This window comes from Geodermatophilus pulveris (assembly GCF_900188375.1).
In the GTDB taxonomy this organism is placed as follows: domain Bacteria; phylum Actinomycetota; class Actinomycetes; order Mycobacteriales; family Geodermatophilaceae; genus Geodermatophilus; species Geodermatophilus pulveris.
In genome coordinates this window covers 277945-506553 of record NZ_FZOO01000001.1, presented here as the reverse complement: position 1 = coordinate 506553, position 228609 = coordinate 277945, and the positions used below count along the sequence as shown (strand labels likewise).

Sequence of the window (228609 nt, the reverse complement as noted above, 5' to 3'; positions counted from 1 at the left end):
AAGGAGTCCAGGACGACGTGGCCGATGCCGGCGTCGACGGCCAGCCGCAGCTCCACCAGGGACTTGTTGTTGCCGTGCAGCGCGATCCGCCCGGCCGGGAAGCCAGCGGCCAGCGCCAGGGCCAGCTCGTTGCCCGAGCAGGCGTCCAGGTGCAGGCCGTCGTCGGCAATCCAGCGGGCGACCTGCCCGCAGAGGAACGCCTTGGACGCGTAGTGCACGTCCGCGTCGCCGAAGGCGGTCGCGAAGTCCGCGGCCCGGCCGCGGAAGTCGGCCTCGTCCAGGACGAACAGCGGGGTGCCGTGCGCCCGGGCCAGCTCGGTGACCGGCCGGCCGCCCAAGTGCAGCTCGCCGTCGACCCGCACCGCCGAGCGCGGCCAGACGGCCGGGTCGAGCGCGCCGAGGTCGTCCGGGGGCAGGCCGACCGACGGGGGCGGGGAGATCGCGCCGTGCAGCGGGCCCGCGGGGTGCGCCCTCACATCCGCTCCGGGGCGCTCACGCCGAGGACGCCCAGGCCGTTGCGCAGCACGACCGCGGTCGCCGAGCACAGCCACAGCCGGGCGACGGTCAGCGGCGTCGTCTCCTCGTCGCCGCGCGGCAGCACCCGGCAGGAGTCGTAGAACCGGTGGTAGGTGCCGGCCAGCTCCTCCAGGTGGCGGGCCACCCGGTGCGGGGCGCGCAGCTCCGCGGCCGAGGTCAGCACCCGCGGGAACTCCCCGAGCGCCCGCAGCAGGTCGTTCTCCCGCTCGTGGGTCAGGACCGCGGTGTCGACGTCGCCCGGCTCGCCGAGGGCGATGCCCAGGTCGGCGGCGTTGCGCAGCACCGAGGAGATCCGGGCGTGCGCGTACTGGACGTAGAAGACCGGGTTGTCGTTGGTCTGCCGGCTCCACAGGTCGAGGTCGAGGTCGATCTGCTGGTCGACCGAGGCCCGCGCCAGCGCGTAGCGCGCCGCGTCGGCCCCGACGGCCTCCACGAGGTCCTCGAGCAGCACCACGGTGCCGGCCCGCTTGCTCATCCGGACCGGCCGCCCGTCGCGCACCAGGTTGACCAGCTGGCCGAGCAGGATCTCCAGGTTGGCGTCGGGATCGTCGCCGACCGCCGCCACCAGCGCCCGGTAGCGGCCGACGTAGCCGGCGTGGTCGGCGCCGAGCATGATCACGACCTTGTCGAAGCCGCGGGAGCGCTTGTCGAGGTAGTAGGCGCAGTCGGCGGCGAAGTAGGTGGGGTCGCCGTCGCTCTTGACCAGCGGCCGGTCCTTGTCGTCGCCGAAGTCGGTGGTGCGCAGCCACGTGGCGCCGTCGGCCTCGTAGACGTGGCCGTTCTCCCGCAGCCGGGCGATGGCCTTCTCCAGGGCCCCTGTCTCGTGCAGCGTGCGCTCGCTGAAGTAGACGTCGAACCGCACGCCGAACGCCGCGAGGGTCCGCTTGATCTCGGCGAACATCAGCTCGACGCCGCGCACCCGGAACCGCTCCTGCTGGTCGGCCTCGGGCAGCTCCAGCACGCCGGGCTCGGCCGCGACGACCTGCGCGGCGATCTCGCCGACGTAGTCGCCGGCGTAGCCGTCCTCCGGCACCGGCCCGCCGTGCGCCGCCGCCACGAGGCTGCGCGCGAACCGGTCGATCTGCGCCCCGGCGTCGTTGAAGTAGTACTCCCGGGTCACGGTCGCGCCGGCGGCCTCCAGCAGGCGGCCGAGCGCGTCGCCGACCGCCGCCCACCGGGTGCCGCCGATGTGCACGGGGCCGGTCGGGTTGGCGGAGACGAACTCCAGGTTCAGCCGCTGCCCGGCGAGGGCGTCGGTGTGCCCGTAGGCGGGCCCGGCGGTGACCGCGTCGACCGCGATCCGGCCCAGCGCGCCGCGGGCGAGGGTGACGTTGAGGAACCCGGGGCCGGCCACGTCGACCGCGGCGATCCCGGGCTGCTCGCGCAGCCGCCCGGCGACCGCCTCGGCGACCGCGCGCGGCGGCTGCCCGGCGGGCTTGGCCAGGCGCAGCGCGACGTTGGTGGCGTAGTCGCCGTGCTCGGGGTTCCTCGGGCGCTCGACGACGACGTCGTCGGGGACCGGCACGGCCAGCCCGCCGCGCTCGACGGCGGCGGCCACGGCGGTGCGGACCACGTCGCGGAGCTGCTCGGGTGTCACCGCACGAGCGTACTGAGGCCGCCTGCGCCCCCGGTGCGGCCTTGCTCACCCCGCCGTCGCCACGCCCGGCGCACCCAGGGTCCACCCAGGCTGCCGACCTAGACTCGGGACCCGGCACCGCCGCGCGCCGTCGCCGCGCGCCCCTGCCGGCCGGGCGGGCCGGCGCGACCGGCGGGCGCGCCGCACACCGTGCACACCGAGCACCGAGGAGAGGCCTTGGCCAAGGACCGCAAGCCCGAGCCCGCCCGCACGCGCGGCGGGGCCGGCCGGCAGGGCGCGGCCGGGCCCCGGGGCGGTCGCACCCGCCCGCCGGTCACGAACGTCGTCGCGCCGCAGCGGCCGTGGGGGCTGATCGCCGCCGCGGTGGCCGTCGCGGTCTTCGCCGTCGCCGTGCTCGCCTACGCCGTCACGCAGGTCAACCAGGCCGAGGCCGCCCGGGTGGACAGCGTCGACGAGATCCCCGGCGTGCAGACCTTCGACTACGCCGCCGGCCAGGAGCACGTCACCACCCCGGTCACCTACGAGCAGTCGCCGCCCGTCGGCGGGCCGCACGACGGCGAGTGGGCCGACTGCACGGGCACCGTCTACGACGTGCCCATCCGGCAGGAGAACGCCGTGCACAGCCTGGAGCACGGCGCGGTGTGGGTCACCTACGACCCCGCGGTCGTCCAGGGGGACGCGCTGGCCACGCTGACCGACCTGGCCGGCGAGTCCGGCCGGATGGTCTCGCCCAACCCCGGCCAGGACTCCCCGATCAGCCTGCAGTCGTGGAACCACCAGCTGGAGGTCGACTCCGCCGATGACCCGCGGATCACGCAGTTCGCCGACTTCCTGACCTACAACCAGGAGTTCTACCCCGAGCCGGGCGCCAGCTGTGAGAACCCGCAGTTCGCCGGCGACCCGCTCACCGTCGACGACCAGAGCCGCGGCGCCGCGGCGCCCGTGAGCGACGCCCCGACCACGCCGACGGCCGGGGCCGAGACCGGCGCGCCGTGACCCCGGCGCGCGGCCCCCTGCGGGTGGTCCTGCTGGCCGTCATCGCCGTCGGGCTGCTGCTCATCGGCGGTGGCGCCGCCGTGGCGCTGGGCATCGGCCGCGGCGAGCCGGCCCCGGCCGCGGACTCGGTGGCCGCCGGCTTCTCCCGCGACATGGCCCGGCACCACCTGCAGGGCGTGGAGATGGCCAACGCGGCGCTGGAGCGCAGCACCGACCCGGAGGTCCGCCGGCTGGCGTTCGACATCGCCGAGACCCAGCAGAACCAGGTCGGGCGCATGCAGGGCTGGCTCGCGCTGTGGGGCCTGCCGCCGACGGCCGGGGAGACCATGGCCTGGATGGGGGCGCACGGCGGGCACACCGCGGACGGCGGCCTGATGCCCGGGATGGCCACCGAGGAGGAGCTGGCCCGGCTGCGCTCGCTGTCCGGGGTGGGGTTCGACCGCGAGTTCCTGCGGCTGATGATCCGCCACCACCAGGGCGGCTACGACATGGCGCGGTACGCCGCCGAGCACGCCGCCGTCCCGGCGGTCGCCGGGCTGGCCGGCACGGTCGCCGAGACGCAGGCGGCCGAGGTGACCACGATGGAGCGGATGCTCGCCGCCCGGGGCGGCACCCCGCTCCCCGCGCCCTGACGCACCGCCGTCGGGACGCCACGTCGGGGCTGGTAGGTTCGTCCGCGCCCCACCGCAGAGCCCCCGTAGCTCAGGGGATAGAGCACCGCCCTCCGGAGGCGGGTGCGCAGGTTCGAATCCTGCCGGGGGCACCGCCGCGCCACGATGCGCGGGGTGCAGGTCCAGCGGCGGGACCTCCACACCCGCGCATCCTGTCGACCCGGGTGTCGGGCGACCGCCGGTCAGCTGGTGAGCATGCCGCCCTCGACCGGCAGCGTGGTCCCGGTGACGTAGCCGCCCGCGTCGCTCACCAGGAACACCAGCGCCGCGGCGAGCTCCATCGGGTCACCCTTGCGGCCGGCCAGCACCCGGGACAGCTGCCCCTCGAGGTAGCCCTCCGGGTACTGGTCGGTCATCTCCGACTCGAAGAAGCCCGGGGCCAGCGCGTTGACCCGGATGCCCTTGCGGGCGGTCCACTGCTGGGCCAGGTCGCGGGTCAGCCCGATCAGCCCGGCCTTGCTCGCCGCGTAGGCGGCCTGGGGCAGCCCGGCGGTGGTCAGCCCCAGGATGCTGGAGATGTTCACGATCGAGCTGCCCGGCTGCATGACCCGCGCGCAGGCCTGCGCCATCCAGTAGCAGCCGTTGAGGTTGACGTCGATGACCGAGCGGAACTGCTCGGGCGTCTCGCGGGTCGCCGGCACGGCAGTGCCGACGCCGGCGTTGTTCACCAGGACGTCGACCTTCCCGAACTCCGCCATCGCGGCGTCCACCAGGTCCTGGCAGTCCTCGGGCCGGGACACGTCGGTGCGCACCGTGACCGCCCGCCGCCCGGCCTCCTCCACCGCCGCCCGCGTGCCGGCCAGCCGGTCCTCGCGGCGGGCGCCGAGCGCGACGTCGGCGCCGGCCTCGGCCAGCGCGCGGGCGAAGACCGCACCGAGGCCCGAGGACGCCCCGGTCACGATCGCCACCCTGCCGTCGAGCCGGAACATGTCGAGGACCGTGCTGTTCGCCACCTGCGCTCCTGTCGTCGTCGGGAGGCCGAGCCTGTCGCCCCGGACGCCGGCCCGCCACCCCACGCCCGGCCCGACCGTGGGGTAGACCACCCGGCACCCGGGTAGGGGCCGGACCCGTACCGGACCGGCGGGAGGACCCGTGGCAGACCCCGGCGCGCCGCTGTGGCGGCAGGCCTTCGATGCCGTCGAGCGGCGGGTGACCCCGCAGGCCGAGGAGTTCGTCCGCTCCGAGACCTTCGCCGTGGGCGCTGCCCTGGCCCGCCGCGCGGTCACCGCGGCCCGCGGCGGGGTCCGCGGGGTGACGACCGGCTTCTGGCACCTGGTCGACCTGCCGGCCGCCAGCGACGTCAGCCGGCTGCGGGCCCAGGTCGGCGCGCTGGACCGCGAGGTCCGCCGGCTGGCCCTGCAGCTGGAGGCGGGGCGCCTCGACCCCGGGCCCGCCCGCCGCGACACCCCCGAGGAGACCGATGCCGACCGTGCCCCGGCCGACCGTCCCGAGCGCGCAGACGGTCCTCGACCGCGTCCGGCGCGACGTCGAGCGCAACGCCCTGCGCGCCCGTAACGGCCTCAAACTGGTCAGCGGCGTCGACCGGCCGCACGTCGGCCAGACGCCCAAGGACGTCGTGTGGCAGCGGGGCCGCACCCAGCTGTGGCACTACCGCAGCGACAGGGTGCGGTACTCCCCGCCGCTGCTCGTCGTGTTCAGCCTGGTCAGCCGCAGCTACGTCCTGGACCTCACCCCGGGCAACAGCTTCGTCGAGCAGCTGCTGGAGGCCGGCTTCGACGTGTACCTGCTGGACTGGGGCGAACCCGACGAGCGGGACGCCGCCAACACCCTCGAGGACTACGTCGACGACTACGTCCCGGCCGGGGTGCAGCGGGTGCTGGAGGTCTCCGGCGCCGACGAGGTGACCCTCTTCGGCTACTGCTTCGGCGGGGACCTGTCGCTGCTCTACGCCGCGCACCACCCGGACGCGCCGCTGCGCAGCCTCACCGTGCTGGCCACCCCGGTGGACTTCCGGCACATGGGCCCGCTGGCCGACCTGTTCCGGGTGGGCGGGCTGGAGGTCGCCGACGTCCTCGACGCCGACGGCAACGTCCCGCCGCGGGTCGTCGTCCAGGGCTTCCGCGCCCTGACCCCGACCGCGGAGGTCACCCGCTACGTGACGCTGTGGGAGCGGCTCTGGAACGACGAGTACGTCGCCGGCTACCAGGCCATGACCGGCTGGGCCGACGACCACGTGCCCTTCCCCGGGGCGGCCGCGGAGCAGACGGTGCGGATGCTCGTCCGCGACAACGGGATGGTCACCGACCGGCTGACGGTGGGCGGCGACCGGGTGCACCTGTCCGACGTCCGGGTGCCGTTCCTGACCGTGCGCGCCGACCGGGACCACATCGTCCCGCCCCGGGCGACCGCGCCGCTGGTCGACCTGGTCGGCTCCCCCGACCGGCACGAGCTGCGGCTGCCGGCCGGGCACATGGGCCTGGTGGTCGGCCGGACGGCCGCCCGGACGACGGTGCCGACGATCATCGACTTCACCCGCCGGCGCAGCGACCCGCTGACCGGCGCCGCCGCCCGGGAGGCCGCCGGTGGCTGACGTCGTCCCCCTCACCGAGGCGCACGGCGACGCGCTCGTCCGCTTCACCGCGGAACTGCCCGAGGGCGACCGCACCTCCATCCGGGAGGACGTCGCCGACGCCGCCGTCGTCCGCGGCTGGGCGGCCGGCTCTCCCGGGGTGCACCGCTGGGCAGCGGTGGACGGCGGGCGGGTCCTCGGCTACGTCGCGGTCCTGCGGCTGCCGGGCTGGTCGGACCACGTGGGCGAGGTGCGGCTCGTGGTCGCCCCCGCCGGCCGCGGGGCCGGGCTGGGCCGGCAGTTGGCGCGGCACGCCATGGTGCAGGCGCTCGAGGCCGGGCTGACCAAGCTGGTCGTCGAGGTCGTCCCCGACCAGGCCGCGGCGCTGGCCCTGTTCACCGGGCTGGGGTTCACCGGCGAGGCACTGCTGGTCGACCACATCCGCGACCGGGACGGGCGGCTGCGCGACCTCATGGTGCTGGCCCACCACGTCGGCGACACCTGGGCCGGCATGCGCGCGGTCGGGCTCGCCGACACGCTCGGCACCCCGTCCTGAGCGGAGCGCCGACGGCGGGTCGTCCACGGACCGCCCCGTCGCCGACCACTCAGCGTCACCCTGCGGACACCTGTGCCCGTCACGCTCGGCGGCGAGCGGACCCACCCGGGTCCGCCGAGCGTCCGGGGAGGCACCGTGACCGCACCCACCGCCGCATCCGGTCCCGCGTGGATCCGGGTCGGGGCCACCGTCGCCGCCGGGCGGCTGCGCCCGCCGGTCGGCGGCCGTCGCCGCCGCAGCGTGTGCGGCGCCGCCCGACTGCTCACCGGCCTCGGCGTGCGCGTCGAGGTCCGCGCCCCCGCGTCGGCCTGGCCGCGCACCGGCACCGGTCCGCTCCTGGTGTCCAACGCCGTCACCGCGCTGGACCCGCTGGCCCTGCTCACCGCCGTCCCCGCCGCCGCGGTGGCCGGCGGCCCGGAGCGGCTGGCCGGCGTGCCCGTGCCCGTCGTGCCGGCGGTCTCCGCCCGGGTCGCCATCGCGCTGCGCGCCGGGACGCCGGTCAGCGCCCGCCCCGAGGCCGGCCGGCCGGACGGCAGGGGCCTGGGCCGCTTCTCCCCCGCGCTGTTCGCCGCCGCCGTGGAGACCGGCGCCGCGGTGTGCCCGGTCGCCGTGCGCTGGCGCGGCCCGGCGACCCCGCCGCCGGCGGGCCGCTCCGCGGTCGCTGCGGTCCGCTGGCTGGCCACCGCCTCCCCCGGCACGGTGGTCGAGGTGCACCTGCTGCCGGCGCTGTCCTCCGCGGGCGCGACGGCCGAGGAGCTGGCGACGACCGCCGAGTACGCGGTCGCCGCCGTCCTCGAGGAGGACGGCGCCGGCCCGGCCCCGTCCCGAGGCCCGCGCCGAGCGTGCGAGGCGTGAGGAGGACGGGGTCCTTCACCAAGCGGCGGCGACCCGCCCGTCCTCGACGGCCAGCCGCCGGGTGGTCTGCACCGCGGCCAGCATCCGCCGGTCGTGGGTCACCAGCAGCAGGGTGCCCCGGTAGTCCGCCAGCGCCTGCTCCAGCTGCTCGATGGCGGGCAGGTCGAGGTGGTTGGTCGGCTCGTCGAGCACCAGCACGTTGACCCCGCGCGCCTGCAGCAGCGCCAGCCCCGCGCGGGTCCGCTCCCCGGGCGAGAGGCTGTCGGCCGGGCGGAGCACGTGCTCGGCGGTCAGCCCGAACTTGGCCAGCAGGGTGCGCACCTCGGCGGTGGGCCAGTCGGGCACCTCCGCGGCGAAGGCGTGCAGCAGCGGCTCCGCGCCGAGGAAGGCCCCGCGGGCCTGGTCGATCTCCCCGATCCGCACCGCGGGGCCCAGGCCGCCGCGGCCCTCGTCGAGCGGCACCCGGCCCAGCAGCGCCGCCAGCAGCGTGGACTTGCCGCTGCCGTTGGGCCCGGTAATGACCACCCGGTCGCCCCAGTCCACCTGCAGGTCGACCGGGCCGAGGGTGAACCCGCCCCGGCGCACGACCGCCCCGGCGAGGGTGGCCACCACCGCACCGGCCCGCGGTGCGGCGGCGATCTCCATCCGCAGCTCCCACTCCTTGCGTGGCTCCTCCACCACCTCCAGCCGCTCGATCCGCCGCTCGGTCTGCCGGGCCTTGGCCGCCTGCTTCTCCGAGGTCTCGGTGCGGAAGGCGCGGCCGATCTTGTCGTTGTCGGGTCGCTTCATGCGGGCGTTGCGCACGCCCTTGGCCATCCAGGCCCGCTGCGTGCGCGCACGGGCCTCCAGCCCGGCGCGCGTCCCGGCGAACTCCTCGTACTCCTCGCGGGCGTGCCGCCGGGCCACCTCCCGCTCCACCAGGTAGGCCTCGTAGCCGCCGTCGTGCACCCGCACCAGCTGCTGGGCGAGGTCCAGCTCCACCACGCGGGTGACCGTGCGGGCGAGGAACTCCCGGTCGTGGCTGACCACGACGATGCCGCCGCGCGCCCCGGCCACGAAGCGCTCCAGCTGGTCCAGGCCGGCCAGGTCCAGGTCGTTGGTGGGCTCGTCGAGCAGCAGCACGTCGTAGCGCGACAGCAGCAGCCCGGCCAGCCCGACCCGCGCCGCCTGGCCGCCGGACAGCGCGGTGGTCGGGACGTCGAGCGCCACGCCGGGAGCCACCTCGGCCACGACCTGCCCCGCGCGCTCGTCGAGGTCGGCCCCGCCGAGGGCCAGCCAGCGCTCGAGGGCGTCGGCGTAGGCGTCGTCGGCGCCGTCGGTGCCGGCGGCCAGCGCCTCGGTCGCGGCGTCCAGCGCGGCCTGCGCGGCGGCGACCCCGGTGCGGCGGGCCAGCGCCTGGCGCACCGTCTCCCCCGGCCGGCGCTCGTGCTCCTGCGGCAGGTACCCGAGGGTCGCCCTCGGCGGGCTGACGGTCACGCTGCCCGACTCGGCCGGAAGCTCGCCGGCCAGCGTGCGCAGGAGGGTGGACTTGCCCGCGCCGTTGGCCCCGACCAGCCCGACGACGTCCCCGGGGGCGACGACCAGGTCCAGGCCGGAGAACAGGACGCGCGGACCGTGGCCGGCGGCCAGGCCGCGGGCGACGAGCGTGGCACTCACGAGGCACCAGGGTGCCTCCCCGGCCCGGGCCGGCGCGACCGGGTTCCCTCATCCGTCGTCGAGGTCGTCCTCCAGGACGTCGTCGGCCATCTCGTCGAGCATGCCCTCCAGCGCCAGGTCGGCCTCCCCCGCCGGCCGGCGGCGCACCAGCCAGGGCTGCAGCTCGTCGTAGCCGCGCACCGACACCCGGCGCAGCGGCCGCACCCGGTAGCGGGGCAGCCCGCGCAGCCGCCGGGCCAGCTCGCGGTCGACGAGCAGCGCCCCCGGCCGGCCGAGCGAGGTCAGCCGGCTGGCCAGGTTCACCACCGGCGAGTAGACGTCGCCGAGGTGGGTGAGCACGGTGCCGTAGGCCGCGCCGACCCGCAGCGGCGGCCGGTCGCCGGTCTGCCAGGTCTCCGGCAGCTCCAGCCCGATCTCGACGGCGTCGATCGCCGAGACGGCGGTGTAGAGGACGCCGTCCCCCACCGTCTTGACGACCCGCCCGCGGTGCCGGGCGATGACCTCGGCGGCCGTGCCCTCGAAGTCCTCCACCATCGCGCCGAGCTCGCGGCCGGCCATGCCGCGGCTGCGGCTGGTGTAGCCGACCAGGTCGGCGAAGCCCACGGCCAGCTCGCGGCGGTCGCCGCCGGCGCTGGCCAGCAGCCGCTCGGCGTTGGCGGCCAGGTGGCGCCGCCACACGTAGTCCTGCAGCGCCCGCAGCAGCGGCAGCAGCCGGCGGGTGCCCTCCACCGCCCGCTGCGGGTCGATCGGGGTCTCCCCTCTCGCGTCGTCGCGGGCGAGCACGTCGGCGAGCAGGTCGGTCTGCCAGTCGGCGAGACGGGACAGCGACTGCGCCATCGCCCGGATGATCGACGCCTCGAAGTCCTCGTCGACGAAGCCGGTGTCGATCAGTGCCGAGAGCAGGGCGAGCGCCTGCACGTCCGCGTCGGTGAAGACCTGGTCGTCGTCGGCGGCGTCCGGGAAGCCCAGCGCCCGCCACAGCCGACGGGTGCGCTCGGGGGGCATGCCCGCCATCGCGCCGACCTGCAGGCGGGTGTACCGGCGCGGACCGCCCAGGAGCACGCGCAGCAGCGCCTCGCGGGGGTCGTCGGGGTCGGTCACGGCGTCGGGGTCCCGGGGTGCGGCCGGCAGCGGGGTCAGTCGGTGGTGTGCACGACCAGGACGTCGACCGACGAGCGGCGGGTCACGTCGCCGGGCACCGACCCCACCAGCCGGCCCTTGGTGCCGTCCATCCCGCGGTTGCCGACGACGAGCAGGTCCGCCTGCGTCCGGGTGACCACGTCGATGAGCGTCTCCACCGGTGAGCCGACGACGGCGAGCTCGTCGACGTCCCCCGCGCCGGCGCCGGCGGCGACGGCCGCCTCCGCCGCGGCGCGCACGGTCTGCTCCGCCGGCGCCGGCCCGACGACCGGCCGGACCTCCTCGCCGATCTCCGCCCGGGCCCGGCGGGCCTCGCGCTCGTCGCTCCGGGAGGGCAGATAGGCGCAGACGATGACCAGCCGGGCACCGCAGGCCCCGGCGAGCGCGCCGGCGCGCTCGACGGCGATCAGCGAGGACCGCGACCCGTCGGTCCCGACGACGACCGTGCGGTAGGCGCTCACGGCCCCCCCTCGCTCGTCGTCCCGCCGCCCCGGGGCGGCACCGGCCGGCCCAAGCTATCGAAGTACCGGTCAGCGGTGTGCCCGGGGTCACGCCGCGACACGCCCGCCGGCCGCTCCCGGGACGGCCGCGGGGGTGCCGTGGGGACCGCCCGGTGCGCTTGGATGGAGCCGTCGCACGGCCGACGACGAGGAGAGCGCCATCCACCCCGGCAGCAGCCCCGACCGAGGCCCGGTCCGGGTCGAGGTCCGCGGCCTCAGCAAGAGCTTCGGCGCCGTCCGCGCCGTCGACGACCTCAGCTTCAGCGTCGAGCCCGGCTCGATCACCGGCTTCCTCGGCCCCAACGGCGCCGGCAAGACCACGACCCTGCGCATGGCCCTGGGGCTGGAGCAGCCCGACGCGGGGACGGCGACCTTCGGCGGCGTCCCGTACGCCGCGCTGCCGGCGCCGGTGCGCACCGTCGGCGCGGTGCTGGAGACCGCCTTCCACCCGGCCCGGTCCGGGCGCAACCACCTGCGGGTCTACTGCCGGGCGGCGGGCCTGCCGCCCGGCCGCGCCGACGAGGTGCTCGCCCAGGTCGGGCTGGCCGACGCCGGCCGGCGCCGCGCGGGCGGGTACTCCCTGGGCATGCGCCAGCGGCTGGCGCTGGCCACCGCGCTGCTCGGCGACCCGGCGGTGCTGGTGCTCGACGAGCCGGCCAACGGGCTGGACCCCGAGGGCATCCAGTGGCTGCGCGGCTTCCTGCGCCACCTCGCGCACGACGAGGGGCGCACCGTGCTGGTCTCCAGCCACCTGCTGGCGGAGATGGAGCAGACCGCCGACCGCGTGGTGATCGTGGGCGCCGGGCGGCTGGTCCGCGAGGGGTCGATCGCCGAGCTGCGCTCCGGCGCCCAGGGCAGCGGGCCGGTGCTGGTGCGCAGCCCGCAGGCAGGCCGGCTGGCCGAGGTCCTCAGCGCGGCCGGGTTCTCCGTCGCGCCCGACGACGACGGCCGGATCGCCGTGGCCGGGACGACGCCGGCCGCCGTGGGCGCGCAGGCCTTCCGCGCGGGCCTGGAGCTGCACGAACTGCGCGCGGAGAGCAGCGGTCTGGAGGAGCTGTACTTCCGGCTCACCGCCGGCCAGGAGCAGTACGCCGCGCCCGAGGGGAGCCGACCGTGACCGCCCTGGTCCGTGCCGAGTGGACCAAGCTGTTCACCACCCGCGTCTGGATCGGGCTGCTGCTCGGCGCGTGCGTCCTGGTCGCCGGCTTCACCGCGCTGTTCACCGCCTTCGCCGGCAGTGCCGACGACGGCGGGGGCGGCCCCGGCGGGGGCGGCCCGCCGCTGCCCCCGGTGGGCACCCCGGAGTACGAGCAGCTGGCCCTGGCGACCGGCGCCAACGTCACGGTGCTCTTCCTCATCCTCGGCATCATCGGGACCACCCAGGAGTTCCGGCACCGCACCGCCACCCCGACCTTCCTCACCACGCCGCGGCGCGGGCGGGTCATCACCGCCAAGCTGCTCGCCTACGCGCTGGCCGCGGTGCCGCTGGCCGTGGTGGTCATCGCCGTCAACGTCGCCGTCGTGCTGGTCTACGCCGGCGCCCGCGGGGACGCCCCGGAGCTGTCCGGGGACAACCTGCGCGTGCTCGCCGGGGTCGGGGCGGCGCTGGTCGTCTACACGGTGATCGGCGTCGGGGTGGGCGCGCTGGTGCGCAACCAGGTGGGCGCCATCGTGGGCGCTCTGGTCTACCTGTTCGTCGTCGAGGCGATCGTGCAGCTGGTCCCGGCCCTGTCCGACGCCTACAAGTGGCTGCCCGGCGGCGCGCTGGAGGCGATGACGGCCACGATCGGGCTGACCGAGCTGCTCGAGCCCTGGCAGGGCGGGCTGGTGCTGCTCGGCTACGGGATCGTGGCGGCCGTGCTGGGGACGTTGCTCGCCGTCCGCCGCGACGTCGTCTAGCGCGCCCGCTCCTCCACCGCACTCCCACCGGCCCGCCACCGGCCGTCCCCCGACCTGAACGAGGATCCCGATGACCACGCGCATGACCGCCCCCCGGCTCGGCCGGCTGATCGCCGACGGCGACGCCACCGCCGTCGGCACCGCCGTCCGGGAGGCCCCGCGGCTGCTGGCGGCCACGGTCGAGCGCGACGGCCAGGGCGGCTGGACGCCGCTGCACCTGGCGGTCGCGGAGGGGCGGGCCGAGGTCGTGCGGCTGCTCGTCGAGGCCGGCGCGGACCTCGGCGCGCGCACCGAGCACGGCCGGGACCCGCTGCACACCGCGCTGGAGTCCGCCCCCGACCTCGTCCCGCTGCTGCGCGAGCTGGGCGCGCCGGTGGACGCCGCCAGCGCCGCCTACCTCGACGACGTCGAGCGGCTGGACGCCGAGCTGGACGGCGGCGCCCCGCTGGTCGACCCGGTGACCGGGGTGGACCTGCTGGTGCTCGCCGCGGCCGGGGGCGCGGCCGGCACCGCCCGGGTGCTGCTGGGCCGGGGGGCCGACGCCGGCGGCGGCGCCCTGCACGCCGCCGCCGCCGGCGCCCGGCTGGAGCTGGTCCACCTGCTGCTGGCTGCCGGCGCCGACGTCAACCGGCGCGACCCCGACACCGGCCGGTGCCCCCTGCACGCCGCCGTCGCCGCCGGCGGGGACGGGGACGTGCGGGAGCTGGTGTGCGCGCTGCTCGACGCGGGCGCCGACGTGGACGCGACGACCGCCGACGGGGCCAGCGCGCTGGACATCAGCCGGGTGGCCGCCGCCCGCAGCCGCCGCGACGACGCCGGCCGGGCGACCGCGCACGACGCCCTCGCCGAGCTGCTGGTGTCCCGGGGCGCCACGGAGTGAGGCCCTCCTGCCGACCCGTCCCGGACCCGCGGACCGGCGGGGACGCGGCCGCCGCGTGCACCCGGTCCGCACGGAGGTGCGGGCGTAGACTCCATCCCCGGTCCAGAGACGTCCACCGACGACGAAGAAGGCACCCGACCCCGTGTCAAGCGTGAGCTCATCCCGGCCGTCCGCCACCTCCTCCTCCTCGGTGGCGGGGTTCGGCACCAACGAGTGGCTGGTCGAGGAGATGTACCAGCAGTACCTCGCCGATCCCGCCAGCGTGGACCAGGCGTGGCACGAGTTCTTCGCCGACTACCGGCCGGGCAGCCCGGTGGCCGCCAGCGACGACCGGGACGCCCCGGCCGCCGCGGCGCCGGAGCCTGCCGCCGCTCCCGCCCCCCCGGCTGCCGCCGAGCCGGCGCCGTCGGCCCCGGCGCAGGCCGAGCGTCAGCCGGAGCCCGGCGAGGTCACCGCCCCGTCGCGGGCCACACCCGTCCCGGAGCGCACCGAGGACACCGTGGTGGGCCGGGCCGCCGACCGGGCCGAGGCCCAGCAGCCGGCCGCCAAGGCGGCCGCGGCGGCCGAGCCCACCGCCGAGCCCGCCGCCAGGCCCGCCGCCAGGCCCGCTGAGAAGGCCGCCGCCAAGGCCGGCAAGCCGGCCGGCGAGGGCCCCCGGCGGGTGCCGCTGCGCGGGGCGGCGGCCAGCGTCGTCAAGAACATGAACGCCTCGCTGACCGTGCCGACGGCCACCAGCGTGCGCGCCGTGCCGGCCAAGCTGTTGGCCGACAACCGCATCGTCGTCAACAACCACCTCGCCCGCTCCCGCGGCGGGAAGGTCTCCTTCACCCACCTGATCGGCTACGCGCTGGTCCGGGCGCTCGACGACTTCCCGAACATGAACAGCGCCTTCGCCGAGGTCGACGGCAAGCCGACCCTGGTGCAGCCCGAGCACGTCAACTTCGGCCTGGCCATCGACCTGCCCAAGCGCGACGGCTCCCGCTCGCTCGTGGTCGCCTCGATCAAGTCGGCCGAGCAGATGGACTTCGCCCAGTTCTGGGGCGCCTACGAGGACGTGATCCGCCGTGCCCGCGCGGGCAAGCTGACGCTGGAGGACTTCTCCGGCACCACGATCAGCCTCACCAACCCCGGCACCATCGGCACCGTCCACTCTGTGCCGCGGCTGACCGCCGGCCAGGGCGCGATCATCGGCGTCGGCGCCATGGAGTACCCGGCCGAGTTCCAGGGGATGAGCCCCGAGGCGCTCACCGACATGGCGGTCAGCAAGATCATCACGCTGACCTCGACCTACGACCACCGGATCATCCAGGGTGCGGAGTCCGGCGACTTCCTGCGCCGCCTGCACCAGCTGCTGCTCGGCGAGGACGGCTTCTACGACGGCGTCTTCCGGTCGCTGCGCATCCCCTACGAGCCGGTGCGCTGGATGCCCGACGTGCGGGTCAGCCGCGAGGGGCAGATCGACAAGGAAGCCCGGGTCATCGAGGTCATCGACTCCTACCGGCGCAACGGCCACCTCATGGCCGACACCGACCCGCTGGAGTTCAAGGTCCGCAGCCACCCGGACCTGGACATCCTGCAGCACGGCCTGACGCTGTGGGACCTCGACCGCAGGTTCCCCGTCGGCGGGTTCGCCGGCGAGAAGCTGATGGCGCTGCGCGACGTCCTCGGGGTGCTGCGCAACTCCTACTGCCGCACCGTCGGCGTGGAGTACATGCACATCACCGACCCCGAAGAGCGGGAGTGGATCCAGCAGCGGGTCGAGCTCAAGGCCGAGCAGCCCGACCGGGAGAAGCAGAAGCACGTGCTGGGCCGGCTCAACGCCGCTGAGGCGTTCGAGACCTTCCTGCAGACCAAGTACGTCGGCCAGAAGCGGTTCAGCCTGGAGGGCGGGGAGTCGTTGATCCCGGTGCTCGACGAGGTCCTCCTCGCCGGCACCGACCACGGCCTGGACGAGGTCGCGATCGGCATGCCGCACCGCGGCCGGCTCAACGTGCTGGCCAACGTCCTCGGCAAGAGCTACGCGAAGATCTTCGGCGAGTTCGAGGGCAACATCGACCCCGGCACCGTCCAGGGCTCCGGTGACGTCAAATACCACCTCGGCGCCGAGGGCACCTTCGAGAACCCGTTCAAGCCCGGTGCCGAGATCGCGGTCTCGCTGGCCAGCAACCCCTCGCACCTGGAGACGGTGAACCCCGTCCTGGAGGGGATCGCCCGCGCCAAGCAGGACATGATCGACAAGGGCGAGGGCGGCTTCACCGTCCTGCCGGTCCTGCTGCACGGCGACGCGGCTTTCGCCGGTCAGGGCGTGGTCGCCGAGACGCTCAACCTGTCGCAGCTGCGCGGCTACCGCACCGGCGGCACGGTGCACGTCGTCGTCAACAACCAGGTCGGCTTCACCACCAGCCCGGCGCAGTCCCGCTCGAGCCTCTACTCGACCGACGTCGCCCGGATGGTCAACGCACCGATCTTCCACGTCAACGGCGACGACCCCGAGGCGTGCGTGCGGGTGGCCCGGCTGGCTGTGGACTACCGGCAGGCGTTCAAGAAGGACGTCGTCGTCGACCTGGTCTGCTACCGCCGGCGCGGCCACAACGAGGGCGACGACCCCTCGATGACCCAGCCGCTGATGTACGACATCATCGACCGCAAGCGCTCGGTCCGGAAGCTGTACACCGAGTCGCTCATCGGCCGCGGCGACATCACGCTGCAGGAGGCCGAGGAGGCCCTCCGGGACTACCGCGACCAGCTCGAGCGGGCCTTCGCCGAGACCCACGACGCGCAGGACACCAGCAAGCCCGAGCCGGTCATGGACCCCCGCACGGCGCAGCAGTCCACGGTCGCGACCGCGATCACGCCCGAGGCCATGAAGGCCATCGGCGACGCGCACGTGTCCTTCCCCGAGCACTTCGCACCGCACCCCAAGCTGCAGCGGATGCTGGAGCGGCGCGCGGCGATGGTCAGCGAGGGTGGCATCGACTGGGCGATGGGCGAGCTGCTCGCCTTCGGGTCGCTGCTCGTGCAGGGCGTCCCGGTGCGGCTGGCCGGTCAGGACTCCCGCCGCGGCACGTTCGTGCAGCGGCACTCGGTGCTCATCGACCGTCAGAACGGGTCGGAGTTCACCCCGCTGGCGCACCTGGCCGAGGACCAGGCGAAGTTCTTCGTCTACGACTCGCTGCTCTCGGAGTACGCCGCGGTCGGCTTCGAGTACGGCTACTCGGTGGGCAACCCGAGGGCGCTGGTGCTGTGGGAGGCGCAGTTCGGCGACTTCGTCAACGGCGCCCAGATGGTCATCGACGAGTTCATCAGCTCCGGCGAGGCGAAGTGGGGGCAGCGCTCCGGCGTCGTCCTGCTGCTGCCGCACGGCCTCGAGGGGCAGGGCCCCGACCACTCCAGCGGCCGGATCGAGCGGTTCCTGCAGCTGTCGGCGGAGAACAACATGACCGTCGCCAACTGCTCGACGCCGGGCAACTACTTCCACCTGCTGCGCCGCCAGGCGCTGTCGGACGTGCACCGGCCGCTGGTCGTGTTCACCCCGAAGTCGCTGCTGCGGGCCAAGGCCGCGGTCAGTCCGGTCTCGGACTTCACCGACGAGTCCTTCCGCCCGGTGCTGCCCGACCCGGGCGTGGGCGGCGAGCCGCTGGACGACGGCGCGGTGCGCCGGGTCCTGCTGTGCAGCGGCAAGGTCGCCTACGACCTGCTGGCCCAGCGGGAGGCCACCGGCACGGCCGACACCGCGGTGGTCCGCGTCGAGCAGCTCTACCCGCTGCCCGCCGAGGAGGTCGTTCGGCAGCTGGAGCGCTACCCGTCGGCCGAGGACGTCGTCTGGGTGCAGGAGGAACCGGCCAACATGGGCGCCTGGCAGTTCATGGCCGTCAACCTGCCCGAGCACCTGCCGGCCGGCCGCCGGCTGCGGCCCGTCACCCGCCGCGCCTCGGCCAGCCCGGCCGTCGGCTCGGCGAAGGTGCACGAGGCCGAGCAGAAGCAGCTGGTCGCGCAGGCCTTCGCCGACTGACGCCCGTGTACTTCACCGACCGCGGCCTGGAGGAGCTGGCCGACCGGCGGGGCGGGGAGCAGGTGACCCTCGCCTGGCTGGCCGGCCAGCTGCAGGCCTTCGTCGACCAGCACCCGGACTTCGAGGTGCCGATCGAGCGGCTGGCCACCTGGCTGGCCCGCGGCGGCACCGACGAGGACGACCCGGAGGACTAGGGGCCCCGCGGGCGCGCCTGCGTGGGCAGCGGGCCGGGTGACGGCACGCTGTGTCGGTGCTCGGTCACTCGCACGCGCTGTCCGGGCTCGCCACCGGCGCCGCCACGCTGCCCTGGGCCCCGGTCGGGGGCACCCTCGGCCAGGTCGCCTGGATCGCCGCGGTCGGCGGGATGGCCATGCTGCCCGACCTGGACCACAGCGGCTCCACCGTCTCGGACATGTGGGGGCCGCTCACCGACGTCCCGTCCGGAGCGATCGGCCGACTGGCCCAGGGGCACCGCTGGGGCACCCACGACGCCGTCCTGGCGCCGCTGGCCTTCGGCGCGCTGGCGCTGGCCGCGGCCGACGCGTTCTGGTCCAGCCTGCTGCTGCTGAGCCTGGCGATCGGGCTGGCGCTGCGCGCCCTGCACTTCGTCATCCCGGGGCGGGCGGAGAACACCGTGGTGGGGAACCTGGTGCTCTCCTGGGGCGGCGCCTGGCTGCTGCTGGGGCACACCCCGCAGCCCGGGTGGCTGCCGTGGGCGGTCGCGCTCGGCGTGCTCACCCACATCGCCGGCGACGCGATCACCACGCAGGGCGTGCCGGTGCCGGTGCTGTGGGTGGTCAGGCGCGCGCGGCTGACGCTGACGCCGATGCGCACCGGCACCGCGCTGGAGAAGGGCGTGCTGGTGCCGGCCTTCGTGCTCGCCACGCTGTGGTGCGTCTACCTCAACACCGACGTCCGCGGGGCCGTCGACCCCCTGCTGCAGGCCCTCCCCGGCCTCAGCGGGTGACGCCCTGCTCCCGGGCGCGGTCGGCGACCGCGGCCGCGACGGCCTCGGCCACGCGGCGGTCCAGCGGGCTGGGCACCACGTAGTCCGCGCGCACCTCGTCACCCACGACGTCGGCGATCGCGGTGGCCGCGGCCAGCTTCATCTCCTCGGTGATGCCGGTGGCGCCGGCGTCGATCGCGCCGCGGAAGACGCCGGGGAACGCGAGCACGTTGTTGATCTGGTTGGGCTCGCCGCTGCGCCCGGTGGCCACGACGGCCGCGTGGCGGGCCGCCATCTCCGGGTCGACCTCGGGGATCGGGTTGGCCAGCGAGAACACGATGCAGTCGTCGGCCATCGCGGCGATCGCCGACTCGGGCACCGAGCCGCCGGACAGCCCGAGGTAGACGTCGGCACCCTCGAGCGCGCCGACCATCGTGCCGGCGTAGCCGCTGCGGTTGGTGTTCTCGGCGAGCCAGCGCTTCACCGGCGTGAGGTCCTCTCGGCCGGTGTGCAGCACGCCCCGGGAGTCGGCCACGGCCAGGCCCCCGACACCGGCCTCCAGCAGGATCTTGGTGCACGCGACGCCGGCCGCGCCGGCGCCGGAGACGACGACCCGCAGGTCGGCCAGCTCCCGCCCGACCACCCGCGCGGCGTTGCGCAGCGCGGCCAGGACGACGATCGCCGTCCCGTGCTGGTCGTCGTGCATGACCGGGATGTCCAGCCGCTCGCGCAGCCGGTCCTCGATCTCGAAGCACCGCGGGGCGCTGATGTCCTCGAGGTTGATGCCCCCGAAGGACGGCGCGATCGCCACGACCGTCTCCACGATGGCGTCCACGTCGGTCGTCGACAGCACCACCGGCACCGACGACAGCCCGGCGAACTCGCTGAACAGGCAGGCCTTGCCCTCCATGACCGGCAGCGCCGCGGCGGGCCCGATGTCGCCGAGCCCGAGCACGGCGGTGCCGTCGGAGACGACCGCGACCACGCGGGGCGCCCAGGTGAACCGGTCGGCGAGGGCGGGCTCGGCCGCGATCGCGCTGGACACCCGGGCGACCCCCGGGGTGTAGGTCAGGGCCAGGTCGGCCACCGTCTCGATCGCGCGGGTGGGCCGCACGACCAGCTTGCCGCCCTCGTGCACCGCGAACGCCGGGTCGTCGGCGAACCGGTCGGCCGTTCCGTGCAGCTGCTGCGCGCTCATGGGCCCGGGAGCGTAACCGAATCGTGACACGGGCACGTCCCCGGACCACCGGAGCCGCGGACACGGCCGGTCCGGTGGGCGGCGGCTGCGCTCGGGCCGGGCCGGCGCTGGCTACGGTCCATGCGTGCAGACCCGCCCGCTCGCCGTCGGCGACGCCCACGTCATCGACCTCGTGCCGCACGGTGACGCCCGCGGCCGCTTCACCGAGTGGTACCGCGCCGACGTGCTCGCCGACGCGGTCGGCCACGGCCTGCCGCTGGCCCAGGCCAACCACAGCGTGTCCGCGCGCGGGGTGCTCCGCGGCGTGCACTTCGCGCTGGTGCCCCCCGGCCAGGCCAAGTACGTCTACTGCCCGGCCGGGCGGGTGCTCGACGTGGTCGTCGACGTCCGGGTCGGCTCCCCCACCTTCGGCGCGCACGACGCCGTGGTCCTCGACAGCGAGCAGCCGCGGGCGGTGTACCTGGCCGAGGGCCTCGGCCACGCCTTCCTCTCGCTGGCCGACGGCAGCTCGGTCACCTACCTGGTGTCCAGCGGCTACGACCCGGCCCGGGAGTTCGGCATCTCCCCGGTGGACCCGGCGCTGGGCCTGCCGTGGCCGAGCGACGTCCCCTTCGAGCTGTCGGCCAAGGACCGGGCGGCCCCCACGCTGGCGGAGGCCCGCGAGCAGGGCCTGCTGCCGACGTTCGAGGAGTGCCGGGCCCGCTACGCGCAGCTGCGCGCGTCCGGTCAGCCCTGAGGGCGGGGCAGGCGGCCCGGCCGCGGCCACAGCCGGGCGACCACCCGCCCGACGACGACGGCGGGCCCGAACGCCCGGCTGTCGTCGGTGACGAACGGGTTGTCGCCCTCGACCCAGTACCCGCCCGGGACCGCCCGGCGCACCCGCTTGACGACCAGCAGCCCCGGCCGGGCCGGGAACCGGGCCAGCACCACGTCGCCGTCGGCGACCCGGCGTCCCGGACCGGCCCGGCGGACCAGCAGCCGGTCACCGGAGCGCACCGTGGGCGTCATCGAGGGGCCGCGCACCCGGGCCAGCACCCACGGTGTGACCAGCGGCGGGACCGCTGCCCGGCCCCCCGGCTCGGCCGTGTCCCCGCTGCTCACCGGGAGTAGGGTCGCAGACGACCGACCCCTCAGAACCGGAGGCTCAGCCCAATGCGTCTGCGCATTTTCTCCGCCGTGGAGGCCACCGCTCACTGCGACCTCCCCTGCGGCGTCTACGACCCGGCCCAGGCCCGCATCGAAGCGGAGTCCGTCAAGGCGATCCAGGAGAAGTACCAGGCCAACGAGGACCCGGCCTTCCGCACCCGCGCGATCTTGATCAAGGAGCAGCGGGCGGACCTGGTCAAGCACCACCTGTGGGTGCTGTGGACGGACTACTTCAAGCCGCCGCACTTCGAGAAGTACCCGCAGCTGCACGAGCTGTTCAACAAGGCGACCAAGCAGGCCGGCGCCGCCGGCGGCAAGGGCAGCATGGACCCCGCCGAGGGCCAGAAGCTGCTCGACCACATCGCCGAGATCGACAAGATCTTCTGGGAGACCAAGGCCGCGGCCTGATCACGGGTCTCCCCTGCACCCCGCCGACGGCCGGCGAGCACCCGCTCGCCGGCCGTCGGCGTCCCCGGGCCGGGCGGCGGACGGCGTCGGTGACGGCGACTGCTCCCCGGTACCGTCTGACCTCGATGCGTATCGACCCGGCCGGCTGGCCGTTCGTCACCGGACCCCTCGCGCCCGCCGCGCTGCTCGCTGCCGCGGGGCGGGCCGCCGGCCGGCGCGGCCTCCGGCTCGCGGCCTGGCCCTTCGCGCTCCTGTCGGCCTACATGCTGCTGTTCTTCCGCGACCCGGACCGCCGCTGCGACGTCGAGCCACCCGCCGCCGACGACGTCCTCTCCCCCGCCGACGGGATGGTGATGGTCGCCGGCCCGGCGCAGGACGGCGTCGCGCCCGAGCCCGCCCCCGAGGGCGGCTGGCAGCAGGTCAGCGTGTTCCTGTCCGTCGTCGACGTGCACGTCAACCGCTCGCCGTACCACGGTGAGGTCGTGCAGAGCTCCTACCGCCCGGGCAGCTTCCTGGCCGCCTACCGCAAGGAGTCCGCGCACCGCAACGAGCGCCGCGAGCTGTGGCTGCGCGACGGCGAGCGCACCGTGGTGTTCCGCCAGCTGGTCGGCGTGCTGGCCCGGCGCATCGTCACCCGCACCGGCGTGGGCCGGCGGCTGGCCACCGGCGAGCGCATGGGCCTGATGAAGTTCGGCTCCCGAATGGACGTGTTCCTCCCCCGGGACTGCGCGGTGCTCGTGCGCGTCGGCCAGCGGGTGCGCGGCGGTGAGACCGTCATCGCCCGCTGGTCCGACGCCGGGTGAGGGGGACGACGGTGCCCAGCTCGGCCTCCGGGGCCCGAGCGCCGCAGACCCGGCGCACGGCGACCGTCGAGTTCGTCCGCGGCTCGGTGCGCGGCACCCGCCGGCGGGCGCTGGCCACCCTGCCCAGCCTGTTCACGCTGGCCAACATGATGTGCGGCTTCGTGGCGATCCTGGTCTCCATCCGGGGCCAGTACACGCTGGCCGCGGTCCTGATCGGGTTGTCGGTGGTGTTCGACATCGCCGACGGCGCGGTCGCCCGGCTGGTCGGCGCGGTCACCCCGTTCGGCCTGCAGTTCGACTCGCTGGCCGACCTGGTGTCCTTCGGCCTGGCCCCGGCGCTGCTGGCGTTCACCCTGTTCTCCGAGGGCCGCGACGCCTGGGACCCGCTGGGCTGGGTGGCCTGCGGCCTGTGGGTGGCCTGCGCCGCCATCCGCCTGGCCCGCTTCAACACCACGATCGACCCGACCGCCGACAAGCGGTACTTCACCGGCCTGCCCAGCCCCGGGGCGGCCGGCGTCGTGCTGGCCTCGGTGTCCGCGTTCGGCGAGCAGATGCAGGGCCGCGACCGGCTGTGGGTGCTGCTCATCGTCGCCGTCCCGGCGCTGCTGATGGTCAGCACGGTCCGGTTCCGCTCGTTCCGCTCGCTGGTCAGCCCGCGGAGCGGCCGCCCCTACGGGCTGCTGGCTGCCGTCGCCGCCGTCGTCGCCGGGCTCGCGCTGGCCCCGGTGGTGACCGGCTGCGTGCTGGCCTACGGCTACCTGCTGGCACCGGTCCTCGTGCCGGTCGTCTCCCCGCTCAACCGCCTGGTGCCGGCCCGGCTCAAGGAGTTGCTCACGTGACCGAGCAGGCGAGGTCACGAGAAAGCAGGGCAGCGTCGCTCACGGTGGCGACGAGCGCCAGCGAGGAGCCGACGTGAGCGTGCGTCCCGCCCGGGCGGACGACGTGCCCGCCATCGTGGCCCTGGTGCGCGAGCTGGCCGAGTACGAGCAGGCGCCCGACGAGGCGCGGATGACCGAGGCGCAGCTGCACGGGGCCCTGTTCGGCGAGGCGCCGGCGCTGTTCGGCCACGTCGCCGTGGTCGGCGACGACGTCGTCGGCGTGGCGCTGTGGTTCCGCAACTTCTCCACCTGGCGGGGGACCCACGGCCTGTACCTCGAGGACCTCTACGTCCAGCCGGCCCACCGCGGCCGCGGGCTGGGCCGGGAGCTGCTGCGCGCCCTGGCCGAGGTGTGCGTGCAGCGCGGGTACTCCCGGCTGGAGTGGTCGGTGCTGGACTGGAACACCCCCTCCATCGACTTCTACCGGGCCGCCGGAGCGGTGCCGATGGACGGGTGGACGGTCTTCCGGCTCACCGACGACGCCCTGACCTCCTTCGCCGCCGACCGCCGCCGCTGACGGGTGGGGCACCGACGGGGAGCTGGCCGTCCACGCCATCGCCGTCACCGAGGGCACCGAGCCGCACGGCCGGTCCCGAGGCCCCCGGGCAGAATGCAGCAGACGCCCACCCCCCACCCGAGGACGACGACGCGATGACGACCGACCGCAAGCCGGCGGAGTGCTGGCTGACCGACATGGACGGCGTCCTGGTGCACGAGGGGCTGGCGCTGCCGGGCGCCGCGGACTTCCTGCAGCGGCTGACCGAGGCCGGCCGGCGGTTCCTCGTCCTCACCAACAACTCGATCTTCACGCCGCGCGACCTCTCCGCCCGGTTGGCCCGCTCCGGCCTGCAGGTGCCCGAGGAGTCGATCTGGACCTCCGCGCTGGCCACCGCGGACTTCCTGTCCGCCCAGCTGCCCGGCGGCTCGGCCTTCGTGGTGGGCGAGGCGGGCCTGACCACCGCGCTGCACGAGGCCGGGTACACGCTGACCGACACCGACCCGGACTACGTGGTCCTCGGCGAGACCCGGACCTACTCGTTCGAGGCGATCACCCGGGCGGTCCGCCTGATCGGCGCCGGGGCGCGGTTCATCGCCACCAACCCCGACGTCACCGGCCCCTCCCCCGAGGGCCCGCTGCCGGCCACCGGGTCGGTCGCGGCGATGATCACCCGGGCCACCGGCTCCGAGCCCTACTTCGTCGGCAAGCCCAACCCGATGATGTTCCGCAGCGCCATGAACCGCATCGAGGCGCACTCGGAGACCACGGTCATGATCGGTGACCGGATGGACACCGACGTCGTCGCCGGCATCGAGGCCGGCCTGGACACGATCCTGGTGCTCACCGGCTCGACGCGGGCCGCCGACGTGGCGCGCTTCCCCTTCCGGCCGGGCCGGGTGCTGCACTCCATCGCCGACGTCGTCGACCTGGTGTAGCCGGGTGGCACCGCAGCCGGGGGTGACCGTGCGGCGGGCGGCCCCCGGCGACGTCCCCCGCCTGGTCGAGCTGCTCACCCTCGGCGCGAGCCGGCCCGGCAAGGAGGACCGCACCGACGAGGCCGGCTACCGGCGGGCGCTCGCGGAGATCGACGCGGCCGCGCGCAACGAGGTGCTGGTGGCCGTCGACGGCGGGGAGGTCGTCGGCGTCTGCCAGGTCTTCGCCGTCCGGCACCTGCAGGAGCGCGGGGGGCTGTGCGCCGAGGTCGAGTCCGTGCACGTGCACCCCGACGCGCGCGGCCGCGGCGCGGGCTCGGTGCTGCTCCGGGCCGCCGTCGAGCAGGCCCGCGCGTGGGGCTGCTACCGGGTGCAGCTGACCAGCGACAAGTCCCGCCGCGCCGCACACCGCTTCTACGCCCGGCACGGGTTCACCGCCACCCACGAGGGGTTCAAGCTGCGCCTCTGAGGCCCCCGCTCAGCGCTCGAGGAACGCCAGCCGGGCCTCCGGGGTCGCCAGCAGGTACAGCTCGGTGGCCACCAGCACCAGGACGGGGACGCCGACCCAGGCCCCGCCCCACTCGGCGACCGAGTACCAGCCGAACAGGCCGAGCAGCAGCTGCAGGAAGACCACCGGGCCGCGGGACCACGGCGACAGCCGCCACAACCCGACGGCCGCCGAGCCCAGCAGCACGGCGAAGAAGCCGACGTAGACGACCTCGGCCAGCGCGCGCGACACGCTGTCGGGCGTGGAGGTCACCGTGAGCACGAGCAGCCAGAGCGCGACCGCGGCGATCGCGGCCGCCTCCACCCCGGCGACCAGCGCGGCCCGGCGGACGGCGGGGGGAGCCTCGGGGCGCTCCCGGCGCGGGCGCGGCGCGGCCGGCTCGGCGGCGCCCCCGAGCAGCCGCTCGGCCCGCCGGCGGTCCCGCGGCGGCCTGGCTCCGGACTGCTCGCTCACGGTCGGGAGGGTACGCGCGCGGCACCCCGGCGGGCCGCCGTCCCGCGGGCCCCGCAGCCCGCATCCGCCGACGCCGAGGCGGGCCGCCGCGCTGGCTAGCCTGGCGGGCATGCGTGCGCTCGTGGTGGCCAACCCGGTGGCGACCACGACCAGCCGCGGGGTGCGCGACCGCGTGCTGGCCACCCTGGCCGGCCGGCTCGACGTCCAGCTCGCCGAGACCACGCACCGCGGGCACGGCGCGGAGCTCGCCCGGAAGGCCTGCGTGGACGGCGTCGACGTCGTGGTCACCCTGGGCGGCGACGGCACGGTCAACGAGGTGGTCAACGGCCTGCTGCACGACGGGCCGGGCGCCGACGTCCCGCCGCTGGCCGTGGTGCCGGGCGGGTCGACCAACGTGTTCGCCCGCGCGCTCGGCCGCGCCCGGGACCCGCTGGCCGCGGCCACCGAGGTGCTGGACTCGCTGGGCGCCGGCCGGACCCGGCGGATCTCGCTGGCGACGGCCAGCGCCCGCGGCGTCAGCACGGCACCGGCCCGGCTGCCGGACCCGGCGCTGGCCCGGGCGGCCGCCGACGCGGGGGCCGCGGCGTCCCCGGGGTGGACCGAGCCACGCTGGTTCGTCTTCTCCGCCGGCCTCGGCTTCGACGCCGACGTCATCGGCCGGGTGGAGGCCCACCGCGCCCGCGGGCGCCGCTCGACCGGGCTGCTCTACGTCCAGGAGGCGACCGGCGCGTTCGTGCTCGGCCGCGAGCGCCGGGACCCCGCGATGACGGCCCAGCTGCCCGGCGAGCCGGCCGTCGACGGGCTGTTCCTGTGCCTGGTCTCCAACGTCTCGCCGTGGACCTACCTGGGGGCCCGCGCGGTCAACCCGACCCCGGACGCCTCCTTCGACTCCGGCCTGGACGTCTTCGCGCTCGGCCGCACCGGCGTCCTGCGGATGGTCCGCCACGTGCGGGCGGCGTTCGCCGCGCGGCCGGACGTCCGCGGCGACGGCGTCCACCGCTGGCACGACCTGCCCGAGCTGACGCTCACCGCCCGCCGCCCGCAGGGCTGGCAGCTGGACGGCGACCACCTGGGGACGGCGACCGGGCTGCGGGTGGTCAGCGTGCCCGACGCGCTCACCGTCGTCGTCTGACACCGGCCGGTTCCGCTACCGGCCCGTGACCTGCGACTTCTCACGGAGTGGACGCGCTGTCACCGCAGCGCGCGGGAGCGCCGACCGGTCGAGTGGCGGCCCTACCACGCCCGTGGTGAGCTTGCTCACGAGGGCTCGACCGATCACCCGGTTCTCCTTGACAGGTCCCCTCGCCGTGAAAACATCGCGGGAGCAAAGCAACCTGTCGGTAACACCTGCATGAAGTCGCTGTGCCATGGCGCTGGTCACCCCGGTGCCGGCCTGCGGATCGGTCCGAGGCCGGCGACGACTGCACACCACCGTAGACGACATCGAGGAGAACACGGCCATGGACTGGCGCCACCGCGCCCTGTGCCGCGACGAGGACCCGGAGCTGTTCTTCCCCATCGGGACGACCGGCCCCGCCCTCGGGCAGATCGAGCAGGCCAAGGCCGTGTGCCGGCGCTGCCCCGTCGTCGAGTCGTGCCTGGACTGGGCACTGCGCGCGGGGCAGGACTCCGGTGTCTGGGGTGGGCTGTCCGAGGACGAACGGCGCGCACTCAAGCGCCGTCAGGCGCGCACCCGCGTCCGCACCGCCTGAGCACACCGCACCGCCGGCACCGGGCTCGACCCCGGACGCCGCACAGCACCGCCCACGAGGCCGGTCCGGGATGCCCGGGCCGGCCTCGTGGCGTGCGGGTGCCGGTCAGCGCCGGACCCTCCCGGCACCGGGGAGGGTGAGCACCACCTCGGTGCCGCCGCCGTCCGCAGGAGCGGACGGCGGGCTGCTCATCGCCAGGCTGCCGCCCAGCTCGCTGGTCACGAGGGTGCGCACGATCTGCAGGCCCAGCCCCTCGCTGGCCGACGGGTCGAAGCCCGCGGGCAGGCCGCGCCCGTCGTCCACGACCCGGACGACGAGGTCGTCGCCGTCCCGCGCTGCCACCAGGTCGATGCAGCCCGGGCTGCCGTCGGGGAAGGCGTGCTCGGCGGCGTTGTGCAGCAGCTCGGTGACCGCCAGCACCAGCGGGGTCGCGACCTCGGCCGGCAGCTCGCCGAACCGGCCGGCCCGCCGGGTCCGGGCCGCCGGGCCCACCGAGGTGAGGTCGCCGAGCATCGGCAGGACCCGGTCGAGGACGTCGTCGACGTCGACCACGTCCTCGCGGCTGCCGGCCAGCGTCTCGTGCACCACGGCGATCGACGACACCCGCCGCACCGACTCCTCCAGCGCCTCGCGCGCGGCGGGCTCGGTCATCCGCCGCGCCTGCAGCCGCAGCAACGCCGCCACGGTCTGCAGGTTGTTCTTCACCCGGTGGTGGATCTCCCGGATCGTCGCGTCCTTGGTCAGCAGCGCGCGGTCCCGGCGGCGCAGGTCGGTCACGTCGCGGACCAGCACCAGCGCGCCCTCCTCGGCGCCGGGCGCCTGCAGGGGCAGCGCCCGCACCAGCAGGGTGGCCGCGACGCTCTCCACGTCCATCGGGTCGGGGAAGCGCCCGGTCACCGCGGCCCGGATGCCCGCCGCGACCGCCTCACCGGCCACCCGGTCCACCGCGGCGTCCCGGGTCAGGCGGGCCAGGTCGGCACCGACGACGTCGCCGGTCACGCCCAGCCGGCGGTAGGCCGACAGCGCGTTCGGGCTGGCGTAGACCGCGCGCCCGGCGGCGTCCAGCCGCACCAGGCCGTCGCCCACCCGCGGGCTCAGCTCGCCGTCCAGCGGCTTGCGCGGCGGGAAGGTGCCGGCCGAGACCATGAGGCACAGGTCGGCGGCGATGTCGAGGTAGGTGAGCTCCAGGGTGGACGGCGACCGGGTCACGGCCAGGTTGGTGTCCCGCGCCAGGACGGCGACGACCACGTCGTCGTGCCGCACCGGCACCACCTCCCTCCGCCGCGGGGTGCTGCCCGACCAGTCCGGCTCGCCCTCGGTCACCGGGCGGCCCTCCCGGTGTGCCACCACGAAGGGCGCCGCGTCCGCCCCCTCCACCTCCGAGCCCACCAGGTCGTCGGGCTGGCTGGTCGGGGCAGTCAGCGGGCGCACCTGGGCCACGCACCACCACGCGCCGGTGCGCAGCGGCACCCACAGCGTCAGGTCGGCGAACGACAGGTCGGCCAGCAGCTGCCAGTCGGCCACCAGCCGGCGGGCGTGGTCGACCTGGGCCGGCGCGGAGGCCGAGCCCTGGGTGAGGCGTTCGGAGAGGCTGTTCATGGTGGCCCGAGCCTAGAGAAAGGACCCCCCTGCCCCCTGCCCCTCGCAGGCTCGCGGCGGGCACCTGCACCGGCGCCGCCTAGGCTCCCCACCGTGTCCTCGTCGCCCGGAGCGCCGGCCGTGACGGTCGGGCCCGCCCGCTCCGCCGACTGGCCGCGGATCGCGCAGCTCACCTCCGACGTCTACCTGGGCGGCGGGCTGGCGGCGCCCGAGTACGGGGAGGAGTTGCGCGACGTGGCCGGCCGGGCCGACCGTGCCGAGCTGCTCGTCGCCCGGGACGACGCCGGCCGCGTCGTCGGCAGCGTGGCGCTGGTGCTGGCCGGGGACTTCGGCGAGGTGACCGAGTCCGACGCCGAGGCGGCGTTCCGGATGCTCGTCGTCGACCCCGCCGTACAGGGCCGGGGGCTCGGCGCGCTGCTGGTGGCCGCCTGCGTGGAGCGGGCCCGGTCGGCCGGCAAGCGGCGGGTGGTGCTGTCGACCGACCGGCGCATGCGGACCGCGCAGCGGCTCTACGCGCGGATGGGCTTCGCCCGGCTGCCGGAGCGGGACTGGTCCCCGCGCCCGGGCATCGACCTGCTCGTCTACGCCCTCGACCTCTGACGCGGCCCCGTCCCGGGTCCCGCCCTGAGCGTGCGGAGGGCGGGGAGGACGGGGTCCTTTCTCAGCCGTCGGCGACGGTGGCGATGAGGTCGCCCTCCTGCAGGACCTCGCCCTCCACGACGTGCAGCTCGCGGACGGTGCCGGCCCGCTCGGTGAGCACGGGGATCTCCATCTTCATCGACTCGAGGACGACGAGGGTGTCGCCGGCGTCCACCTCGCTGCCCGGCTGCACCAGCACCTTCCACACGCTCGACACCATCTCGGCGTGGATCTCCTCGACCGCCACCGGTCCCTCCCCTGCGTGTCCGGACGTCCATCCTGGCACGGCCCGGCCCACCGCTCAGGCGGGTGCGGGGCTGCCCGACGCGAGCCGCTCGAGCACGGCGCAGACCTCCGGGCCGTCGTGCGGGACGCCGACCTCCGACACCGCGTTCAGCACCTCGCTGGCGGCCCGGGCGGCGGTGGCGGTGTCCGGCGCACCCGCGCTGACCGTCGCCAGCAGCGCGTCGTACCAGCGGTCCAGCCGGTCGCCCGGGTCGTAGCCGCTGACCGCCACGACCTCCGCGCCGGGCGCGCCGGCGGTGTGCCGGCCCGACCGGGGCAGCCGGCCGGTGACCCGGCCGCCCTGGCCCGGCGGGAGGGTGGACCGGAGCTGCACGCTCACCGCCCGCCGCGGCGGGGCACCCGTGCCGGCGTCGGCGGCCGACCCGCCCGAGGCGCTGCGCAGCGCCAGCTCGACGGCGTCCACGCCGTGCGCCCGCTCCAGCACCGTGAGGTCGAGGGAGAAGCCGGCGGCCACCTCGGCGAGCTCGCCGTCCGGGGCGATGCCGACCGTGACCAGCCCGCGCCAGCCCACCTCGGGCAGCCGCTTGGCGGCCGGGGGCAGCTCGACCGGCTCGTCGGGGGTCCAGGAGACGCGGGCGATGCCGGCGGCGCGGTCGCGGGACACCGGGGTGGTGCAGCGCAGCCCCCCGTCGGTGACCAGGGCGAGGAAGCCGCGCTCGCTGGCCGGCTCCACGCCGTCGCCGCCCAGCCGTTCCAACACCGCCGCGGACGGGCCGACCCAGGTCAGGCCGGCGGCGACCACCGCGCCGGCGAGCCGGGCGTTGCCGGCCAGCGCCGGGGGGACCGGCAGGACCGCCTGCACGCCGGTGCGGCGGGCGGCCTCCACGATGCGGTCCACCGCGAGGTAGGACTCCGTGGCCGGCGCGGGGCCCAGCAGGATCGCCTCGTCGGCCAGGCGCACGTGCCGGGCGGCGCGGTCGGCCTCGGAGTGGACGGCGACCGTCTTCACGTCCAGGCGGGAGCAGGCCGCCACCACGGCACACGCGGCCGGCCCTCGGCCGGCCACCAGCACGCTCTCGATCCCGACGGGTGCCACGTCCCGAACCGCCTTCCCCCGACCTGCGCCGTCCCGGTCCAGCCTGACCCGTCGGCGGCCCGCACCGCCACAGGGGCACGGTGCCGATCCGGCCCGTGAGAGGCTGGGCGCCCAGCCTGACGGGTCCCACCGACATCCCGCGTCCACCACGCGGCCCGGGTCACCCGGAGGTGTCCAGGGGCCTGCACCGGGCCCACCGCAGTCGCGAGAGGAGGGCAGCGATGTCGAAGCGTGGACGCAAGCGGCGCTCCCGCAAGGGGAACAAGGCCAACCACGGCAAGCGCCCCAACGCCTGAGCGCCAGGCGCACCGGATGCGAGCGGCCCAGGACCGGGTGGTCCTGGGCCGCTCGCATCCGGCGGTGCAGGGGATGGGGTGCCCCTGCGTGCGCCGCCTAGTGCTCCTGCGTGCGCTGCACGGTGATCCGCTCCACGCTCACCTGGGTGCCGTCCTCCTCGAAGGAGACGGTGGTCAGCTGCAGCTTGATCCGGTCCCTCAGCCCGGGGGGCGGGCTGTCGCCCCCGCACCGGCGGCGCACCAAAGCCTTGAACTCCTGCTCGATGCCGAACTGGCGCAGGCAGGGCGAGCACTCCTCGAGGTGCTCGGCGATGACCTGGCGGCGGGCCGGCTCCGTCTCGTGGTCGAGGAACTCGAACACGTGGGACAGCACGTCGTCGCAGGAGTGCACCTCGATCGGCTCGCCGGCGTGCGGACGCGGGTCGCTGGTCACGGACGGCTCGCCTCCTCCCCGGCTCCGGCCCGGACGAAGCCACGCTCGCGGGCGTAGTCGGCCAGCAGCTTCTGCAGGCCGCGGCGGCCGCGGTGCAGGCGGGACATCACCGTGCCGATGGGCGTGCCCATGATCTCGGCGATCTCCTTGTAGGCGAACCCCTCCACGTCGGCGAGGTAGACCGCCAGCCGGAAGTCCTCCGGCAGCTGCTGGAGGGCCTCCTTGATGTCGGAGTCCGGCAGGTGGTCCAGCGCCTCGATCTCCGCCGACCGCAGGCCGCTGGAGCTGTGCTCCTCGGCGGCGTACAGCTGCCAGTCCTGCACCTGGTCGGTGGGGTACTGCTGCGGCTGCCGCTGCTTCTTGCGGTAGCTGTTGATGTAGGTGTTGGTCAGGATGCGGTACAGCCAGGCCTTGAGGTTGGTGCCCTCGGCGAACTGGTGGAAGGCCGAGTAGGCCTTCACGAACGTCTCCTGGACCAGGTCCTCGGCGTCGGCCGGGTTGCGGGTCATCCGCAGGGCGGCCGGGTACAGCTGGTCGAGGTAGGGCAGCGCGTCGCGCTCGAAGCGGGCGTCGCGCGCGGCTCGGGTCTCGTCGACCTCCGTGCGGCTGCCGCCCTCGCGGGCCTCCGGCACCTCGACCGGCGCGGTCGCCTCGACGGTCCCGGCGGTCGTCGTCTCGGGCGTGCGGTCCGCGGACTCCTCAGGCACCGACCGTCCTCTCTGCGGCGCCCGGGCGCGGGCCACCGCCTCCGACGATCCTAGCCGCGCGGCCCCGGGGTGGCCCGGGGGCCGCCGGAGCGCTGCGCGCTGGCGGGCGCTGGTGGAGAGGGTGCTGCTCACGGGGGGATCAACCGCACGGGCCGGGGTCGCCATTCCCCGCCCGCCCCGGCCACTAGGCTCCGGCGCCGTGGCGGCGACCCCCGCGGTGCGGGCCCTGGAGCGGGCCCGGGTCGCCCACGTCCTGCACTCCTACGACCCCGACCACGCCGCCGGGCAGGGGCACGGGGAGGCCGCGGTCGCCGCGCTCGGCACGGACCCGCGGCAGGTGCTCAAGACGCTGGTCACCCGGGTGGACGGCGCCCTCACCGTCGCCGTCGTCCCGGTGGCCGGCAGCCTGGACCTCAAGGCGCTGGCCGCGGCCACCGGCGGGCGGCGGGCGGCGATGGCCGAGCCGGCCGACGCGGAGCGGGCGACCGGTTACGTGGTCGGCGGCATCAGCCCGCTCGGCCAGCGGAGGGCGCTGCCCACCGTCCTCGACGCGTCGGCGCTGGGCTTCGCCACCGTGCTGGTCAGCGCCGGACGGCGGGGCGTGCAGGTGGAGCTGGCGCCCGCGGACCTGGTGCGGCTGACGAGGGCCCGGACCGCGCCCATCGCCCGCTGAGCCCCCGCGATCATGGCGCCACGACCACTCCGGGACGCCGATGGGTGGCCCCGGCGCCGTGATCGCCGGCGAGGAGGCGAACCTCAGCGCGCCGCCGTCGCGTAGGGGGTGAGCAGCTGGTCGACCGGCGCGTGGTCGTCGGTGAGCACCCCGGCGTCCCCGACGAACCCGGCCAGCCGCTCGCCGGAGGCCACCTGCCAGTCCAGGCCGCGGTCGCCCAGCGCGCCGGCGACCGCGTCGAGCGGCAGCGGCTGCCGGGAGGCCACGACGACGACGTTGCCGCCGTCCTCCCCGGCGAGGAGGGCGTCCCGGGCCAGCAGCGCGACGTGCGGGAAGACCGCGTGCAGCGTGGCGAGCTCGGCGCGGACGAAGTCCAGCGGCGGGTGGTCGATGAGGTTGGCCACGTAGACGCCGTCGTCGGCCAGCGCGCGGTCCACCAGCCCCATGGCCTCGACCGTGGTCAGCTGCCAGGGCACCGACAGCCCGCCGAAGGCGTCCCCGACGACGAGGTCGCGCTCCCCCGCCGGCTCCTGGCCCAGCGCCACGCGGGCGTCGGCCACCTCGACCCGCAGCCCGCCGGTCTCGGTGAGCCCGAGCTGCTCGCGGTCCAGCTCCACCACGCCGGGGTCGACCTCCACCACCAGGCTCTCGGTGCCCGGCCGGACCGCGGCCAGGTAGCGCGGGAGCGTGGCCCCGCCGCCGCCGAGGTGCAGCGCCGACACCGGGTCGCCCGCGGGCGCGGTCACGTCGGTCACGGCGGCGATCGCCCGGACGTAGTCGAACTCCAGGTACGTCGGGTCGGCCAGGTCGACGTAGGAGTGCCGCAGGGTGTCCAGCAGCAGCACCCGGCCGGTCTCCCGCTCCGGGTCGGCCACCACCCGCGCGCAGTGGTAGGCGGTCTCGGCCTGGCAGCGGCTCGGCGCGACCGCCGCGAGCAGCGTGCCGGCCAGCGCCAGCAGCAGCAGGGCCGCCGGCACCCGGCCGGCCGCACCACCGGTCCGCCGCCGCAGCAGCACGCCGACCGCCACGCCGGTGAGCACGGTGAGCAGCCCGGTGCCCACGAGGATGCCGCTGGTCGGGAAGAACGCGACGAGCAGGAAGCCGGTCAGGAAGGTGGCGGCGATCCCGCCCAGGGTGCCGATGCCGGACAGCCGGCCGACCACCGAGCCGGTCTCGGCCAGGCTGGCCAGCTGCAGCTTCACCACCATGGGCGGCACCGCCGACAGCAGCGCCGCGGGGACGACGACGGCGACCGCGGCCAGCAGCAGCACGCTGCCGGCGTCGGCGCCGGTGAACAGCGACCCGGCGAAGCGCACCAGCGGCAGGACGGCCACGACCAGCGCACCGCCGGCGACCAGCAGCGGCGCGATGAGCCGGCGCGGGTCGGTGCGGTCGGCCAGCGCACCGCCCATCCAGGCGCCCACGGCGATCGCGGCCAGCGCGAAGCCGATGACCGCGGTGTTGGTCTGCAGCGTGATGCCGACGTAGGGGGCGATCAGCCGCAGCCCGGCGATCTCCAGCACGAGCACCGCGCCGGAGGACAGGAAGGTGACGGCGGCGGCCACCCGGTCGGGCAGGGCGGCTCCGCCGGCCCGGGGCCCGGCGCCGGTCAGGGCCTCCTCGGTGCCGGTCACCTCAGAAGAGGGCGGGCTGGTCGGCCGGCGCGGCGACCGACTCGACGCGGGCGGTCAGCTCGGCGCCGTTGTTCTTCACGCTGTTGACCCGGGGGCTGACCGGCCGCAGCTCCAGGCCCTCGACCAGCTCCGGCGGGGTGGGCGGGGCCAGCTCGGCGACGTCGTCGCGGGCCGGGTCCAGCCAGGCCGCCCAGCGGTCGCGGGGCAGCACCAGCGGCATCCGGTCGTGGATCTCGGCGAGCGCGCCGACGGCCGGCGCCGTGACGACCGTGCAGGTGTAGAGCCGGTCCTCGCCCTCGCCCCACACCTCCCACAGGCCGGCGAAGGCGAGCACCGAGCCGTCCCGCGGGGTCATGTAGTACGGCTGCTTGCCGGGGCCGTCGAGCCGCTGGGCCCACTCGTACCAGCCGTCGGCCGGCACCAGGCAGCGCCGGGAGCGGGCGGCGCGCCGGAAGGCCGGCTTCTCGGTGAGCGACTCGACGCGGGCGTTGAGCATCCGGTTGCCGATGGACGCGTCCTTGGCCCACGACGGGACCAGCCCCCAGCGGACGGCGCGCAGCTCGCGGTGCCCCGCGCCGGTGGGCGCGCCCTCGGCGTCGCGCTCCCGCTTGTGCCGGACGACGTGGACGTCCTTGGTGGGCGCCACGTTGTAGTCGGCCGGCAGCGGGGCCTGCCCCTCGGCGGGGACCGCCTCGAACTCCAGGACGAGGTCCTCGGGACGGCGGCTGGCGGCGTAGCGGCCACACACGGTGGTACCTCCCGGTCAGGCCGGACGATGCGGTCGCCCTCGACTCTAGGCGGGGCCGGGGACGGTCCCCGGCGGCGGAGACCGGCGGATCGGCGTTCGACGTCCCGCCGCGGAGCGACGAGGATCACCCGCGTGACCGCGACCCAGCACCCCCCGACCGAGCACCCGAAGACCGCCAGCGAGTCCGGCGAGCGCCGCTACGCGACGGTCAACCCCTTCACCGGCGAGACCGAGCAGGAGTTCGACCACACCCCCACCGAGGAGATCGACGGCATCGTCGGGCGCGCACACGCCGCCTACCAGGAGTGGCGGCAGCGGCCCGTCGCGGACCGCGCCGCCGTCGTGGCCCGCGCCGCCAAGCTGATGGACGAGCGCCGGGACGACCTCGCCGCCCTCATCACCACGGAGATGGGCAAGCGGCGGGACGAGGCGATCGGTGAGCTGAAGCTCTGCTCGATGATCCTGAAGTACTACGCCGACAAGGGCCCCGGCTTCCTGGAGCCGACGTCCATCCAGCCGATGTTCGGCGGGGGCGAGGCCGTCGTCGAGACCCGGCCGGTCGGCGTCCTGCTGGCCATCGAGCCGTGGAACTACCCCTTCTACCAGGTGGTCCGGGTCGCCGGCCCCAACCTGGTGCTGGGCAACACCGTCATCCTCAAGCACGCCGAGAACGTGCCGCAGTGCGCGGTGGCCATCGAGCGGCTGTTCCTGGACGCCGGGGCGCCCGCGGGCGTCTTCACCAACACCTTCCTGCGCATCGCCGACGTCGAGCAGGTCATCGCCGACCCGCGCATCCAGGGCGTCACCCTGACCGGCAGCGAGCGCGCCGGCAGCGCCGTCGGCGCCCTGGCCGGCAAGCACCTGAAGAAGTCGGTGCTCGAGCTGGGCGGCAGCGACCCGTTCATCGTGCTCGACGCCGAGGACCTGGGCGCGACCGTGAAGGCCGCCACGATGGGCCGGATGCAGAACACCGGCCAGGCGTGCACCGCGTCCAAGCGGCTGATCGTCACCGAGGAGCTCTTCGAGCCGTTCGTCGAGGGCCTCAAGCAGGCGTTCGCCACCTTCGCCCCCGGCGACCCCGCCGACCCGTCGACCTCGCTGGCCCCGCTGTCCAGCGAGCGGGCGGCCCAGGACCTGCACGCGCAGATCCAGGACGCCATCGACAAGGGCGCGACCGTCGTCGCCGGCGGCACGCGCCCCGAGCACCCGGGCGCCTTCGTCGAGGCCACCATCCTCACCGACGTCACCCCCGAGATGCGGGCCTACCGCGAGGAGCTCTTCGGCCCGGCGGCCGTCGTCTACCGGGTCCGGGACGCCGACGAGGCGGTGCAGCTGGCCAACGACAGCGACTTCGGCCTGGGCGCCACCGTGATGAGCAGCGACCTGGACCGCGCCCGGTCGGTGGCCGAGCGGCTCGAGGCCGGCATGGTGTGGATCAACCAGCCGACCGGCTCCTCCCCCGAGCTGCCGTTCGGCGGCGTGAAGCGCTCCGGCTACGGCCGCGAGCTCTCCGAGCTGGCGATGTTCGAGTTCGCCAACCGGCGGCTGGTGCGGACCGTGCCCGTCAAGAAGGCGACCAAGCCGGCCGGGGGCTGAGCGGGTGTGGCCGTCGCCCCGGCCCGGCCACCTGGGCAGGATGGGCCCGTGAGCCAGGTCTGGGCGACGCCGCACCGCGCCACCCCGGTGGACGCCGTCGTGCCGCTGCCGGGGTCGAAGTCGCTGACCGCCCGGGGGCTGGTCCTGGCCGCGCTGGCCGACGGGCCCGGCCGGCTGGTCCGGCCGCTGCGGGCCCGCGACACCGACCTGATGGCCGCCGCGCTGCGCGCCCTCGGGGTGCGCATCGAGGACGACGGCCCCGACTGGGTGGTCACGCCCGGGCCGCTGCGCGGGCCGGCCGAGGTCGACGCCGGCCTGGCCGGCACCGTGCTGCGGTTCCTCCCGCCGGTGGCCGCCCTGGCCGACGGCCCGGTGCGGGTGGACGGTGACCCGCGGTTGCACGAGCGGCCCAACGCGGGCCTGCTCGCGGCGCTGCGCGACCTCGGCGTGCCGGTGGACGACGGCGGCCGCGGCCGGGCGCCGTTCACCGTGCACGGCACCGGGCGGGTGCGCGGCGGGGCGGTGACCGTCGACGCGCGCGAGTCCTCGCAGATCGTCTCCGGGCTGCTGCTGGCCGCCGCCCGCTTCGACGAGGGGCTCGACCTCGCCCTCGCCGGCGGGGTGCCCTCGATGCCGCACGTGGAGATGACCGTGGCGTCGCTGCGCGAGCGGGGCGTCGACGTCGCCGGCACCGAGCGGGGCTGGCGGGTGGCCCCCGGCCCGGTCGCGGCGCGCGACGAGGTGCTCGAGCCCGACCTGTCCAACGCCGCCCCCTTCCTCGCGGCCGCGCTGGTCACCGGCGGGCGGGTGACGGTGCCCGGCTGGCCGGCGTCCACCACCCAGCCCGGCGGCCGGCTGGACGACCTGCTGGGTGCCATGGGCGCGGCCGTGGCGCGCACCGACGAGGGCCTGCGGGTGACCGGCGGTCCGGTGGTCCGCCCGCTGGTCGCCGACCTCGGCGAGGTGGGCGAGCTGACGCCGGTGCTCGCGGCGCTGTGCGCGCTGGCCGACGGCACCTCCCGGCTGACCGGCATCGGCCACCTGCGCGGCCACGAGACCGACCGCCTGCAGGCCCTCGCCGAGGTGCTCGGCGCGGTCGGCGCGACCGTCGAGCAGCTGCCGGACGGGCTGGTGGTCACCCCGGGGGCGCGCCGGCCGGCGGTGCTGGACTCCTACGCCGACCACCGGATGGTGCACGCCGCCGCCGTCCTCGGGCTGGCCGTCGAGGGCGTCGAGGTGCGCGACCCGGGGGCGGTCGGCAAGACGCTGCCGGACTTCGTCGAGCGGTGGGACGCGATGCTGGGGGCCGGGCACTGAGTCCGCGCCGGCACGACAAGCGGTCGGACGAGGACGACGTCCGGGTCCGGCCCGGCCGGCGCGGCTCCCGGCCGCGCACCCGGACCCGGCCGAGTCACTCCGACGCCGTCCCGGGGCTGGTGGTCGCGGTCGACCGCGGCCGCATGACCGTGCGGGTGGGCGGCCCGGACGGCGCGCCGGTGGAGGTCACCGCGATGCGCGCCCGCGAGCTCGGCAAGCACGGCGTCGTCGTCGGCGACCGGGTGCGGCTGGTCGGCGACACGAGCGGGCGCACCGACTCGCTGGCCCGCATCGTCGCCATCGAGGACCGCACCACCTCGCTGCGGCGCACGGCCGACGACACCGACCCGGCCGAGCGGGTGGTGGTGGCCAACGCCGACCAGCTGGTCGTCGTCACCTCGGTCACCGACCCCGACCCGGCGCTGGGCTTCCTCGACCGCTGCGTGGTGGCCGCGTACGCCGGCGGGCTGGAGCCGCTGCTCTGCCTCACCAAGACCGACCTGGCCAGCCCGCAGCCGCTGCTCGACCGCTACGCCGGCCTGGACGTCGACGCCGTCCCGATGTCGCGGGAGGCGCCGCTGGACGCGCTGCTGGCACGGCTGGCCGGGCGGATGAGCGTGCTCGTCGGGCAGTCCGGCGTCGGCAAGTCCACGCTGGTCAACCGGCTGGTGCCGGATGCCTTCCGGGCGACCGGCGACGTGAGCAAGGTGGGCAAGGGCCGGCACACGTCGTCCTCGGCGGTGCTGCTGGACCTGCCCGGCGGGGGCACGGTCATCGACACCCCGGGCATCCGCTCGTTCGGCCTGGCCCACGTGACCGCCGAGGACGTCGTCGCCGCGTTCGACGACGTGGCCGAGGCCGCGGTCGACTGCCCGCCCGGCTGCGGGCACACCGCCGAGGACCCCGACTGCGCGCTCGACGCCTGGGCCGCCGCCGGCCCGCCCGCCCGGAGGGAGCGGCTGGAGAGCCTGCGCCGGCTGCTCGACGCGGTCGGCCAGCTGGGCCCGGGGTACTGAGCTCCCGCGACGACCCCGACCACGGGAGGTGGTCGGGTCGACCCCGGCGGCACGGTCCGGCTCGGGTAGAGAGGCCCCATGCCGAGCCCCGCCAGCCGCCTGCTGCCCCCGCTGTTCCGCCTCCTCGGTCTCCGGCGGGAGTTCGAGGACCCGGCGGCCATGCTGCGCGGCGTACAGGACCGCCAGGTGCGGCCGGTCCCGTACGGGCCGCCGCGGGGACTGCGCCCGGTCCGGGTCGAGGTGGACGTCCGCCACGACACCGGCTGGCCGGTCTACCGCGTCCTGCCGCGTTCCCGGACGCCGATCCGGGCCGCCGTGTACGTGCACGGGGGCGCCTGGGTCAACCAGGTCCACCCCCTGCACTGGCGGCTCGTCGCCGGTCTCGCCGCCCGCACCGGCACCGCGTTCACCGTCCCGATCTACCCGCTGGCGCCCGTGGGCACCGCGGCGACGGTCGTCCCTCCCGTCGCCGACCTGATCGCCGCGCTGGTCGACCGGCACGGCGCCGGGCAGGTCGCCGTCCTGGGTGACTCCGCCGGCGGGCAGATCGCGCTGTCCGCGGCGATGCTCCTGCGCGACCGGGGCGTGCCGCCGCTGCACCGGACGGTGCTCATCTCACCCGCGGTGGACCTGACCCTGGCCAACCCCGAGATCGACCTCGTCGAGCCACACGACCCGTGGCTCGCCCGGCCCGGCACGCGGGCGGCGATCGAGCTGTGGCGGGGCGACCTGCCGCTGGAGGACCCGCGGGTCAGCCCCCTGTTCGGCGACCTGGCCGGGCTCGGCCCGCTGACCGTGTTCAGCGGGACCCGGGACATCACCAGCCCGGACACCCGGCTGCTGGTCGGCCGCGCCCGTGCCGCCGGGGTGCAGGTCGACCACCACGAGGAGCCGGGCCTGGTCCACGTGCACCCCCTCCTGCCAGTGCCGGAGGGGCGACGGGCGCGGCGGCTGATGGCCCGCGTCCTCGACGGCTGACGCCGACGGCCCGGTCGTCCCCCGTGCCGCCGACGGTGGGGCGCCGTAGCCGCGGGACGCCGAGACGTCCCCGCGGTGACGCGTGGAGGCGAGGACGTGACGCGCCTTCCTCCGGGGACGTCCGTGGCGTGGACGGACACCCGGTGGCCGGCCGGAGCACATGCGGTATCGGTCGTCCACGGACGTCCCCGCGGGGACGTGTCGGGTCACCGGCCGTCGCAGGCGGCCACCCGGTGCGCCGCCGCACGATGGAGCACAGCGTCCGAGTGTGCGCTCCGCGATCATGGCGCGGCGACCGCTCCGAAGGCTCCCCCGGTGGTCACGGCGCCATGATCGCGGGGAGCCTCAGACGTCGACCCAGCCGCCGATCCGCCAGTAGAGGCCGGCCTCGCGGGTGAGCAGGCCCTCGTCGACCAGGTAGCGGCGCAGGGCGGCGGTGTCCGGGTGCCAGACGGCGAGCAGCGCGTTGACCTCCCGCTCCGGGTAGCGGACGCCGGCGTCGAAGACCCGCACCAGGTGCTCCAGGACGACACGCCGCTTGCTGTGCTGCGCGGGGATGGACACCAGCCGGCCGTCGCGGACGAAGGCGGACAGCACGGCGTCCTCCGCCGGGTCGGCCGACAGCGGCTCCGGCGGCGGCGCGGCCTCGGCGGCGGCCCGGGCCGCGGCGCCGAAGTGCTCGGTGAGGAGTTCCAGCTGGTGCCGGTCGCGGCGGACCAGGCCGGCCCGCCCCAGCCGGCGCGCGGCCACGACGACGTCCTTCAGCGGCAGGCCGGTGACCTCCGCGACCCGCTCCAGGGTGCCGGCGCCCAGGGCGAGCGCGGCGACGACGCGGAGGCGGGCCGGGTCGGCCAGCAGCCCGGCGATCGTCGCGGCGTCCACTCCCCGACCGTAATCCGCGCATCGGTCGCCGCGGTCGCGGGTAGCCCGGGCCCATGGTGAGCCCCATCGAGATCCAGAAGGCCCTCAAGGGCATGGACTACCCGGCCAGCAAGCAACAGATCCTGGAGCACGCGAAGGGCAGCGACTCCGACGTCGTGGACGCCCTGCAGAAGATCGAGGACCGGGAGTACGACGGGCCCAGCGGGGTGAGCGCCGCGGTCTTCGACTGAGCGCCCGCTAGGTTCGGTGCCCATGACACCGGGCCGGGACTACACGGGGGACATGCACCTGGCGCACGTGCTGGCCGACCAGGCGGACTCGATCAGCCTCGACCGGTTCCGCGCGCAGGACCTCCGGGTGGACACCAAGCCGGACCTCACGCCGGTCACCGACGCCGACCGGGCCGTGGAGGAGCAGCTGCGGATCACCCTGGCCCGGGCCCGCACCCGGGACGCGGTGCTCGGCGAGGAGCTGGGGGCGACCGGCCACGGCCCGCGGCGGTGGGTGCTCGACCCGATCGACGGCACCAAGAACTTCGTCCGCGGCGTGCCCGTGTGGGCCACACTCATCGCCCTGTTCGACGGTGACGAGCCGGTCGTCGGGCTGGTCTCGGCGCCGGCGCTCAACCGCCGCTGGTGGGCGGCCAAGGGCGTCGGCGCCTGGACCGGCCGGCGGCTGGAGTCCGCCGCCCGCTGCACGGTGTCGGCGGTCGGGGCGCTGGGCGACGCGAGCCTGTCCTACTCCAGCCTGTCCGGCTGGGAGGAGCGCGGCCTGCTCGACGGCTTCCTGGACCTCACCCGGTCGGCGTGGCGGACCCGCGCCTACGGCGACTTCTGGAGCTACGTGCTGCTCGCCGAGGGCGCGGTGGACCTCGCCTGCGAGCCCGAGGTCTCCGTCTGGGACCTCGCCGCCCTGGACGTCATCGTGCGCGAGGCCGGCGGGGCGTTCACCGACCTGTCCGGGACACCGGGCCCGACCGGCGGCAGCGCGCTGGCCAGCAACGGCCTGCTGCACGACGCCGCGCTGGCCGTGCTCAGGCCTCCACCCGAGGCGGCCTGAGGAGGGACCTCCCTGCCCCTAACGGCCGCGGCCGCCCTGGAAGCGGCGGCGGGCGTCGTCGATCCTCGCCCGGGTCTTCGGGTCCTTGGCCAGCTGCTGGGCCCGATCGGTCGCCTGGTCGATGACCTGGCGGCCCTTCGGGGTGTTGGCGAACTGGACCAGCTTGGTGAACAGCGACGCCACGTCGGTGCTCCTCACGTCGTCGGGGCGGCTGCTCCGCCCGCCTGCCCGGTCAACGCGGCCGGGACGCCGCCCGTTCCGCCCGCCAGCGCTCCCGGACCGCGGCGAGCTCCGGTACCGCCCGGGGCTCGGCCGGCTCGCCGGCCCCCGGCCGCACCGGCACCGGGACGCCCGCCCCGCGGGCGGCCAGCAGCGCCGCGCCGACCGCGGAGGCGCTGCGCAGCGGCAGGTACCGCACGGGGACGGCGAGCACGTCGGCCAGCAGCTGCCGGACGACGGCCGGCCGCCCGCCCCCGCCGGTGAGCACGACCGACCCGTCCCCGCCGAGCAGGTCGGCGGCCGCACCGACCGCCAGGACGACGCCCTCCACCGCGGCGCGGGCCAGCTCGGCGCGGGTCGTGCCCGCGGACAACCCCGTCCACGCGCCGCGGTCGGCGGGCCCGGCGACGCCGCCGCGCTCACCGGTGAGGAACGGCCGGAACACCACGCCCCCGGCACCGGGCGGGGCGGACACGGCGGCGCCGAAGAGCTCCTCGGGGGTCAGGCCGAGCACGCCGCACACCCAGGACCAGGCCAGCCCGCCGTTCTGCAGCGCGGCCATCGCGTACCAGCCGTCCCCGACGTCGGCGTAGCCGTGCACCGGCGGGTCGTCGGCCGGCACCGGCGTCCACCCGGGCCGCAGCACCTGCGCGCCGGTGCCCAGGTTGACCTGCCGGCCGGTGCGCGTCCCGGCGGCGAGCAGGGCCAGCGGGGTGTCCGCCCCGCCGACGACCACCGGCACCTCGCCCACGGGCAGCGCGGCGGTGCCCACGACCTCGGCCGACGGCCGCACCGTGGGCAGCAGCCCCGGGTCGACGCCCGCGGCCCCGACGGCGGGCGTCGACCAGCCGTCGGCGACGACGTCCCAGAGCAGGGTGGCCGAGGCGTCGCTGCGGTCGGTGACCCGCGGGTCGGCGCCGGGCACGAGCGCGGCGCGCAGCGCGTCCTTGGGCAGCAGGACCGCGGCCGCCCGGGCCACCAGCTCCGGCCGGTGCGCGGCCAGCCAGGCCAGCACCGGCCCGGTCATCCCGGGCACCAGCGGGTTGGCCAGCGCCGCGCGGGCGCCGTCCGGCAGGGCCCGCCAGCGGGCCACCTCGGCGGCGGCCCGGCCGTCCGGCCACAGCACCGCGGGGGCCAGCGGGGCGCCGGCGGCGTCGACCAGCACGGTGCCGTGCATCTGCCCGGACAGGCCGAGCCCGGCGACCCGGCGCCCGGCCACGGCGGGCGTGATCCGGACCAGCGCGTCGTCGAAGGCCACCCGCCACGCGGCCGGTTCGGTCTGCGCCCAGCCGGGGTGCGGGGAGTCGACGGCGTAGCCGGCCTCCGCCTCGGCGACGACGGCGCCGGCCCCGTCGAGCGCGACCAGCTTGAGCCCGCTCGTGCCGACGTCGGCGCCGAGCAGGAGGTCGCTCACCGGGGCCGGTGCGGGCCGCCGCCGCGGCCGTTGCGGTCGGCCAGCAGCCCGGCCAGGGTGCTCAGCGCGATCTCCGCCGGGGTGCGCGAGCCGATGTCCAGCCCGATCGGGCGGTGCACCCGGGCCACCTCCTCCGGCGGCACCCCCAGCGCGGCCAGCGCCGCCACGTGCGGGCCCTCGTGCCGCGGGTTGCCCAGCACGCCCACCCAGCGCACCGGCCGGGCCAGCGCCCCGCGCAGCACCTCGCCGAGCTCGGGCCGGTGGTGGTCGGTGACGACGACGTCGGCGTCGGCGAGGTCCTCGACCAGGTCGGCCAGGGAGAGCGCCCCCGTGCCGCGGGCGGGGTCCGGGTCGAGCAGCACCGTCCGGTAGCCGAGCTCGGGTGCCCAGCGCAGCAGCACCTCGGCCACCGGCGAGGCGAACACGGCGACCAGCACCCGGTCGGCGACCTCGGGGGCCGTGGCGCCGTGCGCGACGCCGCAGCCCGGATCGGTCACGTGTCCAGCGGTGCTGTGCTCACGGGTGACCTCGCTCGTGGGCGACCCCGCGAGCTCGGTCACGCCGCCTCCCCGAGGAAGCCGGCCAGCGCCGCGGCGAAGGCGGGCGTCCGCAGCGCGGTCGAGTGGTCGCCGGGGACGACGGCCACCCGGGCTCCGGGGATGGCCGCGGCGAGCGCCTCGGGGCGGACCGCCAGCGGATCGGCCTCGCCGGCGAGGACGAGCGTGGGTGCGGTGATCACGGCCAGGTCCACCTCACGGGTGGGCACCGCACGGGCGTGCGCGGCCAGGGCCTGCCGGTCGGCGGCGAGGGCGTCGGCCATCCGGCGGAAGTCGACGGTGGCGGGGTCGCGCACGTCGGCGGCGTCGGCCGCCTCCAGTGCGGCGGCCAGCCGGGCCATCAGGGCGGTGTGGCGCTCGGCACCACCGGGCTCGACGAACGGGGCGCCGGCACCGCCGACGACCAGCCGGCGCACCCTCCGGTCGGTGGCCGCGGTCAGCATCGCGACCGTCGCACCCATCGAGTAGCCCGCCAGGTCGAAGGAGTCGTGGCCGAGGGCGTCGGCCACCCGCCGCAGGTCGTCGGCCATCCGGCGCTCCCCGTAGGCGGCAGGGTCGTGCGGCTTGTCCGAGTGCCCGTGCCCGCGGGCGTCGACGCCGACGACCTCCCGCCCGGCCGACAGCAGGACGCCGACGGTCCCGGTGCCGACCCAGTTCAGCCGTGTGTCGGCGACGAAGCCGTGCTGGAGGTACACCGGCGGCAGGTCACCGGGGGCGCCCCAGCGGTGCACGGCGACCTCGACGCCGTCGGCCCCGGGCACCCGCAGCCTCGTCGCCGGCACGGTCACGCGGCGCGCTCCGGGCTGTCGCCGTAGGTGTAGGAGGAGTCGACGTAGCGCCCGCCCTGCGCCACCCCGGGCGGGGCGATCTGCGCCAGCCGTGCGAGGTCGTCGCCCGACAGCTCGACGGCGGCGGCCGTGACGTTCTCCTCGAGGTAGCGGCGCCGCTTGGTGCCGGGGATCGGCACGACGTCGCCCCCCTGCGCGAGGACCCACGCCAGCGCCAGCTGACCGGGCGTGCAGCCCTTCTCCCCGGCCATCGCCCGGACGGCGTCCACCAGCCGCAGGTTGGCCGTGAGGGCCTCGCCGGTGAAGCGCGGGTGGCCGCGGCGCCAGTCGTCCTCGGCGAAGTCCTCCGGGCCGCGGATGGCGCCGGTGAGGAAGCCGCGGCCCAGCGGGCTGAACGGCACGATGCCGATGCCGTGCTCGCGGGCCACGCCCAGGACCTCCCCTTCCAGGTCGCGGGTCCACAGCGACCACTCGCTCTGCAGCGCGGCGATCGGGTGGACGGTGGCGGCGCGGCGGATCGAGGCGGCCGAGGCCTCCGACAGCCCGAGGTGGCGGACCTTGCCCTGCTGCACGAGTTCGGCCATCGCGCCGACGGTGTCCTCGATCGGCACCCGCGGGTCGACCCGGTGCTGGTAGTAGAGGTCGATCACCTCGACGCGGAGCCGGCGCAGGCTGGCCTCGGCGCGGGCCCGCACGTTCTCCGGGCGGCCGTCGATGTCCATGCCCCCGCGGTCGTTGCGCGACAGGGAGAACTTGGTGGCCAGCTGCACCTCGGCGCGCCGTCCGGCGATCGCCTCGGCGACCAGCTCCTCGTTGTGGCCGTCGCCGTAGACGTCGGAGGTGTCGAGGAAGGTCACGCCGAGGTCGAGCGCCCGGTGGATGGTCGCGATCGACTCGTCGCGGTCGGCGGCGCCGTAGGACTGGCTCATGCCCATGCAGCCCAGGCCCAGGGTGGAGACGACCAGGCCGTCGCGGCCGAGCGTGCGGGTTCCGACGGGAGCGGGAGAGGTCACCCCGGCATCCTCGTCCCGCCCCGGCCGGGCCCGCCACCGGCCGGCTCCGCGGAGCCGTCCCCCGCAGCCGGGCGCACCGGTGACGAGCCCGGGCGGAGCGTGGCGCCGCCGTCCGACGCCGACGACGGCACCCACCGCCGCAGGTCAGACCTGCGCCAGGCCGTCGATCCGGGCGACCTCCTCGGCGGACAGCGAGAGGTCGCCGACCGCCAGGTTGGCCCGGATCCGCTCCGGGGTCGCGGACTTGGGGATGACGACGACCTCGTGCTCGACGTGCCAGCGCAGCACCACCTGGGCGGGGGTGACGCCGTGCGCGTCGGCGACCTCCCGCAGCACCGGGTCGGCCAGGTCAGTGTTCTTGAACGGGCTGTACCCCTCGAGGACGACGCCGCGCTCCCGGTGCCCGGCCTCCACGGCCGCGTCGTACCTCGCCGGCGCCCAGCTCACCTGGTTGACCTGCGGGGTGACGCCGGTGGCCTCGGTGAGCCGGTCGACCTGGCCGAGGACGTAGTTGCTGACGCCGATGGCGCGGGCGCGGCCGGCCTCGCGGGCGGCGACGAAGCGCTCCCACAGCTCCTCGCCGGCACCGCCGGGCGGCCAGTGCACCAGCCACAGGTCGACGGCGTCCACGCCCAGCGCGTCCAGCGAGGCGGCCAGCGTCTGCTCGGCCCGGCCGGCCTCGCGCGGCGGCAGCTTGGTGGTCACGAAGACCTCGTCGCGGTCCACGCGGGAGTCGCGCAGCGCCCGGCCGACCTCGGCCTCGTTGCGGTACATCGTCGCGGTGTCCAGGTGCCGGTACCCGGCGTCCAGTGCGGTGCGGACGGCGTCGTAGCAGTCGGTGCCGGCGATCTGCCAGGTGCCGAAGCCCAGCAGCGGCATGGCGCCTCCGTCACGGAGCGGCACGGTGGGGACGGTCGGGGTCATGCCGGTCGGGTGCCCGCGGCCCGGCCGCCCGACACCCGGCACGGCGTCCCGTCGGGGAGGATGGTTCCGTGCGGGCGGCGACCGGCCGGCCCACCGAGGAGGGCGCGGCCGTGCAGTACGTCGAGAACGTCATCGAGCTGGTGGGCGACACCCCGCTGGTCCGGCTGACGTCGGTGACCCGCGACCTGGGGCCGGACGCGCCCCTGGTCCTGGCCAAGGTCGAGTACCTCAACCCCGGCGGGTCGGTGAAGGACCGCATCGCCGTGCGGATGGTGGACGCGGCCGAGGCCAGCGGGGCGCTGCAGCCGGGCGGGACGATCGTGGAGCCCACGAGCGGCAACACCGGCATCGGGCTGGCCCTGGTCGCCCAGCAGCGCGGGTACCGCTGCGTGTTCGTCTGCCCCGACAAGGTGGGCAAGGAGAAGATCGACGTCCTCAAGGCCTACGGCGCCGAGGTGCACGTCTGCCCGACGGCCGTGGACCCGCTGGACCCGCGGTCCTACTACTCGGTGTCCGACCGGCTGGCCCGCGAGACGCCCGGCGGGTGGAAGCCCGACCAGTACGCCAACCCGGCCAACCCGCGCTCGCACTACGAGTCCACCGGCCCGGAGATCTGGGCGCAGACCGAGGGGCGGATCACCTGCTTCGTCACCGGCGTGGGCACCGGCGGCACGATCAGCGGCACCGGCCGCTACCTCAAGGAGGCCTCCGGCGGGCGGGTCCGCGTGGTCGGCGTCGACCCGGAGGGCTCGGTGTACTCCGGCGGCACCGGCCGCCCCTACCTGGTCGAGGGCGTCGGCGAGGACTTCTGGCCCGAGGCCTACGACCGCACCGTCGCCGACGAGATCGTCGCCGTCAGCGACGGCGACTCGTTCACGATGACCCGGCGGCTGGCCCGCGAGGAGGGCCTGCTGGTCGGCGGCTCGTGCGGCATGGCGGTCGCCGGGGCGCTGCGCGCGGCCCGCCGGCTGACGAAGGACGACGTCCTGGTGGTGCTGCTGCCCGACGGCGGCCGCGGCTACCTCGGCAAGATCTACAACGACGAGTGGATGGCCGACTACGGCTTCCTCGAGCAGGCCACCCAGGGCACCGTCGGGGAGCTGCTCGGGGAGAAGGGCGGGGCCACCCCGGAGCTGGTGCACACCCACCCCAACGAGACGGTGCGCGAGGCGATCGACATCCTGCGGGAGTACGGCGTCAGCCAGCTGCCGGTCGTGCGCGCCGAGCCCCCGGTGACCGCGGGCGAGGTGGTCGGGTCGGTGGAGGAGAAGGCGTTGCTGGACGCACTGTTCACCGGGCGGGCCAGCCTGTCCGACCGGGTGGAGCGGCACATGTCGCCGCCGCTGCCGATCATCGGCGCCGGCGAGCCGGTCAGCGCCGCGGTGTCGGCGCTCGGGACGGCCGACGCGCTGCTGGTGCACGAGGAGGGCAAGCCGGCCGGCGTGGTCACCCGCCAGGACGTGCTCGGCCACCTCGCGTCCGTGTCGACTGCCGGCTCGGCTCCTACGGTCGACGCATGACCGGTTTCAACACGCGCGCCATCCACGCCGGGCAGGACCCCACCCCGGCGACCGGCGACGTCGTCGTCCCGCTGCACCTGGCCACCACCTTCAAGCAGGACGGTGTCGGCGGGCTGCGCGGCGGCTACGAGTACGCCCGCAGCGCCAACCCCACCCGGACGGCGCTGCAGGAGGCGCTCGCGGCGCTCGAGCAGGGGCGCACCGCGCTGGCCTTCGCCTCTGGCCTGGCCGCCGAGGACACCCTGCTGCGGGCGGTGTGCGAGCCGGGCAGCCACGTCGTCCTGGGCGGGGACGCCTACGGCGGCACCTTCCGGCTCATCTCGCGGGTGGCCGCCCGCTGGGGGGTCGAGCACACGCCGGCCGACCTCAACGACGTCGACGCGCTGCGGGCCGCGATCCGGCCGAGCACCCGGGTGGTCTGGTGCGAGACGCCGACCAACCCGCTGCTCAACGTCGCAGACATCGCGCTGACCGCCTCGGTGGCACACGAGGCCGGGGCGCTGCTCGTCGTCGACAACACCTTCGCCTCCCCCTACCTGCAGCAGCCCCTGACGCTGGGCGCCGACGTCGTCGTCCACTCGACGACCAAGTACCTGGGTGGGCACTCCGACGTGGTCGGCGGCGCGCTCGTGGTGGACGACGACGAGCTCGCCGAGCGCCTGGCCTACCACCAGAACGCGATGGGCGCGGTGTCCGGGCCGCTGTCGGACTGGCTGGTGCTGCGCGGGCTCAAGACCCTCGGCGTCCGGATGGACCGGCACCAGGCCAACGCCGCCCGCGTGGCGGAGTACCTGCTCGGCCACCCGGCGGTCGCCTCGGTGCGGTACCCGGGCCTCCCCGACCACCCGGGGCACGAGATCGCCGCGAAGCAGATGTCCGGGTTCGGCGGGATGCTGTCGTTCCGGCTGGCCGCCGGGGAGGACGCCGCGCTGCGGGTGTGCGAGCGGGCCCGGCTGTTCACCCTCGCCGAGTCGCTGGGCGGGGTGGAGTCGCTGATCGAGCACCCGGCGCGGATGACCCACGCCAGCGCCGCGGGCTCGCCGCTGGAGGTGCCGGGCGACCTGGTGCGGCTGTCGGTGGGCATCGAGGACGCCGAGGACCTCATCCTCGATCTCGATCAGGCCCTCACCTAGCCGGCCAGCTGCTGCTCGAACCAGGCGCGGGCGCGGGCGTTGCCCTCCCGGCCGCGCCCGGCCGCCGCGCGCACCCGCCCGTCCAGCGCCCCGGACAGGGCCCGCTGCAGGGCGGCGTCCAGCGCCTCGGGGGTGAGCTCCTCGGCGGGCAGCACCAGGGGCCAGTTCAGCGCCGCCGCCTGGCTGGTCACCTTCGCGCCACCGGCGATCGGGTCGCAGGCCACCACCGGCCGGCCGTGCTTGAGCCCGAGGACGAGCGCGTGCAGCCGCATGCTCACCACGACGTCGGCCCGCCGGACGAGCGCCTCGACCTGGGCCGGGCGGCGGGCGTGCGGCTTCTCGTAGAGGTCCATGTCCAGCTCGAACCAGGGCAGCGCCCGGTCGGCCAGCCACTCCTCGATCGCCCCGCGGACCCGCTCGGCCCGGCTGCGCTCCCCGTACTCGCCCTGCGCCGGCGTGAACGCCACGGCGAGCACCGGGGCGTCCGGGTCCGGGCCCTCGACGGCGAGGTCGGGGCGGGCCAGGCCGGCCGCGTCGCGCTCCCACACCCGGTGGAACAGCCCCCGCGCGGACTCCTGCACCACCGAGACGTTGACCGCCCAGCGCTGCGCGCCGGCGAAGGCGCCGGTGAGCTCGCGCAGCAGCGGCCGGTCGGCCAGCGGACCGCTCACGAAGACCAGGTGCGTGTAGTCGCCCGGGTCCACGTCCCGCCAGTCCACGCCGCGATCCAGGTAGGGCGCCCAGGCGACGTCGTGGTCCACGCCCAGGCCGGTGAGCCAGCCGGCCACCACGTCGGCGCCGAGCTCGTCGCCCACGGTGGCGATCACCTCGTCGAAGCTGAACCACCCGGCGAGCAGGACGCGCATGCACGCCACACTCGCACCGGCAGGTGACGGGGACACGTCCGGGGAACGAGATCTGCGTCGCAGCGGTTGACGCAGGCACCACCGCCCCACGAGGAGGACGTCCCGTGAGCAGCACCGACAGCGCCCTCGACCCCGCCGCCATCGAGCAGGAGCGCGACCGCATCCGGGCGGCGCACCTGCGGCCCGCCGGCGAGCGCCCCGCCTCCACGGCCCGCGGGCTGCACCACACCGCGCTGATCAGCAGCGACGTCGAGCGGACCGTCCGCTTCTACCAGGACGTCCTGGGCTTCCCGCTGACCGAGCTGATCGAGAACCGCGACTACCCCGGCTCCTCGCACTTCTTCTTCGACATCGGCCACGGCAACCTGCTGGCCTTCTTCGACTTCCCCGGACTGGACGTGGGCCCGTACGCCGAGGTGCTCGGCGGCCTGCACCACATGGCGATCAGCGTCGACCCCGAGCGGTGGGAGGAGCTGGTGCGGCGGCTGACCGACGCGGGCGTCCCGCACGAGGTGCACAGCGGCGTCTCGGTCTACTTCCGCGACCCCGACGGCGCCCGCATCGAGCTCATCGCCGACCCGCTCGGCGAGATGTACGGCCACCGGGTGCTCTGAGCGGGCACCCCTGCCGGCTCGTCAGACCTGGTGCTCCACGAGGTCGGCGTAGTCGGGGTGGCGGTCCAGCCAGGCGCGGACGAACGGGCAGAGCGGGACCGCCCGCAGGCCGCGGGCCCGGACGTCGTCCAGCGCGCCGCGGACCAGCGTGCCGCCCACGCCCCGACCGCCCGCGGCGGGGTCGACCTCGGTGTGCGTGAACACGACCCGCTCGCCGTGGCGCCGGTAGGCGGCCAGGCCCAGCACCCGGTCGCCCTCGCGGGCCTCGTAGCGGCCGGCCTCAGGGACGTCGATGACCGTCAGGTCCATGCCGCCGCCAACCCCGCCGGCCCCGGGACTGTTCCACCCCGGAGACGACGAGGGCCCGGTCACCGTGGTGACCAGGCCCTCGTGCTGAGTAGCGGGGACAGGATTCGAACCTGTGACCTCTGGGTTATGAGCCCAGCGAGCTACCGAGCTGCTCCACCCCGCGGCGGTGACACCACCATACACGGCCCCGGGCCGGGTGCGGCCCGGGGGTCACAGCGTCCCGGTGTAGACGACCTGCTCGGCGAGGTCGGCGACCTTGACGTTGCGGCGCATGCTCTCCTGCCGCAGCAGGGCGAACGCCTGGTCCTCGGTGCAGCGCAGCCGGGTCATCAGGACGCCGATGGCCACGCCGATGCGCCGGTTGCTGGCCAGTGCCCGCTCGAGGTTGTCCGCGCGGTCCTCGGCGGCCGCCACCCGCGCGCACAGCTCGGCGGTCTCCTCGGCCGCCGGCCCGGTGGTGTGCTCGCCGCCGGCGGCCGGCTGCCGGTGCGGCCACCGTCGGGCGTCGAGCGGGCCGTGCACCGCGGCGCCGCGGGTGCGCCCCGAACGCCCGGTGGACCGTGCCGCCTCGACGTCCACGGTGGCCGGCGGCTGGTCGGCCGGCCGGTGCTTGCTGTCCGTGCTGTCGGTCATCGCTGGGTCGTGGGCCTCCTGCGACGAGGGGCCGGTGGCACGTGGGGTGAACCGTCCGGCTGTAGTGACTCCAGTATGCCGCGCGGTCGTGGTCCGGTGCCGACCCCGCCGACCGGCCGCGGAAGGGGCCGACGCCACGAGACCCCGGTCCCTGCAGGAGGGACCGGGGTCTCGTCGGCGTAGCGGGGGCAGGATTCGAACCTGCGACCTCTGGGTTATGAGCCCAGCGAGCTACCGAGCTGCTCCACCCCGCGTCGGTGTGTCCCTACTCTACCGGGCCGGCGCCGCCGCCCGCAGCGGGGTCCGGCGTGGGCCCTGCCACAGGGCCCACGCCGGACCGCGCTCAGCCGCCCGGGCTGACCGCCGCCGGGGCGGCCGGCGCCTCGGCGGCCTGGGCCTGCGCGGCCTGGTAGGCCTCCACGGCGGCCTGCAGGTCCTCCAGCGCCTGCCCCTGCGCGGCGAAGTCACCGGCGCGCTGGGCGGCCTCCAGCGCGGCCAGCGCCCCGTTGATCGCGTCCACCGCGCTCTGCAGGTCCGGCGTGCCGGTCGTGCCGTCGGGCGCGGGGGCCGGCGCGGGCGCCGGGGTCGTGGGCGCGGCAGGGTCGTCGGCCGGCCCGGCGGCGTCCTCGGCCGTGTCGGGGATGTCGCCGCTGTCGGTGGCCGCCTCGCCGGCGCCGGCACCGAAGACCTGGTCCAGGGCCTGCGCCAGGGTGTCGGCGTATCCCACCCGGTCGCCGTAGTTGACCAGCACCTTCCGCAGCAGCGGGAAGGAGTTCTCCCCGGTGCCCTCGACGTAGAGGGGCTGCACGTAGAGCAGCCCGTCGTCGCCGATCGGCAGGGTGAGCAGGTTGCCGAAGACGGCCTGCGAGTCCTGGCTGTTGAACAGCGTCAGGTCGCGGGCGACCTCGTCGTTGGTGTTGAACGACTGCTGCACCTGCTGCGGGCCGCGGAACGGCGTGTTCCCCGGCAGGGTCAGCACCTGGATCTGGCCGTAGGTCTCCGGCGCGCTGGACGCCGACACGAACGCCGACAGGTTCTCCCGGCGGAAGGCGTTCAGCGCGCTGGTGAGCTGGAACGTCGCGCCCTCCTCGCCCGGCCGGGCGGCCAGGATGTAGTACGGCGGCTGCGGCTCCTGCGTGTCCACCGTCGGGTCGGCCGGGACCGCCCAGCGGTCGTTGCCGCTGTAGAAGTCACCGGGGTCGCTGACGTGGTAGCGGGTCAGGATGTCCCGCTGCACCTTGAACAGGTCCTCGGGGTACCGCACGTGGCTGACCAGCTCCGCCGGCATCGAGTCACGCGACTCGACCAGGCCGGGGAAGGCCTTCATGTAGGTCTGCAGCACCGGGTCCTCGCGGTCCCACTCGTAGAGGGTGACCGAGCCGTCGTAGGCGTCGACGGTGGCCTTCACCGAGTTGCGGATGTAGTTGAACGTCTCGTCCGGCAGCGCCGTCGTCCCCTGGCCGGTGATGGCGTCGGTGGCGGCCTCGCCGAGCTCCATCTGCTCGGAGTACGGGAAGGACTCCGACGTGGTGTAGCCGTCGAGCATCCACACCACCCGGCCGTCGATCACCGCGGGATACGGGTCGCCGTCCACGGTGAGGAACGGCGCGGCCTTCTCCACCCGGTCCATCGGGTCGCGCACGTACAGCACCTTCGAGGCCTCGTTGACGGCGCTGGAGAGCAGGAAGTTCCGCTCCCGGTAGAAGATCGCGAAGACCAGCTGCCGGAAGAAGCTGCCCATCTCGACGCCGCCCCGGCCGTCGTAGGTGTTGTTGATCTGCCCCTCGCCGTCGCTGCCCTCCGGGAGGTCGAACTCGCGCGACTCGGCACCCTCCGGCGCACCCACGACGGAGTAGTCCTGCATGAGCTCGCCGTAGTAGATCCGCGCGCCGTCCTCGCTGACCTCGATGGTGCCCCGGGTGGGCAGGTCGCGGGTGGTGAAGTCCGGCTCGCCGCCCTCCTGGCCGGCGACCACCTCGTTGGCCGGGGCGGCCACGAACCCGTTGCCGTGCGTGTACACGGTGTGCCGGTTGATCCAGGTGTCCTGGTTCTCGCTGAGGCCCTGGCTGTTGAGCTCGCGGACGGCGACCACGTAGTCCTGGGTGTCCCCGCCGATGGTGTAGCGGTCGATGTCGAGCTTCTCCGGGAAGCCGTAGACGTTGCGGATCTGCTGGCGGGCGGTGAACGTGTCGGCCAGCACGTTGGGGTCCAGCAGCCGGGCGTTGGGGATGGTCTCGGTGTCGGCGCGCAGCTCGGCCAGCGCCGCGGTGGCGTCGACCTCCTCGCCGGTCTCCTGCTGGGCGTAGTTCACGTAGTCGACGCCGAGGAGGCCGTAGGCGTCCCGGGTCGAGGCGATGGCGCGCTCGATGAAGTCCGCCTCGCGCTCGTTGGCGCTGGGCCGCACGACGAACTGCTGCACGATCGCCGGCCAGGCCACCCCGATCACCAGGCTGGAGATGAGCAGCAGCACCAGCGCCGCGGCCGGCAGCTGGAAGTTGCGGACGACGACGTTGGCGAAGAACGCCACCGCGCAGACGATGGCCGCGAAGACCAGGATCGTCTTGGCCGGCAGCAGCGCGTTGACGTCGGTGTAGCTGGCGCCGGTGAACAGGTCGCCGCGGTCGGAGAAGGCCAGCGCGTAGCGGTCCAGCCAGTAGGCGACCGCCTTGAGCGCGACGAACAGGCCCAGGAGCACCGACAGCTGGATCATCGCCGCGGTGGTCAGCTTCTGCCCCGGGGTCTGCAGCCGCAGGCCGCCGAACACGTAGTGGGTCAGCAGCGAGCCGATCAGCGCCAGGATCACGATGGCGAACCCGAAGCTCAGCAGCAGCCGGTAGAAGGGGTAGTCGAAGACGAAGAACGAGATGTCCAGCCCGAACTCCGGGTCGGTCCGCCCGAACGGGGTGCTGTTGCGGAACTGCAGCCAGGTCTCCCAGCTGCCCTGCGCGGTGGCCCCGGCGAACAGGCCGAGCACGACGGCGACCGCGGCGGTCACCAGCGTGCGGCGCGGCTCGATCGACTGCCGGTAGCGCTCGAGGTTCTGCTGCTCCAGCGACATCGGCCGGAACGTGGGGCGGAAGCGGTAGGCCAGGTGGATGGCCAGGGCGGTCAGCCCGCCGGTGGCCACCCCGGCCACGGCGAACAGCAGGGCACGGGTCTGCAGCTCGGTCCAGAAGACCTCGGTGTACCCGGTCTCGTCGAACCACAGGTAGTCGACGTAGACGTTGGTGAGCGTCCCGATGGCCGTGAAGAGCACCAGCAGGACGGCGATGGCCCCGATGACCACCTTGGCGCGCCGCGACAGTGCCGGCACGGACACGGGGGGCCGCATGGCCACGAGGGTCTCCTTTAGTCGCGGTCGTGGCGGATCGCCACGGACGGTGCCGGCCACGGGCGGTGGGGCCGGTGCGGTTCGGTCCCCGCGGGCGCCGATCCGGTCGCCCAGACCAACGCTCGGGGCGGTCCGGGGTTCCCCGCCGTGCCGTCCCGCCCGCCAGCTTCCCCCACCGGGGCGGGCCCGTGTCGGCGGGGCGTCGTCAGCAGGGCACCGGTGTGCGCCCGGCGCGCAGGTCGGCCAGCGCGGTGAGCGCGTCGTCCAGGGTGGCCACCCGCGCCAGGGGCGGCTGCGGCTGCGGGGCGGCGAGGGCCTCGGCGCAGTTGTCGGCCGGGACCAGGAACAGCTCGGCGCCGACCTCGGTGGCCGCGATCATCTTCAGCTGGATGCCGCCGATCGGGCCGACGCGTCCGTCCGGGCCGATCGTGCCGGTGCCGGCCACCGTGGAACCGCCGGTCAGGTCGGTGCCGCCGACCAGCTCGAGGATGCCGAGGGCGAGCACCAGGCCCGCCGACGGACCGCCCACGTCCTCCACGGCGATGTCCACGTCGAACGGTGCCGCGGGCTGCTCGAGGACGAGCACGCCCAGCAGCGAGCCCTCGCGGCGCTCGGCCTCCGCGGCGGCGTCACCGCCGGTCGCCCCGCCGTCGGTCAGCTCGGCGGCCGACCGGGTCGTGACCGTCGCGGTCCCCGGCCGGCCGAGCCGGGTGTAGGCCACGGTCACCTCGGTGCCGCCGGGGATGGCGCGCAGGACGGCGTCCAGCGTCTCCAGGTCCGGGGTCGGCCGGCCGCCGACGGACTCGACCGCGTCGCCCTCCTGCAGCCGGCCCTCGGCGGGCGAGTCCTCCGACAGCCCGCGGACGACGACCTTCACCGGGTACCCCAGCTCGGCCAGCGCGGCGGCCTCGGCGGCCTCCTCGGAGGTGAGGAAGGCCCGCCGGTTGGCCTCGCGGGTCTCTTCCTCCGACCGGCCCGGGGGGTACACGGTCTCCTCGGGGACGACGCTGACCTCGTCGTCGAACCAGCCCTGCACCGCCTCCACCAGGCTGAGCCCGGCGCGGCTGACCCCGACGGTGGTGAGGGTCAGCTCCCCCTCGGTCTCGGTGCGCTCGCGGCCCTCGACGGTGATGATCGGCTCTCCGTCGATCTCCCCCAGGGTGTTGAACGTCGGCCCAGGGACCTGGGCCACGTAGGGCACCGGCACCGCCGCGCCGAGCACGCCGAAGACCACCAGCAGCACGACACCGACGCTGAGGACGGCCATCCGACGGGTCACGACCGGCCAGCTTATGGTCCCGGCCGCACGGCCCGGCGCGTCCGGGCCCGTCCAGCTCCCGGCGGACGGGCCGTGCACCGGGGTGCCCCGCGGCTACCGTGGGGGCATGAGCGACGTCCCGTTCGGCTTCGGCATGCCCGACCGCGACCCCGAGCGCCGGGACCCGTCCGGCGCCGGGAACGACCCCTTCGGGTTCGGCGCCCTCTTCGGCGGCGCCGGCGGTGGGACGCCGGAGGACCTGCTGGCCAAGATGCCGCTGTTCGCCGAGCTGCAGAAGCTCATGAACTGGTCCGGCGGCCCGGTCAACTGGGACCTCGCGCGGCAGGGCGCGATCAGCTCGCTGGCCGCCGGGTCGCAGCCGACGTCCGACGCCGAGCGCGCCGAGGTCGCCGACGCCCTGCGCCTGGCCGACCTGTGGCTGGACCCGGTCACCGAGCTGCCCTCCGGCGTGGACCGGCCCCTGGCCTGGTCCCGGGTGGAGTGGGTGGAGCAGACGCTGCCCGCCTGGAGCAGCCTGATCGACCCGCTGGCCGAGCGGGTGGTCGGTGCGATGACCAGCGCGCTGCCCGCCGAGGCGGCCGCGATGGCCGGCCCGCTCGGCGGGATCATGGGCCGCATGGGCGGGCTGATGTTCGGCGCCCAGGTCGGCCAGGCCCTCGGCCGGCTCTCCGGCGAGGTGCTGACCAGCGGCGAGATCGGCATCCCGCTGGCCCCGGCGGGCGCCGGCGTGCTGCTCCCCCAGAACGTCGCCGAGTTCGCCGCCGGCCTCGACCGCCCGGCCGACGAGGTGCGGCTGTTCCTCGCGCTGCGGGAGGCCGCCACCCAGCGGCTGTTCGGCCACGTGCCGTGGCTGCGCCAGCAGCTGCACGACGCCGTGCACGCCTACGCCCGCGGCATCCACGTGGACCGGGAGGCCATCGAGCGCGGCATCACCGAGGCGATGGGCTCGATGGGCGGGATCGACCCGACCAACCCCGAGGGCATCCAGGCGCTGCTGGGCAGCGGCCTGCTGGAGCCCGAGGAGACCCCCGAGCAGCGGGCCGCCCTGCGCCGGCTGGAGACGCTGCTCGCCCTCGTCGAGGGCTGGGTGGACAGCGTCGTGGCCGCGGCCGCCGGTGACCGGCTGCCCGGGCACGGGGCGCTGGCCGAGACCATGCGCCGCCGGCGCGCCTCCGGCGGCCCCGCCGAGCAGACCTTCGCCACCCTGGTCGGCCTGGAGCTGCGGCCGCGGCGGCTGCGCGACGCGGCCACCGTGTGGGGCGCCATGACCCAGCAGCACGGCAGCGCCGAGCGCGACCGGCTGTGGTCGCACCCGGACCTGCTGCCCACGTCGGAGGACCTCGACGAGCCGCTGGACTTCGTCGCCCGGCAGGGTGCCGACGAGGAGCTGCGCGCCCTCACCGCCGACGACGCCGAGCGGCCCCGGGAGGGCGAGGACGGCGAGGACGGCGCCTGAGCGCGCCTGCGGGGTGGTCGGGCACGGACGCGGGCGCCGACCCCACCTCCCCGCAGTCGGCGGGACGGGGCGCGGGGTGGCTCCCCTAGTCGACGAGGTCGTCGTCCCCGGCGGGCGGGCGGCCGTGCCCGGCGCCGGAGTCGACGCCCTCGAGGAACCCCCGTGCCCGCTCCGCCCGGGGGTAGCGCGCCACCAGTGACCAGAAGCGCGCGTCGTGGCTGGGCTCGACCAGGTGCACCAGCTCGTGCACGAGCACGTACTCCACGACGTACTCCGGCATCGACCGCAGCCTGCTGGACAGCCGGATGGTGCGGTCGGCCGGCGTGCACGACCCCCAGCGGCGGTTCTGGTTGTCCACCCACCGGACGCTGGCCGGCTGCGGCACGCCGTCCAGGTGGGCGGCGGACAGCGCGCGGGCGCGGGCCATCAGCTCGTCGTCCCCACCCAGGGACCGGCGGCGGCGCTCCTCGCGGGTCTGCAGCTTGGCCACCATCTGCGCCACCCAGCGCTGCTCCTCGGCGGGGCTGAACGCCGCCGGGATGAGCACCACCGTGCGCCCGGACTCCCGGTAGGCGGTCACCGTCCGGCGCCGCCTGCTGCTGCGCCGGACCTCGACGTCCTCCCCGGACAGCGTCGCCCCCGCCGACCGGTCGGCGGGCACGGCGCGGGAGCACCGCAGGTCCTCTCGCGCAGAGGAGGCAGGGCAGCGCGGGGTGTCGGGAGGCGTTCCAGGCACGGGGGCACCGTAGTTGCCGCGTCCAGCCCGCGCTCCGGCGGGCACGCCGCCACGGGAGGCATGTCGCACGGACGGTGGACACGAGCCCGCCCGGTCCGGGGACGGGCCCCGTCCACACCCGCTCCGGCGGTGTTCCCGCAGGTCGGACGGGGTATCGCGGGGGTGCCGCACCATGATCAGCAGAGCGCTGTCCCCCGGCCACGCACAGCGACACGCCGCCGGCTCCCCACCCGGTCCACAGGGTTGTCCACAGGCTGTGGGCGGCGCTTCGGGGACCGCCCGGCGGTGCACCGGAGGTGGCGGCCACCGCGGGTAGCGTTCCGCCGACGGCGCCCCGCCGGAGGACGGCGGACCGGAGACGAGGAGAGACCGTGGCGGAGAGCTACAACGGCTACTGCGTGAAGTGCAAGGAGAAGCGGGACTTCGACGGCGAGGTCAAGGTCAGCGAGTCCGGCCGCCGCATGGCACAGGGCACCTGCCCGGTGTGCGGCACCAAGATGAACCGGATCCTCGGCAAGGCGTAGCGGGAGGACCGCCCTCCTCCCCACGCCTCGCGAGCTCGGCGCGGGCCCCGGGAGCGCGGCCGTCCCAGGGCGTCGTCACGGCGGCGGCAGCCACCGGGTGCCGCCGTCCCGGGCCTGTGGAGGGCGCCAGCGGGCCGGCGCGCGGCGCTGGCACCCTGCCCGGGTGGCCGACACCGCGCACCCGCTGCTGCCCCCCGGCGTGCCGCTGCTGCACCTGCCCCGGCCCGGGGGCGGCGAGGACGTGCAGGTGGGGGGCGCCGACTCCCGCGACGGCCTGCGCGTCTCCCCCGGCCCGGCCGGGCTGACCAGCCTGCTGCGCGGCCTGGACGGCCGGCGGACCCAGCGCGCGGTCGTGGCCGAGGCCGCCGAGGACGGGCACGACCCCGCCGCGGTGAGCGCCCTGCTCGACGGCCTGCGCTCGACCGGCCTGCTGGTCGACCTGGACCCCGCCGACCTGCTGGCGGCCGACGCGGGCCCGGCCGCGCAGGCCCGGACCCGCAGCGAGCTGCCCACCGCCACGGCGCCCGCGGCGGGGGCGCGGTGGCGCGCCCGGCGGGCGGCGACCGTGGTCGTCGACGGCGCGACCCGGGTCGGGGTACCGCTGGCCGCGGTCCTGGCCGCCAGCGGCGTGGGCCGGGTGAGCGTGCGGGACGACGGGGTCACCGCCGCCGGGGACGCCGTCGTCGGCGGGCTCGGCGCCGAGGACGAGGGCCGCCCACGCACCGTGGCCGCCGCCGACGCCGTCCGCCGGGCCAGCCCGCTGACCGACCTGCGTCCCGTCCCGCCCGGCAGGGCGCCGGACCTGGTGGTCCTCACCCGGCCGTGGGCGGCCTGCGACCCCCTCGCCGCCGACCTGCAGCGCCGCGGGGTGCGGCACCTGGTGGCGACCGTCCGCGGGGAGACCGGGGTGGTGGGACCCCTGGTGGTGCCCGGCGCGACCGGCTGCCTGCGCTGCGCGGACCTGCACCGCCGGGACGCCGACCCCCGGTGGCCGGCGCTGGCCGCCCAGCTCGCCGCGGGCCCGGCGGCACCCGGCGGTGCCACCGTGACCTGCCTGGCCACCGCGGTCACGGCGGCCGTGCAGGTCCTGGCCCTGGTCGACGGCAGCGGCGCCCCGGCCACCCTCGGGACGACGGTGGAGCTGCGCCCGCCGGACCTGCTCCCCCGCACCCGCCGCTGGCCGGCGCACCCCGCCTGCGGCTGCGTTCCCGGGATCGACGGCGTGGCCCGCCCTCCTGCCAGCGGCGGATCGGCGGATCGGGGGACAATGGGTCCCCAGTGCGCCTCCGGGCCCGGACCGGGCCAGGTGCCGCCGCGACCGGGGCCGACGGGCGCCAGCGAGGAGGACACACGTGAGCGAGCCTGCGAGCGCACGCAGGAGCACGCCGACGAGGAGCACCCGGCCGGCCGGCGCCGGCCGGGAGGTGACCACGTGAGCGAGCTCGCGAGCTCACGCACGGACACGGCAGCGCCGCGAGCGCGGACGACGAGCGCCGGCGAGGAGGACGCGTGAGCGATCCCGACCGGGGGATGCCGCGGGGGTCGGTCTCCCGGACCGCCCGGCTCGCGTCCCTGCCGCTGGGTGCCGCGGGGCGGGCCACGCTCGGCATCGGCAAGCGGCTGTCCGGCCAGGACGCCGACGCGGTGAGCGCCGAGCTCCAGCAGCGCACCGCCGAGCAGCTGTTCGCCGTCCTGGGTCAGCTCAAGGGCGGGGCGATGAAGCTCGGCCAGACCCTGTCGGTGTTCGAGGCGGCCGTGCCCGAGGAGGTCGCCGCGCCCTACCGGGACGCGCTGGTGAAGCTGCAGGCCGAGGCGCCGCCGATGCCGGTGCGCACCGTGCACGCCGTGCTGGCCCAGCAGCTCGGGGGCAGGTGGCGGGAGCGGTTCCGGCACTTCGACGACACCCCGGCGGCCGCGGCGAGCATCGGGCAGGTGCACCGCGCCACCTGGCGGGACGGCCGGGACGTCGCCGTGAAGATCCAGTACCCGGGCGCGGCCACCGCCCTGATGTCCGACCTCAACCAGCTGGCGCGCTTCGCCCGGATGTTCGCCGTGCTCTTCCCCGGCATGGACGTCAAGCCGCTGATCACCGAGCTGAAGGCCCGCGTGGTCGAGGAGCTGGACTACGGCATGGAGGCCGACGCCCAGCGGGCCTTCGCCGCCGCCTACGCGGACGACCCGCAGATCGTCGTCCCCCGGGTGGTGGCCAGCGCGCCGAAGGTCATCGTGTCCGAGTGGCTCGAGGGGACGCCGCTGTCGAAGGTGATCGCCTCGGGCACCCGGGAGGAGCGCGACCGGGCCGGGCACATGCTCACCGTGCTGCACTTCTCCGGTCCGCAGCGGGCCGGGCTGCTGCACGCCGACCCGCACCCGGGGAACTTCCGGCTGACCCCCGACGGCCGGTTCGGGGTCATCGACTTCGGCGCCACGGCGCGGCTGCCCGACGGGCACCCGGAGCCGATCGGCCGGCTGGTGCGCTGGGCGCTGGAGGGGCGGGCCGAGGACGTGCTGGCCGACCTGCGCAGCGAGGGGTTCATCCGGCCCGGCGTGCAGGTCGACGCGCAGGCGGTGCTGGAGTACCTGCTGCCGCTGCTGGAACCCATCCGGCAGCGGCGGTTCCACTTCACGCGGGCGTGGATGCAGGAGCAGGCCGCCCGCATCGCCGACCCCCGCTCGGAGGCCAACCGGCTGGGCCGGATGCTCAACCTGCCGCCGGCCTACCTGCTCATCCACCGGGTGACGATCGGGTCGATCGGGGTGCTCTGCCAGCTCGACGCCGCCGACGACTACCGCGGCGTGGTCGAGGAGTGGCTGCCGGGCTTCACCGGCTGAGGCCCGCTGCCCCCCACCGCGAGTGCGAGCGGGGGCAGCGGGCCTCCCTCAGCGGACGGCGGCGCTGGCCCGCGCCGCCCGCCGGGTGGCGTACTCCGCCCGGCGCGCCCAGCGCCGGGCGGCCCGCAGCCGGCGGACGCGCCGGTCGGCGCCGGCCTCGTCGCGCAGGGTGCGCAACCGGTCGATGGCCAGGTCGTACTCGAGGGTGTGCACGTCGGGTCCTCACGTTCGGGGGTGGACCCGTCCGGGGACGGGGCCGTGGGTCCAGGGGGGGTCGTCGGTCAGGCGACCTTGCGCGGGCGGCCGCGGGGGCGCTTGCGCGGGATGACCGCACCCCGCTCGAAGATCTCCCCGCCCCAGACGCCCCAGGGCTCGCCGCGGTCCAGGGCGCCGGCCAGGCAGGCGTCGCGGACCGGGCAGTCCGCGCAGCGCACCTTGGCCTCCTCCAGCGCGGCCGGGGTCTCGGCGAACCAGAGGTCCGGGTCGGCCCGGCACGGCAGGGGACGCCGGACCGGTGCCGGGGCCACGGGGGCCACCGGCCGTCGGGGAAGGGGGCCACCGCCGGTCCGGGGTGGACCGGCCCAGCGGTGGGACGTCGGGCGGTCGGCCGTCGACTGCACTGCCGTTCCTCCTCGTACTCGTCGTCGTCGACCGGCGGGGACCCGCCGACCGGGAGTCGGGGCCGGGTGCCGCGGAGGAGATGACAGAGGCCGCGGATCCCGGTTCGGGTTCCGCGGCCTCGAGGAGGTCCTGTCGAGGGCTAGCTCGACGGTCTCCTCGAGGAGGGGATCCCGAGGGTGGTGCCGTTGTGCTCGGTGGTGGTGCGCATGCCGATCTGCTGCTCGGCGACGGTGGTGCCGAAGACCGCGACCGCCGGCGTGCGGCCGAACGCGGTGCCGGCCGCGCCGGGGCGCGGACCCGTGGTGAGGGCCGGGAGGGCGCGCAGGCGCGCGGCGACGGGCGACCCGGCGAACCGGGCGGCCGGGCGCACGGCGGCGCCCACCGGGCCACGGGCCCCGGCGGGGGCGAGGGTGCAGGTGCTGCTGGTCACGTCGCCCACCTCCTCCGGGGGTCGGAGCGCGGCCGTGCGGCCGGTCCCGGGTCTGGCGCACTCGGGTGTCCCCGAGCGCGATCAGGACAGTAGGGGGACGCCCGCGAGGCGGTCAACGCAATTGACCGGCCCGGGTGCGCCGGTCCGCGGACCCCGGACCTCCCTCACGCGGGGTGAGCGATCAGGAGCCGACGGTGGCCAGGACGTCCTCGCCGTACAGCTCCAGCTTGCGGGCCCCGACCCCGGGCAGGCCGGCCAGCTCGCGCAGGGACGCCGGCCGGCTCTCCGCGATGGCCTGCAGGGTCGCGTCGCTGAAGACCACGTAGGCGGGCACCGACGCCGAGGCGGCCGTCTCGCTGCGCCAAGCGCGCAGCCGCTCGAACAGCTCCCCGGCCTCGCCCTCGAGGACGACCTTGGCGCGCTTCTGCCTGCGCTGCACCGGCGCGGCACTCGGCGTGGACCCCGGGACCAGCCCCTCGAGGAAGCGGCTGCGCGGCCGGGCCCGCCGCCCGCCGGGGTTGCGGGCCAGCGACCAGGACAGCGCCAGCTGCTCGCGGGCCCGGGTGACCGCCACGTACAGCAGCCGCCGCTCCTCCTCCACCGCCTCCGGGCGGGACAGCGACTGGGCGATGGGGAGGACGCCGTCGACCAGGCCGACGACGAAGACCGCGTCCCACTCCAGGCCCTTGGCCGCGTGCATCGAGGCCAGCGTGACGCCCTGCACCGTCGGGGCGTGCTGCGCGTCGGCGCGGGCGGCCAGGTGGGCGACGAAGCCGGCGAGGTCCATCGTCGGGTCCTCGGCCACCAGGTCGACGGCGAGGTCGACCAGCGCGGCCAGGGACTGCCAGCGGTCGCGGGCCGCTCCCCCGGGCGGCGGGCGGTGCTCCACCCAGCCGGTGGAGGCCAGCACGTCGCGCACCGTGGGCACCAGCGCGCCCGGGTCGCTGCCGCCGGCCGCGGCGCCGCGCAGCAGCAGCACCGCCTCGCGCACCTCGGGCCGTTCGAAGAACCGCTCGCCCCCGCGCAGCACGTACGGCACGCCGACGGCGGCCAGCGCGTTCTCGTAGACCTCGGACTGGGCGTTGATCCGGAACAGGACGGCGATCTCCGCGGCCGGCGTCCCGGCGTCCACCAGCGCGCGGCACGCCTGGGCGACCGCGGCCGCCTCGGTGGGCTCGTCGGGGTGCTCGGAGAAGCGCGGCGCGGGCCCCTCGGCGCGCTGGCCCAGCAGCCGCAGGCCGGGCAGGCCGCGGCGCGGCGGCGCCTGCCCGATGAGCTTGTTGGCCAGCGCGACGACCTGCGGGGTGGACCGGTAGTCGCGCTCGAGCCTGACCACCTCGGCGTCCGGGTAGCGGTCGGCGAAGCCGAGCAGGTGGTCGGGGTCGGCGCCGGTGAAGGAGTAGATGGTCTGGTTCGGGTCACCGACCACGCAGACGTCGGCCCGCCCGCCCAGCCAGGCGTCGAGCAGGCGCTGCTGCAGCGGGTTGACGTCCTGGTACTCGTCGACGACGAAGTGCCGGTACTGCCCGCGCACCTGCCGGGCGACGTCGGGGTGCTCCTCGATGGCGAAGGCGGTGACCAGCAGCAGGTCCTCGAAGTCCAGCGCCCCGTCCCGCTGCTTGGCCGACTCGTAGCCGGCGTAGACGCGGGCCACGGCCGCCGGCTCGAACGGCGGCTCGCGGCCCGCAGCCCGCGCCCGCGCCGGGTAGTCGTCGGGGGTGGCGAGGGTGGTCTTGGCCCACTCGATCTCGCTGGCGAGGTCGCGCAGGCTGGTGCGGTCGGTGGACAGCCGGGCGCGGGAGGCCGCCGCGGCGACCAGCCGGAGCTTGTTCTCGACCAGCTGCGGCATCGGGCCGCCCAGCACCCGGGGGGCGAAGTAGCGCAGCTGGCGCATGGCGGCGGCGTGGAACGTGCGGGCCTGGACGCCGCCGACGCCGAGCGAGGCCAGCCGCGACCGCAGCTCGCCCGCGGCGCGGGCGGTGAAGGTGACGGCCAGGACCTGCTCGGGCACGACGGCACCGGTGTGGACGGCGTAGGCGATGCGGTGGGTGATGGTGCGGGTCTTCCCCGTCCCCGCACCGGCGAGGATGCAGACCGGCCCGGACACCGCCGAGGCGGCCGCGCGCTGCTCGTCGTCCAGCTGCGCCAGCACCGCCTCGGCCCCCGCGACCCGGACGTCCCCGGGTGCACCGGTGGTCTGCGACATCGGCCTCCCCGTCTCCCGTCGATGGCCCGGCGCCCATCCTCCCAGCCGCTGCCGACGGGCGGGGGAAGCATCCCCAGGGGCGCGGCGTTGGTGACCGTGACCGCCCGGCACGCCGTGCCGAGCCGCCCCTCGACAGGAGGACCGCCTCGATGACCGCCGCCCCCGCCGCTGTGACGATGTACACCACCACCTGGTGCGGGTACTGCGTGCGGCTGAAGAAGCTGATGCAGCGCGAGGGCATCGACTACGCCGAGGTCGACATCGAGCACGACCAGGCGGCCGCGGACCTGGTCATGCAGGCCAACGGGGGCAACCGCACGGTCCCGACGCTGCTCTTCCGCGACGGCAGCGCCCTGACCAACCCGAGCATCGACCAGGTCAAGGCGCAGCTCGCCCAGGCCGCCGACGCCTGACGGCGGGTGACGCGCCTGCTCCGGTGAGCGAGGGCGCGTGGCCGGGACGGGCGGGTCGTACGGTGGGCCTCCCGTCCCGGCTGCCGCCGGGCCCAGCCCTCACGGAGGCCGCCCAGTGAGTGACCGCACCACCCCAGCGCACCGTTCACCGGGCCTGGCGTGGGACGCGCCTCGGGTCGACGCGGCCCAGGCTCCGCCCGCCCGGGCCGAGCAGCCCACCGTGGTGGTCGCCCGCACCGGCCGCGGCTGGTCGGTGTTCGCCCCCGGCCGCGCCGAGGACGTCGACGACCTGGTGGAGGGCATGACCCTGGCCGACCTGGTCAGCGAGGAGCTCGGCGCACTCGTGGAGCCCGACCGCGACGCCCGCCGCGCGGCCCGGAGCGCCGGCACCGCGGCCGACCCGCACACCGATCCACGGGACGCCCGGGTGGCCGCCCTGGAGCGCACGGTCGCCCAGCTCGAGCACGCCCTGGCCGCCCGGGTCTCCACCGAGCGGGCCATCGGGGTGCTCGCCGAGCGTCAGATCACCACGCCGCAGGCGGCCTTCGACCAGCTGCGCCGTGACGCCCGCTCGAAGGGGCGGCCGGTGCCGGAACTGGCCCGTGAGGTGCTCGACGGGCAGGCCGCCCGCGCGGCCTCCGCCGCCGCCGAGTCACCCGCCGGGCTGCGGACCACCCCGTGCACCTCGGGCCGCGAGCCCGGCCGCGCGCCCCGGACGCGGTCCCGCACCGGGCGGGGGCCGGCCGAGGGTCGGTCCTGACCCGTCCGCAGCCCCTGACGCCGGGCGCGCTGGCCGACCGGCTGGCCGCCGTCCTGGCCGGCACCGCCCCCGAGCCCGGGGCTCGCGCGGTGAGGGTGGCCGTCGACGGCCCCGACGTCGCCCGCCCCGACCACCTCGCGGCCGCGGTCGCCGACCGGCTGCCGCCGCTGGGCCGCCCGGCCGCCGTCGTCCCCGCCGGCGGCTTCCTGCGCCCGGCGTCCCTGCGCCTCGAACGCGGCCGGACCGACCCCGACGCCCGGTACACCGACTGGCTCGACTCCGGTGCCCTGGCCCGCGAGGTGCTCGGTCCGCTGGGCCCCGGCGGCTCCGGCGAGTACCTGCCGGTGCTGTGGGACGTCGTGCGCGACCGGGCCGCCCGCGTCCCGCCCCGGCCGATGCCGGCGGGCGGGGTGCTGCTCGTCCCGGGCGCGTTGCTGCAGGGCGTGGGGCTGGCCTTCGACGTCGTCGTCCACCTGCGCGTGACGCCCGCCGCCCGCCGGCGGCGCACCCCGGCCGAGCAGGCTTGGGAGCTGCCGGCCTTCGACCGCTACGACGACGAGGTGGACCCGGCGTCCCTGGCCGACGCCGTGGTGCTGGCCGACTCCCCCGACCACCCAGCCCTCGTCCTGCAGGGCCGCCTCGCGTGAGCAGGGTGCCTCCCGCGCGCGGGAGGCACCTGGCGGGGGCTCAGCCGAGCCCGTCCTCCAGCCAGCGGTCGATGATGTGCCGGGCGATCGACACCGCCGGGGGCAGCGCCGCCGGGCCCGCGCCGGAGCGCAGCTCGTCCCGGCTGAACCAGCGCGCCTCCTCGATCTCGGTGGGGTCCAGCCGCAGCGTGGGATCCCCCTCGGCGCGGGCGGTGTAGCCGAGCATCAGCGACTGCGGGAACGGCCACGGCTGGCTGCCGACGTAGCGGATGTCGGTGACCCGCAGCCCGACCTCCTCGGCCACCTCCCGGGCCACCGCGCCCTCCGCGGACTCACCCGGCTCGACGAAGCCGGCCAGGATGGAGAAGCGCCCCGGCGGCCACACCGCCTGGCGGCCCAGCACGCAGCGGTCGCCGCCGTCGTGGACCAGCATGATCACCGCCGGGTCGGTGCGGGGGAACAGCTCCGCCCCGGTCTCCGGGTCCCGCTGCACCCAGCCGGCCCGCTCGACCGTCGTCCGCGCGCCGGACAGCGGGCTGTACCGGTTGCGCTCGTGCCACTCGACCATGGCGATCGCCTCGGCGAGCAGGCCGGCATCCAGGTCGTCGAGGTCGGCCCCCAGGTCGCGCAGGCCGGCCCAGGCGTCCACCGGCCGGCCGCCGACGGCGGTGCGCCGGTCACCGCGGACCGCGGCGAAGGGGACGCCGCCGGCCTCGCCGAGGTAGACCGCGCCCTCGGGCAGGCCGTCGCGCCGCTCCCACAGCAGCCGCGGCCCGGCGTCGGTCTCCTCGACCGGCACGGTGCGCCGCGGGTCGACGGTGAGCACCTGCACGGGGCGTCCGCCGGTCGGGTCGGGCAGGGCGCGGGCCAGGTGGCTGCGGTCGTGCGCGGACCGCGACAGCACCGGCACCGTCCCGGCCGGCGACGGGCTGCTGACGGGCCAGGTGACGCCGTCGCCGGACGGCGGCGGGTTGTCCGCCGGGGTGCTGCCCCCGTCCGGGACGGTCACGCCCGGACGACCTCGACCGGCCCGAAGGTCTGCAGGTCCTCGGTGACCCGGTCCGCGTCGCCCACGACGACGGCGGTCAGCCCGGCCGGCTGCAGGAACCGGCGGGCGGCGTCCTGGACCTCCTCGACGGTGACCCGGGCCAGCGCCTGCTGGTGCTCGGCCAGCCACTGCGGCGGCAGGCCGGAGCCGGCGAGGGCCGACAGGGTGCTGGCCAGCCCGGCGTGGGTGGCGGTGGACAACGCCATGCTGCCCAGCACGTAGCGCCGGGCAGCGTCCAGCTCGTCGGCGGTCACCGGCGCGAGGGCGATGCGGCCCAGCTCGTACCACGCCTCCAGGAACGCCGGCCCGGTGACCTCGGTGGCGACGTCGGCCTCCACCAGGAAGGACGACGCGGCGGCCAGGTGGTCGACCGAGCTGCGCGGGCTGTAGCTGTAGCCGCGCCGCTCGCGGATGTTCTCCACCAGCCGCGAGGAGAAGTAGCCGCCGTAGACCATGTTGGCCAGCCGGACGGCGGGCAGGTCGGGGTCGGTGCGCATGGGGGCGGGTCCGCCGAGGCGCAGGTTGGACTGCACCGCGCCGGGGCGGTCGACGACCTGCAGCGCACCGGGCGCGGTCAGCGACACCGGCGGCGCGGCGACCGCCGTCCCCTCACCGGCCCACCCGCCCAGCGCGCTGCCGACGGCGTCGACGGCGGCGGCCGGGTCGAGGTCGCCGACCAGCACCAGGGTGCTGCCGGCGGGCAGCACCCGCTCCCGGTGCAGCTTGCGCAGCGCCTGGCTGCGCACCGCGGCCACCGTGTCCACCTCGGGCAGCTGCTCGGCGTAGGGGTGGGCGCCGTAGCGGCGGGACGCCAGCGCGGTGCGGGCGATGACGCCGGGCTGGGAGCGGGCGATGGCGATCCGCTCGGCGACCCGGGCCCGCTCGGCCTCCACCTGGCCGGCGGGGTAGGTGGCGTCGGTGAGCACCTCGGCCACGACGCCGAGCACCGGCGCCAGGCCGTCGGCGAGCAGCGTGGTCGCGAACAGCAGCCGGTCGGGGTCGGTGGACACCGACAGCTCGCCGCCGTGGGCCTGCAGGGCCTCGGCGATGCCAGGGGCGTCGTGCCGGCCGGTGCCCAGCAGGACGGCGCCGGAGAGCACCGCGGCGCGGGCGGTGTGCTGGCCGGCGGCGCGCGCGGTGGGCGCGGCGAAGGGGACCCGCAGCCGCAGCTCCACCAGCGGCACGCCCGGCCGCGGGACGACGACCAGGCGCAGCCCGCTGGGGAGGGTCTCCTCGGTCACGGCCAGCTCGGGCTGGGGCCGGGGCTCGCCCAGCGGCGGGACGAGCACGGGGGCGCTCACCGACGTCCCCCCGTGGCGCGCAGCTCCAGGACCGCGACGGTGCCGGGGTCCAGGCCCCGGGCGGCGACCTGCACCTGCTCGGGGCGGACGGCGGCCAGCCGGGCGGCGAGCTCGCCGGCCAGCTCGGCGCGGCCGTGGACCAGCTCGGCGGTGGCGAAGCCCAGCGTGCGGCCCAGCACCGAGTCGGCCTGGCGCAGCAGCTGGGCCTCGGTGCGGGCCTGTACGCGGGCCAGCTCGTCGGGACCGACGCCCTCGGCGGCGATCCGGCCGACCTCCTCGTGCACTGCGGCGACGACCTTCTCGACGGGGACGGACGTGGGGTGGTGGACCTGGGTGGTGAGCAGGGTGGCGTCCCGGACGTCGAAGGGGTCGCCGAACAGGCCGACGTAGCTGCTCTGCGCGATGGCGAGCTGGTCGTCGTGCACCAGCCGGCGCTCCAGCCGGGAGGCGTCGCCCTCGCTGAGCAGCTCGGCGAGCAGCACCGTGCCCAGGTAGCCGTCGAGGTCGCCGACCGGGTCGGGGACGCGCCAGCCGAGGGCGACCGCGGGCGCGGGGGCCAGCCGGTCCTCGACCACGCCGGAGCGCACCGACGTCGGCGAGGGCTCGCCGGTGGGCGGCGTCGGCGGCACCTCGCGGGCGGGGACCGGGTCGAACCACCGGCGCACCAGCCGCTCGGCCTCGTCGACGTCCAGGTCGCCGCCCAGGCACAGGACGGCGTTGCCCGGCGCGTAGTGGCGGTGGAAGAAGTCCGCGGCGTCGTCGACCGTCGAGGACTCCAGGTCGACGAAGGAGCCGTAGCCGTCGTGGGTGTTGGCGAAGCCGTCGAAGGCGATCTGCGGCAGCTGCAGCCAGGGGAAGGCCCCGTAGGGGCGGTTGAGCACGTTGACCCGGATCTCCTCCTTCACCACGTCGATCTGGTTGCGGAGGTTCTCCTCGGTGATGGCCGGCGCGGCCATCCGGTCGGCCTCGAGGAACAGGGCGCGCTCGAGGGCCTCGGCAGGCAGTGCCTCGTAGTAATTGGTGTAGTCCTGGTGGGTCGAGCCGTTGAAGGTGCCGCCCGCGGCCTGGACCAGGCGGGCGTGCTCCATCTTCGGGACGTTCGCCGAGCCCTGGAACATCAGGTGCTCGAAGAGGTGGGCGAAACCGGTGCGGCCCTCGGGCTCGTTGCGCATCCCGACGTCGTAGGAGACGGTCACGGCGACCACCGGGACGCTGCGGTCGGGCGCCAGCACGACGCGCAGCCCGTTCTCCAGCCGGAAGCGCTCCACCGGGTGCCGGAGGGTGAGGTCGGCACCAGTTGCAGTCACGGACCCGACCCTAACCGCGCGTCGACATCGCGGTCCCACCGGACCGCACCGCGGCCACGTGCCCGTGAGGACCTCGGTGGCTTCCGGAGTCCGCTCCTCACAGCACCTCGACGGCCTCGATCACCCGGTCGACGACGCCGTAGAGCTCGGCGTGGGTGTTGGGCACCGAGACGTACAGCAGCGCCGGGGCCGGCCGGCCGACGTCGACGAGCAGCAGCGCGGCCCGCTCGCCGGTGGCCTGGAAGCCCTCGACGTCCCAGGACAGGTCGAACTCGACCAGGTGCGCCGGGGCGCCGTCGACCGTGCGGGCCTCGTCGCGCCGGACCTCCACCTCGTTGGGCAGCGGGTAGTAGTCCAGCCGCACGGTGGTGGCGACCTGCGCGAGGGTCGACCGCAGGCTGTCCGGGCCGGACCAGCCGAACGCCGGGGCCAGCGGACCGGAGGTGCACTGGGCGATGAACGGCCCGCCGTCCGGGGTGACCTCCTGGGTGACCAGGTACTGCCCGGCGGTGGAGGTGGTCTCGGCGACGTCGTCGAGGTCGTACTCGAACCAGCCCTCGCCGAGGTGGGGGTAGGCGATCCCGGCGGCCTCGTCGACGATCCGCACCGTGCCGGGCGGGAACGCCGGTCCGGTGGGGGACGACGCCGCGGCGCCCGCCTCGTCGCGGTCGGAGCCGGTGGACGGCCGGCCGACGAGGAACCCGACGAGCACGACCAGGACCAGCCCGAGGACCGACAGGCCGACCACCCAGGGGGTGCGCCCCGACCGCGGCGGGCCCGGGGCGGGCGGCTGCGTCCCGGTCGGCGGGCCGGGGGCCGGCGCCTGCACCGCCACGCCGGGACCCGCGGAGCTGGTCACGTCCGACCAGCCGGCGCCGTCCCACCAGCGCAGCGTCGCCGGCGCCCCGTCCGGGTCGGGGTACCAGCCCGCCGGCGCGCTCGACTGCCCACTCACGGCGCCACCCTAGGTCCGCCGGTCGGCGGCCCGGTCCCACCACGAGACGAGCTCGGGCAGCGCGTCCTCACCGCCGCCGCGCACCTCCGCGACGGCGAGGGTGCCCAGGTCGTCCCAGGTCCAGCGCAGCTGCGCGTCCCCCTCGGCGTCGACCGCGCAGACCAGCCGGCCCACCGGGTCCTCGTCGGACCCGGTCAGCTGCACCCAGCCCTCCGGGTCCTCGCCGTACCCGCACTCGTACTCGGAGTTCCGGCGGGACAGGCCCTCGGACTCGATGAACCCGGCGAGGCCGGTGGCGGCGCCGTCGCCGGCGTACACGGCGTAGGTGGCGGCCGGGGCGCCGCGGTCGTCCCGGTCGCCGGCGGGGCACTCCAGGCGGTGCAGCTCCGTGCCGGTGGGCGCGCCGGCCGTGCAGTCGTCCGGGTCCACCTCCTCGGGCAGGCCGACGGCGAGCAGCCGCTCGGCCACCCCGGGGGGGTCCACCGCACCGTCCGCGGCGTCGTCCCCGGCACCGCCGCCGACACCGGCGCCGGTGCGCTGGCCGGTGGCCACGAGGGCGCCGGCCAGGACGACCGCCACCAGGGCCGCGGCGGCGGCGACCAGCCAGGGCAGCCACCCGCGCCGGCGGCGCACCGGGGCCGGCGTCCCGGCCACCGGGCCGACGAGGGTGGCCGGCGGTGGGGCCGGGACCGGCACCTGGCGGGTGACCGGGCGGCCGCCGGCCCCCGCGGCCGGTGCCACCGCGGTGACGGCGCCTGCTGCCGGTGGTGCTCCCCCGGTGACGGCCGGCGCGGACCGCGCGGCGGCGGCCAGGTCACCGGCGCGCTGCCACCGGTCGGCGGGGTCCTTGGCCAGGCCGCGCAGCACGACGTCGTCCAGCGCGGGGGGCAGGCCCGGGCGCAGGGACGACGGGCTGGGCGGCTGCTCGTGCAAGTGCGCCGCCATCAGCCGGGCCGGGTCGGGCGGGACGAACGGGCGCCGCCCGGTCACCAGCTCGAACAGCAGGCAGGCCAGGGAGTAGACGTCGGCCCGGGCGTCCGGTGGCGTGGGCCCGAAGCGCTCGGGGGCCATGTACTCGGTGCTGCCGACCGCGGTGCCGGCGGCGGTCAGCGCGGGGCCGGGTCCGTCCCCGGCGCCGCGGGCGATGCCGAAGTCGGCCAGGTAGGCGAAGTCCTCCCCGGCGACCGAGCCGGCGAGGTCACGCCGGTCGGCGCGGGCCACCAGCAGCACGTTGGACGGCTTGACGTCCCGGTGCACCAGGCCGTCGGCGTGGGCGGCGTCCAGCGCGCGGGCGACCTGGCCGACCAGGTCGACGGCGCGGGCGGGGTCCAGCGGGCCGGCGCGCCGCAGCAGCGAGTCCAGGCCCTCGCCGTCGACCAGCCGCATGTCGAGGAAGAGCTGGCCGTCGATCTCCCCGTACCGGTGGATGGGGATGACGTGCGGCTCGGTGAGCCGGGCGGCGATGCGGGCCTCGCGGCGGAAGCGGTCGCGGTAGCCCTCGTCCTGGGCCCAGTGCGGGTGCAGCACCTTGAGCGCGACGTCCCGCTCGTGGTCGCCGTCGTGCGCCCGCAGCACCTGGCCCATGCCGCCCTGACCCAGCACCCCGAGGATGCGGTAGGGGCCGAAGCACGCCTCCCCCGGCGGTCCGCTCACCGCGGGCGCAGGGGGACGGCGGCCAGCTCGCGCCACAGGTGCGCGGCGGCCTCCGCCCCGCGGTGCAGCATCGGCAGCAGCACCCGCTCGTTCGGCGAGTGGATCCGGTCGGTGGGCAGCCCGGCACCGAGGAAGACCAGCGGTGCGCCGAGGACGTCGACCAGGTCGGCCTCCGGACCGCTGCCGCCCTCGCGGGTGAACAGCACGTCGGCGGGGGCGCAGTCGTTGGCCTGCCCGATGGCGGCCAGGAGCGCGGCCATCGCCGGGGAGTCCAGGTCGCTGGCGCACGGGGAGACCCCGCCGGCCGGGACGTGCACGTCGGCCTCGATGCCGTCGGGGGTGTTCGCCGCGACCCAGGCGCGCACCATCGGCCCGACGTCCTCCGGCCGCTGGTCGGCGACCAGCCGGAAGGTGATCTTGGCGTGCGCCGCGGCCGGGACGATCGTCTTGTGGCCGGGGCCGGTGTAGCCGCCCCACATGCCGTTGACCTCGGCGGTGGGCCGGGCGCCGACCCGCTCGAGCGTGCTGAAGCCGGCCTCACCGGTGGCCGCGCGGGAGGCGGCCGGGCCGGCCAGCCAGGCGGCCTCGTCGAAGGGCACCCGGCTCATGAGCTCCCGCTCCCGGTCGGTGAGCGGGCGCACCCGGTCGTAGAAGCCGGGCAGGGTCACCCGACCGTCGGCGTCGTGCAGGCCCGCGAGCAGGGTCGCCATCGCGTGCAGCGGGTTGGGGACGCCGCCGCCGAAGGAGCCGGAGTGCAGGTCGACGGCCGGCCCGCGCAGGGTGATCTCGGCGTCGGCCAGCCCGCGCATCGCGACCACGGCGCTGGGCACGTCGGGGGCGGCCATCCCGGTGTCGCTGACGACGACCACGTCGCAGCGCAGCCGGTCGGCCCGCTCCCGCAGCAGCGCGGCGAAGTGCGGCGAGCCGGACTCCTCCTCGCCCTCGACCAGCAGCTTCACGGTGACGGCGGGGGTGTCGCGGCCGGTGACGGCCAGGTGCGCGCGGATCCCGAGCAGGTGCATGGCGACGTTGCCCTTGTCGTCGATCGCGCCGCGGGCGTGCAGCTCCGGCCCGTCGGGACCCTCCACCCGGGTGGGCTCGAACGGCGGGTGCTCCCACAGCTCCAGCGGGTCGACCGGCTGGACGTCGTGGTGGCCGTAGACGAGGGCGACCGGCGCGCCGTCGTCCGCCGACGGCCACTCGGCGTAGACCGCCGGCGCCCCGGCGGTCTCCCACACCTCCACGACCGGGAACCCGGTGCGGCGCAGCGCGTCGGCCAGCCACCGGGCGCTGGCCGCGACGTCGGGCGCGTGCGCGGGGTCGGCCGAGATCGACGGGATGCGCAACCAGGCGTCGAGGTCGGCGTGCAGGTCGTCGAGGTGGGCGGTGACGAAGGCGCGTTCCGGGCTGCTCACGACCGCCGACGGTAGCGTCGCGGGCGTGTCCGGAGAGCTGCTGCGGGTCGACGTCGGCGACCTCACCTTCGACGTGCGCGCCGACGGGCCGGCCGACGGGCGGCCGGTCGTGCTGCTGCACGGCTTCCCGCAGTCGTCGGCGTGCTGGGCCGCGGTGACCCCGCGGCTGGCCCAGGCGGGCCTGCGCACCTACGCCGTCGACCAGCTGGGCTACTCGCCCGGCGCCCGGCCGCTGGACGTCGACTCCTACGCGCTGGCCAACCTGGCCCAGGTCACTGCCGACCTGATGACGGCGATGGACGTGCCGGTCGCCGACGTGGTCGGGCACGACTGGGGCGCCACCGCGGCCTGGGCGCTGGCCGCCTGGCACATGGACCGGGTCCGCTCGCTGACCGCCGTCTCCGTCCCGCACCCGACGGCGTTCACCACGGCCTGGCGCTCGGACCCCGAGCAGCAGGAGCGCTCGGCCTACATCCGGCTGTTCTGGCAGGCCGGCAGGGCCGAGGAGGTGCTGCTGGCCGACGACGCGCGCCGGCTGCGGCGCATGTTCGGCAGCGACTCGGGATGGGCCGTCCCCGCCGAGGCGGTCGACGAGTACGTGGCCCTGCTGTCGGCGCCCGGCGCGCTGACCGCGGCGCTCAACTGGTACCGCGCGATGAGCTCTGGCACCCCGGTCGACGACGTGACGGTGCCGACCACCTACGTGTGGAGCGACGCCGACGTGGCCATCGGGCGGATCGCCGCCGAGGGCTGCGCCGAGTACGTCACCGGCGACTACCGGTTCGTCGAGCTGGGCGGGGTCTCGCACTGGGTCCCGGAGGAGGCACCCGACCGGCTGGCCGTCGCCGTGCTGGACCGCGTGGCGTCGACCTGACGGGCCGACGGACGGCCACTCCTGTGGTCTCCCTCCCGCTCTCGCGGTGCTGCACGACCGCAGCTGCGCGAGGAGGACCGCACGGGTGCGGCTGCAGTCGGCGACGGACGTCGGCGCCGGCCCTCACCGCGCCGTGCCGGTCACCAGGGCGAGCAGGCCGGCCTCGTCGAGCAGGTCGACCGGCCGGACGGTCACCCCCGCGGCGACGTGGTGGAAGCCGGCGCTGACCCGCTCGACCGGGACGCCGGTCAGCCGCGACCAGCCCAGCCGGTAGGCGGCCAGCTGCACCCCGGCCGCGGCCAGCTCCGCGCCGGACGGCGGCGGGCCGGTCTTCCAGTCGATCACCTCGAAGCCGGCGTCCCCGTCGCCGAAGACGGCGTCGATGCGCCCGCGCAGGGTGAGCGGGCCCAGCGGCGTCTCGAAGGGCACCTCGACCTCCAGCGGCTGCCGGTCGGCCCACTCGCCGGCCAGGAACGCCGCCTGCAGGTCGGCCAGCGCGCTGTCGGGGGCGGCGGCCTGGTCCCCGGAGCCGGGCAGTTCGTCGAGGTCGACCAGCCGGGCGGCGCCGAACCGCTCCTCCAGCCAGGCGTGGAACGCGGTGCCGCGGCGGGCCAGCGGCGCGGGCGCGGCCGGCATCGGGCGGCGCAGCCGGCGGGCCAGCTCGGCGGGGTCGCGGCGCAGCGTCACCAGCGCCGACACCGACAGGTGGGAGGGCAGCGGGACGTCGACGGTCGGGCCGGCCGACCGCGCCCGCTCGCGCAGCAGCAGGTCGGCGTCGCGCACCCACTGGTCGACCACCGGGTCGGGGTCCCCGAGCCGGGTGCCGGCGTCCAGCGGGTGGGCCGCGGCCCCGGCCACCAGCTCCGCGGCGGCGGTCAGCGTCCGCCGCCGCCCGGGCGAGAGCGGGTCGGCCGGCCACACGCCCACCGGCCACTCGGCCAGCGCCGGGTTCTCCGCGCCGTCCTCCGGCGGCGGCGTCCAGTGCACGACCTCGCCGGCGCCCGCCTCGCACGCCGCCCGCACCACCTCCAGCAGGGACGACGGGCCGTACCGGGTGCTGCCGTCGCGCCACCAGCTGCCGGAGCAGACCAGCAGGTGCCGCGCCCGGGTGACCGCCACGTAGCCCAGCCGCACCTCCTCGTGCTCCCCGAAGCGGACCCACTCGGCGGTGTACTCCTCCAGCGTCTGCTGGAGCACCTTCTGGTCGCCGGACCCGGGCGCCGGCCGCCGCCACTGCGGCAGCTCGGCGCGGTCGACGGTGCGCAGCTCGGCGGGGACGGCGCCGGGGTCCTTGACCCAGGAGTCGCCGGTGCCCGACCGGGCCGGGAACTGCCCGACGGTCAGGCCGGGGACGGCGACGACGTCCCACTCCAATCCCTTGGCGGAGTGCCCGGTGAGCAGCTGCACCGCCTCAGGGTTGACCGCGACCTCGCCGGGTTCCAGGCCGCGCTCGCGCTCGTCGGCGTCGCGCAGGTAGCCGAGGAAGGCCGGCAGGGAGGGCAGCTCGGCCAGCTCGGTGAACTCCGCGGCCACGGCGTGCAGGGCGTCGAGGTGCGCGCGGGCGGCGGCCGGGCTGACGTCGGGGGCGCTGGCCAGCTCGGTCTCCAGGCCCAGGGTGCGGGCCACCTCGTCGACCAGGTCGGGCAGCGGCTCACCCAGCCGGGCGCGCAGCCCGGCGAGCTCCCGGCCGAGCCGGCGCAGCCGGCGGTGGCCCTCGGCCGAGTAGTAGTCGTCGGCGTCGCCGAGGTCGTCGAGGGCCTCCACGATGCTGCCGCGCTCGGACGGCGGCCCGGCGGGGGCGCCGTCGGCGCGTGCCGGGCGGCGGGCGTGCACCAGCGCGCGGGCGCGGGACTCCAGCGCGGCGAGGTCGCGCGGCCCGATCCGCCAGCGGGCGCCGGTGAGCAGCCGGCCCAGCGCGTCGCCGGCGGTCGGGTCGACCAACACGGTGAGCGTGGCGACGACGTCGGACACCTCGGGCACCTCGAGCAGCCCGCCGAGCCCGACCACCTCGACCGGCACGTCGCGGGCGCGCAGGGCGGCGGCGATGCCGGGCAGCTGCTTGCGGGTGCGGGCCAGCACCGCCACCGTCGGCGGGAGGTCGCCGGGACGGCGGGCCACGGCCGGGTCGGTGCCGTGCCAGAGGGCGGCCAGCCGGTCGGCCAGCGCGGCGGTCTCCTCGGCGACCGTCTCGTACAGGCCGGCGGTCACCGACCCCGGCCCGGCGGTCGGCGCGGACGCCAGGTCGGGCAGCGGCACCGCGGGCTCGGGCAGCACGGCCGACACCGCGTTGGCCACGGCGAGCACGGCGGCGTCGTTGCGCCAGCTGGTCGCCAGGGTGAGCCGCTCGGCGGGGCGGTCGCGGGCGCCGGGGAAGGTCTGCGGGAAGCGCTCGATGGTGCCGGCCGAGGCGCCCCGCCAGCCGTAGATCGACTGGCGCGGGTCGCCGACGGCCAGCACCGGGTGCCCGGTGTCCCGGCCGAACAGCGCCTCCAGCATGCGCAGCTGGCCGACGCTGGTGTCCTGGTACTCGTCGAGCAGCACGACCCGCCAGCGGGCGCGCTCCCGGCGGCCGACCTCCGGCGCGGAGACGGCGATGCGTGCCGCCGCGGCCACCTGGTCGGCGTGGTCGATGGAGCCCATGGCCCGCTTGCGCGCCTGGAACGCCTCGACCAGCGGCAGCAGCGCCACCCGCGCCCGCTGCCGAGCCAGCACGTCGAGCACGTCCCGGTACGGGCCGCGCTTCTTCGGGGCGTCGGCACAGCTGCGCACCTCCGCCTCGAGCCGCGCCGTCCAGGCCCGCAGCGCCGCGGGCGTGACGTCGTGCTCCCCCATGTCGGCGGCCAGGGCCAGCACGTCCTCGACCGTGGTGAGCAACGACAGCGGGACGTCGTCCATGTCACCGGTGTAGGCGGCCACCACCTGGGTCGCCTGGCCCCAGCACATGGCCGGGCCGAGGACGCCGGCGCCGGGCTCCACGCCGATCCGCAGGCCGTGCTCGGCGACCAGCGAGGCGGCGTACCCGTGGTAGGTGGCGACCGTCGGCTGGGCCACCTCCAGCCGGTCCCGGAGCTCCCGCCCGGTGTCCGGGTGGCGGGCCAGTGCCCGCAGGCGCAGGTGGACGCGCTCGGCCAGCTCGCCGGCGGCCTTGCGGGTGAAGGTGAGGCCGAGCACCGCCTCGGGCTCGACGACCCGGTTGGCCACCAGCCACGCGACCCGCGCGGCCATCGTCTCGGTCTTGCCGGAGCCGGCCCCGGCGACGACCACCAGCGGCCGGTCGGCCGGCGCCTCGACCACGCGGGCCTGCTCGGGTGAGGGGGCGTACGACAGCCCGCAGCGCACGGCCACCTCGGCCGGGCCGAGCACCCGCCGCGGCTGCGGCTCCGGATCCGGGATGTCGCCGAGGAGGTCGTCGAGGGACAGCTGGCTCACGAGGTCACCTGCCGGCCGCGCTCGTGCAGGGGGCAGCTGCGCCGGGCGGGGCAGCGCTGGCAGTGCGCGCCGGTGCGCACCTCGAAGGCGGCGCCGCCCATGCCCTCGCCGACGGCGGCGACCAGCTCGCCGGCCGGGGTCTGCTCCAGCGGCACGTCGGCGGGCAGCGGCTCCTGGGTCTGCTCCCGGGCCTCGGAGGTGGGGCTGCTGCCGGTGCCGACCTGCAGCAGCGCCGCGCCGCCGGGCACGGTGCCGTGCTCCGCGAAGCCCCCCGCCGCGACGGCGACCTGGTAGGCGGCCAGCTGGCCGTGCGTGTCGACGTCCTTCGCGGCCGTCTTGCCGGTCTTGAGGTCCACGACCACCAGCCGGCCCTCCGCGTCGCGTTCCAGCCGGTCCACCTGCCCGCGCAGCCGGGCCCGGCCGACGACGACGTCGAAGTCCTCCTCGGCGGCGACCAGCTCGCGGCGGTCGGCCGCGTGCCAGCGCAGGAAGCGCGCGAGCATCTGCTGGGCGGTGGTCCGCTGCCGCTGGTCGGCCCAGCCCGGGCCCAGGTCCAGCTGGTCGAGCTCGGCGGCCAGCGCGGCCGGTGCCTCCGCGGGGGGCAGCCCCTCGGCGACCTGCTGGGCGACCGCGTGCACCGCGGAGCCCACGGTGCGGGTGGCGTCCGGCGAGGCCTCGGCCCCGACGGCGCCGAGCACCCACGTGAGCGGGCAGCGCTGGAAGGTCTCGATCGCCGAGGGACGCACCCGGACGGGGTCGTCCGGGCCGACGAGCGGGGCGTCGTCCGACAGCGGGGCCAGCCCCCACCAGTGCCGCGGCGCGGCGCCGGGCACGCCGTCCTCGGCCAGCCGGCGCAGCACCGCCGCGGCGGCCGAGCGGCGGGCCGGCGGCGTGTGCGGGTCGCTGAGCGCCCGGCGCAGGTCGGCGACCAGCGCGGGCAGCGTCAGCGACCGGGGCAGCTCGGTGAGCGGGCGGCCGTCCTCCGGCGGGGGGACGACGAGGTCGAGGAAGCGGGAGGCGGTCGCCCCGGCCTCGGCGCCGTCGAGCGCCCCCTGGACGGCGGTGACCACCAGCCGGCGGCGGGCGCGGGTGCAGGCGACGTAGAACAGCCGCCGCTCCTCGGCCAGCGCGAGCGTGCGGCGGTCGACCGCGGTGCCGTCGACGCCGGCGGCCAGCTCCACGAGGTCCTCGGTGCCCAGCAGCGTGGCGCGCTCCCGCAGGTCCGGCCACACCCCCTCCTGTACCCCGGCCACGCAGACGAGGTCCCACTCCAGGCCCTTGGACGCGTGCGCGGTGAGCAGCCGCACGGCGTCCCCGGCGGAGGCGCGCGCCGCGCCGGTGTCGCCGGGCAGCTCCTGGGCGGACAGGTGCTGGACGAACGCCCGGACGTCGGCCGAGGGCAGCCGGTCGACGAAGCCGGCGGCGGCGTCGAAGAGCGCGACGACGGCGTCCAGGTCGCGGTCGGCGACGGCGCCCGCGGGCCCCCCGGCGGCGCTGGCCCGCGCCCACCGGACGGCCAGGCCGCTGCGCTGCCACATGGCCCACAGCACGTGCTCGGCGCTGCCGTCCCGGGCCAGCGCCACCCGGCCGGCGGCGAGCACGCCGGCCACCCGCCGCGCCGGGCGGGCCACGTGCTCGGGCAGGGTCTCCAGCAGCGGCTCGTCGGTGACCGCGACCGCCAGCGGGGTGCCCCGCTCCGCGAGGTCGACGCCCTGGCGGGCCAGCGCGATGCGGACCGCGCGGCGCAGCCGGCGCAGGTCGAGCACCGTGGCCCCGCCCAGCGGCGAGCTCAGCAGCGCCTCGGCGGCCGGCTCGTCCAGGCCGGCCGGGGAGCCGTCGGCGCCGGGCAGCAACGCGTCGAGGGCGGACAGCAGGGGCGCGACGGCGGGCTGGGCGGCGAGCGGCAGGTCGTCGGAGGAGAACGCCAGCGGGACGCCGGCGGAGGTCAGCGCGCGCCGCAGCGGCCCGAGCGCCAGCGTCGTCCGGACGACCACGGCCATCTCCGACCACGGCACCCCGTCGAGCAGGTGGGCGCGGCGCAGCACGTCGGCCAGGTGGGCCGCCTCGACCGCGACGGACCCGAAGACGTGCACCTCGGCGGCGCCGTCGTCGGCCCCCGCGACCGGCTGCAGCCGTCGGTGCTGCGCCGGGCCGGGCAGCCCCTCGGCGACCCGCCGGCTGACCCGCAGCAGCTCCGCGCCCGAGCGCCGGCACACCCCGAGGGACACCCGGCCGGCGGGCCGGCCGTCGACGTGCCGGAACCGGTCCGCGAACTCGGCGATGCCGCGGGGCTCGGCGCCGCGGAAGGCGTAGATCGCCTGGTCGGGGTCGCCGACGGCGACCAGGTCCCCGCCGCGGCCGGCGAGCAGCTCCAGCAGCTCCACCTGGGCGGGGTCGGTGTCCTGGTACTCGTCGACGAACAGCCAGCGGGCCCGGGTGCGCTCCTGGCGGAGCAGCTCCGGGTCGCCCTCGAGCTCGGCGATGGCCTGGCGGACCAGCTCGGCGGGGTCGTAGCCGGAGGCGTCACCGCCGGAGGCGGTCGCGAAGGCGGTGACCGCCTCGTACTGCTCGGCGAACGCCGCGGCGAGCACCCAGTGGTCCCGGCCGGTCGCCCGGCCCCAGGCCGCCATCTGCCCGGGCCCGACACCGCGCTCGGTGGCGCGCAGCAGCAGGTCGCGCAGCTCCCCGCGGAAGGCGTCGGTGGCCAGCGCCGGCGCCAGCTCCTCGGGCCACCGGACGGCGCCCTCGCCCTCCAGGTCACCGCGCAGCAGGGCGGCGACGACGGCGTCCTGCTCGGCGGCGGTGAGCAGCCGGGGCGGCAGCTCACCGCGCAGCAGCGCGGCCCGGCGCAGCACGCCGTAGGCGTAGGAGTGGAAGGTGCGGGCCAGCGGCTCGCGGATGGTGCGCGCCACCCGGGCGGTGATCCGGGTGCGCAGCTCCGCGGCGGCCTTGCGGCTGAAGGTCAGGACGAGGATCTGCTCGGGGTCCACGCCGCGGTCGATGCGCGCGGCGACGGCCTCCACGATGGTCGTCGTCTTGCCGGTGCCCGGCCCGGCGAGCACCAGCAGCGGGCCACCGGGGTGGTCGACGACGGCCTGCTGGGTGGGGTCCAGCCGCGGGCGGGCGGCAGGGGCCGGCGCACCCGCGACGAGCCGGTAGACCGGTGCCCGCTCCTCCCCCCGCTGTGCCACCCGCCGATGACACCACGGGGCACCGACAGCGCCGGGACGGGGCCGGTCACGGCCAGGCGACGGCGGCGAGGTCCACCCGGCCGTCGCGCACCGGGACCGCCTCGGCGGCGAGCAGCGCCAGCTGCTCCACCCGCACCGGTTCCGCGGGCGTGCCGTCGGCGCGCACCACGCGGTGCCACGGCACCGCTCCCCCGCCGGAGGACAGCGCGCGGGCGACCCGCCGCGGTCCGACGCCGACCAGCCGCCCGATCGCCCCGTAGGTGCTCACCCGCCCGGGCGGGATGCGCTCGACGACGTCGAACACCGCCTCGTCGACGTCGGCGGGGTCGACCACCTCAGGGACGTCGGCCGAAGCGGGCCAGCAGCCGGGCCTGCGGCGAGGCTCCGTCGGGCAGGGCGACCGGCGGCGCGAACAGACCGGGGACGCCGCCGGCGGGCAGCCGGGCGGCCAGGCCCCCCGCGGCGCGGACCAGCGCCGGGTCGAGCTCGGTGTCACCGCCGGTGGCGCGGGCGAGGTCCCAGGAGTGCACGGTGAGGTCGGCGGTCAGCTCCTCGACGTACACGGCCGCCGGCGTCGGCCCGCGCGACAGCCGGACCGTGCCGCCGGCCAGGTCGGCGGCGGCGACCGCGGCCAGCGCCTCGTCGGCCGCGCCCTCCCAGGCGGTCAGCGGGTCCGGGGCGAGCAGCGGGTCGGTGCCCGCGGGCACCCGGGCGGCGACGGCGTCGACCGCCTCGCCGGCCAGGAGCCCCGGCACCCAGTGCGCCTCGCCGACCAGGTGGGCGACGAGGTCGGCGACGGTCCAGCCGGGCAGCGCCTCGTCGTCCCACTGGCCCGGCTCGACGGCGTCCACCCGGTCGGTGAAGGCGGCCTGGGCACGCTGGAACAGCTCGAGCAGCTCGGAGGGGGCGAGGTCGGCCATGGCACCCAGTACACAGCGCGAGGGCCCGGCCCGTCCGGACCGGGCCCTCGGGACGTGCTGGAACGGCCCCCTCGCGGGCCCCGGCCCGAGCGGAGCGGGGGTCGGGGGGCGAGGGGGACCTTCCTCAGTACGTGGGCAGGGTCTTGTCGATGCGGGTGGCCCAGGCGGTCACGCCGCCCTGGACGTGCACGGCGTCGGAGAAGCCGGCGTTCTTGAGCGCGGCCAGCGCCTCCGCCGAGCGCACCCCGGTCTTGCAGTGCAGCACGATCGGCCGGTCCTGCGGCAGCTGGGCCAGCGCCCGGCCGGAGAGGATCTCGTCCTTGGGCAGCAGCGTCGCGCCCGGGATGGAGACGATCTCGTACTCGTTGGGTTCCCGGACGTCGATGAGCTCGAAGTCCTTGCCGGCGTCCATCATGTCCTTGAGCTCGTCGACGGTGATCGTCGAGCCCGCGGCGGCCTGCTGGGCCTCGTCGGAGACGACGCCGCAGAAGGTCTCGTAGTCGATGAGGCCGGTGATCGGCTCGCCCTCGGGGTCCTTGCGCACCGTGATGGTGCGGAAGGTCATCTCCAGGGCGTCGTAGACCATCAGCCGGCCGAGCAGCGTCTCGCCGATGCCGGTGATCAGCTTGACCGCCTCGGTGGCCTGGATGGCGCCGACGGTGGCGCACAGGACGCCGAGGACGCCGCCCTCCGCGCAGGAGGGGACCATGCCGGGCGGCGGCGGCACCGGGTAGAGGTCGCGGTAGTTCGGCCCGTGCTCGTCCCAGAAGACCGAGACCTGGCCGTCGAAGCGGTAGATCGAGCCCCAGACGTAGGGCTTGCCGAGCAGCACGCAGGCGTCGTTGACCAGGTAGCGCGTGGCGAAGTTGTCGGTGCCGTCGACGATCAGGTCGTAGTCGGCGAAGATCTCCAGCACGTTCTCGCTGTCCAACCGCGTCTCGTGCAGCCGGACGTCGATCAGCGGGTTGATCTCCCGGATGGAGTCCCGCGCGCTCTGCGCCTTGGAGCGGCCGACGTCGGAGGCGCCGTGGATGATCTGCCGCTGCAGGTTGGACTCGTCGACGACGTCGAACTCGACGATGCCGAGCGTGCCGACGCCGGCCGCGGCCAGGTACATCAGCACCGGCGAGCCGAGCCCGCCCGCGCCGACGGCGAGCACCTTGGCGTTCTTCAGCCGCTTCTGACCCTCCATCCCGACGTCCGGGATGATCAGGTGCCGGCTGTAGCGGCGGACCTCCTCGATCGAGAGGTCCTCGGCGGGCTCCACCAGGGGTGGCAGGGACACGGGTGCGCTCCTCAGTACTCGGCTCGGCCCGCGGTGGGGCCGTCGTTCGTGTCCAGAACGGCGTGGCACCCCTGCGTGATTCCCCGCCGCCGCAGGCAGCTGCGGGGCCTCGGCTGCGGGGCCTCAGCCGCCGGCAGCCAGCCGCTTCACCGTCTGACCCACGTAGAGGACCGACAGCAGGAAGAACACCCCGCCGACGACGGCCCGCACCTGGTCGTCGGAGAGGCCGGAGTTCCGGGCGACCGGCTGGGCCACCGTGTCCGCCAGCTTCGCCCGCCAGCCCTGCAGACCGGCCTTGCCGAAGGAGATTGCGTCCATGGCGCAGTCCCTACCCCGGCGCGGTCAGCCGGACGCGTGCGCGGGACCTCGACGTCCGGCGACCCGTCGACCTGCCGCACCGGGAGCGGACGCCGGCGGGCCCGACGACGAGCGGTCGGGTGCGTCGACCCGCCCGGACGACCGTCAGGGGTGGGGCCAGGCGTTCTTGGTGCAGCCCTCGAGGCCGAGGGTCTGCTGCTGCATGACCGGGGCGGGCTGCCCGGGGCCCGGGCACGGCCGGTGGCCGTTGCCGAGGGCGTGGCCGACCTCGTGGTTGACCACGTACTGCCGGTAGGTCGGGATGTCTCCGGCGTAGTCCGGGACGGCGGTCGCCCAGCGGGCCAGGTTGACCACGGCGCGCTCGCCGTAGCGGCAGGAGGTGTAGCCGCCGGTGCCGACGCCGGGGCAGTACCGCTCCATGCTCCCGGGGCTGATCAGCGTCACCTTGAACGCGTAGTCCCCGGCCTGGGCCTCCGCCCGCCCGACCCGCTGGAAGGACATCCGCCCGCCGCTGCCCCACGAGCGGGGGGCGCCCAGCGTCTCCTCGACCGCGGCGGCGAACGCCGGCCCGTCCACCTCGATGCCGTCCTCGACCTCCACGACGAAGCGCTGGAGCGGCCCGGTGCCGTACACCGGCGAGGTCCCGTCGACGACGGTCACGGTGCCGGCGCCCTGCTGGACGAAGCCCGGGGCGCCCGCGGCGGTCTCCGGCGCCCCGGACGGCGCGGCGTCCACCTCGGCCCGGGCCGCGGGCGGGGCCGACGGCTCGGCCACCGGCTCGGCGACGGGCTCCGGGGGGCGGGGCGCGGCGGACGCGGCCGACGGCGCCGGCGAGGCGGTGAAAGGGCCGCCCGTGCCCGTGCCGCTGAGCACCAGGTCCACGAGCGTCACCACGGTGGCCACCGCCAGCAGCGGGATGGCGTAGGCCCGCCAGCCCCAGCGCGCCAGGAACCGGCGGGACCGCCGGCCCCGCGACCGCTTGCGCGCGGTGACGACGACGCGCGGGGCCCCGGTGGGCGGTCCGGCGGCACCCCGGCCGGGGACTGCGTGGCGGCCGGCGCGCGGGCGTGCGGCGGAGCCCGGCCGGGCGACCACGGGGCTGGTGTCGGGGTGCCGCGGGCGCGCCCGCGCGTCCGGCCCGCGGCCGGAGGGGGCGTCCGCGGGACTCACCTCGTCAGGCTCTCACGGCACACGGGCTGCGCAGCAGACCGTGACGGGACGGCGTGTGGCCCGGTCAGGGGGTCCGCGCGGGGTCCCCCGCGGCGCGCTCCCCGGCGGCGTCCTCGGCCAGTGCCAGCACCGCCCGCGCCACCGGCTCGGCGGCCTCCAGCATCGCCACGTGCCCCACCCCCGGGAGGACGAGCAGCCGTGCGCCGGGGACGGCGGCGGCCAGCCGCGGCGCCAGGGCGGGGTCGACCAGCCGGTCGCGGTCCCCCCACACGACGAGGGTCGGCGGGCGCAGCGACCGGGCCAGGCGCCAGGCGCTGCCCGGGCCCACCCGCAGGTAGGAGGTGATCAGCCCGCGCATGCTGCGGGTCAGCGCCCGCGTCGCCCAGGGCTGCCCGGCCCGCTCGCGCGCCTCCTCCAGGGCCTGCTCCAGGCGCTCCCGCGGGACCCGCCGCGGGTCCCCGAAGCAGGCCTGCACCATGCCGCGGACCTGCTGCTCGGGGGTGACGCCCGACAGCCGGCGCTCGGCCAGCGCCGGGACCCCCGGAAGCAGGAGCAGCAGCAGCGTGCGGCTGAGGGCGCGCGGCACGCGGCGCACCGGCATCGCCGGCGAGACCAGCGTCAGGGTGGCCACCAGGTCCGGCCGACGGGCGGCGACCGCCAGGGACACCAGGCCGCCGAGGGAGTTGCCGAGCAGGTGCACCGGGCGCCCGGCGGCCTCCCCGGGCTCGGCGGCCACCCGCTCCAGGACGTCGACGACCGCCCGCACGTGCCCGCGCACCGAGTAGGAGGAGCGCGCCGGCGGCCGCGAGCGCCCGAAGCCCGGCAGGTCCAGGGACCACCCGTCGACGCGGACGGCGAGCAGCGCGGCCAGGTCGGTCCAGTTCGTCGAGGCGCCCCCGAGCCCGTGCACGTAGAGCGCCCGCTCCCGCGGCGCACCGGCGGCGCCGCCGTCCACGGGACCGGCCCACGGCGTCCGGCGGACGAACACCGCTCCCCCGCGGACCGGGACCTGCTCCCCGGGCCACGGCGGCGGGAGGGTGCCGGCGTGCGGCAGCGGGGTGGCCGACAGCCGGGCCGGGCGGGTCGGCGGGTCGGCCGCGGGCGCGGAGCGGGCGGGACCCTGGGGCACCGGTCGACGGTAGGCCGGGCGGAGACGGCGCCGCGCAGCCGGGTGACCGGTCGGTAACATCCCCGCCGCCATGCAGCTACCCCGATCCGCGCCCGCGCCCGTCCGCCGCTCGTCCCGCCTGCCGCGGGACGCCCGCCGGGCCCAGCTGCTGCAGGCCGCTCAGGAGGTGTTCGTCGCCCAGGGGTTCCACGCCGCGGCGATGGACGAGATCGCCGACCGGGCCGGGGTCAGCAAGCCGGTGCTCTACCAGCACTTCCCCGGCAAGCGGGAGCTGTACCTGGCGCTGCTGGAGGAGCAGGTCACGCTGCTCACCGACCGGGTGCGCGAGGCGATGGAGGGCACCGACGACAACCGCACCCGCGTCAACGGGGCCGTCGGCGCCTACTTCGACTTCATCAACGCCGAGGGCGCGGCCTTCCGGCTGGTCTTCGAGTCCGACCTGCGCAACGACGACGCCGTCCGCGAGCTCGCCGACCGCGGGCACCGGGCGTGCGTGGAGGCGATCGGGGAGGTCATCGCCGCCGACACCGGACTGGACGGGGAGCGGGCGCTGCTGCTGGCCTCGGGGATGACCGGCCTGTCGGAGGCCAGCGCCCGCTGGTGGCTGCCCCGCAAGGGCACCGTGTCCCGCGACGAGGCGGTGTCGCTGCTGACCTCGCTGGCCTGGCGGGGCATCTCCCGCTTCCCGCGCCTGGAGCCCGGCGGCGAGGGCGCGCCGCGCTGCTGAAGGACCCCCCGGCCCTCCACCGCTCGCAGACTCGCGGCGGGACCCTGCAGCGGGGCCGCGTTCGCTGACGGCGCACCTGCACCGCAGGTCGGCGGCTCAGCGGCTGCACTAGCGTGGGGAACAGCCGCAACTCGAGGAGGCATCCCCCGTGGAAGTCAAGATCGGTGTCCAACACTCCCCCCGGGAGCTGGTCATCGACAGCCCCAAGACCCCCGACGAGATCGCTGCCGAGGTGGCCAAGGCCATGTCCGGCGCGACCAAGGACGGCCTGCTGACGCTGGTCGACGACCGCGGCCGCCGGGTGCTCGTCCCGGTCGACCGGATCGCCTACGTGGAGATCGCGCAGGCCGACCAGCGGCGCGTGGGCTTCATCGCCGGCGCCTGACGACGGACCCCTCTGCACCCCACCGCTCGCGAGCTCGCGGCGGGTCCCTGCAGAGGGGCCACCCGACGGGGCGTCCCCGCTGCGGCGGAGGCGCCCCGTCGTCGTGTGTCTCGGGCTCGGACCACTCGCCGGGGCGAGTCGCCCTGCGAGGGGCGTGCCCGGTGGCGGGCCCGGAGGGTCCCCGCCGGGGGCGACGGACGCGCTCGGCGCAGCAGGGGGACGGCACCGGGCCGCGGTGTCGTCCGGTAGGACGACGATGTGCACCGCTTCACGGGTTCAACCCGAGGGTCTTCATCCGCTCGGTGTGCGCGCTGGTGATCCGCTCGACGAGCCGCCCGATGCCGGCCAGGTCGCCGGTGCCCTCGACGATCAGCGCGGCCAGCTCGTCGCGCTCGGCGACCACCGCCTGGGCCTGCCGCATCGCCTCGCCCACCAGCCGCCGTCCCCAGAGCGCCAGCCGGCCGGACAGCGTGCGGTCCGTCGCGAGGGCGACGCGCACCTCCCGGACGGCGAAGTCCGCGTGGCCGGTGTCGGCCAGCACGTCGAGGACCAGCGCCCGGTCCGGGTCGGGCAGGAAGCCGGCGACCTCCCGGTAGAAGTCCGAGGCCAGGCCGTCGCCGACGTAGGCCTTGACCAGCCCCTCCAGCCAGGTGCGCGGCCGGGTGCTCTCGTGGAAGGCGTCGAGCGCGGGCACGAACGGCGTCATCGCCGCGGTGGGGTCGGCGCCGAGCTCGGCGAGGCGCGCGGTCAGCCGGCCGTGGTGGTCGATCTCCGCGGCCGCCATGCGCGCCAGCGCGGCCCGGCCGGCGAGCGTGGGGGCCAGCCGGGCGTCCTCGGCCAGCCGGTCGAAGGCGGTCAGCTCGGCGTAGGACAGCACGCCCAGCAGGTCGACGACGGCTCGCGGGGCGACCGCGTCCACTGGCAGCTCCCGGGGTCGGACGGACGCTCGGCGACTGCCCCGGAGGAGTGGCGGCGGGGGCCCGGACAGCGCGGCGCAGGGAGGCTAACCGGTGGGCGGGTTATGGTGGGAATCGGCGGGCCCTCCGGCCTGCTGGTACATCTGTGCGCTGACGACCGCCGGAGACGACGCCCCTGAGGGTGCTCTCCCAGGCCGACACCGAGGTGCGGCCCGGTCCCTGCTGGCTCCGTCGGCGCTGGAACTGATCCCGCGACACCCGACCGGGACCGGTGCGACAGCGGCGCGATCGCGCCCCGGAGCCGGTCCCCGAGCAGACCAGAGGCGAGAGCACTGACCTCCACCGAGAACCTCCCGACCACCCCCGAGCTGGAGCACGCCGAGACCGGCGCCCCGGCCCCCGAGCAGCTGGAGCAGTCCGTCGAGGAGCTCGGCGGCGCCCCCGTCGCGCCCGACGCCCCGCTGTTCAGCGACTTCGACGTGCACCCCGATGTCGTCGCGGCGCTGGCCGAGGCCGGCATCACCCGCACCTTCGCCATCCAGGAGCTCACCCTGCCCCTGGCGCTGGCCGGCAACGACCTCATCGGCCAGGCGCGCACCGGCACCGGCAAGACGCTGGGCTTCGGCGTCCCGCTGCTGCAGCGCGTCGCCCCGCCGGCCGAGGGCGGCGACGGCGTCCCGCAGGCGCTGGTCGTCGTCCCCACCCGTGAGCTGTGCGTGCAGGTGGCCCGCGACCTGTCCACCGCGGCCGCCCGGCGCGGCATCCGCGTGCAGGCCATCTACGGCGGCCGGGCCTTCGAGCCGCAGGTCACCGCGCTGCAGGCCGGCGTCGAGGTCGTCGTCGGCACCCCGGGCCGGCTGCTGGACCTCGCCCAACAGGGCCACCTGGTGCTGGGCAAGGTCCGCGTGCTGGTCCTCGACGAGGCCGACGAGATGCTCGACCTGGGCTTCCTGCCCGACATCGAGCGGATCCTGGCGATGGTCCCGGACGAGCGGCAGACGATGCTGTTCTCCGCGACGATGCCCGGCCCCATCGTGACCCTGTCCCGGTCGTTCATGACCCAGCCCACGCACATCCGGGCGCACGGCAACGACGAGGGCTCGACGGTCCCGCAGACCACCCAGTTCGTCTACCGGGCGCACAACCTGGACAAGCCCGAGCTGCTCTCCCGCGTCCTGCAGTCCCGCGACCGCGGCCTGGTCATGGTGTTCTGCCGGACCAAGCGCACCGCGCAGAAGGTGGCCGACGAGCTGGTCGACCGCGGCTTCGCCGCGGCCGCCGTGCACGGCGACCTGGGCCAGGGCGCCCGCGAGCAGGCCCTGCGGGCCTTCCGCAGCGGCAAGGTCGACGTCCTGGTGGCCACCGACGTCGCGGCCCGCGGCATCGACGTGACCGGCGTCAGCCACGTCGTGAACTACCAGTGCCCCGAGGACGAGAAGACCTACCTGCACCGGATCGGCCGCACCGGCCGCGCCGGCAGCGAGGGCGTGGCCGTCACGCTGGTGGACTGGGACGACATCCCCCGCTGGCAGCTGATCAACAAGGCGCTGGAGCTGGACTTCACCGACCCGCCGGAGACCTACTCCACCTCGCCGTGGGTCTACTCCGACCTGGACGTGCCCGAGGGCGCGACCGGTCGGCTGCCGCGCGCGCAGCGGACCCGCGAGGGTCTGGACGCCGAGACCGTCGAGGACCTCGGCGAGACCGGCAAGCGCCCCCGCTCCGGCGGCGGCGGCGGCCGGGGGCCGGCCCGCGAGGAGCACGACAAGCCCGCCGGCGCGCCCAAGAGCCGTCCGCGCCGCCGCACCCGCGGTGGCGGTGGCGGTGGCGGTGGCGCCGAGGTGGCCACCGCGGACGTCCCCGCGGAGGCGGCGTCCGGGGACGGCGAGACCGGCGGTGGGTCGCCGGCCCGCAAGCGCCGCCGTCGCCGTCGCGGCGGCTCCGGCCGGGGCCCGGCCGAGTCCGCCTGACAGAGGACCCCCGTGCCCCCCACCGCTCGCAAGCTCGCAGCGGGACCCTGCACGGGGGCCGAGCGGAGCCGTTCCAGCAAGTCGCCGCCGCCGCGGGTGCTCGCGTGGACGGCGGCCGTGCTCGCGCTGGTCGTCGTCGGCACCCTGCTCTGGCGGGGTTCGGACGCCGCGGCCACCACCAGCACCACTGCCGCACCGGCCGACGTCCCCGGCGGGACGCCGGCCGGTGCCGTCTCCGCCTCCTGGGAGGCCGCGACCACGGCCACCGGCGGCGCGGCCCGGTCGGCCGTGGACGGCGGCCGCGTCGTCGTCGGCGACCGGCACGGCGTGCGGGCGCTCGACGTCGGCACCGGCGTGCAGGCCTGGCGATACACCCGGGCCAACGCCCGGCTGTGCGACTGGACGCTCGCCGGCGGCCGGGTCGTCGCCGCCTTCGCCACCGAGGACCGCTGCGACGAGGCGGTCGCACTGTCGGTCGACACCGGCGTGCGGGCCTGGACCCGCAACCTGGACCTGCGCCCCGACGTGGTCCTGTCCGCCACCGACGGGGTGGTGCTGGCGGCCAGCCCCACCGGCGTCCTGACCGTCGACCCGCTGGGCAACACCACCCGCTGGCGGGCCGCGCCCGACGAGGGCTGCACCGTCGAGGACGCCGGCGTGGGCGGCGCCGGTGTCGCCGTCCTGCAGCGCTGCACCGACGGCGCGCGGCTGCGGCTGCTCGACGGCTACGACGGCACCGAGGTGTGGACCCGCGACGTGGCGGCGGGCGCGACGCTGGCCGGCGTCGAGGAGGCGGTCGTGGTCGCCGGCGACGACGGCGTGCAGCTGCTCGCCGCCGCCGACGGCGCCCCCCTCGGCGCACCCGTGGCCGACGCGGCGCAGGCGCTGGTGGGCGGGGTCGGTGCGACCGCGCTGGTCTGGGCCGCCGGCGAGCTCCTGGCCGTCGACGCGGACACCGGCGCGGTCGCCTGGCGCACGCCCGCGACCGGCCTGCCCACCGGTGCGGTGGACCGCGCCCTGCTGCCCGCGGGCACGCCCGTCCCGGTGCCCGAGGGCGACGCCGTCGTCCTGCGCGACCTGGCGACCGGTGAGGAGCTGCAGCGCGTGGACGCCCCCGACCTGGGCGGCGGCGGGCTGGTCACGGTGACCGGCCCGGTCGTCGTCCAGCAGTTCCCGGACCGGGTGCTCGCCCACGCCTGACGTGTCCTGCGGCAGCGTCGGCGCCCGCGGGGTTCACTGGGCGGCATGGGAACGCCCGGCGGCGCTGAGGGCCGCGCTCCTGTACCCGACGACCTCGGCCAGCTGGCCGACCACGACGCCCGGCACCGCACCCTCGCCGGCGGTGCCGGGCCGCTGGCCGCACTGGACACCGGGGGCGACGGGCGACGCGGGACGGTCCTGCTCGTCGCCGGCTTCACCGGCAGCAAGGAGGACTTCGCCCCCCTGCTGCGCCCGCTGGGCACCGCCGGGTACCGCGTCGTCGCCCTGGACCAGCGCGGGCAGTTCCAGTCCCCCGGCCCCGACGACCCGGCGGCCTACTCCGTCTCCGAGCTCGGCGCGGACCTCGTCGGCGTCGCCGCTCAGCTGCGCGCCGAGGGGGTGGGCACGCTGCACCTGCTCGGGCACTCCTTCGGCGGGCTGGTCGCCCGGGCCGCCGTCCTGGCCGACCCGGGGGCGTTCCGCACGCTGACCCTGCTCGGCTCCGGCCCGGCCCGGCTCGGCGGCTCCCGCGCCCAGCTGCTCGAGCACCTCACCCCGCTGCTGGACGCCGGTGGCGTCGCGCTGGTGAACGAGGCCCTCGAGCAGCTGGCCATGACCGACCCCACGGCCCGGCCAGTGCCCGAGCCCACCCGGCGGTTCCTGTCCCACCGGTTCCTCGCCAACAGCGCCGCGGGGCTGCGCGGCATGGCCGACGCGATGACCGCCGAGCCGGACCGCGTCGCCGAGCTCGCGGGCACCGGCGTCCCGGTGCTGGTGACCCACGGCGCCCACGACGACGCCTGGACGCCGGCCGAGCAGGAGGACATGGCCCGCCGCCTGGGGGCCCGGTACGCGGTCATCGAGGGCGCGGTGCACTCCCCCGCCGTCGAGAACCCGCGGCGGACGGTCGAGGTGCTGCTGGACTTCTGGGCCTCCGTGCCGGCTGCGGCCGACACCGCCGAGGCGCTGCGGTGAACCGGCTGCCCTCGCTGCGCGACTTCACCGCCGAGGAGGACCTGCTCGGGTTCTTCGGCCCCGACAGCGTCAGCTGGCGCATCCACGCCGACCCGGCGTTCTCCGTCGGCGGCATCCGGGCGCTGCTGCTGCAGGCGCTGCACCCGGTCGCCATGGACGGCGTCGCCCGCTTCTCCACGGCCTTCACCTCCGACCCGTGGGCGCGGCTGACCCGCACCGCGGAGTACGTGGCCACGCTGACCTTCGGCACCCGCCGGGAGGCGCTGCGCTCGGTGCGCCGGGTGCGCGGCCTGCACCGCGGCAAGTCCGCCGTGGAGGGGACCACCGGGCGCGGCTACGCTGTCGACGACGCCGACCTGCTGCTGTGGGTGCACTGCTGCGAGGTCGACTCGCTGCTGTCGGTCGCGCGCCGCGCCGGGGTCCCGCTCACCGACGCCGACGCCGACCGGTACGTCGCCGAGCAGGTCGTCGCCGCGGTGCTCGTCGGCTGCGAGGCCGCCGAGGTGCCGGCCACCGCCGCCGAGCTGGACGCCTACCTGCAGCGGATGCGCCCCCGGCTGGCGGTCACCCCGGCCACCCGGGACGCCTCCCGCTTCGTGCTGCTGCCGCCGATGCCCGGCTGGGTGCAGCTGCTCACCCCGGCCCGGCCGGCCTGGAGCACGCTGGCCACGCTGGGCGCGGCGACGCTCCCGCAGTGGGCACGGCAGCTGTACGGGCTGCCGGGCTTCGGCGTGACCGACACCGCGGCGACCGTGGCGGTGCGGGCCTTCCGCCAGGCGGTCCTGGCGCTGCCGGTCCGGGTGCGGGAGTCCCCGATCGCGCGCGCGGCGCGGGAGCGGGTCGCGGCCGCCGAGGAGCTCACCGCCTAGGCGAGGTCCAGCTCGCGGCGCGCGGCGGCCAGCAGCGCGGCCGCGACCCGGTCCAGCCCCGGGGAGCGCAGCCGCCACTGCTGCCAGTACAGGACGACGTCCACCGCGCCGTCCGGGTCCAGGTCGACCAGCTCGCCGGCCGGCTCCTGCAGCGCCGGGACCATCCCCCAGCCCAGGCCCAGCCGCACCGCGGTCACCAGCTCGGCCGACGCGGGCACGTGGTGGGCGGGTGGCGCGGTGGTCACCCCGCGGTCGCGCAGGTGGCGGTGCTGCAGGTCGTCCCGCCGGTCGAAGACCACCACCGGGGCGCGGGCCAGCGCGGCCGGCGTGACGCCGCCGGGGAACCAGCGGGTGGCGAACGCCGCGGTTGCCATCGGCCGGTAGCGCATCCCGCCCAGCCTGGTGACGGTGCACCCGGGCACCGGGTCGGCGTCCGTGGTCACCGCGGCCAGCACCCGGCCGTCGCGGAGCAGGGCCGCGGTGTGCTCCTGGTCCTCCCGGTGCAGCTCGAAGGCCAGCTCGCCGGCCAGGGGCGCGAGCGCGGGCAGCACCCAGGTGGCCAGCGAGTCGGCGTTGACCGCGATCGGCAGGGTCACCGGCGCGCCGGCGCCGTCGCCGGTCAGCTCCCGGGTGGCGTCGGCGGTCAGCAGCGCCACCTGGCGGGCCAGCCGCAGCAGCACCTGGCCGGACGCGGTCGCCTGCACCGGCCGGCTGCGCACCAGCAGCACGCGGCCGGTCGCCGCCTCCAGGGCGCGCAGCCGCTGGCTGACCGCGCTCGGCGTCACGTGCAGCGCCCGCGCCGCGCCGTCCAGCGAGCCCGCGGCGACGGTCGCCTCCAGGGCGCGCAGCTGCGCCAGGTCGAGGTCCACGCCCCCATCAGAGCAGCTACAGGTGGGTCAGCAACGCGCGCGGAGCGGGCGGACGGCGCCGCCTACCGTCGCCCGGGTGTCCGCCGCGCTGCTCGCCGCCGTCTCCGGGCTGGGGCTGGGCCTGTCGCTGATCGTGGCGATCGGCGCGCAGAACGCCTTCGTGCTGCGCCAGGGGCTGCGCGCGGAGCACGTCGCCGCCGTCGTCGCCGTCTGCCTGCTCTCCGACGTCGCCCTCATCGCCGCGGGCACCGCCGGAGCCGGGGCGCTGGTGCAGCGGGTGCCCGCGCTGCTCGACGTCGTCTGCCTGGCCGGCGCCGCCTTCCTGCTGGGCTACGGGGTGCTGGCCGCCCGGCGCGCGCTGCACCCGGCGACCCTGGTCACCGAGGCGGCGGGGCAGCGGGCCGGGCTGACGGTGACCGTGACCACCGCGCTGGCGCTGACCTGGCTCAACCCGCACGTCTACCTGGACACCGTGGTGCTGCTCGGCTCGCTGGCCGGCACGTGGGGCGAGCAGCGGTGGTGGTTCGCCGCGGGCGCCGGGGCGGGCAGCGCGGTCTGGTTCGCCGGGCTCGGCTGGGGGGCACGGCTGCTGCGCCCGGTGTTCGCCCGGCCGGCCGCCTGGCGGGTGCTGGACGCGGCCATCGCCGTCGTCATGGTCACCCTCGCCGCCGGGCTCGTCGCCCGCGTGCTGTGAGGCCGGGGTCAGGTCGGCGCCGGCGGGTCCTCGGGCAGGAAGCTCCACGTGTCCCGGGAGGCGGTGGCCGCGCGGCCGGGGGCGCAGCTGGGCCGGAAGTCGCACCAGCCGCACTGCCGGCCGGGCGCGGCGGGGAAGGCCTCGTCCCGGTCCGCCCCGCCGTCGAGGGCCGCGGTGGCCGCGGCGATGTCGGCGGCGACGTCCTCCGCGCGCCGGACGTGGTTGGCCAGCGACCGGTCGGTGTGCTCGAAGGCGGCCACCGTGCCGCTGGGCAGGTGGTGCAGCTCGACCCGGCTGCACGGCCGGCGCAGCGTGCGGCGCACCCCGAGCACGTAGGCGGCCAGCGCGGGTGACCCGCGGGCCTCGTCGTCGGTGCACACCGACCGGCCGGTCTTGTAGTCGACGACGACCAACTCGTCGCCCCGCTGGTCGATGCGGTCGACCCGTCCGGACAGCGCCAGCCGCTCGGTGGTGGCGGCCACCTGGCGCTCGGTGCCGACCGGCTCGTCGGCGGGGTCCAGGCCGGTCACGTAGTCGGTGAGCCAACCGGCCGCGCGGGCGCGCCACCGCTCGGACTGCTCGGTGTCGCGGAACCCGGCCGTCGACCACACGCCGTACAGCAGCTGCCGCGCCGCGGCGGGCGTGCGCCCGGGCAGCGGCAGCTCCCACCACGAGCGCAGCGCGGCGTGCACCGCCGACCCGACGCTGTTGTGCGCCCACGCCGGCCCCTTGGCCGGGGTGGGCCGGTCCAGGTAGGCGTGCCGGTAGCGGCGCGGGCAGTCGCCGAAGGCGGCGAGCTTGCTCGGCGTGGCCGGGAACAGCCGCCGCGGCATGCCCGGCATCTCCAGCTGCGCGCCACCCACGTCAGCCATGGTGACCGGGGGTGCCGACGGTCCCGCTGAGCGGCGCGGCGCCGGTGCCGGCGGCCAGCAGCGCCTCGTACTGGTCCGGCGCGGTGGTGCAGGCGCCGATCGGCGTCGTCTTGTTGGTGCCGTGGTAGTCGCTGGAGCCGGTGACCAGCAGCCCGAGCTCGCCGGCCAGGTCGCGCAGGTGGGCGCGCTCGTCCGGGTCGTGGTCGGGGTGGTCGACCTCCAGGCCGAGCAGGCCGGCGTCGGCCATCCGCCGGACGGCCTCGTCGCCGACCACCCGGCCGCGGCGGGTGGCCAGGCCGTGCGCGAACACCGGCACCCCGCCGGCCTCGCGGACCAGCTCGATGCCGCGGAGCACGTCGGTGTCGGCCTTGGCGACGTAGAAGGGGCTGCGGTGGTGCAGCAGCGTGGCGAAGGCGTGCTCGATGGAGTCGACGACGCCGGCCTCGACCAGCGCGCGGGCGACGTGCGGCCGGCCCACCACGCCGCCGTCGGCGCGCTCGACGATCTCGCTCCACACGACCGGGTGGCCGGCCTCGGCGAGCGCCCGGACGATCCGCTCGCCGCGGCTGAGCCGCTCGTCGCGCAGCCGCGCGCGCTCCGCGGCCAGGCCGGCGTGCCCGGGGTCGAACAGGTAGGCCAGCAGGTGCACGCTGATCGGCGGCGCGCCGGTCGGGAACCACCGGCAGGACAGCTCCATCCCCGGGACGACGGTCAGCCCGTCGGGGCGGGCCCGCTCCGCCTGGGCCCATCCGGCGGTGGTGTCGTGGTCGGTGAGGGCGACGACGTCGAGGCCCGCGGCCCGCGCGGCGGCCAGCAGCTCCGCGGGGCTGTCGGTGCCGTCGGACACCGAGGTGTGCGTGTGCAGGTCGATCCGCATCACCGCCCACCGTCCCGCACGCGGCGACCGGCCACCCGCCGGGGACGGGCCGGCGGGCGCGACGGCCGGATCGGCGCGGTGTCCGCGGGGGCCGGGCCGCCGTCGCCGGTCGGCCGGCGCTGCCCACGGGCGGCCGGCTGCTCGGGCTCCGGGTTGCCCTCGTCGTCCCCGGAGTCGGCGCCGCCGCCGCCGAAGAGCAGGTCGCTGACGTCCCGGTAGAGGACGCCGGCCCGCGGCAGGTAGGTGATCTCCGACAGCGCCTGCTGCTGACCGGCGGACTCGAAGCGGAACGTGCCGTAGCCGAGCAGCTGGCCGACCAGGGTCTCCTTGTAGGTGAGGTCGGTGATCCGGCGCAGCGGCAGCAGGGCGACGGTCCGGACGACGATCCCCGTGGTCAGCAGGACGCGGCGCTTGGTCACGATGAAGTGCCGCATCCACCACTCGCCGATCCGCAGCGCCAGGAACACCAGCACCCCGACCAGCAGGACCAGGCCGATGCTGGCGGTGACCCGGTCGTCGGGGTCCCGCACGAGCAGCCAGCCGCCGGCGGCCAGCACCGGCACCGCCTTGGCCACCGGCCCGACGAGCACCGCCCAGTGCCGGCGGGTGGCCACCACGGGCGGCTGCTCCTCCGGCAGCAGGTACTTCTCGGCGTCCCTGCTCCACACCGGCCGGGAGCCCCCGGCGGGCCCGGGGGCCGGCTCGCTCACGCCGGCCTAGGCGAGGGACTCGAAGAAGGACGCGAGCGAGGTCGCGGCGTCACCGAGGGCCTGCCCGGCGGTGCGGACGATGTCCGCGGAGGCCTCCGGGGCCGAGATGACGTAGAAGACCACGAAGGCGAGCGCCAGCCAGGTGAGGACCTTCTTCACCGGTACCTCCTCGGTGGTCGGCGGGCGGGCGTGCGGACGGGACCGCCCGCACGGCGAGCCCCATGGGTAACACACGCCCCAGTGCGGCAGGCGACGGACACGCCCACTCCCGGCGGTCCGGTGGCGTCGGTCACGGCCCGGGCAGCAGGTGCTCGCCGGGCGGGCCGAGCGGCAGGTCGGGGTAGAGCCGCTCGCGCAGGTCGAGCAGTTCGAGGTCCTCGGCGAGCAGCCACGCCGCCGACATCGGCCACACGACCAGCCACAGCCACACGCCGTAGGCCTCGCCCACGAAGGCCGCCCGGTCGTCGGAGGTGGGCACCGCCCACAGCGGCGCGCGCTGGCCGGCGGCCTCGACGTGGGTGGAGGACGGGCCGGAGATGACGTCGCCGGGATCGGGGCCGGGCAGCCCGGCGTACCCGCAGCCGACGCCGGTGCCCGGCTCCTCCGCCACCAGCACCAGCTCCGCCGAGCCGCCCAGCGGGGCCGGGCCGGCACAGTCCACGACGATCGCCCGCGCACCGGGCTCCCCGCCCCAGGCCAGGCCGGTGACCGACCAGCCCGGCGGCATCGGGTCGGGCACCCACGCCGGCACGCGGGCGTCCGCGGTGACCGCGGCGATGGCGTCGTGCGCGATCAGCAGGGTGTGGTGCAGCGGGGTCACCGCGCCGTGCACGTGGCACCAGGCCTGGGCGGAGTTCCCGGGTTGCACCACCACGCGCTCGCCGCAGCGGGGGCAGACCGTGCTGGCACTCATCGGGCATCACCGTCCTGTGACCTGGCGTGTTCGTCAAGCGCGGGCCCGGGGCCCGGGTGCGTACCGTGCGACCGTGCCGACCGACGCCGGGGACCCCGTCCCGGCGGTCGCCTGCGTCGGGGCGGTGGTGCTCGACGGCGCGGGCCGGCTGCTGCTCGTCCGGCGCGGCAACGAGCCCGGCCGCGGGCTGTGGTCGGTGCCCGGCGGGCGGGTGGAGCCCGGGGAGTCGCCGGCCGCGGCCGTCGAGCGCGAGGTGCGCGAGGAGACCGGCCTGGCGGTGCGGGCCGGCGCCGAGGTCGGCCGGGTGCGCGTCCCCGGCCCGGGTGTCGTCTACGACGTCGTGGACCTGAGCTGTGCCCTGTTGGACCCCTCGGCCACGCCGGTCGCCGGGGACGACGCGGACGCCGTCACCTTCGCCACGGCGGCCGACCTCGACCGGCTGACCTGCACGCCGCGGCTGCTGGAGACGCTGCGCGGCTGGGGCGCGCTGCCCTCCTGACCGCGCTCGTCCTGACCCCCGCTCGCCACCGGTCAGCCGCGCGGCGCCGGCTCCGGGCGGCCGGGCTGCTCGCCGCCCCGGGCCTCGCCGTACGAACGCTTGGGCACCATCACCTTGCGCCGGAACACGCAGACCACGGTGCCGTCCTGCTTGTAGCCGATCGTCTCCACGGAGACGACGCCGCGGTCGTCCCTCGACCGCGACTCGGTCGTGTCCAGCACCCTCGTCTCGCCGTAGATGGTGTCGCCGTGGAAGGTCGGTGCCACGTGCCGCAGCGACTCGACCTCCAGGTTGGCGATCGCCTTGCCCGACACGTCGGGGACGCTCATCCCGAGCAGCAGCGAGTACACGTAGTTGCCGACGACCACGTTCCTGCCGAAGTCGGTGGTCGCCGCGGCGTAGTGGCTGTCCAGGTGCAGCGGGTGGTGGTTCATCGTGAGCAGGCAGAACAGGTGGTCGTCGTACTCGGTGACGGTCTTGCCCGGCCAGTGCTTGTACACGGCCCCGACCTCGAACTCCTCGTAGTACCGACCGAACTGCACGCGCTGCCTCCGGGTGTCGACGCTGACGACGGGCACCGGCGACCGCGGCCGGGCGGCCGCGAGCGGTGGGCGGGGCGGCCCGCCCCGGGTCGCTGACCCGTCCGGACGGGCGCCGATCCTACGATGCGGCGGTGGTACCGGCCCCCCCTGTCCCGGACGCCGGGGACACCGGCGTCCGGACGCTGTCCCCCGCCGGCCGGCGGGTCCGCCTCGCCGCCACCGGCGTCGTGCTCGCCCTGCTGCTCGGCGGGACCCTCTGGGGCAACGACCCCGAGTTCCCCTTCGGCCCGTTCCGGATGTACTCGACGCGCGCCGACCCCGACCGGCCGGTCGTCTCCACCCGGGTCGTCGGCGTCACCGCCGACGGCGACGAGGTCCGGCTGTCCGGCGGCGAGGTCGGGTTGCGCCGCGCGGAGTTCGAGGGCCAGCTGCCCCGCCTCGTCGAGCAGCCGGAGCTGCTCGGCCTGCTGGCCGACGCCTACGCGGCCGGCCGGCCCGGCGCCGAGCCGCTGGTGGCGGTGCGGGTGGTGCAGGAGCGCCACGCGCTGGACGGCGGGCGGCGCACCGGCGAGGTCACCGAGCGCGTCGTCGTGGACCAACCCGTGGCGACCGGCCGGGAGGGCACCCCGTGAGCGCGACCACCTCCCCGGGCACCGACCCGGCCACCGCCGCGGCGACGTCCCCGGGCCGCCGCCGGGGCCTGTCGGGCTGGTGGTTCCGCCCGGTCCCGCTGGCGCGGGTCGCCGTCGTCCGCACCATCGCCTACCTGTTCGTGCCGGTCGACGTCTTCCTGACCACCGCGTGGATCCGGGCGCACGCCGACGTCCCGCCCGAGTGGTACGCGCCGCTGACCATCGGCCGGCTCCTGCCACTGCCCACGCCCACCAGCGGGGTGGTGACCGCCGTGCAGTGGGCCCTGGTGGCGGCGGCGCTGGTCGCCGCCACGGGCCGGTCGCCCCGGCTGCTGGGCAGCGCGGTCTTCCTGCTCTACCTGGAGTGGATGGTCATCGGGATGAGCTACGGGAAGGTCGACCACGACCGGATCGGCTACCTCGTGCTGCTCGCCGTCCTGCCCACCGTCGGCCGCGTGCGGTGGCGCGACCGGCGCTCGTCGGAAGCCGCCGGGTGGGCCATGGCGGCGGTGTTCGTGACCGTGATGCTCACCTACTTCCTGGCCGCCTGGGCCAAGATCCGCTTCGGCGGCTGGGACTGGGCCACCGGCTCGACGCTGGCGCGGGCGATCGTGCGCCGCGGCACGGTGCTCTCGGACTGGACCCTCGAGGTGCCCGGCCTGCTGGTGGGCGCCCAGTGGGCGATGCTCGCGCTGGAGTTCACCGCCCCGCTGATGCTGCTGGTCTGGTCGACCCGCGCGCGGGTGGCCCTGGTGACCCTCCTGCTGGGGTTCCACCTGGCCGTGTACGCCAGCGTGACGATCATCTTCCTCCCGCACTGCGTGGCGGTCCTGTCCATCCTCCCGTGGGAGCGGCTGCCCGAGGCCGTCCGCCGGCTGCGGGCGCCCACCGCGGCCCGGCACCCGGCCGGGCCCGCCCCGGCCGGGGCCGCGCCACCGGGCTGAGGCCCCGCACTCAGATCATGGCGCCGATCCGCGCGGCCACGTCCGCCTCGTGCTGCTGGTAGGACGCCGCCACGCTGCTGAGCAGGCCGCCCATCCCGGTCAGCGCGTCGCTGACCCCCTGGGCGCTGAGCCGCCACTGCTCGTAGAGCTCGGTGAACCGGGCCGCGGCCTGGCTGTCGGTCCAGCCCTCGAGCACCGAGGCGTCCACGCTGCTGGACAGGGCGCTGTGCCGGGCCGTGGTGTCGGCGGCCTCGGCGCGGCACTGGCCGGCCAGCGACTGCAGGGTGGTGATCTCGACTCGCACGTGTCCTCCTCCTGGCCCGGGTCCCTCCCGGTCGGGGCGGGACGGTAGGGGTCCCGCCCGCCGCGGCCCTCCCCGCCGTCCACAGCCCCCGGCGCCGTCCACAGGTGCGCGCACCGCCTCCCGGTGGGCGGCCCGGGGCGGCGAGGGTCGGCGCGTGCCCGCCCGCTCCCCCGCCACCCGCTGCTGGACCCTCGTCGCGTCCACCGGCGCCCTCGACGTGGCGGTCTCCGCCTGCGACGACGACCGGCTCGGCGCGGTCCTGCCCCCGCTGGCCGCGGCCCTGGGCCTGCCACGCGCGCAGCTGTGGGCGGGCAGCACCCGGCTGGCCGACGACCTGCCGCTGACCGACCCGGCGCTGGCGCACGGCGCACTGCTGGGCCTCGGCCGGCCCGGTCCGCGCCCGCACACCGCCACCGGCACCAGCGCCCTGGAGCTGCACGTCACCGGGGGTCCGGACGCGGGCACCGTGCACCCCCTGGACCGGGGCCGGCACGTCGTCGGCCGCGGCGGTGCGGCCACCGTCGCGCTCGCCGACCCCGACGTCTCCCGGCGGCACGTGCTGGTCGAGGTCGGCAGCGGCGGCCTCACCGTCCGCGACCTGGGCTCCCGGAACGGCAGCCTGCTGGACGGTGCGCCCCTCGACGACCGGCCGCGCGGCTGGCCGCCGGGCGCACCGCTGCAGGTGGGGGTGAGCACGCTGCGCACGGCCGGTCCCGGCAGCGCCCGTGCCGCCGTGCGGCCCGCGGGCGGCGGCCGGTCCACCCTGCGGCCGCAGCCCCGCCTGCTGCCGCCGCGCGAGGTGGTCGAGGTGGCCTTCCCCCCGGCGGAGCCCGTGCCCGCGCCGCCGCGACGGCTGGCGTGGGTGGCCGTGGCCCTGCCGGCGGTGGGCGGGGTCGCCCTGGCCTGGGTGCTCGACGCCCCGCACTTCCTCTTCTTCGCCCTGCTGAGCCCGGTGGTCGCGGTCGGCACGTGGCTGTCCGACCGGTGGTCGGGGCGGCGCGGCACCCGCCGTGCCCGGGCCGCCCACGCGGCCGAGCTGGCCGGGGCGCGCGCGTCCCTGGCGGCGGCCCTGCGCGCCGACGAGCGCGCCGCGGAGGCGGCGCACCCGGACCTGGCCGCCCTGGTCGCGGCCGCACGCCGTCGGTCCACCGGGCTCTGGCAGCGGCGGCGGGGGGACGCGGACGCGCTGGCCGTCCGGGTCGGGTCCGGCCCCGGGGAGTCCTGCGTGCTGCGCGTGGAGGCCGGCGGCTCGCGGTGCCCGGAGCCGTCGGAGCGGCTGCCCGTCGTGGTCGACCTGGCGGTGGGCGCCGGTCTCGGCGTCGCGGGTCCGCGGCCGGCCGCGGTGGGGGTGCTCACCGGGGTCCTCGGCCAGCTGGCCGCGCTGCACGCCCCCGGCGAGCTGGACCTGGCCGTGCTCACCACGCCGGAGCGCATGGCCGGGTGGGCCTGGCTGCGCTGGCTGCCGCACCTCGCCGCGGGCGCCGTGCACTCCGGCGCGGCCGACGGCGCCGACGAGGAGGCGCTGCGCTGGCTCGCCGCCCTGCTGTCCCGCCGGGCGCCGGGCGAGGACGGCGTCCCCGCCCGGCTGGTCGTGCTGGTCGACCGGCCGGTGGGCGCCCGCCTGGTCACCGCGCTGCGCGCCGCGGTGCCGGCCGGGGTCGTCGCCCTGACCTGTGGCTCCTCGACGGCGGACCTGCCGGGTCCGGCCGGTGCCGTGCTGGAGCTCGGTGGGGAGACCGGCGAGCGGGCCACCCTCCTCGTGCCCGGCTCGGCCGGTCGCCCGGTGACGGCGGTGGACCGGCTGCCCCACCCGGTGGCCGCCCGGCTGGCGCGGGACCTGGCCGGGCTGGCACCGGCCGCCTCCGGCGCGGCGCTGCCCCGGCAGGTGCGGCTGCTCGACCTGGTCGCCGGCGGCCAGGCGGCACCCGGCCGGTGGTCCCGAAGGCGGGACCACCTCGTCGCGACCCTGGGCCGCACGGCGGCGGGCGACCTCACGGTCGACCTGTGCCGGCACGGGCCGCACGCCCTCGTGGCCGGCACGACGGGGTCCGGGAAGTCCGAGCTGCTGCAGACGCTCATCGCCGGCCTGGCGCTGGCCCACCCGCCGGACCGCTGCGCGTTCCTGCTGGTCGACTACAAGGGCGGTGCCGCCTTCGCCGAGGCGGCCGCCCTGCCGCACACGGTCGGCCTGCTCACCGACCTCGACGGCGCCGGCACCGCCCGTGCCCTCCGGTCGCTGACCGCCGAGCTGACCCGCCGCGAGACGCTGCTGGCCGAGCGCGGCGTCCCGGACGTGGCGGCCCTGCCCGACGCCGTGGACCTGGCCCGGCTGGTCATCGTGGTCGACGAGTTCGCCGGGCTGGCCGAGGAGCTGCCGGCCTTCCTGTCCGGGCTGGTCGGCATCGCCCAGCGGGGCCGCTCGCTCGGGGTGCACCTGGTGCTGGCCACCCAGCGGCCCGCCGGGGTCGTGTCCCCGGAGATCCGGGCCAACTGCACGCTGCGGATCTGCCTGCGCACCACCGACGAGGCGGAGTCCCGGGACGTGCTGGGCACCGCGCAGGCCGCCGTCCTGCCGGTCGACACCCCCGGACGCGGCTACCTGCGCGCCGGGGGCGGTCCGGCGGTGCTCTTCCAGGCCGCCCGGGTCGGCGGCGGGCCCCCGGCGACCGGGGACGCCCGGGTGCGGGTGTGGGCCTGGCGCTGGCCGGCTCCGCCCACGACGGCGGTGCGGGAGGCCCCGGCCGGGGGCAGCGACCTGGCCCGGCTGACCGCGGCCCTGGCGCGCCGGGCGGCCGAGGCGGGGGTGGTGCGACCGCACCGGCCGTGGCGCCCGGCCCTCCCCGACCGGCTGTCCGCGGCGGACCTCGGGGCGCACGACCCCGCCGGGAGCACCCGGCCGGCGGACCGCCTGCTGCTGGGACTGCTGGACCGCCCGGAGGCCCAGACGCAGGAGCCGCTGGAGCTGGACCTGGCCCGGGCCGGGGGCTGGCTGGCGGTCGGGGGGCCGCGCAGCGGCCGGACCACGTTCCTCCGGACCGTCCTCGGCGAGGCGGTCACGGCCCTGACCCCCGACCGGCTGCACGTGCACGTGCTCGACCACGGCGGGGGCGGCCTGGCCGCGGCGGTGGCCGGCCTGCCGCACACCGGCACCGCGGTGGGCGGGGACGACGCCCTGCGGACCGTGCGGCTGCTGGACCGGCTGGGGCAGGAGGTGGCCGCACGCCGGGCCGGCCCGCCCGCGGGCCCGCGGCCGCACCTGCTGCTGCTCGTGGACGGGGCGGAGTCGGTCATGGCCCAGCTGGACGAGTGCGACCCCGGCCGCGGGTCCGCGGGCCTGCTGCGGCTGGTGCGGGACGGCGCGGCGGCCGGGCTCACCTGCCTGCTCACCGCCGACCGGGCCGTCCCCGGTGGCCGGCTGGCCACCGCCGTCGGCGCCCGGCTGGTCCTGCCGCTGCCCGACCGGGCCGACTACGCCGCCGCAGGGATCCCGGCCCGGGACGTGCCCGGTCACCGGCCGCGCGGGCGGGCGCTGGTCGGCGAGGCTGCCCACGAGTGCCAGCTCGCGCTGCCCCGCCCGCTCCCGTTCCCCGTGCCGCCCGGGTCACCGGGAGGGCCCCGGCCGCTGTCGGTCCCCGTGCTCCCGGCCGCCCCGGTGCTGCGGCTGCCCGGCGCGGCCGCCACCGGGCACCCGCTGCGGCTGCCGGTCGGCCCGGGCGGGGACGAGGGCGGCGTGCTGACCGTCGACCTGGCGCGCACCGGCGGCCTGCTCGTCGCCGGCCCGCCCGGCAGCGGCCGGACCACGGCGCTGGACGCCTTCGCCCGGCACCTCGCGGCGGCCGGCCTGGCCGTCCTCGAGCTGGGCCGCGGCACCGCCCCGGCAGCGGCCGGTACAGGTCGGTCGTGGGTGCACGCCGGGGACGTCCCGGGCTGGCAGGAGTGGCTGGCCGGCCGGCTCGGGGCACCCGGCGTCGTGGTCGTCGACGACGCCGCCCTGCTGGGCGACACCGCGGTGCTGGCCGCGCCGGCCGTATGCGAGGCCCCCTCCGACGTCCTCTGGCTGGTCGCCGGGACGGCCGCGGAGCTGTCGGCGGCCTACCGGGGCCCGGTCCCGGTGCTGCGGCGGCGGCGCAGCGGCCTGCTGCTGTCCCCGGCGCCCGGGGACGCCGACCTGCTGGGCGTCCGGCTGCCGCGCACGCCGGTCCCCTGCCGCCCCGGGTCGGGCTGGCTGGTCGGGTCGGGCACCGCCCAGCGGGTGCAGGTGGCCCGACGCGAGCCGGCCCCGGTCGGGAGCCTGGCCGTCGGCGGGCCGGCCGGGTGAGCGGCCGTCCCGCACCGCGCTCACAGCAGCTCGAGCAGCGACCCGATCTCCTGGGTGGCGTACCAGGACAACTCGTGCCCCTCGGCCTGGTCGACGACGAACTGGGCGTCCTCGCTGCCGAGGTCGGCCTCGAGGACGACCGCCACGGCGGCGCGGACGTCGTCCTCGGCCTCGGCCCCGTCGACGTGCGCGCTCGCGACCGCGGCCAGGGGCACGTCCCCGCTGACCCGGACGGCACCGCGGTCGACGTCCGGGTCCTCGACCTCGGTGACCGCGGTGTCGGCGACGTCGGCGGCCAGCACCACCCGGCGGCGGGCCGCTGTCGGGTCGATGTCGATGAGCCGGAGGCTGGCCCGCGCGGCGGCCAGGAGCGCGGCGTACTCCAGCTCCTCCTCGTCGGCCCCGGCGTCGCTCAGCGGGTAGGACCCGCGCAGGCCGGGGGTGACCGCGAAGCCGGTGAGCGGCCCGGTCAGCCGCCCGTCGTCCACGAGGGTCTGCAGCACCCTCGTCGTGGCGGGCAGGTACACACGCACCGGGGGAGCTCCTTCGTGCCGGGGACGCCCGACGGTATCCCGCTGGCCGCGGGGCGCCGGCCGCCCCCGGGTCAGCCGATGGTCTCGACCAGGACGGCGAGCTCCTGCTCGACCAGGTCGGCGAGCAGGTCGACGTCCCCGACGCCGAAGCGGTCGGCGTTGAGGCCGAAGAAGACGCGGCCGTCGTAGCTGGTGATGCCGATGGACAACCCGTGGCCGGGGGCCAGCGGGACCACGGGGAAGACCTCCCGCACCCGGGTGCCGCCGGCGTACAGCGGCACCTGGGGGCCGGGCACGTTGGTGACCACCAGGTTGGCCATCCGCCGCGACAGGCCCCGCGCCGCGCGGGCTCCGAGGGCGTGCAGCGTCGGCGGGGCGAAGCCGGCGAGCGCGAGCAGCGCGTCCGCCCCGACCGACCGGCCGTGCTGGCTGACGCCGCGCATCGCGTAGCTCAGCCGGGCCAGCCGCAGCCGGGGGCTGGGCTCGCCGACCGGCAGGTCCACCAGGTAGCTCGACACGCGGGTGCCCGGGGTCTCCTCCTCGGCGCCGTGCACCGACACCGGCACCAGGGCCCGCACGGAGGTGGAGCCGACGACCGGCTGGCCGCGCGACAGCAGCCAGTCCCGCAGCGCCCCGGTGACCACGGCCAGCAGCACGTCGTTGACCGTCCCGCCGTGCGCCTTGCGGACCCGCTTGACGTCGTCCAGGTCGCCGCGGGCCACCACCACCCGCCGCTGGCTGCCGCCGCCGGCGTTGAGCGGGCTGGACGGGGCCGCGAACAGCGCCGAGCGCACCGCCCGGACCGCCCCGCCGGCCGCGCTGGTCAGCCGTGCGCCGGTGGTCCGCACGTCGGTCACCGCGTGCCGGGCGGTCTCCACGACCGCCGACGGGCGGGCGGCGTACTCGGCGAGGGCCTCGGCCACCAGCTGCGCCGCGCTCGGCAGCGGCCGGGGCCGCCACGGGACGGGCTCGGGGACCGGGGCGTCGGGCGAGTCGTCGAGCAGGACCTGCCCGATGTCGACCGTGCCGAGCCCGTCGACCAGCGCGGGGTGGGTCTTCGTGACCACCGCCGCGCGGCCACCCGCCAGACCCTCGACGAGGTAGACCTCCCACAGCGGGCGGCTGCGGTCCAGCGGTCGCGCGGTCACCCGGGAGACCAGCTCCAGCAGCTGGTCCTGCGTGCCCGGCCGCGGCACCGCGGAGCGGCGGACGTGGTGGTCGACGTCGAAGTGCGGGTCGTCGGCCCACACCGGGTTGGCCAGGTGGCCGGGCACCTCGAGGACCCGCTGCCGGTAGCGCGGCACGAGCGGCAGGCGGGCGGCGACCAGGGCGGCGATCGCGTCCAGGCCGCCCACCGGGGGGTCGAGCACCAGCACGCCGGCCACGTGCATCGGCGTCTCGGGGTCCTCCAGACCGAGGAAGGACGCGTCCAGGGTGCTCAGGCGCTCCACCGTCGGCCTCCTCCGGGTCGGGGCCCCACGCTACGTCCCGGCACCCCTGCGGGCACCTGCACCGTGGCAGGCGGCCGCACCGCTCACCCGGCGCGGCGCCGCAGCCGCGAGCGTCCCCGGGTGGCGACCGGGGCTGGCACGCCGGAGAGCGCGGCCGCCATCGACCGCAGCGCGCCCCTCAGCGGCGAGGCGGGAGCCACCTCGGCCAGGGTGCGCCCCTCCGCGAGCGCCGCGTCGGTCGCCTTCCGGTCGGCGGGGAGGAAGAAGCGGACCTCGTGGCCGGCGAAGCGCTCCAGCGCCTCGCCGATCTCCCGCCGGGGGTCCCCGGGCACCGGGCCGCGCCGCACCTGGTTGACGACCACGACCGGTTCGACGTCCGGGAGCACCTCGCGCAGCTGGCCGAGCGCCCGGATGCTGCGCTGCAGCGCCACCGGGTCCGCACCGCTCACGCACAGCACGGTGTCCGCGGCCTCCAGGACGGTGAGCGTGACGCCGTTGCGCCGCGGCGCCGCGGTGTCGAAGGACAGCTCCTCGTCCTCCTCCAGGCTGAAGGCGCAGTCCACCACGGTGAGGTCGACGCTGCGGCGCACCTCGTCGAGCACGGCGGCCACGGCCCCGGGCCGCAGCTCCGGCCAGCGGTCCGCGCGCGCCAGCCCGGTGAGGACGCCCAGCCGGGGGCGCACCGCCCAGGCCAACCGGCCCAGCGCCGCCCCGTCCAGGGTGCCGGCGGCCGCCAGCCGGGCCGCGCCGGCCAGCCCCGGTGACTCGTCGAGCAGGCCGAGCACCTGGGCGACCACCCCGCCGTAGACGTCGGCGTCCACCAGGAGGGTCGGCACGTCCAGCCGGGCGGCCTCGTCGGCCAGCCCCACCGCCACGGTGGTGCGCCCCGGCGCGCCGGTGGGGCCCCAGACCGCGACCACCCGGCCGCGACCGGCCGACCGCTCCCCCGCCGGCGCCGGCAGTCCGTGCGCGGGCAGGGCCGCCCGCGGGTCGGCGATGTCCCGGCCGGCCGGCGGACCGCCGGCCACCGCCTCGCGCAGCGCCCGCGCGATCGCCTCCGGCTCGGCGTCGGCGGGCAGCACCCGCGCGATGCCCAGGCCGCGCAGCCGGTCGGCCGCCTGCTCGTCCCCGGGGTCGACCAGCCCGACGACGGCCACGCCGGCCGCCGACAGCCGGGCGACCGCGTCGCCGTCGAGGCGGCGCAGGTCCGCCGACAGGAGCGCGGCCTGCGCGGTCCCGGTGGCCGCCGCGGCCAGCAGCTCGGAGACGTCCACGCACCGGCGGACGACGGTGACCCCGTGGTCGGCACGGTCCAGCGCGCCGACCAGCGCGGACTCCCACCCCGCGCCGGTGACCGCGGTGAAGACCTGGACGGCCATCACCGGGTCCCGGTCGGCGGCGCAGTGGACGCCGCGGCCGACGGGGCAGCGGCGGGTGCCGGCGACGGCGGGGCGGCCGCGCGCGGCGCCGGGGCGGACGTGGCCGCGGGGGCCGAGGGCCCCGCCGTCGCCCGGGCGGACGATGACGGCGCGGCCGGCACCGCCGCGGTCGCGCCCACGACGGGGTCGACCGAGTCGTGCACCACCACGACCAGCGGCCGCCCGCCGATGGCCGCCAGCACGTCGGGGGCCCGGTCGGTGGGCACCGAGACGACGACCTGCACCGTGGTGGTCGCCGTCGACAGGACGCCCTCGGTCCGCCCGGAGATCGCCTGCACCGGCGCGGCGGCCACCACCGGCGTCACGGTCCCGTCCCCCGCGCCGGTGGCACCGGCGGCCGGGTCGGCCACGGCGTACACGTCGACGACCAGCCCGCGGTCCAGCCCCGGCGGCACGTAGCCGGCCTGCACCGGCAGCGCCAGCTGCACCAGCTCGGCCGGCGCCTCCAGCGCCGTCCGCGGCAGCAGCTCGCCGACGCGGACGGCCCGGGCGAGGGTGCGGCCCTCCGGCCGGGTGCCGGTGGCCAGGTAGGCGCCGGCGACGTCGTCGAGGCGGACGTCCACGGCGACGACGTCCGCCGCGGTGAGCACGGTGCCGGCGGCCAGGTCGCCGGCGGCCGACCAGACGGGGACCGTGGCGTCGGCGGCAGCCACCACCCGGGCGCCCAGCAGCACCGAGCCGAGCACCAGCAGGACGCCCAGGACCAGCCGCAGGTCCAGCCAGCGCGGAGGCCGGACCCGGCGCGGCGCCGACCCGGGCACGGGCGGAGCGGTTGCGGCACCGGCCGCCGGGGTGGTGGTTCCGGTTCGCGCGGCGCTCACAGCCAGCGGTCCCTCCCTCTGCACGGACGCCGTGGACGGCCCGGGCGGGCCCACGGTCGGACGGAGATGATGCGGGAGCCGACGGCCGCGTGCAGGCGCCGTCCACACGTTCGGGGCTGTGGACGACGCGCATGCCACCCGGACGGGGCTGCCAGACTGTCCGGGACCGGACGGAGACCCGATGCCCACACCGCGCTTCCTGACCCTCGACGACGTCGCCGAGATCCTCAACGTCTCGTGGTCGCAGGCCTACGCGCTGGTGCGCCGCAAGGAGCTGATCGCCATCCAGATCGGCGGCCGCGGCCAGTGGCGGGTCGAGACCGACGAGCTCGAGCGCTTCATCGCCCGGAAGTACGCCGAGGCGCGGGCCGGCGGCGTGCCACCGGAGCCCGCCGAGCAGCGAGCGGAGCAGGACGACCCGGCCGCCAGCCCCCGGGGGCCCGGCCGGGGCTGACCCCCGGCCGATCGACCCGGTCGCGCACGGTCAGACCAGGCCGGGCGCCAGCGTCCGCACCACCGCGACCGCCGGCAGGGCGATCGCCCGCACGCCGCGCACCGCCGCCGCCCGGCGCGGCTGGTCGGCGGCGTGCTCGGCCAGCTCGAGGTGGTCGGCGCCGACGCCGTCCACGGTGCCGACGTGGGCCGACCCGTCGTCCAGGACGACCTGCACCGCGGTCCGGTCGCGGGACAGCCCGCGCACCACGCGCCGCAGGTCCATCCGCGCGTGCACCGCGCCGCGTTCCGCGGGCACGGCCGTCGCCCGGCCCAGTCCGGCGACCGTCCGCACGGTCGCGGTCGCGACGAGCACCTCGCGGCCGCCGCTGTCCAGCAGCAGCCAGTCCGCGCCCACGTCGACCAGCACGCCGGTCACGTCGCCGGCTCCCTGGCAGCGCAGGGCGAGCGGCCGGCCGACGGACCCGGCCAGCCGGTCCACCAGCCGGACGGCGCCGGTCTCCACGCGCCGGCGGGAGGCGTCCTCCGCCCGCTCGGCAGCCGCCTCTGCCGCGTCGAACTCCGCCTGCAGGTCGGCGAAGAGCCGTTGCCACCGCATCCGCCACCTCCTCGACATCACCGTAGTGGATGACTTCACTTGCGTTTGCATGCATTTGCTTGCTTTAGTTGGCGACATGCTACGAGTGCGAGGAGGAGCGGTGTCGGTCCGGCGCCTGCTGGGGACGGCGGTGGCGATGGCCGCCGCCGCTGCGGGTCTGCGCGCGGTGACCCCGGACCTCTCCGCGGTGACCGGCGCGGGCCCGGACCTGCAGCGCGCCGTCGACACCGCCGGGGCCGACACCGTCCTGCTCGCCGCCGTCGCGGTCCTGGCCTGGGCGGCCTGGCTGTGGGGCGCGCTCGGGCTGACTGTCACGGCGCTGTCCGCGCTGCCCGGGGTCGCCGGCGCCCTGGCCCGGGCGCTCACCCGGTGCGTGCTGCCGGCGTCGGCCCGCCGCGCGGCCGCCGTGGCGCTGGGCGTCGGCCTGGTGACCGGCGGGCCGCTGCTGGCCGGCTGCAGCACCACCCCGGACCCGCCCGCCGCGGTGGTCCTGGCGGCGTCCGCGCAGCAGCCGGTCGCCGACTGGCCGGCACCGCCACCCGTCCCGGCCGACCGGCCGACGGCGCCCGCGGGGACCGGCCCGGTGACCGACTGGCCCGCCCCGGCCGCCGGGGAGCACGTCGTGCTGCGCGGCGACTGCCTGTGGGACATCGCCGCCGCCGACCTCGCGCGGCGCACCGGTGGCACCCCGACCGACGCGGGGGTGGCCGCCGCCGTGGCCGCCTGGTGGCAGGCGAACGCCGCCGTCATCGGCCCCGACCCCGACCTCCTCCTGCCGGGCCAGGTGCTGCGCCCGCCCCCGGCGTCCTGACCCCCGCCCCCGAGTCCCGGAGCAGCCATGACCGCGCCCGCCTCCCCCGCCCGGCCGACCGCCGCGGCCGAGCCCGGCCCGCAGCCGCTGCAGGCGGCCACCCTGCGGCTCACCGTCGTCCCCACGCCGCAGCCGCCCCTGGACCCGCAGCCGGTGCTGCGCCTGGTCCTCCCGGGGGTCGCCGTCCCGCGGACGCCGCACCGGCCCGGCCCGCGGCCGCGCCGGGAGGAGCCGCCCGCGGGGTTCGTCCCGGGCTTCGAGCCGGCCTGGTCGGTCCGCGCCGACCTGCCCGACCCGCGGCTGGCCGGGCGCCGGCTGCTGACCCTCACCCTCGAGGCGCTGGCCGGCCGGCGGCCGCTCACCCAGGTCCAGCCGCTCACCGCGCTCGGCGTCTACACCGCGCTGGCCAGCGGCCGCCGGCCGCGGTGGTGCGCGGAGGGGACGGCGCCGGTGCTGCTCGGTCCGGTGCGCGTGTGCGAGCCGGTCGACGGGGTGGCCGAGGTCAGCGCGGTGGCCCGCCGCTCGGGCCGGGCGCACGCCGTCGCCGCGCGGCTCGAGGGCATCGACGGCCGCTGGCGCTGCACCGCCCTGCAGATCGGTTGAGCGACGCGGCCCCGGTCAGGAGCGGGACGGCGCTCCGTGGCAGGACTTGTACTTCCGGCCCGAGCCGCACGGGCAGGGCGCGTTGCGGGCCGGCTCCTTGGTGCCGGTCACGGTCGCGGTCTTGGCCGCCTTGGCCGGGCCGCTCTCCTTGGGCGAGGGGTCCAGGCTCGGGGCGGAGTAGCTGAGCTGCTCGGTGCGGCGCGGCTCCTCGAGGCCCTTGACGGCCAGCTCCGGTCCGGTGCCGGTGCCCGTGGACACCGGCTGCTCGGTCCCGGGCGCGGCCGGCTCGGGTGCGGAGTGCCGGCCACGCCGGGCCGTCCCGGTGCGTCGGGCGGCCGGGGCGGAGTGCCGCCCGGCGGCCGGCGCCGGGGCCGGGGCGGGTGCAGCCGCGGGAGCCGGCTGCGCCGGGGCGGGCTCGGCCGGAGCCGGCGGCGCGGGTGCGGGGGCGGGTGCGGCGGCCACCGGCTCGGCGGGAGCGGGCCGGGCGGGGGCCGGCGCCTCCGGGGCCGCGGGGGCCGGGGCGGCGGCCGCGGCGGCCTGCGCGGCCGCCCGCTGGCGGGCCAGCACCCGCGCCGTCCCCTGCTGGGCGGCGGCCAGCGCCTGGGCCTCGGCCTGCGCCTGCTTGGCCCGGGCCTCGGCGTCCTGCTGGTCCTGGGTCTTGACCTCCAGGTTGAACAGGAAGCCGACCGACTCCTCCTTGATGCCGTCGAGCATCGTCATGAACATGTCGTAGCCCTCGCGCTGGTACTCCACGACCGGGTCGCGGTTGGCCATGGCGCGCAGGTGGATGCCGGCCCGCAGGTAGTCCATCTCGTAGAGGTGCTCGCGCCACTTGCGGTCGAGCACGCTGAGCAGCACCCGCCGCTCCAGCTCGCGCATGACCTGCGCGCCGAGCGCGGCCTCCCGCTCCTCGTAGGCGCGGTGCACGTCGTCGAGCAGCTCGCGCTTGAGCACGTCGGCGGTCAGCGAGGCCTGGTCGCCGTCGCCCACCCGGTCGATGAGCTCGTCGCGGTCCACGCCCACCGGGTAGAGCGCCTTGAGGCCGGTCCACAGCTGCTCGAGGTCCCAGTCCTCGGCGTAGCCCATCTCGGTCGCGCCGTCGACGTAGGCGCCGACGACGTCGTCGACCATGTTGCGGACCTGCACGTGCAGGTCCTCCCCGTCGAGGACCTTGCGCCGCTCGGCGTAGATGACCGTGCGCTGGCGGTTGAGCACCTCGTCGTACTTGAGGACGTCCTTGCGGACCTCGAAGTTCTGCTGCTCGACCTGGGTCTGCGCCGACAGGATCGCCCGGCTGACCATCTTGGACTCGATCGGCTGGTCGTCGGGGACCCGCAGCGTGGTCATCATCGACTCGAGCATCGGGCCGTTGAACCGCCGCATGAGGTCGTCACCCAGCGACAGGTAGAACCGCGACTCGCCCGGGTCGCCCTGGCGGCCGGAGCGGCCGCGCAGCTGGTTGTCGATGCGCCGGCTCTCGTGCCGCTCGGTGCCCAGCACGTAGAGGCCGCCGGCCTCCGTGACCTGGTCGTGCTCGGCCCCGACCTGGTCGCGGGCCTTCTCCAGCGCGCTGTCCCAGGCCGCCTCGTACTCCTCGGGCGTCTCCGCCGGCGACAGCCCGCGGGCGCGCAGCTGCTCGTCGGCGATGAACTCGGGGTTGCCCCCGAGCTGGATGTCGGTGCCGCGGCCGGCCATGTTGGTGGCCACGGTGACCGCGCCCAGCCGGCCGGCCTGGGCGACGATGTGCGCCTCCCGGGCGTGGTTCTTGGCGTTGAGCACCTCGTGCGGGATGCCGCGCTGCAGCAGCTGCTTGGACAGCACCTCGGACTTCTCCACGCTGGCCGTGCCGACCAGGACCGGCTGGCCGGCCTCGTGCCGCTCGGCGATGTCGTCGATGACCGCGTCGAACTTGGCCTGCTCGGTCTTGTAGATGACGTCGGACCGGTCCGCGCGGACCATCGGCCGGTTCGTCGGGATCGGGACCACGCCGAGCCCGTAGGTCTGGGAGAGCTCGGCCGCCTCGGTCTGGGCGGTGCCGGTCATCCCGGAGAGCTTCTCGTAGAGCCGGAAGTAGTTCTGCAGCGTGATCGTGGCGAGGGTCTGGTTCTCGTCCTTGACCTGCACCCGCTCCTTGGCCTCGATGGCCTGGTGCATGCCCTCGTTGTAGCGCCGGCCGGACAGCACCCGGCCGGTGAACTCGTCGACGATGAGCACCTCGCCGTTGCTGACGATGTACTGCTGGTCGCGGTGGTAGAGCTCCTTGGCCTTGAGCGCGTTGTTGAGGAAGCTGATCAGCGGGGTGTTGACCGAGTCGTAGAGGTTCTCGATGCCGATCTGGTCCTCGACGAACTCCACGCCCTCCTCGGTGATCGCGACCGTGCGCTTGCCCTCCTCCACCTCGTAGTGGACGTCGCGGCGCATCATCGGGGCCAGCCGGGCGAACTCGCGGTACCAGCGGTGCATCTCCGGGTCACCGGCCGGGCCGCTGATGATCAGCGGGGTGCGGGCCTCGTCGATGAGGATGGAGTCGACCTCGTCGACGACCGCGAAGTGGTGGCCGCGCTGGACGAGGTCGTCCTTCTTCCACGCCATGTTGTCGCGCAGGTAGTCGAAGCCGAACTCGTTGTTCGTGCCGTGGGTGATGTCGCAGGCGTACATCTCCCGGCGCACGTCCGAGGTCTGCCCGGACAGGATCACGCCGACCTGCAGCCCCAGGAACCGGTGCACCCGGCCCATCCACTCGGCGTCGCGCCGGGCCAGGTAGTCGTTGGTGGTCACCACGTGCACGCCCCGGCCGGGGAGCGCGTTCAGGTACGCGGGCAGGACGCCGGTCAGCGTCTTGCCCTCACCGGTGCGCATCTCGGCGATGTTGCCCAGGTGCAGCGCGGCCCCGCCCATGAGCTGCACGCGGAAGTGGCGCTGCCCGAGGGTGCGGGTGGCCGCCTCGCGGACGACGGCGAAGGCCTCCGGCAGCAGCTGGTCGAGGGTCTCCCCCTCGTCCAGGCGCTCCCGGAACTCGTCGGTCTTCGCCCGCAGCTCCGCGTCGGTGAGGTCGGCGACCTCGTCGGCCAGCGACTCGACCGCGTCGGCGATCTTGTTCAGCCGTCGCAGGATCTTGCCCTCACCGGCACGGAGGATCTTCGAGAACACCACCCGTCCAGAGTAGGCGGCGCTGCCCCCCACCCGGGGTTGCCGGGGACGAACCGCCGTCGCGGAGGGCAGCCGTCAGCGGCGGACCAGCCGCTTCTCGCGCGGGTCGAGCACGATCTCCCGCCCGCCCTCGCGCAGGCCCTCGAGCACCGCGGCGACCAGCTCGGCGCGGTCGTGCCCGGCGGGCAGCCGCGGCGGCTCCCCCGCGAGGGCGCGGTCGACCAGGCCGGTGTCGATGTGCGGCGGCCGGACGTCGAGCACGGTGACGCCGCGGGACCGCACCTCCCGGCGGAGCACCCCGGCCCAGGCCGACAGCGCCGCCTTGCTGGCCGAGTACTCGGCCATCTGCAGGGTCGGGGCGTCGGCCACGATCGCCGACAGCAGGACCACCGCGCCGCCGTCGGGCAGGTGCGGCAGCGCGGCGCGCACCAGGCTCATCGGGGCCAGCGTGTTGACCGCGAACAGCTCCTCGGTCACCGCGTCGTCGGCGTCCGCCGCGGGGCCGAAGGCCACCACGCCCCAGGCGACCACGACCGCGTCCAGGCCGCCGAGGGCGGTCACCGCCGCCTGCACCGCGGCGCGGACCGAGCCGACGTCGACGGCGTCGACGGCCTCCGCGGGCGCGCCGCCCAGGTCCGCGGCCAGCGCCTGCAGCCGGTCGCCGTCCCGGCCGGTCAGCGCCACCCGGGCGCCGGCGTCGTGCAGCGCGCGCGCCAGCTCCCCGCCCAGCACCCCCGTCGCGCCAGCCACCAGGACCCGCGCACCCTGCAGTTCCACGAGCCGCAGGTGCCCCGGCCCGCGGCGACCTAACCTCGGACCCCGTGGCCCACGACCTCGACGACCTGCCCGACGGCCTGCTCGGCTTCCTCACCGAGCGGCACCTGGCCACCCTCACCACCCTGCGGGCCGACGGCAGCCCGCACGTCGTCCCGGTCGGGGTCACCTACGACCCGGCCACCCGTACCGCCCGGGTCATCACCTCGGGCACGTCGGCGAAGGCCCGGCACGTGCGCGCCGGGCAGGCCCGGGTGGCGGTCTGCCAGGTCGACGGCCGCCGCTGGGTCACCCTGGAGGGGACGGCGGTGGTGCGCGACGACCCCGCGTCGGTCGCGGACGCCGAGCGGCGCTACGCCGCCCGGTACCGCCAGCCGCGGGAGAACCCGGCCCGGGTGGTCCTGCAGATTTCGGTCGACCGGGTGCTGGGCTCCGTCTGACCGCGGTGCCTCCGTCGACCGGTGAGCTCTGGCCCACCGCCGGGACGGGTCTTACCGTCCTCCATGGACTGCTGCGGTGCTGCAGCACCGCACGAGCGCACGAACGACCGCAGGAGCGGGACGAGACACCCAGGCCAGGCGGGTGCGGGGCCGGGCCGGGCCGGGCCCCGCACCCGCCGCCGGTCAGAGCGGGGCCGCCGCGGGCGGCCGCTCGGCGGCGCCGTCCAGGGGGACGTCGACGAGCCGGATGAGGCCGTAGTCGTAGGCGTGCCGGCGGTAGACGACCGTCGGCCGGCCGGTGTCGGCGCACAGGAAGAGGAAGAAGTCGTGGCCGACCAGCTCCATCTCGTGGAGCGCCTGGTCGACGTGCATCGGGGTGGCCGGGTGGTGCTTCTCGCGGACGACCCGGCCGGGCAGGTGCTCGTCGAGGTCGGTGACGTGCGGCCCCTCGGCGAGCTGCCGGTCGCGGTCCAGGGACTCCAGCACGTCGGTGTCCGGGGCGCCGCCGCCGACCCGCACGGTGGCCGGGGTGCGGCGGCCGTGGTGCACGCGGCGGCGGTCGGCGGCCTTGCGCAGCCGGTGGTCGAGCTTGCCGGCCGCCAGGTCCAGTGCGGCGTAGAAGTCCGGTGCGGCCGCCTCGGCCCGGACGACGGGGCCCTTGCCGCGGAGCGTGATCTCCACGCGCTGGCACCGGCCGGACTGGCGCGGGTTCTTCTCGTGGAAGAGCTCCACGTCGATGCGCAGCATCTTCAGCTTGCCGTCGAAGCGGTCGAGCTGGCCGACCTTGTCCTCGACGTGCTGCCGGTAGTGCTCGGGGACTTCGACGTTGCGGCCACGGACCACGATCTCCATGAGACCTCCCGGTCGTTCGGGGTGTGATCGAGCCCACGCTAGACCCCGGTACCGGGTCCCGACAGTCGATCGCCGGGCCCCGCCGGCCGACCTGCCCGGATGCCCGGCGCCCCCCGCGCGGGCGCGCGCCGGGGGGTCGCCGCGACCACCGCGGCGAGCACCGGGGGGCCGTCGGGTCCGGCCGCCGGCGCGAGCACCGCGGCCGCCTCGGTGAGCGTGGCGCCGCTGGTGACGACGTCGTCGACGACCACCAGCACGGCCCCGGGAGGCAGCCGGTGCGGGCCGGGGCACAGCGCGACGGTGCCGGCCAGGTTGGCCCGCCGCTGGGCCACCGAGAGGCCCGCGGAGTCCGCGGCGCGGCCGCTGCGGCGCAGCAGCCGGGCCTCGGCCGCCGGCACCCCGGCGGCGCGCAGCTCGGCGACCGCGCGGGCGGTCAGCTCCCGGACGTGGTCGCGGCCGCGGGCGCGGAGCGCGGCGGCGCCGCTGGGCACCGGCACCAGCCGGACGGGGCCCGCCGGCGCCGGCAGCCCGGCGAGCACGCCGGCGACGGCCAGCGCCAGCGCGGTGCCCAGCGGGCGGGCGAGCTCGGCGCGGCCGCGCTCCTTGAAGGCGTTGACCGCCGGGCGCACCGGCCCGGCGTAGGCGCCGGCGGCCACGGTCGGCGGGAAGCCCGCCGGGAATCGGCGCGGCTGGGCCAGGTGCGGGACGGCGAGCAGGGCGGTGCAGCGCCGGCAGAGGACGGCGCCCGGTACGCCGCAGCCGGCGCACTCGCGGGGCAGCAGCAGGTCGCCCAGCGCCGTGAGCAGCCCGCCGTCCACTCCCCCAGCCTGGCGCCCCGCCACGGCGCCGCACGGGTCCGCGGGCCATCTGTGGACACCCCCGGTGGCAGCGGGTCTTCGATCACATGGGGTAGAGAGGCTCGGTGCCCGGCTGCGGCTGCTGCCCGCGCACCAGGGTCACCCAGGTGCCCCCGGCGGCCTGCCACTCCCAGATCGTGCCGCCGGCGCTGACCAGCGGCGGGCGCCCCGGCGCGGCGGCCACCCGGGTGGCCTGGCTGGGCAGCCCGGCGGTGGGCACCGGGGAGAGGTCCCAGCCGTCGACGCCGACCGTGTACGGGGCGGTCCGCTCCCGGCCGGAGTCCCCGGCCAGCAGCAGCAGGCTGCCCGCCGTCCGCCATGCCACGTCGGTCACCTCCCCCAGCGTGGGCGTCACCTCGCGCCAGTCGCGCAGCGCGACCGGGCCGTCGTCGGAGCGCACCACCGTGCCGACGTGCACGCTCTGCCGCGGGCCGTCCTCGACGACCACGGCGGCGCGGACGCCGTCGGGCGACAGCTGCAGCGCCGTGGCCCGGCCCAGGCCGGGCAGGGTGACGGCGTTGACCGCCTGGGGCGGCGCGCCCGCGGGCAGCCGGACCACCGTCGACCCGTCGCGGACCAGCCAGAACTCCTCGCGGGTGGCGGCCACGGTCGGCACGGTCAGCGACCCGCTGGTCAGCACGGGGGTGAGGTCACCGCCGTAGCGGCCGGTGAGCAGGGTCGCCTGCCCGTCCCGCTCGGCGACGCCGACCATGCCGGTGAGCTGACCGGTGCTCGGGTCCGTGGCGACCGCGGCGCCGGACAGCCCGTAGGCCCCGGCCCCGGCCGGCCCGGGCGCCGGTGCCGGCGTCTCCGCCGCCGTCCACAGCGCGCCGTCGACGAGGTAGTGCCCCACCGCGTCGACCGGGGCGGCGTCGGGGTCCAGCGCGGCCCAGGTGTCGACGGTCTGCACCGCGGGGACGCCGTCCAGCGCCAGCGGGTCGCCGTCGGCGAGGACCTCCACGGACCGCACCGACGTGAGCTGACCCAGCGTCCAGACCAGCTGCGCGGACAGCTCGGCCAGCCGGGCGGGCGGCGCGTCGGCGATGCCGGTGAGGTCGACCCGCACCACCTGGCCGGAGACCTCCACCGTGCTGCCCAGCGCGGCGTCCCCGAGCGCGAGGTCGTCCAGCGCGGTGCGCACGCCGGCGGCCAGGACCGCCGAGGGCCCGTCCAGCAACCGGTCGACCAGGACGGTGGGCTGCGCCTCCCCGCCGATCAGGTAGCGCGGGTCGGGGACGACGCGGCTGCCGGTGGGGTCCAGGAAGTAGAGGTCGCGCCGCTCGTAGAGCCGCTCGAAGTCCGGCAGGAGCATGAGCAGCCCGTCGGGCGGGTCGCTGATCCGCCACTCGCCGTCCACCTGCTCGAGCCGGAACTCCCGGGAGTAGACCTCCTGCCCGCCGACGGAGAAGGCCCCCCGCTGGTCGATGGTGCCGACGAGCTCGCCGGTGACGACCACGGTGCCGGTGTCGGTGGTGACGGTGGCGTAGTCCGCGCCGAGCAGGGTGATGCCGGCGTCGTCGGCCCAGGAGCCCGCCGGTTCCCGGGCCAGGTGCTCGCGGGCCACCGGGTGCCCGATCACCGTGCTGGCGGTGGCCTCCACGAACCCGCGGACGACCTCCTCCGGGGTGGCACCCGGCTCCGGGGACAGCGGCTCGATGCCCACCGGGCCGTCGGCGCGCGGCGGCGCCTGGGTGATCTGCACCGTCGGGGAGCTGGTCGGGACGGTGGAGCAGGCCGTCGACGACGCCAGCAGCGCCGCCGCGAGCACCGCCCCGGCGGACCTCACCGCCCACCCCGGGGGCGCCGGAGGGCGGCCGGCCGCAGGGGCAGCGGCGAGCTGGTGAGGTCGGTGCCGGCGGCGAGCGGCAGGGTGAGGCGGAACTGCGCGCCGGTCCCCGGCTGGCCCCACACCTGCAACCAGCCGCCGTGCAGCCGCGCGTCCTCCAGGCTGATCGACAGGCCCAGCCCGCTGCCGCCGACGGTGCGTACCCGGGAGGGATCGGCGCGCCAGAACCGGTCGAACACGTGCTGGGCCTCGGCCGGGGACAGGCCCACGCCGTGGTCACGCACGGTGACCGCCGCCGCCGTCCGGTTGGCCGCCCAGGCCACCTCCACCGGCCGGCCGGTCCCGTGCTCGATCGCGTTGCCGACCAGGTTGCGCAGGATCCGCTCCACCCGGCGTGCGTCGACCTCGGCGATGACCTCGTAGCCGGGGGCGGTCACCACCAGCTCGCAGCCGTGCCGCTCGGCCAGCGCGGACACCCCGGCCGTGACCCGGTGCACCAGCGCGCCGAGGTCGGTGGGCTCCCAGTCGAGGACGGCCGCGCCCGCGTCGTACCGGCTGATCTCCAGCAGGTCGGTGAGCAGGGTCTCGAACCGGTCCAGCTCGGCGTGCATGAGCTCCGCGGAGCGGGCCACGTGCGGCGGGAAGTCCTCGCGGGACTCGTAGAGCACCTCGGCGGCCATCTGCACCGTGGTCAGCGGCGTGCGCAGCTCGTGGGACACGTCGGAGGTGAACCGCTGCTGCAGCTGGGACAGCGACTCCAGCTGGGTGATCTGCCGCTGGAGGCTGTCGGCCATCGCGTTGAAGCTGGTCGCCAGCCGGGCGAGGTCGTCCTCGCCGCGCACCGCCATCCGCTCCTCGAGCTGCCCGTCGGCCAGCCGCTGGGCGGTGCCCGCCGCCCGGCGCACCGGGTCGACGACCAGCCGGGTCACCAGCACCGCGATGCCGACGACGAAGAGGGTGAGCGCGATGCCGCTGATGACCACCGTGCTGCGGATCAGCGAGAGGCTCTCGGCCTCCTGCTCGAGCGGGAAGGCGTGGTACAGCTCGATCCGCTCGGCACCCGCCGCGCCGGTGGACACCGGCGCGCCGACGAGGTAGGTCGCCACCGGCCGGCCGCTCCCGTCGGGGACCAGCGCGTACTGCGCGTACTGACCCCCGGAGGCCACGTCGGCGCGCAGCTCGGCGGGGATCGCCGGGAAGACGCCGCGCTGGCTGACCGCGGGGGCCCGCTCGGAGTCACCGGTCCGGTAGACCATGACGACCTCGAAGTCGCCGGCCCGGCCGCCGCGGTCGCGGAGCTGCTCGACCGTCCGCTCCAGCGTCGCGCGCACGCTCGCGCCGTCCCCGGCGGCGATGCCCACGACCTCGCTCTGGGCGTAGATGACGCCGGCCTGCGCCTGGTCGATGGCCGCCTGCTCCTTGACCGACAGCAGCTGCGTCCGGATCTGGCTGAACAACACCAGCCCGACGATCACCACGACCGCGCCGGCCACGGCCATCGTGATCAGGCCGATCCGCACGTGCAGCGAAGAGCGCCAGGTGCCCGCCACCCGGGCGCCCGCCCGCCGGGCGAGCCGCCGGGCCCGCCGGGTGCGGCGGCGCAGCCCGCGGCGCACCGCGCGGAGGTCGGCGGACAGGCCGCGTCGCGGCCGCGCGGGGGGTGCGGAGCCGGGGACGCCGGTCGACGACGCGCCCGGGGCGGTGGCCGGGGCCGCGGGCGCCGGCCGGGTGGTGCTCACCGCGCCGTCACGGGGGGCCGGCCTTGTAGCCCACACCCCGCACGGTCAGCACGATCTCGGGCTTCTCGGGGTCCCGCTCGATCTTGGCGCGCAGCCGCTGCACGTGGACGTTGACCAGCCGGGTGTCCGCGGCGTGCCGGTAGCCCCAGACCTGCTCCAGCAGCAGCTCCCGGGTGAAGACCTGGCGCGGCTTGCGGGCCAGGGCGACGAGCAGGTCGAACTCCAGCGGGGTGAGCGCGATCGGCACGCCGTCCCGGGTGACCTGGTGGGCCGGGACGTCGATCTGCACGTCGCCGATGGCCAGGCTCTCCGCCTGTCCGGTCTCCCCGCGGCGCAGCTGGGCGCGCACCCGGGCGACCAGCTCGACCGGCTTGAACGGCTTGGTGACGTAGTCGTCGGCACCGGCCTCGAGCCCCTGGACGACGTCGATGGTGTCGCCCTTGGCGGTGAGCATGACGATCGGCACGGTGGACTGGGTGCGGATGTCCTGGCAGATCTGCAGGCCGTTGCGGCCGGGCAGCATCAGGTCCAGCAGGACGATGTCGGGGCGGGTCTGCTGGAAGGCGCCCACCGCCCGGTTGCCGTCGGAGACGAAGGCCGGTTCGTAGCCCTCCCGCCGGAGCACGATGCCGAGCATCTCGGCGAGGGCGGCGTCGTCGTCGACGACCAGGACACGGCCGCGGCTGGGCCCGTTCTGGGACGCGGTGGGTGGCACGGCGCCCATTCTGCGCTGGGCGGGCCGGAAAACGGGCGCACCCGTCCGGACCGGTGATCCGGACGGGTGCCCCGCCGTGCTGGAACGGCCCCCTCGCAGGGCCCCGCCGCGAGCCGGCGAGCGGTGGGGGGCGAGGGGGTCCTTCCGTCAGTAGCGGTAGTGGTCGCTCTTGTAGGGGCCCTCGACCGGGACGCCGAGGTAGTCGGCCTGCACCTTGGACAGCTCGGTGAGCGTGACGCCGAGGGCGCCGAGGTGCAGCCGGGCCACGTGCTCGTCGAGCTTCTTGGGCAGCACCGTGACGCCGGGCTCCTTCCCCTCGTAGGCCGACCGGTTGGTCCACAGCTCGATCTGGGCGAGCACCTGGTTGGAGAACGAGGCGCTCATGACGAAGCTGGGGTGCCCGGTGGCGTTGCCCAGGTTCAGCAGCCGGCCCTCGGAGAGCACGATGATCGTGTGGCCGTCGGCGAACCGCCACTCGTCGACCTGCGGCTTGATCGTCGTCCGCTCGACGCCGGGCGTCCGGGCGAGACCGGCGATGTCGATCTCGTTGTCGAAGTGGCCGATGTTGCCGACGATCGCCTGGTGCTTGGTCTGCCCGAGCTGCTCGGCAGAGATGATGTCGCGGTTGCCGGTGGCGGTGATGATGATGTCCGCCTTGCCGATCACCTCGTCCAGCGTGGTGACCTCGTAGCCGTGCATCGCCGCCTGCAGGGCGTTGATCGGGTCGATCTCGGTGACGATGACCCGGGCGCCCTGGCCGCGCAGCGACTCCGCACAGCCCTTGCCGACGTCGCCGTAGCCGCAGACGACGGCCACCTTGCCGCCGATCATCACGTCGGTGGCCCGGTTGAGCCCGTCGATGAGGGAGTGCCGGCAGCCGTAGAGGTTGTCGAACTTGCTCTTGGTGACCGAGTCGTTGACGTTGATCGCGGGGAACAGCAGCCGGCCGTCGCGGGCGAGCTCGTAGAGCCGCATGACGCCGGTGGTGGTCTCCTCGGTGACGCCGGCGACGCCCTGGCCGATGCGGGTCCAATAGCCGGCGTCGTCGGCGAGCGTGCCGCGCAGCACGTCGAGGATGACGCCGTACTCCTCGGAGTCGGCCTCGGTGGTGTCCGGGACGGCGCCGTCGGCCTCGAACCGGGTGCCCAGGTGCACCAGCAGGGTGGCGTCGCCGCCGTCGTCCAGGAGCATGTTGGGGCCGACGACCTCGCCGTCCTCGCCGCGGAACTCGAAGAGGCGCTGCGTGCACCACCAGTACTCCTCCAGCGTCTCGCCCTTCCAGGCGAACACCGGGACGCCGGCGGGCTGCTCGGGGGTGCCGTCGGGGCCGACGACGATCGCAGCGGCGGCGTGGTCCTGGGTGGAGAAGATGTTGCAGCTGACCCAGCGGACGTCGGCGCCCAGCGAGACCAGCGTCTCGATGAGGACGGCGGTCTGCACGGTCATGTGCAGCGAGCCGGCGATGCGGGCGCCGGCCAGCGGCTGGGCGTCGCCGTACTCCTCTCGCAGGGCCATGAGGCCCGGCATCTCGTGCTCCGCGAGGGTGATCTCCTTGCGGCCGAAGCCGGCGAGGGAGAGGTCGGCGACCGTGAAGTCGGCCTCGCCGGTCGGGGTGGTCAGCGTGCGGGTGCCTGTGCTGGCGGTCATGTCGCTCCAGATCCGCCCGGCCCGCGAGCCAGGCGATGCGTGTCGGATGCAGGTCGCTGCGATCCCCGCGCGCGGCGGGGAGAGCGAGCATGCCGAGGCTTCGGCGGGGCTCGTGCCGCGCCCCAGGGTACGCGCCGCCGGCTACTCGCAGGCCAGGCCGTCGCCGTCGCCGTCGAAGGCGTCGCGCCACCCCGGCTGACCGCGCCGCAGTGGCGCCGCCCCGGCCGCGCGGACGGCGGCGCAGTCGGCGTAGGACGTCCGCGTCGAGGGCGCCGGCTGCGCCGCCGGGGAGACCGCGACCGCGCCCGGCAGGGGCTCCTCGGGGCAGCCGGACAGCACGGTGGCGGCGGCGTTGCGCTCGGCGCGGGTGGCCCACAGCCCGTAGCCGGCCTTGACCGCGACCTGGCGGGCGACGTAGGCGCAGCGGTAGGCCGCCCGCGGCGGCAGCCAGGTCGCCGCGTCGGCGTCCCGCTTCTGGGAGTTCAGCGGCCCGTCGACGGCGAGCAGGTTGAGCGGGTCGTTGGCGAACGCGGCGCGCCGGTCGGCGTCCCACCCCTGGGCGCCCTTCTGCCAGGCGTCGGACAGCGCGACGACGTGGTCGACCTGCACGTCGTCGCTCGTCCCCTCCCCGCGGCGGAACTCGATGGTGCGCCCGGAGTAGGGGTCGGCGAGGGTGCCGGAGACGACCACGCAGTCGCTGCCCGACCGGAGCCGCTCCCCGGTCAGGTCGCGGGCCAGCACGTCGTTGCGCGTGTCGCAGCCGTTGCGGTCGGTGTCCAGCCAGCCGTCGCCGAACAGGTCGCGGTCGTACCCGGTCCGCGGGGCCCGGCCGCGCACCTCCACCTCGGCGAGCGCGGCCAGCGCCGACCCGGCCGGTGCGGCCGCGACGGCGGCGTCGGCGGCCGCGTCGTCCAGGAGCCCGCTCGGCGGCCCACCGGCCGGTGCCGGCTGCAGGCCGCAGCCGGCCAGCGCGACCAGGACGGCACCGGCGAGCAGCCGGCCGCGGCGGGTGCGCGGCCGGACGGCAGCGGGGCGGACGGGCACGGGCCTCCTCGGGCGGGACCGGGGCACCCGACGCTAGGGGTCGGACCGGGGGTGGCCGCCGCGACACGCCCGTGCGAGACCGCGTCCGGCCACGCCGGGCCGGCGCGCGGCGTGGCGGTCGTACGCTGCCCGGGACCGGTCCGTGCCCGACGTGGACCACCCCGACCCGGACGGAGACCATGCCCTCCGCACAGGAGCCCGCACGCCACCCGGCGGCCGCGCACGAGACCGCGGTCATCGAGGAGCCCGTCACGATCGGCCCCGGCACGCGGGTCTGGCACCACGCGCACGTCCGGTCCGGCGCCGTCGTCGGCGCGGACTGCGTGCTCGGCAAGAACGTGTTCGTCGACGCCGGGGCGGTGGTCGGCGACCGCTGCAAGATCCAGAACAACGTCTCGGTCTACACCGGCGTCACCCTGGGCTCCGACGTCTTCGTCGGCCCCGGCGCCGTGTTCACCAACGACCTGCGCCCGCGGGCGTCCGCCACCGCCTGGACGGTCACCCCGACCGCCGTCCACGACGGCGCCTCCGTCGGCGCGAACGCGACCGTGGTGTGCGGGACGGTGCTCGGCGCCGGCTGCATGGTCGCGGCCGGCGCGGTGGTGACCCGGGACGTCGCGGCCCACCAGCTGGTCGCCGGCAACCCGGCCCGGCACGCCGGCTGGGTCTGCGCGTGCGGCGAGGTGGTCAGCCGGGAGCCCGACCGCCCGGCGGACCTGCGCTGCGACCGGCACCGCGCCCCGGCCACCGGCGGCCCCGAGGAGGCGGCGTGAGCACCCCGATCGCGATCTCCGCCGTCGACGTCGGACCGGAGGAGGAGGCGCTCGTGCTCGAGGTCCTCCGCTCCGGGCGGCTGGCCCAGGGCCCGAAGGTCGAGCAGCTGGAGCGCGAGTTCGCCGCCGCGCACGACGTCGAGCACGCCGTCGCGGTCAACAACGGCACGACCGCCCTGGTGGCCACCCTGCAGGCGCTCGGCATCGGCCCCGGCGACGAGGTCGTCACCAGCCCGTTCACCTTCGCGGCCACGCTCAACGCCGTCCTGGAGACCGGGGCCACCGCCCGGTTCGCCGACGTCGGCGGCGACTTCTGCCTCGACCCGGCCGCGGCGGCGGCGCTGGTCGGGCCGCGGACGCGGGCGCTGGTGCCGGTGCACCTGTACGGGCTGCCGGCCGACGTGCCCGCCTTCGCGCGGCTGGCCGCCGGGCACGGCCTGGCCCTGGTCGAGGACGCCGCCCAGGCGCACGGCGCGCGGATCGGTGGCCACTCGGTCGGCTCGGCCGGGACCGGCTGCTTCTCCTTCTACGCGACGAAGAACGTCATGTGCGGCGAGGGCGGGATGATCACCACCGGCGACGCCGCGCTCGCCGACCGCCTGCGGGTGCTGCGCAACCAGGGCATGCGCGCGCAGTACGAGTACGAGGTCCCCGGGCACAACTACCGGCTCACCGACCTGCAGGCCGCCATCGCCATCCCGCAGCTGCGCCGGCTGCGGGCGATCAACGACGCCCGCCGGGCCAACGCCGCCCACCTCACCCGGCACCTGCGGGGGCTGCCCGGCCTGGTCCTGCCCGCCGTGCCCGAGGGCCGCGACCACGTCTTCCACCAGTACACGGTGCGGGTCACCGCGGACGCGGCCGTGGACCGCGCGGGGTTCGTGGCCGGCCTGGCCGACCGGGGCGTCCGGGCCGGCGTCTACTACCCGCGGCTGGTGCACGACCACGCCTGCTACCGGGAGCACCCGCGGGTGGTCATCGAGCCCACGCCGCTGGCCGAGCAGGCCGCGCGGGAGGTCGTCTCCCTGCCGGTGCACCCGAAGCTGGACCGGGCCGACCTGGACCGGGTCGTCGAGGCCGTCGCCGAGGTGCTGCGGTGACCCGGGTGGCCGTCGTCGGCGCGGGGATGATGGGCGGCAACCACGCGCGGGTCCTCAGCCGGCTGTCCGAGGCGGAGGTGACGCTGGTCGTGGACCCCGACGAGCAGCGCGGCCGGGCGCTGGCCGCCTCGGTCGGCGCCGCCTGGAGCGCCGACGCCGAGGTGGTCGCCGACCGCGCGGACGCCGCCGTGGTCGCCGGCCCGAGCCAGCTGCACGCCGCGATCGGCGTCCCGCTGCTGGAGGCCGGCGTGGACCTGCTGGTGGAGAAGCCGATCGCGACCACCACGGAGGACGCCGACCGGCTCATCGAGGCGGCCCGGCGGCACGACCGGGTGCTCATGATCGGGCACATCGAGCGGTTCAACCCCGCGGTGCTGCAGCTGGACGGCATCGTCGAGGACCTGCTGCACGTCGAGCTGACCCGGATGGGCCCCTTCTCGCCGCGGGTCACCGCCGACGTCGTGCTGGACCTGATGATCCACGACCTCGAGCTGGCCCTGGCCCTGGCCGGCTCGGACGTGGCGCGGGTCGAGGCCGTGGGCCGCCGTGAGCGGTCGGGCTCCCTCGACCTCGCCACCGCCCTGCTCGAGTTCGCCGACGGGGTGACGGCGACCCTCACGGCCAGCCGGGTCGGGCAGACCAAGATCCGCCGGATCGAGCTGACCCAGCGGGCCAACTTCGTGGTGCTCGACCTGGTCCGCCAGGACCTCACCGTGCACCGGGTCGACCACGACGAGTTCCTGTCCGAGGGCGGCGCCCGCTACCGGCAGACCGGCCTGATCGAGATCCCGTTCCTGGACGACCGCGGCGAGCCCCTCGCACTGGAGCTCGGCGAGTTCCTCGAGTGCGTGGCGCAGCGGCGCACGCCGCGGGTGACCGGGACGCAGGGCCGCCGGGCACTGGAGCTGGCGCTGGCCGTGCGCCGCTCGGCCGGCGCCTACCGCTGAGCGGCCGCGCCGCGCACGCCGCCGGCCACGGCGGCGCCGTGCCGGCGGCGGATGCCGGCCAGGCCCGCGCCCATCTGCCAGACGTCCCGCGCGGTGACCCGGCTGCCGTGGCCGCGGTGCGCCGGGGCGAGCCGGACCGGCACCTCCAGCGGCTGCACCCCCGAGCGCTCGGCGAGGAAGCACAGCTCCGTGGTCACCAGGTAGCCCGGCTCGGTGAGCCGCGGCCCCACCGCCCGGGCCCAGTCCCCGGCGAGCACGAACGTGCCCTGCGGGTCCAGCGTGCGCATGCCGAGGACGAGCCGGCGCAGCAGCCGGAAGCCCCGGGTGAGGACGTGCCGCAGCAGCCCGCGGTCGACGTCGGAGTCCCGGTGCCCCTTGGACCCGACCACCACCGGGTGCACGGTGGGGTCCACGCCGTCGGCCGCGTCGAGGTCGTCGAAGCCGAACGGCAGGTCGTCGGCGGTGAGCACCACCCGCTCCCCGCGGCTGGCGGCGATGCCGGCGCGGTAGGCGTTGCCCATCCCCTTCGCCGAGCGCAGCACCCGCAGGGACACCCCGGGGTGGTCCCAGCCGGCCGCCAGGCGCTCCAGCAGGTCGCCGGTGCCGTCGGTGGAGCCGTTCTCGACGACGACCACCTCGGCGTCCCGGCCGGCCAGCCGGCCGGCCAGCGCCCGCAGCGTCGGCTCGATGGCCGACGCGCTGTTGTGCGCGGGCACGACGTAGGTCAGCGCCACCGTTCCCATGCCGTCCCCCCGTCGCGCCACTCGCGGCGTCGGCTCCGGGACCGGTCCGCTCCCGGAGGGTAACGTCCCGGGGACCGACGGCTCGCCCACCGCTCCGGTCGGCAGCGCGGCCGGGTCGCCGCCGGCGGGCGCGCCGCGGACCCCGGTACCACGGAGGAGGAGCCCTCGGGTGAGCACGGTCCCGAAGACGCCGGCGCGCCGGCGCGGTGGCCGTCCCCTGCCCGAGGCCGCGGCCGCCCTCGCCGTCGGCCTGGCGGTCGCCGTCCTGGCGACCGTCCCGTTCCTGCAGCGGCACGACTTCTACTACGGCGGCGACAACCCGCAGTCCTTCGTCCCGCTGTGGCACCACTTCGGCGGGCAGCTGCGCAGCGGGCAGTGGCCGCCGATGGACCCGGCGGGCTGGACCGGCGGCAACTACGCCGCCGAGGGCACCTACGCGCTGTGGAACCCGGTGCAGCTGGCCGACTACGTCCTGGTCTCGCTGTTCGACGACCTGGCCGCGGCCGCGGCCCTGGTCCAGGTCCAGTTCCTGGCCCTGCTCGGCACGGGCGCGTACCTGCTGTTCCGCGAGTACGGCGCCGACCGGCTCGCCGCGGCCGTGGTCGCCACCGCCGTCCCGGTCACCGGCTTCACGCTGTTCTACGAGGCCAACGGCTGGCCGGCCGGGCTCATGGCGTTCACCTGGGTGACCTGGTTCTGGTGGGCCGCGCGCCGGCAGTCCCGCGGGCACCTCGCGCCCGTCGTCACGTTCGCCCTCGGCACCCTCGCCATGACCACCGGCAACCCGTACGCGGCGCTGGGCATGATCGTCGTCCTGGCCGGCATCGCCGCCGAGCTCGCCGGGCGGCGGGACTGGCGGGCGCTGGGCGGCCTCGTCCTCACCGGCGGCTGCGTCGGCGCGACGGCGGCCCTGGTGTTCCTGCCCCTGGCCGCCACGCTGCCGGTGACCGACCGGCAGCAGACCGCGATGCTGGCCAACGACACGTTCCTGGTCCCGCAGCTGGGCGACCTGCTGGCCTCCAGCGCGCCGACGTACCTGCCGGCGATCCTCAACTTCGGCGGGGCGCTGCTGGAGCGCTCGCCGTCGACCTACGCCATCTGGTTCGCCCTGCCGCTGCTGCCCTGGGTGGCCTGGCGCGGGCTGCGCCGCCCGGACCGCCGGCTCACCAGCGTGGCCGTCGTCGCCGTCGTGTTCGCGGCGCTGACCGTCGGGCCGTCGAACCTGTGGCTGTTCCGCTGGCCCATCCGCCTGGTCGAGTACCTCTACCTGGCCCTGGCCGTCGTGCTGGCGCTGCTGCTCTCCTCCGGGCTGGCCACCGACGCCGTGCGCCGGCGGACCGTGGCGACGGTCGTCGTCGTGCTGGCCGGCGGGTACCTGTCCTTCGCGGTGCGCCCCGAGCTCGCGGGCATGCACGCGGTGGCCACGGCCGGCGTGCTCGCCCTGGTGCTCCTGGCCCTCGCGGCGTACCGCCGCCGGGGCCGCACCGCGTGGGCGGCGGTCCTGGTCGCCGGCACCGTCCTCGTCGTCGGCTACCAGTCCGCCCTGCTGCCGGTCCGCGAGTCCGGCGCGGAGGACCTGGCCCGGCTGCCCAGCTCCATCGCAGAGGTGCGGGAGGTCTCGTCGGCGTACCGCGGGACGGTGCTGCAGCTGGCCGACCCGGAGACGCTGCGGACGGCGCCCGGCCGGTACACCGGGCACCTGCTGTTCGGCAACGAGACGCTGATGTCCGGCCGCGAGTCGATCGTGCGCTACAGCGGCATGGGGTTCGAGGAGTTCTACGCGGCCCTGTGCATGGGCTACCGCGGCCAGGTGTGCCCGGAGGCGCTGGACCGCGCCCTCGCACCGGTCGAGGGCACCGGCGTGCCGCTGGTGGACCTGCTGCGCGTGCAGACCCTGGTGCTCGACGCCCGGCTGTTCCCCGGGCCCGCCGCCGGGCCGCCACCGGCGGGGTGGTCGCTGGCGGTCCGCGACGGCCTGCGCACCGTCTGGGTCCGGGAACCGGTCGTGGGGTACGGCGGGCGGCTGTCCTGGGCCTCCCCGGGCGTCGAGGTGCTGGCCGACCGCAGCACGGCCACGAGGGAGTCGGTGACCGTGGACGCCGACGCCCCGGGCTCGCTGGTCTTCGCCCGGCTGGCCTGGCCCGGGTACCGCGCGACGCTGGACGGGGAGCCGGTCGAGGTGCGCGACGGCCCGGCCGGGCTGCTCTCCGTCGACGTGCCGGCCGGCCGGCACGACCTGGAGGTCCGCTTCACCTCACCCGGGCGGTCGGTGGGTCTCGCCGTCGCCGCCGTCGCGACCCTGCTCGTCCTCGGCCAGTCGGCCGCCTGGGTCGCCGTCCGGTGGCGGGGGCGGCGGCCGGCGGTCCCGCCGTCCCCCGCTGGGTCCGCCGGGCCGGCCGGGCCCGGCGCCGGCAGGGACGCGCGCGAGGACGCCGTCCCCGCGGGCACGTCCCGGCGATGACGCCCGCCGACCGGGTGCCGGTGACCGACGACGCCGGTGGTCCCCCGGCGCCGCCGACGGGGCCGGCCGCGCCGGGCCGCCGCCTGCCGGGTGCGCTGCTCACCTGGGGCCGCCGGCTGCTGGTCGCGGTGGTCGTCGCGTTCGCCGTGGTCGCCGTGGTCCGCGAGCGGGACGCGGTGTCGGCCACGCTGCGCGCGCTGCCCTGGCCGTACCTGGTGCTCGCCCTGGGCGCGGTGGCGGGCGGCGTGCTGCTGAGCCCGCTGGTCTGGCGGGCGGCACTGGACGCGATGGGTGTGCGCCTGGGCGCGGCCACCGCCGCCCGCATCTACCTGGTGGGCCAGCTCGGCAAGTACGTCCCCGGGTCGGTCGTGGCCTTCGTGCTGCAGATGGAGCTGGCCCGGGCCGCCGGGGTGTCCCGGGCCCGCGGGCTGACCGCGTCGCTGCTGACCGCGGGGGTCGCCGTCGTCACCTCGCTGGCCGCCGGCCTGCTCGCCGTCCCGGCGCTGGCCGGCAGCCGGCCCGGGCTGCTGTGGCTGTTCGCTCTGCTCCCGGTGGGCCTGGCCCTGCTGCACCCCGCGGCGCTGACGCCGCTGCTCGACCGGGTGCTGGCCCTGCTGCGCCAGGGTCCGCTGCCGCGGCGGCTGGCCGGCGGGGCGATCACCCGGGCCGTCGGGCTCAGCCTGCTGGTCGCCCTGTGCTACGGCGTGCACCTGTTCGTCCTCGTCGACGCCGTCCGCGAGCCGGGCCCGGTGGGCCGGCCGCTGCTGCTGCTCCTGTGCATCGGGACCATGGGGGTGGCGATGACCGCCGGCCTGGTCGCCTTCGTGCTGCCGTCGGGCATCGGGGCCCGCGAGCTGGTCGTCGTGGCCGCGCTGGCGGCGGTGCTCCCCTACGGGCAGGCGCTCGCCCTGGCCGTGGTGTCCCGCGTGCTGTTCACCGTCGTCGAGCTGGCCTCCGCCGGCGGGGCGACGCTGGCGGCCCGGCGCCGGGCGCGCGGCTGACCGGCCGGGGTCAGCGCAGGTTCGTCGTGCTCCGGTAGAGCAGTGCCGGGCCGCGGGCGGTGACCGGCTCCCCCGCCGGCACGAACGCCGAGCGCCCGCGCTCGAGCACCAGCTCGCCGTCGGCCGCCTCCAGCACCGCCCGGCCCTCGGTGCACAGCAGCACCTGCGGCCCCGCGGTGGTCAGGCTGCCGGTCCGGTCGTCCAGCTGCACCCGGGTCAGGTCGAAGTCCTCCACCGGCACCGGGTAGCGCAGCCCGCCGGGGCCGAGCACCGGGTGGATCACCGGGATCCGGCCGTCGGAGAAGTCGAGCACCTCGATGAGCGCGGCGAGGTCGACGTGCTTGCTGGTCAGCCCGCCGCGCAGCACGTTGTCCGAGCTGGCCATGACCTCGATGCCGGCGCCGCGGAGGTAGGCGTGCAGGTTGCCCGGCGGCAGGAACACCGCCTCGCCCGGGGCCAGCTTGAGGTGGTTGCACATCAGCGAGATCACCACGCCGGGGTCACCGGGATAGGACTCGGCCAGCGTGGCCGCCCAGCGGTAGGTGTTGATGAACTCCGGGTCCGCTGCCGCGACGAAGGAGGCGGCGCGGGTCGCGACCGCCTCGACCAGCGAGGTCCGGCGCCGGCCGGACAGGGCGATCAGCTGCGGGATGGCCGCCCGCAGCCCGCCCCGGGCCAGCGCGGCGATGGTCGGCTTGAGCTCGGGCAGCTGCAGCTTGGCCAGGCAGTGCAGCGACTCCTCGACCGGGCGGAAGCCGCACAGCGCCTCGAAGGTGGTCAGCGCGAGCAGCAGCTCGGGCTTGTGCCACGGGTCCTTGAAGGTCCGCGCCGGGTCGTCCTTGGGGATCCCGGCCGCCTCCTCGGCGGCGTAGCCGGCGGCGGCCTGCTCCATCGTGGGGTGCGCCTGCAGCGACAGCGGCCGATCGGCGGCGAGCACCTTGAGCAGGAAGGGCAGCCGCGGCCCGAAGCGGTCCACCACCGGCGCGCCCAGCAGCTGCTCGGGCTCCCCGGCGATCGCCCGGTCCAGCGGACGGCCGTCGGCCAGCTCGCTCGGCTCGTCCGGGTGCGCGCCCATCCACAGCTCGGCGTGCGGCTGGGCGGCCGGGCTGGGCTGGCCGAGCAGCTCGGGGATGACCGTGCGGCTCCCCCACGGGTAGAACCGGACGGCGCTGGTGAGGGGCCACATCAGCGCAGAGGCTACTGGCCGGGACGGGTCGCCGGGGCTGGTACTGACCACAGCACCGCCACCTCCGACATCCGGGGCAGCCCGCCGTCGCCGTGTCACCTGCGGCCCGCTCACGCCGGTGCCGACCGCTCGGCGTCCAGGGCCAGCGCGAGGTAGGCGGCGGTGAAGTCCGCGACGGCCAGCTGGCGGGCCAGGCGGGGCAGCCGGCCGTAGCGCTGCGGGTCCCCGTGCTCGGCCAGCCCGCTCACCGGCACGTTCGCCGCCGCTGCGCTGCGCAGCGCCTCGGACAGGGCCTCGCGCGCCGACCGGGGCTCGCGCTCCCCCGCCCCGTCGTGCTCCCCGGCGTCGGGGTCCCGGATGGTGATCAGCCGCAGCCGGCGGCCGGCGTCGTCGGCGCGGTCGCGGAAGAAGTCGTCGGCCCCGCCCTGGGGCGCCAGCGGCCCGCGCAGGACGGCGCAGGCGGCCACCCGCTGGTCGGGCATCCGGAAGGTGGTGACCGGCAGCCCGGCCAGCGTCGCGAGCTGGTCGGCGATCCGGGCGGCCGCGGTGCCGGCCAGCGGCCCCTCGGCGGTGATCAGCGGCAGCGCGTCGAGCAGCTCCAGGGCCAGCGTCTTGGCCGGGTTGACGAAGGACTCCCGGGTCGGCCCGCACTCGGTGGCCACCTCGTCGAGGGCCGCGGCGATCGCCTCCAGGTCTCCCGCGTCCTCCGACAGCAGGTCCAGGCCGACGCCGAGCTGCAGCAGCGGGGTGAGCAGCGACCACAGCGTGGTGTGCCGCACCCGGGAGCGCGGCAGCGGGACGTAGGGGGCTCGGGCGGTGGAGCACGCCGCGCGCAGCGGGGCGTCCTCGGCGCCGATGCCCAGCAGCGTCACCCCGCGGCGGGCCGCCTCGTAGGCCGGGGTGACGGCGTAGCGGCCGGCGCCGGTGCGGGTGGCGACGACGGCGATGTCGCTGGGCCCGGTCCACACCGGCAGGTCCGGCCCCGGGACGACGTCCACGGTGACCGGGCTGGCCGGCCCCAGCAGCGCCCGCAGCACCTGCGCGGCCACCGCGCCCTCCCGGCGGGCCACGATGACCAGCCCGCGGGGGCGGCCGCCGGCGGTGACCCGCTCCAGGCCGGCCTCCCCGGTCAGCCGCGCGGTCTCCCGGACCTGCGCGCCGGCGCCGGCGACCGCGGGCAGCAGGCCGCGCGGGTCGCGGGCGCGCAGCAGCCCGAGGTCGTCGAGGACCTCCTCGGCGAGCTCCGGGGAGGTCACGCCTGCCCCCGGTGCCGGGCCTCGTCGAGCAGCAGCACGGGGATGCCGTCGCGCACGGGGAAGGCCCGGTCGCAGGTGGCGCACAGCAGCTCGCCCGCCGCCTCGTCCACCGTCAGCGGGCTGTGGTGCGTGTCGGGGCAGGCGAGGATCTCCAGCAGCACCGGGTCCAGGCCCAGCGGTCCCTGGCCGGTCGGGGCTCCCGTGGTCATGCGCGCACCATCTCCAGCACTCGGTCCCGCAGGGAGGTCATCCGCGCCTCGTCCGGCGCCTCGACGTTGAGCCGCAGCAGCGGCTCGGTGTTGCTGGCCCGCAGGTTGAACCACGAGCCGTCCGGCAGGTCGACGGTCAGCCCGTCCAGCTCGTCGAACGCCGCGCCCTCGGCCTCGAAGGCCTCCCGGACGGCGGCGGTGCGGCCGGCCGCGTCGGCCACCGTCGAGTTGACCTCGCCGGAGGCGGCGTACCGGGTGTAGCCGGCGGTCAGCTCCGACAGGGGCCGGCTCTGCTCGCCCAGCGCGGCCAGCACGTGCATGGCGGCGAGCATGCCGGTGTCGGCCCGCCAGAAGTCGCGGAAGTAGTAGTGCGCGGAGTGCTCCCCGCCGAAGACGGCGTCGGTGCGGGCCATCTCGGCCTTGATGAACGAGTGCCCGACCCGGGTGCGCACCGGGGTGCCGCCGTGCTCCCGGACGATCTCGGGCACCGCGCGGGAGGTGATGAGGTTGTGGATGACCGTCGTCCCCCGGCCGGTGGCCAGCTCGCGGACGGCGACCAGTGCGGTCACCGCCGAGGGGCTGACCGGCTCGCCGCGCTCGTCGACGACGAAGACCCGGTCGGCGTCGCCGTCGAAGGCCAGCCCGAGGTCGGCGCCGGTGCGGCGCACCTCGGCCTGCAGGTCGACCAGGTTGGCCGGGTCCAGGGGGTTGGCCTCGTGGTTCGGGAAGCTGCCGTCGAGCTCGAAGTACAGCGGGAGGACCTCCAGCGGCAGGCCGTCGAGGACCACCGGGACGGTGTGCCCGCCCATGCCGTTGCCGGCGTCGACGACCACCCGCAGCGGCCGGACGGTGGACAGGTCGACCAGCGAGCGCAGGTGGGCGCCGTACCCGGCGAGCAGGTCGCGCCCGCTGACCGACGCGGTCCGGTCCGGCACCCGGTCGTAGGCGTCGCGCTCGGCCCACGCCCGGATCGTGGCCAGCCCGGAGTCCTGGCCCACGGGCGTCGCGCCGGCCCGGCAGAGCTTGATGCCGTTGTAGCGGGCCGGGTTGTGGCTGGCGGTGAACATCGCGCCCGGCACGCCGAGCGAGCCGGAGGCGAAGTAGAGCAGGTCGGTGGAGCCGAGACCGGCTTCGAGGACGTCCAGGCCGCGGGACAGCACGCCCTCGGCGAAGGCCCGCGACAGGGGCACCGAGGAGTCGCGCATGTCGTGCGCGGTCACCACCGCCGCGGCGCCGCTCTCGGTGTGCACGAGCTCGGCGAAGGCCGCGCCGATCCGGCGGGCGACCGCCTCGTCCCACTCGTCCGGGACGACGCCGCGCACGTCGTAGGCCTTGATGATCGTGGACAGGTCCGGCACGCGGCGACCTTAGCGGTGCCCCCCTCCGGCTCGCCCGGAGCGGTCGGGGGACCGGACGCCCTCGCTCAGGAGAGGTCGGGCAGGACCCGCAGGTGGCCGCGCCGGGTGCCGCTGCCGTCGTCGGCGGGGTTGCGCGGCGGCTCGGGCCGGGCGGCCTCGCGGACGGCGTCGGCCAGGGCGAGCAGGTCGTCGCCGGTGGGGCCGGAGTCCTCGACGTCGATCTCGTGGCGGACGACCTCCCAGCCGCGCGGCACGGTCAGCCGCTCGCCGTGGAACTCGCAGAGGTCGTAGCTGTGCGGCTCCGAGAACGTCGCCAACGGGCCGACGACGGCGGTCGACTCCGCGTACACGTAGGTCAGGGTCGCCGCCGCCGGTTGCGCGCAGCCGCTGCGCGAGCAGCGACGTGACTGCCTCACCACCGGTTCCTCACGCACGGCACAGTAGCCGCGTCCCGGGGTCGTTGGCATCAGGCGCACCGCGTTTCGGTGCCGGTCCGCGGGCGGTGGTCCCATCCTGCACGACCGCCCCGTGGGCCCCGCCGTGCGGTCCCGCCCGCCGCGCACCGGACGCCCTCGATCCGCTGCGGCCGTACGCTCGCACCCGTCATGAGCCGACCCGCCCGATCCCGCCGCGACCGGCACGGCCGGGGGCTGCGGGGGCGCCTCGTCCCCGACGGCGTCCCCCTGGCCCGCAGCCGCGCCGAGCGGTTCGACGACCTCGTCCTGGACGCGGTGGAGGACCTCGAGCGGCGGTGGGAGAAGGAGCTGGCCGGCGTCGAGTTCGCCGTCGAGGACGTGCCGTGGGTGGAGCACACCACCCCCGACGAGGTGGTGCTCGACGCCGACGTGCTCGACGACGGCAGCGTGCCGCTGGCCCGCGTGCTGCCCGCACACCGGGACGGCACCCGGGAGGTGCCGCCGCGGATCGTCGTCTACCGGCGGCCGCTGGAGCTGCGCGCGCACGACCGCGACGACCTCGCCGATCTGGTGCGCGACGTCGTCGTCGACCAGGTCGCGGTGCTGCTGGGCCGCGACCCGGAGGAGATCGACCCCACCGGCTGAGGGAGGGCCCCGGCGTCGGCTGGGATGCTCTGCGGCGATGGACCCCTCCGTGCCGGCCGCCGTCCCCTGGCTGGTGCTGGTGCTGGCGCTGCTCGGGTCCGCGGGCCTGGCCGCGGCGGCGCTGGGCGGGGGCCGGCGCCCGTCCCCCGGCTCCGGCGCACCCGGGGAGCCGCGCCCGGTGCGCCCGGTACCACGGTGGCGGGACGACGACCTGCCCGGCTTCCTGGAGTCCCCGCCCGGCACGCCGCCCGCACCGGAGGCCCCGCCCGCCGCGGCCGAGGACGGTGCCCGGGTCGTCGAGGTCCCCGACGGCAGCCCCCGCGCCGTGGCCGGGATGGCCGCCGTGGCCCTGCTCCTGGTCGCCGCGCTGGCCGGGCTGTCCGCGGCCACCCGCGGGGACGGCGGCGCCGTGGCCGCCGGACCGGCACCCGGCACGGCGACGCCCGCGCCGGCCGGGCGGCCCACGCCGCCCGCCCCGCCGCCGGACCTGCCGGCCGTGCCGGCGGACCCGCTGCCCGGCGAGGGCGGCGCCGGGGTGCTGGCCGACCGGTCGGTGCCGCTCGGGGAGGACGGCGTGGTGGCCCGGCTGGCCTTCGGCGGCGTCGTCGTCGAGCGGCAGGCGGTGGGGACGACGGTGGCCTACCCGTCGGTGAGCGTCACCGCGGCCGGGGACGGCGCGACGGCGCTGGGGCACCTGCTGCTCCCCACCTGGAACTGCCTGGCCGCCGAGCCGCCGGTCGACCCAGCGGCCGCCGGCTGCGTGCGGTCGCGGACGGAGTACGCCGACCTGCCCTCACCGGCGCTCGCCGTGACCCGCGAGGGCCGGGACCTGCGGCTGGCCGGCCGGTTCCCGTCCTACACCCGTCCGATCGCCACCCCGCCGGCCTACACCGGGCGGGTCTACGACCTGGCGGTCACCGTCTCCCCCGCCGGGCCGGTCCGGGACGGGTGGGCGCCGGCCGCGGGCACGCTGTTCCTCGGTACCGACCGGGCCGCGAGCGTGGACGCGCCGGGCCTCAACGCCGTCCGGTACGCGGGGTGAGGGAACTCCCCCGGGGACACGACAGCCGCCGACGGGGTCCGTCGGCGGCTGCGGTGGCGAGGTGGTGTCACGCGGCGCTGCGTGCGCGGGTCGGCCCCTCCGTGGGGCCCCAGGGTGTCCGCTCAACCCGCGCGGCGGCGCAGGCGGCGGCGCTCCCGCTCGGACAGCCCGCCCCAGATGCCGAAGCGCTCGTCGTTGGCGAGCGCGAACTCCAGGCACTCGGCCTTGACCTCGCAGCCGGTGCAGATCTTCTTCGCCTCGCGGGTCGAGCCGCCCTTCTCGGGGAAGAACGCCTCGGGGTCGGTCTCGGCGCACAGCGCGCGCTCCTGCCAGGACTGCGCCTCGGCCTCCAGGCCGGCGCTCCACAGCCCGGCGACGTCCGGCGCTCCGGAGCCGTGGTCGGCGGTCCGCTCTGCCGCGCTGACGTAGTCGCTCAACCACGAGACCTCTGCCATGACGATGCGTCCCCTCTCGCTGCCGTCCCGATGTGCGTTCCACGGGACGTTCCCGGGCCGCTCGGCACTCGTTGACACCGCGGGAATTACACGCGTGTCGTTGCTGAGGCGTCAACTCCGCCGGGTGTAAGCGCCCGGCCCCACCCGCCCCTCCCGTCACGGTGCGTTCGTCACTTCTCGCTGCACACCTCGACACGCCCGGGTGACAGTGGACAACTGCCCATCGGGCACGATGAGTTTCGTGCACATCGTCGTCCTCGCCGGAGGTGTCGGCGGGGCGCGCTTCCTGGCCGGTCTCCGGGCGGCGGCGCCGGGCGCGCGGCTCACCGCCGTGGTCAACACCGGCGACGACGTGACGGTGCACGGGCTGCGGATCTGCCCGGACCTGGACACCGTCATGTACACCCTCGGCGGCGGCATCGACCCCGGGCGCGGGTGGGGCCGGGCCGGGGAGAGCTGGACGGTGCGCGAGGAGCTGGCCGCCTACGGGGCCGAGCCGACCTGGTTCGGGCTGGGCGACCGCGACCTGGCCACCCACCTGGTGCGCACCCGGATGCTGGACGCCGGCTACCCGCTGTCGCAGGTGACCGCGGCGCTGGCCGACCGGTGGCGGCCCGGCGTGGAGCTGCTGCCGATGAGCGACCAGCGGGTGGAGACCCACGTCGTGGTGGCCGACCCCGACGAGGAGGGGCGCCCGACCGGGCGGCAGCGGGCGGTCCACTTCCAGGAGTGGTGGGTGCGGCTGCGCGCCGAGCCGGAGGCCCGGGGCTTCGTGCAGGTCGGGGTGGACGCCGCGCGGCCGGCGCCCGGGGTGGCCGAGGCGCTCGCCACCGCCGACGCGGTGCTCGTGGCGCCGTCCAACCCGGTCGTCTCGGTGGGCACCATCCTCGGGGTGCCCGGGCTGCGCGAGGCGCTGCTGGCCACGCCCGGGCGGATCGTGGGCGTCTCGCCCATCGTGGCCGGGGCCGTGGTGCGCGGGATGGCCGACCGCTGCCTGCCGGTGCTCGGCGTGGAGGTCAGCGCGGAGGGCGTGGGCCGGCACTACGGCGCCCGCTCGGCCGGCGGGCTGCTGGACGCCTGGCTGGTGCACACCGGCGACGGCGCCGCCGTGCCCGGCGTCGACGTCCGCGCGGTCCCGCTGCTGATGTCCTCCCCCGGGACGACCGCGGCCCTGGCGCGGGCCGCGCTGGACGCCGCCGGTGCCTGACGAAGGGCCCCGTCCCTCGGGTTCCGTCTCGGTCCACCCCGTCCCCGGACTGCCGGAGTTCGCCCCCGGGGACGACCTGGCCGCCGCGGTCGCCGGGGCCGCGCCCTGGCTGGCCGACGGCGACGTCGTCGTCGTCACCTCCAAGGTGGTGTCCAAGGTCGAGGACCGGCTGGTGCCGGTCGCGCCCGGGGAGGACCGGGAGGCCGCCCGGCAGCGGGCGATCGACGCCGAGACCGTGCGGGTGGTGGCCCGCCGCGGTCCGCTGAGGATCGTGGAGACCCGGCAGGGCTGGGTGGTCGCCGCGGCCGGGATCGACGCCTCCAACGTGGCCGGCGACGCGCTGGTGCTGCTGCCCGAGGACGCCGACGCCTCCGCCCGGGCGCTGCGCGACCGGCTGCGCGAGCTGCTCGGCGTCACGGTCGCGGTCGTCGTCAGCGACACCTTCGGCCGCACCTGGCGCGACGGGCTCACCGACGTCGCCGTCGGCTCGGCCGGCGTCCCCGCGCTGGTCGACCTGCGCGGCGCCGTCGACGCGCACGGCAACCGGCTGGAGACCACGCAGGTGGCGCTCGTCGACGAGCTGGCCGCCGCCGCGGACCTGGTGAAGGGCAAGCTGGCCGGCATCCCGGTGGCCGTCGTCCGCGGCCTGCCGTTCGACCCGCCGGAGGACGACGCCGGCACCCGGCCGCTGGTCCGGCTGGGTCCCGGCGACCTGTTCCCCTACGGCAGCCGCGACCTGCTGGCCACCCGGGTGCCCGGCCGCGACCTGGTCCCCCGGCCCGGTGAGCTGGACGCCGTCGGCGCGGCGTTCCGCGTCGCGACGGCCGCGCTGCCGGAGTTCCCCGTGGTGCTGCGCTACGGCGGCGAGGGCGACGGCGTGGTCGACGTGCACCTGCCGGAGCGGGCCACCACCACCACGGCGCTCAACCTCGGGGCGCTGGTGGGCGCGGTGGTGGTGCAGCTGCACGCCGAGGGGTGGACGACCCGCTGGGAGCCGGTGGGCACCCCCGGCGGCACCTCACTCGTGGGGAGGTTGTGGCTCGGCTCGCCGGCTCCGTGAGCGGGCGCGCTGGGTAGCGTCGCCGATCATGCGCGGGATCATCCTGGCCGGGGGCACCGGCAGCCGCCTGTTCCCCATCACGCAGGCGGTCAGCAAGCAGCTGATGCCCGTCTACGACAAGCCGATGATCTACTACCCGCTGTCCACGCTGATGATGGCCGGCGTCCGCGAGGTGCTGGTCATCACCACCCCGGCCGACTCCGCCGCGTTCCGCGCGCTGCTGGGCGACGGCAGCCGGCTGGGCATGCGCATCGAGTACGCCGCCCAGCCGCGGCCCGAGGGGCTGGCCCAGGCCTTCGTCATCGGCGCGGACTTCGTCGGCGACTCCTCGGTGGCCCTCGTGCTGGGCGACAACATCTTCTACGGCGCGGGGCTGGGCACGGCGCTGGGCCGGCTGCCCGACCCCGACGGCGGGCACGTGTTCGCCTACCACGTGGCCAACCCGCAGGACTACGGCGTGGTGGAGTTCGACGCCGACGGGCGGGTGCTGTCCATCGAGGAGAAGCCGGCGGTGCCCAAGAGCTCCTACGCCGTCCCGGGGCTGTACTTCTACGAGTCGTCGGTGGTCGAGGTGGCCCGGGCCACCCGGCCCAGCGCCCGCGGCGAGCTGGAGATCACCGCCGTCAACGAGCACTACCTGCGCGAGGGCCGGCTCACCGTGACCGTGCTGGACCGCGGCACCGCCTGGCTGGACACCGGCACCTTCGCCTCGCTGCGGCAGGCCACCGAGTTCGTGTCCGTCGTCGAGGAGCGGCAGGGACTCAAGATCGGCTGCATCGAGGAGGTCGCCTGGCGGCAGGGCTGGCTGGACGACGACGGCCTGCGCCGCGCCGCCGAGCCGCTGGGCAAGAGCGGCTACGGCGACTACCTCCTGCGCCTGCTGGACGACCCCGTCATCTGAGCGCCGCGCCGCCCCGGGCACAGGAGGCAATGCCCACGCTCCGAGCACCAGGGACGCATGCACCGCCTCCTGTGCCGGGGGCGGCTCAGATGCGGCGGTGGTCGGTCGGGGCGTTCCGCGGGCCGCGCCGGGGCGGGCGGCTGCCACCGATGGCCAGCAGCCGGACGACGCGCTGCCGCTGCCCGCGCCAGGGTTCGAGCAGCTGCATCATGCCGTCGTCGTCGGTCCGCACGCCGGCCAGCGACCAGCCGACCAGGTTCTTCAGGTGGTAGTCGCCGTAGCTGACCGTGTCGGGGCAGCCGAAGACGCGCTGCACCACCTCGGCCGCCGTCCAGACGCCGACGCCGGGCACGGTGCGCAGCCGGCGCTGCAGGTCCCGGCAGTCGATCTCCTCGCCGGGCTCCAGCCGGGCGGCCACGGAGGCCACCGCGCGCAGCGCCCGGCGGCGGGCGCCGTCCAGCCCGCACCGGTGCCACTCCCAGTCGGTGACCGCCAGCACCCGCTGCGGGCTGGGCACCACCCGCATCGCCGCGGGCGCCGGGCCGGGGGCGGGGTCGCCGGCCAGCCGCAGCAGTGCGCGCCACACGCGGTGGGCCTCGACGACGGTCACCTTCTGCTCCAGGACGGCGGGCACCAGCGCGTCCCAGGTGCGCCCGGTGCGGCTCATCCGCAGCCACGGCGAGGCGCGGTGCACCCGGTCCAGCAGCGGGTGCCCGCCGGCCTCGAACTCCTCCGGCCGGTCGTCGGCGCCCAGCCAGGCCGGCACCGCCGCCCCGGCCCGCTCCGCACCCGGGCCCCAGGCGCGCACGTGCACCTCGCCGCCGCGGACGCTGACGTGCACGGTCGCCGGGCCGTCGGCGGTGGTGGCCGTGCGCCAGCAGCCGTCGTCGCGGTGCTGCAGGGCCGGGTCACCGGCGCTGCGCTGGTGCGGGTACAGGGTGCGGCGCAGGTCCAGCGGCCAGTGCGGCCGCCAGGTGTCGGTGAACGAGGGCGCGTCCAGCGTGGTGGTGCTCAGGTGGTGCTCCCCGGGGAAGAGGGACCGGCGATCGGCGGGGTCAGCGCGGCGCCATCCGCAGCGCGCCGTCCATCCGGATGACCTCGCCGTTGAGGTAGCCGTGCTCGACGACGTCCAGGGCGAGCTGGGCGAAGTCCTCCGGGCGGCCGAGGCGCCTCGGGAAGGGTATGCCCGCGGCGAGGTTGCGGCGGGCCTCCTCGGGCAGGCCGGCCAGCAGCGGCGTGTCCACCAGGCCGGGGGCGATGGTGCACACCCGCACGCCGATGCCGGCGAGGTCGCGCGCCGCGGGGAGGGTCAGGCCGACGATGCCGCCCTTGGACGCGGCGTAGGCCACCTGGCCGATCTGCCCGTCGTAGGCGGCGATGGAGGCGGTGTTCACGACGACGCCGCGCTCGCCGTCCTCCCCGGGCTCGGTGGCGGCCATCGCGGCGGCGGCCAGCCGCAGCACGTTGAACGTGCCGACCAGGTTCACCATGACGGTGCGCACGAACGGCTCCAGGTCGTGCGGGACGTCGCCCTTGCCCACCGTGCGCTGCGCCCAGCCGATGCCGGCGCAGTTGACCGCGATCCGCAGCGGCCGGTCCTTGCCCGTCGCGTCCGCCACCGCCGCCTGCACCGAGGCCTCGTCGGTGACGTCGGTGCGCGCGAAGGTGGTGGGCCCGCCCAGCTCGGCGGCGAGCGCGGCCCCCCGCTCCTCGTCCCGGTCCAGGACGGTCACGGCGGCCCCGCGGGCGGCCAGCGCCCGGACGGTGGCCGCACCCAGGCCGGAGGCCCCGCCGGAGACGACAGCGGCGACGTCGAAGCTCTTCACGCGGGCAGGCTAGCGACGCCGCTCAGCTGAACCTCGACCCGTGCCGCTCCTCGACGGCGGCCAGCAGCTGCTTGACCCGCTCGGCGTCGGCCACCGGGCACACCATGGTCACGTCCGCGGTGTGCACGACGACGCTGTCCCGCAGGCCGACCAGCGCCACCAGGTGGTCGGGGTCGTCGCTGAACACGATGTTGCCGGCGCTGTCGAGGGTGACCGCCAGGCCGGCGACGGCGTCCTCCCCCACCCGCTCCAGGGTCTGCGCCAGCGCCGGCCACGAGCCGACGTCGAGCCAGTCCGCGTCCAGGTCGGCCACCAGCACCCGGCCGGGCTCGGTGGCCGCCGGCTCCAGGACGGCGTGGTCGACGCTGATCCGCGGCAGCGTGGGGAACACCTCGGCGAGGACGGCGTCGCGCTGCGGCCCGGCCGGGACGGCGACGACGCGGGCCAGGCCCTCGGCGCTAGCCGGCAGGTGGTCGGCCAGCGCGTGCAGGACGGTGGCCGCGCGCCAGACGAACATCCCGGAGTTCCACAGGTACTGCCCCGAGGCGAGGTAGGCCTCGGCGGTGGCGCGGTCGGGCTTCTCGCGGAAGGACGCCGCCTCGGCCACTCCGGGCAGCCCGGTGGGGGCGCCGCGCCGCACGTAGCCGAAGCCGGTGGCCGGCGTGGTGGGCCGCACGCCGAGGGTGACCAGCGACCGCGGGCGCTCGGCGAGCGCGTCGTAGGCGGTGGTCAGCGCCGCGGCGAACCGCTCGACCGGCCGGATGACGTGGTCGGCACTGACCACGGCGAGCTCGGCGTCGGGGTCCACGTCGGCGACCAGCGCGGCGGCCAGGCCGACGGCGTTGGCGGTGTCGCGGGCGACCGGCTCGAGCACCAGCCGGTCGGCGCGCAGCCGGGGCAGCGCGGCGCGCACCTGCTCGCCGTAGCGGGCGGCGGTGCACACCCAGATCCGGTCGGCCGGCAGCACGGTCTCCAGCCGGGCGAACGCCTCGGCCAGCAGGCTGTGCGCGCCGCCGTCCGGGCCGGCCACGACGTCGATCAGCTGCTTGGGCCGGCCGCCCCGGGACAGCGGCCACAGCCGCGTGCCGGACCCGCCGGCCATGACCACCGCGTGCCGCACGTCAGTCCGTCCCCTGCGTGCGCGCCGCCCGGCCCACCCCGTCGGCGCGGCGCTGGAAGCGGGCCCCCGCGGCCACCCGCCCGCTCACGTAGGAGACGAGCATCCGGCCGCCCAGGCCGACCCGGAAGGCCCCTCGCAGGGGGGCGTGCCGGCGCAGCGGGTACTGCGCGGACAGGTAGCGCAGCGCGCTGGTGTGGTGCACCCGCTGCATGCGGTGCGGCTCCCGGCGCGTCGCGTGGCCGCCCTCGTGGGTGACCACGGCCGACGGCGCGTAGACGTGCAGCCAGCCGCGGCGGGACAGCCGCTGGGCGAGGTCGACGTCCTCGAAGTACATGAAGTAGCCGGGGTCGAAGCCGCCGACGGACCAGAAGGCGGCGACGTCGACGAGCAGGCAGGAGCCCGACAGCCAGCCGGCCGGCCGCTCCCGGGGCTCCTCCCGCTCCCGCCGGTACCGCGCCGTCCACGGGTTGCCCGGCCAGGCCCAGCCGAGCAGCGCGTGCCCCGCGCCGGTGGACAGCCGCGGCAGGTCGCGGGCGGAGGGGTAGAGCTCCCCGCCCGGCGTGCGGATCGCCGGGCCCACCGTGGCCGCGCGCGGCCACCGGGCGGCCACGGCCAGCAGCTCGTCGACCGAGCCGGGCTCGAACCACAGGTCGGGGTTGGCGACGACGGCGTACCCCTCGGTCAGCCCGGCCATCCCGGCGTTCACCGCCGCGCCGTAGCCGACGTTGCCGCCGGTGCGCAGCAGCCGCACGTGCGGGTGGCGGGCGGCGACCCGCTCCGGGACGCCGTCGGTGGAGCCGTTGTCGGCCAGCACCACCTCGACCGGCCGCGTGGCGGCCCCGGCGAGCGACTCGACGAAGCCCTCCAGGACCTCGCCCGGCGAGTACGTCACCGCCACCACGCGGAGGGGGGCGTCCGGCCGGGGTGCGCTCACGCGGGAGACCCTACGAGGCGCGTCCCGGCGCCGGCGGGCGCCCCACGGCACGCCGGCTGGGCTGCACGGGGCCGGTGTGACGAGGGGGACGGGCCCGTCACACGTCCACCTGCAACGCCCCGTTCACGCCGTCCCCCGCCGGTACAGTCGCCAGGCGTGACTCCCAGTCCTGATCTCGTCGTCGTCGGCTCCGGGTTCTTCGGCCTCACGGTCGCCGAGCGGGTCGCCACCCAGCTGGACAAGCGCGTGCTGGTCATCGACCGCCGCGACCACCTCGGGGGCAACGCCTACTCCGCGCCCGAGCCGGAGACCGGCATCGAGGTGCACGTCTACGGCGCCCACCTGTTCCACACGTCCAACGAGCGGGTCTGGCAGTACGTCAACCAGTTCACCGAGTTCACGACGTACCAGCACAAGGTCTACTCGACCTACCAGGGGCAGACCTACTCGCTGCCGATGAACCTGGCCACGCTCTGCCAGTTCTTCGGCCGCAGCTTCTCCCCCAGCGAGGCCCGGGCGCTGGTCGCCGAGCAGGCCGGCGAGATCGACACCGCCGAGGCCGCCAACCTCGAGGAGAAGGCGATCTCCCTGATCGGCCGCCCGCTGTACGAGGCGTTCATCCGCGGCTACACGAAGAAGCAGTGGCAGACCGAGCCCACCGAGCTGCCCGCCGCGGTGATCGCCCGCCTCCCGGTGCGCTACACGTTCGACAACCGGTACTTCAACGACACCTACGAGGGCCTGCCCAAGGACGGCTACACCGCGTGGCTGACGCGGATGGCCGACCACCCGAACATCGAGGTGCGGCTGCAGACGGACTACTTCGACGTCCGCGAGGACCTGCCGGCCGACGTCCCGACGGTGTTCACCGGGCCGATCGACAAGTACTTCGACTACCAGGCCGGCGAGCTCGGCTGGCGGACGCTGGACTTCGAGACCGAGGTCCTGCCCGTCGGGGACTTCCAGGGGACGTCGGTCATGAACTACGCCGACGAGGACGTGCCCTTCACCCGGATCCACGAGTTCCGGCACTTCCACCCCGAGCGGGACTACCCGACGGACAAGACCGTCGTCGTCCGCGAGTACTCCCGGTTCGCCGAGACCGGCGACGAGCCGTACTACCCGATCAACACGCCTGAGGACCGCGCCAAGCTGGAGCGCTACCGGGAGCTGGCCGCCAAGGAGGCCGCCGAGAAGCGGGTCCTGTTCGGCGGGCGGCTGGGCACCTACAAGTACCTCGACATGCACATGGCCATCGGCTCGGCGCTCACCATGTTCGAGAACCGCATCCGCCCCTTCTTCGACCAGGGCGGCTCGCTCGACGGCAGCCTCGACGACTGAGGAGGACCACCCCTCCCCCCGCGCCTCGCACGCTCGGCGCGGGGCCCTGAGGGGCGGCCGTTCCAGCGCTTCAGCCCGCGGGGGTGAACCGCTCCGCGCGGCCGGCGCGCACCAGGCGCAGCCAGTCCCGGAACCCGGGGAGGTCGCGGCGGGTGACGAGGAAGAACCAGCCGAACCGGACCAGCTCCAGCGGGAACAGCCAGCGCATGCCCGGCTGGCGCATCAGGTAGCCGCGGTTGCGGTAGGTGTAGAAGCGCTTCCACTCCGACTCGGGGTACTGCGCGCTCAGCCGCCCGCCGAGGATCGGCTTGAACTCGTCCCGGCCGTTGGGGTGCAGGTAGGTGGCGTGCAGCGCGGTGCCGAAGGGCAGCCCGGCGCGCACCAGCCGGCGGTGGATCTCCGTCTCGTCGCCGCGGGCGAACAGCCGCAGGTCCGGCACGCCGGTCTGGGCGAGCGTGGCCGCGGCGAACAGCGCGCCGTTGAACAGCGAGGCGTAGCCGGGCAGGAAGTCCTCGCCGCCGAGGCCGGCCCGGTCGCCCTTCCAGCGCAGGCCGGTGCGCACCGGGAAGGCGAAGCTGCCCGGCGCGTCGATGTCGGCGACCGCGGGTGACACCTCGGCCAGCCCGCGCGCCCGGGCCACCGACAGCAGGGTCGCCAGCACGTGCTCGTCGGCGGGCCGGCCGTCGTCGTCGGCGCACCACACCCAGTCCGCCCCGTCGGCGAGCGCGGTGAGCATGCCGAGGGCGAACCCGCCGGCGCCGCCGAGGTTGGCCTGGGAGAGCAGGTAGGTGTGCGGCAGCCCGCAGCTGCGCACGACCTCCTCGGCCGGCTGGTCCGGGCCGTTGTCGACGACGACGACGGAGTCCACCGGCCGGGTCTGCACCGCCAGGGCCTCCAGCGCCTGCGCGAGGGACTCCGGCCGGTGCCGGGTGACGATGACCGCGACGACCCGCTCGCCGTCCGGGTGGGGCGCCGCTGCGGACACTCAGCCCCCCGAGGGCGCGTGCTCGCGGCCCTTGTAGGCGTCGAGGACCTCGTCGAGCGGGCCCTGCTGGCGGATGGTGCCGTGCTCCATCCACAGCGCCGAGGTGCACAGCTGCTGGAGCAGGTCGTCGGAGTGCGACGCGAAGACGAGCAGCCCGGCGCGGTCCACGAGGTCCTTGAGCCGGCCCTTGGCCCGCTCGAGAAACGCGGCGTCGACCGCGCCGATGCCCTCGTCGAGCAGCAGGATCTCCGGGTCGATGCTGGTGACGACGCCGAGCGCCAGGCGCACCCGCATGCCGGTGGAGTAGGTGCGCAGCGGCATGTGCAGGAAGTTGCCGAGCTCGGTGAACTCGGCGATGTCGTCGACCCGGGCCTCCATCTGCTTGCGGCTCATGCCGAGGAACAGGCCGCGCACCAGGATGTTCTCCAGCCCGGAGATCTCCGGGTCCATCCCGACGCCGAGGTCGAACACCGGGGCGACCCGGCCGTTGACCAGGGCCTGCCCGCGGGTCGGCTCGTAGATGCCCGACAGCAGCCGCAGCAGCGTGGACTTGCCCGCCCCGTTGTGGCCGACCAGCGCCAGCCGGTCGCCGTCGCGCAGGTGCAGGTCGATGCCGCGCAGCGCCTCGATCACCACGACCTTGCGGGTGTTGGCGGCCACGTTGCCGCCCACCACGCCCAGCACGGTGTGCTTGAGGGACCGCGACTTCGCGTCGAAGATCGGGAAGTCGACGCAGGCGTCGTGGACGTCGATGCTGACCATGGGGTGGCTCTCCCTCAGACCCAGTACGCGACGCGGCCGCGGTAGCGCCGCATGACCAGCAGCGTCAGGGCCCAGCCGACGACGGCGATGCCCGAGACGATGAACCAGGTGCGCCACTCCTGGTCCTGGCCCAGCATCGGGCGCCGGACGAGCTCCACGAAGTGGAACAGCGGGTTGACCTCCACCCACCGTGCCCGCTCGGCGACGGCCGGGTTGGCCAGCAGGACGTCGTACATCCAGACGATCGGCGTCAGGAAGAACAGCAGCTGGACGACGCTCTGGATCACCGGCGGCAGGTCGCGGAACCGGGTGCTGACGATGCCGACGAGCAGCGCGACCCACATGCCGTTGACGACGAGCAGGGCGAACGCCAGGAAGATCGACAGGTCGGTCCACCACAGCGGCTGCGGGAACACCAGCAGCATGACGCCGTAGACGATCAGGTTGTGCGCGAAGAACAGCGTCTGGCGCCACACCAGCCGGTACACGTGGATGCTGATCGGCGCGGGCAGGTGGGTGATCAGGCCGGAGTTCGCCACGAACACCTCCGAGCCCTCGGAGATGCACCCGGCGATGAACGTCCACACGATCATCCCGACGAGGACGTGCGGCAGCAGCGTCGCCAGGTCCAGGCCGAACAGCGCGGAGTACAGGATCCCGAGGGCGATGGCGGTGACCGCCATGCTGATGGTGATCCAGATCGGGCCGAGGACCGAGCGCCGGTAGCGCTGGCGGATGTCCTGCCAGCCCAGCTGCAGCCACAGCTCGCGCTGCCCCCAGCCGCGGGCGAGGTCGCGGAACGCCGAGCGGAAGTCGGGGCCCGGGGGCTTGACGCCCGGCGGGGCCGCCGGGGCGGTGGCCGCGGCGGAGCCGGGCGCGGTCGTGCTGCTGGACGCCGTGCTGCTCGACGCCATGGCCTACTCGGCCCCGCCGTCGAACAGCCGCCGCCAGTTCTCCCGGCTGGTGAGCTCCGGCAGCGCCTGGCGGTAGGCGGCGGCCACCGCCGGGCCCTCCTTGGCCAGGCGCAGGCAGACCGCGGCGGACTCGCGGACCAGCCGCACGGCGGTGTCCCGGTCGAACCGGCGGATCCGCACGCCCTCCTGGGAGGCGTCGGTGACGACGACCTTCCGGAACCGGGACACGTGCCACCACTGCGAGTCCTCGAGCGGGACGTTCGCCGCGCCGGAGGTGCGGCCGGTCAGCTGCCACAGGACGCGCTTGGCGAGGACGGCCTTGAGCATCGACGGGTGCGGGTCGGCGCGCTCGGTGTCCTCGCCGCGCAGCGTCATCCCCGGGACGTCGGAGGCGCTGTGCCGCACCGTCTCGGGGTAGGCCCGGCGCAGCTCGCGGACCTCGGTGAGTGCCCGCTGGCCGCCGTCGCGCAGCACCTCCGGGCCGGCGAGGAAGTCCTCGACGCCCTTGATCGCGGTCGCGGTCAGGCCGTACTGCATGGCGGTCACGTAGGCGACCATGCGCCCGAACAGCACGCGGGCCAGGCCGCGGCCGGAGAACCCCGAGTGCAGGGCGGCGGTGATCAGGCTGTTGCGGACGCTGAAGTACCGGGACCAGTCGTCCTGGTCCTTCCAGGTGAAGTCCGCGTGCCACACGCCGGCCCCGGGGAGGGTGACCGTGGTGAAGCCGTTCTCGCGGGCCCGGTGGCCGTACTCGATGTCGTCCCACTGGAAGAACACCGGCAGCGGGTAGCCGGTCGCCGACACGATCTCCGAGGGGAGGATGGCGCTCCACCAGGCGTTGTAGACCGCGTCGACGCGGACCTCCTGGTTCTCCTCGGTCATGTCCTCGTTCCACAGCGCGCCGGAGACGACCTTGCCGGCCTCCAGCGTGCTGAGGTCGGCGTACTCCGCGCCGGTGTGCAGCCGCTTCGGGTGCAGCGCGTAGAGCATCTGCGCGCCCACGATGATCGGCTGCCGCGCGGAGTTGGCGAACGCGGTCAGCCGGATGATCGACTCCGGCTCCAGGACGATGTCGTCGTCCATGAACAGGATGTTGGCGTGGTGCTCGGCCTGGACCTCGGCGATCTCGTACATGCCGCGGGTGAAGCCCCCGGCGCCGCCGAGGTTGGCCTGGGTGATGTAGCGCAGCCGGCCGGCGAGGTCGGCGGAGATCTGCGCGAACTCCGGCTGCGCGGACACCCGCTTGTCGCCCTGGTCGACGACGTAGACGGTGTCCAGCGCGTCGAGCGCGGGGAGGTCGGCGGCCAGCGCCTGCAGGGTCTTGACGCAGTCCGTGGGCCGGTTGTGCGTGCAGATGACCACGGAGGTCCGCCGCGGCCGCGGCGGGTGCGGGATCGTCCAGCGCGCGCCGGAGACGGACAGCTCGGCCTCGCCGGCGCGGAAGTCCGCCCAGACCGCGCCGCCGTCGACGAACTTGTCGACGGCCACGGTGAGCCGCACGCGGCCCTCGCCGTCGAGCGCCTGCCCGCCCACGGTGCGCTCCTCGCCGGCGAAGTCGCTGGCGAACAGCTCGACGACGCCGGTGCCGGCGTACTCGGCCTCGAAGGTCACCTCGGTGACACCGGTCCAGCGCTGCCAGTAGGACGCGGGGACCCGGCCGAAGTAGGTGTTGGTGCTCAGCGCCGCGTGGGGGTCCAGGGTGAACGCGGTCCGCTGCAGGCGGACGCGGCCCTGGACCCGCTTGGCGTACAGCTCGGCCGGCAGGCCGAGGGCAGGTGGCAGGGTCAGCACCCGCTGCGCCAGGCTGGCGGTGTCCGGCTGCTCCTGCGCGGCGGCGGGCTCGGCGGATGTGGTGGTCATTGGATGTGCAGTCCTCAGGACGACGGCGTGTACGGGGCCGGCCCGCTCGGTCCACCCGCAGGCACGGGCGACCCACCGGCCACACCGAGGACTGGGCCCCGGACCGGTTCGACGTCGGCAGCATAACCGCGCCACCCGGTCCGGGCCCGCCACCGGCCGGGGCACCGGCCCCCGTCCGTCACAGCGCCACCACGTGGCCGCACGGACCCGTCCGTCCCGCCCCACGCCGACCGCACGGCCGCACGGCGGCGGCCGCCGGTCCCACCGCGGGGACCGGCGGCCGCCGCCGTCGGCGCAGGTCAGCCGCGGTGGGCGGTGACCCTGCCGTCCGCGGTGACCAGCAGGTGGCCGCCCTGGAAGTCGGTCCGGCGACCGCCGGACACGGCACGGGTGTCGCGCGTCACGAACCCGAGCCAGGACGCCGGACCGCCCATGTCGGCGTAGGCCCGTGCGGCGGGGGCCTCGACCACGCGGGCCCCGGTCTCCGGTGACCAGTACACCGCCCCGCCCTGCAGCTCGGCCCTCGCGCCGCCGCGGATGGAGACCTCGTCCGCGGTCGGGAAGCCCAGCACGCCCGGGCCCCCGTGGGCCTCGTACCGCCGCAGGATCGCGCCCCGCAGCACCTTGGGCCCGGTCGACCTCGACCAGTAGATCGTGCCGTTGCGGAAGGCGGTCACGTAGCCGCCGCGGGCCGTGGCCGCGTCACTGCCGATCGGGTACCCCAGCCGGCCGGACTCCCCACCCAGCTGGCGCCAGCGGGCCAGGATGTCCCCCCGCACCACGTGCGCCCCGGTCTCCGGTGACCAGTACACCGCCCCGCCCTGCAGCTCGGCCCTCGCGCCGCCGCGGATGGAGACCTCGTCCGCGGTCGGGAAGCCCAGCACGCCCGGGCCCCCGTGGGCCTCGTACCGCCGCAGGATCGCGCCCCGCAGCACCTTGGGCCCGGTCGACCTCGACCAGTAGATCGTGCCGTTGCGGAAGGCGGTCACGTAGCCGCCGCGGGCCGTGGCCGCGTCACTGCCGATCGGGTACCCCAGCCGGCCGGACTCCCCACCCAGCTGGCGCCAGCGGGCCAGGATGTCCCCCCGCACCACGTGCGCCCCGGTCTCCCGTGACCAGTACACCGCCCCGCCCTGCAGCTCGGCCCGGCGGCCGCCCCCGGCTGCAGCGACGTCGTGCGTCGTCGGGAAGCCGAGAACCCTCGGCCCGCCGTGGGCGAGGTAGCGCTGCAGGACCGGCCCGCGCAGGACCCTCGCGCCGGTCGAGGAGGACCAGAAGACGTCGCCCCCCGTGAAGGTCGCCCGCACGCCCGACGCGACGGCGGTCTCGCCACCCGTCGGGTAGCCCAGCTGCCCGGACTCCGCCCCCCACTGCCGCCACTTGCGGAGCACGGCCCCGCGGACGACGTGCGCCCCGGTGTCCGGGGACCAGTAGATCGCCCCGCCCTGCAGCTCGACCGTGGCGCCGCCCCGGGTCGGGCCGTCGTCCCTCGTCGGGAAGCCGAGCGCCCGGGGGCCGCCGGCGCTCTCGTAGCGCGCGAGCAGCGCGCCGCGGAGCATCCGGGCGCCGGTGGTGGCCGACCAGTAGAGCGTCCCGCCCTGGAAGCGGGTGCGGAAACCGCCGGGGACGGCCTCGTCCCCGCCGACCGGGTAGCCCAGCACCCCGGCCTGGGCGTTCTTGGCCCGCCAGGTGGCGAGCAGCACGCCGCGCACCTCGCGGGCGCCGGTGGCCGACGACCAGTAGATGGCACCGCCCTGGAAGTCGGTGTACCAGCCGGTGCCGAACGGGGCCGCGGTGTCGTCGCCGGTCGGGTAGCCCAGCAGGCGCGGGCCGCCGAGGGACAGGTAGCGCTCGAGGATCGCCCCCCGGACGACGTGGGGGCCGGTGTCCCGGGACCAGAAGATCGTGCCGCCCTGGTAGCTGCGGTAGCAGCCGCCGTGGGGCTGGTCGCAGGTCACCCGGGAGGTCGAGCCGCCCAGGTCCACCCCGGAGGCCCGCAGGTGCGTGTACTTGTCGTCGATGGACGCCGGGCCGGACTGGGTGCTGCCGAACCAGTCGGTGAAGTAGCTGAAGAAGTTGCGGTTGCCGTACGCCGAGCAGGCGTCCCCGGTGCCGTAACCGGCGTCCAGAGCGGCCTTGTTCGGCGTGTAGGGGGTGTAGTTGTACAGCCCCGCGGTGGCCTGGTTCTGGATGTAGACCCGCAGGGTGCCGCAGTCGGCGTTCGGGTGGTACCGGACGTTGTTGGTGACGCCCGCCCGGTGGCCGAACTTCGCCGGGTTCGCCCGGTAGTACTGGAAGCGGTGGGCCGCGTGGTAGAGCTGGTTGTAGAAGCCGTAGTACTGGGCGTCGCAGGGGGCGGTGTCCGGGCAGCCGTACCCGACCGCGATGCGCAGCTTCCGCTCCGTCGGCTCCGCCGTCCGGATCAGGCCCTGCTCCTTCTGCAGGAGCACGAGCAGCACCTGCGGGTTGACCCCGCAGGCGCGGGAGACCTTGGCGAGGATCTCCGCCGCCGTCTCCCGCTCCCGGCCCGCGTAGGCCGCGCAGTACTGGTCCGCCGTGCGGCTCCAGGTGTCCTGCCGCAGGTTCTTGAGGCACAGGTCACCGGAGCACGCGCTGCCCTTGGTGACGAGGAAGCCCTGGATCTGCGCGGCGTCCATCGCGCCGGCGTTGTAGAAGAGGTCGTCGTCGATGATGTTCCCGGGGTCGAACAGTCCCAGCTCGGCCGACTCGGTCAGGTCCGGCTGCAGCGGCGGCGCGGAGCCGCCGGTGGCGACGAACGCCAGGCCCAGGGCGAGCAGGCAGGTGGCGACCAGGCGCAGGCGAGACGTCACGGGACCTCCACCTCCACGGCGGCGGACTCGCCGGCCGACGTCGCGGAGGTGTAGACGAGCACCGCCTGCCAGGTGCCGGGGGTCAGCGCGTCGCCGCCCACCCGCACCTCGCCGCAGTCGGTGGTGGCTGCGCTGGGCGTGCCCAGCGCCTCGCCGCGCAGCTCGACGCCGTCGCGGCTGAGGGCCAGCGTGCAGGTGGCGTCGACCTCCACGACGTCGGCCGCGTAGCCGCCGGCGACGACGGCACCGACGGCGGCGTCGTAGCCGGCGTAGGTCAGCGCGACGGCGGCCGCCGCGGGCCCGGCGGCCTGCTCGCCGTCGGGCGCGGTGGGGGCGGTCGGCTGCGCCGTGGTCCGCGCGGTGGTCTGCGCCGCGGTCCGCGCCGCGTCGTCGCCGGGCTCCTCCCCCGTGGGCTCGTCCCGGGTCGCGGACGTGGGCGCCGTGGCCGTGGGCGCCGAGGGCGTCGGCGCACCCGCCGACGGGGCGGCCGGGGCGGTGCCGGCCGCGGCCGGCACCGTGTCCCCGGTCCGGGTCCAGAGGCCCAGCGCCCCGGCGACCAGGAGCAGGGTCACCAGGAGCAGGGTGGGGCGGCGACGGCGGCGGGTGTTGCGGGGCATCGGGCACTCCCAGGTCGCCCACGGGGGGCGGTCATCGGTGTCCGGGCGGCAGGCGGGACCCGTGCCCCGCACGGGACAGCGGCCGACCCGGGTTGCACTCGGGACGCTACGGGCAGTGACGACCCGCTTACGGGATCGACGCGGGGTGTGGGTCGGGTGTGCTCACCGCGACACCGAGACGGCACCGGTGCTCGCCCTCCAGGTCATCCGGCCGCCCTGGAAGTCGGTGCGGGTGCCCCCGCTAACGGAGTAGGTGGACCGCGTCGGGAAGCCCAGGGCCGAGGAGCTGCCCCCTCGCGTCCAGAAGGCGGACGCCGTCGCGCCGGAGACGATGCGGGCACGGGTGGACGGTGACCACCAGATGTCGCCGCCCTGGAAGCGCACGACGTAGCCGCGGCCGTCGCGGGTCCGCGCGTCACTGGTCGTCGGGAAGCCCAGCCGCCCGGTCGGCCCGCCGGCGGCCCGGTACGCCGCGAGGATCTCGCCGCGGACGATCTGCGTGCCCGTGGTCGGGGACCAGTAGACGTCCCCGCCCTGGAAGCGGACGTACGCCCCGCGCCCGGGCACGACGGTGTCACTGGTGGTCGGGAAGCCCAGGTAGCCGCCAGAGCCACCGGCGGCCAGCCAGGTGTCCCGGATCGCTCCCATCACGTAGCGGGCGCCGGTCGTCGGCGACCAGTAGACGTCGCCGCCCTGGAAGCGCACGAACCAGCCGCGCCCGTCCGGCGTGCGTGCGTCGCTGCTGGTGGGGAAGCCGAGGAACCCGGTCGGACCCCCGGTCGCCCGGTAGGCGGCGAGGATCTCGCCGCGGACGATGCGGGTGCCGGTCGTCGGCGACCAGTACACGTCACCGCCCTGGAACCGGCTGAACGCGCCGCGGCCCCTGGCGACGGAGGCCTCGCTGGTCGTCGGGAAGCCCAGGTAGCCCCCCGGGCCGCCGGTGCGCAGCCAGGTGGTGCGGATGGAGCCGCGCACGGTGCGGGCGCCGGTCGTCGGCGACCAGTAGACGTCGCCGCCCTGGAAGCGCACGACGTAACCCCGCCCCTCGGGCGTCGGCGCGTCACTGGTGGTGGGGAAGCCCAGCTTCCCGGCCGGCCCCCCGGCGGCCCGGTAGGCCTTGAGGATCTCCCCCCGCACGATGCGGACGCCGGTCGTCGGCGACCAGTAGACGTCGCCGCCCTGGAAGCGCACGTAGGCTCCGCGGCCCGGGACGACGGTGTCGCTGGTCGTCGGGAAGCCCAGGTAGCCCCCGGCTCCCCCGGCGGCGCCCCACGCCTCGCGGATGCCGCCGACGACGTGGTGCGCGCCGGTGGCCTGCGACCAGTAGACGTCACCGCCCTGGAAGCGCACGAAGTAGCCGCGGCCGTCGGGCGTCGGCGCGTCGCTCGTGGTCGGGAAGCCCAGGCCGCCGGCTGCGCCGCCGGTGGACAGCCACTTCGCGAGGATGTTGCCGCGGACCAGCTGCGACCCGGTGGCCGGGGACCAGTAGACGTCGCCGTGCTGGAAGCGGACGAGGGCCCCACGGCCGCCGGCGGTGGGCGCGTCGTCGCTGACCGGCGGGCCGAGGACGGCCGGGCCGCCGGAGGCGAGGTACTTCTCCAGGATGCCGCCCAGCACCAGCCGGACGCCGCCGAGGGGGGAGGAGTACAGCCGGGCGCCGTTGCTGTAGACCTGCCAGGTGACTCCGGCCTCCGTCTGCTCCCCGCCCACCGGCGCACCCAGCCAGGAGCGCAGCCCGGCGTCGGCGTCGTAGCGGGTGCGGATGGGCGACTTCTGGTCCGCCAGCCTGGCGGCCGCCTCGTCGCGGATCTCGCCCAGCCGCGCGTAGCCGTAGCGGCCCGGGCAGGCGGTGCTCTTGGTGTCGCGGTGCCCGTGGACGGTCGGGAGGGTGACCGCGGTCCCCGCGCGGAACTTGTCCGTGCCGCCGGAGGTGAGCGTCGTCGTCCCCCGCGGGTTGACGCCGTAGAGGGAGAACTTCCACGCGATGACCGCCGCGACCGAGTCGACCATCGCCTGCGGCGTGCCGACGACGTCGTAGTTGCCCATCATCGACACCCCGAAGGTGCCGGTGTTGAACCCGCCGGCGTGCGCGCCGACCACGGTGCTGGCCAGCCCGCCGGAGCGGCCCTCCCAGAGCCGGCCGAACCGGTCGACGACGACGTTGTAGCCGATGTCCCCCCAGCCCAGGCTCTTCGCGTGGTAGGTGTACATCGAACGCATGATCGCCGGCACCTGGTCGGCGGCGTAGCCGTTCGAGCCGGCGGTGTGGTGCACCGTGGCGGCCTTGATGGTGCTGGCGTACTGGGGCGTCCAGGTCATCAGCCGTTCGTCGGCGCCCCACTGGGCGCGCGAGAACACCGGCGGCATGGTCGCCGCCGCGTCGGCGGTGTCCTGGATGTCCGGGCTGCCCAGCGAGCCGTCGGCCGGGCTCTCCCCCGGGTCGACCAGGTCCAGCTGCACGTCGGTGGGCCGGGCGCCGGAGCGGGTGACCAGCTCGGCCTCCACCGCGGTGGCCGGGCCGGTCCACAGGGGCTCGGTCCCGCCCCGCACGGTGGTGTCCGTGTCGGCGTCCGCAGCCTGCTGGGGCGCCTCCGCGGCGACCTCGGTCCACGCCCCCCACCGGCCGCCGGCGCCGCGCACCCGCACCTGGACCACGGTGTCGGTGACCGCCGGGTCCAGCTCCCACGTGACGCCGACCATGGAGAACTCGTCGACGTCCGTGGCGGTCACGGTCAGCGCCGGCTCGGCTTCGGAGATCCCGGCGACCAGGTCGGTGGTGCCTTCCTGCACCTCCGCCTCGGGCGCGGGGTCGTCGACCGACCCCATGGCCACCTCGTCGACCGACGTGGCGACGGGCTCGGCCTCGGGGACCGGCTCGGCGTAGACGGGTGCCACCAGGACGACCGCGGTGAAGGCGACGACGGCGGTGGTTCCTGCGAGCAGGCGGCGCACGGGGTGGACCTCCGGTGGAGCGCGGCGGCTGCACCCGGGTCGCGGGCGCATCTGTCCACCCAGACCATCGGCCAGCCGGACGTCGATCTTGAGTCGACGCGGCCGTCGGTTCGCCGACGATCCGTCCCGTCCGTCCCTCCGGTGTCCGGCGTCCCGCGGACACCGCGCTCAGCGGGCCGGCCACCCCTGCAGCGCCACGTGCGGGAGGGCCGCGTGCAGCGCCGCCCGCCACGGCCGGGGCGCGGGCAGGCCGGCGGCCAGCCACGCGGCGCCGTCGAGCACCGACCACGCCGGGCGCGGCGCCGGCCGCGGGAAGTCCGCGGTCGTCGTCGGGCCGACCAGGCCCGCGTCGGCACCGAGCTCCTCGTAGACCGCGCGCGCCAGGCCGTACCAGCTGACCGCGCCGGCATCGGTGCGGTGCAGCACCGGCGGCACCGGGCCGGGCCGGGCGCCGAGCTCGACCAGTCCGGCCGCCAGGTCGGCGGCCCAGGTCGGCGAGCCGACCTGGTCGTCGACCACCGAGACGGGGGCGCCGGCGAGGGCGCGGCCGGCCATGGTGCGCACGAAGTTGCCGCCGTGCGCCCCGTACACCCAGGAGGTGCGGACGACGGTGGCGTCTCCGCCGGCGGCCGTGACCGCCCGCTCCCCCACCGCCTTGGTCCGGCCGTAGGCCGAGCGCGGCGCCACCGGGGCGTCCACCGGGTAGGGCTCGGTCGCCGTGCCGTCGAAGACGTAGTCGGTGGAGACGTGCACCAGCCGCCCGTGTCCGGCCAGCTCCTCGGCCAGCCAGCCGGGGGCGCGGCCGTTGACCAGCAGCGCCGTGTCCTCGTCGGTCTCGGCGGCGTCGACGGCGGTGTAGGCAGCGGCGTTGAGGACGACGGGCCGCCGTCCGGACCGGTGGGCGGCGGCCAGCCAGCCGCGGACGACGGCGCGCACGGCCCGCTCGTCGGTCAGGTCCAGCTCGGTGCGGCCGAGTGCGGTGACGTCGTCGCCCGCCCGCCCGGCGAGGACGGCCAGCAGGTCGCCGCCGAGCTGCCCGCGGGCGCCGGTGACCAGCCAGGCGGTGGGCCCGGATCCGGTCACGCCAGTGCGGTGGCCGCGGCGGACTTGAGCGGTTCCCACCAGGCCCGGTTGTCCCGGTACCACTGCACGGTGAGCGCCAGCCCGTCCTCGAAGGTCGTCCGCGGGGCGTACCCGAGCGCGGCGGTCTTGGAGTGGTCGACCGAGTAGCGCAGGTCGTGGCCGCCGCCGCGCGGGTCGACGATGTGCTCGACGTAGCCCCAGTCGCGGCCGGTGGCCTCCAGCAGCTTCTCGGTGAGCTCCCGGTTGGACAGCTCGCGGCCGCCGCCGATGTTGTAGAACTCGCCGGGCAGGCCCTTCTCCAGGACCAGCTGGATGCCCCGGCAGTGGTCGTCGACGAACAGCCAGTCGCGCACGTTGGCGCCCTCGCCGTAGAGCGGCACCCGGAGCCCGTCGAGCAGGTTGGTGACGAACAGCGGGATGACCTTCTCGGGGAAGTGGTACGGCCCGTAGTTGTTGCTGCACCGGGTGATCGAGATGTCCAGCCCGTAGGTCTTCGCGTACGCGCGGGCGATCAGGTCGCCGCCGGCCTTGGCCGCCGAGTACGGCGAGTTCGGCTCCAGCAGGTGGTCCTCGGTCCAGGACCCCTCGTCGATCGAGCCGTAGACCTCGTCGGTGGAGACGTGCACGACCCGGCGCACGCCGTGCCGCAGGCAGGCCTCGAACACCTGCTGGGCACCGAGCACGTTGGTCAGGACGAACTCCGAGGCGCCGGTGATCGAGCGGTCCACGTGCGACTCGGCGGCGAAGTTGACCACGACGTCGTGCCCGGGGAGGGCCGCGCCGAGGTCCGCGGCGCTGCAGATGTCGCCGCGGACGAAGCGGTACCGCGGGGAGTCCGCCACGGGGGCCAGGTTGGCGGGGTTGCCGGCGTAGGTGAGCTTGTCGAAGACGGTCACCTCGGCATCCTCGAACCCGGGGTAACCGCCGGTCAGCATGGTCCGGACGTAGTGCGAGCCGATGAAGCCCGCTCCCCCGGTGACGAGCACGCGCATGACCCGATCCTGCCGCCCGTCCCCGAACAGGGCATCCTCCCGGGGGGTGAGGGCGTCGGACCGCCGCGCCCCTGCCTCAGCGGGTCAGCGACGGCGCGCGGCGGCGGCGCCGGACCAGCGAGCGGACCACCGCGGCGAACGACACCCGGTAGGCCGCGCAGTCGCAGCGGCCGCAGTCGGTGCCCGCCCTGCAGTGCTCGTGCACCGCGCGCTCGTGCCGGCAGGCGGCACAGCGCGGGGATCGGCGGTCGGGGTCGTGGAGCACGCCCCCAGCTTCCCCCGGCAGGCCCCGGGGACGCCCGCCGGGGACCGCAGGACCACCCGTCGGGGGCGGACGGCAGGCGTGCTCCTCACCCCAGGACTCTGGTGCGGACACGCAGCGTGCGCAGAACCCGTCCGTCACACCGGTCCCGGGCGGCCCAGCCACCCGGGCGTCGCTGACCGTAGGCACCTACTCTCCCCGAGTGACCAGATTGCGGAACGTGGCGGTCGTCCTCGCGGGGGGGACGGGATCGCGGGTCGGTCTGTCGATCCCCAAGCAGCTCGTCAAGGTCGCGGGCAAGCCGATCATCGAGCACACCATCGGGTTGCTCAACGCCTCCCCGCTGGTCGACGAGGTGGTCGTGCTGATGACGCCGGGCCATCTGGACGCCGTCCACGACATCCTCCGGTCGGGTGCCTACCCGAAGGTCACGCGGGTCCTCGAGGGCGCCGGCACCCGCAACGCGACGACGCAGCGCGCCATCGACGCGCTCGGCGCCGAGGAGTGCAACGTCCTGTTCCACGACGCCGTCCGGCCGCTGCTGAGCCAGCGGGTCATCGCCGACTGCATCGACGCCCTGGAGGAGTACGAGGCCGTCGACACGGCCATCCCCTCGGCGGACACCATCATCCGGGTCGACGACACCGGCCGCACGATCGACGAGGTGCTCGAGCGCGGGCGGCTGCGCCGCGGGCAGACCCCCCAGGGCTTCCGCCTGTCGGTGATCCGGGAGGCCTACCGGATCGCGGCCGGCGACCCGGAGTTCCAGGCGACCGACGACTGCACCGTGGTGCTGCGCTACCTGCCCGACGTGCCGATCGCCGTCGTCCGCGGCGAGGACCGCAACATGAAGGTCACCGAGCCGATCGACGTCTACATCGCCGACAAGCTCTTCCAGCTGGACAGCCACGCCGCCCCGCGGCCGCGCTTCGACGCCGAGTACCGCGCCGCGCTCGAGGGGCGCACGGTCGTCGTCTTCGGCGGGTCGTACGGGATCGGCGCCGACCTGGTGCGGCTGGCCGAGGCGCACGGGGCGCGGACGTTCACCTTCAGCCGGTCGGAGACCCGCACCCACGTCGAGCGGCGCTCAGACATCGTGGCCGCCTGCGAGCAGGTGCTGGCCGCCAGCGGCCGGGTGGACTTCGTGGTCAACACCGCCGGGGTGCTGCCCCGCGGCGAGCTGGCCTCGACCAGCGAGGAGACCGTCTACCTGGCGACCGAGGTCAACTACCTGGCACCGATCCACATCGCGCAGGTCTTCCACCCGCACCTGGCCCGCACCGGCGGCTCGCTGCTGCTCTACACCTCCAGCTCCTACACCCGGGGCCGCAGCGGGTACAGCCTCTACTCGTCGGCCAAGGCCGCGGTGGTGAACCTGACCCAGGCGCTGGCCGACGAGTGGGCCGCCGACGGCGTCCGGGTGAACTGCATCAACCCGGAGCGGACGGCGACCCCGATGCGCACCCGTGCCTTCGGCGCCGAGCCCGCGGACACCCTGCTCAGCTCGGAGGCGGTGGCGGAGACCTCCCTCGACGTGCTGATCTCCCCGTGGACGGGGCACGTCGTCGACGTGCGGCGCGAGGACGCGCTCGCCTCCCACCTCAGCGCCTCGGTGACCGCCGAGCTGCTGGAGGGGTCCGCCCCGGTGGACCCGGTCGCCACGGACGTCGACCCGGCCGCGCTGCTCCGTGACTGACCGGCCGCTGGTCGGCGTCGTCGTCCTCACCCAGGGACGCCGCCCGGCGGAGCTGGACCGTGCGGTGCGCTCGGTGCTCGCCCAGCGGGGCGTGCGCACCGACGTCGTCGTCGTCGGCAACGGCTGGGCGCCCGCCGGGCTGCCGCAGCGCGTCCGGGCGGTGGTCCTGCCGGAGAACGTCGGCATCCCCGCCGGCCGCAACGCCGGGGTGCCGCACGTCGAGGGCGACCTGCTGCTGTTCCTGGACGACGACGCCGCGCTGCCCGACCCCGGCTTCCTGGCCGAGACCGCCCGGCGGTTCGCCGCCGACCCCCGGCTGGGCCTGCTGCAGCCGCGGGTCGACGCCGCGGACGGCGGCCCGCCGCCGCGCCGGTGGACGCCGCGGATGCGGGTCGGCGACCGCGCCCGGCCCAGCCCGGCCTTCTCCGTCTGGGAGGGTGCCGTCGTCGCCCGGCGGGCCGCGTTCGACCGGGCGGGTGGCTGGCCGGCGCCGTTCTTCTACGCGCACGAGGGCATCGAGCTGGCCTGGCGGGTGTGGGACGCCGGCGCCACGGTGCACTACGCCGGTGACCTGGCCGCCGTGCACCCGGTGACCGTGACCACCCGGCACGCGGACTTCTTCCGGCTCAACGCCCGCAACCGGGTCTGGCTGGCCCGCCGCAACCTCCCCTGGGTGGTCGGCGTGCCCTACGTGCTGACCTGGACGGCCCTGCAGGTGGTCCGCTCGGTGCGCACGCCGGCCACCCTGCTGCCGTGGTTCCGCGGCTGGGCCGAGGGCTGGCGCACGCCGGCCGGCGACCGGCGGCCGCTGCGCTGGCGCACGGTGGCCCGGATGGCCCGGCACGGCCGGCCGCCGGTGGTCTGACCGACCGCGCCGGTCCGTCCCGGGTGTCCCACGCCGCACTCCTGCGCGGCTGACACCACCCGGCCCGGGCGGTCCCGGGCCGGACCGCCGGGCGTGGATAGCGTCGGGCGATGACCACCGTGGCCGCGTCCCCCGCCGGTGTCCGCGAACCGGCGGTGGCGTCCGCGACGGGGTGGATGGACGGTGCCCGGGTGGTCGCCATGGCCGCCGTCGTCCTCATCCACGTGGTGGCGCCGGTCGTCTCCGACGGGCAGGGCGAGGACCTCACCCACCCCCGGTGGTGGCTCGGCAACGTGCTGGACTCGCTCGCGCGGTCCGCCGTCCCGCTGTTCTTCATGGTCAGCGGCGCGCTGCTGCTGTCCCCGGAGCGCACCGAGGGTCCCGGGCGGTTCCTCCGCCGCCGGCTCCCGCGGATCGGCGTCCCCCTCCTCTTCTGGAGCACGTTCTACCTCGGATTCCGGGTCGTCGCCCGCGGCCACGAACTAGGGGCGCGGGACGCGGCAGCCGCGCTCGCGGGCGGGGTGCCCTACTTCCACCTCTGGTTCCTCTTCGCCCTCCTGGGCCTGTACCTCACCACCCCGCTGCTCCGCGTCGTGATCCGGCAGAGCTCCGACCGGTTCGTCGCGTGGGCCTGTGCGGTCCTGCTCCTCCTCGGTGCGGTGGACCAGGTGCTCACCTCGTTCCTGGGCGCCGGGAGCCCCAACGCGGTGACCTGGTTCCTGCCCCACCTCGGCTACTACGTCGCCGGGCACCTCCTGCAGCGCTGGGCGCTCCCGGCCCGAGCGGTGCCGGTCGCCACGGGGGTGTTCGCCTCGGCCACCGCGGTCACCGCCGTGGGCACCTGGGTGCTGGCCCGGGAGTCCGGCTGGTCCCCCGCGGCGGCGTACCTCTACGGGTACCTCAGCCCGACGGCGCTCGCGGCCTCCGTGGCTGCCTTCGTCCTGCTGCGCGCCCTGCCCGGCCGCCTCCCCCTCCGGGCCGGTCGGCGCTGGGACGTGGCGGCGCACCGGTTGTCGCGCCTGGCGCTGGGCACCTACCTGGTGCACCCGGTGCTGCTGTGGGTCTACCCGTCGGTGGGTCTCGTGGAGTCCTACCCGAGCCGGGCGCCGGCCCTGCTGGTGGCGTTGGTCACCCAGTGGCTCGTCGTCACGGTGGGCTCGCTGGCCCTGACCTGGGTCGCCCTGCGGGTCCCGCTGCTCCGCCGGGTGTTCTGACGAGACCCGTGCCGCCCTCGGGCCCGCGGGTAGCGTCGCTGCAGCCCCGTCTCAGGAGAGTCCTTGCCTGCCCTCTTCCCGATCACACCTGCCCGGCTGCGCTCGTCGGTCGGCCGGCTCGTCCGGCGGCTGGGCCTGCAGCCCGGCGGCGAGCCCGACGGCCTCGGCGAGGACACCAGTCTCCGCGACACGGTCCTCGACCAGCGGGTCGTGGTCTTCTTCCCCGAACCGCTGCGCAACGCCTACCAGCTCGAGCAGTGGCTCGGCCCGCTGGCCGCCCTCGACGAGCGGCACGGCGTCGTGGTGCTCACCCAGGACAGCCGGACGACGGCGCACCTGCGCCGGGTCACGACGCTGCCGGTGCTGTGCGTGGCCTGGACGGCCACCATGGAGGCACTGGTACGGCGTGGCTCCCTGGCCCTGGCGCTGTACGTCAGCCACCACCCCCGCAACTTCGCGTTCCTGCGCTGGCCGGAGCTCGCCCACGTGCACCTGGGGCACGGTGACAGCGACAAGGCCGTCTCCGCGTCCAACCAGCTCAAGGCCTACGACCGGGTGTTCGTCGCCGGGCGGGCCGGGGCGGAGCGGGTCCTGGAGACGCTGATGTGGTTCAGCGCCGACCGGCTGGTCGAGGTCGGTCGCCCGGCCCTCCCCCGGCCGGCTCCGCGACACCGGCCCGCGACCGCCCCGGCCACGGTGCTGTACGCGCCGACCTGGGAGGGCGCGCAGCAGTCGATGTCCTACAGCTCGGTGGCCACCCACGGCGTCGCGCTGGTGCGTTCGCTCGTGGCCGCGGGCTTCCGGGTGGTCTACCGGCCGCACCCGCGGACCGGCGCCAACCGCGCCGACGTCCGGGCGGCCGACGCCGCGCTGCGGGACGTCCTCGCCGGGGAGGCCGTCCGCGGCACGGGGAGCACCGTCGACGCGGCGTCGTCCCTCGAGGACGCCTTCGCCGGCGCGGACCTCCTGGTCACGGACGTCTCCTCCGTCGCGGTGGAGTGGCTGCCCACCGGCCGGCCGCTGGTGGTCACCGTCCCGGCCGAGGCGGGCGCCGTCGTGGGCCCGTCACGGCTGCTCGACGCCGTCCCCCGGCTGGCCGCCGGGTCCGCCGCAGCGGCCGGCGAGCTGGCCCGCCGCTGCCTGGCCGACGACCGGGAGCGCCGGCAGCGGGAGGCGCTGGTGCAGCACTACCTCGGCGGCGCCGACCCCGACGCGGCCCTGACCCGGTTCCTGGAGGCGTGCGACGCCGTCCTCCGCGAGCGGGACGCCCTGCGGGCCGGCCCGGCCCGGGCCGCCCGGTGACCCCCGACCGCCCGGCGTGGCCCAGCATCACGGTCCTGCGGGAGGTCACCCAGCCACCGGCGATCCGCGGCCGCCGGACCGCCGAGCACTGGACCGGCGACCTGTACATGCGGCGCATCTCGCCGTACCTCACCCGGGTGCTGGTGCGCGCCGGGCTCACGGCGAACGCGGTCACCGGACTGATGATCGTCACCGGGGCCGCCTCCGGCTTCGCGCTGCTCGTCCCGGGGCTGGCCGGCGCGGTGCTCGCCGTCCTGCTGACCCAGCTGCAGATGCTCTGGGACGCCAGCGACGGCGAGGTCGCCCGCTGGCGCGGGACCTCCAGCCCGCTCGGGGTCTTCCTGGACAAGGTGGGCCACTACCTCGCCGAGTCCCTCATCCCGATGGGCCTCGGGGTGCGGGCCGCCGGCGGGCTGGACGGCCTGTCCACCGGCTACGGCTGGACGACGCTCGGCGCGCTGCTGGCCGTGGTCATCGTCCTGAACAAGGCGCTCAACGACATGGTGCACGTGGCCCGCGCCGCCGCCGGCCTGCCGCGGGTGTCCGACGACGAGGCCACGACCGCACCGCGCGCCTCCGGGCTGGCCCGGCTGCGGCGGCTGGCCCGCTTCATGCCGTTCCACCGGCTCTACCACTCGATCGAGCTGAGCCTCCTGGTCCTGGTCGCCGCCGTCGTGGACGCGGTCACCGGCGACCTGACCGGCACGCGGGTCCTGCTGGCCGTGCTGGTCCCGGCGTCCCTGCTCGCCGTCGCCGGGCACTTCCTGGCGATCGTGACCTCGTCCCGGCTGCGCGGCGCCCCGGCGGCCTGAGGGCTCTCAGCCGGTCAGGACGGTCACCCGGCCGATGAGGATGCGGTGGTCGGAGCACGACCCCGGCGGGTACTGGTCCGGCCGGCCGGGGACGCCCCGGCAGGACCTCGAGGTGTCCAGCGAGTCGCCCCAGTAGCGGCCGGCGATGCGGTCCTGGCGCACGAAGACGTGGTCGATCTTCGCGCAGCCGGCCGCCGTCGACGCCGTGCACCCCGCTCCCGGGGGGGCACACGGCGGCAGCGCCCCGGCCGGACCGGCGGCGGTCCACTCGCCGTACCCCGGGCAGCGCGCGGCGTCGCTGTCGTCCAGCTCCCGGTAGTTGCCCGTGTTGCCCCGGTTGGCCGGCACGTCCAGCGACCGGGCGTACCAGTTGTCGAGCCGCCGGTAGTGCGGCTGCGCGTTGAGGTCGCCGGCGATGAGCACGGTGTCCCCCGCGGCGGCGTACGCCTCGAGCCGGCCGAGCACGGTGTTCAGCTGGTTGACGTTGTGCGGCTGCCCGTTCCAGGGGGACGCGTGTCCCTTGGTGGTGATGTGGGTGGTGCAGAACCGCACCTTCGGCTGGGCCGCCTGCCCGACGCAGAGCAGGTGCCGGCGGTCGGGGAGCCCGTCGGAGGGCAGCGGCCACCGGTGGGTCGCGCCCAGGCGCGCGGCGCTGAAGACCGCCACGCCCAGGCTCTCCCCGTTGCACAGCGACCGGGAGGTGCGCTGCTGCGGCACGAACCGGCCGAAGTTGCCCGGGTCCTGGGGCCAGCCCGCCCGCCGCAGCCGGTCCACCAGCGCCTCGTACTGCTGCCAGCAGAGCTCGTTGACGGCGACGAGGTCCGCGCCGCGGTTGACGATGGACGCCGCGGCGGCGTCGACCATGCCACTGGTCACCGACCCGCCGTGGAGCTTGCTGCCGGCGACGTTCCAGTGCCACACGTCGTAGGTCGCGGTGGGACGCGCGGCCGCGGCGGTCGTGCCGCTCAGCAGCGTCGCGGCCACGACGACGACGGCGGCGACCCACACGAGCTTCTTCACGCACGCCCCAGAGATCCGGTCCCCCACCTGACAGTGGGGTCCGGTCTAGGTCAGTGACCGGGGCGCCACCAGCCCGGATGGCCCTGCGGTCCGCCGTCCGGGTGTCCCTCTCCCGCTGGACGCACGCCGCGGCATCACCCGGTGTGGTCACCCCGCAGCTCATCCGTGATCGGCCTGGCCACGGGCTGGGTCCCGCACGCCCGTCCCCGCCACCGTGCGACCCAGGACCGCCAGCCCGCGGGCGGGGAGCCGTCCGATGTGCTCGCCGGTCCGATGGAGGCCGCACGGTCAGGCGCGTTGCGGGAGCCGCCGATACCACGGGTGCCCGGGAGGACGGGCCGACCACAGACGGGGAGACCACCGTGCGACGACTCCTGAGAGCCCTGCTCACTGCCGGCCTGACCGTCGCGGGCGTCGGGGTCGCTGCACCGGCCTCGGCCGCGCCGTGCACCATCACCGACTTCAGCCCGCGCTCGGTGACCGTCGGGCTCACCCCGGTGACCACGAAGTTCAGCGTGAGGACGTCCGGCTGCAGCCTCGCCGACTGGAGCGCCGAGGACGACGGGTTCCAGTTCTTCGTGTACGGAGCCGCGCCGCAGGAGACGTCCAACCCCTGGCGGAACAGCGACGCCGGGCCGATGGACGTCATCGTGACGACGACCAGCAGCGACTGGCTCAGTCGTGAGCGGGTCTTCGCGAACGGTTTCGCGCTCAAGCGGGCCACGGCCTTCCAGAAGGGCTCCTTCGACGCCTCCTGAGCCCGTGCGGCGAGGCGCCCCCGTCACCGTGACCGGCCGCCTGCTGATCGCCAACTGGGGGACCGACGTGTACGGGCCGATTGGCGGCCGTCCGGTCGACGTCCAGTTCCGCACGGCCACGGGCACCTACCAGACCGTCAAGACGGTGAGGACCGACCGCGGCGGCTGGGTGCGCACCACCGTGCCCGCCAGGGCGAGCGGGTACTGGCGTCTGCACTACGCCGGGAACTCCTACGCCGGGCGGGCGGTCGCCCCCGGCGACCCGGTGCAGGTGCGCTGACGCCGCTGCGCGGTGCTCCCGCGCGCGCGGGCAGCCGGCCCGTCGACGGCGGGAGGCCCAGGACCCCACGGTCCTGGACCTCCCGCCGTCCTCTCGGGGACGTCGGGTCGCCGGTGCCCCCCGGACGCCCGCGCCGGTGTCAGCGGAGGGTGGTCACCTTGCGGGTGGCGCCCCAGGGGCTGGCGCCCGCGTCGCTGTTGGCCCGGACCATCACCTGGTAGGTGGTGCCCCGCCGCAGGCCGTCCCAGCGGTGGGTCAGCTCTGCAGCCGGGACCCGCACGAAGCTCCACCCGCTCCACGCCGACCCCGTCCAGTACCGGATGCCGACCTTGTAGGAGGTCACCGGCGTGCCCCGGGGGACCGAGCCGTACCAGCCGAACCGGACGTAGGAGGTGCCGGCGACGAGCTTGCGGTCGGTCCGGGGGGCCAGGGGTGCCGCCGCGGGGATCGCCTTGACGGCGGCTGTCCACGCGCTGGTGCCCCCCGCGCCGGTGGTGGACGTGGTGTGCGCGGTGACGCGGAAGCGGTAGGTGCGGCCGTTGTCCAGGCCGCTGAAGGTGGTGGCCAGCTGGCTGGCCGGCACCGTGCGGTAGCTCATCGAGTGCCACTTGCCCACGCTCGGGCCCCACACCTCCCGGGAGATCGTGTAGCGGTCGAGTGCCGACGGGACGGTGGTCGGCTTCTTCCACGCCACCCGCACGGTGCGGTCGCTGCGGGTCGTGGACACCGAGGTGGGCGCGGAGGACGTCGCAGCCGAGCCCGGCAGGCAGTCGTTGCTCAACGTCGGCGTCCACTGCTGGGCCTTGGGCAGGTCGTTCCAGGACCGGTAGCCCCAGTGCCCGGGATAGGACTTCCGTCCCGTGCTCTCGCAGGCCAGCAGCGGGCCCGGGTCAACCCGCGGTCCGGTGATGCCGCCGGTGCGCACCTCGAAGTGCAGGTAGTTGGTGGTGCAGGGCGCGGTGTCCCCCGTGCTGCCCATCCTCCCGATCTGGGTCGCCGGCGTGACCAGGTCGCCGTCCTCGAGCCCCGTGGTGATCGAGTCGAGGTGGTTGTACTTGGTGACCACCCCGCCGCCGTGGTCGACCCACACCCAGGTCCCGCTGCTCTCGGTGCCCGAGGTCCGGCAACTGGTGTCCCGCGCGCCGATGCGCAGGATGCCCGCACCGGCGGCGTGGACGGGGTCGCCCTTGTCCCCGAGCAGGTCCATCGCCCAGTACCCGTGGTAGCCGTCACAGCCCTCCGGGTACGACGGCGTCCCGGGGTTGGAGTGCGTGCAGGAGACCCGGGCCGGCTCGCGCAGGGGGAACCACAGCGGGTCGCTGAAGGGCCGGGCCGGGGAGGCCGCCCAGGTCGCCGTCGTGCTGACCGGCGCGGCAGTGGCCACGGCGGCCCCCGAGCCGAGGACGAGGGCCACGGCCGCCAGCAGGGTCGTGAGCGGCGCGTGCCACCGACGTGTTCTCGACATCCGACGTCCTCCCGATCAGGTGTCCCGGTGATCGGCAGGACGCGCGGGATCTTGAGGCGGCGGCACCCGTTGGAGTGGCGGCGGCCCGGACGGGCGCTGGGCGGGGCGGACGTGACGGGCGGGGCTCCGGTGGTACGAGCGCCGACCGTCCGGGCGGTGGTCGCCGTCCGGCCGACTCCGCAGCCCTACCGTGACGGAGTGGTCACCCTCAGCTCTGAACCTGGTCGGACTGCTGCCCGCGACGGCGGCCCCGACCGGTTCCGGGTCCTGGACGGCCTCCGCTTCGTCGCGGCCCTGTCGGTCGTGGTCTTCCACTTCACGGCCCGGGCCCACGAGGACTGGGGCACGTCGGTCGACCGCGTCTTCCCGACCCTCTCGCAGTACGCCGCCTACGGGACCCTGGGCGTCGAGTTCTTCTTCGTCATCAGCGGGTTCGTGATCCTCATGACGGCCTGGGACCGCTCGCTGGCCGACTACACGGCCTCCCGGATCGGCCGCCTCTTCCCCGCCTACTGGGCCGGTGTCGCGCTGAGCACCCTGCTCCTGGTGGTCCTGTGGCCGGAGGGCCGGCCGGTGGAGCTGGGCGAGGCGCTGGTCAACGCCACGATGCTGCAGGAGGCGTGGGGGGTCCACCGGCTCGAGGGCGTCTACTGGACGCTCTGGATCGAGCTGCGCTTCTACCTCCTCGTCGGCGTCCTCATGCTGGTCGGGCTGACCCGCGCCCGGATCGTGGCCTTCTGCGTGCTGTGGCCGGTCGTCGGCGCCATGGCCGCCCGGGCCGACTCGGCCCTCCTGGAGGCCGTGCTCCTGCCGACGCACGCACCGCTGTTCGCCGGCGGGATGATGCTGTACTTCGTCCTCCGTGAGGGGCACTCGCTGGTCGCCTGGCTGGTCGTCGGGATGAACGCCGTGTTCGCCGCCCATGCCGCCGACCGGGCTGCGGTCGGCCGGATCGACGAGATCACCGCCGTCGAGCACAGCTCCCCGGTGGTGTGGCTGGTGACCCTGGGCTGCTTCGCGGTGGTCGCGGCGGCCACCCTGACCCGCCTGCGCGAGGTGCGCTGGCGCTGGCTGACCGTGCTCGGCGCGCTGACCTACCCGCTGTACCTGGTGCACGAGTTCTGGGGCCGGTACGTCATCCACCTGCTGACCCCGGCGTTGCCCGAGTACGCCGTCCTGGGGATCGCCCTCGCCGCCACCGTGGCCCTGGCCTGGGGGGTGCACCGGCTGGTCGAGCGCCCGTTCGCCGGCCGGCTGCGCCGCACCATCCTGCGCGAGCTGCAGGACCTGCAACGGACCACGGCTCCCGTCGGCACCGCACCGGTGGGCTCTCCGGCGGCCGGCCGCGCCGTCCGGCCGCCGCACGGCCTCGGGACACCGGGCTGCCACGGGACCCGCACCGCCTCGCCGGCCGGAGTCGGCAGGGACCCGCGCGCCTCGACCCTCGCCCGCTCCTGAGCCCCGGCCCGGGCGGCGCGAGCTGCGGCCGGGATCCGGACGTCCTGGTCGGGTCCCGCACCCCCGGCGGGGAGGTGGTTCCGGACGCAGCACGGGCACCGACCCGCCGGCTGCTCCGGGGGACCGCGGACCACGCAGGACCGGTAGGCCCCCCACTCGACGGGGCGCGAGCGCCCGCCGACGTCGTCGGCGCCTCGGTGGGGCCTCCCCCAGGGCACCGGCCCCGCGCTCAGGCGGTGGTCGGCGGCCCGGCGAGGGTCGTGGTGCACAGGCCGTGCCGGTCGAGGAGACCCAGTGCGTACTGCACGTCCTTCTCGGTGAGCTTCTCCGCCAGCTGCCGCATCCCCTCGGGCCAGCGCCCGGCGGCGTCGACGAGGACGTCCCGGCCCCGGCTGTCCCCCCGGTGCAGGGCGGTCAGGCCCTCCAGGAGCGCGCCGTACCACGGGAACTTCTCGAACGTGGCGGACAGGGTCTTGGCCAGCTGGTCGGCGCCCTCCTCCGTCCGCGCCAGCTCCAGGCCGAGGGTGAGGATCTTCTCCTCGGCGCCGGGGAGCGCCCGCTGGACGGTCTCCAGGACCTCGCGCGGGTCGCGGCGCGCGTCGCTGACCGCCTTCACGGCGCGCCGACCGCCCACCACGCTCACCCGCACCCGCTTCGTCGGGACCTCGTTCCACTTGCCCACGACGAAGAAGGCGGGACGGCCGTCGACCACTCGGTCGCAGCCGACGACGCGTTCGACGACGTCGTCGATCACCACCCGCACCGCGCAGTCCTGACCCGGCTCCAGTCCGTCGACCGTGCCGATGACCCCGTCCCGGGAGACCGTGAGCACCACCGGATCCAGGCGCCTCCCGGGCAGCCGGCGGACCACCTCCTCGAGCTGCCGGACCTCGGCCCGCACCCGGTCGGCCATCACGGCGGCGCGGGTCTCCTCGCGCGGGAGCCGCTCGTAGCGGTCGTACATCGCCAGGTGCCGGTGGGAGACCGTGGCCCGGTCGGCCTTGGGCAGCTTCCGCCGCTCCACCCACTCCGCGCGGGACTTGGTGAAGTAGTGGTGGACGAGCACCTCGCCGTCCTCGGCGTCGACCAGGTCGATGGGCATGCGGTCGGACCACTGCGGGCGCTGGTGCCGGTTGTCGGCGTACCGGCCCCACATCAGGTCGGCGATGTGCGTGCGCATGGCGAGGACGGCGTCGCTGCGGAACAACGTCTTCACGCTCGGTCCGGGCCGCTCGGCGCAGTTGGTGAAGCGCTCGATGACCAGGCCGGGCGTCTTCTCCTCCTGCCCGCCGGAGCCGAACACCAGCCAGGGCAGGGCGTAGGCGGTGACGGCGGGATCGCGCTCGGTGCCGCGGCGGATGAAGTCCTTGACCGTGCCGGTGCGCGGGACCACGAACTCGTCGAGGTCGCAGACGAGGACCCAGTCGTAGCGCCCGGCGTGGTTCTCCAGGAAGTGCTGGTAGGCGTGCCGCTGGGGCGGGATCCCCTCCTTGCGCGGCCAGTGCGTCCGGTGCACGACGCCGGCCGCGTCCAGGGCGGCGAGCAGCTCGGAGGTCCCGTCGTCGGAGACGTTGTCGTACACGTGGATGCCGTCGAAGCCGGCCAGCCGGTGGTAGGCGACCCACTCGAGCAGGTAGTCCCGCTCGTTCCGGGCGATGGCACACACGGCGATCCGCGGCCCGGCTCCCGGTGCCGCTGCCGCGGTCGGTCGGGGGCGGCTCCGTCGGTTGAGCAGGGAGCGCATGGATGACCTCCTGGTCGGACCGGGCCCCGGGTCGCTGCGCCGCCGGACGGACGGCGTCCGGCGTCATGACGTCGTGCCGAGGCCGACGGCGGCGGCACCCACCCCCGTGCAGTCGGTGACCGCACGCACCGCTCACCCTTCTCCACCCAGGGTAACTGCGCGCGTGTCCGCACGACCCCGACGCCACGCCTGCACGTACCGCGACCCAGACGTCTCGTTGAGTAGCATCCCGGTCACACGCTGCCGGGTGGTCGTGCGAGATGGGTGATCGGGTGAAGCCACTGCTGCGCCGGGTGCGACGCGTCGCCCGGCGGGGATCACGGCCGGCGACCCCTCCGGTCCACGGGCCGGCCGGAGAGCTCACCTACGTCGCGGTGGTCAACGGCGACGCCCTGTGGGTCTCCGCGCACGTGCCCGGAGCGGCACGGGCGCGGCTCGGCGTGGTGCACCGGCACCGCAAGGAGGTGCGCCTCCTCCCGGCTCCCACCATGGCCGACCTGGCCGGCCAGAACCTGCCCGCCGACACCCTGGTCGCGACGTGCCGGTCCGCGGACCTCCTGACCGCCCAGGACACGGGGATCTGGGACCTCGCCGTGGTGGAGCCGGGCGGGTCCCCCCGTCGGCTGCGCGTCGCCGAGCGGGCCCAGCTCTACCCCGCGACGCCGGTCGTGCCGATGGCCCGCGCCGACGGGGTCGTCCTCGCCCCCTACACCACCAAGGACGGCCGCGGGGCCGTCCGGGTCCGCGTCGCGCCCCCGAGCGTGGAGGTGACGGCGGTGGTCAGTGAGCCCGGCCGGCTCGCCGTGACGCTGGAGCTGTGCCGGTGGTCCGGGCCGGAACCCACGTCGCTGGTCCTGGAGCGGAGACGTGGGCCGGGACGGGTGTCGGTGCCCCTCCAGGTCACCGACGGCCGCGCGCGCGTCACCGTGCCCTTGCACCTGCTCGCCCAGCAGTGCCAGGGCGAACCGGCCTCGGTCTGGGACGTGGCCGTGCAGGGGCCGGACGGCCGGACGCGGTGCGGCCGGACGGCGCGGGACGTGGCCGACCCGCGCCGCGTCCACCGGTACGCGACGCAGACCTACGACAGCGGGAGCGGGCACGCCGCCCTGGTGTTCCGCCCCTACTTCACCAGTGACCGGCATCTCGCAGTGGAGGTCGACGGGACCGCACGGGCCCCTCTGCACTCATGAAGATCACCTACCTCCTCACCTGGCCCTACGAGATGGGCGGGACCGAGCGGACCGTCATCACCCAGGCCGAGGCGATGGCCCTGCGGCACGACGTCGAGATCGTCGGCGTCATGTCGTCGCGGGCGGTCCCGTTCTTCCCCATCCCGCCGTCCGTGCCGCACCGGATCCTGGTCCGGACCGACGAGGAGGGCGCCCCCACGGTGGCGGACGGGGTCGACCTCCCGGCCGAGCGGCACGCGGAGCTGCACGGGGCCCCCTCCCGGCTGGTCCCCGCGACCTGGGAACCGGCGTTCAGCCAGCTCACCGACCTCGCCGTCGACCAGTGGTTCGCCACCCTCGACTGCGACGTCCTCGTGACCACCACCCCGCCACTGCTGGCGCTGGCCTCCCAGCTGGCCCCCGACCGGGTCGTGGTCGTCCACCAGGAGCACCGGACCTCCGAGCGCCGCGGGTCGTCGCTGGCCCCGCTGACCAGCCACGGGCCCCGCGTCGACGCCGTGGCCTTCCTGACCGCGACGTCCGCGGAGCACTTCCGCGAGTCCTGGGGCTCGGCCGCCCCTGTCGTCCTGCAGGTGCTCAACCCCCTGCCGCCGGAGCTGCGGCCCACCAGCGACCACGAGCGGCCGCTCATCGTCGCCGCAGGACGGCTGACCGGCGAGAAGCGCTTCGACCACCTCATCGACGCGTTCGCGCCCGTGGCCGAGGAGCACCCGGAGTGGACCCTCCGCATCTTCGGCGACGGGCCGAACGAGACGCAGCTGCGCCGCCAGCTCACCCGGCTGCAGCTGACCGACCGGGTGGAGCTGCTGGGGCGCAGCTCCGCGATGGGGGCCGAGTGGGCCTCGGCGAGCATCGCGGCGCTGTCGTCGCGCAGCGAGGGGCTCGGCCTGGTGATCCAGGAGGCGATGGCCGCGGGTACCCCCGTGGTCAGCTACGCCTGTCCCAACGGGCCCGCGGAGCTCATCACCCACGGCGTCAACGGGGTCCTCGTCGAGAACGGGAACGTCGGGGAGCTGAGCGCCGCCCTCCTGGCCCTGGTCGCCGACCCGGAACGCCGCCGGCTGCTCGGGGAGGCCGCCCGGCTGCGCGCCCGCGCCTTCGACGCGCACGTGATCGCCGAGCAGTGGGAGGGGCACTTCACCGCACTGCTCCAGGACGTCCGCCCCGGTGAGACGCGGCTCGCCCGCGTCATCCGCCGGACGCACGACCGGTCCCCCCACGTCACCCGGCCGCGGGACACGGCGGAGCCGGTTGCGCCCGACACACCCCTGGCGGCGGACGCATCGGACACCACCGACCCCCGGGGGACGGACGGGGCGCCGCTGCGCCCGGGGGCAGCGCACGACGTGGTGCTGGTGTCCGGCCGGGAGACGGTGGTCAACACCGGACTGCTCCCGGAGGACGCCCGCCGGGAGAACCTGCGGACCACCGTCGAGGCGTTGGCCGTGGCCGGGGCTCCGGCCTTCCACCTCCCTGCGGCCGGCCCGCCCCGCATCGTCGTCGTCCCCGCGGCCCACCGCGCCGAGGTCGCCGGGGCCCTCCACCGGGCGGCGAGCGGCGGCGGCCTCTTCCTCGCTCCCGTGGCCCCGAACGGACGCCACGGTCGACCGGTCCCCGCCGACGACGCCGAGGAGCTGTGGCGCGCCGAGCCGCAGCGGATCCGCGTGTACCGGCGGTGGGGGAACCCGGAGCGGACGTTGTTCTACGGAGCCGACCTCGGCTGCGACGTGGCGTTCTGGCAGGAGGAGGGTGACCTCCTCGTCGGAGCGCCCGGCGGCATCGTCACCGAGGTCCCGGTCTCGTGGCTGGCGTCCCGGATCACGGCGCTCGTCGACGAGGTCGCGGTCCCCGAGCTGCCCAGGCTGTCCGGGCTGACGCTCGTGGACCAGGTCACCTTCCCGGTGGACGCCGTCTACACCTGGGTCGACGGGAGCGACCCGGCGTGGCTCGCCGAACGCCACCGACGCCGCAGGGACGCCGGACACCAGCTCCACCTCGAAGCCGACAGCGAGGCGCGCTTCCGGTCGCGGGACGAGCTCCGGTTCTCGCTGCGGTCACTGCAGTACCACGCGCCCTGGATCCGGCACGTCTTCCTCGTGACGGCCGGCCAGACGCCTGCCTGGCTGGCCGAGGAGCACCCCGGCGTGACGCTCGTCGACCACCGGGACGTCTTCACGCGGGCGGAGGACCTGCCGACGTTCAACTCGCACGCCATCGAGTCGCAGCTGCACCACATCGACGGGCTGTCCGAGCACTTCATCTACGTCAACGACGACGTGTTCTTCGGCCGCTCGGTGCGCCCCACGCAGTTCTTCACGCCGGGCGGGCTCCCCGCGGTCTTCCGGTCACCGACCCTGGTGGGCTTCCCGGAGGGGGTCGCAGCGCCCCACGTGCGGGCCGCGCTGAACAACCGCCGCCTGCTGCAGCAGGACTTCGGGCAGACCCTGACCAACGGTCTCCTGCACGTCGCGCACCCCCTGCGGCGGTCGGTGCTCCACGAGCTGGAGAAGCGCTACCCCACCGAGTTCGCCGCCACGTCCGGGCACCCCTTCCGCCACGACGAGGACATCTCGGTCACCTCCTCGCTCTTCCAGCACTACGCCCTGCTCACCGGCCAGGCGGTGGCGGCATCGCTGCGGGTCGCCTACGTCGGCCTGGGCGGGCGCGACGTGGGCCGGCGCCTGACCCGGCTCCTGGCCGAGCGGAACTTCGACGTCTTCTCCGTCGGCGACTTCCACGAGAGCGAACTGCCCCTGCAGGAGATCGACGACATGGTGCGCTCCTTCCTCCAGGCGTACTGGCCCTTCCCCGGTCGTCACGAACGCTGACCCGGACGGGCGGGCCCACCCCGCCCGTCCGCGCGGGGTCAGGCGCTCCGCTCGAACGCGCTGGGGAGGGGGAAGTACCGGGAGAGGAACGAGTGCAGCATCCGCTGCTGCTCCAGGGGGTCGACGCCGGAGCTGTCGTGGTCGTTGAGGCAGAACGTGTCGACGTCCCGGGACTCGAGCAGCCGCTCCAGCCGGCGCGCGGTCTGCGGCTCGGCGATGTCGGCGTACAGGTAGCGGATCCGCCCCTCCACCGCCCGGCCGCGCAGGTAGGCGTAGTGGTGGTGCAGCGCGGAGACCACCGACAGGTCACCGGGGTCGCGGAACTGGTGGCCGGCGGTCGCCGCGAACTCGGCGGGGAACCGCTCCTCCATCTCGGCCAGCACGTCCCTGAGCAGGCTGTTGGGCGCGTGCTTGTACTTGTTGGTGACCGTGCGGTCGAACGCCTTGACGAGCAGGTCGCGGTTGTTCTTGCCGCCGCTCATCACCGGCCGGTCGAACGCCCCGGTGGCGCCCAGTCCGAGCTTGGCCGTCGACGGGAAGAAGTGGGCCAGGCCGTTGCCCTCGAAGAACAGCTCCGGCCGGACGGGGCGGCCGAAGAAGAAGTCGTCGTTCAGGTAGAGGAAGTGGTCGCTCAGGCCGGGGACGTGGTGCAGCTGCGACTCGATGGCGTGCGAGTTGAAGGTCGGCAGCCGGCCCCGGTCGCCGAACAGCTCGCGGTGGCTCACCACGGTGATCCGCGGGTTGTCCGTGTCCAGCCACGGCGGCACCTGGTCGTCGGTGACCAGGTACACGTGCCGGACCCAGCCGGCGTACATCTCCAGGGAGCGCAGCGAGTAGCGCAGCTCGTCCCGCGACAGGAAGCGGGACTCGTTGCTGGCGAACTCGTTGAGCTCCCCCCGGCCCACTGCGGCGTGCGCCGCGGCCTTGCGCTGCTGCCACGCCGGGTCCGCACCGTCCACCCAGGTGTAGACGACGTCGATCGGGAAGTCGACGGCGAAGGCGTGCCGCGGGGTCAGCACCGGCAGCGCCGGGCGGGCGGTGCCGTCGACGTCCCAGCGTCCCGGCTCCCCGGGGCGGGCGGGGACGGCGTCCACCCACCGGTTGCGGCGCGGCGCCACCCAGGACCCGGCAGCCAGCGGCTCCCCGGTGGCGTGGTCGTCGGGCTGGTCCTGCTCGAGCACCCGCCAGAACTCCAGGACGCAGCCGAGCTCCGGCCCGCACAGGGCCTCGCCCGACCCGGCGGCGGCCAGGACCTCGAAGAGCGAGTACGCGGCGGCGTCCGCGGATCCGCGGCGCAGGGCCGACAGCCGCACGCTGCGGCCGGTGCTGCGGGGGTGCACCTGCCGCAGGTGGACGGGGCGGCGCCGGCCGGCCGCCACGAGCGCGTCCCAGGCGGCGGCCCGGTCACGCTCGGCGACGGCGATCACCCGACGGCCGGAGACGGGGGCGTCGACGACGAGGTACTCCAGGCCGGCCCGCTCCAGCGCATCGGCCACGAAGGCCGCGTTGGCGGCCAGGGTGTCCATCGCGCGGAAGCGGTCCACCGGCCGGGCGGCGAGGGACTCGCCGCGGTAGCGCACCGCGGTCACCGGGCCGTCGACCTCGGCGGCGGCGGCGCGGGCCAGCCGGGCCAGCCGGGCCCGGCGGGCCCGGCGGTGCACCGCCGTCCTCCCGGTGCCGACGTCGCGCAGCACCTGCCAGGCCGGCGCGGGCAGCACCCGGTGCACCCGCTGCTGCAGGTGCAGCGGTACCGCCTTCTTCAGGCTCCGACGCATGTGTCCCCTCCCTGGGATCCGGCGGTGGCGCACACGGGCGTCACCCGCCTGGTGCGTTCGTCTCGCTCTCGGCGGCGTACTCCGCCAGGACGTCGTCCATCGGGCCGTCGGCGACCAGCCGGCCGCCGCGCAGGTAGAGGCCGCGCCGGCAGAACCGGCGCAGGTCCCACTCGCTGTGGGACACGAGGAACAGCGTGCGTCCCTCGGCGGTGAGTTGGTCCATCCGCGCGTGGCACTTGCGCCGGAAGTCCCGGTCGCCCACGGCCAGCACCTCGTCGACGAGGATCACCGGCTCCTCCAGCCGGGACACCACCGCGAAGGCCACCCGCACCTTCATGCCGCTGGACAGGTGCTTGTAGGGGGTGTCGAGGAAGTCCTCGATCTCGGCGAAGTCGACGATCTCGTCGAAGCGGTCCCGCAGGGCGGCCCGGGACATGCCGTGCAGGCCGCCGGTGAGCGCGATGTTCTCCCGGACGGTGAGGTCGCCCGCGAACCCGCCGGTGATCTCGATCAGGGGGGCGACGCCACCGCGCACCGTGACGCTGCCCCGGTCGGGCAGCATCACGCCCGCGATCAGCTTGAGCAGGGTCGACTTCCCCTGCCCGTTGCGGCCCACCACGCCGATCGTCTCTCCCGGCGCGATGTCGAAGCTCACCTCGTGCAGCGCCCAGAAGCCGTCCCGGCGCGGGCCGCTCTCGCCGCGGACGAGCAGGTCGCGGAGGCTGCGGTGCCGCCGCCCGCGGTGGAAGCGGACACCGGCGTCCCGGACGGAGATCACCGCACGGTCGGTGGGGGCGCCCATCAGATCTCCTTGAGCACGGTGCGCTCGAGGCGGGCGAACACGGTCCAGCCGACGAGGAGCAGGGTGATCGAGACGGTGGCGGACAGCCCGACGTGGGCCCACTGGACGGCGCCCGGGAAGAACCCGGCACGGCACAGCTCGAGGATCCCGCTGAGGGGGTTGAGGGCGAACACCGTGTCGAACGGAGCCGGCACGTCCCGGACGGCGAAGATGACCGGCGAGGCGTAGAAGCCCAGCCGCAGCGCGATGCGCACCACCCGCTCCAGGTCGCGGACCAGCACCACCAGTGGCGCCAGCAGCAGGCCGGCTCCCAGCGTCAGGACCGCCATGAGCACGGCCGCGGGGACCAGCAGCAGCAGGTGCCCGTCGACCGGGGCCCGGTACAGCAGCGCGAAGAGGAGGAGGACCGGCAGGCTGAGCAGGAACTCGACGCCCTTGGACAGCACGACCCGAACCACCCACACCTCGCGTGGCACGTTGGTGGACCGGACCAGCTTGGCCTCGGTGTGCAACGCGCGGGCCGCGTCGACGACCGCACCCTGGAACCACGTCCAGGGCAGCAGGCCGGCGAGGAGGAACACCAGGTAGGGCTCGGCGCCCACGGTCCGGGTGAAGACCTGGGTGAAGACGAACCAGTAGATGCCGGCCAGCATCAGCGGCTCGAGCACCGACCAGAGGTAGCCCAGCGCCGAGGACGCGTAGCGGACCTTGAGGTCGCGCGTCACCAGCAGGGCGACCGCGCGCCGTCGGTGCCACAGGGCGCGGGGGCGGGCGAGGAACCCCGGCCCCGGTGCGGCCGACCCGCTGCGCCGGTGCAGTGCGGCGGGTGTCCCCACGACGCCCGCCGTCACGCCGCCGTCCCCGTGCGTGACCCGCGGCCGGGCCGGCGCCCGAACAGGAAACCGCTGCCCCAGCTGAGGTGGATGGTGGCCAGCACGGCGGGGAACCAGGCGCGCGCCGGCCAGGGGAGGTCGCGCCCCTCGGCCATCGAGGCGGCCGCCACGCCCAGGCCGTAGCCCAGCGGGGCCAGCCAGCCCAGGTGCAGCGCCGGCGCGTGGGTGATCGCGCCCACGACACCGGCCACCGTGCCGGCGAGGATGACGGCGGTGGCGGCCGGCGGGGCGAGGTAGCGCACCCGCACGGAGTCCGGGTGCTGCCGGATGACCTCGCGGCGCCAGCGGCCGGTGTGGAAGAACTGCCGGACCAGCTCGGTCCAGGACGAGCGCGGCCGGTAGGTGACCGCCAGGTCCGGGGAGAACCACACGATGCCGCCGACCTGCCGGATGCGGTGGTTGAGCTCCCAGTCCTGGGCGCGGTGGTAGTGCTCGTCGAAGCCGCCGAGCAGGTCGAGCACCTCGCGCCGGAAGACGCCGAGGTAGACCGAGTCGACCGGCCCCTCGTCCCCGCCGACGTGGAAGCTGCCTCCGCCGAGCCCGACGCGCGAGGAGTAGGCCCGGGCCACCGCCTGCTCGAAGCCCGTGACGCCGACGGCCATCATCAGCCCGCCGACGTTGGCCGCCCCGGTCGACTCCAGCAGCGACACCGCGCGCTCGAGGTAGCCGGGCAGCAGGATGCCGTGCCCGTCGACCCGCGCGACGATCGAGTGGCTGGCCGCCTGCACGGCGATGTTGAGGCCGCACGGCGTCTTGCCGCTGGGGTTGCGCACCAGCTTGACCCGAGGGTCCGTGGCGGCCAGCTCCCGGGCGATGCGGTCGGTGTCGTCCCGGGAGGGCCCGAGGGCCAGCACGAGCTCCACCTCGCCGAGGTACTGCTGGGCCAGGATCTGGGTGACGCTGGCCACCAGGTGCTGGGCCTCGTTGAGCACGGGCATGATCACAGAGACGGCGGGCCACACGCGCGCAGCCGCCGCGACGGCGGGTGCGTCGTACAGGGGGCCGTCCGGCGCGGGCACATACGTTTCTGTCATGGCCCAGTGACCGTAAGTGCCGAGGCTGCCCGCATTCAGTCGGGCGCGGTGATCTGGCAGGTTTTGCCCGGCCCGACACGCTGCTCGAGTCACACGCGCACCACCGGGCACACCCGTCGTGCCGGCCGGGCAACGGACCACTCCGTCCGCCCGGCCGCTCGGCCAGGTGTGCCGAGGCCGGGGCCACCCCGGCGCCCGCTCCTCCCCCCGGGCGGGGCAGGACGCGCGGGCACCTCGTCCCGGCGCGGGGTGGGGACGGACCGGTCCCCCCGGGCCACCTGACCCCGTCCGTCCCAGGCGTCCCGTGTCACCCCGCGCCGCGGGTCCGCACGTGCCAGGGGCCCCTACCATCGCCGTGATCCCGGGTGCACCCCGAGCCGCGGGACCGGCCGACCGGACCGACGCCCGGGGGCCCGCCTGTCGGCACCGCCGCGGCGCAGCAGGACACACCGCGCAGCACGGGTGCAGCCGCGCAGCAGGAGCAGAGGGAAGGACGTCCCACGTGAGCCCGAAGAACCCCGGCCCCCCGGAGTCCGGTGGCGGCCGGCAGCTGCCCGCCCGCCTCGACCCCCGCGCCGGCCGCTCCGGCTCCTCGCGCAGCACCGCCCGCCCCGCGCGCGCGGCCGGTGAGGCCCCCGACGCGGAGGGCCCGGCGCCGCGGCTGTCCACCGCCCGGGCGGCCACCGTGGCCCGTGCCGTCGCCGCCGTGCTGTCCGTCGTCCTGCTCGCCGGCTCGGGCTGGGGCTGGTACCTCGGTCAGGTCGCGGAGGCCACGGTCAACCGCACCGACGCCATCCCCAGCGAGGGCAACGACGGCAACGGCGGCCCCGAGGCGATGAACCTGCTGCTGGTCGGCAACGACAGCCGGGCCAACCTCACCGCCGAGCAGCAGGACGCGCTCAAGACCGGCGGCGACTCCGGCATCAACACCGACACGATGATCCTGGCGCACATCCCGGCCGACGGGTCGCGGGCCTCCTTCGTGTCCTTCCCGCGCGACTCCTACGTGGAGATCCCCGGCTACGGCCGGGACAAGCTCAACGCCGCCTACGCCCTCGGCTACGCCGAGACGCCGGAGACCGCGAGCGTGACCGAGCGGCAGGCCGGCGGCGCCCAGCTGCTGGTCAAGACCATCAGCCACCTGACCGGGCTGCAGATCGACCACTACGCCGAGGTCGACCTGCTCGGCTTCTTCAACCTCAGCTCCGTCGTCGGCGGGGTCGAGGTCAACCTGTGCCAGGCCGTGGACGAGCCCAAGTCCGGGGCGGTCTTCCCCGCCGGCGTGCAGACCATCAGCGGCGCCGACGCGCTGAAGTTCGTCCGCCAGCGCTACGAGCTGCCCCGCGGCGACTTCGACCGGATCGTCCGCCAGCAGGTGTTCATGGCCGGCGTGCTGCGCAAGATGCTGTCCGACGAGGTCATGCTCGACCTGGGCAAGCAGCGGGAGCTGGTCGGGGCGGCGTCCCAGTCGCTCACCATCGACCAGGGCCTGGACCTGTTCTCCCTGGCCGAGCAGATGCAGTCGGTGAGCGCCGGCGACATCGAGTTCCAGACCATCCCCAACCGCGGCACCGACCGCGACGAGCAGGACCGCTCCATCATCCGGCTGGAGGACGAGGACACCCTGCACACCTTCTTCGCCGAGCTGTCCGCCGAGCCCGCTGCGCCGGCCGCGCCCGCTGCGCCGGCCGCGCCGGCCGCGCCGAAGACGGTCGCCCCCTCCGCGGTGACCGTCGACGTGTACAACGGCTCCGGCGTGGCCGGCGTGGCCGCGCAGGCCGCCACCGCGCTGGAGGCCGGCGGGTTCGCGATCGGGACCACCGGCAACGCCGACTCCAGCAGCGTGGCGACCACCGTCGTGCGCTTCGCGCCCGGTGACGAGGCGATGGCCACCACGCTGGCCGCGGCGATCCCCGGTGCGGGGAAGAAGAAGGCCGAGGACGTCTCCTCCGGCACGGTGCAGCTCGTGATCGGCCAGGACTTCAACGGCGTCGGCAAGCCCGTCGACCCGGCTCCCGCGGCGGCCCCGAAGCCGCCGGCCGAGGAGAAGGCGGACGCCCGGACCGCGGCCGACACCGACTGCATCAACTAGACCAGGCAGGCTCGGGGCATGGACACCCCCGCCGACCTGCTCGCCGCGACGGTCCGCCGCGCGCCGGCCGCACCGCTGCTCACCGCCTACGACGACCTCGTGGGCGGGCGGGTCGAGCTGTCGGCGGTCACCCTCGCCAACTGGGTGGCCAAGACGGCCAACCTGCTGCAGGACGAGTTCGACGTGACCGGGGGCAGCACCGTCGCCGTCGTCCTGCCGGTGCACTGGCAGACCGCGGCGGTGCTGCTCGGGGTGTGGAGCTGCGGGGCGACGGTGCTGGACACCGCGGCCGAGGACGACGGCCGGCTGGACGCCGCCGACGTCGTCCTCGCCGCGCAGGACCGGCTGCCCCCGTTGGAGGAGCAGGGCGTGCCCGAGCTGCTCGGCCTGTCGCTGCACCCGCTGGGCGCCGGGATGACCGGGTACACCGGCCCGGCCCGCGACTTCGCCGTCGAGGTGCGCGGCCACGGCGACGTCTTCACCCCGTGGCAGCCGCCGGACCCCGCCGCCCCGGGCCTGCGGCTGGGCCGGCTGGAGCTGACCCTCGGCGGCCTGGTGGACACCGCCCGCGAGCTGGCCGGGCGGCTGGGCCTGGCCGAGGGCGACCGGGTGCTCGTCGACGACCGGACCGCCGCGGAGGCCGGGCCGGTCGCCTGGCTGCTGGCGCCGCTGGCCGCCGGCGCCTCCGTGGTGCTGGCCCGCTCCCCCGACCCGTCCCTGCTGCCCGGGCGCGCCGCGGCCGAACGGGTCACCGCTACGCTCGGCCGCACGATCGACGGCATCCGCGAGCTGGGCCGCCCTGCCTGAGGCAGCTCCCCAGTCGCCCGGACGGACGGACGGTGTGCGGCATGGACAAGGTGGTGGACAGCGCCGCTGCGGCGGTGGCCGACATCCCGGACGGCGCGACGCTGGCCGTGGGCGGTTTCGGGTTGTGCGGCGTGCCGATCAAGCTGATCGACGCGCTGCTGGAGCAGGGCGCGTCCGGGCTGACGACCATCAGCAACAACTGCGGCGTGGACGACCAGGCCCTGGGCGTGCTGCTCTACGCCGGGCGGATCACCCGCACGATCAGCTCCTTCGTCGGCGGCAACAAGGAGCTGGCCCGGCTGTACCTGTCCGGCCAGCTGTCGGTGGAGCTGACCCCGCAGGGCACGCTGGCCGAGCGGCTGCGCGCCGGCGGCACCGGCATCCCGGCCTTCTACACCCCCACCGGCGTGGGCACGATGGTGGCCGACGGCGGCATCCCGGTCCGCTACGACGCCGACGGCACCGTCGTGGAGACCTCCACCCCCAAGGAGATCCGCGAGTTCGGCGGCCGGCAGTACGTGCTGGAGACGGCGCTGACCGCCGACTTCGGCCTGGTCCGCGCCGCCGTCGGCGACCGGCACGGCAACCTGGTGTTCCGCGAGTCGGCCCGCAACTTCAACCCGCTGGCCGGCATGGCCGGGCGGGTGACCATCGCCGAGGTGGAGGAGCTGGTCGAGCCCGGCGAGATCACCCCCGAGGACGTGCACCTGCCCGGGGTCTTCGTCGACCGCGTGGTCGTCGTCGGCACCGAGGGCAAGGGCATCGAGTACCGCACCACCCGGCCCCGCAGCGAGGCCACCGCGCCGCCCGCCGCCGGCGGCGAGGAAGCCACCGTCGAGGGGAGCAACTGACATGGCCCTGACCCGCGACCAGCTGGCCGCCCGCGTCGCCCTGGAGCTCGAGGACGGCCAGTACGTGAACCTGGGCATCGGCATGCCGACCCTGGTGCCGAACTTCGTGCCCGACGGCGTGCACGTGGTGCTGCACTCGGAGAACGGGATCCTCGGCGTGGGCCCCTACCCGTTCGAGGGCGAGGAGGACCCGGACCTCATCAACGCCGGCAAGGAGACCGTCACGCTGCTGCCCGGCGCCTCCTTCTTCGATTCCTCGCTGAGCTTCGGCATGATCCGCGGCCAGCACCTCGACGTGGCCGTGCTCGGCGCGATGCAGGTCAACCCCCGCGGGGACCTCGCCAACTGGCTCATCCCCGGCAAGATGGTCAACGGCATGGGCGGGGCGATGGACCTCGTCCACGGCGCCCGCCGCGTGATCATCATGATGGAGCACGTCGCGCGCGACGGGTCGGCCAAGCTGGTCGAGGAGTGCACCCTGCCGCTGACCGGCAAGGCGTGCGTCGACCGGGTGGTCACCGACCTCGCCGTCGTCGACGTCACCCCGGGCGGCTTCGTGCTCCGCGAGACCGCGCCGGGGGTCGGTGTCGACGAGGTGGTCGGGAAGACCGGCGCCCCGCTGACGGTGGCCGACGACGTCCGCGAGATGCCGCTGCCGGCTGCTGTGTGACTTTCTCGGTCGTCGCGCGCGACCCGGCGACCGGGGAGCTGGGCATCGCGGTGTCCTCGTGCGTCCTCGCCGTCGGCCGGGCGGTCCCGAGCGCCCGGCCGGGGGTGGGGGTGGTCGCGGTCCAGGCCCGCAGCCGGCGCGGGCTGGGCCCCTCTCTGCTGGCCGGGCTCGCCGGCGGCGCCACCCCGGCGGACCTGGTGCGGGCCGCGGCGCACGCCGCCGAGGACGTCGACCGGCAGATCGCCGTCCTCGACACCGCCGGCCGGGTGGCCGCGGACACCGGGCGCGGGTCGTTCCCGGTCTGCGGGCACCTGCTGGGCGAGCAGTGCAGCGTGCAGGGCAACATGCTCGCCTCGCCGGACGTGCTGCCGGCGATGGCGCGGGCCCTCGCCGCCGCGGGCGGCGCGCTGGCCGACCGGCTGCTGGCCGCCCTGACCGCCGGCCAGGACGCCGGCGGCGACGTGCGCGGCCGGCAGTCCGCGGCGCTGCTCGTGGTCGGTCCGGAGCCGGCCAGCGACGAGGACGACGGCGTGCGGGTGAACCTGCGGGTCGACGACTCCGGTGACCCGGTGGCCCAGCTGCGGGTGCTGCGCAGGCTGCAGCGCGCCCACGACGAGCGCGACTACGAGACCCTCGCGGTGTTCGCCCCGGAGGGCGCGCGGGACCTCTACGCGGCGCTGGCCGCCTCGCAGCGCGGCGACCGCGAGGCGGCCCGCGCCGCGCTGGCGGCGCTGCGGGCCCGCCCGGGCTGGTCGGCGTGGCTGGCCGCGATGGCCGGTGACGACCGGCTGGCGGGGGTGTCCCGGCTGCTGAGGTGAGCGTCCGCCCGCGCTCAGCGGTGCGCGTGCCCGCCGCGGTCGCCGGCCGGCTCCCCGTCGCCGTCGGCGTGCCCGCCGCCGTGGTGGGCGTGCACCACCGCGTGCCCCCGGCCGCGGCTGATCAGCCAGCGGTTGACCGGCAGGGTCACCACGAAGGCCACGGCGAGGGCGAAGGCGAGCGCGCCCCAGAACAGCCAGCTGCCGAGGCCGGCGTCCATCGCGCCGGGCACCGACAGCATGACCGCGTTGTCCACGACCTCCATGACGGTGATCGAGACGGTGTCGGCGGCCAGCGCGACCGGGATGGCCGCGCGCAGCGCCAGCCCCGAGCGCATGACCGGCCCGATGGTGAAGGCGTAGCCGAACACGAACGCCAGGGCGACGGCGAGGGCGACGGTCTGCAGGTCCGGCCAGCCCAGCGCGGTGCCGATGACCATGCCGAGCACCTCGCCGATGGCACAGCCGGTGAGGCAGTGCAGGGTGGCCGACACCGCCAGCCGGGTCAGGGCGGTCCCGGTCGGGCGCTCGTCGTGCTGCGTGTGGTCCACGGGTCCTCCTCGGTGGGTGTGTGTTTCAGCGGGCCGCGGCGGTGAAGCGGCGCAGCCGCAGGCTGTTGGTGACGACGAACACCGAGCTGAACGCCATCGCGGCGCCGGCCAGCATCGGGTTGAGCAGCCCGGCGGCGGCCAGCGGCAGGGCGGCCACGTTGTAGGCGAAGGCCCAGAACAGGTTGCCCCTGATGGTGCCCAGGGTGCGCCGGGCCAGCCGGATGGCGTCGGCGGCGGCGCGCAGGTCGCCGCGGACGAGGGTGAGGTCGCTGGCCTCGATGGCCACGTCGGTGCCGGTGCCCATGGCCAGGCCGAGGTCGGCCCGGGCCAGCGCGGCGGCGTCGTTGACGCCGTCGCCGACCATGGCCACGACCTTCCCCTCGCTCTGCAGCCGCTGGACGACGTCCACCTTGTCCTGCGGCAGCACCTCCGCGATGACGGTGTCCGGGCCGGGGTCGATGCCCACCTGGCGGGCGACCGACCGGGCGACGGCCTCGTTGTCCCCGGTGAGCAGCACCGGGGTCAGCCCGAGGCCGCGCAGCATCCGGACGGCCTCGGCGGAGGTGTCCTTGACCGAGTCGGCGACCACCAGCAGGCCGCGGGCGGCGCCGTCCCAGCCGACCGCGACCGCCGTCCGCCCCTCGGCCTCGGCGGCGGCCATGGCCCGTTCCAGGTCGGCAGGCAGCTGCTGGGACCACTCGGCCAGCAGGCGGGCCCGCCCGATCAGCACGGCGTGCCCGTCGACGACGCCCTGGACGCCGAGGCCCTCGACGTTGGTGAACCCCTCCACGGGGGGCAGCGTGCCGACCCGCTCCGCCGCGCCCTTGGCGACGGCCTGGGCGATCGGGTGCTCGGAGGCCTCCTCCAGCGCGCCGGCCAGCCGCAGCACCTGCCCCGCGTCCTCGCCGGCGGCGGGGACGACGTCGAGCAGGGTCATCCGGCCGGTGGTGACGGTGCCGGTCTTGTCCAGGACGACGGTGTCCACCCGGCGGGTCGACTCCAGCACCTCAGGGCCCTTGATCAGGATGCCCAGCTGGGCGCCGCGGCCGGTGCCGACCATCAGCGCGGTCGGCGTGGCCAGGCCCAGCGCGCACGGGCAGGCGATGATCAGCACCGCGACCGCGGCGGTGAACGCCGCCCCTGCACCGGCACCGGTGCCGAGCCAGAAGCCGAGGGTGCCCACGGCCAGGGCGATGACGACGGGCACGAAGACCGCCGAGACGCGGTCGGCCAGCCGCTGCACCTCGGCCTTGCCGTTCTGGGCGTCCTCGACCAGCACCGCCATCTGGGCCAGCTGGGTGTCCGAGCCGATCCGGGTGGCCCGCACGACGAGGCGGCCGCCGGCGTTGACCGTGGCGCCGACGACGGTGTCGCCGGGGCCGACCTCCACCGGCACGGACTCCCCGGTGAGCATCGAGGCGTCCACCGCCGAGGAGCCCTCGGTGACCACGCCGTCGGTGGCGATCTTCTCACCGGGGCGGACGACGAAGTCCTCCCCCACGGCCAGCCGGTCGACCGGGATGCGCTGCTCGCGCCCGCCGCGCAGGACCGAGACCTCCTTCGCACCCAGCTCGAGCAGCGCGCGCAAGGCGGCGCCGGCGCGGCGCTTGGAGCGGGCCTCGACGTACCGCCCGGCGAGGATGAACGTGGTGACCCCGGCAGCGGCCTCCAGGTAGATGTTCCCGGCGCCGTCGGTGCGGGCGATGGTCAGCGTGAACGGGTGGGTCATCCCCGGCTCCCCGGCGGTGCCGAGGAACAGCGCGTAGAGCGACCAGCCCAGCGCGGCGAGGGTGCCCAGCGAGATGAGCGTGTCCATCGTCGAGGTGCCGTGCCGCAGGTTGGTCCAGGCCGCCCGGTGGAACGGCCAGGCGCCCCAGACCACGACCGGCGCGGCCAGGGTGAGCGACAGCCACTGCCAGGAGGTGAACTGCAGCGCCGGGACCATGGCCATGGCGACCACCGGCACGGTGAGGACGGCGGAGACGAGGAGCCGTAGAAGGACCCCCTGCTCCCCACCACTCGCGGGCTCGCGGCGGGCCCCTGCAGGGGGCCGTTCCAGCCCGTCACCCGGCTCGGGGAGGCGGGCGGTGTAGCCGGCCTTCTCCACCGCGGCGACCACCTCGTCGGGGGCGACGTCCCCGGTGTAGGTCACCCGCGCCTTCTCGGTGGCGTAGTTGACCGTGGCGGTGACGCCGTCGAGCTTGTTCAGCCGCTTCTCGATCCGCATGGCGCACGAGGCGCAGGTCATGCCGCCGATGGCCAGCTCGACCTGTCGCCCGCCGGCCGGGGCCGGTGGGGTGGTGCTCTGCGTCGCGGAGCTCATGGGTCCTCCTGGAGGGGGTCGGGGACGGCGTCAGCCGTGCGCGTGGCCGTCGTCCGCGTGGCCGCCGGTGCTGCCGCTGCCGGCCGTCGCGGGGGTGCCGCCGGCGCGGACGGTGAACGCGGCGGTGCGGACGACATCGCCGTGCCGGAAGTCCAGGAACAGCCGGTGGTCGCCGGCCGAGGGCACGGTGGCGGAGAAGGTGACGTCCGGGCCGGGGCGGGTGAGCCCGTCGCCGGGTGCGCCGGCCGGGTGCACGTGCAGGTAGGCCAGGTCGCCGGCGCGCAGGGCGACCAGGTGCCCGTAGGCACCCAGGTACGGCTGCAGGTCGGTGACCGGCTGCCCGTCGCGGCTGACCGACAGGGTCAGCTCGGACTCCCGCCCGGGGAGCAGCTCCCCGTCGAGGGTGACGGTGTAGCCGTCGGCCTCGGCGGTGTGGGACGGCTCGGGCAGCGGCTGGGGCGCGTGGTCGCCGGCGACGGCGACGTCGGCCCCGAGGGTCAGCGCCGCGGCGTCCCCGGCGGGGTCGAAGTCGGCGAACAGCCGCCAGCTGCCCGGCGTCAGGTCCAGTGGGGTGCGCCAGGTGCCGTCGGCGCCGCGCTCGGGGTGCACGTGCTGGAAGCCGGTCAGGTCCCGGCGGACGGCGATCAGGTGCAGGTCCTCGTCGTGGGCGGTGTCGTAGCCGGTCAGCGGCTGCCCGTCCGGGCCGAGGACGCGGAAGGACACAGGGGTGTCCGGACCGGCCGGGGCCTGCCCGGGGACGTCGAGGGTGTAGCCGTCCTGGGAGACCTGCAGGCCACCGGGCGGACGCTCGCCGGTGGGCTGCTGCGCACCGGCGTCCGTCGCGGACCCGGCGTGCTGGCCGCCGTGGACGGCGGGGGCCACGGAGCCGACCGTGCCGACGGGGCCCACCGCCGACCCCACGCCGACCGCGGAGCCGAAGACGGCCGCCAGGCCGAGGGCGTAGGCGCCGAGCTTCGTGGGGGTGTCCACCGCGCCCTCCTCAGGAGCGGACGAGGCGGGCGATCGCCTCGGAGGCCTCGCGGACCTTGGCGTCGGCCTCGGGCCCGCCCTTCAGCGCGGCGTCGACGACGCAGCCGGTCAGGTGCTCGTCGAGCAGGCCGAGGGAGAACGACTGCAGGGCGCGGGTGGCCGCCGACACCTGGGTCAGGATGTCGATGCAGTACTTGTCGTCCTCGACCATGCGCTGCAGGCCGCGGATCTGGCCCTCGATGCGGCGCAGCCGCTTGAGGTGCTCGTCCTTGGCGTGGGTGTAGCCGGCCATGCCGTCCTCCTGTGGTGGGCTGGTGCGCGCCGGATCAGGCCGCGACGACCTCGTAGCCGGCCTCGTCGACGGCCGCGGCGACCGCGTCGGCGGACACCGGCTGGTCGGTCTCGACCGTGACCCGGCCGGTGGCCACGTCGACCTGCACGCCGGTGACGCCCGGGATCTTGGCGACCTCCTCGGTCACGGCGGTGGCACAGTGGCCGCAGGTCATGCCACGGACGGCGTAGTCGGTGCTGGTCACGCTCGTTCTCCTCTCCGGCGGGGGCGGGTACCCCCGGGTGGTATGCCTTACAAGGTATACCCCTGGGGGGTAATAAGTGCAAGGCGGGGTGGTCGGCGTCACCGCCGGGCCCCTCATGGCCTCGGCGGGGTGGGGACGGCGGCACGGTCGCGCCGGCGGAGGGGATCGCGCCGGCCAGTCCGCCGAGATGGAGCAGCTGTGGCCGAGCTCGGCGGCTGAGCCGGCCCAGGCCGAACGCCCGGGTGCGGGCCGACAGCATCCGCGCATGGCGATGACAGCGTCGTCCGGCGGCGAGCGGGGCCGGGCGACCGGCGGCGGGCCGGTCGACGAGGCCGCGGCACTGTCGGCGGCCGCGTGCCTGTCCCGCACCCTCGGGGACCCCACCCGGCCGACGGTCATCCGCCACCTGCTGCTCGGCGAGCACCGGCGCTGCCCGCGGTCACCTCGACGCGGCAGGGATCGTGCGCCGGGACAGGGTGATCAGCCCGGTATCCTCGGCATCCTCGTCGAAGGCACGGCGCGGTCAGAGGTCCTGGTCCCGGGGTGATGTGTGTCCGGCTCGCTCCCGTCGCGCACCGCGCTGCCCCCGCACCCAGATCCCGCGTTCGAGCGGTTCGCGCGCCTGGTCCGCCGGCAACTGGACGTTCCCGTCGCGCTGGTCACGCTGGTGTCGGTCGACGAACAGGTGTTCCCCGGCGCGGTGGGGCTGCCTGAGCCGTGGCAGTCCACGCGGTGCACGCCGCTGAGTCACTCATTCTGCCAGCACGTGGTGCGGTCCGCGGCGCCACTGGTCATCTCCGATGCCCGCACCGAGCCGCTGGTCGCTGACAACCTGGCCATCCCCGACCTGCACGTCATCGCCTACGCGGGCGTGCCGCTCACCGGCGCCGACGGCGTGGTGGTCGGGTCGCTGTGCGCCATCGACAGCCGGCCGCGCGCCTGGGCTGAGGACGACCTGGCCGTGCTGACCGACCTGGCCGAGGCGTGCAGTTCCGAGCTGCAGCTGCGTCAGGCCCACCAGCGTGCCGACGAGGTCGCCGCACAGGCGCGGCAGCTGCTGGCCGAGCAGGAGGTCGACCGTTCCCGGTTCTCCCTGGCGCTGACCGCCGGGCAGGTGGGCACCTTCGACATGGACCTGGCCACCGGCGAGCTCACCGTCGACGACCGCCTGCTGGAGCTGTCGGGCATGGACCGGGCCGGCTTCACCGGCCGCCCCGAGGACGTCTACGCCCATGTCCACCCCGACGACGTCACCGACGTCATGGCCAGGGTCGAGCACGCGGTCAGCACCGGCGGGACCTACGACGCGGAGTACCGCATCGTCCTGGGCGACGGCTTCAACCGCTGGCTGGCCGCCCGGGGCGAGGTGGTCGGTGCCGCGGACGGCGCCGTCCGGCGTCTGGTCGGCGTGGTCCACGACATCACCCCGCAACGGGAGCCGTACGAGCAGGCCGCGCAGATAGTCGACGAGATGGCGGTCGGGTTCCTCGGGATGGACACCGACTGGGTCATCACCCAGGTCAACCGCGAAGGTGAGCGGATCGCCGGCTTCTCCCGCGAGCAGCTGGTCGGTCGCACGCTGTGGGAGGCGTTCCCGGCCACGGTGGGCACCACGTTCGAGGAGCAGTACCGCAGGGCCGTGGCCACCGGCCGGCCGGTGTCCTTCGACGCCTACTACCCCGAGCCACTGGACGTGTGGGTCGAGGTGCGCGCCGTGCCGGGCCCGGCCGGGCTGGCCGTGCACTTCGTCGACATCACCACCCGTGCCCTGGGCCAGCTGCAGGCCGAGCGGACCGCCGCGCGGGAGCGGCTGCTGGGCCGCATCACCGAGGAGCTGGTCGGCACCCTCCATGCCGACGAGGCCGCCCAGCGGCTGTCCCGGCTGGTCGTGCCCGCGGTCGCCGACTGGTGCATCGTCACCATCGCTGACGACGACCAGGCCGCGGGCTCGCGCCGCGGTCTGCGCACCGCCGCCAGCTGGCACAGCGACCCGGCGATGCGCGACACCACTGCCGCCTACGCCCAGGCGCGGCTGAGCTCGCTGGACGACGACACCGTCCTGATCGAGGCGATGCGTTCCGGGCAGCCGCAGCTCATCGACGCCGGGGCCACCGCGCAGGTGGGAGGGATGTACCCGGCCGGGCCGGTGCAGGAGCTGATGGGCGCGCTGGCACCGGAGGCGGTCGCCGTGCTGTCGCTACCCGGCCGCGACGGGCCGGTGGGCATCCTCAGCCTGGCCAACGGCGCCGGCCGCGGGGCGTTCACGCCCGAGGACCTGGTCACCGCCCGGCACATCGCCGCCCGCTCCGGGCTGGTGCTGGACAACGCCCGCCTGTTCCGCCAGCAGCGGGCGCTGGCCGAGGGCTTCCAGCGGTCGTTGCTCACCCCACCGGCCGAGCCCGACCACCTGCAGATCGCCGTCAGGTACGTGCCCGCCGGACAGGCAGCCCACGTGGGCGGGGACTGGTACGACGCGTTCATGCAGCCCGGCGGCGCGACGTTGCTGGTGGTCGGCGATGTCGTGGGCCACGACGTCGCGGCGGCGGCAGCGATGGGGCAACTCCGCAGCATCGTGCGCACCGTCGGGGCGCTGGACCACGACGGCCCGGCCGCGGTGCTGCGCCAGGTCGAGCAGGTGATGCAGACCCTGCAGTCGGCGATCCTGGCGACCACGGTGGTGGCGCGGCTGGAGCAGACCGAGGAGGAGAAGGCCGCCGGGCTGACCCGGCTGCGCTGGTCGAACGCCGGGCACCCGCCGCCGATGGCGGTCACCTCCGATGGCGCGGTCACCGTGCTCGCCGCCGAACGCGCCGACCTGCTGCTGGGAGTCGACCCCGCCGCGCCACGCCGGGAAGCTCAGGTGACGCTGGGGTGGGGCACGGTCGTCGTGCTCTACACCGACGGGCTCGTCGAGCGCCGCGACTGCGACCTCGACGCCGGCACCGCCCGGCTGCGGGCCACGCTGGCCGAGCTCGCCGGCCGGGGGCTCGACGAGCTGTGCGATGAGCTGCTGGCCCGGATGCTGCCCGACGCACCGGACGACGACGTCGCCCTCGTCGCCGTGCGGCTGCACCCGCAGGACCGGCCGCGCCCGGCCGAGGCCGGCCCGAACCGGATACCGCCGAACGTGCCACCGGCGGGCTGACCGCCCTCCGCAGCGGCCGGCGGTCGGGCTCAGCTCCAGGCGGTGGACAGCCGCACGCTGGCGCCGTGCTGGTCGTGGCGGATGGCCACGTGGTCGCACAGCTGCCGGGCCAGCCACAGGCCCATGCCGCCGGCGGAGAGGTCCGCACCGTGGGCGGGTCCGTACCCGGCGAACGGGTCGGTCGGGCCGGGGCCGGCGTCGGAGATGACGGCCACCAACCGTCCCGGCGCAGTCCACAGCCGCAGGCCGACCGGCCGGGCGCCGTGCCGGGTGGCGTTGGAGGTCATCTCATCCAGCGCGAGCAGGTAGTCCTCGACGACGTCGGGTGGGCTGCCGACGGTGGCCAGGTGGGCGCGCACGCGGCGGCGCAGGGCGATGAAGTCGGTGACGTCGTCGGCGGCCAGCGCCGGCGGGGTGTGCTCCAACGGCTCATCCGGGACCGGCAGGCCGGCCAGGTAGGTCACCGGGGCGACGAAGTCGGGGTTCACCGCGCGCCCGGAGGCGGTGACCAGGTGCGGATGGGTGTCGCGGGCGGCGGTGAGCACCGCGTCGGACAGGCGGTGGGTGTCGAACACGCACAGTCCCCACAGCGGCGATGCTGCGAACGCGTGGTTGATCACCGCCTCGTACCGCTGCCACTCGGTGCGGTCGGCCACGGTGGTGCCGAAGTCGACCTCACCGACGACACGGACCCGACGGCCGGGGCCGGCCTGCTCACCGAGCCCGCGGAACGTCGTGATCGCCGTCGGCGTCCGGGAGCGGTACAGGGCGTGTTGCTCGAGCACCAGGACCAGCGGGTGGTGCCCGACCGCCTCACGCAGGACGGGCGTGGCCTCCGGGCTGACGGCGATGACCGCGCCATCCCCGGCGGCCAGGCCCTCGAGCAGGAACGGGCCGGCCACGGCGGCCAGCTGCTCGGGTGAGTCGTACAGCAGGGCGTCGTGCCGGAAGCCGGGGGTCGCGGAGCCGGCAGCCGGCGACCGACCGCTGTCGAACTCGGTGCAACTGCCTACGTGCAATCTTCCGTCTCTCTCCGCACTACGGGCCAGCTGGGACGAGGGCCGACGTGGTCACGGTGCCGCTCGGATCCTGTCTACCCGGTGGATGACCCCCTACGCCGTCATCGGCACGCGGCGTGGATCGGGACCGGCCGATGTCGCCGGACCGCATCTGCGCGTCGGGCGCGATGGATGTCGTGCCTGACCGCACTGCGCCCGACCGCCGCACAGCCGAGCGGGGGATCGGCTGCTGGCGGAGGCCCGGCAGCCTGACCGGCAGGTGCCGACCGGGTGGCCGCCTCCGCGCCGTCGACCGGCGTCCCCGCAGCGGCCCGTCATGGCGGTGCCCTGCGGGAGCGCCGACCGACGCCCTACTTCAGGAGGCTGCGTGCGATGACCATCCGCTGGATCTGGTTGGTGCCCTCGTAGATCTGGGTGATCTTGGCGTCGCGCATCATCCGCTCGACGGGGAAGTCCTGCGTGTAGCCCGCCCCGCCGAACAGCTGGACGGCGTCCGTGGTGACCTGCATGGCGACGTCGGAGGCGAAGGCCTTGGCCGAGGCCGAGAGGCGGCCGACGTCCGCGCGGCCCTGCTCCCCCGCGGCGGCGGCGACGTAGACCAGGTGGCGGGCCGCCTCGATCCGCATCTCCATGTCGGCGAGCATGAACTGCACGCCCTGGAACTCGCTGACCGCCTTGCCGAACTGCCGACGCTCCTTGACGTAGGCGACGGCGGCGTCCAGCGCCCCCTGCGCGATGCCGACGGCCTGGGCGCCGATGGTCGGGCGGGTGAAGTCGAGGGTCCGCAGCGCGGTCGTGAACCCGGTGCCGGGCTCGCCGATGATGCGGTCGGCCGGGATGGTGCAGTCGGTGAGGTACAGCTCGCAGGTGGGCGACCCCTTGATGCCCATCTTGCGCTCCTTGGGACCGACCGCGAAGCCGGGGTCGTCCCGGTGGACGGCGAAGGCCGAGATGCCGTGGGCGCCCTCCGCCGGGTCGGTGACCGCCATGACCGTGTACCACTCCGAGACGCCGGAGTTGGTGATCCAGGCCTTGGTCCCGTTGAGCACCCAGGTGTCGCCGTCGAGCCGGGCGCGGGTGCGCATCGCGGCGGCGTCGGACCCGGCCTCCCGCTCGGAGAGCCCGTAGCTGATCATCGCCTCGCCGGTGGCGACCGGCCGGAGCACCCGCTGCTTGAGGTCCTCGGAGGCCGACAGGATGACGGGCATCGAGCCGAGCTTGTTGACCGCGGGGATCAGCGACGCGCTGGCGTCGACCCGGGCGACCTCCTCGATGACGATGCAGGTGGCGATCGCGTCGGCGCCCTCGCCCCCGTAGGCCGCGGGGATGTGGGTGGCGTGGAAGCCGGCGGCGGTGAGCGCCTTCTGCGCCTCCACCGGGAAGCGCGCGTCGGCGTCCACCTCGGCGGCGTGGGGGGCGATCTCCCGCTCCGCGATGTCGCGCACCGCCTCGCGGATCGCCTCGTGCTCCTCGGTCAGGGCGTACAGCCCGGCAGCGTTGTTACCCACGGGTAGATCCTAGGACCGCCGCGGGTCAGGTTCCAGCGAGCCGCTCCTGCAGGGTGAGGTCGCGCGCGGCGACCGAGTCGGCGAGGTCGGCCTGGAAGCGCTCCACGGCGGCGCGCAGCGCCGGGTCCGACGCGGCGAGGATGCGGACGGCGAGCAGCCCGGCGTTGCGGCCCCCGCCGATGGACACCGTCGCCACCGGCACGCCGGCGGGCATCTGCACGATCGACAGCAGGCTGTCCAGCCCGTCGAGGCGGTCCAGCGGCCGCGGGACGCCGATCACCGGCAGCGGCGTGGCCGCCGCGACCATCCCCGGCAGGTGCGCCGCTCCCCCGGCGCCGGCGACGACCACCCGCAGCCCCCGCCCGGCGGCGGTCTCGGCGTACTCCAGCATCCGGCGCGGCGTGCGGTGCGCGGACAGCACGTGCGCCTCGTACGGGACGCCGAACTCGGCCAGCGCCGCCGCCGCCGGCTCCATCACCGGCCAGTCGGAGTCGCTGCCCATGACGATGCCGACGACCGGGTCCACGCGGGCTCCTCGCTGCTGGATGGGGTCAGTGCTCGTGGTCGAACGCGAAGGCGGGGTCGATCTCGCCGTCGGCCAGGTAGCGGGCCGCCGCGGCCGCCCGCGCCCGCACCGCCGCCAGGTCGGTGCCCAGCGCCGTGACGTGGCCGAGCTTGCGGCCGGGGCGCTGGCCCTTGCCGTACCAGTGCAGCTTCACGTCGGGCCAGTGCGCCATCAGGTGGTGCACCCGCTCGTCGAGGCCCGGCCCGGTCCAGCCCTCGGCCGAGGCGGCGCCACCGAGCACGTTGGCCATCACCACGACCGGCGCGGTCATCGCGGTCGCACCCAGCGGGTAGTCGAGGACGGCGCGCAGGTGCTGCTCGAACTGGCTGGTCCGCGAGCCCTCGATGGTCCAGTGCCCGGAGTTGTGCGGCCGCATCGCGAGCTCGTTGACCAGGACGCCGTCCGCCGTCTGGAACAGCTCGACGGCGAGCACCCCGACCACGCCGACCCGGTCGGCGACCCGCACCGCGAGCTCCTGGGCGGCGGTCGCGGTGTCGTCGTCCAGGCCGGGCGCGGGCGCGAGCACCTCGGTGTTGATGCCGTCGCGCTGCACGGTCTCGACCACCGGCCAGACCGCGACCTGGCCGAAGGGTGAGCGGGCGACCAGCGCCGACAGCTCCCGCACCATCGGGACCCGCTGCTCGGCCAGCAGGACGTCGTACCGAGTGAGGAGCTCCGTGACGTCGTCCGGTGTACCCGCGACGAACACCCCGCGTCCGTCGTAGCCGCCCCGCGGCGTCTTGACCACCACCGGCCAGCCGTGCCGGTCGCCGAAGGCGGCCAGGTCCGCGGCCGAGCCGACCTCCGCCCACGCCGGCTGGGGCTCCCCCGCGGCGGCCAGCGCCCGGCGCAGCACCAGCTTGTCCTGGGCGTGCACCAGCGCGTCCGGCCCCGGCGCCACCCGGTGCCCGGCGGCCTGCAGGGCGTGCAGGTGGCCGGTGGGCACGTGCTCGTGGTCGAAGGTGACGACGGTGGCACCGTCGGCGAGGGCGAGGAGGGCGTCGAGGTCGCGGTGGTCGCCGAGGCGGACGTCGGCGGCCACCAGGGCGGCGGACTCGTCGGGGCCGGTGGACAGCACCCGCAGCGACTGGCCGAGCGCGACCGCCGCCTGGTGGGTCATCCGGGCCAGCTGGCCGCCGCCGACCATGGCGACGACGGGCAGCCCGGTGCGCGGGTCGACACGGGGGGCCACGGGGCACCAGCCTAGGGGGCGCCGCTCCGGCCCCGCGCCGCAGCGGCGGGTCAGCCCAGGACGGCGAGCCGCTCGCCCAGGCGGGCGCCGACCAGCTGGGCGGCCGCGTCGGTCAGGTGGGTGCCGTCGGTCGTCGTCCCGGGGACGAAGCGGTCGCCGGACGCGACGTCGCCCCACGGGTCGACGAGCACCCAGCCGCGTTCGAGCGCCAGCGTGGCGAGCGCGGCGTTGTACGCCCGCCGGGCGTCCGGCCGCGGGTCGCTCGGCGCGATGGTGACCACCGCGACCGGCCGCTCCCCGGCCGCGGCCGCGATCGCGGTGAGGTCCGCGGCGGACTCCTCCCACGGGCGGTCCCGGAGCACGTCGTTGGTGCCGAGCATGACCACCAGCAGGTCCGCGTCGGCGGGCACGACGGCGGCCAGCGCGTCCTCCGTCGTGGCGCCCGGCACCGCCCAGCCGCCGGTGAAGGCGAGGCCGGCCGCCTCGGCCGCCGCGGGCACCCACGACGCCGGCCCGTCGGCCCGCGCGCCGGAGATCACCGCGCCGCCGGCGGTGATCGAGTCCCCGACGACGGCGAAGCGGGACGGCGCGGCCTCCGGCTCCGGTGCGGCGGTCGTGGCGACCGGCGCGGCCGTCGGGGCCGCCGGCGGCGCCGGCCGCGCCGCGTCCGCCTCGGGGCCGCAGCCGGCCACCGGGGTGAGCAGGACGACGGCCGCCGCCGTCCGCGCGAGGACCCGCCGGGCGGGCGTCAGGCGCTCAGCCACCCCGCCCGCCGGTCCGGGACGGGGGCCGTGGCGTCGGCGCTGCGCGCGGCCCGCCCCTGGGCGGAGGCGACGGCCAGCGGGGTGTCGACGCGGGGGCCGGGGAGCCGAGGGCCGGCGAGCGTCGCCGCGGCGCGCACGGGGACGACTGCGGGGCGCTGCTGCTGCGGCCACAGCCGGCGCAGGCGCAGGCGGGCCGGCTCCTCGACGAACACGTGCGCGAGGTGGGCGAGGACGAAGGTCGACAGCAGCACCGGGACCAGGAGCAGCGCCCACAGGGAGGTGCCGACGGCGATCTTCGGCCACCAGCCCATGAGGGTCCAGAAGACCTCGAACACCGGGATGTGCACCAGGTAGAGGCCGAAGGAGATCCGGCCGCCGTGCACCAGGGCGTCGCGGGACAGCAGGCCGCTGAGGCCGGTGCGGGAGAGGGCGAGCGCCCCGACGAGGACGGGGAAGAAGACGACGACGATGCCGCCGAACGCGGAGTGGTCGTTGTCGATGCCCCGCCAGTCACCCCACCACAGGCCGACCGCGACGGCGCCGGTCGCGGCCAGCGCGCAGGAGGCCGCGGCCTGCTCGACCCGCGGCGTCCGGCGGATCCGGCGGACCACCAGGCAGGTCAGCGCGCCGGCCACGAAGGCCGCGCCGATGCGCAGCAGCCAGGACCAGGCGATGACCGGGCCGCCGTGCACGTAGGTGGTGTAGCCCAGCGGCACCATGACCGCGACGGCGGTCGCGCCGAGCAGCACCAGCGGGGCGTTGCGGATGCGCCACAGCAGCAGGGCGACCAGCGGGAAGGCGACGTAGGCCAGCCACTCGGCGCTGATCGACCAGGCCGAGCCCATCCAGGACTCACCGCCGGAGGCGGGGTGCCACCACAGCTGGACCAGCGTGAACTGCAGCAGGAAGTTCCCGACGTCGAGGACCGGCTGCACCGTCTGGTAGGCGACGTTGCCGTCGGTGACCTGGGTGGCCTTGGCCACCAGCCAGGCGCCGTAGACGGCGGTGACGACGGCGTAGACCGGCCAGATGCGGCAGATCCGCGCCCACAGGAAGGTGCCGGCCTGGCGGACCGACGGCGTGCGGCCGACCCGCTCCAGGTAGGTCAGCGTGATGACGAAGCCGCTGAGCACGAAGAAGAGGTCCACCCCGGTCGCGCCGGCCCGGATGACCGGCCGCAGCGGCTCCCAGTAGCCGTCGTAGCCGACCCCGGGGGTGAAGCTGAAGTGGTACAGCACCACCCAGGTCGCAGCGACCGCCCGCAGCCCGGTGAGCGACCGGATCTCCCCGGTCGCGGCCGGCCCCGTGCCACTCGGCGACTCGCCGCGCGGCCGGATGGCCCGGGCTGGTGTGGACACGGCGGTTCTCCTCGTTCGGCGCTTCAATGACGCAGCGTTCATGCGCAGTGACCGAAACGTAACGAGGATGGCGGGCCGTCTTCAGGCGACGACTCCACAGAGTCGCCCGGTCCGTTGGGCAACTCCTGCCGACCGACACGGCGTGCGGCGCGTCGTGACGGCCACCACGCGGGCGACGGCGGGCCGTCGTCCGGATCGGTGCCGGCGGGTGGCACACCGCCGGGACGCGTACCGTGGCCACCCGTGACTGCCGTCTCCGCTCCTGCGCAGCGCCGCAGCCGCTCCCCCTGGTTCATCGTCCGCCACCTCGGCGCGTTCGGGGTCGTCGGCGCGGTCGGCTTCGCCATCGAGGTCGGGCTGTTCCAGCTGCTCTACGGGCACCTGGGCACGGGCGCGGTCGTCGCCAAGGCGGCGGCGACCGTGGTGGCGATGACCGTCGCCTTCTTCGGGCACCGCCACTGGTCGTTCGCCCACCGGGCCCGCACCGGGTTCAAGCGCGAGTACCCGATGTTCCTGGCGATCAACGGGCTGACCCTGCTGCTGGGCCTGGCCATCGTCGGCTTCGCGCGGTACGGCATGGACCTGACCAGCGCCTGGGCCCTGCAGGGCGCCAACCTGGTCTCCATCGCGATCGGCACCGTCGTGCGGTACCTGATGTACCGGCGCTACGTCTTCCCCGTGGCCGACGCCGCCCGCTGACCCGGTCCCTCCCGCACGGGGCCCGTCGCTCAGCCGGCGAGGCGGGACCCGTGCCGGCCGGAGACCACCTCCAGCCGGGTGGGGATGCGGGTGCGCAGCTCCTCCAGGTGGCTGATGACGCCGACCGTCCGGCCGCCGCGGCGCAGCTCGTCGAGCACGTCCATCACCGCGTCGAGGGCCAGCGCGTCGAGGGTGCCGAACCCCTCGTCGACGAACAGCGTGTCCACCTGGATGCCGCCGGCCTCCGCGGTGACCACGTCGGCCAGGCCGAGGGCCAGCGCCAGCGACGCCATGAAGCTCTCCCCGCCGGACAGCGTCTTGGTGGGCCGCCGGGTGCCGGTGTACTCGTCGAAGACGTCCAGACCCAGCCCGCCGCGGGCGCCGTGGCGGGCCTGGGCGTCGCTGTGCCGGAAGGTGTAGCGGCGGCCGGACATCTCCTGCAGCCGCCGGCTGGCGACCTCGGCGACCTGCTCCAGCCGGGCGGCCAGCACGAAGGACTGCAGCCGCATCCGCAGCGTGTTCGCGCCGCGGCCGGTGACCAGGTCGGCCAGGCCGGTGACCCGGGCGGCCCGGGCGTGCCGCTCGGCGAGCTCGACCTCCGCGGAGGTGACCTCGCCGGCCAGCACGTCGAGGTCCCCGGCGCAGCGTCGGGCCCGGTCCAGGGCCGCGAACGCCTCCTCCCGCTCGCCGGTCAGCCCGGCGCAGCGCAGCTCCAGGGCGGTGACGTCCGGCAGCGGTGCCAGGTCGGTCAGCTCGGGGTCGGCGAGCGCGGCGGCGGCGACCGACAGCGCCCGGTCGTGTTCCCGCAGCCGCTGCTCCAGCGCGGTCAGGTCAGCGGCGTCCAGCAGCGCGTCCGCGGCGTCGGCCGGGTCGGCGAAGCCGGCCGCGCCGGCGCGCTCCCCCGCCCGGCCGAGCGCCGTGGTGGCGGCCGCGCGGGCCCGCAGCTCCTCGGCCTCGGCGGCCAGCACGGCCTCGCAGCGCTCGGCGGCCCGGGTGAGCCGGCGCTCCCGCGCCGGCAGGTCGGCGTCGGCCCCGCGGGCGGCGTCCAGCCGGGCGGTGAGCCCCCCCAGGGTCTCCGCGCGGCCGTCCCGCTCGGCGGTGCGCCGCTGCAGCTGCTCGCGGTCGGCGGCCAGCGCCGCGGCCGCGGCGTCCCGGCCGGCCCCCCGGTCGGCCAGCTCCCGGCACGCGGCCGGCACGTCGTCGGCCAGGGCGGCGACCTCGTCGCGCTCGGCGCTCGCCCGCTCGTCCCGCTCCGCCAGCTCCGCCGGCGGCGCGCCACCGGCCCGCTCGCGCAGGACGGCGAGCTCGCGCTCGGCCTCCTCGACGGCGCGGCGGCCGGCGGTGGCGCGCTCCTCTGCGACGTCGGCGACCGCGCGGGCCTTCTCCTCGTCGTCGGCGGAGACGCGGGGGCCGGTGGACGCCGCGGGCCGCGGGTGCTCGGTCGCGCCGCAGACGGGGCAGTCGGCTCCAGGCGTGAGACCCGCGGCGAGCTCGGCGGCCATGCCGTCCAGGCGGGCGGTGCGCACCTCGACGAGCGCCTCGCGGGCCTCCAGCCAGGCGGCCCGGCCCGCGGCGGCGTCCGCCCGGGCGGCGTCCAGGGCGGCGGCCACCTGCTCGGCGCGGGTGGCCGCCTGCAGGGCGGCGCGCGCGGCGTCCGCGGCGGCCGCGGCACCGGGCAGCCGGGCGGCGGCGGCCGTGGCCGCGTCCAGCCGGGCCTGCGCCCCGGCGACGCGGGCGGGCCAGCCCGCCACGGCACGGGCCGCCTCGGCGCAGCGGGCGGTGAGCGTCCCGACCTCCCGGTCCAGCCCCGCCAGCTCGCGGGCCAGGCCGGCCGCGCGGTCGGCGTCGGGCACCAGCGCCCGCGCGGCGGCGGCGTCGTCGCGCAGCTCGCGGGCCAGCAGAGCGTCGGCCGCCCGGCCGTCGGCGACCTCGGCCCACGCGGCCCGCGCCGCGGCCAGCGCGGTGGCCGCGGCCTCGGCGGCGAGCGCGGTGGCGCCGGCGGTCTCGAGGACGTCGCGCAGCGCCTCGGCCCGGCGTCCCGCGTCGGCGCGGGCCCGCAGCGGGCCCAGCCGCTGCTCCTCGGCGGTGAGCGCCGCCAGCTCCCGGCGCACCCGGTCGCGGCGGGTGTGCCGGTCGGCCAGCGCGCGGGCCCCGGACAGCTCGCGGTCCCCGTCGGTGCTGCGGGCGGCGGCCGCCTCGGCCGCCGCGCCGGCGGCGGTGAGGTCACCGGCGGCCCGGGTGCGCACCGCGGTGACCCAGGCGCCGACGGAGGCGCCGGGCCGGGCGCCGACCAGCTCGGGCGCCAGCTCCTCGGGCACCTCGACGTCGGCGATCTGGGCCACCCGGTGCAGCAGGGTGCTGATCCGGTGCCGGTCGCCCCGCAGCGCCTCGTCGGCGGCGCGCCGCTCGGCGGCCAGCCACTCCTCGGCGCGGGCGAAGCGGTCCACGTCGAACAGGGTGCGCAGCAGCCGGGCGCGGTCCTCCGGCTCGGCGCGCAGGAAGCGGGCGAAGTCCCCCTGGGGCAGCAGCACCACCTGGCAGAACTGCTCGGCGGACAGGCCCAGCCGCACCCGCAGGTACTCCGAGCCCTCGTCGATGCGGGTGCTCACCGGCTCCCACGTGCCGCCGTCCCAGCGCTGCACGGTCAGCTTCGCCTGCTCGGTGGTCTCGCCGGTGCCGCGCTTCTTCGGGCGGGTCTGCTCGGGCCGGCGGACGACGCGCAGCCGCTCCCCGGCGAGGGTGAGCTCGCAGGAGACCTCGGTGCGGGTGGCGGCCGCGGCGTGGTCGCTGCGCAGCCGCTTCTCCTCCCCGCGCGCGCCGGGGACGGTGCCGTAGAGGGCGTACACGACCGCGTCGAGCAGGGTGGTCTTGCCCGCGCCGGTGGGGCCCCACAGCAGGAAGAGACCGTCCCGGGCGACGGTGTCGACGTCGACGGTCTCGGTGCCGGCGAAGGGGCCGAAGGCGGTGACCCCCAGGGCGTGCAGCCTCATCGGGCGAGCTCCTCGCGGGCCGCCGCGCCCAGCGCCCGGACCAGCAGCTCCCGCTCGGCGTCGCTGGCCGCGACCCCGTTGCGGACGTGGGTGACGAACTCGCCGGCCACCTCCAGGTCGCTGCGCCCGCGCAGCCGCTCCCGGTAGCTGCGCCCGTCCCCGCCGGCCCCGCCGCCGGACCACTCCAGGTGCACGCAGTGCGGGAAGCGGGTCTGCAGCCGCCGCATCGGGTCGGCGGGGCGGACGGCGTCGGTGAGCCGGGCGGAGACGAAGTGCTGCTCGGCGCCGGCGTGCGCCGGGTCGGCGACCAGCTCCTCCAGGGTGCCGGTGAGCACGGTGAGCGGGCGCGGGGTGGGCAGCGCGAGGTCGCGGACGCCGGCCAGCCCGACGGCGTCGAGGTCGACCAGCCACACCTGCTTGTGCTGGCCGGCCTCGCCGAAGGAGTACGCCAGCGGGGAGCCGCTGTAGCGCAGCCGCGGGGTGAGCGTCTGCGGCCGGTGCAGGTGCCCCAGGGCCACGTAGTCGACGCCGTCGAACACCGCCGCCGGCACCAGGTCGACCCCGCCGACGCAGATGTCGCGCTCGCTGTCGCTGGGCACGCCGCCGCCGACGAAGGCGTGCGCGAGCACCACCGACCGCACGCCGGGGCGGCGGGCGAGGTCGGCGCGCACCCGGTCCATGGCCGCGGTGAGCACCGCCTCGTGCGTCCGGGCTGTGCCGCCTGCCCGCCCACCCAGGCCCAGCTCGTGCCGCGCCAGCTCCGGCTCGAGGTAGGGGAGCCCGTAGACGGCGACCTCCCCGTGCCCGTCGCGCAGCACGACCGGCTCGTCGAGCGCACCCGTCGCCGCGCGCACGTGCACCCCGGAGCGGGCCATCAGCCCCGCGCCGAAGGCCAGCCGGCGCGCCGAGTCGTGGTTGCCGGGGGTGAGGACCACCGCGGCGCCCGCGTCGCGCAGCCGGGTCAGCACGCGGTCGAGCACGCCGGTGGCGTCGGCCGAGGGCACCGCCCGGTCGTAGACGTCCCCGGCGACGACCACCGCGTCCACCGACTCGGCGGCGACGACGTCGGCCAGCCCGGACAGCACCGCCTCCTGCTCGCGCAGCAGCTCCGCGCCGTGCAGGGAGCGGCCGACGTGCCAGTCGGAGGTGTGCAGCAGCCGCATGGGCGCGGAGGGTAGGTCGGGGTGCTGACGGAACCGGACCGCCGCGCCGGGACGGCCCGGCCCCCCGGGTCAGAGGCGGGTGGTGCGCTGCGGCCCGGTCGTCCAGCCGGCCGGGGTCCAGCCGTCGTCGTCCGCCCAGCCGTCCCGCGGCCGGGGGACGCCCGGAGCCGCCCGCCGGTCGGCGTCCTCGTCGGCCAGCGCCACGAGCAGCTGCGCGACGCCCTCGGCGTCGGGCACCCGCTCGAGCACGACGGTGCCGCCGTCGCCGAGGGACTCGATGGTCAGCGTGCCGGAGCCGACCAGCCGCTGGCCCAGGGTCTGCCGGAAGGAGACGTCGGCGATCCGGGACAGCGCCAGGTCCCGGCCGCGGCGGGCGAGCAGCCCCTCGCGCAGCAGCAGGCGGTGGGTGGTCACCACGTGGTGCGTGGTGCGCCAGCGCAGCACCGGCCGCAGCACGGACGCGGTCAGCACGGCCAGCGCGCAGGCCGCGACGACCGCCCGGGCGGTGCCCTGCGAGGGGCCGGCCGGCACCATCGCAGCGGCGTAGGAGCCGCCGCCGACCACGAGCAGCAGGACCAGCACCGGCCGGGCCAGGGTCAACCAGTGCGGGTGCAGGTGCCGGACGACCTCTTCGTCGTCGGCGAGCAGCTTGTCCGGGTAGGGCACGCGGACAGGATGACGGCAGGTGACCGGCCGATCACGGCTCCCGCGCCGGTGTGCGGACGTGTCGCACGTCCCCGCTGGCCAGCTCGACGGCCCCGGCCGCCGTCCGGACGACGAGCCGGCCGTCCCAGTCCACGGCCTCCGCGGCTCCCTCGAGGGTCGACGCGTCGGGCAGCGTGACGACGACCTGCGCGCCCACCGTCGAGCACCACGCCAGGTAGTCCCGCGCCAGGCCGGCGGCGACCGGGTCGCCGAGGGCCGCCGTCCACGCGCGGTAGCGGCGCTCGAATCCGCGCAGGAACCGCAGCAGCACCGCCGGGCGGTCGACCGGACCCCCCGCGGCCAGCGCCAGCGACGTGCCGGTCGGCGGCAGTTCCTCGGGGCGGGTGGAGACGTTGAGGCCCACGCCGACCACCACCGCGCCGCCGCCCACCTCGGCGAGGACGCCGGCCAGCTTGGCGCCGTCCGCGGCGAGCAGGTCGTTGGGCCACTTGAGCGAGGCGCGCACGCCGGGCACCTCCCCGACGGCCTCGGCCAGCGCGACGCCGGTCAGCAGCGGCAGCCAGCCGCGGCGGGCGGCGGGGACGTCGGGGCGCAGCAGGACCGACACGGTGAGCCCCGCACCCGGCGGGGAGGTCCAGGTGCGGTCCAGCCGCCCCCGGCCGGTGACCTGGTGCTCGGCCACCAGCACGGTGCCCTCCGGGGCGCCGCCGGCCGCCGCGTCGAGCAGCGCGGCGTTGGTGGAGCCGATCTCGGGCACCACCTCCAGCGACCGCCACAGGTCGCTGCCGGAGGTCAGCGCGGCGCCCAGCGCCGTCGCGTCGAGCGGGGCCCGGGAGGGGTCGGAGGAGGCGGACGACGAGGCTTCGGCCACTCCCCTACGCTACGGAACCTGTGACGGCGGCTGAACGGGCAGGCGCCGGGGACGACGTCCCCGGCGGCATCGACATCCACACGACGGCGGGCAAGCTGGCCGACCTCGAGCGCCGCATCGAGGAGGCCGCCCACGCCGGCTCCGAGCGGGCCGTGGACAAGCAGCACGCCGCGGGCAAGATGACCGCCCGGGAGCGGATCGAGACGCTGCTGGACCCGGGGTCGTTCACCGAGCTCGACGAGTTCGCCCGCCACCGCTCCACCAGCTTCGGCATGGAGGCCCGCCGTCCCCTCGGCGACGGCGTCGTCACCGGCTACGGCACCGTCGACGGCCGCCCGGTGTGCGTGTTCTCCCAGGACGTCACCGTCTTCGGCGGCAGCCTCGGCGAGGTCTACGGCGAGAAGATCGTCAAGGTGCTGGACCTCGCGATGCGGACCGGCTGCCCGGTCGTCGGCATCAACGAGGGCGGCGGGGCGCGCATCCAGGAGGGCGTGGTCTCCCTCGGCCTGTACGCGGAGATCTTCCGGCGCAACGTGCACGCCTCCGGCGTCGTCCCGCAGATCTCGCTGGTGATGGGCGCCGCCGCCGGCGGGCACGTCTACTCCCCCGCGCTCACCGACTTCGTCGTGATGGTCGACGGCACCAGCCAGATGTTCATCACCGGCCCGGACGTGGTGAAGACCGTCACCGGCGAGGACGTCACCCTCGAGGACCTCGGCGGCGCCCGCACGCACAACACCCGCTCCGGGGTGGCGCACTACCTGGCCGAGGACGAGGACGACGCCCTGGACTACGTCAAGGCGCTGCTGTCCCACCTGCCGAGCAACAACCTCGACCCGCTGCCGGTCGTCGAGGTGCCCCCGGTCGACACCACGGCGGACGGCGTCACCGACACCGACCGCGAGCTGGACACGTTCGTCCCGGACTCCGCCAACACGCCCTACGACATGCACACCGTCATCGAGCACGTGCTCGACGACGGCGACTTCCTCGAGGTGCAGCCGCTGTTCGCCCCGAACATCGTCGTCGGCTTCGGCCGGGTCGAGGGCCGGCCGGTCGGCGTCGTGGCCAACCAGCCGACCCAGTTCGCCGGCACGCTGGACATCGACGCCAGCGAGAAGGCGGCGCGCTTCGTGCGCACCTGCGACGCGTTCAACGTCCCGGTGCTGACCTTCGTCGACGTCCCCGGGTTCCTGCCGGGCACCTCCCAGGAGTGGGAGGGGATCATCCGCCGCGGCGCGAAGCTGATCTACGCCTACGCCGAGGCCACCGTCCCGAAGATCACCGTGATCACCCGCAAGGCCTACGGCGGCGCCTACGACGTCATGGGCTCCAAGCACCTCGGCGCCGACCTCAACCTGGCCTGGCCGACGGCGCAGATCGCCGTCATGGGCGCCCAGGGCGCGGTGAACATCCTCTACCGGCGGGAGCTGGCCGAGGCCGGGGACCCCGACGCCCGCCGCGCCGAGCTGATCACCGAGTACGAGGACGCGCTGCTGTCGCCCTACGTCGCCGCCGACCGCGGGTACGTCGACCAGGTGATCCGCCCGTCGCTGACCCGCATCGAGGTCACCAAGGGCCTGCGGCTGCTCGCCAACAAGCGCCAGACGCTGCCCCCGAAGAAGCACGGGAACATCCCGCTGTGAGAGGTGACGGCCTGGAGCGGCCCCCTGCAGGGTCCCGCCGCGAGCCTGCGGGTGGTGGGGGGCAGGGGGTCCTTCGGCTGCGGGTCGTCCGGGGCGAGCCGACCGCGGAGGAGCTCGCCGCACTCACCGTCGTCGTCGCCGCGCTCGCGCAGCGGCGGCGCCCGCGGCGCCGGCCGGCCCCCGTCGGTGCCTGGGCGTCGCCCGCGGACACCCACCGCCGACCACTGCAGGTGGGGCCCGGCGGCTGGCGCGCCTCGGGGAGGACCGCATGAGCGTGGACCGCAGGCTGGTGCTGGCCTCGGCGTCCCCCGCCCGCCTCGCGCTGATGCGCCAGGCCGGGCTGGCACCCGAGGTCGTGGTGAGCCGGGTGGACGAGTCGACGGTGCGGGCCGCGCGGGTCGCCGAGCAGGTCGCCCTGCTGGCCGCCGCCAAGGCCCGCGCCGTGGCGGAGGAGGAGACCGACGCGCTCGTCGTCGGGGCCGACTCCCTGCTGGAGTTCCGCGGGCAGCCGCTGGGCAAGCCGGCCGACGTGCACGACGCCCGGGACCGCTGGCGCCGGATGGGCGGCCGCAGCGGCGTGCTGCACACGGGGCAGGCGCTGTTCGACGTCCAGGCCGGTCAGGTGGTCAGCCGGGACGTCGCCGTCGTCTCCACCACCGTGCACTTCGCCAGCCCGGCGCCGCAGGAGCTCGAGTCCTACCTGGCCACCGGGGAGCCGCTCGCCGTGGCGGGCGCGTTCACCCTCGACGGGCTGGGCGCGCCCTTCGTCCGCCGGGTGGACGGCGACCCCGCGGCCGTGGTCGGGCTGTCGCTGGCCACGCTGCGCACGCAGCTGGCCAGGCGCGGCCTGGCGATCACCGACCTCTGGCGTCGCTGAGGCCCCCGGGGACACAGACACCACAGCCGTCGTCGGCCCCGTCCCGGCCGGCGTGCGACGGTGCGCTCACCACGGAGGTGAGCACGTCGATGCGCTGGGTCCGCTCTCTCGTCGCCGTCGTCCTGGCGCTCGCGATCACCTGCTCGGGCGCCGGGGTGGCACGTGCCGACCCCACCCGCGGGCTGGTCGACGCCGGTGCCGCCGAGGCCGCGGCCCGCGGGACGACCGCCGGGATCGCCGTCCTCGACCGCGCCACCGGCCGCTACACCGACAACGGGGCGAAGGCGCACCAGCGCTTCGGCTCGGCCTCGCTGGTGAAGCTGTTCATCGCCGACAGCGTGCTGCGCCGCGCGAGCCTCGGCGAGATCGGACTGGGCCAGGCCGACCGGGACGCCCTCGGGCGGATGCTCCGGTCCTCGGACGACGCGGCGGCCAGCCGGCTGTGGAGCCGCTTCGGCGGCTCCGGCATCGTCCACGACGTCATCCGCCGGTACGGCCTGCACGAGACCCGGCCCCCGGCCAACCCCCGCTACTGGGGGCTGACCCAGGTGACCGCACACGACCTGGTGGTGTTCTACGCCGGCATGCTGTCCGGGGCCGGCGGGCTGCCCGCCCACGACCGCGACCTCGTCGTCGACCAGCTGCGCCGGGCCACGGTGCACGGCACCGACGGTGTGCACCAGTGGTTCGGCCTGCGCGACGGCCTGCCCCACGAGCGGGTGCTCGGCATCAAGCAGGGCTGGATGTGCTGCTTCGCCGACGGCTACACCTGGCGGCACACCACCGGCCTCGTCGGCGAGGACGCCCGCTACGTCGTCGTGGTCCTGGCCCGGGACGAGCGGTCCCGCGGCTCGGCGCACACCACGACGTCCTCGACCCGGATCGTCCAGCGGATGTTCCCCGCCGGCCTGGTGCCGCGGGTCCAGGGCGCGATCGGCACCCGGTGGTACCGGATGGGCGGCCACACCAGCCGGCTGGGGCTGCCCGTCGGCGAGGAGATCGCACTGCCCGGCGGCGCCACCAGCCACTTCCGTGGCGGCGCCATCTACTGGTCGCCGGGCACTGGCGCGCACTGGGTCACCGGCGCGATCCGCCGCACCTGGGAGGCCACCGGCGCCGAACGCGGCCGGCTCGGCTACCCCACCAGCGACGAGATCACCCTGCGCGGCGGCGCCGGCAGCCGCTTCCAGGGCGGCGCCATCTACTGGTCGCCGGGCACTGGCGCGCACTGGGTCACCGGCGCGATCCGCCGCACCTGGGAGGCCACCGGCGCCGAACGCGGCCGGCTCGGCTACCCCACCAGCGACGAGATCACCCTGCGCGGCGGCGCCGGCAGCCGCTTCCAGGGCGGCGCCATCTACTGGTCACCCGACACCGGCGCGCACTGGGTCACCGGCGCGATCCGCCGCACCTGGGAGGCCACCGGCGCCGAACGCGGCCGGCTGGGCTACCCCACCAGCGACGAGATCACCCTGCGCGGCGGCGCCGGCAGCCGCTTCCAGGGCGGCGCCATCTACTGGTCACCCGACACCGGCGCGCACTGGGTCACCGGCGCGATCCGCCGCACCTGGGAGGCCACCGGCGCCGAACGCGGCCGGCTGGGCTACCCCACCAGCGACCCCCGCCCGGTGGCCGGCGGCACCCGCGTGGACTTCGAGCACGGCAGCCTGACCGAGACGTCCTCGGGCCGGGTGGTCACCAGCGGGACCCGGACCGCGGGAGGGACGCCGTGAGGTCGGTGCGGGTCCTCGTCGCGGCCACCGTCCTGCTCGGCGCGGCCGGCTGCACCGGCGCCGGTGGCGGGGCCGGTGCCGCGCCGTCCGGCGGCTCCGCGGCACGGCCTGCACCGGCCGGCAGCGCGGAGGCGCGGGAACTGACCGCACTGCCGGCCGGCCCGGCCACGGGGACAGCGGTCGTCTCCTACACCGGGGTCGGGGAGGTGCGGGCCCCCTTCGACGGCGAGTGCTCGCACACCGGGGACACCACCCGGCTGGACGGCTCGGCCGACACCGCCCGCATCCGGCTCGACGTCGGACCCGACGGCGCCCGGCTCGTGCTGGACGACCTCGGCCTGTCCGCGACCGCCGACCTGACCACCGGCCGGTACGAGGTCGTGGGCGACCACCTCGGCCTCGCCGCCGGCCTGGAGCAGGCCGGGCAGACGATCGGCTCGGTGCACCTCGAGGTGGACTGCGGCGGGTGAGCGCGCCCCGGCGTCGTCCGCCTCGACCTGCCCCGATCGGGCGCGGCCGCACTGGCTAGGCTCGCGTGCGGCCTACCCGAGGGAGAACACCGGTGCAGAAGGTCCTGATCGCCAACCGCGGGGAGATCGCGGTCCGGGTCGCCCGTGCGTGCAGGGACGCCGGGTTGACCAGCGTGGCGGTCTACGCCGAGCCCGACCGCGACGCGCTGCACGTCCGCGCGGCCGACGAGGCGTACGCCCTCGGGGGGACGACGCCGGGCGACTCCTACCTGGTGATCGACAAGGTGCTCGCCGCCGCGCGCCAGGCCGGCGCCGACGCGGTGCACCCCGGCTACGGCTTCCTGTCGGAGAACGCCGACTTCGCCCGGGCGGTCATCGACGCCGGGCTGACCTGGATCGGCCCCTCCCCCGAGGCGATCGTCGCCCTCGGCGACAAGGTGCAGGCGCGGCACATCGCCACGCGGGTCGGGGCGCCGCTGGTGCCCGGCACCACCGACCCGGTCGGCGGCGCCGACGAGGTGGTCGCCTTCGCCGAACAGCACGGCCTGCCGGTGGCCATCAAGGCGGCGTTCGGCGGGGGTGGCCGCGGCCTGAAGGTGGCCCGCACCCTGGAGGAGATCCCGGAGCTGTTCGACTCCGCCGTCCGCGAGGCCGTGGCCGCCTTCGGCCGCGGCGAGTGCTTCGTCGAGCGGTTCCTGGACGAGCCGCGGCACGTCGAGGCGCAGGTGCTCGCCGACACGCACGGCACCGTGGTCGTCGTCGGCACCCGCGACTGCTCGCTGCAGCGGCGCAACCAGAAGCTGGTCGAGGAGGCCCCGGCGCCCTTCCTCACCGACGAGCAGCGCGAGCGCATCCACTCCTCGGCCAAGGCCATCTGCGCCGAGGCCGGCTACTCCGGCGCCGGCACCGTGGAGTACCTCGTCGGGGCGGACGGCTCGATCTCCTTCCTGGAGGTCAACACCCGGCTGCAGGTGGAGCACCCGGTCAGCGAGGAGACCTCCGGCCTGGACCTGGTGCGCCAGCAGTTCCGGATCGCCGAGGGCCTGCCGCTGGAGGTGACGGAGGACCCGGCCCCGCGCGGGCACAGCATCGAGTTCCGGATCAACGCCGAGGACGCCGGGCGCGGCTTCATGCCCGCCCCCGGCCCGGTGACCCGGCTGGAGATCCCCCAGGGCCCCGGCGTGCGCTGGGACTCCGGCGTCGAGGCCGGCGGCGAGGTCGCCGGCGCCTTCGACTCGATGCTCGCCAAGCTGGTCGTCACCGGGGCCACGCGCACCGAGGCGCTGCAGCGGGCCCGCCGGGCGCTCGACGAGCTCGTCGTGGAGGGCATGCCGACGGTGGTCCCGTTCCACCGGGCCGTCGTCCGCGACGAGGCGTTCACCAGCGAGCCGTTCCGGGTGCACACCCGTTGGATCGAGACCGAGTGGGACAACCAGGTCCCGCCGTACACCGCCGCCCCGGCCGGGGGCGAGGAGCCCGAGGAGCGGCAGACGGTCGTCGTCGAGGTCGGCGGACGCCGGCTGGAGGTGTCGCTCCCCGCGGGGCTCGCTGCCGGCGGGGCGGGCGCCCCGGTGGCCGCGGGCGGCGGCGCCAAGCCGCGCCGGCGCGGTGGCGGGCACGGCGGGTCGGCGGCGTCCGGTGACTCCCTGACCAGCCCGATGCAGGGGACGATCGTCAAGGTCGCCGTCTCCGACGGGGACACCGTGGCCGAGGGCGACCTGGTCGTCGTCCTCGAGGCGATGAAGATGGAACAGTCGATCACCGCGCACAGGGCCGGCACGGTCAGTGGCCTGTCCGCGGAGGTCGGGGCCACGGTGAGCAGCGGCGCCGTCCTCTGCACCATCGCCGACTAGTCAGCCCCGGGCGCGGGCCCCGCGGCGGCGGGCGACCGCCCAGCCGGTGAGCACCAGCAGCCCGCCCAGTCCCCCGGCCACCGCGGCGGGCGGGACGCCGGCGTCCGGCACGGTGCTGACGGCGGCCGGCGCCGGACGGGTCACCTGCACGTCGCCGGTGGCCGCCGGCGCGGGCGCCGCCGGGGCGGCGGGCTGCGGTGCCGCGGCGACGGTCCCCGCGGCCGGCGCGGCCGGCGCCGCCGCGGCCACCGGGGTGGGGGCGCCCGTCGCCGGGGCGGCGGGGAGCACCTGCGGCACGGGGGCGTCCCCGGGCAGCGGGACGACCGGGACGGCGGCACCGGCGGCGGGTGCGACGGTGAGCGTCGCCGCGGCCGGCGTCACGGCGTCCACGGTGACGGTGAAGCCGCCGCCGACGGGCACCGGCACGCCGACCGGGAGCGCGGACTGCAGGTCGTCGTCCCACCGGGCGGCCGGCGACGGGGTGCCGTCGAGCAGCAGCGCGGTGTCCGGCATCGCGCCGGTGCGGCGCAGGAGCACGCCGGCGTCGAGGTCGAAGCGGTTGCCGGCCGAGCCGAGCCAGGCGTCCCGGCCGGCGGCCGTGCGCAGCTCCAGCCAGTAGGTGCCGCCCGCCGCGTCGGTCAGCCGCACCGCACGGGTGCCCGAGCGCGCCGAGAGCGGGGCGAGGGTGACCGACGTCGCCGGCCGGCCCGCCGCGACGGGCAGCTGCGCGGCCGCGGGCAGCACGCCCAGCTGGGCCGCCTGGGGGGCGCTGAGCGACCCGACGGAGCCCCACGAGGCGCCCATGACGTCGTAGTAGTCGCGGTAGGGGGCGGTGCGGCAGGTGCCGGTCTCCACCGTGCCGTCGCACTGGTGCGCCGAGGAGTGCCCGAGCCCGAAGTTGTGGCCCAGCTCGTGGGCGATCAGCGAGGGCAGCACGTCGCGGACGTAGACCCGCCCGCCGGACGCGATCCCGGTGCCCACCTGGGCCAGCGCGTAGGAGCAGCCGGCGAGGTCCCGCGGCAGGCTGCTCACGTAGACCACCAGGTGGCGGCCGGGGCCCGGCTGGAAGCCGGTGCGCCGGGCGACCTCGTCCCACAGCGCGGTCGGGTCCGCACAGCCGGCCGTCGTCCGCACCCAGTCGTGGGCGGCGGTCACGCCCAGCCGGACGGCACCGCCGGTCTCCTCGGCCCAGAACTGCGCGACCGGCCCGTCGACGGCGGCGACCACCGCGTCCAGCGGCACGCCGTCCGCCGTGCCGCCGGCCGGGACGGCCATGGCCACGGTGACCTCGTTGGTGAGCCCGGCGGCCCGGACGGCGCCGGCCGCCGGCGCCTCCCGGAGCAGCGTGCTGGCCAGCACGTCGCGGGCGGGCTCCAGGCCCTCGTCGCCGGCGTCGTCGGCGACCGGGTCGCCCACCGTGACCTCGACGGTGGAGCCGACCGGGAGGCCCGCGACCGCGTCGGTGGGCACGCGGACGGCCTCGCCCGACGTGCTCTGCACCCAGGTCAGCGGCTGTTCGGCGTGCTCCTCCCCGGCCGCCGGGGCGGCGCGGCCGGCCTCCGGCCACGCCTGCACGACCTCGCCGACGACGGTGTCCGGCGCGGCTGGGAGCGCGGCGTCCCCGGCCCGGGCGGCCGTCGCCGGCAGCCCGAGGGACAGGGCGAGCACGGTGGCGGCACCGGCCAGCGCGCGCAGCGGGCGGGGGGCGGGGGCGTTCGGGTCGGGGCGCATCCCCCCTGTCCTCGGCGGCCCGCGCGCGCATCGGCACCGGCGGCCGGGGATCCAGTCGAACCCGGTGTCACACCGGTCCCGCGACCCCCGGGTGCCGCAGCCGTCCCGTCAGGCGCGTCCCACGCTCCCCGGCCGTCCCACCCGGCTCAGGCCAGCGCGTCGGCCCGCATCAGCCGCCGGCCGGCCTCGGTGATGGACCCGGACAGCGACGGGTAGATGGCGAAGGTCTGCGCCAGGTCGCTGACCGTCAGCCCCTTGGTCACCGCCAGCGCGATCGGCAGGACCAGCTCGGAGGCCCCCGGGGCGACCACCACGCCGCCGACGACCACGCCGGTCGCCTTGCGGGCGAAGAGCTTCACGAACCCGTCGCGCAGGTCGGCCATCTTGGCCCGCGCGTTGGTGGCCAGCGGCAGCCGGACGACCTCGATGTCGGCGCCCTCGGGCATCGACTTCTCCTGGACGCCGACGGTGGCGATCTCCGGGTGGGTGAAGACGTTGGCCGACACCGTCTTGAGCCGGATCGGCGTGACGGCCTCGCCGAGCGCGTGCCACATCGCGATCCGGCCCTGCATCGCCGCCACCGACGCCAGCTGGAACACCCCGGTCACGTCGCCGGCGGCGTACACGCCGGGCACGCTGGTGCGCGAGACGCGGTCGACGACGACGTGCCCGGACGGCGCCAGCTCCACGCCCGTGCCCTCCAGGTTCAGCCCGGCGGTGTTGGGCATGGTCCCGACGGTCATCAGCGCGTGCGAGCCCTCGACGGTGCGCCCGTCGGTCAGCTCGACGACGACGCCCTTCTCGGTGCGCCGGACGGCGGCGGCGCGCCCGCGCTCCAGCCGTCCGCCGCGGGACTGGAAGACGGTCTCCAGCACCTCGGCGGCGTCGGAGTCCTCGCCGGGCAGCACCCGGTCGCGGGAGGACACCAGAGTGACCGGGACGCCGGCCTCCAGGTAGCCGGAGGCGAACTCCGCGCCGGTGACGCCGGAGCCGACGACGACCAGGTGCTCGGGCATCTCCTGGATGTCGTAGACGTCGCGCCAGTCGAGGATCCGCTCGTGGTCGGGCTCGGCGCCGGGCAGCACGCGCGGGTCGGCCCCGGTGGCGAGGAGCACGACGTCGCACTCCAGCGTCTCGGTGACCGAGCCGTCGCCGTCCAGCACCTCGACCCGGTGCTCGACCAGGCCGCGGCGCTCGTCGGACAGCCGGCCCTGCCCGGCGAGGACGCGCACGCCCTCGCCGACCAGCCGGGCCCGGATGTCGGCGGACTGCGCCACGGCCAGGCCCTTGACCCGCTGGTTCACCGCGACCAGGTCGATGCCCACGGCGCCGAGCTCCGAGCCGCGCACGCCGAGGGCGGTCGAGTCGCGGACGCTGCTCATCACGCCGGCCGAGGCGATGAAGGTCTTGGAGGGCACGCAGTCGGTGAGCACACTCGCCCCGCCGACGCCGTCGCGCTCCACCACGGTGACCTGCGCACCGAGGGATGCGGCGACCAGCGCGGCCTCGTAGCCGGCCGGTCCGCCGCCGATGATCACGATGCGCGTCATGGGAGTCCTTCGGGTGCGCTGCGGACACGTCCTGCCGGTCATTGTCCCCGTTGCGGACGACGGCGTGGTCGAACTCGCAGCGAGGGTCTCACCACACCGCCGTAGGCTGGCCGGTGATGGGCCTCTACGCCGCCTACGGGTCGAACATGGACCCCGCCCAGATGCTCCGGCGCTGCCCCTCCTCCCCGCACGCCGGGACCGGCTGGATCACCGGCTGGCGGCTGACCTTCGGCGGCGAGGAGTTCGGCTGGGAGGGTGCGCTGGCCACCGTCGTCCCGGACGACGCCGCGGGCCGGTCGCCGTCCCCCGGCGTCTTCGTCGCCCTCTACGACCTGACCGAGGCCGACGAGGCGGCGCTCGACGCCTGGGAGGGGGCCGACCTGGGGCTGTACCGGAAGCTCAACCTGCGGGTGCACACGCTCACCGGCGACCGGGTGGCCTACGTCTACGTGCTGGACGCCTTCGAGGGCGGGCTCCCCTCGGCGCGGTACCTGGGGGCGCTGGCGGACGCCGCCGAGGCCGCCGGCGCCCCGGACGACTACCTCGCCGACCTCCGCGCCCGGGAGTGCCGCTCCACCGGCGTCTGACCCCCGCCCCCGCTGCCCGTTCCCCCCTCCGCCGCGATCATGGACTCCGGAATGCGACGCGCCGGTCAGGCGCGGGGTGTCGCTTCCCGGACCTCATGATCGCCAGCTGCCGGGCCGCAGGCCGAGTGCCCGGGCGGTGACGGCGAGCATCTGCCGGTGGCCGCGGTAGACGTCGGCACCGGTGAAGTGCAGCAGCGTCCAGCGGTGCTCGGTCAGCCAGTTGTGCCGGTGCCGGTCGTCGCGCAGCTGCTGCGGCGTCATGTGCGACTCCTGACCGTCGAACTCCGCGCCGACCCGCTCCGCACGCCAGCCGAGGTCCAGCCACCGGGCACGGCCACCCGCCGCCACCTCGACCTGCAGGTCCGGCGCCGGGAACCCGGCGTCGAGGAACCGCCAGCGCATCCGGGACTCCATCGGGGAGTCGATGCGTGGGTCGGCGTGCGGCACCAGGCGCCGCAGCCGGCCACCTGCCGCAGCCCGGCCTGGGCCTCCGCCGCGCCGGCCAGCTGCTCCCGGGTGCAGGAGCCGGAGCGCAGTGCGGCGTCCAGCGTGGCCAGCCCGTCGATGGCCGGCGTCAGCCGCACCACGTCGCACGCGGTCCGGGCCGCCGGGGTGCACCAGACGCCGTCGACCAGGACCGCGTCCTCCGTCCCGAGGGACGACGGGTGGACCTGGATGCCCGGCCGGCGGCGGTTGCCCACCTCCGGCGGGCCGAGGAAGTGCAGCGTCCCGGGGCCGAGGACGTCGAAGCCCCACAGGGCGGCCGCCGTCGAGTGGCACGCGACCAGGTCGCCGCCGACCGCGAGCGCCGCGGCACGCACCAGCAGGGCGGGCGTGTCCGGGACCTCGCCGCCGACCAGGACCCCGCGGTACCGGCTACGGCGCCACCGGCCGCTGCGGACGAGCGCGCGGAGCCCGGTGTCACCGCAGTGGTCGAGAGCCTGGGAGGTCGTGAACACCCCGCCCTGGGCGGCGATGAGGCGGTAGAGGGCGAAGTCCATGCCCGGCACCGTCGGACCCCGCGCGGTGGAGCGGACGTCGCCAGCGGCTTCTGTGGATCACCGCCGTCCTGTGGACGCCCGACGATCACGGCCTCCGGGAAGCGACACACCGCCTCGGCGCCGCGTGTCGCTTCCTTGAGCCCATGATCGCGAGGAGAGGTCGCGAGGAGAGGGGGCGGCAGAGAGGGCAGGCAGCGGAGACCGGCGGTCAGGTGTCGGTCGCGAGCAGGCTCCGCAGCGCGTCGTCCACCTGCTCCAGGTAGGCCGGGGTCAGCCCGAACAGCGAGGCGTGGCCGTGCACGTCCTCGATGACCCGCAGCTCGCTGCCCGGGACCAGTGCCTGCTCGGCGGCGCAGTCCTCCGGCGGGAAGAACCGGTCGGTGCTGATGGGCATGACCACCGTCTTCGCGGTGATCCGGCCCAGCGCCGCGGCGAGGTCCCCGCCGGTGTGCCGGCTCACGTCGCCGCGCTGCCACTTCCAGGCCTGGGTGAGCAGGTCGCCGGCGTCCATCGGCTGGAAGTAGGCCTCCAGGAAGCCGGTGACGAAGTCCTCCGGCGAGCTGAACCCCAGCGCCCGCCAGTGCTCCCCGGTCCAGAAGTCGTTGGACAGCACGTACAGCGCGAACAGGCCGGCGTGCCGCTGCAGCCCGCCGCGGACGTCCTCGCTGTCGCGGTACCAGCCCCCGGCGTAGCCGGGGTCGGAGGTGAGGGCGTCGACCAGCGTCTGGCTGAACAGGATGCAGTGCTGGTAGCTGCGCGCGGTCCCGGCGAGCGGGGCGGCCCGCTTGACCCGGTCGGGGAACCGCACGGCCCACTCGTAGGTCTGCTGGGCGCCCATCGACCCGCCGAAGACCAGCGCCAGCTCCTCCACGCCGAGCACCTCGCGCAGCAGCCGCTCCTGGGCCACCACGTCGTCCCCGATGCGCACCCGCGGGAAGCGGGCCCGCCCGTAGGGCCCGGCCGTGTTGTGCGGCGAGGTGCCCAGCCCGCTGCCGAGCTGGTTGACCAGGACGACGAAGTGCTCGGCGGGGTCGATCGCCCGGCCCGCGCCGACGTAGGTGTCCCGCATGATCGAGTGGTTGCCGGAGTACCAGCTGGTGACCAGCACCGCGTTGTCCTTGGCGGCGTTCAGCGTGCCCAGCGTCTGGTAGGCCAGCTGGCAGCCGCGGAGGGTGGCCCCCTCCTCGAGCGCGAGGTCGCCGATGTCGGCGACCTGGTAGTCACCGTGGACGGCGGCGGAGTAGTACGGGTTGTCGATCGGCACGGGTCGGACGCTAGCGACCGGTGACGGCCCTCACACCTCCGGCGTGGCGAGGAAGGTCTCCAGGAGCTGGCGGGCGGCCAGCGCGGGGGTGAGCTCGCCGGCCAGCACCGCCTCCTCCAGCTCCGGTGCGGCGGCGCGGACGCCGGGGTGCGCGCGCAGCCGGTGCTCCAGCCCGTCGCGCACCAGCTGGCGGGTCCAGCGGACCTGCTGCGACCGCCGCCGCTGCTCGAAGGCCCCGGACGCGCGCGCCCGCTCCTGGTGCTCGACCAGCTTGGTCCACACCTCGTCGAGCCCCTCGCCGGTGAGCCCGGCGCAGGTGAGCACCGGGACGTCCCAGTCCTCCCCCGCGCCGCGCAGCATCCGGATCGCCCCGGCCAGCTCGCGGGCGGCCTTGCGGGCGGGCATCGCCTGGTCCCCGTCGGCCTTGTTGACCGCGATCACGTCGGCGATCTCCAGGATGCCGCGCTTGATGCCCTGCAGCTGGTCACCGGTGCGGGCCAGCGTCAGGAACAGGAAGGAGTCGACCATCTCCGCGACGGTGATCTCCGACTGCCCGACGCCGACGGTCTCCACCAGGACGACGTCGTAGCCGGCCGCCTCGACGACGACCATCGACTCTCGGGTGGCCTGCGCGACCCCGCCGAGCGTGCCCGACGTCGGGGAGGGCCGGACGAACGCCGCGGGGTCGACGGCCAGCCGCGCCATGCGGGTCTTGTCCCCGAGGATCGACCCGCCGGAGCGGGCCGACGACGGGTCGACGGCGAGGACGGCGACCCGCGACCCGGCCGCGGTCAGGGTCACCCCGAGCTGGTCGATGAAGGTGGACTTGCCCACCCCGGGCACGCCGCTGATCCCCACCCGCCGGGCCCCGCCGATGTGCGGCAGCAGCTCGACCAGCAGCTCCTGCGCCTGCTCCCGGTGCTCGGGGCGGTGGGACTCGACCAGCGTGATGGCGCGCGCCACCGCCCGCCGGTCTCCCCCGAGCACCCCCTCCGTCAGAGCCGGGACGTCGACCGCTCGGGCCACTACTCCTTCGCTCCCGCGGCGCGCTCCGCTCCTCGCTCGACGCCATCCGTCGCCTCCGCGGTCACTCCGCTCCTCGCTCGCTGGCGCTCGCTGCGATGCTCGCTCCCTGTCGGCTCCGGGCACCTCGCTGCGATGCTCACACGCCTGTCCGCTCAGCCGTGCCCGAGCTGGGCCGACAGCGTGCGCAGCAGCTCCTGCGCCGCCTCGGCGATGACCGTGCCGGGCGGGAAGACCGCGGCGGCACCCATCTCGCGCAGCGTCGGGACGTCGTCGGGCGGGATCACCCCGCCGACCACGATGAGCACGTCGTCGGCCCCCAGGTCGGCCAGCGCCTGCTTCAGCGCGGGCACCAGCGTCAGGTGCCCGGCGGCCAGCGAGGAGACGCCGACGACGTGCACGTCGGCCTCCACCGCCTGCCGGGCGACCTCCTCCGGCGTCTGGAACAGCGGCCCCACGTCGACGTCGAAGCCGAGGTCGGCGAAGGCGGTCGCGATGACCTTCTGCCCGCGGTCGTGGCCGTCCTGGCCCATCTTGGCGACCAGGATGCGCGGCCGGCGTCCCTCGGCCTCGGCGAACGCCTCGGCCATCCGCCGGGACTCCTCCATCGGGCCGGACGCCCCCGCCTCCTCGCGGTACACCCCGGAGATGGTGCGCACCTGCCCGGCGTGCCGCCCGTAGACCTCCTCCAGCGCGTCGGAGATCTCCCCGACGGTCGCCCGGGCCCGCGCCGCGTCGACGGCCAGCTTGAGCAGGTTGGCGTCCAGCTCGCCGCCGCGGCGTCCCTCGGCGGCCGCGCGGGCGGCGTCGGTGAGCCGGCGCAGCGCCTCCTGCACGGCGGCGGCGTCCCGGGAGGACCGCAGCTCGGCCAGCTTGGCCTTCTGCTGGGCGAGCACGTCGGCGTTGTCGACCCGCAGCACCTCGATCGCCTCGTCGGCCTCCACCCGGTACTTGTTGACGCCGATCACCGGCTGGCGGCCGGAGTCGATGCGCGCCTGGGTGCGGGCGGCGGCCTCCTCGATGCGCAGCTTCGGGATGCCGTCGTCGATGGCCTGCGCCATGCCGCCGTGCTCGGCGACCTCCTCGATGTGCGCCCAGGCGCGCCGGGCCAGGTCGTAGGTCAGCCGCTCCACGTAGGCCGAGCCGCCCCACGGGTCGATGACCCGCGTCGTCCCGGACTCCTGCTGCAGCAGCAGCTGGGTGTTGCGGGCGATCCGGGCGGAGAAGTCGGTGGGCAGCGCCAGCGCCTCGTCGAGGGCGTTGGTGTGCAGCGACTGGGTGTGCCCCTGGGTGGCGGCCATGGCCTCCAGGCAGGTGCGGACGACGTTGTTGTAGACGTCCTGCGCGGTCAGCGACCAGCCCGAGGTCTGCGAGTGGGTGCGCAGCGCCAGCGACTTGGGGTTCCGCCCGCCGGCCTCCTGCACGAGCCGGGCCCACAGCAGCCGCCCGGCGCGCAGCTTGGCGACCTCCATGAAGAAGTTCATGCCGATCGCCCAGAAGAAGCTCAACCGCGGCGCGAACCCGTCGACGTCGATCCCGGCGTCCTTGCCCGCCGCCAGGTACTCCACGCCGTCGGCCAGCGTGTACGCCAGCTCCAGGTCGGCCGTCGCCCCGGCCTCCTGGATGTGGTAGCCGGAGATGGAGATCGAGTTGAACCGCGGCATCTGCTGGGAGGTGAACGCGAAGATGTCGCTGATGATCTGCATCGACGGCTTGGGCGGGTAGATGTAGGTGTTGCGGACCATGAACTCCTTGAGGATGTCGTTCTGGATGGTCCCGGTGAGCTGCTCCGGCGCCACCCCCTGCTCCTCCGCGGCCAGCACGTAGAGCGCGAGCACGGGCAGCACCGCGCCGTTCATGGTCATCGAGACGCTCATCCGGTCCAGCGGGATGCCGTCGAACAGCTGCCGCATGTCCAGGATCGAGTCGATGGCCACCCCGGCCATGCCGACGTCGCCCACCACCCGCGGGTGGTCGGAGTCGTAGCCGCGGTGGGTGGGCAGGTCGAAGGCCACCGACAGGCCCTTCTGCCCGGCGGCGAGGTTGCGCCGGTAGAAGGCGTTGGACTCCGTGGCGGTGGAGAAGCCCGCGTACTGGCGGACCGTCCACGGCTGGGTGGTGTACATCGTCGGGTAGGGCCCGCGCAGGTACGGCGGGGCGCCCGGGTAGGTCTCCAGGAAGTCCAGCCCCCGCAGGTCCGCCGGGGTGAACAGCGGCGGGACGGCGATGCCCTCCGGGGTCTCCCAGGTCGCCTCCTCCACGCCGCGGCCGCTGGTCTCCTTGAACGCCTTGGCCCAGTCGTCGGCCGACGAGCCGGCCGCGGGCCGGCCCAGGTCGACGGAGCCGAAGTCGGGGATGCCGCTCATGCCAGGACCTCCTTGGGGCCGCCGTCCGCGTGCGGACGGCCGATGCCGAGCTGCTCGTGCACTGTCCTCAGCACGCCGAGTGCGTCGCACCCGGCGTACACGTACCCGTCGACGCCGTCGACCTGCAGCGACGGCTTGCCGGCCAGCCACACGGAGGTGGCGCCGGCGGCGCGCAGCTCCGCGGCGAGGGCGGCCGCGGACTCCGCGTAGTCCTTGTCGGTACCGCAGATGCAGGCGACCGTGGTGCCGGCGTCGGCGAGGCCGGAGGCCCCGTCCCCGGACGGCGTCGCCAGGCCGCCGGCCTGGAACAGGTTGCCGGCGAAGCCCGCCCGCGCGGTGTGCCGGGCGACGGACCCGACGGTCGCCAGGTACACCTGCGGCCGCTGTGCGTCCCCCGCCCGCCCCACGGCGTCGGCGCGGTCGCGCAGCTCCTCGAAGGCCTGCGCCGCCCGCACCCGCGGCAGCCCGCCGGTCGGGCGGAGGTCCGCGGCGGGCTGCCGCTCGGGCAGCTTCTCGGCCAGGTTGGGGAACTCGCTGACGCCGGTGATCGCGTCGGTGCGGTGCGCCAGCCGCTCGGTGCGGGCGTCCCAGGCGGCGGCGATGCGGTCGCCCACCAGGCCGGAGTCCAGCGCGGCGGCCAGCCCGCCGGCCCGCTCGATCTCGCGGAACCAGTCCCACGCGGCCCCGGACAGGGCGTCGGTGAGCGACTCGACGTACCAGGAGCCGCCGCCCGGGTCGAGCACGCGGGCCAGGTGGGCCTCCTCGACCAGCAGGTTCTGGGTGTTCCGGGCGATGCGGCGGGAGAACGCGTCCGGCAGGCCGGCCGCGGCGTCGAACGGCTGCACGGTGACCACCTCGGCGCCGCCGACGCCCGCGGCGAAGCAGGCGACCGTCGTCCGCAGCATGTTGACCCACGGGTCGCGCCGGGTGGTCATCACCGACGAGGTGACCGCGTGCTGCCGCTGGCCGCGGGCCTCGGGCGAGGCGCCGCTGACCTCCCCGACCCGGTCCCACAGCCGGCGCGCGGCGCGCAGCCCGGCGATGGTCGTGAACTGGTCGGCGCCGGCCGCGTAGCGGAACTCCAGCTGGGCGAACGCCTCGTCCACGGACAGGCCGCCGTCGGTGAGCGCCCGCAGGTAGGCCACCCCGGCGGCCAGCGAGCAGCCGAGCTCCTCCACCGCGGAGGCGCCGGCGTCGTGGAAGACGGTGCCGTCGACGACGACGGTGCGCCACCCGGCCGGCGCGCGGCGGGCGACCCCGGCCAGCCCGGTGAGGTCCTGCGCCTGCCCGGAGGCCGCGTGCACGCCGAGCGGGTCCAGGCCCAGCGACCCGCCGGGCGCCAGGTCGGCGCGCCCGTCGACCAGGGCGAGCAGCGCCTCGGCGGCCGGCAGCCCGCCGGAGACCGCGACCGGCGCCAGGTCGAGGTAGACGCCGGAGAGCACCTCGCCCAGGGCGTCGGCCGGGACCGCGCCGTCCCCGACCTCCAGCCACAGCGAGGTGACGCCGTTCTCCAGGTCCGCGGCGATCGCCTCCCGCGTCAGCGCCACGTCGGGGTGGGCGTGCCGCTGCCGGATGTCCCAGCTGGCCGAGGCCCCGCCGGCCGCGCCCCCGGCGGCGGAGACGGCGGCCGAGCCGGCCGGGCCGACCGCCGGGCGGGCGCCGCGGACGAAGGGGGCCAGGCCCGGGACGCCGACCGCGGCGGGCAGGTCCCCGGCGTCCTCGGCGGTGTAGAGCGGGGCCACGCTGACGCCGGTGGCCACCGGCACCCGCAGCGCGTCCTCGACCGGGTCGGGCAGGTCCTCCCGGCCGGCCTTGCGCAGCACCGCCGCCACCATCTCCCGCCAGCGCTCGCGGGTGGCCGGCGGGAAGCCGGCGGCGAGGCTGAGGTCGTCGGGGACCTCGTGCTCGGCGGGGACCTCCGCGTCCGGCGCGGCGGTCTGCTGGTCGCTGGCACTCATCGGCGCTCCCGGGTGGTCGGGGTCGGTCTCTACCGGCGGTGACCCTGGCCGGGACGTCCCGGCCGGGGGGTGGGGCCGGACGGCGTGCTGCCGGCATCGGCGGCCAGGGCGTGCAGGGCGGCGCGGGCGAGCAGCCGGACGCCGACGCCGATGGCCCGCTCGTCGACGTCGAAGGTGCCCCGGTGCAGGTCCAGCGGGGGCCCGCCGCCGTGCGTGCCCAGGCGGGCCAGCGCGATGGGCAGCACGTCGGCGAACCAGCCGAAGTCCTCCCCGCCCATGCTCTGCGGCGAGGCGCGCAGGCCGTCCCCGCCGACGGTCTCCAGCGCGGCGGAGCGCAGCAGCGCGACCGAGCGCGGGTCGTTGACCACCGGGGGTACGCCGCGGGTGTAGTCGACCTGCACCTGCGCGCCGGTGGTGGCCGCGACCTTCTCCACCAGCGAGCGCAGCAGCGCCTCGGCGTCCTTCCAGGTGTCGCGGTCCAGCACCCGCACCGTGCCCCGGAGGTGGCCGCGCTGCGGGATGGCGTTGGCCGCGACCCCGGCGTCGACGGCCCCCCACACCAGCGACATGCCGGCCCGCGGGTCGACCTGCCGGGACATCAGCGCCGGCAGGTCGGTGATCAGCCGGCCGAGGGCGTCGACCAGGTCGACGGTCAGCTGCGGCCGGGCGGTGTGCCCCCCGGGGCCGGTGAGCGTGACGTCCATCCGGTCGCAGGCCGCGGTGATCGCACCGGTGCGCAGGCCGACGGTGCCGACGGGGAGGGAGGGGTCGCAGTGCAGCGCCAGGGCCCGGGAGGCCCCCTCCAGGACGCCGGCGGCGACCACCCCGGTCGCGCCGCCGGGCACGGTCTCCTCGGCCGGCTGGAAGACGCAGCGCACCGTGCCGGGCAGGGCGTCCTGCTCGGCCAGCGCCAGCGCCACGCCGAGCAGGACGGTGGTGTGCACGTCGTGCCCGCAGGCGTGGCAGGTGTCCTCGCGGCGGGAGGCGTAGGGGACGTCCTTGAGGTCGGCCAGCGGCAGCGCGTCGATGTCGGCGCGCAGCACCACGACCGGCTCCCCCGAGCCGACCTCGACGACCAGCCCGGTGCCGCTGGGCAGCCGCCGGGGCGCCAGGCCGGCCTCGCGCAGCCGCTGCTCCAGGTGGGACGTCGTCTCGAACTCCGCGAAGGACAGCTCGGGGTGGGCGTGCAGGTGGCGGCGGACGGCGACCAGCTGGGCGTGGTGCGCGGCGGTCCACTCGTCGACGGCCGTGCCGAGCTTCTCCTGGTCGGTCATGCGGCGGCGTCCCTCATGCCGCGTGACCGCCGGCGCACCGGGCCGGGCCGGGCACCGGCGGGGTGCCGGTGGGCCCGCTGCCCGGCAGCGGCTGGGTGGGCAGGCCGTCACGCAGCTCGGCCAGCAGGCCGTCGACGACGGCGGTCAGGTCGCCGCCGGTCGCCGCCGCGATCGCGCGCTGGCGCTGGTAGGACGCGCCGACGGCCAGGATGCGGTGCACGTCGGCCAGCTCGGTCTCGCAGTTCAGCCGGCGGGCGGTGGGCTCGAGGTCCTCGACCAGGTCGGCGATGGCCTGGCGCACCGGCAGCACGGTGCCCTTCTCGTCGACGACGATGTCGGCGTCCAGCCCGTAGCGGGCCGCCCGCCACTTGTTCTCCCGCAGCACCCACGACGCCGGGACGGGCAGCGTGTAGCCGCGGTCGAGCTGGCTGTCGAACTGCTCGACCAGGCACTGGGACAGCGCCGCGATGGCCCCCACCTCGTCCAGGGTGGGCAACCCGTCGCAGATGCGCAGCTCGACGGTGCCGAAGTCCGGGTGCGGGCGGATGTCCCACCACACCTCGCGGACGCTCTCGATGGTGTGCGTGGAGATCAGCGTCTCCATGTACTCCTCGAACCGCTCCCACCCCGACAGCTGGTAGGGCAGGCCGGCGGTCGGCATCCCCTCGAACACCTTGGAGCGGGCCGAGGCCAGGCCGGTGTCGCAGCCGACCCAGAACGGGGAGGACGCCGACAGCGCGAGGAAGTGCGGGACGTACTGGGTGAGCGCGTTGACGATCGGGATGGCCTTCTCCGGCGCGCGGACGCCCACGTGCACGTGCACCCCGAAGATCTGCAGCCGGCGGGCCAGCCACTGCATGCGCTCGACGAGCTGCTGGTAGCGCTCCTTGGGCGAGATCTGCTGGGTCTGCCAGTCGGTGATCGGGTGGGTGCCGGCGCACATCA

The 228609-nt window shown here is 76.2% G+C and carries 214 protein-coding genes and 3 tRNA genes (2 of these 217 cut by a window edge); 92 read left to right on the top strand and 125 right to left on the bottom strand.

Features of this window, described 5'->3' with window-relative positions:
• Together lysA and argS are read right to left on the bottom strand one after the other, a co-directional pair.
• Nucleotides 1-476 carry the 5' portion of a diaminopimelate decarboxylase gene (gene lysA / locus CHB98_RS02520; protein WP_089304000.1) on the bottom strand. The gene continues 1048 nt to the left of window position 1, outside the view, so only the first 476 of its 1524 coding nucleotides appear in the window; the start codon lies at nucleotides 474-476; the stop codon falls past the left edge of the window.
• Entirely contained in the window at nucleotides 473-2134 is a 1662-nt protein-coding gene (gene argS, locus CHB98_RS02515) for an arginine--tRNA ligase (RefSeq protein ID WP_089303999.1), read from the bottom strand. The genes lysA and argS overlap by 4 nt, the downstream gene beginning before the upstream one ends.
• 216 nt (nucleotides 2135-2350) lie before the next feature.
• Between argS and CHB98_RS02510 the strand changes: the two genes are divergently transcribed.
• The 3 genes from CHB98_RS02510 to CHB98_RS02500 all read left to right on the top strand — a co-directional run bounded on the left by CHB98_RS02510 (nucleotide 2351) and on the right by CHB98_RS02500 (nucleotide 3893).
• Entirely contained in the window at nucleotides 2351-3130 is a 780-nt protein-coding gene (locus CHB98_RS02510) for a thioredoxin-like domain-containing protein (protein WP_089303998.1), read from the top strand.
• Nucleotides 3127-3762, top strand: a complete 636-nt coding sequence (locus CHB98_RS02505; RefSeq protein ID WP_089303997.1) for a DUF305 domain-containing protein — start codon at nucleotides 3127-3129, stop codon at nucleotides 3760-3762. Before CHB98_RS02510 ends, CHB98_RS02505 begins: the two co-directional genes overlap by 4 nt.
• Nucleotides 3763-3821: 59 nt before the next feature.
• Nucleotides 3822-3893, top strand: a tRNA-Arg gene (locus CHB98_RS02500).
• A 90-nt stretch (nucleotides 3894-3983) separates the two neighbouring features.
• On the opposite strand, the gene CHB98_RS02495 is transcribed toward CHB98_RS02500, so the two are convergent.
• The gene (locus tag CHB98_RS02495; protein ID WP_218822216.1) at nucleotides 3984-4754 is read right to left on the bottom strand and encodes an SDR family NAD(P)-dependent oxidoreductase; all 771 of its coding nucleotides are present in this window, start codon (nucleotides 4752-4754) and stop codon (nucleotides 3984-3986) included.
• 139 nt (nucleotides 4755-4893) lie between these two features.
• Here CHB98_RS02495 and CHB98_RS02490 point away from each other — a divergent pair, with 139 nt between their 5' ends.
• The 4 genes from CHB98_RS02490 to CHB98_RS02475 all read left to right on the top strand — a co-directional run bounded on the left by CHB98_RS02490 (nucleotide 4894) and on the right by CHB98_RS02475 (nucleotide 7742).
• Complete coding sequence (locus tag CHB98_RS02490; protein WP_089303996.1) at nucleotides 4894-5316, top strand: hypothetical protein; 423 nt, start codon at nucleotides 4894-4896, stop codon at nucleotides 5314-5316.
• Nucleotides 5222-6352 (top strand): alpha/beta fold hydrolase, encoded by a 1131-nt coding sequence (locus CHB98_RS02485; RefSeq protein ID WP_089303995.1) that lies wholly within the window; start codon nucleotides 5222-5224, stop codon nucleotides 6350-6352. The genes CHB98_RS02490 and CHB98_RS02485 overlap by 95 nt, the downstream gene beginning before the upstream one ends.
• Nucleotides 6345-6887 carry a GNAT family N-acetyltransferase gene (locus tag CHB98_RS02480; RefSeq protein WP_089303994.1) on the top strand — a complete coding sequence of 181 codons (543 nt, stop codon included), beginning with the start codon at nucleotides 6345-6347 and terminating at the stop codon, nucleotides 6885-6887. The genes CHB98_RS02485 and CHB98_RS02480 overlap by 8 nt, the downstream gene beginning before the upstream one ends.
• A 135-nt stretch (nucleotides 6888-7022) precedes the next feature.
• Nucleotides 7023-7742 carry a lysophospholipid acyltransferase family protein gene (locus CHB98_RS02475; RefSeq protein WP_143424915.1) on the top strand — a complete coding sequence of 240 codons (720 nt, stop codon included), beginning with the start codon at nucleotides 7023-7025 and terminating at the stop codon, nucleotides 7740-7742.
• Between the two features lie 15 nt (nucleotides 7743-7757).
• Here the strand turns inward: CHB98_RS02475 and CHB98_RS02470 are convergent, their stop codons facing one another.
• From CHB98_RS02470 to CHB98_RS02460, 3 genes are read right to left on the bottom strand one after another with little or no spacing between them, the layout of a single operon-like run.
• Entirely contained in the window at nucleotides 7758-9398 is a 1641-nt protein-coding gene (locus CHB98_RS02470; protein WP_089303992.1) for an ABC-F family ATP-binding cassette domain-containing protein, read from the bottom strand.
• A gap of 48 nt (nucleotides 9399-9446) precedes the next feature.
• Nucleotides 9447-10499, bottom strand: coding sequence for an adenylate/guanylate cyclase domain-containing protein (locus CHB98_RS02465; protein WP_089303991.1), 1053 nt, complete (start codon nucleotides 10497-10499; stop codon nucleotides 9447-9449).
• Between the two features lie 35 nt (nucleotides 10500-10534).
• Nucleotides 10535-10999 carry a universal stress protein gene (locus CHB98_RS02460; protein ID WP_089303990.1) on the bottom strand — a complete coding sequence of 155 codons (465 nt, stop codon included), beginning with the start codon at nucleotides 10997-10999 and terminating at the stop codon, nucleotides 10535-10537.
• 133 nt (nucleotides 11000-11132) lie between these two features.
• Here CHB98_RS02460 and CHB98_RS02455 point away from each other — a divergent pair, with 133 nt between their 5' ends.
• The 6 genes from CHB98_RS02455 to CHB98_RS02430 all read left to right on the top strand — a co-directional run bounded on the left by CHB98_RS02455 (nucleotide 11133) and on the right by CHB98_RS02430 (nucleotide 18796).
• Nucleotides 11133-12155: an ABC transporter ATP-binding protein gene (locus tag CHB98_RS02455; protein WP_245820870.1), complete on the top strand. Its 1023-nt coding sequence runs from the start codon at nucleotides 11133-11135 to the stop codon at nucleotides 12153-12155.
• Complete coding sequence (locus CHB98_RS02450) at nucleotides 12152-12937, top strand: ABC transporter permease (RefSeq protein WP_089303989.1); 786 nt, start codon at nucleotides 12152-12154, stop codon at nucleotides 12935-12937. Before CHB98_RS02455 ends, CHB98_RS02450 begins: the two co-directional genes overlap by 4 nt.
• 70 nt (nucleotides 12938-13007) lie before the next feature.
• Nucleotides 13008-13817, top strand: coding sequence for an ankyrin repeat domain-containing protein (locus tag CHB98_RS02445; RefSeq protein WP_089303988.1), 810 nt, complete (start codon nucleotides 13008-13010; stop codon nucleotides 13815-13817).
• Between the two features lie 151 nt (nucleotides 13818-13968).
• Nucleotides 13969-17829 carry a multifunctional oxoglutarate decarboxylase/oxoglutarate dehydrogenase thiamine pyrophosphate-binding subunit/dihydrolipoyllysine-residue succinyltransferase subunit gene (locus tag CHB98_RS02440; protein ID WP_245820869.1) on the top strand — a complete coding sequence of 1287 codons (3861 nt, stop codon included), beginning with the start codon at nucleotides 13969-13971 and terminating at the stop codon, nucleotides 17827-17829.
• A 5-nt stretch (nucleotides 17830-17834) separates the two neighbouring features.
• Complete coding sequence (locus CHB98_RS02435; protein ID WP_089303986.1) at nucleotides 17835-18023, top strand: DUF6104 family protein; 189 nt, start codon at nucleotides 17835-17837, stop codon at nucleotides 18021-18023.
• A 56-nt stretch (nucleotides 18024-18079) separates the two neighbouring features.
• Complete coding sequence (locus tag CHB98_RS02430; RefSeq protein ID WP_089304217.1) at nucleotides 18080-18796, top strand: metal-dependent hydrolase; 717 nt, start codon at nucleotides 18080-18082, stop codon at nucleotides 18794-18796.
• Here the strand turns inward: CHB98_RS02430 and CHB98_RS02425 are convergent.
• Nucleotides 18786-19973 (bottom strand): NAD(P)-dependent malic enzyme, encoded by a 1188-nt coding sequence (locus CHB98_RS02425; RefSeq protein ID WP_089303985.1) that lies wholly within the window; start codon nucleotides 19971-19973, stop codon nucleotides 18786-18788. The genes CHB98_RS02430 and CHB98_RS02425 overlap by 11 nt on opposite strands.
• A 124-nt stretch (nucleotides 19974-20097) precedes the next feature.
• Between CHB98_RS02425 and CHB98_RS02420 the strand changes: the two genes are divergently transcribed.
• Nucleotides 20098-20709: a dTDP-4-dehydrorhamnose 3,5-epimerase family protein gene (locus tag CHB98_RS02420; protein WP_089303984.1), complete on the top strand. Its 612-nt coding sequence runs from the start codon at nucleotides 20098-20100 to the stop codon at nucleotides 20707-20709.
• Here the strand turns inward: CHB98_RS02420 and CHB98_RS02415 are convergent.
• The gene (locus CHB98_RS02415) at nucleotides 20700-21074 is read right to left on the bottom strand and encodes a S26 family signal peptidase (protein WP_245820868.1); all 375 of its coding nucleotides are present in this window, start codon (nucleotides 21072-21074) and stop codon (nucleotides 20700-20702) included. The two genes, CHB98_RS02420 and CHB98_RS02415, sit on opposite strands and share 10 nt — an antisense overlap.
• A gap of 51 nt (nucleotides 21075-21125) precedes the next feature.
• Between CHB98_RS02415 and sodN the strand changes: the two genes are divergently transcribed.
• The 6 genes from sodN to CHB98_RS02385 all read left to right on the top strand — a co-directional run bounded on the left by sodN (nucleotide 21126) and on the right by CHB98_RS02385 (nucleotide 25108).
• Nucleotides 21126-21527 (top strand): superoxide dismutase, Ni, encoded by a 402-nt coding sequence (gene sodN, locus CHB98_RS02410; RefSeq protein ID WP_089303983.1) that lies wholly within the window; start codon nucleotides 21126-21128, stop codon nucleotides 21525-21527.
• A 125-nt stretch (nucleotides 21528-21652) separates the two neighbouring features.
• The gene (locus tag CHB98_RS02405; RefSeq protein ID WP_089303982.1) at nucleotides 21653-22330 is read left to right on the top strand and encodes a phosphatidylserine decarboxylase; all 678 of its coding nucleotides are present in this window, start codon (nucleotides 21653-21655) and stop codon (nucleotides 22328-22330) included.
• 11 nt (nucleotides 22331-22341) lie between these two features.
• The gene (pssA, locus tag CHB98_RS02400; RefSeq protein ID WP_089303981.1) at nucleotides 22342-23169 is read left to right on the top strand and encodes a CDP-diacylglycerol--serine O-phosphatidyltransferase; all 828 of its coding nucleotides are present in this window, start codon (nucleotides 22342-22344) and stop codon (nucleotides 23167-23169) included.
• Between the two features lie 73 nt (nucleotides 23170-23242).
• Complete coding sequence (locus tag CHB98_RS02395; RefSeq protein WP_089303980.1) at nucleotides 23243-23725, top strand: GNAT family N-acetyltransferase; 483 nt, start codon at nucleotides 23243-23245, stop codon at nucleotides 23723-23725.
• Between the two features lie 134 nt (nucleotides 23726-23859).
• On the top strand, nucleotides 23860-24642 hold the full coding sequence (locus CHB98_RS02390; RefSeq protein ID WP_089303979.1) for an HAD-IIA family hydrolase: 783 nt from the start codon (nucleotides 23860-23862) through the stop codon (nucleotides 24640-24642).
• A 4-nt stretch (nucleotides 24643-24646) separates the two neighbouring features.
• On the top strand, nucleotides 24647-25108 hold the full coding sequence (locus tag CHB98_RS02385) for a GNAT family N-acetyltransferase (RefSeq protein WP_218822214.1): 462 nt from the start codon (nucleotides 24647-24649) through the stop codon (nucleotides 25106-25108).
• A gap of 9 nt (nucleotides 25109-25117) precedes the next feature.
• On the opposite strand, the gene CHB98_RS02380 is transcribed toward CHB98_RS02385, so the two are convergent.
• Nucleotides 25118-25600, bottom strand: a complete 483-nt coding sequence (locus CHB98_RS02380) for a hypothetical protein (protein WP_179224088.1) — start codon at nucleotides 25598-25600, stop codon at nucleotides 25118-25120.
• A 109-nt stretch (nucleotides 25601-25709) separates the two neighbouring features.
• Between CHB98_RS02380 and CHB98_RS02375 the strand changes: the two genes are divergently transcribed.
• Both CHB98_RS02375 and CHB98_RS02370 read left to right on the top strand, forming a co-directional pair.
• Nucleotides 25710-26732: a diacylglycerol/lipid kinase family protein gene (locus CHB98_RS02375; protein ID WP_089303977.1), complete on the top strand. Its 1023-nt coding sequence runs from the start codon at nucleotides 25710-25712 to the stop codon at nucleotides 26730-26732.
• A 328-nt stretch (nucleotides 26733-27060) separates the two neighbouring features.
• Nucleotides 27061-27312, top strand: coding sequence for a WhiB family transcriptional regulator (locus tag CHB98_RS02370; protein ID WP_089303976.1), 252 nt, complete (start codon nucleotides 27061-27063; stop codon nucleotides 27310-27312).
• A 105-nt stretch (nucleotides 27313-27417) separates the two neighbouring features.
• Here the strand turns inward: CHB98_RS02370 and CHB98_RS02365 are convergent, their stop codons facing one another.
• The gene (locus tag CHB98_RS02365; RefSeq protein ID WP_089303975.1) at nucleotides 27418-28911 is read right to left on the bottom strand and encodes a sensor histidine kinase; all 1494 of its coding nucleotides are present in this window, start codon (nucleotides 28909-28911) and stop codon (nucleotides 27418-27420) included.
• A gap of 120 nt (nucleotides 28912-29031) precedes the next feature.
• On the opposite strand from CHB98_RS02365, the gene CHB98_RS02360 reads away from it, so the two are divergent.
• The gene (locus CHB98_RS02360) at nucleotides 29032-29511 is read left to right on the top strand and encodes a GNAT family N-acetyltransferase (protein WP_245820867.1); all 480 of its coding nucleotides are present in this window, start codon (nucleotides 29032-29034) and stop codon (nucleotides 29509-29511) included.
• A gap of 61 nt (nucleotides 29512-29572) precedes the next feature.
• On the opposite strand, the gene CHB98_RS02355 is transcribed toward CHB98_RS02360, so the two are convergent.
• Nucleotides 29573-29797, bottom strand: coding sequence for a biotin/lipoyl-binding carrier protein (locus CHB98_RS02355; RefSeq protein ID WP_089303973.1), 225 nt, complete (start codon nucleotides 29795-29797; stop codon nucleotides 29573-29575).
• A gap of 54 nt (nucleotides 29798-29851) precedes the next feature.
• Nucleotides 29852-30892 (bottom strand): biotin carboxylase N-terminal domain-containing protein, encoded by a 1041-nt coding sequence (locus CHB98_RS02350; RefSeq protein ID WP_089303972.1) that lies wholly within the window; start codon nucleotides 30890-30892, stop codon nucleotides 29852-29854.
• 221 nt (nucleotides 30893-31113) lie between these two features.
• Between CHB98_RS02350 and CHB98_RS22940 the strand changes: the two genes are divergently transcribed.
• Nucleotides 31114-31188, top strand: a complete 75-nt coding sequence (locus tag CHB98_RS22940) for a 50S ribosomal protein bL37 (RefSeq protein ID WP_014377707.1) — start codon at nucleotides 31114-31116, stop codon at nucleotides 31186-31188.
• A gap of 97 nt (nucleotides 31189-31285) precedes the next feature.
• Here the strand turns inward: CHB98_RS22940 and rsrA are convergent, their stop codons facing one another.
• Nucleotides 31286-31621, bottom strand: a complete 336-nt coding sequence (gene rsrA / locus CHB98_RS02345) for a mycothiol system anti-sigma-R factor (protein ID WP_089303971.1) — start codon at nucleotides 31619-31621, stop codon at nucleotides 31286-31288.
• Nucleotides 31618-32328, bottom strand: coding sequence for a sigma-70 family RNA polymerase sigma factor (locus tag CHB98_RS02340; RefSeq protein ID WP_281251817.1), 711 nt, complete (start codon nucleotides 32326-32328; stop codon nucleotides 31618-31620). The genes rsrA and CHB98_RS02340 overlap by 4 nt, the downstream gene beginning before the upstream one ends.
• 199 nt (nucleotides 32329-32527) lie before the next feature.
• Between CHB98_RS02340 and ybaK the strand changes: the two genes are divergently transcribed.
• Nucleotides 32528-33001, top strand: coding sequence for a Cys-tRNA(Pro) deacylase (gene ybaK / locus CHB98_RS02335; protein ID WP_089303969.1), 474 nt, complete (start codon nucleotides 32528-32530; stop codon nucleotides 32999-33001).
• Between the two features lie 83 nt (nucleotides 33002-33084).
• Here the strand turns inward: ybaK and CHB98_RS02330 are convergent, their stop codons facing one another.
• Nucleotides 33085-34635, bottom strand: a complete 1551-nt coding sequence (locus tag CHB98_RS02330) for a fused MFS/spermidine synthase (RefSeq protein ID WP_089303968.1) — start codon at nucleotides 34633-34635, stop codon at nucleotides 33085-33087.
• Nucleotide 34636: 1 nt separating this feature from the next.
• Nucleotides 34637-35383, bottom strand: coding sequence for an SOS response-associated peptidase (locus tag CHB98_RS02325; RefSeq protein WP_089303967.1), 747 nt, complete (start codon nucleotides 35381-35383; stop codon nucleotides 34637-34639).
• A 132-nt stretch (nucleotides 35384-35515) separates the two neighbouring features.
• Between CHB98_RS02325 and CHB98_RS02320 the strand changes: the two genes are divergently transcribed.
• The 4 genes from CHB98_RS02320 (at nucleotide 35516) to CHB98_RS02305 (ending at nucleotide 40290) form a co-directional block, all read left to right on the top strand.
• Nucleotides 35516-36979 carry an NAD-dependent succinate-semialdehyde dehydrogenase gene (locus CHB98_RS02320; RefSeq protein ID WP_089303966.1) on the top strand — a complete coding sequence of 488 codons (1464 nt, stop codon included), beginning with the start codon at nucleotides 35516-35518 and terminating at the stop codon, nucleotides 36977-36979.
• 48 nt (nucleotides 36980-37027) lie between these two features.
• A complete protein-coding gene (gene aroA, locus CHB98_RS02315) occupies nucleotides 37028-38296 on the top strand; it encodes a 3-phosphoshikimate 1-carboxyvinyltransferase (RefSeq protein ID WP_089303965.1) in 1269 nt (422 codons plus the stop codon).
• Nucleotides 38297-38439: 143 nt separating this feature from the next.
• Nucleotides 38440-39312 carry a ribosome small subunit-dependent GTPase A gene (gene rsgA / locus CHB98_RS02310; RefSeq protein ID WP_245820866.1) on the top strand — a complete coding sequence of 291 codons (873 nt, stop codon included), beginning with the start codon at nucleotides 38440-38442 and terminating at the stop codon, nucleotides 39310-39312.
• A gap of 78 nt (nucleotides 39313-39390) precedes the next feature.
• On the top strand, nucleotides 39391-40290 hold the full coding sequence (locus CHB98_RS02305; RefSeq protein WP_089303963.1) for an alpha/beta hydrolase fold domain-containing protein: 900 nt from the start codon (nucleotides 39391-39393) through the stop codon (nucleotides 40288-40290).
• Nucleotides 40291-40635: 345 nt separating this feature from the next.
• On the opposite strand, the gene CHB98_RS02300 is transcribed toward CHB98_RS02305, so the two are convergent.
• Nucleotides 40636-41172, bottom strand: coding sequence for a DUF2087 domain-containing protein (locus CHB98_RS02300; protein WP_089303962.1), 537 nt, complete (start codon nucleotides 41170-41172; stop codon nucleotides 40636-40638).
• 53 nt (nucleotides 41173-41225) lie between these two features.
• Between CHB98_RS02300 and CHB98_RS02295 the strand changes: the two genes are divergently transcribed.
• On the top strand, nucleotides 41226-41402 hold the full coding sequence (locus tag CHB98_RS02295) for a DUF2795 domain-containing protein (protein WP_089303961.1): 177 nt from the start codon (nucleotides 41226-41228) through the stop codon (nucleotides 41400-41402).
• Between the two features lie 22 nt (nucleotides 41403-41424).
• Entirely contained in the window at nucleotides 41425-42231 is an 807-nt protein-coding gene (hisN, locus tag CHB98_RS02290) for a histidinol-phosphatase (RefSeq protein WP_089303960.1), read from the top strand.
• A gap of 18 nt (nucleotides 42232-42249) precedes the next feature.
• On the opposite strand, the gene CHB98_RS21325 is transcribed toward hisN, so the two are convergent.
• From CHB98_RS21325 to CHB98_RS02265, 6 genes are all read right to left on the bottom strand, one after another.
• Nucleotides 42250-42414 (bottom strand): hypothetical protein, encoded by a 165-nt coding sequence (locus CHB98_RS21325; RefSeq protein ID WP_179224086.1) that lies wholly within the window; start codon nucleotides 42412-42414, stop codon nucleotides 42250-42252.
• Between the two features lie 49 nt (nucleotides 42415-42463).
• Nucleotides 42464-43864 (bottom strand): FGGY family carbohydrate kinase, encoded by a 1401-nt coding sequence (locus tag CHB98_RS02285; RefSeq protein ID WP_089303959.1) that lies wholly within the window; start codon nucleotides 43862-43864, stop codon nucleotides 42464-42466.
• Nucleotides 43861-44424 (bottom strand): XdhC family protein, encoded by a 564-nt coding sequence (locus CHB98_RS02280; protein ID WP_245820865.1) that lies wholly within the window; start codon nucleotides 44422-44424, stop codon nucleotides 43861-43863. The genes CHB98_RS02285 and CHB98_RS02280 overlap by 4 nt, the downstream gene beginning before the upstream one ends.
• Nucleotides 44421-45209 carry an alpha/beta fold hydrolase gene (locus tag CHB98_RS02275; protein ID WP_089303958.1) on the bottom strand — a complete coding sequence of 263 codons (789 nt, stop codon included), beginning with the start codon at nucleotides 45207-45209 and terminating at the stop codon, nucleotides 44421-44423. The genes CHB98_RS02280 and CHB98_RS02275 overlap by 4 nt, the downstream gene beginning before the upstream one ends.
• Entirely contained in the window at nucleotides 45206-46222 is a 1017-nt protein-coding gene (locus tag CHB98_RS02270) for an aldo/keto reductase (protein WP_089303957.1), read from the bottom strand. The genes CHB98_RS02275 and CHB98_RS02270 overlap by 4 nt, the downstream gene beginning before the upstream one ends.
• A 144-nt stretch (nucleotides 46223-46366) precedes the next feature.
• Entirely contained in the window at nucleotides 46367-47146 is a 780-nt protein-coding gene (locus CHB98_RS02265) for an aldo/keto reductase (RefSeq protein ID WP_089304213.1), read from the bottom strand.
• 68 nt (nucleotides 47147-47214) lie between these two features.
• Here CHB98_RS02265 and CHB98_RS02260 point away from each other — a divergent pair, with 68 nt between their 5' ends.
• A complete protein-coding gene (locus CHB98_RS02260) occupies nucleotides 47215-48666 on the top strand; it encodes a cystathionine beta-synthase (protein ID WP_245820864.1) in 1452 nt (483 codons plus the stop codon).
• Nucleotides 48663-49799: a cystathionine gamma-synthase gene (locus CHB98_RS02255; protein ID WP_089303956.1), complete on the top strand. Its 1137-nt coding sequence runs from the start codon at nucleotides 48663-48665 to the stop codon at nucleotides 49797-49799. The genes CHB98_RS02260 and CHB98_RS02255 overlap by 4 nt, the downstream gene beginning before the upstream one ends.
• On the opposite strand, the gene CHB98_RS02250 is transcribed toward CHB98_RS02255, so the two are convergent.
• Nucleotides 49796-50665, bottom strand: a complete 870-nt coding sequence (locus CHB98_RS02250) for a polysaccharide pyruvyl transferase family protein (protein WP_089303955.1) — start codon at nucleotides 50663-50665, stop codon at nucleotides 49796-49798. The two genes, CHB98_RS02255 and CHB98_RS02250, sit on opposite strands and share 4 nt — an antisense overlap.
• Before the next feature lie 104 nt (nucleotides 50666-50769).
• On the opposite strand from CHB98_RS02250, the gene CHB98_RS02245 reads away from it, so the two are divergent.
• Complete coding sequence (locus tag CHB98_RS02245) at nucleotides 50770-51279, top strand: VOC family protein (protein WP_089303954.1); 510 nt, start codon at nucleotides 50770-50772, stop codon at nucleotides 51277-51279.
• A 21-nt stretch (nucleotides 51280-51300) separates the two neighbouring features.
• Here the strand turns inward: CHB98_RS02245 and CHB98_RS02240 are convergent, their stop codons facing one another.
• From CHB98_RS02240 to CHB98_RS02215, 6 genes are all read right to left on the bottom strand, one after another.
• The gene (locus CHB98_RS02240) at nucleotides 51301-51588 is read right to left on the bottom strand and encodes a GNAT family N-acetyltransferase (protein WP_089303953.1); all 288 of its coding nucleotides are present in this window, start codon (nucleotides 51586-51588) and stop codon (nucleotides 51301-51303) included.
• 89 nt (nucleotides 51589-51677) lie between these two features.
• A tRNA-Met gene (locus CHB98_RS02235) sits at nucleotides 51678-51751 on the bottom strand.
• Between the two features lie 47 nt (nucleotides 51752-51798).
• Nucleotides 51799-52221 carry an ANTAR domain-containing response regulator gene (locus CHB98_RS02230; protein WP_089303952.1) on the bottom strand — a complete coding sequence of 141 codons (423 nt, stop codon included), beginning with the start codon at nucleotides 52219-52221 and terminating at the stop codon, nucleotides 51799-51801.
• 180 nt (nucleotides 52222-52401) lie between these two features.
• A tRNA-Met gene (locus CHB98_RS02225) sits at nucleotides 52402-52475 on the bottom strand.
• An 89-nt stretch (nucleotides 52476-52564) separates the two neighbouring features.
• Complete coding sequence (locus CHB98_RS02220) at nucleotides 52565-55552, bottom strand: UPF0182 family membrane protein (RefSeq protein WP_245820863.1); 2988 nt, start codon at nucleotides 55550-55552, stop codon at nucleotides 52565-52567.
• 205 nt (nucleotides 55553-55757) lie between these two features.
• The gene (locus tag CHB98_RS02215; protein ID WP_245820862.1) at nucleotides 55758-56831 is read right to left on the bottom strand and encodes a YlbL family protein; all 1074 of its coding nucleotides are present in this window, start codon (nucleotides 56829-56831) and stop codon (nucleotides 55758-55760) included.
• A 106-nt stretch (nucleotides 56832-56937) separates the two neighbouring features.
• Here CHB98_RS02215 and CHB98_RS02210 point away from each other — a divergent pair, with 106 nt between their 5' ends.
• Nucleotides 56938-58287: a zinc-dependent metalloprotease gene (locus CHB98_RS02210; protein ID WP_089304211.1), complete on the top strand. Its 1350-nt coding sequence runs from the start codon at nucleotides 56938-56940 to the stop codon at nucleotides 58285-58287.
• 85 nt (nucleotides 58288-58372) lie between these two features.
• On the opposite strand, the gene CHB98_RS02205 is transcribed toward CHB98_RS02210, so the two are convergent.
• Nucleotides 58373-58948 (bottom strand): M48 metallopeptidase family protein, encoded by a 576-nt coding sequence (locus CHB98_RS02205; RefSeq protein WP_245820861.1) that lies wholly within the window; start codon nucleotides 58946-58948, stop codon nucleotides 58373-58375.
• A gap of 446 nt (nucleotides 58949-59394) precedes the next feature.
• Between CHB98_RS02205 and CHB98_RS21320 the strand changes: the two genes are divergently transcribed.
• The 3 genes from CHB98_RS21320 to CHB98_RS02195 all read left to right on the top strand — a co-directional run bounded on the left by CHB98_RS21320 (nucleotide 59395) and on the right by CHB98_RS02195 (nucleotide 62379).
• Entirely contained in the window at nucleotides 59395-59547 is a 153-nt protein-coding gene (locus CHB98_RS21320; RefSeq protein WP_012950213.1) for a DUF5679 domain-containing protein, read from the top strand.
• 163 nt (nucleotides 59548-59710) lie between these two features.
• Complete coding sequence (locus CHB98_RS02200) at nucleotides 59711-61060, top strand: ThiF family adenylyltransferase (RefSeq protein ID WP_089303949.1); 1350 nt, start codon at nucleotides 59711-59713, stop codon at nucleotides 61058-61060.
• Nucleotides 61057-62379 carry an ABC1 kinase family protein gene (locus CHB98_RS02195; RefSeq protein WP_218822213.1) on the top strand — a complete coding sequence of 441 codons (1323 nt, stop codon included), beginning with the start codon at nucleotides 61057-61059 and terminating at the stop codon, nucleotides 62377-62379. The genes CHB98_RS02200 and CHB98_RS02195 overlap by 4 nt, the downstream gene beginning before the upstream one ends.
• 48 nt (nucleotides 62380-62427) lie before the next feature.
• Here CHB98_RS02195 and CHB98_RS21315 read toward each other — a convergent pair whose 3' ends face one another.
• From CHB98_RS21315 to CHB98_RS02180, 4 genes are all read right to left on the bottom strand, one after another.
• The gene (locus CHB98_RS21315) at nucleotides 62428-62592 is read right to left on the bottom strand and encodes a hypothetical protein (protein WP_179224084.1); all 165 of its coding nucleotides are present in this window, start codon (nucleotides 62590-62592) and stop codon (nucleotides 62428-62430) included.
• Nucleotides 62593-62660: 68 nt separating this feature from the next.
• Complete coding sequence (locus tag CHB98_RS02190; RefSeq protein WP_281251815.1) at nucleotides 62661-62906, bottom strand: WhiB family transcriptional regulator; 246 nt, start codon at nucleotides 62904-62906, stop codon at nucleotides 62661-62663.
• 233 nt (nucleotides 62907-63139) lie between these two features.
• A complete protein-coding gene (locus CHB98_RS02185) occupies nucleotides 63140-63430 on the bottom strand; it encodes a hypothetical protein (protein ID WP_143424914.1) in 291 nt (96 codons plus the stop codon).
• Between the two features lie 181 nt (nucleotides 63431-63611).
• On the bottom strand, nucleotides 63612-65636 hold the full coding sequence (locus CHB98_RS02180) for an ATP-dependent helicase (RefSeq protein ID WP_089303946.1): 2025 nt from the start codon (nucleotides 65634-65636) through the stop codon (nucleotides 63612-63614).
• 149 nt (nucleotides 65637-65785) lie between these two features.
• Here CHB98_RS02180 and CHB98_RS02175 point away from each other — a divergent pair, with 149 nt between their 5' ends.
• From CHB98_RS02175 to CHB98_RS02165, 3 genes are all read left to right on the top strand, one after another.
• Nucleotides 65786-66049, top strand: coding sequence for a mycoredoxin (locus CHB98_RS02175; protein ID WP_089303945.1), 264 nt, complete (start codon nucleotides 65786-65788; stop codon nucleotides 66047-66049).
• 220 nt (nucleotides 66050-66269) lie between these two features.
• Nucleotides 66270-66809, top strand: coding sequence for an ANTAR domain-containing protein (locus tag CHB98_RS02170; RefSeq protein WP_245820860.1), 540 nt, complete (start codon nucleotides 66270-66272; stop codon nucleotides 66807-66809).
• Between the two features lie 89 nt (nucleotides 66810-66898).
• Nucleotides 66899-67456, top strand: a complete 558-nt coding sequence (locus tag CHB98_RS02165) for a nucleoside/nucleotide kinase family protein (RefSeq protein WP_245820859.1) — start codon at nucleotides 66899-66901, stop codon at nucleotides 67454-67456.
• Between the two features lie 40 nt (nucleotides 67457-67496).
• Here the strand turns inward: CHB98_RS02165 and nudC are convergent, their stop codons facing one another.
• From nudC to CHB98_RS02135, 6 genes are all read right to left on the bottom strand, one after another.
• Nucleotides 67497-68465 (bottom strand): NAD(+) diphosphatase, encoded by a 969-nt coding sequence (gene nudC, locus CHB98_RS02160; protein ID WP_089303944.1) that lies wholly within the window; start codon nucleotides 68463-68465, stop codon nucleotides 67497-67499.
• Nucleotides 68462-69805: a M16 family metallopeptidase gene (locus tag CHB98_RS02155; RefSeq protein ID WP_089303943.1), complete on the bottom strand. Its 1344-nt coding sequence runs from the start codon at nucleotides 69803-69805 to the stop codon at nucleotides 68462-68464. The genes nudC and CHB98_RS02155 overlap by 4 nt, the downstream gene beginning before the upstream one ends.
• Complete coding sequence (locus CHB98_RS02150) at nucleotides 69802-71112, bottom strand: M16 family metallopeptidase (RefSeq protein ID WP_089303942.1); 1311 nt, start codon at nucleotides 71110-71112, stop codon at nucleotides 69802-69804. The genes CHB98_RS02155 and CHB98_RS02150 overlap by 4 nt, the downstream gene beginning before the upstream one ends.
• 97 nt (nucleotides 71113-71209) lie before the next feature.
• Nucleotides 71210-72067 carry a DUF2510 domain-containing protein gene (locus tag CHB98_RS02145; protein ID WP_089303941.1) on the bottom strand — a complete coding sequence of 286 codons (858 nt, stop codon included), beginning with the start codon at nucleotides 72065-72067 and terminating at the stop codon, nucleotides 71210-71212.
• A 9-nt stretch (nucleotides 72068-72076) separates the two neighbouring features.
• Entirely contained in the window at nucleotides 72077-73720 is a 1644-nt protein-coding gene (locus CHB98_RS02140) for a serine/threonine-protein kinase (protein ID WP_089303940.1), read from the bottom strand.
• Nucleotides 73717-75135: a M20/M25/M40 family metallo-hydrolase gene (locus tag CHB98_RS02135; RefSeq protein WP_089303939.1), complete on the bottom strand. Its 1419-nt coding sequence runs from the start codon at nucleotides 75133-75135 to the stop codon at nucleotides 73717-73719. The genes CHB98_RS02140 and CHB98_RS02135 overlap by 4 nt, the downstream gene beginning before the upstream one ends.
• Before the next feature lie 25 nt (nucleotides 75136-75160).
• On the opposite strand from CHB98_RS02135, the gene CHB98_RS02130 reads away from it, so the two are divergent.
• A complete protein-coding gene (locus CHB98_RS02130; RefSeq protein ID WP_218822212.1) occupies nucleotides 75161-76009 on the top strand; it encodes an alpha/beta fold hydrolase in 849 nt (282 codons plus the stop codon).
• Between the two features lie 123 nt (nucleotides 76010-76132).
• On the opposite strand, the gene CHB98_RS02125 is transcribed toward CHB98_RS02130, so the two are convergent.
• From CHB98_RS02125 to CHB98_RS02090, 8 genes are all read right to left on the bottom strand, one after another.
• Complete coding sequence (locus CHB98_RS02125) at nucleotides 76133-79438, bottom strand: ATP-dependent helicase (protein ID WP_089303937.1); 3306 nt, start codon at nucleotides 79436-79438, stop codon at nucleotides 76133-76135.
• Nucleotides 79435-82629 carry an ATP-dependent helicase gene (locus tag CHB98_RS02120; protein WP_089303936.1) on the bottom strand — a complete coding sequence of 1065 codons (3195 nt, stop codon included), beginning with the start codon at nucleotides 82627-82629 and terminating at the stop codon, nucleotides 79435-79437. The genes CHB98_RS02125 and CHB98_RS02120 overlap by 4 nt, the downstream gene beginning before the upstream one ends.
• 46 nt (nucleotides 82630-82675) lie before the next feature.
• Nucleotides 82676-82963, bottom strand: a complete 288-nt coding sequence (locus CHB98_RS02115; RefSeq protein ID WP_089303935.1) for an MGMT family protein — start codon at nucleotides 82961-82963, stop codon at nucleotides 82676-82678.
• Between the two features lies 1 nt (nucleotide 82964).
• The gene (locus CHB98_RS02110) at nucleotides 82965-83549 is read right to left on the bottom strand and encodes a TIGR03086 family metal-binding protein (RefSeq protein ID WP_089303934.1); all 585 of its coding nucleotides are present in this window, start codon (nucleotides 83547-83549) and stop codon (nucleotides 82965-82967) included.
• A gap of 124 nt (nucleotides 83550-83673) precedes the next feature.
• Nucleotides 83674-84834: an adenylyltransferase/sulfurtransferase MoeZ gene (gene moeZ, locus CHB98_RS02105; RefSeq protein WP_089303933.1), complete on the bottom strand. Its 1161-nt coding sequence runs from the start codon at nucleotides 84832-84834 to the stop codon at nucleotides 83674-83676.
• Nucleotides 84835-84957: 123 nt separating this feature from the next.
• Nucleotides 84958-85152 (bottom strand): hypothetical protein, encoded by a 195-nt coding sequence (locus tag CHB98_RS02100; RefSeq protein ID WP_089303932.1) that lies wholly within the window; start codon nucleotides 85150-85152, stop codon nucleotides 84958-84960.
• A 144-nt stretch (nucleotides 85153-85296) separates the two neighbouring features.
• Complete coding sequence (locus tag CHB98_RS02095) at nucleotides 85297-86322, bottom strand: DUF3152 domain-containing protein (protein WP_245820858.1); 1026 nt, start codon at nucleotides 86320-86322, stop codon at nucleotides 85297-85299.
• Between the two features lie 64 nt (nucleotides 86323-86386).
• Nucleotides 86387-87451, bottom strand: coding sequence for an alpha/beta fold hydrolase (locus CHB98_RS02090; RefSeq protein ID WP_245820857.1), 1065 nt, complete (start codon nucleotides 87449-87451; stop codon nucleotides 86387-86389).
• 70 nt (nucleotides 87452-87521) lie between these two features.
• Between CHB98_RS02090 and CHB98_RS02085 the strand changes: the two genes are divergently transcribed.
• Nucleotides 87522-88178, top strand: a complete 657-nt coding sequence (locus tag CHB98_RS02085) for a TetR/AcrR family transcriptional regulator (RefSeq protein ID WP_089303931.1) — start codon at nucleotides 87522-87524, stop codon at nucleotides 88176-88178.
• Between the two features lie 148 nt (nucleotides 88179-88326).
• A complete protein-coding gene (locus CHB98_RS02080) occupies nucleotides 88327-88563 on the top strand; it encodes a DUF3107 domain-containing protein (protein WP_012950239.1) in 237 nt (78 codons plus the stop codon).
• Nucleotides 88564-88831: 268 nt separating this feature from the next.
• Here CHB98_RS02080 and CHB98_RS02075 read toward each other — a convergent pair whose 3' ends face one another.
• Nucleotides 88832-89482, bottom strand: coding sequence for a ferritin-like fold-containing protein (locus CHB98_RS02075; RefSeq protein WP_089303930.1), 651 nt, complete (start codon nucleotides 89480-89482; stop codon nucleotides 88832-88834).
• Nucleotides 89483-89959: 477 nt separating this feature from the next.
• Between CHB98_RS02075 and CHB98_RS02070 the strand changes: the two genes are divergently transcribed.
• From CHB98_RS02070 to CHB98_RS02055, 4 genes are read left to right on the top strand one after another with little or no spacing between them, the layout of a single operon-like run.
• Complete coding sequence (locus CHB98_RS02070) at nucleotides 89960-91450, top strand: DEAD/DEAH box helicase (protein ID WP_245820856.1); 1491 nt, start codon at nucleotides 89960-89962, stop codon at nucleotides 91448-91450.
• Nucleotides 91451-91462: 12 nt separating this feature from the next.
• On the top strand, nucleotides 91463-92650 hold the full coding sequence (locus tag CHB98_RS02065; protein WP_089303928.1) for an outer membrane protein assembly factor BamB family protein: 1188 nt from the start codon (nucleotides 91463-91465) through the stop codon (nucleotides 92648-92650).
• A gap of 45 nt (nucleotides 92651-92695) precedes the next feature.
• The gene (locus CHB98_RS02060; protein ID WP_089303927.1) at nucleotides 92696-93625 is read left to right on the top strand and encodes an alpha/beta fold hydrolase; all 930 of its coding nucleotides are present in this window, start codon (nucleotides 92696-92698) and stop codon (nucleotides 93623-93625) included.
• Nucleotides 93622-94494, top strand: a complete 873-nt coding sequence (locus CHB98_RS02055) for an oxygenase MpaB family protein (RefSeq protein WP_089303926.1) — start codon at nucleotides 93622-93624, stop codon at nucleotides 94492-94494. The genes CHB98_RS02060 and CHB98_RS02055 overlap by 4 nt, the downstream gene beginning before the upstream one ends.
• On the opposite strand, the gene CHB98_RS02050 is transcribed toward CHB98_RS02055, so the two are convergent.
• Entirely contained in the window at nucleotides 94491-95363 is an 873-nt protein-coding gene (locus CHB98_RS02050; RefSeq protein WP_089303925.1) for a LysR family transcriptional regulator ArgP, read from the bottom strand. The two genes, CHB98_RS02055 and CHB98_RS02050, sit on opposite strands and share 4 nt — an antisense overlap.
• Before the next feature lie 76 nt (nucleotides 95364-95439).
• On the opposite strand from CHB98_RS02050, the gene CHB98_RS02045 reads away from it, so the two are divergent.
• The gene (locus CHB98_RS02045; protein ID WP_089303924.1) at nucleotides 95440-96057 is read left to right on the top strand and encodes a LysE/ArgO family amino acid transporter; all 618 of its coding nucleotides are present in this window, start codon (nucleotides 95440-95442) and stop codon (nucleotides 96055-96057) included.
• 8 nt (nucleotides 96058-96065) lie between these two features.
• Here CHB98_RS02045 and CHB98_RS02040 read toward each other — a convergent pair whose 3' ends face one another.
• The 5 genes from CHB98_RS02040 to CHB98_RS02025 all read right to left on the bottom strand — a co-directional run bounded on the left by CHB98_RS02040 (nucleotide 96066) and on the right by CHB98_RS02025 (nucleotide 99429).
• Nucleotides 96066-96929, bottom strand: coding sequence for a RecB family exonuclease (locus CHB98_RS02040; RefSeq protein WP_089303923.1), 864 nt, complete (start codon nucleotides 96927-96929; stop codon nucleotides 96066-96068).
• Nucleotides 96922-97806: a PHP domain-containing protein gene (locus tag CHB98_RS02035; protein WP_089304204.1), complete on the bottom strand. Its 885-nt coding sequence runs from the start codon at nucleotides 97804-97806 to the stop codon at nucleotides 96922-96924. Before CHB98_RS02035 ends, CHB98_RS02040 begins: the two co-directional genes overlap by 8 nt.
• A complete protein-coding gene (locus tag CHB98_RS02030; RefSeq protein ID WP_089303922.1) occupies nucleotides 97806-98516 on the bottom strand; it encodes a PH domain-containing protein in 711 nt (236 codons plus the stop codon). Before CHB98_RS02030 ends, CHB98_RS02035 begins: the two co-directional genes overlap by 1 nt.
• Before the next feature lie 6 nt (nucleotides 98517-98522).
• Complete coding sequence (locus CHB98_RS21310; protein ID WP_166526140.1) at nucleotides 98523-98675, bottom strand: hypothetical protein; 153 nt, start codon at nucleotides 98673-98675, stop codon at nucleotides 98523-98525.
• A gap of 130 nt (nucleotides 98676-98805) precedes the next feature.
• Nucleotides 98806-99429: a DUF6758 family protein gene (locus tag CHB98_RS02025; protein ID WP_089303921.1), complete on the bottom strand. Its 624-nt coding sequence runs from the start codon at nucleotides 99427-99429 to the stop codon at nucleotides 98806-98808.
• A 73-nt stretch (nucleotides 99430-99502) separates the two neighbouring features.
• Here CHB98_RS02025 and CHB98_RS02020 point away from each other — a divergent pair, with 73 nt between their 5' ends.
• Complete coding sequence (locus CHB98_RS02020) at nucleotides 99503-99928, top strand: NUDIX hydrolase (protein ID WP_089303920.1); 426 nt, start codon at nucleotides 99503-99505, stop codon at nucleotides 99926-99928.
• A 32-nt stretch (nucleotides 99929-99960) separates the two neighbouring features.
• Here the strand turns inward: CHB98_RS02020 and CHB98_RS02015 are convergent, their stop codons facing one another.
• Nucleotides 99961-100470, bottom strand: coding sequence for a MaoC family dehydratase (locus CHB98_RS02015; RefSeq protein WP_089304203.1), 510 nt, complete (start codon nucleotides 100468-100470; stop codon nucleotides 99961-99963).
• A 131-nt stretch (nucleotides 100471-100601) separates the two neighbouring features.
• Between CHB98_RS02015 and CHB98_RS02010 the strand changes: the two genes are divergently transcribed.
• Together CHB98_RS02010 and CHB98_RS02005 are read left to right on the top strand one after the other, a co-directional pair.
• Complete coding sequence (locus tag CHB98_RS02010; RefSeq protein WP_245820855.1) at nucleotides 100602-101102, top strand: hypothetical protein; 501 nt, start codon at nucleotides 100602-100604, stop codon at nucleotides 101100-101102.
• Nucleotides 101099-102046, top strand: a complete 948-nt coding sequence (locus tag CHB98_RS02005; protein ID WP_245820854.1) for an MFS transporter permease — start codon at nucleotides 101099-101101, stop codon at nucleotides 102044-102046. The genes CHB98_RS02010 and CHB98_RS02005 overlap by 4 nt, the downstream gene beginning before the upstream one ends.
• A gap of 10 nt (nucleotides 102047-102056) precedes the next feature.
• Here the strand turns inward: CHB98_RS02005 and CHB98_RS02000 are convergent, their stop codons facing one another.
• Nucleotides 102057-102350 carry a WXG100 family type VII secretion target gene (locus CHB98_RS02000; protein ID WP_089303919.1) on the bottom strand — a complete coding sequence of 98 codons (294 nt, stop codon included), beginning with the start codon at nucleotides 102348-102350 and terminating at the stop codon, nucleotides 102057-102059.
• A gap of 154 nt (nucleotides 102351-102504) precedes the next feature.
• On the opposite strand from CHB98_RS02000, the gene CHB98_RS01995 reads away from it, so the two are divergent.
• Nucleotides 102505-106668, top strand: coding sequence for an FtsK/SpoIIIE domain-containing protein (locus tag CHB98_RS01995; protein ID WP_089303918.1), 4164 nt, complete (start codon nucleotides 102505-102507; stop codon nucleotides 106666-106668).
• A gap of 20 nt (nucleotides 106669-106688) precedes the next feature.
• On the opposite strand, the gene CHB98_RS01990 is transcribed toward CHB98_RS01995, so the two are convergent.
• The 4 genes from CHB98_RS01990 to CHB98_RS01975 all read right to left on the bottom strand — a co-directional run bounded on the left by CHB98_RS01990 (nucleotide 106689) and on the right by CHB98_RS01975 (nucleotide 110852).
• Nucleotides 106689-107201 (bottom strand): DUF6912 family protein, encoded by a 513-nt coding sequence (locus CHB98_RS01990; protein ID WP_089303917.1) that lies wholly within the window; start codon nucleotides 107199-107201, stop codon nucleotides 106689-106691.
• 71 nt (nucleotides 107202-107272) lie between these two features.
• Nucleotides 107273-108652, bottom strand: coding sequence for a WS/DGAT/MGAT family O-acyltransferase (locus tag CHB98_RS01985; RefSeq protein WP_089303916.1), 1380 nt, complete (start codon nucleotides 108650-108652; stop codon nucleotides 107273-107275).
• Between the two features lie 83 nt (nucleotides 108653-108735).
• Nucleotides 108736-110031 carry a CpaE/TadZ family protein gene (locus tag CHB98_RS01980; RefSeq protein ID WP_089303915.1) on the bottom strand — a complete coding sequence of 432 codons (1296 nt, stop codon included), beginning with the start codon at nucleotides 110029-110031 and terminating at the stop codon, nucleotides 108736-108738.
• On the bottom strand, nucleotides 110031-110852 hold the full coding sequence (locus tag CHB98_RS01975; protein WP_245820853.1) for an SAF domain-containing protein: 822 nt from the start codon (nucleotides 110850-110852) through the stop codon (nucleotides 110031-110033). The genes CHB98_RS01980 and CHB98_RS01975 overlap by 1 nt, the downstream gene beginning before the upstream one ends.
• Nucleotides 110853-111093: 241 nt before the next feature.
• On the opposite strand from CHB98_RS01975, the gene CHB98_RS01970 reads away from it, so the two are divergent.
• Complete coding sequence (locus CHB98_RS01970; RefSeq protein WP_089303913.1) at nucleotides 111094-111366, top strand: helix-turn-helix domain-containing protein; 273 nt, start codon at nucleotides 111094-111096, stop codon at nucleotides 111364-111366.
• A 30-nt stretch (nucleotides 111367-111396) separates the two neighbouring features.
• On the opposite strand, the gene CHB98_RS01965 is transcribed toward CHB98_RS01970, so the two are convergent.
• Complete coding sequence (locus CHB98_RS01965) at nucleotides 111397-111963, bottom strand: hypothetical protein (RefSeq protein ID WP_089303912.1); 567 nt, start codon at nucleotides 111961-111963, stop codon at nucleotides 111397-111399.
• Nucleotides 111964-112063: 100 nt separating this feature from the next.
• Here CHB98_RS01965 and CHB98_RS01960 point away from each other — a divergent pair, with 100 nt between their 5' ends.
• Entirely contained in the window at nucleotides 112064-112774 is a 711-nt protein-coding gene (locus CHB98_RS01960) for a hypothetical protein (RefSeq protein ID WP_089303911.1), read from the top strand.
• Nucleotides 112775-112801: 27 nt separating this feature from the next.
• The gene (locus CHB98_RS01955; protein WP_089303910.1) at nucleotides 112802-113377 is read left to right on the top strand and encodes an Rv3235 family protein; all 576 of its coding nucleotides are present in this window, start codon (nucleotides 112802-112804) and stop codon (nucleotides 113375-113377) included.
• Between the two features lie 15 nt (nucleotides 113378-113392).
• Here CHB98_RS01955 and secA read toward each other — a convergent pair whose 3' ends face one another.
• Nucleotides 113393-116530 (bottom strand): preprotein translocase subunit SecA, encoded by a 3138-nt coding sequence (secA, locus tag CHB98_RS01950; protein WP_089303909.1) that lies wholly within the window; start codon nucleotides 116528-116530, stop codon nucleotides 113393-113395.
• 72 nt (nucleotides 116531-116602) lie between these two features.
• Entirely contained in the window at nucleotides 116603-117277 is a 675-nt protein-coding gene (locus CHB98_RS01945; RefSeq protein WP_245820852.1) for an SDR family NAD(P)-dependent oxidoreductase, read from the bottom strand.
• 71 nt (nucleotides 117278-117348) lie between these two features.
• On the opposite strand from CHB98_RS01945, the gene CHB98_RS01940 reads away from it, so the two are divergent.
• Entirely contained in the window at nucleotides 117349-117741 is a 393-nt protein-coding gene (locus CHB98_RS01940) for a pyridoxamine 5'-phosphate oxidase family protein (RefSeq protein WP_089303907.1), read from the top strand.
• 183 nt (nucleotides 117742-117924) lie between these two features.
• Here CHB98_RS01940 and hpf read toward each other — a convergent pair whose 3' ends face one another.
• From hpf to CHB98_RS01905, 7 genes are all read right to left on the bottom strand, one after another.
• Nucleotides 117925-118593, bottom strand: a complete 669-nt coding sequence (gene hpf, locus CHB98_RS01935; protein WP_089303906.1) for a ribosome hibernation-promoting factor, HPF/YfiA family — start codon at nucleotides 118591-118593, stop codon at nucleotides 117925-117927.
• A gap of 38 nt (nucleotides 118594-118631) precedes the next feature.
• A complete protein-coding gene (locus CHB98_RS01930; RefSeq protein ID WP_089303905.1) occupies nucleotides 118632-119411 on the bottom strand; it encodes a ComF family protein in 780 nt (259 codons plus the stop codon).
• An 82-nt stretch (nucleotides 119412-119493) separates the two neighbouring features.
• Nucleotides 119494-121236, bottom strand: coding sequence for an LpqB family beta-propeller domain-containing protein (locus tag CHB98_RS01925; RefSeq protein WP_089303904.1), 1743 nt, complete (start codon nucleotides 121234-121236; stop codon nucleotides 119494-119496).
• Entirely contained in the window at nucleotides 121233-122975 is a 1743-nt protein-coding gene (mtrB, locus tag CHB98_RS01920; protein ID WP_089303903.1) for an MtrAB system histidine kinase MtrB, read from the bottom strand. Before mtrB ends, CHB98_RS01925 begins: the two co-directional genes overlap by 4 nt.
• 7 nt (nucleotides 122976-122982) lie before the next feature.
• Complete coding sequence (mtrA, locus tag CHB98_RS01915; RefSeq protein ID WP_089303902.1) at nucleotides 122983-123699, bottom strand: MtrAB system response regulator MtrA; 717 nt, start codon at nucleotides 123697-123699, stop codon at nucleotides 122983-122985.
• Between the two features lie 138 nt (nucleotides 123700-123837).
• Complete coding sequence (ahcY, locus tag CHB98_RS01910) at nucleotides 123838-125337, bottom strand: adenosylhomocysteinase (RefSeq protein WP_089303901.1); 1500 nt, start codon at nucleotides 125335-125337, stop codon at nucleotides 123838-123840.
• A gap of 141 nt (nucleotides 125338-125478) precedes the next feature.
• Nucleotides 125479-126381, bottom strand: a complete 903-nt coding sequence (locus CHB98_RS01905) for a GmrSD restriction endonuclease domain-containing protein (RefSeq protein ID WP_218822211.1) — start codon at nucleotides 126379-126381, stop codon at nucleotides 125479-125481.
• A gap of 179 nt (nucleotides 126382-126560) precedes the next feature.
• Here CHB98_RS01905 and CHB98_RS01900 point away from each other — a divergent pair, with 179 nt between their 5' ends.
• Genes CHB98_RS01900 through CHB98_RS01890 form a run of 3 tightly spaced genes read left to right on the top strand, consistent with a single transcriptional unit; the run spans nucleotide 126561 to nucleotide 129201 of the window.
• Nucleotides 126561-127154, top strand: coding sequence for an acyltransferase (locus CHB98_RS01900; RefSeq protein WP_089303900.1), 594 nt, complete (start codon nucleotides 126561-126563; stop codon nucleotides 127152-127154).
• Nucleotides 127151-128254: a DegT/DnrJ/EryC1/StrS family aminotransferase gene (locus CHB98_RS01895; RefSeq protein ID WP_089303899.1), complete on the top strand. Its 1104-nt coding sequence runs from the start codon at nucleotides 127151-127153 to the stop codon at nucleotides 128252-128254. The genes CHB98_RS01900 and CHB98_RS01895 overlap by 4 nt, the downstream gene beginning before the upstream one ends.
• Nucleotides 128251-129201 (top strand): Gfo/Idh/MocA family protein, encoded by a 951-nt coding sequence (locus tag CHB98_RS01890; RefSeq protein ID WP_089303898.1) that lies wholly within the window; start codon nucleotides 128251-128253, stop codon nucleotides 129199-129201. The genes CHB98_RS01895 and CHB98_RS01890 overlap by 4 nt, the downstream gene beginning before the upstream one ends.
• Here the strand turns inward: CHB98_RS01890 and CHB98_RS22610 are convergent.
• Nucleotides 129192-129944: a glycosyltransferase gene (locus CHB98_RS22610; RefSeq protein WP_089303897.1), complete on the bottom strand. Its 753-nt coding sequence runs from the start codon at nucleotides 129942-129944 to the stop codon at nucleotides 129192-129194. The genes CHB98_RS01890 and CHB98_RS22610 overlap by 10 nt on opposite strands.
• A gap of 169 nt (nucleotides 129945-130113) precedes the next feature.
• Between CHB98_RS22610 and CHB98_RS01880 the strand changes: the two genes are divergently transcribed.
• Complete coding sequence (locus CHB98_RS01880) at nucleotides 130114-132405, top strand: hypothetical protein (RefSeq protein WP_179224082.1); 2292 nt, start codon at nucleotides 130114-130116, stop codon at nucleotides 132403-132405.
• Entirely contained in the window at nucleotides 132402-133406 is a 1005-nt protein-coding gene (locus CHB98_RS01875; RefSeq protein ID WP_143424913.1) for a lysylphosphatidylglycerol synthase domain-containing protein, read from the top strand. The genes CHB98_RS01880 and CHB98_RS01875 overlap by 4 nt, the downstream gene beginning before the upstream one ends.
• A 10-nt stretch (nucleotides 133407-133416) precedes the next feature.
• Here the strand turns inward: CHB98_RS01875 and manA are convergent, their stop codons facing one another.
• From manA to CHB98_RS01850, 5 genes are all read right to left on the bottom strand, one after another.
• Complete coding sequence (gene manA, locus CHB98_RS01870; protein ID WP_089303895.1) at nucleotides 133417-134592, bottom strand: mannose-6-phosphate isomerase, class I; 1176 nt, start codon at nucleotides 134590-134592, stop codon at nucleotides 133417-133419.
• Nucleotides 134593-134702: 110 nt separating this feature from the next.
• Nucleotides 134703-135848: an SIS domain-containing protein gene (locus tag CHB98_RS01865; protein WP_089303894.1), complete on the bottom strand. Its 1146-nt coding sequence runs from the start codon at nucleotides 135846-135848 to the stop codon at nucleotides 134703-134705.
• Nucleotides 135845-136057: a Trm112 family protein gene (locus CHB98_RS01860; protein WP_089303893.1), complete on the bottom strand. Its 213-nt coding sequence runs from the start codon at nucleotides 136055-136057 to the stop codon at nucleotides 135845-135847. The genes CHB98_RS01865 and CHB98_RS01860 overlap by 4 nt, the downstream gene beginning before the upstream one ends.
• Complete coding sequence (locus CHB98_RS01855) at nucleotides 136054-137415, bottom strand: phosphomannomutase/phosphoglucomutase (protein ID WP_089303892.1); 1362 nt, start codon at nucleotides 137413-137415, stop codon at nucleotides 136054-136056. Before CHB98_RS01855 ends, CHB98_RS01860 begins: the two co-directional genes overlap by 4 nt.
• Before the next feature lie 65 nt (nucleotides 137416-137480).
• Nucleotides 137481-137831 carry a DUF3499 domain-containing protein gene (locus CHB98_RS01850; protein ID WP_089303891.1) on the bottom strand — a complete coding sequence of 117 codons (351 nt, stop codon included), beginning with the start codon at nucleotides 137829-137831 and terminating at the stop codon, nucleotides 137481-137483.
• Nucleotides 137832-138020: 189 nt separating this feature from the next.
• On the opposite strand from CHB98_RS01850, the gene CHB98_RS01845 reads away from it, so the two are divergent.
• Both CHB98_RS01845 and CHB98_RS01840 read left to right on the top strand, forming a co-directional pair.
• On the top strand, nucleotides 138021-138476 hold the full coding sequence (locus CHB98_RS01845) for a metallopeptidase family protein (protein ID WP_089303890.1): 456 nt from the start codon (nucleotides 138021-138023) through the stop codon (nucleotides 138474-138476).
• Nucleotides 138477-138513: 37 nt separating this feature from the next.
• Entirely contained in the window at nucleotides 138514-139518 is a 1005-nt protein-coding gene (locus CHB98_RS01840) for a hypothetical protein (RefSeq protein ID WP_089303889.1), read from the top strand.
• 122 nt (nucleotides 139519-139640) lie between these two features.
• Here the strand turns inward: CHB98_RS01840 and CHB98_RS01835 are convergent, their stop codons facing one another.
• Nucleotides 139641-139973 carry a WhiB family transcriptional regulator gene (locus CHB98_RS01835; protein ID WP_089303888.1) on the bottom strand — a complete coding sequence of 111 codons (333 nt, stop codon included), beginning with the start codon at nucleotides 139971-139973 and terminating at the stop codon, nucleotides 139641-139643.
• A 232-nt stretch (nucleotides 139974-140205) separates the two neighbouring features.
• Here CHB98_RS01835 and cofD point away from each other — a divergent pair, with 232 nt between their 5' ends.
• Genes cofD through rfbA form a run of 3 tightly spaced genes read left to right on the top strand, consistent with a single transcriptional unit; the run spans nucleotide 140206 to nucleotide 143141 of the window.
• Nucleotides 140206-141180 (top strand): 2-phospho-L-lactate transferase, encoded by a 975-nt coding sequence (gene cofD, locus CHB98_RS01830; protein ID WP_245820851.1) that lies wholly within the window; start codon nucleotides 140206-140208, stop codon nucleotides 141178-141180.
• Nucleotides 141173-142240, top strand: a complete 1068-nt coding sequence (locus CHB98_RS01825) for a coenzyme F420-0:L-glutamate ligase (protein ID WP_089303886.1) — start codon at nucleotides 141173-141175, stop codon at nucleotides 142238-142240. The genes cofD and CHB98_RS01825 overlap by 8 nt, the downstream gene beginning before the upstream one ends.
• A 28-nt stretch (nucleotides 142241-142268) precedes the next feature.
• The gene (gene rfbA, locus CHB98_RS01820) at nucleotides 142269-143141 is read left to right on the top strand and encodes a glucose-1-phosphate thymidylyltransferase RfbA (protein WP_089303885.1); all 873 of its coding nucleotides are present in this window, start codon (nucleotides 142269-142271) and stop codon (nucleotides 143139-143141) included.
• Between the two features lie 85 nt (nucleotides 143142-143226).
• Here rfbA and CHB98_RS01815 read toward each other — a convergent pair whose 3' ends face one another.
• The 4 genes from CHB98_RS01815 to CHB98_RS01800 all read right to left on the bottom strand — a co-directional run bounded on the left by CHB98_RS01815 (nucleotide 143227) and on the right by CHB98_RS01800 (nucleotide 147021).
• The gene (locus tag CHB98_RS01815; RefSeq protein WP_245820850.1) at nucleotides 143227-143982 is read right to left on the bottom strand and encodes a DNA-3-methyladenine glycosylase family protein; all 756 of its coding nucleotides are present in this window, start codon (nucleotides 143980-143982) and stop codon (nucleotides 143227-143229) included.
• A 214-nt stretch (nucleotides 143983-144196) separates the two neighbouring features.
• Nucleotides 144197-144967, bottom strand: a complete 771-nt coding sequence (locus CHB98_RS01810; RefSeq protein WP_089303883.1) for an SDR family NAD(P)-dependent oxidoreductase — start codon at nucleotides 144965-144967, stop codon at nucleotides 144197-144199.
• Nucleotides 144968-144989: 22 nt separating this feature from the next.
• On the bottom strand, nucleotides 144990-146087 hold the full coding sequence (locus tag CHB98_RS01805; protein ID WP_089303882.1) for a mannose-1-phosphate guanylyltransferase: 1098 nt from the start codon (nucleotides 146085-146087) through the stop codon (nucleotides 144990-144992).
• Nucleotide 146088: 1 nt separating this feature from the next.
• Nucleotides 146089-147021 (bottom strand): glycosyltransferase family 2 protein, encoded by a 933-nt coding sequence (locus tag CHB98_RS01800; RefSeq protein ID WP_089303881.1) that lies wholly within the window; start codon nucleotides 147019-147021, stop codon nucleotides 146089-146091.
• A 156-nt stretch (nucleotides 147022-147177) separates the two neighbouring features.
• Between CHB98_RS01800 and glf the strand changes: the two genes are divergently transcribed.
• Nucleotides 147178-148362 (top strand): UDP-galactopyranose mutase, encoded by a 1185-nt coding sequence (gene glf / locus CHB98_RS01795; RefSeq protein ID WP_089303880.1) that lies wholly within the window; start codon nucleotides 147178-147180, stop codon nucleotides 148360-148362.
• Nucleotides 148363-148432: 70 nt separating this feature from the next.
• Here the strand turns inward: glf and glfT1 are convergent, their stop codons facing one another.
• From glfT1 to CHB98_RS20925, 10 genes are all read right to left on the bottom strand, one after another.
• Complete coding sequence (gene glfT1 / locus CHB98_RS01790) at nucleotides 148433-149347, bottom strand: galactofuranosyltransferase GlfT1 (RefSeq protein WP_089303879.1); 915 nt, start codon at nucleotides 149345-149347, stop codon at nucleotides 148433-148435.
• Nucleotides 149348-150109, bottom strand: a complete 762-nt coding sequence (gene wzt, locus CHB98_RS01785) for a galactan export ABC transporter ATP-binding subunit Wzt/RfbE (RefSeq protein WP_089303878.1) — start codon at nucleotides 150107-150109, stop codon at nucleotides 149348-149350.
• A gap of 14 nt (nucleotides 150110-150123) precedes the next feature.
• Nucleotides 150124-151023, bottom strand: coding sequence for a galactan export ABC transporter permease subunit Wzm/RfbD (wzm, locus tag CHB98_RS01780; RefSeq protein WP_245820849.1), 900 nt, complete (start codon nucleotides 151021-151023; stop codon nucleotides 150124-150126).
• A 3-nt stretch (nucleotides 151024-151026) separates the two neighbouring features.
• Nucleotides 151027-152883: a glycosyltransferase gene (locus tag CHB98_RS01775; protein ID WP_089303877.1), complete on the bottom strand. Its 1857-nt coding sequence runs from the start codon at nucleotides 152881-152883 to the stop codon at nucleotides 151027-151029.
• A 299-nt stretch (nucleotides 152884-153182) separates the two neighbouring features.
• Nucleotides 153183-155714, bottom strand: coding sequence for a hypothetical protein (locus CHB98_RS01770; RefSeq protein ID WP_089303876.1), 2532 nt, complete (start codon nucleotides 155712-155714; stop codon nucleotides 153183-153185).
• Nucleotides 155711-156331 (bottom strand): hypothetical protein, encoded by a 621-nt coding sequence (locus CHB98_RS01765; protein WP_089303875.1) that lies wholly within the window; start codon nucleotides 156329-156331, stop codon nucleotides 155711-155713. The genes CHB98_RS01770 and CHB98_RS01765 overlap by 4 nt, the downstream gene beginning before the upstream one ends.
• A gap of 162 nt (nucleotides 156332-156493) precedes the next feature.
• Nucleotides 156494-159283 carry an N-acetylmuramoyl-L-alanine amidase gene (locus tag CHB98_RS01760; RefSeq protein ID WP_089303874.1) on the bottom strand — a complete coding sequence of 930 codons (2790 nt, stop codon included), beginning with the start codon at nucleotides 159281-159283 and terminating at the stop codon, nucleotides 156494-156496.
• A 168-nt stretch (nucleotides 159284-159451) separates the two neighbouring features.
• Nucleotides 159452-160366, bottom strand: coding sequence for a dTDP-4-dehydrorhamnose reductase (gene rfbD, locus CHB98_RS01755; protein WP_089303873.1), 915 nt, complete (start codon nucleotides 160364-160366; stop codon nucleotides 159452-159454).
• Nucleotides 160363-161358, bottom strand: a complete 996-nt coding sequence (gene rfbB, locus CHB98_RS01750; protein ID WP_089303872.1) for a dTDP-glucose 4,6-dehydratase — start codon at nucleotides 161356-161358, stop codon at nucleotides 160363-160365. The genes rfbD and rfbB overlap by 4 nt, the downstream gene beginning before the upstream one ends.
• 76 nt (nucleotides 161359-161434) lie before the next feature.
• Nucleotides 161435-161623, bottom strand: coding sequence for a hypothetical protein (locus CHB98_RS20925; RefSeq protein WP_143424912.1), 189 nt, complete (start codon nucleotides 161621-161623; stop codon nucleotides 161435-161437).
• 199 nt (nucleotides 161624-161822) lie between these two features.
• Between CHB98_RS20925 and CHB98_RS01745 the strand changes: the two genes are divergently transcribed.
• The 5 genes from CHB98_RS01745 to CHB98_RS01725 all read left to right on the top strand — a co-directional run bounded on the left by CHB98_RS01745 (nucleotide 161823) and on the right by CHB98_RS01725 (nucleotide 167509).
• A complete protein-coding gene (locus tag CHB98_RS01745) occupies nucleotides 161823-163316 on the top strand; it encodes a bifunctional cytidylyltransferase/SDR family oxidoreductase (RefSeq protein ID WP_089303871.1) in 1494 nt (497 codons plus the stop codon).
• Nucleotides 163309-164181, top strand: coding sequence for a glycosyltransferase family 2 protein (locus tag CHB98_RS01740; protein WP_089303870.1), 873 nt, complete (start codon nucleotides 163309-163311; stop codon nucleotides 164179-164181). Before CHB98_RS01745 ends, CHB98_RS01740 begins: the two co-directional genes overlap by 8 nt.
• Nucleotides 164182-164291: 110 nt before the next feature.
• Nucleotides 164292-165395 carry an acyltransferase gene (locus CHB98_RS01735; protein ID WP_089303869.1) on the top strand — a complete coding sequence of 368 codons (1104 nt, stop codon included), beginning with the start codon at nucleotides 164292-164294 and terminating at the stop codon, nucleotides 165393-165395.
• A 63-nt stretch (nucleotides 165396-165458) separates the two neighbouring features.
• A complete protein-coding gene (locus CHB98_RS01730) occupies nucleotides 165459-166697 on the top strand; it encodes a CDP-glycerol glycerophosphotransferase family protein (RefSeq protein WP_089303868.1) in 1239 nt (412 codons plus the stop codon).
• Nucleotides 166694-167509 (top strand): CDP-alcohol phosphatidyltransferase family protein, encoded by an 816-nt coding sequence (locus CHB98_RS01725; protein WP_089303867.1) that lies wholly within the window; start codon nucleotides 166694-166696, stop codon nucleotides 167507-167509. Before CHB98_RS01730 ends, CHB98_RS01725 begins: the two co-directional genes overlap by 4 nt.
• A gap of 6 nt (nucleotides 167510-167515) precedes the next feature.
• On the opposite strand, the gene CHB98_RS01720 is transcribed toward CHB98_RS01725, so the two are convergent.
• Complete coding sequence (locus tag CHB98_RS01720; protein ID WP_218822209.1) at nucleotides 167516-168529, bottom strand: endonuclease/exonuclease/phosphatase family protein; 1014 nt, start codon at nucleotides 168527-168529, stop codon at nucleotides 167516-167518.
• A 362-nt stretch (nucleotides 168530-168891) separates the two neighbouring features.
• On the opposite strand from CHB98_RS01720, the gene CHB98_RS01715 reads away from it, so the two are divergent.
• Nucleotides 168892-169287: a hypothetical protein gene (locus CHB98_RS01715; protein ID WP_089303866.1), complete on the top strand. Its 396-nt coding sequence runs from the start codon at nucleotides 168892-168894 to the stop codon at nucleotides 169285-169287.
• Nucleotides 169288-169315: 28 nt separating this feature from the next.
• Entirely contained in the window at nucleotides 169316-169567 is a 252-nt protein-coding gene (locus CHB98_RS01710) for a hypothetical protein (protein WP_089303865.1), read from the top strand.
• Nucleotides 169568-169706: 139 nt separating this feature from the next.
• On the opposite strand, the gene CHB98_RS01705 is transcribed toward CHB98_RS01710, so the two are convergent.
• Nucleotides 169707-171032 (bottom strand): peptidoglycan DD-metalloendopeptidase family protein, encoded by a 1326-nt coding sequence (locus CHB98_RS01705; protein ID WP_089303864.1) that lies wholly within the window; start codon nucleotides 171030-171032, stop codon nucleotides 169707-169709.
• Nucleotides 171033-171230: 198 nt separating this feature from the next.
• Here CHB98_RS01705 and CHB98_RS01700 point away from each other — a divergent pair, with 198 nt between their 5' ends.
• Nucleotides 171231-172490, top strand: coding sequence for an acyltransferase family protein (locus CHB98_RS01700; RefSeq protein ID WP_179224080.1), 1260 nt, complete (start codon nucleotides 171231-171233; stop codon nucleotides 172488-172490).
• A 229-nt stretch (nucleotides 172491-172719) separates the two neighbouring features.
• On the opposite strand, the gene CHB98_RS01695 is transcribed toward CHB98_RS01700, so the two are convergent.
• Complete coding sequence (locus tag CHB98_RS01695) at nucleotides 172720-174156, bottom strand: glycosyltransferase family 2 protein (protein WP_179224078.1); 1437 nt, start codon at nucleotides 174154-174156, stop codon at nucleotides 172720-172722.
• A 350-nt stretch (nucleotides 174157-174506) separates the two neighbouring features.
• Between CHB98_RS01695 and CHB98_RS01690 the strand changes: the two genes are divergently transcribed.
• Both CHB98_RS01690 and CHB98_RS01685 read left to right on the top strand, forming a co-directional pair.
• Nucleotides 174507-175424 carry a hypothetical protein gene (locus tag CHB98_RS01690; protein WP_089303862.1) on the top strand — a complete coding sequence of 306 codons (918 nt, stop codon included), beginning with the start codon at nucleotides 174507-174509 and terminating at the stop codon, nucleotides 175422-175424.
• The gene (locus tag CHB98_RS01685) at nucleotides 175421-178252 is read left to right on the top strand and encodes a stealth conserved region 3 domain-containing protein (protein WP_089303861.1); all 2832 of its coding nucleotides are present in this window, start codon (nucleotides 175421-175423) and stop codon (nucleotides 178250-178252) included. Before CHB98_RS01690 ends, CHB98_RS01685 begins: the two co-directional genes overlap by 4 nt.
• A 38-nt stretch (nucleotides 178253-178290) precedes the next feature.
• Here CHB98_RS01685 and CHB98_RS01680 read toward each other — a convergent pair whose 3' ends face one another.
• Genes CHB98_RS01680 through CHB98_RS01665 form a run of 4 tightly spaced genes read right to left on the bottom strand, consistent with a single transcriptional unit; the run spans nucleotide 178291 to nucleotide 182756 of the window.
• Complete coding sequence (locus CHB98_RS01680) at nucleotides 178291-180027, bottom strand: stealth family protein (protein WP_089303860.1); 1737 nt, start codon at nucleotides 180025-180027, stop codon at nucleotides 178291-178293.
• Nucleotides 180028-180067: 40 nt separating this feature from the next.
• Nucleotides 180068-180829, bottom strand: a complete 762-nt coding sequence (locus tag CHB98_RS01675) for an ABC transporter ATP-binding protein (protein WP_089303859.1) — start codon at nucleotides 180827-180829, stop codon at nucleotides 180068-180070.
• Nucleotides 180829-181680, bottom strand: a complete 852-nt coding sequence (locus CHB98_RS01670; protein WP_218822208.1) for an ABC transporter permease — start codon at nucleotides 181678-181680, stop codon at nucleotides 180829-180831. Before CHB98_RS01670 ends, CHB98_RS01675 begins: the two co-directional genes overlap by 1 nt.
• Nucleotides 181677-182756: a glycosyltransferase family 2 protein gene (locus CHB98_RS01665; RefSeq protein ID WP_089303858.1), complete on the bottom strand. Its 1080-nt coding sequence runs from the start codon at nucleotides 182754-182756 to the stop codon at nucleotides 181677-181679. Before CHB98_RS01665 ends, CHB98_RS01670 begins: the two co-directional genes overlap by 4 nt.
• 502 nt (nucleotides 182757-183258) lie before the next feature.
• Here CHB98_RS01665 and CHB98_RS01660 point away from each other — a divergent pair.
• The 5 genes from CHB98_RS01660 to CHB98_RS01640 are packed head-to-tail and all read left to right on the top strand — an operon-like array spanning nucleotide 183259 to nucleotide 187994.
• Nucleotides 183259-184848, top strand: coding sequence for an LCP family protein (locus CHB98_RS01660; RefSeq protein WP_089303857.1), 1590 nt, complete (start codon nucleotides 183259-183261; stop codon nucleotides 184846-184848).
• A gap of 18 nt (nucleotides 184849-184866) precedes the next feature.
• Nucleotides 184867-185655 (top strand): TIGR03089 family protein, encoded by a 789-nt coding sequence (locus tag CHB98_RS01655; protein WP_089303856.1) that lies wholly within the window; start codon nucleotides 184867-184869, stop codon nucleotides 185653-185655.
• A 41-nt stretch (nucleotides 185656-185696) separates the two neighbouring features.
• Complete coding sequence (locus tag CHB98_RS01650; RefSeq protein WP_089304196.1) at nucleotides 185697-186506, top strand: CoA transferase subunit A; 810 nt, start codon at nucleotides 185697-185699, stop codon at nucleotides 186504-186506.
• 1 nt (nucleotide 186507) lies between these two features.
• Entirely contained in the window at nucleotides 186508-187176 is a 669-nt protein-coding gene (locus CHB98_RS01645) for a CoA transferase subunit B (RefSeq protein WP_089303855.1), read from the top strand.
• Nucleotides 187173-187994, top strand: coding sequence for a DUF1028 domain-containing protein (locus tag CHB98_RS01640; RefSeq protein ID WP_089303854.1), 822 nt, complete (start codon nucleotides 187173-187175; stop codon nucleotides 187992-187994). Before CHB98_RS01645 ends, CHB98_RS01640 begins: the two co-directional genes overlap by 4 nt.
• Before the next feature lie 14 nt (nucleotides 187995-188008).
• Here CHB98_RS01640 and CHB98_RS01635 read toward each other — a convergent pair whose 3' ends face one another.
• Genes CHB98_RS01635 through CHB98_RS01615 form a run of 5 tightly spaced genes read right to left on the bottom strand, consistent with a single transcriptional unit; the run spans nucleotide 188009 to nucleotide 192391 of the window.
• Nucleotides 188009-188542: a DUF4396 domain-containing protein gene (locus tag CHB98_RS01635; RefSeq protein WP_218822207.1), complete on the bottom strand. Its 534-nt coding sequence runs from the start codon at nucleotides 188540-188542 to the stop codon at nucleotides 188009-188011.
• Between the two features lie 25 nt (nucleotides 188543-188567).
• Nucleotides 188568-190865, bottom strand: a complete 2298-nt coding sequence (locus CHB98_RS01630) for a heavy metal translocating P-type ATPase (protein WP_089303853.1) — start codon at nucleotides 190863-190865, stop codon at nucleotides 188568-188570.
• Nucleotides 190866-190895: 30 nt separating this feature from the next.
• A complete protein-coding gene (locus CHB98_RS01625) occupies nucleotides 190896-191855 on the bottom strand; it encodes a hypothetical protein (RefSeq protein ID WP_089303852.1) in 960 nt (319 codons plus the stop codon).
• A 10-nt stretch (nucleotides 191856-191865) separates the two neighbouring features.
• Nucleotides 191866-192147, bottom strand: a complete 282-nt coding sequence (locus tag CHB98_RS01620) for a metal-sensitive transcriptional regulator (protein WP_089303851.1) — start codon at nucleotides 192145-192147, stop codon at nucleotides 191866-191868.
• Nucleotides 192148-192181: 34 nt separating this feature from the next.
• The gene (locus CHB98_RS01615; protein ID WP_089303850.1) at nucleotides 192182-192391 is read right to left on the bottom strand and encodes a heavy-metal-associated domain-containing protein; all 210 of its coding nucleotides are present in this window, start codon (nucleotides 192389-192391) and stop codon (nucleotides 192182-192184) included.
• Nucleotides 192392-192941: 550 nt separating this feature from the next.
• Here CHB98_RS01615 and CHB98_RS01605 point away from each other — a divergent pair.
• Nucleotides 192942-195536 carry a SpoIIE family protein phosphatase gene (locus CHB98_RS01605; protein ID WP_089303848.1) on the top strand — a complete coding sequence of 865 codons (2595 nt, stop codon included), beginning with the start codon at nucleotides 192942-192944 and terminating at the stop codon, nucleotides 195534-195536.
• 29 nt (nucleotides 195537-195565) lie between these two features.
• Here CHB98_RS01605 and CHB98_RS01600 read toward each other — a convergent pair whose 3' ends face one another.
• The 6 genes from CHB98_RS01600 to CHB98_RS01575 form a co-directional block, all read right to left on the bottom strand.
• Nucleotides 195566-196555, bottom strand: coding sequence for a sensor histidine kinase (locus tag CHB98_RS01600; protein ID WP_089303847.1), 990 nt, complete (start codon nucleotides 196553-196555; stop codon nucleotides 195566-195568).
• 350 nt (nucleotides 196556-196905) lie between these two features.
• Nucleotides 196906-198063, bottom strand: coding sequence for an acyl-CoA dehydrogenase family protein (locus CHB98_RS01595; RefSeq protein ID WP_089303846.1), 1158 nt, complete (start codon nucleotides 198061-198063; stop codon nucleotides 196906-196908).
• A gap of 25 nt (nucleotides 198064-198088) precedes the next feature.
• Nucleotides 198089-198589 carry a 5-(carboxyamino)imidazole ribonucleotide mutase gene (gene purE / locus CHB98_RS01590; protein WP_425432506.1) on the bottom strand — a complete coding sequence of 167 codons (501 nt, stop codon included), beginning with the start codon at nucleotides 198587-198589 and terminating at the stop codon, nucleotides 198089-198091.
• A gap of 25 nt (nucleotides 198590-198614) precedes the next feature.
• Nucleotides 198615-199820, bottom strand: coding sequence for a 5-(carboxyamino)imidazole ribonucleotide synthase (locus CHB98_RS01585; protein WP_089303845.1), 1206 nt, complete (start codon nucleotides 199818-199820; stop codon nucleotides 198615-198617).
• 50 nt (nucleotides 199821-199870) lie between these two features.
• Entirely contained in the window at nucleotides 199871-200584 is a 714-nt protein-coding gene (locus CHB98_RS01580) for an SGNH/GDSL hydrolase family protein (protein WP_179224076.1), read from the bottom strand.
• Entirely contained in the window at nucleotides 200569-201942 is a 1374-nt protein-coding gene (locus CHB98_RS01575; RefSeq protein ID WP_179224074.1) for an acyltransferase family protein, read from the bottom strand. Before CHB98_RS01575 ends, CHB98_RS01580 begins: the two co-directional genes overlap by 16 nt.
• A 243-nt stretch (nucleotides 201943-202185) precedes the next feature.
• Here CHB98_RS01575 and CHB98_RS01570 point away from each other — a divergent pair, with 243 nt between their 5' ends.
• The gene (locus tag CHB98_RS01570; protein WP_089303843.1) at nucleotides 202186-202641 is read left to right on the top strand and encodes a GtrA family protein; all 456 of its coding nucleotides are present in this window, start codon (nucleotides 202186-202188) and stop codon (nucleotides 202639-202641) included.
• 29 nt (nucleotides 202642-202670) lie between these two features.
• Here CHB98_RS01570 and CHB98_RS01565 read toward each other — a convergent pair whose 3' ends face one another.
• From CHB98_RS01565 to CHB98_RS01550, 4 genes are all read right to left on the bottom strand, one after another.
• Nucleotides 202671-205631, bottom strand: coding sequence for an AAA family ATPase (locus tag CHB98_RS01565; protein WP_089303842.1), 2961 nt, complete (start codon nucleotides 205629-205631; stop codon nucleotides 202671-202673).
• On the bottom strand, nucleotides 205628-206794 hold the full coding sequence (locus CHB98_RS01560; RefSeq protein ID WP_089303841.1) for an exonuclease SbcCD subunit D: 1167 nt from the start codon (nucleotides 206792-206794) through the stop codon (nucleotides 205628-205630). Before CHB98_RS01560 ends, CHB98_RS01565 begins: the two co-directional genes overlap by 4 nt.
• A 69-nt stretch (nucleotides 206795-206863) precedes the next feature.
• A complete protein-coding gene (locus CHB98_RS01555; RefSeq protein WP_089303840.1) occupies nucleotides 206864-207460 on the bottom strand; it encodes a PH domain-containing protein in 597 nt (198 codons plus the stop codon).
• Nucleotides 207461-207491: 31 nt separating this feature from the next.
• A complete protein-coding gene (locus CHB98_RS01550) occupies nucleotides 207492-208331 on the bottom strand; it encodes a biotin--[acetyl-CoA-carboxylase] ligase (protein WP_089303839.1) in 840 nt (279 codons plus the stop codon).
• Between the two features lie 20 nt (nucleotides 208332-208351).
• Between CHB98_RS01550 and CHB98_RS01545 the strand changes: the two genes are divergently transcribed.
• The 6 genes from CHB98_RS01545 (at nucleotide 208352) to CHB98_RS01520 (ending at nucleotide 214910) form a co-directional block, all read left to right on the top strand.
• Complete coding sequence (locus tag CHB98_RS01545) at nucleotides 208352-209977, top strand: acyl-CoA carboxylase subunit beta (RefSeq protein ID WP_089303838.1); 1626 nt, start codon at nucleotides 208352-208354, stop codon at nucleotides 209975-209977.
• The gene (locus tag CHB98_RS01540) at nucleotides 209974-210249 is read left to right on the top strand and encodes an acyl-CoA carboxylase subunit epsilon (protein WP_245820848.1); all 276 of its coding nucleotides are present in this window, start codon (nucleotides 209974-209976) and stop codon (nucleotides 210247-210249) included. The genes CHB98_RS01545 and CHB98_RS01540 overlap by 4 nt, the downstream gene beginning before the upstream one ends.
• A complete protein-coding gene (locus CHB98_RS01535; RefSeq protein WP_089303837.1) occupies nucleotides 210246-210854 on the top strand; it encodes a Maf family protein in 609 nt (202 codons plus the stop codon). Before CHB98_RS01540 ends, CHB98_RS01535 begins: the two co-directional genes overlap by 4 nt.
• Before the next feature lie 89 nt (nucleotides 210855-210943).
• Nucleotides 210944-212587: a serine hydrolase gene (locus tag CHB98_RS01530; protein WP_089303836.1), complete on the top strand. Its 1644-nt coding sequence runs from the start codon at nucleotides 210944-210946 to the stop codon at nucleotides 212585-212587.
• Entirely contained in the window at nucleotides 212584-213057 is a 474-nt protein-coding gene (locus CHB98_RS01525; RefSeq protein ID WP_143424911.1) for a hypothetical protein, read from the top strand. Before CHB98_RS01530 ends, CHB98_RS01525 begins: the two co-directional genes overlap by 4 nt.
• 92 nt (nucleotides 213058-213149) lie before the next feature.
• Nucleotides 213150-214910 carry an acetyl/propionyl/methylcrotonyl-CoA carboxylase subunit alpha gene (locus tag CHB98_RS01520; protein ID WP_089303834.1) on the top strand — a complete coding sequence of 587 codons (1761 nt, stop codon included), beginning with the start codon at nucleotides 213150-213152 and terminating at the stop codon, nucleotides 214908-214910.
• Here the strand turns inward: CHB98_RS01520 and CHB98_RS20915 are convergent, their stop codons facing one another.
• On the bottom strand, nucleotides 214911-216641 hold the full coding sequence (locus tag CHB98_RS20915; protein WP_143424910.1) for a reprolysin-like metallopeptidase: 1731 nt from the start codon (nucleotides 216639-216641) through the stop codon (nucleotides 214911-214913).
• Nucleotides 216642-216787: 146 nt separating this feature from the next.
• Nucleotides 216788-218191, bottom strand: coding sequence for an NAD(P)H-quinone dehydrogenase (locus tag CHB98_RS01505; protein WP_089303833.1), 1404 nt, complete (start codon nucleotides 218189-218191; stop codon nucleotides 216788-216790).
• Between the two features lie 116 nt (nucleotides 218192-218307).
• Between CHB98_RS01505 and CHB98_RS01500 the strand changes: the two genes are divergently transcribed.
• Nucleotides 218308-218778 (top strand): gamma-glutamylcyclotransferase, encoded by a 471-nt coding sequence (locus CHB98_RS01500; protein ID WP_089303832.1) that lies wholly within the window; start codon nucleotides 218308-218310, stop codon nucleotides 218776-218778.
• A gap of 93 nt (nucleotides 218779-218871) precedes the next feature.
• On the opposite strand, the gene CHB98_RS21305 is transcribed toward CHB98_RS01500, so the two are convergent.
• The 8 genes from CHB98_RS21305 to CHB98_RS01465 all read right to left on the bottom strand — a co-directional run.
• The gene (locus CHB98_RS21305; RefSeq protein ID WP_179224072.1) at nucleotides 218872-219039 is read right to left on the bottom strand and encodes a hypothetical protein; all 168 of its coding nucleotides are present in this window, start codon (nucleotides 219037-219039) and stop codon (nucleotides 218872-218874) included.
• Nucleotides 219036-219779, bottom strand: a complete 744-nt coding sequence (locus CHB98_RS01495; RefSeq protein WP_089303831.1) for a type IV toxin-antitoxin system AbiEi family antitoxin domain-containing protein — start codon at nucleotides 219777-219779, stop codon at nucleotides 219036-219038. The genes CHB98_RS21305 and CHB98_RS01495 overlap by 4 nt, the downstream gene beginning before the upstream one ends.
• 208 nt (nucleotides 219780-219987) lie before the next feature.
• Nucleotides 219988-221043 carry an alpha/beta fold hydrolase gene (locus CHB98_RS01490; RefSeq protein ID WP_089303830.1) on the bottom strand — a complete coding sequence of 352 codons (1056 nt, stop codon included), beginning with the start codon at nucleotides 221041-221043 and terminating at the stop codon, nucleotides 219988-219990.
• Nucleotides 221044-221073: 30 nt separating this feature from the next.
• Nucleotides 221074-222069, bottom strand: a complete 996-nt coding sequence (meaB, locus tag CHB98_RS01485) for a methylmalonyl Co-A mutase-associated GTPase MeaB (RefSeq protein WP_089303829.1) — start codon at nucleotides 222067-222069, stop codon at nucleotides 221074-221076.
• Between the two features lie 152 nt (nucleotides 222070-222221).
• Nucleotides 222222-224432, bottom strand: a complete 2211-nt coding sequence (gene scpA / locus CHB98_RS01480) for a methylmalonyl-CoA mutase (protein ID WP_089303828.1) — start codon at nucleotides 224430-224432, stop codon at nucleotides 222222-222224.
• Nucleotides 224429-226390 carry a methylmalonyl-CoA mutase subunit beta gene (locus CHB98_RS01475; RefSeq protein WP_089303827.1) on the bottom strand — a complete coding sequence of 654 codons (1962 nt, stop codon included), beginning with the start codon at nucleotides 226388-226390 and terminating at the stop codon, nucleotides 224429-224431. Before CHB98_RS01475 ends, scpA begins: the two co-directional genes overlap by 4 nt.
• A 29-nt stretch (nucleotides 226391-226419) precedes the next feature.
• Nucleotides 226420-227664 (bottom strand): amidohydrolase, encoded by a 1245-nt coding sequence (locus CHB98_RS01470; RefSeq protein ID WP_089303826.1) that lies wholly within the window; start codon nucleotides 227662-227664, stop codon nucleotides 226420-226422.
• Nucleotides 227665-227677: 13 nt separating this feature from the next.
• Nucleotides 227678-228609 carry the 3' portion of a glutamate--cysteine ligase gene (locus CHB98_RS01465; RefSeq protein WP_089303825.1) on the bottom strand. It continues 283 nt past the right edge of the window, so 932 of the gene's 1215 nt are visible here — the last part of the coding sequence; its start codon lies beyond the right edge, outside the window; its stop codon occupies nucleotides 227678-227680.

Coding starts and splice junctions, on each gene's coding strand:
- CHB98_RS02485 (WP_089303995.1), top strand. CDS start 5,222: ATGCCGACCGTGCCCCGGCCGACCGTCCCGAGCGCGCAGACGGTCCTC.
- CHB98_RS02445 (WP_089303988.1), top strand. CDS start 13,008: ATGACCACGCGCATGACCGCCCCCCGGCTCGGCCGGCTGATCGCCGAC.
- CHB98_RS02425 (WP_089303985.1), bottom strand. CDS start 19,973: ATGAGCGCGCAGCAGCTGCACGGAACGGCCGACCGGTTCGCCGACGAC.
- sodN (WP_089303983.1), top strand. CDS start 21,126: ATGCGTCTGCGCATTTTCTCCGCCGTGGAGGCCACCGCTCACTGCGAC.
- CHB98_RS02405 (WP_089303982.1), top strand. CDS start 21,653: ATGCGTATCGACCCGGCCGGCTGGCCGTTCGTCACCGGACCCCTCGCG.
- CHB98_RS02390 (WP_089303979.1), top strand. CDS start 23,860: ATGACGACCGACCGCAAGCCGGCGGAGTGCTGGCTGACCGACATGGAC.
- CHB98_RS02375 (WP_089303977.1), top strand. CDS start 25,710: ATGCGTGCGCTCGTGGTGGCCAACCCGGTGGCGACCACGACCAGCCGC.
- CHB98_RS02370 (WP_089303976.1), top strand. CDS start 27,061: ATGGACTGGCGCCACCGCGCCCTGTGCCGCGACGAGGACCCGGAGCTG.
- CHB98_RS02365 (WP_089303975.1), bottom strand. CDS start 28,911: ATGAACAGCCTCTCCGAACGCCTCACCCAGGGCTCGGCCTCCGCGCCG.
- rsgA (WP_245820866.1), top strand. CDS start 38,440: ATGACCGTGCGGGTGGGCGGCCCGGACGGCGCGCCGGTGGAGGTCACC.
- CHB98_RS02305 (WP_089303963.1), top strand. CDS start 39,391: ATGCCGAGCCCCGCCAGCCGCCTGCTGCCCCCGCTGTTCCGCCTCCTC.
- CHB98_RS02295 (WP_089303961.1), top strand. CDS start 41,226: ATGGTGAGCCCCATCGAGATCCAGAAGGCCCTCAAGGGCATGGACTAC.
- hisN (WP_089303960.1), top strand. CDS start 41,425: ATGACACCGGGCCGGGACTACACGGGGGACATGCACCTGGCGCACGTG.
- CHB98_RS02265 (WP_089304213.1), bottom strand. CDS start 47,146: ATGACCCCGACCGTCCCCACCGTGCCGCTCCGTGACGGAGGCGCCATG.
- CHB98_RS02255 (WP_089303956.1), top strand. CDS start 48,663: ATGACCGGTTTCAACACGCGCGCCATCCACGCCGGGCAGGACCCCACC.
- CHB98_RS02250 (WP_089303955.1), bottom strand. CDS start 50,665: ATGCGCGTCCTGCTCGCCGGGTGGTTCAGCTTCGACGAGGTGATCGCC.
- CHB98_RS02240 (WP_089303953.1), bottom strand. CDS start 51,588: ATGGACCTGACGGTCATCGACGTCCCTGAGGCCGGCCGCTACGAGGCC.
- CHB98_RS02230 (WP_089303952.1), bottom strand. CDS start 52,221: ATGACCGACAGCACGGACAGCAAGCACCGGCCGGCCGACCAGCCGCCG.
- CHB98_RS02220 (WP_245820863.1), bottom strand. CDS start 55,552: ATGCGGCCCCCCGTGTCCGTGCCGGCACTGTCGCGGCGCGCCAAGGTG.
- CHB98_RS02210 (WP_089304211.1), top strand. CDS start 56,938: ATGAGCGACGTCCCGTTCGGCTTCGGCATGCCCGACCGCGACCCCGAG.
- CHB98_RS02180 (WP_089303946.1), bottom strand. CDS start 65,636: ATGTCGCAGACCACCGGTGCACCCGGGGACGTCCGGGTCGCGGGGGCC.
- CHB98_RS02175 (WP_089303945.1), top strand. CDS start 65,786: ATGACCGCCGCCCCCGCCGCTGTGACGATGTACACCACCACCTGGTGC.
- CHB98_RS02110 (WP_089303934.1), bottom strand. CDS start 83,549: ATGGCCGACCTCGCCCCCTCCGAGCTGCTCGAGCTGTTCCAGCGTGCC.
- CHB98_RS02100 (WP_089303932.1), bottom strand. CDS start 85,152: ATGGACGCAATCTCCTTCGGCAAGGCCGGTCTGCAGGGCTGGCGGGCG.
- CHB98_RS02085 (WP_089303931.1), top strand. CDS start 87,522: ATGCAGCTACCCCGATCCGCGCCCGCGCCCGTCCGCCGCTCGTCCCGC.
- CHB98_RS02060 (WP_089303927.1), top strand. CDS start 92,696: ATGGGAACGCCCGGCGGCGCTGAGGGCCGCGCTCCTGTACCCGACGAC.
- CHB98_RS02040 (WP_089303923.1), bottom strand. CDS start 96,929: ATGGCTGACGTGGGTGGCGCGCAGCTGGAGATGCCGGGCATGCCGCGG.
- CHB98_RS02035 (WP_089304204.1), bottom strand. CDS start 97,806: ATGCGGATCGACCTGCACACGCACACCTCGGTGTCCGACGGCACCGAC.
- CHB98_RS02025 (WP_089303921.1), bottom strand. CDS start 99,429: ATGAGTGCCAGCACGGTCTGCCCCCGCTGCGGCGAGCGCGTGGTGGTG.
- CHB98_RS01980 (WP_089303915.1), bottom strand. CDS start 110,031: ATGGCCGTCCAGGTCTTCACCGCGGTCACCGGCGCGGGGTGGGAGTCC.
- CHB98_RS01970 (WP_089303913.1), top strand. CDS start 111,094: ATGCCCACACCGCGCTTCCTGACCCTCGACGACGTCGCCGAGATCCTC.
- CHB98_RS01965 (WP_089303912.1), bottom strand. CDS start 111,963: ATGCGGTGGCAACGGCTCTTCGCCGACCTGCAGGCGGAGTTCGACGCG.
- CHB98_RS01955 (WP_089303910.1), top strand. CDS start 112,802: ATGACCGCGCCCGCCTCCCCCGCCCGGCCGACCGCCGCGGCCGAGCCC.
- hpf (WP_089303906.1), bottom strand. CDS start 118,593: ATGGAGATCGTGGTCCGTGGCCGCAACGTCGAAGTCCCCGAGCACTAC.
- mtrA (WP_089303902.1), bottom strand. CDS start 123,699: ATGGGCGCCGTGCCACCCACCGCGTCCCAGAACGGGCCCAGCCGCGGC.
- ahcY (WP_089303901.1), bottom strand. CDS start 125,337: ATGACCGCCAGCACAGGCACCCGCACGCTGACCACCCCGACCGGCGAG.
- CHB98_RS01900 (WP_089303900.1), top strand. CDS start 126,561: ATGCCCTCCGCACAGGAGCCCGCACGCCACCCGGCGGCCGCGCACGAG.
- CHB98_RS22610 (WP_089303897.1), bottom strand. CDS start 129,944: ATGGGAACGGTGGCGCTGACCTACGTCGTGCCCGCGCACAACAGCGCG.
- CHB98_RS01875 (WP_143424913.1), top strand. CDS start 132,402: ATGACGCCCGCCGACCGGGTGCCGGTGACCGACGACGCCGGTGGTCCC.
- manA (WP_089303895.1), bottom strand. CDS start 134,592: ATGTGGCCCCTCACCAGCGCCGTCCGGTTCTACCCGTGGGGGAGCCGC.
- CHB98_RS01860 (WP_089303893.1), bottom strand. CDS start 136,057: ATGACCACGGGAGCCCCGACCGGCCAGGGACCGCTGGGCCTGGACCCG.
- CHB98_RS01845 (WP_089303890.1), top strand. CDS start 138,021: ATGAGCCGACCCGCCCGATCCCGCCGCGACCGGCACGGCCGGGGGCTG.
- CHB98_RS01840 (WP_089303889.1), top strand. CDS start 138,514: ATGGACCCCTCCGTGCCGGCCGCCGTCCCCTGGCTGGTGCTGGTGCTG.
- CHB98_RS01835 (WP_089303888.1), bottom strand. CDS start 139,973: ATGGCAGAGGTCTCGTGGTTGAGCGACTACGTCAGCGCGGCAGAGCGG.
- cofD (WP_245820851.1), top strand. CDS start 140,206: ATGAGTTTCGTGCACATCGTCGTCCTCGCCGGAGGTGTCGGCGGGGCG.
- rfbA (WP_089303885.1), top strand. CDS start 142,269: ATGCGCGGGATCATCCTGGCCGGGGGCACCGGCAGCCGCCTGTTCCCC.
- wzt (WP_089303878.1), bottom strand. CDS start 150,109: ATGGTCAGCATCGACGTCCACGACGCCTGCGTCGACTTCCCGATCTTC.
- wzm (WP_245820849.1), bottom strand. CDS start 151,023: ATGGCGTCGAGCAGCACGGCGTCCAGCAGCACGACCGCGCCCGGCTCC.
- CHB98_RS01775 (WP_089303877.1), bottom strand. CDS start 152,883: ATGACCACCACATCCGCCGAGCCCGCCGCCGCGCAGGAGCAGCCGGAC.
- CHB98_RS01765 (WP_089303875.1), bottom strand. CDS start 156,331: ATGCCCCGCAACACCCGCCGCCGTCGCCGCCCCACCCTGCTCCTGGTG.
- rfbB (WP_089303872.1), bottom strand. CDS start 161,358: ATGCGCGTGCTCGTCACCGGGGGAGCGGGCTTCATCGGCTCGCACTAC.
- CHB98_RS01735 (WP_089303869.1), top strand. CDS start 164,292: ATGACCACCGTGGCCGCGTCCCCCGCCGGTGTCCGCGAACCGGCGGTG.
- CHB98_RS01705 (WP_089303864.1), bottom strand. CDS start 171,032: ATGTCGAGAACACGTCGGTGGCACGCGCCGCTCACGACCCTGCTGGCG.
- CHB98_RS01685 (WP_089303861.1), top strand. CDS start 175,421: ATGAAGATCACCTACCTCCTCACCTGGCCCTACGAGATGGGCGGGACC.
- CHB98_RS01680 (WP_089303860.1), bottom strand. CDS start 180,027: ATGCGTCGGAGCCTGAAGAAGGCGGTACCGCTGCACCTGCAGCAGCGG.
- CHB98_RS01675 (WP_089303859.1), bottom strand. CDS start 180,829: ATGGGCGCCCCCACCGACCGTGCGGTGATCTCCGTCCGGGACGCCGGT.
- CHB98_RS01665 (WP_089303858.1), bottom strand. CDS start 182,756: ATGACAGAAACGTATGTGCCCGCGCCGGACGGCCCCCTGTACGACGCA.
- CHB98_RS01655 (WP_089303856.1), top strand. CDS start 184,867: ATGGACACCCCCGCCGACCTGCTCGCCGCGACGGTCCGCCGCGCGCCG.
- CHB98_RS01650 (WP_089304196.1), top strand. CDS start 185,697: ATGGACAAGGTGGTGGACAGCGCCGCTGCGGCGGTGGCCGACATCCCG.
- CHB98_RS01645 (WP_089303855.1), top strand. CDS start 186,508: ATGGCCCTGACCCGCGACCAGCTGGCCGCCCGCGTCGCCCTGGAGCTC.
- CHB98_RS01630 (WP_089303853.1), bottom strand. CDS start 190,865: ATGAGCTCCGCGACGCAGAGCACCACCCCACCGGCCCCGGCCGGCGGG.
- CHB98_RS01620 (WP_089303851.1), bottom strand. CDS start 192,147: ATGGCCGGCTACACCCACGCCAAGGACGAGCACCTCAAGCGGCTGCGC.
- CHB98_RS01565 (WP_089303842.1), bottom strand. CDS start 205,631: ATGAGGCTGCACGCCCTGGGGGTCACCGCCTTCGGCCCCTTCGCCGGC.
- CHB98_RS01560 (WP_089303841.1), bottom strand. CDS start 206,794: ATGCGGCTGCTGCACACCTCCGACTGGCACGTCGGCCGCTCCCTGCAC.
- CHB98_RS01535 (WP_089303837.1), top strand. CDS start 210,246: ATGAGCGTGGACCGCAGGCTGGTGCTGGCCTCGGCGTCCCCCGCCCGC.
- CHB98_RS01530 (WP_089303836.1), top strand. CDS start 210,944: ATGCGCTGGGTCCGCTCTCTCGTCGCCGTCGTCCTGGCGCTCGCGATC.
- CHB98_RS20915 (WP_143424910.1), bottom strand. CDS start 216,641: ATGCGCCCCGACCCGAACGCCCCCGCCCCCCGCCCGCTGCGCGCGCTG.
- CHB98_RS01505 (WP_089303833.1), bottom strand. CDS start 218,191: ATGACGCGCATCGTGATCATCGGCGGCGGACCGGCCGGCTACGAGGCC.
- CHB98_RS01500 (WP_089303832.1), top strand. CDS start 218,308: ATGGGCCTCTACGCCGCCTACGGGTCGAACATGGACCCCGCCCAGATG.
- CHB98_RS21305 (WP_179224072.1), bottom strand. CDS start 219,039: ATGACGCCGCAGCAGCTGCGCGACGACCGGCACCGGCACAACTGGCTG.
- CHB98_RS01495 (WP_089303831.1), bottom strand. CDS start 219,779: ATGGACTTCGCCCTCTACCGCCTCATCGCCGCCCAGGGCGGGGTGTTC.
- scpA (WP_089303828.1), bottom strand. CDS start 224,432: ATGAGCGGCATCCCCGACTTCGGCTCCGTCGACCTGGGCCGGCCCGCG.
- CHB98_RS01475 (WP_089303827.1), bottom strand. CDS start 226,390: ATGAGTGCCAGCGACCAGCAGACCGCCGCGCCGGACGCGGAGGTCCCC.
- CHB98_RS01470 (WP_089303826.1), bottom strand. CDS start 227,664: ATGACCGACCAGGAGAAGCTCGGCACGGCCGTCGACGAGTGGACCGCC.